The sequence below is a fragment of the Pelomonas sp. Root1217 genome (genome assembly GCF_001425705.1).
Taxonomy (GTDB): Bacteria; Pseudomonadota; Gammaproteobacteria; order Burkholderiales; family Burkholderiaceae_C; genus Pelomonas.
Map to the genome: position 1 here is coordinate 245,056 of NZ_LMDC01000028.1, position 230,686 is coordinate 475,741.

A 230,686-nucleotide genomic window follows, 5' to 3' on the forward strand; every position below is an offset into this window, starting at 1 on the left:
CGTCAATGGACAGGATGAAAGCCGAGGCGCGGCTTTGCTGCTGGGCGAACTGCGACAGGTCGCCGTAGCTCGTCACGCCCAGCACTTCCATGCCCTCCTTCTGGATGGCCTCGGCCAATGCGCGAATGCCCAGGCCCGAGGTGTTCTCGGAGCGGTAATCCTCATCGATGATGACGATGGGAAAGTGAAAACGGATCATCGGCGGCCTCCAGCGGGCGGGCATCAAAAAAACGAAGCGGCGAAGTGTAGGGCCGCAGCATGTCCCACCCGCTTCCACGCAGTCTATAAACTGGTCCGATAACACTTACCCCGGGGAGACAAGATGGAATGGAACTGGGCCGCCGTCTGGTGGATCACTGCAGGACTGCTCGTCGCGGCCGAATTGACCAGCGGCACGTTCTATCTGCTGATGCTGGCTGTCGGGGCTGTCGCCGGTGCGCTGGCGGCTCATCTCGGGGCGAGCCTGACCGCACAGGTGCTGACCGCCGCCGTCACAGGCGGTGCAGCGGTCGTGGGCTGGCACCTGCGGCGCAGTCGCATGCCCGCACCCGCCCCCGCTGCCAGCAACCCCGACGTCAATCTCGACATCGGTCAATCCGTCCAGGTCGAGACTTGGTCAACCGACGGCCGGGCCAAGGTGCAATACCGCGGCGCCGCCTGGCAGGCACGCTTCATCGGCAGTCCGCCGGCCCAAAGCGGCCGGCATGTGATTCGAGCAGTCGAAGGCAGTTGCCTGCTGCTCGATCGCTGAGCCTGAAAACCAACAACACCGGGAGGCCTCATGGGGTTCCAAATCGCACTCGTCATCCTCGTCATCGCGGCCATCTTCGTGGCGCGTTCCATCAAGGTCGTCCCGCAGCAGAACGCCTGGGTGGTGGAGCGCCTGGGCAAATACCACGGGACGCTCACGCCGGGGCTCAACTTCCTCGTGCCGTTTGTTGACCGGCTGGCCTACAAGCACTCGCTGAAGGAGATCGCCCTCGATGTGCCCAGCCAAGTCTGCATCACCAAGGACAACACCCAGCTGACGGTTGACGGCATCCTCTACTTCCAGGTCACCGACCCCATGCGGGCGAGCTATGGCGCGAGCAACTATGTCGTCGCCATCACGCAGCTCGCGCAGACGACGCTGCGCTCAGTCATCGGCCGCATGGAGCTGGACCGCACCTTCGAGGAGCGCGCCGTCATCAACACGTCCGTCGTCGAGGCCTTGGACGAGGCGGCCTTGAACTGGGGCGTCAAAGTGCTGCGCTACGAGATCAAGGACCTGACGCCGCCGCCGGCCATCCTGCATTCCATGCAGGCGCAGATCACGGCGGAACGCGAGAAGCGCGCGCTGATTGCGGCGTCAGAAGGCCGACGCCAGGAGCAGATCAATATCGCGACCGGCGAACGCGAGGCGGCCATTGCGCGCTCGGAGGGCGAGAAGCAGGCCGAGATCAACCAGGCACAGGGCCAGGCCGCAGCGATCACCGCAGTCGCGGACGCGACGTCGGACGCCATCCGCAAGATCGCAGCGGCCATCCAGCAGCCGGGCGGCGATCAGGCTGTGCAACTGAAGGTCGCCGAGAAGGCTGTCGACGCCTATGCCCAGCTTGCACAGAAGAACAACACGATGATTGTGCCGGGCAATATGACCGAGGTCGCCGGCTTGATCGGCACCGCGATGGCGCTACTGAAAGCCGGCAGCAAGGTCTGACGGCCCAAATGCAAAAAAGCCCGCGAGGGCCCTATCAGGGCGGTCGCGGGCGCAAGACGTTCGGGGGGCGCCGAACGAAAGCGATGGAGGTGTCGCTTTTCCTAACGAACCGCCGAGATCAGTTGCTCAGCCACCGGTGTAGGGCAAACCCAGCAGTTCGGCGAGCACGTCCCAGAGCGACACGTTTTTCATTTAAGCCATCCGTAGATCGGTGTTGAGATGGCACGCAGTTTGTCGGTTGGACGGTGCTCAGGGAACTACAAACCCTGGTAGGGCTGGCCGCATCAGATCAGCCCGAGCTCCATGGCCTTGAGCACCGCCTGGTGCTTGGTCGAGACATCCAACGCCTTGAACAGCTGCTTCATGTGGTAGTTCACCGTGTTCTCGCTGATACCTAGCAAGCTACCGACGACCCAGGCACTCTTACCTTCCATGGTGAGCTTCAATATCTCGAGCTGACGCGCTGGAAGATTAGGCTTGGTCGTCGGGACCAAGAGGCGATCAGCAGCATCCTGGGCGTGCACGGCCAGTAGTTGCAGGTCCGCCATCATTCGGTTGAGCTTGATTGGATCGCTGGGCAAGTTTTGGTGCCGGTCCACACCTAGCAGGAAGCGTCGATAGCCTGGCATATGCACGCTTACGGCCAAGCCTGTTCTATACCCGAACGGCGCCTGCATTTCCCAAAGATCACCCGCCTGGGCCTTCACATAGAGGCTCTGATCGTAGATCAGCGGGGCGGCATTGCTCATGACATGGCGATGCACGGGGTCACGCTTGGCGTTGCCGGGGTCGATCTGCGCTGCAAGGAATTCCGCAGGCGTATTGCCTATGGAAAAATATTCCGTCTTTGCTCCGGGACTGCGCCGCTCAATGGCCAAGACGCCCGAGACCAAGCCGAAATCCAAGTCATTGGCGAAGTCGATCAGCCCCTGTCGGAAAGACGTGAGATCTGCCGCTTGACTGACTTGTTCGTACCGCTGGAGGCTCATGCGCTACTAGGGTTGGTAGGCGCAGCGCGGCCTCGACGAACGCAAACTGCACGACATCCAAATGACGGGGAGATCCGAATGCAGATGGCAGCTTGGCAACTGATGGCCTGCGAGACGGTCGTCAAGACTGTAAACGAGTTTGAAAAAGTGACAGACGACCTGCGTCAAATCGGAAGCAGTGTCAGAGTGCACGATGCACGTTCCGGGCTGCGATGTGGCCAGGAAGTGTGGGCCGCACTGGCCGATGGCGAAGCCATCCAGATTGCATGGGAGTGGACAGAGATCCAGCCGGACGTCGTGGCGCTGTTCGATCCGATGAACATCTTGTGCAACGTCGCGCTGATTGACGGCCACGGGCATGAGCTGGCGCGTTCGCGCCGCATGCTGCACCTCAACAACATCGTCCACCAACTCGACTGGCGGGGCGCACTGGACTGGCGAAACACCAACTGACCAAATGCTCCTTGCAGTGCCGCGCGATAGGTTATGATCGTGGGCTTGCAGGAGAGGTGGATGAGCGGTTTAAGTCGCACGCCTGGAAAGCGTGTGTGGGTTTATCCCCACCGCGGGTTCGAATCCCGCCCTCTCCGCCAAAGTATGAACGGGCCCTCAGGGCCCGTTTTGCTTTTCGGACCTGGTGATTGATCGACATGGGGTCGCAGTTCAGCCCCCGGAAAGCGCAGTTCGTCGCGCGGCACTGGCTCGCGGTCCGGCCTTGTTCAACACTTCAGTCCGCACCTTGCTAACCGCAAGGCTGGAGCCGGAGATGCCAAGAGTGAAAAAGGGATGGTGGTGCTTGAGCTTGACGCTCGGATTGCTTATCGGCGGCATGCCGGCGAAGGCCAGTGAAGTTGTCAAGCTCGCCCGCCTCGTTGTCAGTGGCAAGCGCGGGCCTGTCGAAGCCCCACGTTCCGCGCCGACCGAGCAGCGCCCGGCCCCGAGCAACTCACAGATTCATGGCACCGGCGGGAATGACGACGCCGGCACTGCGCCTGCTCCGGCGCGCGGCCTCGTTTCCTGAGCGGAAAACAAAACGCCCCGAAACCTCACGGTTTCGGGGCGTCGCTATTTTTGGCGGAGTGGACGGGGCTCGAACCCGCGACCCCCGGCGTGACAGGCCGGTATTCTAACCAACTGAACTACCACTCCGCGTGGGATGAATTCGATACCGTCTTTCGACAATATCCAAGCTCATCAAACTNCCGGCGTGACAGGCCGGTATTCTAACCAACTGAACTACCACTCCGCGTGGGATGAATTCGATACCGTCTTTCGACAATATCCAAGCTCATCAAACTTGCCCGTCTTGCGACGGGATTGCCAATCGCATTCCCATCATACGACGAGATTGCCAATATTGGCGTCCCCTAGGGGATTCGAACCCCTGTAATCACCGTGAAAGGGTGGTGTCCTAGGCCTCTAGACGAAGGGGACAGAACTTTTTAAACAAACCACGTGCCACACAAAAACCACAAGAGTATTTGGTGGAGGTAAGCGGGATCGAACCGCTGACCTCTTGCATGCCATGCAAGCGCTCTCCCAGCTGAGCTATACCCCCGGTATAAACCGGTCGCAAAAAGCAAACGGCCAATAAATTGGCCGTTCTTTTATCGGGTGGACCCGATGGAATCCTTGGCGGAGTGGACGGGGCTCGAACCCGCGACCCCCGGCGTGACAGGCCGGTATTCTAACCAACTGAACTACCACTCCGCGTGGGATGAATTCGATACCCCCCCGGCGTGACAGGCCGGTATTCTAACCAACTGAACTACCACTCCGCGTGGGATGAATTCGATACCGTCTTTCGACAATATCCAAGCTCATCAAACTTGGCGTCCCCTAGGGGATTCGAACCCCTGTAATCACCGTGAAAGGGTGGTGTCCTAGGCCTCTAGACGAAGGGGACGAAACCTTCGCAACTTGAACCGCGCGCCATCCAATAAGCCAAGGCCTTTTTGGTGGAGGTAAGCGGGATCGAACCGCTGACCTCTTGCATGCCATGCAAGCGCTCTCCCAGCTGAGCTATACCCCCGTGTTTTCGAGTTGACTGTTGCCAGTCTCTTCGTTAACAGCGCTGTTCAAGCGAGACCAAGAGTATATGACGAAATTCAAATGGATTGCAAGCGTTCAAGGACTTTTTTCTTGTCGAAGTGCTCAAGCACGGCGTCCAGACTCGGTGTCTGGGAACGCCCGCACACCAGCACGCGGACCGGCACGGCCAACTGCGGCATCTTCAGTCCGGTGGCTGCAAGGGTTTCCTTCAAGGCCTGCTGGATGCCGGCCTTGTTCCATTCGGCGATGGCCGAAAGTCGCTCCGCCAACACAGCCAGTGCCGGACGCACCGCATCGGTGATGTGAGCCGCAAGATCCTCGGCAGATGGCGCGACGGGCGCGAAATACATGGCCAGCCATTCGGCCAGCGCGGCGGCCGTCGCGCAGCGATCCTTGAACAGACCGATCTTGGGCTGGGCCTGCTCCGCCGTGGCTTGAATACCCTTGGCCTTGAGTTGCATGACGACAAGATCAGCCAGCCGGCCCTCGTCGATCTGCTTCAGATAGTGGCCGTTGACCCAGTCCAGCTTGGCTGGGTCCCACTGCGCTGGGCTCTTGGACAGGTGGGAGCCATCGAACCAGGCCACCATCTGCTCGGCCGTGAACAACTCATCGTCGCCATGGCTCCAGCCCAGGCGGGCGAGGTAGTTCAGCATGGCCTCGGGCAGATAACCACCGTCGGCATAGGCCGTCACGCTGACGGCGCCGCGGCGCTTGGACAGCTTCTGGCCGTCATCGCCCAGGATGATCGGAAGATGGCCGAACTGCGGCAACGCTGCACCCAGCGCGTTGAAGATGTTGATCTGCCAGGGCGTGTTGTTGATGTGCTCGTCACCGCGGAAAACATGGCTGATGCGCATGTCCCAATCGTCGACAACAACGGCGAAGTTGTAGGTCGGCACACCGTCGGTGCGCACGATGATGAGGTCGTCGATCTCGCGGTTGTTGATCGTGATCGGCCCCTTGACCAGGTCGCCCCAGGTCACGTCGCCGTCAATGGGGTTGGCGAAGCGGATGACGGGCTTCACACCCTCCGGCGGGGCGGGCAGCACCTTGCCCGGCTCGGGGCGCCAGCGGCGGTCGTAGAGCTTTTTCTCGCCGCGGGCCTGCTGAGCCTCCTTCATCGCGTCGAGCTCTTCGGGCGTGGTGTAGCAGCGGTAGGCCTTGCCCTCACTGATCAGCTGCTCGACGACGGCTTGATAGCGGTCCAGACGCTGCATCTGGTAGATCGGACCTTCGTCATAGCTCAGGCCGAGCCAGTTCATCGCTGCAATGATCTGGTCGACCGAGTCCTGGGTGGAGCGGGCCACGTCCGTATCCTCGATGCGCAGCACGAAGTCACCGCCATGGTGGCGGGCATAGGCCCAGGAATAAAGGGCGGTGCGGGCCGTGCCCAGGTGCAGGAAGCCGGTCGGCGACGGCGCGATGCGCGTGCGGACCTTGTCGAAAGTGGAGCTCATCGGATTTTCAAAGTGGAAAGGCCGCGCAGCAGATCGTCGGTGATGTCGTCGACATGCTCGAGGCCGATGGCGAGGCGGATCAGGCCCTGACCAATGCCGGCGGCTTGACGCTGGTCCTCGGTCAGGCGGCCGTGCGAGGTCGTCGCCGGGTGAGTGATGATGGATTTCGTATCGCCGAGATTAGTGGCGATGGACAGCACGCGGGTGCTGTCGATGACGTGGAAAGCCGCAGCGCGTGCGGCTTCGGTCGTGTCGGCGCGCAGGTCGAAGGACAGCACTGCACCGCCCTGCCCGCTCTGCTGGCGCATGGCCAGGTCATGCTGCGGATGGGAGGCGAGCGAAGGGTAGTAGACGCGGTCCACCTCCGGCTGCGCCTCCAGCCAGCGCGCAACGACCAGGGCCTGCTCGCTCTGGGCCTTCATGCGCAGCGACAGCGTCTCCAAGCCCTTGAGCACGACCCAGGCGTTGAAAGGCGCCAGCGTCATGCCCACCGTGCGCAGCACGGGGCCGAAGACATCGCGGATGAGTCTGTTGGGGCCGCACAGCGCGCCGGCCATCACGCGGCCCTGACCATCCATGTACTTGGTCGCCGAATGCATGACGATGTCGGCACCCAGCTCGGCCGGGCGCTGCAAGGCCGGCGTCGAATAGGTGTTGTCGACGGCCAGGATGGCGCCGCCAGCGTGTGCGATATGGGCCAAGGCCCGGATGTCGCAGACCTCGGTCAACGGGTTGGTTGGCGTCTCGGCAAAGAGCAGCTTCGTCGTTGGCTTGACGGCCGCCCGCCACTCGGCCAGGTCGGTCTGGGAGACAAAGCTGGTCTCAACGCCGAACTTGGCGAATTCTTTGGCAAACAGGTTGATGGTCGAGCCGAACACCGAGCGCGAGCAGACGACGTGATCGCCGGCCTTCAGCACGCCCATGCCGAGCAGCAGGATGGCGCTCATGCCGGTGGACGTCGCGATCGCCCCCTCGGTGCCCTCCAGCGCGGCCAGGCGCGCTTCGAGGCTGCGCACGGTCGGGTTGCTGGTGCGTGAGTAGGTGAAGTCCTCGGAGTTGGAGAACTTGCGCGCCGATGTCTCGGCGTCGGGCTGGACGTAGGCCGTCGTCAGGAACAGGGCCTCGGAGTTCTCGCCATACTGGCTGGGCGCGAGCGCCGAGCGCACAGCCAGGGTCTCCGGGCGCAGGCCCTCCGGCAGCGTGCGGCGAGCGGGGTCGCTCATGCCGTCAGCCTACTGCTCACTGCCGCCTTGCAGCGCCAGGCGGCCGCGCGCGTCGGCCTCTTCCTCGCTGGGCTGACTGGTTCGCTGCGCACGCAATGTGGCGAAGTCTTCCAGGCTGACGTCGCCGGTCACGTAGTGGCCATCGAAACAGCTCGCCTCGAAACCGGCAAGGCCCGGACGCAGCGCGGCAACAACGCGCTTCATTGCATCCACGTCCTGGTAGATCAGCGCATCGGCGCCGATGTATGCGCGGATCTCTTCGATGGAGCGGTTGTGTGCGATCAGCTCCTCGGTCGTCGGCATGTCGATGCCGTAGACATTGGGATAGCGCACCGGCGGCGCGGCGGAGGCCAGGTAGACCTTGCGCGCACCGGCCTCGCGGGCCATCTGCACGATTTCCTTGGACGTGGTGCCACGCACGATGGAGTCGTCCACCAGCAGCACATTCCGGTCCTTGAACTCGACACCGATGGCATTGAGCTTCTGGCGCACCGACTTCTTGCGCGCGCCCTGCCCCGGCATGATGAAGGTGCGGCCGACATAGCGGTTCTTCACGAAGCCCTCGCGATAGGGCTTGCCGATGCGGTGGGCCAGTTGCATGGCCGAGGGGCGGCTGCTTTCCGGAATCGGGATGACGACGTCGATCTCGTTGGGCGGCATCGTGGAGATGACCCGCTGGGCCAGGGTCTCGCCCATGTTCAGCCGCGCCTGGTAGACGGAGATGCCGTCCATCACCGAGTCCGGGCGAGCCAGGTAGACGAACTCGAACATACAGGGGTTCAACGTCGGGCTGTCATTGCACTGCTCGGTGTGCAGCTTGCCGGTCATGTCGATGAAGAGAGCCTCGCCGGGCGCCACGTCGCGCTCCAGCTGATGGCCGGTACCTTCCAACGCGACGCTTTCGCTGGCGACCATGACCTCGCCGTTAGCCGAGCGGCCGAAGCACAGCGGGCGGATACCGAAGGGGTCGCGGAAAGCCAGCAGGCCCTGGCCGGCGATCAGCGCGATGACGGCATAACTGCCCTTGATACGCTTTTGCACCGCGCGCACGGCGGAGAAGATCTCCTTGGGCGTCAACGGCAAATCGCGCGCGGCCAACTCCAGCTCGTGGGCCAGCACATTGATCAGCACCTCGGTGTCGCTCTCAGTGTTGATGTGGCGGCGGTCGATGTCGAAGAGCTCGTCCTTCAACGCATGGGCGTTCGTCAGGTTGCCGTTGTGCACCAGCACGATGCCGAACGGCGCATTCACGTAGAAGGGCTGGGCCTCTTCCTCGCTATAGGCATTGCCCGCCGTCGGGTAGCGCACCTGGCCGAGGCCGATGCTGCCCGGCAGCGCGCGCATATTGCGGGTGCGGAAGACGTCACGCACCATGCCGCGCGCCTTGTGCATGAAGCACTTGTTGCCCTGCATGGTGACGATGCCGGCGGCGTCCTGGCCGCGGTGCTGCAGCAGCAGCAGCGCGTCATACAGGAGCTGGTTGACGGGAGAGGCAGCGAGAGCGCCGACGATGCCGCACATGGCGAGGGTCCTTAATCAGTAGCGTCCGCTTCAGATGAGGTCATCGAGCGGGAAATAAAACGGGCAACCGGTTCGGGCAGCAACGGCGCGGCCTCCTGCAGCACGCCGGTCAGCACCGGCGCGGCACGCGAAGCCCGCCAGGTGGAGGACTCGGCCAGCGGAGATGCGCCAATGATGAGCACCAGCAGCAGCGCGATGAAAACGCCGCGCAGCGCGCCGAAGCCGGCGCCGCCGAGGCGGTCCACCACCGACAGCGGCGTGGCGTGGATCAGGGTCTTGACCAGGCGCGAGGCCAGGCTCCAGACGAGCAGCACGAAGAAGAAGGCGATTGCCAGCGCGACGACATGCAGTGCGGCGGGGCCGAATTTGCTGGTCATGGAGGCCGGCAGCAGATCCTCGACAACAGGCGCAAGCGGCGATGCGGCGAAATAGGCGACCACCCAGCCGGCGAGTGACATGACCTCGAAGATCAGGCCACGCCACAGGCCGATGCCGATCGAGATCAGCAGCACGGCCGCGAACGCGAGGTCGACCCAGCTGAGCGCGACATCCATGGCGGTCTACAGCGTCAGGATGGCGCCGGGCAGGCCCGCGCCCTTGAGCTTGGACGCGGCGCGCTCGGCCTCGTCGCGGCTGGCAAACGGACCCAGGCGCACGCGCACGCGGCGTCCATCGGCCGTGTCCACGGCTTGGGCATAGGTCTTGAGGCCGAGCTTCTCGACCTTGCTGCGCACGTCCTGTGCGGTCTTGTTCTCGCCGTAGGCGCCTACCTGCACGATGAAGCGCGCGGCGGAAGCAGCAGGCGTGCTGGCCGATGACTCCTTGCCCTCCAGCAGGGCCTGGGCGCGTGCGCCGTCATTGGCGTGGGCCTTGGGTTTCTCTGCAGCCTTCTCGGCGGGTTTTTCAGCAGGCTTTTCGGCAAGTCTGACCTGTGGCTTCTCAGCAGACTTTTCAGCCGGCTTGGCTTCCGCAGGCACGACAGCAGGGGCCACGGCGGGCGACGGCGTGATTTCGGGCACGGCGGCCGTATCGGCCTGGGCCAGCGGTTCGCGCGTCGGCACGGCCAGCGGCGGCGCGGTGTCCTTGCGCGGGATGTCGATGGGCAGGTCGACGGGGATCGGCCGTGGCTGGGTTTCGAAGATCAGTGGGAAGCCGACCACACCGGCCGCCACCAGCACGGCCGCGCCGATGAGACGGCGACGAGCGCGGATGCGCAGCAACTGCACGTCGTCGGCCGCCTTGGCGCCGGACTTGGCCGACTTTTTGGGCGGCGCCGCGGCGGCGGTGTCATCGCGCTTGAGAAAGGAAAACAGGCCCATCGGCGGCGTCTGGCGTCAGTGGAGGGTGGGAGGCTGGGGTGCGGTAGCACCGGCCGTCACGCGCGGCAGGCCCTGTTGAAGCACCCCGCCCACGGTGTAGAAGGAACCGAAGACGAGGATTCTATCGGCCGTGGTCGCCCCAGCCGCCGCCGCATGCAAGGCGTCCAGGGGGTTGGCATGGGTGTGCGTCGCGACATCGGGCGGCGTCTTCAGCCCGGCGGCGAGAAAGGCCGCTTCGAGCTGCTCGGCCTTGGCGGCGCGGGGAATGGCCAGGTCGGTGAAATGCCAGACGTCCACCAGCGGTGCGATCCTGGCCAGGATGCCGGCCAGGTCCTTGTCCGCCATCGCGCCGAAAACGGCGTGTGTGCGCGGGAAAAAGCCCATCTGGTCGAGGTTCTGGGCCAGCGCCGCGACGGCGTGCGGGTTGTGGGCCACGTCCAGCACCACTGCCGGTTGGCCGGCCAGTACCTGGAAGCGACCGGGCAATTCGACCAGGGCCAGGCCGGTGCGCACGGCCTGGGCGCTGATGGGCAGGCGATCCGTCAGCGCCTCGAAGGCGGCGAGCACGCCGGAAGCGTTCAGCAACTGGTTGACGCCGCGCAGCGCCGGGTAAGCCATGCCGGAGAAGCGCTTGTTGCGACCGGCCCATTGCCATTGCGTGCGGTCACCGCTGAAGGTGAAGTCGCGGCCCAGCTGGCGCAGATCCGCGCCGATCTCCAGGGCCCGCTCCGCCAGCGAGGCCGGCGGCACCGGATCACTGACGACGACGGGGCGGCCTGTGCGCATGATGCCGGCCTTCTCTCGGCCCACGCTTTCACGATCAGGGCCCAGAAACTCGGTGTGGTCAAGGTCGATGCTGGTGATGACGGCGCAGTCGGAATCGATGACATTGACAGCGTCCAGCCGACCGCCCAGGCCAACCTCGAGGATGACGAGGTCCAGCGGCTCATGCTGCAGGCGGCGCATGATGGCCAGCGTCGTGAACTCAAAATAGGTCAGCGTGATGTCGCCACGCGCGGCTTCGACGGCCTCGAAGTGCGGCTCCAGCGACTCGGCCGCCACCGGAGCACCACCGACGCGGCAGCGCTCCTGGAAGTGCACGAGATGCGGCTTGATGTAGAGGCCGACGCGGTAGCCGGCGTGCAGCGCGATGGACTCCAGCATCGCGCAGGTCGAACCCTTGCCGTTGGTGCCGGCGACGACGATGGTCGGGCAGTCGAAGGCGATGCCCAACTGCTCGCGAACGGTCGCGACGCGGTCCAGCGTCATGTCGATGGTCTTGGGGTGCAGGCGCTCGCAATGGGCGAGCCAGTCTTCAAGCGTCATGGCAGATCACTAAAAAACAAAAGCCAGGCGCGGAGCCTGGCTTGGAACTCTGCGAACGGCGTTCAGGCGACGGCGTCCGCGCTCTGGCGTTGCAGCATGGCAAGCTGGCGAGCGATGGTTTCGCGCAGCTGGCGGCGGTCCACGATCATGTCGATGGCGCCCTTCTCCATCAGGAACTCGGCGCGCTGGAAGCCGGCGGGCAGCTTCTCGCGCACGGTGTTCTCGATGACGCGGGGGCCGGCGAAGCCGATCAGCGCCTTGGGCTCGGCCAGCACGATGTCGCCAACGAAGGCGAAGCTGGCCGAAACACCGCCCATGGTCGGGTCGGTCAGCACGCTGATATAGGGCAACTTGGCCTTGGCCAGGCGGGTCAACGAGGCGTTGGTCTTCGCCATCTGCATCAAGGAGAGCAGGCCTTCCTGCATGCGCGCGCCGCCGGTGGCGGTGAAGCAGATGAAGGGCGTCTTCTGCTCGATGGCGGTCTCGACGCCGCGCACGAAGCGCTCGCCGACCACCGAACCCATGGAGCCGCCCATGAAGTCGAACTCGAAGCAGGCGGTCACGACCGGCACGCTCATGATGGCGCCGCCCATGACGATCAGCGCGTCGGTCTCGCCGGTGTTTTCCAGCGCTTCCTTCAGGCGGTCGGGGTACTTCTTGCTGTCCTTGAACTTCAGCGCGTCGACCGGCAGCACTTCCTGGCCGATCTCGTAGCGCCCTTCACCATCGAGGAAGGCGTCCAGGCGCGCACGGGCGCCGATGCGGTGGTGGTGAGAGCACTTGGGGCAGACGTTGATGTTCTGCTCGAGGTCGGTCTTGTAGAGCACCGTCTCGCAGCTAGGGCACTTGATCCACAGGCCCTCAGGCACCGTGCGCCGGTCGGCGAGGTCGCCCTGCTGGATCTTGGGCGGGAGCAGTTTGTCGATCCAACTCATGTCAGTTCCTCTTGTCGAGTGCGGCACGGATGTCTTGGATGAACGCCGCGCCGGTCAGGGCGACATTATCGGCTGGCTGGCGCTCCAGCAATTCGACCAGCTTGGAGCCGATGACGACCGCGTCGGAAACGTCGGCAACCGCCCGTGCCGTCGCGCCATCGCGGATGCCAAAACCGACGCCCACCGGCACGCTGACATGCTGGCGGATGCGCGGCACGGCCTCGGCCACGGCCGCTGTGTTCAGGTGGCCGGCGCCGGTTACGCCCTTGAGCGAGACGTAATAGACATAGCCGCTGGCGAGCTTGCCGACCTGGGCCATGCGCGCCTCGGTGGACGTGGGCGCGAGCAGGAAGATCGCATCCATGTCGGCCGCGCGGAGCTTGGCAGCGAACTCCTCGCATTCCTCGGGCGGGTAGTCGACGATCAACACGCCGTCCACGCCGGCGTCCTTGGCATCGGCCACGAAGGCGTCCAGGCCATAGCGTTCGACCGGGTTGGCGTAGCCCATCAGCACCAGCGGTGTCTTGTTGTTGCGGGCACGGAACTCGCGCACGAAGCCAAGCACCTTGCGCAAGCCGATGCCGTTCTTCAAGGCCCGTTCACCGGCGCGCTGGATGACGGGGCCGTCGGCCATCGGGTCGGAGAACGGCACGCCCAGTTCAATGACGTCAGCGCCGGCCTCGGCCATGGCCAGCAGCAGGTCGACGGTCGCGCTCGGGTAGGGATCACCGGCTGTGACGAAGGGGATCAGCGCCTTACGGCCGTCGGCCTTGAGCTGGTCGAAGGTGGTGGCGATGCGGCTCATTGCGCACCTCCCTTGACCTTTTCGCCCGCTTGCGAAGGCCGGTCGAAATAGGCGGCGCCGGACAGGTCGGCCACGGTGCCGATGTCCTTGTCGCCTCGGCCGCTGAGATTGACCAGCAGCACCTTGTCCTGGCCGAGCGTCGGGGCGAGCTTGATGGCGTGCGCAACGGCGTGGCTGGATTCCAGTGCCGGGATGATGCCTTCGGTGCGGCACAGCCGGTGGAAGGCCGACAGTGCCTCGGCATCGGTGACGCCGACGTACTCGGCGCGGCCGATGTCCTTCAGATGGGCGTGCTCGGGGCCGACACCGGGATAGTCCAGGCCGGCCGAGATGGAGTGCGTCTCGATGATCTGGCCGTCCTCGTCCTGCAGCAGGTAGGTGCGGTTGCCGTGCAGCACGCCGGGGCTGCCGGCGGTCAGCGTCGCGGCATGCTTGCCGCTGGCGATGCCCTGCCCTTCGGCCTCGACGCCGATCAGGCGAACGTTCTCGTGCGGGATGTAGGGGTGGAAGATGCCGATGGCGTTGGAGCCACCGCCCACGCAGGCGATGACGGCGTCCGGCTGGCGGCCGGCCAGCTCGGGCATCTGCTCCAGGCACTCCAGGCCGATGACGCGCTGGAAGTCACGCACCATCATCGGATAGGGGTGCGGGCCGGCGACTGTGCCGATGATGTAGAAGGTGTTCTCGACGTTGGTGACCCAGTCGCGCATCGCTTCGTTGAGGGCGTCCTTGAGCGTCTTGCTGCCGCTCTCCACCGGCACGACGGTCGCGCCGAGCAGCTTCATGCGATAGACATTGGGCGACTGGCGCTTGACGTCCTCGCTGCCCATGTAGACGACGCACTCCAGGCCGTAGCGCGCGCAGATGGTCGCCGTGGCCACGCCGTGCTGGCCGGCGCCGGTCTCGGCGATGACGCGCGGCTTGCCCATGCGCTTGGCGAGCAGGGCCTGCCCGATGACGTTGTTGATCTTGTGTGCGCCGGTGTGGTTGAGGTCCTCGCGCTTCAGGTAGACCTGCGCGCCGCCGAGCTCGCGGCTCAGGCGGTCGGCGTGATAGATGGGGCTCGGGCGACCGACGAAGTGCTTGAGCTCCTTCTTGTACTCGGCAATGAACTCGGGATCGTCGCGGTAGTGCGCGTAGGCGTCCTTGAGCTGGTCCAGCGCATGGACGAGGGTTTCGGAGACGAAGCTGCCGCCAAAGGTGGCGGTGCCCGCATGGCGGAAATGCCCGGTCGCGTCGGGCTGGTCGTAGGGGAACATGGCTTTCCTCTGTCAGGTCAGTTCTGCATCGACGCCGTCATCAGCAAGACGAACCGCGCGGCAGAACTCATGGATCAGGTCGGCGCTCTTGATGCCCTTGGACACCTCGACGCCGGAACTCACATCAACGGCCCAGGGCCGCACCTGCCTGATGCCATCGGCGACGTTTGCTGCATTCAACCCACCAGACAAAACGAGGCGAGAGCTGACGCTTGGAGGAATGAGTGACCAATCGAAGACCTTGCCGCCACCGCCGTAGCCATCGACATGAGCGTCGAGCAGCAGGGCCTGGGCGTTGGGAAATTGAGTTGCGAAGTCTAGCAAATCGACCCCGGGCGCCATGCGGGCAGCGCGCAGATAGGGTCGCTTCACGCGGTCGCAGTCGGCGGACGTCTCGTCGCCATGGAACTGGACGAGCATGTTGGGCAGCGCATCGAAGCCCGCTTGAAACTCGGCGTCGGTCGCGTTGACGAACAGGCCGACCGGCGTGACGAAGGGCGGTAGCAGCTTGGCAAGCGCCCTCGCCCGCTCCGCCGTCACGGCGCGCGGGCTCTTGGCGTAGAAGACGAAGCCGATGGCGTCGGCGCCGGCTTCGACGGCCGCCTCCACGTCGGCTTCACGGGTCAGGCCGCAGATCTTGATTCGTGTCATGGGAGCCAGTTCAGTGCCGCGACCTCGCGCGGGATGTCGAGTTCCGCATCGTAGGTCGGGCCGAGGAAGTAGAGGCCGTCAGGAGCAAAGGTCGGAGCCGCCACCTTGCGGTCCCGCGCGGCGAGCACGTCCGACACCCAATCCGCCGAGCGAGTACCGCTGCCGACGGCAAGGATGCAGCCCATCAGGTTGCGCACCATGTGATGCAGGAAGGCGCTGGCCTCGAATTCGAAGCGCCAGTAGGCGCCGCGCCGCTGCACACGGATCTCGCGCAGCGTCTTCACCGGCGATGCGGCCTGGCATTCGGACGAACGGAAGGACGAGAAGTCGTGTTCGCCAATGAGGCGTTCGGCAGCGGCTTCGAGGGCGGCCTGATCGAGCGGGCGGAACACCCAGCCACACTGCCCGGATTCGATGGCCGGCCGCACGGCGGATTCCAGAAGCAGATAGGCGTAGCGCCGCCCTCGCGCGGAATTGCGGGCGTGAAAGGTGTCGCCCGGAAAGCGGCACCACTGGATGGCGATGTCGGGCGGCAGATAGCGGTTGCTGCCGCGCACCCAGGAAAACAGCTCGCGCTCGACCTCGGTGTCGAAATGGATGACCTGGTTGATGCCATGCACGCCCGCATCAGTGCGGCCGGCGCAGACCGTGCGGATGGGCTGTGCAGCGAACGCGGACAGGCCTTTTTCAAGCGCATCCTGCACAGTGCGGCCGTCCGGCTGGCTCTGCCAGCCGTTGTAGCCGCCACCGCGGTAGCTGACTCCTAGTGCGACTCTCATGGGCTCCAAGTAAAAACGCCCGGCAAGCCGGGCGTTGAAGTATCGCGGCTGAGCCTTAGCGCAGCTCGTTCAGCATGGCCTGCGCCTTGTCACGCAACGGGCCGCTGGCACGCTGGATCAGCTCCTGGAGCACTTCGCGGGCGCCTTCGGTGTCACCGATCTGACGGAATTCGTCGGCCAGCTCGAGCTGACGCAGCAGCGGGTCGCCTTCGTCATCACTCAGCCCTTCGAGAGCCGACCCCAGCACCTCGGGATTCGTCTCGCCGGGCTGCGTGGGCTCGCCGAAGTCGAAGTCCAGGTCGGTGGAGGCAGATGCCGGAAGCGCGGGTGAAGGTGCCAGGCCACCCATGCTGCTGAGATCAAAGTTCAAATCCGGCGCGGGCGGCGCCGTGCGGGTGCCGCGGCTGGAGATGTCGAAGTCCATCGTCATCGGCGCCTGCTCGATCGAAGCAGGCAAGGCCTGGGTAGCCGCCATGGCATTCGGCGAAACCGGCTCGGGTGCATCCAGATCCAGATCAAGCGCCAGGTCGAAGCCGCTGACCGGACCGGTGTCGGGACCGCCGCGCAACGCATCGGTCGCCATATGAGCCGCAGCCGCCGCAGCAGCGGCTGATGCACCGCTGGGCAACGCCGTCTGGGGCAGCGTGCTGGCATTCATCGGCTCGGGGCGGAGCTCGGGGCCATCCTCGACATGAGCAGGCGCGCCGCCGGGCTGATAGAGCGGGTTGTCCGGGTCGATGCCGCGCCCCAGCTCCTGAGCCTTGCCCCAGTCCTCGCCCGAACCCTTGGTCTCGGCGTAAAGCTGCACGGCCAGTTGCTCGAAGCCCTTGGTGTCACGGCGCTTGGCGTAGACCTCCAGCAGCTTCAGGCGGATGGCCAGGCGCGTGGGGTTGGCGCGCAGGGCTTCCTTGAGGATTTCCTCGGCCTGCAGGTCGCGGCCATAGGCCAGGTAGACGTCGGCTTCCGCAACCGGATCGACGTCACCAATCGCGTCGAGCTGGCTGAGCGAATAGCTCATCGACGACTGGCCGCTGTTCTGCGCATCGCGCGTGTCGACGCGCTGGCCGCCGGTGCCGCCGAAGAAGGAATCGGGCTGCAGGCGGCTTTCGTGGAAGCCGGTCTCGGCTGCATGAGCCGGGCGGCGCGAGCGCAGTCGGAGCAAGCCCAATACACCCAGCACGGCGACGAGCATGCCGGCCAGCGGCAGCACGATGGGGCTGTCGATCAGTTGCTCAATGAAGCCCGGTGGCTCTGCAGCGGGCGGCGGTGCCAGCGGTGCACTGGCGCGCGGCGCAGGACGGGACGCGGCCGCACTCGCCGCAGCCGCAACCGGCGTCGAGGCAGCAGCGGATGCGGGCTCGGCAGTCGCCACGACCGGCGCGGGCAGCACCGGCGTTGCGGGCGCGGGCGCAGACGCTGTGGTGGGCGCCGGCGCCGCTGGCTTGGCCGCACTGGATAGCTTTTTCAGCTCCTCGACATTGCGGGTCAGCTCGGCTACGCGGGCGGCGGCGTCCTTCTTCTCGGTGTCCTTGGACAGCTTGGCCTCGGCGGCGCTGGCGGCGGTGCTGCCAGCCTTGCTGAGGGTGAGCTTGTCGGGCGTCGGCGCAGCGGCGGGCTTGCGGTCCTCGACGGCGGCCTGCACCTGTCCTTTGGACTGGCGCTCGCTCCCGCTGTTTTGCAGCGTCGGCGCGGCGGAGGCCAGGCGCTGGCGGTAGGCCGAGAAATCGGCGCTCTGGGCCAGGATGACACGACGCGCTTCGGGCGCGGGCACCGCGGCCAGCGAGTCGCTGGTCGGGACCTGCAACACGGCACCCGACTTCAGCAGGTTCATGTTGCCGTCGATGAAGGCGTCGGGATTGTTTCGGAACAGGCCGACCAGCATCTGGTCCAGCGAGATGCCGCTGACCTGGGTGCGCGTGGCAATCTTGGACAGCGAGTCGCCAGGGCGCACGGCGTACTCGGAGGCCGCCGTGGCCGGTGGTCGAACGGGAGCGGGTGCGGCAGCAGGCGGGCGGGCCGCTGCCACCGGCGCTGGCGCCGATGCGGAACCGTTGCGCGGCAAGGCTGAAGTCACAGCCGGCGCCGGTGCGGGAACAGCCTCGCTCGACGCAGCGGTGGCCGGCGCAGGCGCGGCGGCCACGGCCGGCGGTGCCGTGATGATCGGCGCGGGCTTGGGCAGGCTTGGCGGGTCGAACAGCAGCGTGTATTCGCGCACCAGGCGGCCACTGGACCAGCTCAATTCGAGGATGACGTCGACAAACGGCTCCTGGACCGAGCGATCACTGCTGACGCGCAGCAGGGTGCGGCCGTTGCTGCGCACGATCTGAACCTGGGTCGACGTCAGCACCGGGTTGTATTCCACGCCAGTGGCGCGGTAGGACTCGGGGGGTGCGACGCGCACCTTCAGCGTCGACGCCTCCTCGGGTGTCAGGCTGGTGACGTCGATCTCGGCGCGCATGGTCTCGCCCAGGGCCGACTGCACATTCAGCTTGCCCAGGCCAAGCGCTTGCGCACCACCGCCGGCTACGAGCAGCGCAGCAGCAAGCGCCAGATGATGGCGAGCAAATCCCATGGGTCGAACTCCCTCGAATGCGTCGCGGATGTAATCTTTCAAGGCATTCCCCAAAGCAACAAGGCGGGGCACAAAGCCCCGCCTGTCTCGATCTTCAGAACGCGCAGCACGAGCCTGGTCTGCACGCTGGTTTGCACGCTGGGCTGCACGCTGGGCTGCACGTTATAGCCTGTGTCGAGTCTGGAATAAAAAACACAACGGCATCAAGCATATACGCTGAAATGCTCAAGGGGTACCTGATGTGTCGCTTCGTTCCAATATCGACGCCCGGGTGAACCCTAGGTCAAACCGTAAAAGACCGTAAGCAAATCATGCCTTGCGCCACGCGGGGCGCAAGGCATGTTCGGTCTATCAACGCTCGAGCAGGATGCGCAGCATGCGGCGCAGCGGCTCGGCGGCGCCCCACAGCAGCTGGTCACCGATGGTGAAGGCACCCAGGTACTCGGGGCCCATGGCCAGCTTGCGCAGGCGGCCGACGGGGATGGTCATCGTGCCAGTGACGGCCACGGGCGTCAGGTCGCGGATGGTGGCTTCGCGCGTGTTCGGCACGACCTTCACCCAGGCGTTGTCGGCGGCGATCATGGCCTCGATGTCGGCCAGGGGCACGTCCTTCTTCAGCTTGAAGGTCAGGGCCTGGCTGTGGCAGCGCATTGCGCCGACGCGGACGCAGAAGCCGTCGACGGGAATGGCGCCCGAGCCGAGGATCTTGTTCGTCTCGGCCATGCCCTTCCACTCTTCCTTGGATTGGCCGTTGCCGAGGTCCTTGTCGATCCAGGGAATCAGCGAGCCGCCCAGCGGCACGCCAAAGTTGGCCACCTCGTCGGGCGACAGCGTGCGCTGCTTCTCGGCCAACAGGCGGTCGATGTCGAGGATGGCACTCTTCGGGTCGTCCAGCAGCGACCTGACCGACGCGTTCAGCGTGCCGTACTGGGTCAGCAGTTCGCGCATGTGCTGGGCACCGCCGCCGGAAGCGGCCTGGTAGGTCTGGGTGGACATCCACTCAACGAGGCCGGCCTTGTAGAGCGCGCCCACGCCCATCAGCATGCAGCTGACGGTGCAGTTGCCGCCGATCCAGTTCTTGCCGCCGTTGCTCAGCGCCTGGTCGATGACGGGGCGGTTGACCGGGTCCAGGATGATGACGGCGTCGTCCGCCATGCGCAGCGTGGAAGCGGCATCGATCCAGTGGCCCGTCCAGCCCGCGGCGCGCAGCTTGGGGTAGACCTCGGTCGTGTAGTCGCCGCCCTGGGCGGTGATGATGATGTCGCAGCGCTTGAGCTGTTCGATGTCGAAGGCGTTCTGCAGCGACTTCTCGTTCTTGGCCTGGGCCGGGGCAGCGCCGCCGGCGTTGGACGTCGAGAAGAACAGCGGCTCGATCAGGTCGAAATCGCGTTCAGTGGTCATGCGCTCCATGAGCACCGAGCCCACCATGCCGCGCCAGCCTACGAGGCCTACCAAGGTCGTCATCATCATTCCTTTGCTTCACCAAACCCCATCCACTTTGGGCCCCGGCTCGTTCGCCGGGTTTGGTGGGGCGAGACGAGACGGAGCTTTAGCTCTTGATGGTTTTCGTGGTCGTAATGGCTTTGACGACTGCGTCGCCCATCTCGATGGTCGTGACCTTCGAGGTGCCTTCGGACCAGATGTCGGCAGTGCGCAAGCCCTGGGCCAGCACCGATTGCACGGCCTGCTCGATACGAGCGGCAGCGTCGGCTTGGTTGAGGGAGAACTTGAGCATCATGGCAGCGGACAGGATTGTAGCCAGAGGATTGGCGATGCCCTTGCCTGCGATGTCCGGCGCGCTGCCGTGGCTGGGTTCGTAGAGGCCCTTGTTGTTGGCGTCCAACGAGGCCGACGGCAGCATGCCGATGGACCCGGTCAGCATCGCGGCTTCATCGGACAGGATGTCGCCGAACATGTTGCCGGTCACGACGACGTCGAACTTCTTCGGCGCCTTGACGAGCTGCATGGCTGCGTTGTCCACGTACATGTGGTCCAGCTCGACGTCGGGGTACTGGGCGTGGACTTCGATGACGATGTCCTTCCAGAACTGCGAGGTCTCCAGCACATTCGCCTTGTCGACGCTGGTCAGGCGCTTGCCACGCTTGCGGGCGGCCTGGAAGGCAACATGGGCGATGCGCTCGATCTCGGGACGCGAGTAGCGCATCGTGTCGAAGGCTTCGTCGGCGCCGGGGAAGTGGCCGTCCACGGCCGTGCGGCGGCCGCGCGGCTGGCCGAAGTAGATGTCGCCGGTCAGTTCGCGAATCAGCAGGATGTCGAGGCCCGCCACCAGCTCAGGCTTCAGCGACGAGGCGTGCGTGAGCTGCTCGTAGCAGATGGCCGGTCGAAAGTTGGCGAACAGGCCCAGGGCCTTGCGCAGGCCGAGGATGGCCTGCTCGGGGCGCAGCGAGCGCTCCAGCTTGTCGTACATCCAGTCGCCCACGGCGCCGAACAGTACGGCGTCGGCTTCCTGGGCCAGCTTCAGCGTGGCGGGCGGCAGCGGGTGGCCGCTGGTCTCGTAGGCCTTGCCGCCGACGTCGGCCCAGTCGAGCTGCAAAGGCAGGTCCAGCGCCTTCAGCACCTTGACGGCCTCGGCCATGATTTCTGGGCCGATGCCGTCGCCCGGCAGTACTGCAATCTTCTTCATCTCAAATCACTCGGTTGTTCAGCCAGGGCTTGGCGGCAATGCGCTGAGCCTCGTAGGCGCGGATCTTGTCGGTGTGCTGCAGCGTCAGGCCGATTTCATCCAGGCCGCCGATCAGGCACTCCTTACGGAAGGGCTCGATGTCGAACGGGAGCTCGGCACCGTCGGGCTTGACCACCACCTGGCGCGGCAGGTCGACGACCAGCTGGTAGCCGGGGAAGGCATAGACCTCGTCGAACAGGCGCACGATGGCGCTTTCCGGCAGGACGATGGGCAGCAGGCCGTTCTTGAAGCAGTTGTTGAAGAAGATGTCGGCGAAGCTCGGCGCCAGGATGGCGCGGAAGCCGTACTGCTGCAACGCCCAGGGCGCGTGCTCGCGGCTGGAACCACAGCCGAAGTTGCTGCGCGCGACCAGCACGCTGGCGCCGGCATAGCGCGGCAGGTTCAGCACGAAGTCGGGGTTGGGCTTGCGGCTGGCCGGGTCCTGGCCGGGCTCGCCGTGGTCCAGGTAGCGCCACTCGTCGAACAGGTTGGGGCCGAAGCCGCTGCGCTTGATCGACTTCAGGAACTGCTTGGGGATGATCGCGTCGGTATCGACGTTGTCGCGGTCCATGGGCGCGACGAGGCCCTTGTGGATGGTGAACTTGTCCATGGTCAGCTCAGCGTGCGAACGTCAACGAAATGGCCGGTCATCGCCGCTGCGGCAGCCATCGCCGGGCTGACCAGATGGGTACGGCCGCCGGCGCCCTGACGGCCTTCGAAGTTGCGGTTGCTGGTGGACGCGCAGCGCTCGCCCGGCTCCAGCCGGTCGGCGTTCATGGCCAGGCACATGGAGCAGCCCGGCTCGCGCCACTCGAAGCCGGCGGCCTTGAAGACCTGGTCCAGGCCTTCGGCTTCGGCTTGCGCCTTGACGAGGCCGGAACCCGGCACAACCAGGGCCAGCTTGATGTTCTTGGCCAGCCGGCCACCGACACGGCGCACGACGGCCGCAGCCTCGCGCATGTCCTCGATGCGGCTGTTGGTGCAGGAGCCGATGAAGACCTTATCGACATGGATGTCGCTGATGGCCTTGTTGGGTTCCAGGGCCATATAGGTCAGCGCGCGCTCGATGGCGCCGCGCTTGACGGCGTCCTTTTCCTTGTCGGGGTCGGGCACGCGGTCGTCGATGGCCAGCACCATCTCGGGCGAGGTGCCCCAGGTCACTTGCGGGCGGATCTGCGCGGCGTCGATCTCGACGACCTTGTCGAAGTGGGCGCCCGGGTCGGAATGCAGGGTGCGCCAGTAGGCGACGGCCTGCTCCCACTCGACACCTTGCGGCGAGAACGGGCGGCCCTTGACGTAGTTGATGGTCGTGTCGTCGACACCGATCAGCCCGGCGCGGGCACCGGCCTCGATGGCCATGTTGCAGACCGTCATGCGGCCTTCCATCGACAGCGAGCGGATGGCCGAACCCGCGAACTCGATGGTGTAACCGTTTCCGCCGGCGGTGCCGATCTTGCCGATGATGGCCAGCACGATGTCCTTGGCGCCGCAGCCCTTGGGTAAAGTCCCTTCGACATTGACGAGCAGGTTCTTCGCCTTCTTGGCCGACAGCGTCTGCGTGGCCAGCACATGCTCGACCTCGCTGGTGCCAATGCCATGCGCCAGCGCGCCAAAGGCACCGTGGGTGGAGGTGTGGCTGTCGCCGCAGACGACGGTCATGCCGGGCAGCGTCGCACCCTGCTCCGGGCCGATGACGTGCACGATGCCCTGGCGCTTGTCGTTCATCTTGAACTGCGTGATGCCGACGCGGTCGCAGTTGGCGTCCAGCGTGTCGACCTGCAGCTTGGAGATGGGATCTGCGATGCCTTGCGAGCGGTCGGTCGTTGGCACGTTGTGGTCGCTGACGGCGAGGTTCGCGCTCAGGCGCCAGACCTTGCGGCCGGCCAGGTCCAGGCCTTCGAAGGCCTGCGGGCTGGTCACCTCATGGACGAGGTGCCGGTCGATGTAGAGCAGCGCCGTGCCATCGGGCTCGGTGTGCACGACATGCTCGTCCCAGAGCTTGTCGTAAAGGGTTCTTGAAGTCATTGCTTCTCTCGAGGAATCAGGGTGTCCACGAAGCGTTGCACCACAGTGGGCAGACGCTGCTGGCGCAGGACACCCAATACATATTCGCGCTCGGCCCAGGGCTCTTCAAGGCGCAGGCAGCGCACGCCGAAGACGCGGGTGAAGCGTTCGGCTGGTTGCTCGGGCAGCACGGCCACGCCCAGGCCTGCCTCGACGAGCTGGGCGATGGCATCAAAGCCCCGCACCTGCCAGCGCGCGTTCAGCGTCTTGCCGCGTGCGGCCGCCTGCTCGCGCATCAGCTCCTGGGCGCTGGCGCCGGCATGCAGGCCGATGAGGTCATAGGCCAGCAGGTCGTCGAAGGTGACTTCCTCGCGCTGGGCCAGCGGGTGCTTCAAGGGCACGAGCGCCGCGAGGCGACCATGCGCAAACGTCCACGTCTGCAGCCGGTTGTCCAGCAGAGGCGGCGAGAACACACCGATGTCGGCACGCCCTTCCGCCACCGCGGCCTGGGCCTCGGCGCTGGTCAGGTCTTCCAGGCTGATGCGGATCTGGCTGTGCGCCTGCGAGAAACCCACCAGATGCGGCGGCAGCGCCTCGGTGATGGCACTGCTGTTGGCGGCGATGCGCAGATGGCCCTTGATGCCCCGCGAGAACTCCATGACCTCGGTCTCGAGTGCATAGAGGGATGCGTGCAGCGAACGGATATGGCGCACCAAGGCGCGGCCGGCCTCGGTAGGTTCGACCCCCCTCGCGCGCCGCTCAAAGAGCTGCACGCCAAGGCGGCTTTCCAGATCAGACAGGCGCTTGCTGGCGGCTGCCAGCGCCAGGTGTTCCTGGGCGGCGCCGCGCGTGATCGAGCGGGTCTGCTCGATGGCGAGCACGAGATTGAGAGTGGTGAGGTCGTGGCGCATGTTGATCGTCCAACTCCAGCATAGCCTTCGTGAAGATCGAGATTCTGCGCCAGAAAACGACTGGCGTTTCGTGGTTTGCGAAGATCAATGCGGCGCGCTGGCCTGCTTCAACATCCCACGCAGTGCGTTGCGGCTGTGCGCGCCGAAATGGCCCAGCAGCTCAGCGATGGCCCGGTGCAAGGCATCGCGTTGACCCTGCAGGTCGCGCGCCAGCTCGGGGCCGAACTGGGCTTCGTTGGCAGCAAAGTCCAAATTGGGGTCAGTGACGAATTTCGCCGGCGCGCCGATCACGACGGCTGCATCCGTCGCCGGCCCGGCCTTGAACGCCTCGGCCGCGACGACCTCGCGCACATAGTCGAAACCCCAGGCCGGGTAGCGCCCATCGCGGGTGGCGTCGCGCAGCGCGAGCTCCAGCGGGCCATCGCGACGCTGCTGCGCGTTGTCGATGATCCAGCGCGTCTGGAACTGCTCCAGCACGAAATGGCGGTTGCTTTGCAGCACGACCAATCCCTGGCGATCCGCCGGCGCGCCCAGCTGGGCCTTGAGATTGACCCACATCATGTGGCCCAGCGTCGCGCCCGGCGCAGCGCTGGAGTGATAAGGCTGCGTCAGGTCCTCGACGTGGTGCAGGGCCATGCCCGCAAAGCGCCAACCCCAATAGGCATGGCCGCTCTGCCAGGCCAGCGCGGCCAATGCGCTGTACTGCTGCACGCGCAACTCGGTGAAGGTGCGCGCAAAGCTGGGCGCCAACGTGTTGAAGACGGCGCCCTGGTGGAAGAAGCCCATGTGGAAAGGCGCCTGCGAGCCGATCGCGACGGCCGCGTTCCCGAAAGGCTGCTTGCCGAAGCCGTAAGCCGGGTCGGCCGGGCTGCCCGGGTTGTCGTCGAAGAGATTGAGGTCGTGGCCGTAGTCGGGTTCATCGCAAGCCGAAGCAAGCACCGCCAGCGGCGCCACCGCCTCGCCGGGCTGCAGCGCCACGAAGCGCTGGGTCGCGCCCTTGCCCGGGGTGGCGGCGCTGACCACGCCGACATCCAGTGCAGGGCGGCCGGCGTCGGGGTTGCGCGGGTCGATCTGCAGATAGAGGGCCAACCTGGCCTGGGGCGACAAACGCAGCGCGCGCAGGAAGGCGGCGCGTCGCTCGTCATCGCTGCGTTTGGCATCGGCCACAAAGCGCAGCGCGTCGGGGCGGGGGGCATGCCCCTTCAGGCGCTCGCGCAGCAAAGCCTCCTGAGCGTCGAGCCGAGCGGCGATGGCCACTTCCTGGTCGCGAAGGAAGTCGACGAGAGGTTCGGCCTTCACGACCGCAACGTTCGCAACCTCGGGCATGCGCTCGAAGGCGCGGTAGCACATGGGCGTGTGGTTGCCCCAGGCCTGCGCAAAGGTAGGCAGCAGCAGGGCGGACAGGGCAAAGAGGAGGCGCATCGGCGGCAGCGGCATGAGAAGCCGCGCATTCTGGCCCGTGCTGAGCAAAGCCTTGCGACCGAACTCGCGAAACGGCTTGTGGCCCCCTCGCCTCCCGGTGTGCCACGGGCCGGTCAGCCCAGCGCGGCACGCGCAAGTTTTGCTGCATGCAGGTTACGGGTGGGTACGACTTCGCAGAAGCGGCGATTCGGGAATCACCGCTTCGCGACCAGCGAACCGCTTCGCAGCGATGCAAGCATGGCTTGCCACGCTCGGGCCCTGTGCGAGGATGCCGTCCTCAGCGGACCCGCAGGTTTCATGCGACGACTCCAGGCTCGATTCATCACCTGCCTCGCGGTGCTGCTGGCCGCTGGCGGCACTCGCGCCGACCACTTCGTCATTGGCGTGGAGGACGTTGACTACGCCCCCATCATGAGCACGGCCGGCAACGGTGACTACCGCGGCTATGCGCGCGACCTGCTGGACTTGTTCGCCCGCCGTCACGATCACCGCTTCGACTACTTGCCCCTGCCCACCAAGCGGCTGACGGCCGAGCATGCCGCGGGTCGCCTCGATGGCGTCTTTCCGGACAACCCCAATTGGGAGGCCGAAGCCAAGCGCGGCCTGGCGCTGGCCTATTCCGAGCCGGCCGTGCCCTTCCAGGACGTCGTCATGGTGCCGGCGGCCAATCGCGACCTGCCGGTGCACAACCTGGGCATCGTGCGCGGCTTCACGCCCAAACGCTTCCTGCCACAGATCCAGGGCGGCAGCCTGCGCCTGACCGAAGCGGGCGACCCTTCGCGGCTGATCCGCATGGCCCTGGCCGGCCGTGTCGACGGCGTGCATGTCGCATTGCCGGTGGGCCGGTATCAGCTGGAACAACTGGGCCGACCGGGTGCATTGGTGCCGTCCACCGCCCTGGCGCCAGCCCCCTACGAGTACCACTACCGGCTTTCGAGCCTGAAGCACGCCGACCTGGTCGCCCAGTTCGACCGCTTCCTGCACGAGGAGCAGGTCGCACTGGTCGCCCTGCAGCGCCGCTACGGCCTCGACGAGAGGCTCAGCCCAGCGCCGCGATGACCTCGGCCGGCGCCTGAACGAGCTCGATCAGGACGCCCTCGCCACCAATCGGGAACTCCTCGCTCGACTTGGGATGGATGAAGCAGATGTCATGGCCGGCCGCGCCCTTGCGAATGCCCCCCGGCGCAAAGCGCACACCTTGTTCCGTCATCGCCGCAACCGCCGCCGGCAGGTCGTCCACCCAAAGGCCGACATGGTTGAGCGGCGTCGTGTGCACTGCCGGCTTCCTGTCGGGGTCCAGCGGCTGCATCAGGTCGACTTCGACACGGTGCGGACCGTCGCCAAGGGTGCAGATGTCCTCGTCGACGTTCTCGCGCTCGGAAACGTATTGGCCGGTGACCTGCAGGCCGAGCACGTCGACCCACAACTTGCGCAGCGCGGCCTTGTCCGGCCCGCCGATGGCGATCTGCTGCAGACCGAGAATCTTGTAGGGACGCGTCATGTCAACCTCGAGAAGTAGAAAAGCGAAAAAGCGCCAGCACCTGGGTCAGAGCTTGAGCCGGCCCCAAAGCCAGCCCGTCTTGACGCCAGCCAGCGTCGCGATGGATTGCTGGTGGATATAGGGCAGACGACCACCCCAGCCAAAGAAGCGGTCACGCAACCAGGGCGCGACAACCGCATGGGACTGGAACATCGGCGTCAGCCCCTTGCTGGCCTGGCCGTAGAAGCGCAGGTGCGCACGGCGGCGCCGGCTGTAGCGCTCGAAGACCTGCGGCCAGTCGTCACCCACCTCGGCTGCGAGCTCATGCGCATCGATCAGGGCCATGTTGGCGCCCTGGCCCAGTTGCGGACTCATGCCATGGGCACAGTCGCCAATGGCCAGCACGCGGCCGTCATGCCAGCGGCGCATCCACACATCGGCATAGCGCGCCTCGCGCAACTGGGCCGCGTCATGCAAGCTGGTGAGTAGGGGCGCCACGTCGGGAAACAGCGTCGTCATCTGCTGCTTGAGCCGGTCAAGCCCGAGGCGCTGCTGCCAGCCTTCGAGATCGGCCACCGGCAAACTCCAGAACAGATTGATGCCTCGCTCGCCGTCGCCGGGATGCGTCTTGCCGACGGGCATGAGGCCCAGCATCTGCGACGCCGAGCGGAAGCGCTGGCGCAGTTCGATCTCAGGATACCCTGGTGGCGCGGGCAGCACGGTCCAGACGGCGCCCCACGGAAAGGCCCGCACATGCTGGTCGACATTCATGCGCTCGCGCAGCCGCGAGAAGCTCCCGTTGGCGAGGATCAGCGCCGAGTGCCGGACCGCGGCACCGTCGGCCAGCTTCAATGCCACGCCCTGTTCATCCTGCTCAAAGCCTTCGACCGCCACGCCGCAGTGCCAGCGGATGCCCAGCTCGCGCACCCGCCCCCACAGCAAGCCCATCAACGCCCCGCGCTGGATGCCCAGGCCGTAGGCCTCGGGATGGAAGCGGCGGTAGCTCATGTCCAGCACGGCGCGGCCGCTTGCCGTGTCGCCAAAAAGCCGGTCCACGCGCCTGCCCAGTGCCAGTGCGCCATCCAGCAGGCCCATGGCCGTCAGCACGCGTTGGCCGGTCGGCTGCAACAGCAGGCCGGCGCCGATGGGACGGGGCTCGGCCACCGCCTCGTACAGCTCGACCGATACACCGCGCTCGGCCAACCGGATGGCCGCAGCCGCGCCGGCGACACCGGCGCCGACGATGGCGATCGATTCAGGCAAAGCGCAGGATAGGCTGATCCACCGACAAGCTCTCGCCCGGCTTGGCCAGGATCTCGGCGACCGTCACGTCCTGCAGGGCGGTCAGGATGTTCTCCATCTTCATCGCCTCAATCACCGCGACCCGCTCACCCGCCTGCACGGTCTGGCCGACCTGGGCGGCCAGGTGCACGAGCAGCCCCGGCATCGGCGACAGCAGGAACTTGCTTGTGTCCGGCGGCGCCTTGTAGGGCATCAGCGCCTGCAATTCGGCCGCGCGCGGGCTCAGCACGGTCAGCTCGACGGAGCGTCCGCCATGATGAATGCGGTAGGCCAGCGGGTTCCTGGCCGTGCCGCGCTCCGCCTGGGCCGTGAAGGCCAGGCCGTTGACGGTGCCGGTGATGCGCACATCGTTCAGGCGCGAGCTGGAGGCAATCCGGTAGTCCTTGTCACCGACCTGCACGCGCGCCTCGCCCAAGGCGCCGGCGTACTCGCTGATGTGCAGCGCATGGCGCTCCGTCCTGCCCTGCCCCTGGTTCACCACGGCCACATAGTCGTGCTCGATTTGCACCTCGTGGCCGCGCAACTGGCCGCTGATGCCGGCCTCGCGCTCGCGGGCCTTGCGGCGGATGAAGCCGGCCAATGCGACGAGGAAGAGCGGATCGTCATGCGGCACGTCCTCGGCCTTGAAGCCGCCGGCATAGTGCTGGGCGATGAAGCCGGTGTTGAAGTTGCCGGTCGCAAAGTCAGGATGAGCCAGCAGGGCGGCCTGGAAGGGGATGTTGCTGGACACGCCGCGGATGACGAAGCCGTTCAGCGCCTCGCGCATCTTGGCGATCGCCTCGCCGCGGTCGCGGCCGTGCACGATGAGCTTGGCGATCATCGAATCGTAGAACATCGGGATCTCGCCGCCCTCGTAGACGCCGGTGTCCACGCGCACGCCAAAGCGTTGCGGCTCGGCCTGCGCCATGGTGGTTTCAGGTGGCTGGTATCGGACGAGGCGGCCGGTCGACGGCAGGAAATTGCGGAAGGGATCTTCCGCATTGATCCGGCACTCGATGGCCCAGCCCTCGCGCTTGATCTGCTCCTGCGTGAAGGTCAGCGGCTCGCCGGCGGCGACGCGGATCATCTGCTCGACGAGATCCAGCCCCGTGATGCACTCGGTAACCGGGTGCTCCACCTGCAGGCGGGTGTTCATTTCCAGGAAGTAGAAGTCCTGGTCCTTGCCGACGACGAACTCCACCGTGCCGGCGCTCTGGTAGTTGACCGCCCTGGCCAGGGCCACGGCCTGCTCGCCCATCGCCCATCGCGCGGCGGGTGGCCTCGCTGATGAAGGGCGACGGCGCTTCCTCGATGACCTTCTGGTGGCGGCGCTGGATGGAGCATTCGCGCTCCCACAGGTAGACGACGTTGCCTTGCGAGTCGCCCAGCACCTGGATCTCGATGTGGCGCGGCTGCTCGACGAACTTCTCCATGAAGACCCGGTCGTCACCGAAGCTGTTGCGCGCCTCGTTGCGGCAGGACGTGAAGCCCTCGAAGGCCTCCTTGTCGTTGAAGGCCACCCGCAGGCCCTTGCCACCGCCGCCCGCGCTGGCCTTGATCATGACCGGGTAGCCGATCCTGGCGGCGATGCCCACGGCTTCCTCGGCCGACAGGATGGGCTCGTTGTGGCCGGGGATGGTGCTGACCTTGGCCTCGTTGGCCAGCTTCTTGGAAGCGATCTTGTCGCCCATCGCGGCGATGGAGGCGTGCTTGGGTCCGATGAAGACGAGGCCTTCCTCCTCGACGCGGCGAGCGAAGGCCTCGTTCTCGGACAGGAAGCCGTAGCCGGGATGGATGGCCTGCGCGCCGGTGCTCCTGGCCGCGGCAATGATCTTGTCGGCGACGAGATAGCTCTCGCGCGACGGCGCCGGGCCGAGCAGCACGGCCTCGTCAGCCAGCTCGACATGGCGGGCGTCCTTGTCGGCTTCGGAGTAGACGGCGACCGTCTTGATGCCCATCTTCTGGGCCGTGGCAATCACCCGGCAGGCGATTTCACCCCGGTTGGCAATCAGGATCTTGGTGAACATAGTTGCCTCGTTATTTCGTCTTGCCCAGCAGCTTCTTGCGCTGCTCGGTGAAGTGCCACCACGGCTGGGCGGGCCCACCGTTCATGAAGTCGTGGGCAGCCATGAAGGTGTCCAGCACGCAGGGGTCATGGCGCTGGCCCATGGGGTCGCGCAGGCGGTCGTAGGTCTTGTACGGGTCCATGCGCTTCACGTCCGCGGGCGTTGCGATGCCCAGACCGATCAGGTCGGCTTCCATCGCCTTGCCGATGTTCGGGATGTCGGTGAGGCGCCTGGCCTCGGCCGCGCAGCTTGCCTTGCTCACAGCGGAATATTCCCGTGCTTGCGCCACGGATTCTCCAGCTTCTTGTCCTTGAGCATCGACAGGCTGCGGCAGATGCGCTTCCTCGTCTCGTGCGGCTGGATGACGTCGTCGATGAAGCCGCGGCTGCCGGCCACGAAGGGATTGGCGAAGCGGGCCTTGTATTCGGCTTCGCGCTCGGCCAGCTTGGCCGGATCCTTCTTGTCCTCGCGGAAGATGATCTCCACCGCGCCCTTGGCGCCCATCACCGCGATCTCGGCGTTGGGCCAGGCGAAGTTGACGTCGCCGCGCAGGTGCTTGGAGGCCATCACGTCATAGGCGCCGCCATAGGCCTTGCGCGTGATGACGGTGATCTTGGGCACCGTGCACTCTGCATACGCGTAGAGCAGCTTGGCGCCGTGCTTGATGATGCCGCCGTACTCCTGGGAGGTGCCGGGCATGAAGCCGGGCACATCGACGAAGGTGACGACCGGGATGTTGAAGGCGTCGCAGAAGCGCACGAAGCGCGCGGCCTTGATGCTGCTCTTGATGTCCAGGCAGCCGGCCAGCACCAGCGGCTGGTTGGCGACGATGCCGACCGTCTGGCCCTCCATGCGCGCAAAGCCGGTAACGATGTTCTTCGCGTAATCGGGCTGCAGCTCGAAGAAGTCGCCGTCATCGACGACCTTGAGGATCAGCTCCTTGATGTCGTAGGGCTTGTTGGCGTTCTCCGGCACCAGGGTATCCAGCGAATAGTCCAGGCGCGTGGCGGGGTCGCCGCTGGGGCGGCAAGGCGCCTTCTCGCGGTTGGACAGCGGCAGGTAGTTGAAGAAGCGGCGCAGCATCAGCAGCGCTTCCACGTCGTTCTCGAACGACAGGTCGGCCACGCCGCTGCGACTGTTGTGCGTGGTGGCGCCGCCCAGTTCCTCGGCGGTCACCTCCTCGTGCGTCACGGTCTTCACGACCTCGGGGCCGGTGACGAACATATAGCTGCTGTCCTTCACCATGAAGATGAAGTCCGTCATGGCCGGGGAATAGACCGCCCCCCCGGCGCAGGGGCCCATGATCATGCTGATCTGCGGCACGACGCCCGAAGCCATCACATTTCGCTGGAACACGTCGGCATAACCGCCCAGCGAGGCGACACCTTCCTGGATGCGCGCGCCGCCCGAGTCGTTCAGGCCGATGACCGGGGCACCCACCTTCATGGCCTGGTCCATCACCTTGCAGATCTTCTCGGCATGGGCCTCGCTGAGCGCGCCACCGAAGACGGTGAAGTCCTGGCTGAAGGCGAAGGCGAGGCGGCCGTTGATCATGCCGTAGCCGGTCACGACGCCGTCGCCGGGAATCTTGTTGTCCTGCATGCCGAAGTCCACGCAGCGGTGCTCGACGAACATGTCCCATTCCTCGAAGCTGCCTTCGTCGAACAGCAGCTCCAGCCGCTCACGCGCGGTCAGCTTGCCCTTGGCGTGCTGGGCGGCAATGCGCTTCTCGCCACCGCCGAGCCGTGCGCGCGCGCGCTTGGCTTCGAGTGCTTGCAGGATGTCTTGCATGTCGGTTCAACCCTCGAACGGGAAATTGATCTCCACGCCGTTGCCGGCGGGGTCTTGGAAGAAGAACTGGTGCTGGCCGGTGACGGGCGAGCGGGACTCGTGGAAGGCCACGCCCAGCGTACGCAAATGCGCTGCGGTGGCCGTCGGGTCGGTGCCGAAGAAGGCGGTGTGGTCGTAGGTCGTCGGTGCGGCGGGGTTGACCGGGCCGCGCACCGCCTCATTGGCGCGCTGCGTGGATAGGTGCACGACCGGGTGGCCGCCGGCATAAAGCCAGTAACCCGCGCTGTCGAAATCCGGCCGCGGGCCTTGCTCGAGGCCAAGCACGTCGCGGTAGAAATCGCGCAGCACGGCGAGCAGCTCGGCGGGTGCGCGCAGGTTGATGTGATGCAGGCCGGTGATCATGGGTTGCTCCTGAAGGTGGCCAGCAACTGGCGTGCCGCGGTGGAAGCCGGCGTGTGGCCGTCCCGCACGGCTGCCGTTGCGGCATCGAGTTGGTTCTTGACGGCAGGATGCGCGACAAAGGCTTGTTTCAGACCGGACTGGATGCGTTCCCACATCCACGCCAGCGACTGCTCGCGGCGCCTGGTGTTCCAGGCACCGCTGGCTTCTCGCTCGCTGCGCAACGCGGCCAGTGCGTCCCACACGGGTTCGATGCCTTTGGATTTGAGGGCACTGACCTTCATGACGCGCTGCGTGGCGTGCGCATGCGTGGGCAGCAGCCGCAGCGCCGACGTGATCTGAGCCTGCGCACGTGTAGCGGCGGCATCGTCCAGGTCGGCCTTGTTGATGACGACGAGGTCGGCCAGCTCCATGACGCCCTTCTTGATCGCCTGCAGATCGTCGCCCGCGTTGGGCAGCTGCAGCAGCAGGTAGAGGTCGGTCATGCCTGCCACGGCGGTCTCGCTCTGGCCGACGCCGACCGTCTCGACGATGACGACGTCGTAGCCCGCCGCTTCGCACAGCAGCATGGCCTCGCGCGTCTTCTCGGCCACGCCGCCGAGCGTGCCGCTGCTGGGGCTGGGGCGGATGAAGGCGCGCGTGTCCATGGAGAGCTTCTCCATGCGCGTCTTGTCGCCCAGGATGGCGCCGCCCGACAGCGTGCTGGACGGGTCCACCGTCAGCACCGCCACACGGTGGCCGCGCTCCAGCAGGAAGAGGCCGAAGGCCTCGATGAAGGTGCTCTTGCCCACGCCCGGCACGCCGGAGATGCCCAGGCGCAGCGAGTGGCCCGTCGCCGGCATCAGCTCGGTCAACAGCGCATCGGCCTGCTCGCGATGGTCGGCCCGCGTGGACTCGATGAGCGTGATGGCCTTGGCCAGCGCCCGGCGGTCGCCGGCTTGCAGCGGTCCGGCGACGCTCAAGCGGCCTCCCAGCGATATTCGATGTCGAAATCCTGCTCTTCGACCACCTTGAATCCGTGTCGGCGATAGAAGTCGTTGGCGCGGCTCTCGCGCAATGCGGCCAAGGTGATGGGCAGGCCGCGCGACTTGACCTGATCGAGCACCCAGGCGCCGATGCGCTGCCCTTGCGCCGCCGGGCGCAGATACAGGTGATGCAGTCGCAGCTCGCCTTCGCGCGGCTCGACGGTGAAGTAGCCGACGCGCTCACCATCCACAACCAGGTGCTGCATCCACTCGGGCCGGAACTGGCTTCTCAGCCGCGCCCGCGCCACCTCGGGGTTGAAGCGGCCGAGCCGCTCCAGGCTCTCGCGCAGCGCTTCCATGCGGATGCTCAGCATGGCCTCGAAGTCGGCGTCGACGACGGGCGCCAGCGTCGGCGTCATCAGGCGACAACCTGCATGCGGATCTGCTCCAGCACGTCCTTGGCGCTGGCCGGAATCGGCGTGCCGGGGCCATAGATGCCCTTCACGCCCGCGGCGTACAGCATGTCGTAGTCCTGGGCTGGGATGACGCCGCCGACGAAGACGATGATGTCGTCGGCGCCCTGCTTCTTGAGCTCGGCAATGATGGCCGGCACCAGCGTCTTGTGGCCGGCCGCCAGCGTCGAGATGCCCACGGCGTGCACGTCGTTCTCGATGGCCTGGCGGGCGCATTCCTCGGGGGTCTGGAACAGCGGGCCAATGTCGACGTCGAAGCCCAGGTCGGCAAACGCGGTCGCAACGACCTTGGCGCCGCGGTCGTGGCCATCCTGTCCAAGCTTGGCGATCATCACGCGCGGACGGCGGCCTTGCTCGTCGCCGAAAGCGGCGATCTCCGCTTGCAGCTTGGCCCAGCCCTCGGCCGAGTCGTAGGCGGCCGCGTAGACGCCGCTGACCTTGTGCGTGTCGGCGCGGTGGCGGCCGAACACGGCTTCGAGTGCGTCAGACACCTCGCCCACGGTCGCGCGCAGGCGCACGGCCTTGATGGCCAGGTCCAGCAGATTCCCCTCGCCGGTCTCGGCGGCTTGCGTGAGCAAGGTCAGCGCGGCCTGCACCGCGGCGGTGTCACGCGTGGCCCTGATCCGGTTCAGGCGCTCGATCTGGCCATCGCGCACCTTGACGTTGTCCACGTCGAGGATGTCGATGGGGTCTTCCTTGGCCAACTTGTATTTGTTGACGCCGACGATGACGTCCTGGCCGGAGTCGATGCGCGCCTGCTTCTCGGCGGCACTGGCTTCGATCTTCAGCTTGGCCCAGCCCGAGTCCACCGCCTTGATCATGCCGCCCTGGGCATTGACCTCTTCGATGATCTCCCAGGCCTTGTCGGCCATGTCCTGGGTGAGCTTTTCCATCATGTAGCTGCCGGCCCAGGGGTCGACGACGCTGGTGATGTGGGTCTCTTCCTGGATGATGAGCTGGGTATTGCGGGCGATGCGGCTGCTGAACTCGGTGGGCAGCGCGATGGCTTCGTCCAGCGAGTTGGTGTGCAGGCTCTGCGTGCCGCCGAAGACGGCGGCCATGGCTTCGATGGTGGTGCGCACCACGTTGTTGTACGGGTCTTGCGCGGTCAGGCTCCATCCCGAGGTCTGGCAGTGGGTGCGCAGCATCAGGCTCCTGGGGCTTGTCGCACCGAAGCCCTTCATGATGCGGCACCACAGCAGCCGCGCCGCGCGCATCTTGGCGATCTCGAGATAGAAATTCATCCCGATGGCCCAGAAAAAGCTAAGCCGCGGCGCGAAGTCGTCGACGCTCAGGCCCTTGGCCAAGGCCGTCTTCACATACTCCTGGCCATCGGCCAGCGTGAAGGCCAGCTCCAGCGCTTGGGTTGCGCCGGCCTCCTGCATGTGATAGCCGGAGATGCTGATGGAGTTGAACTTAGGCATCTCCCGCGCCGTGTACTCGATGATGTCGCCGACGATGCGCATCGACGGCTCGGGCGGGTAGATGTAGGTGTTGCGGACCATGAACTCCTTGAGGATGTCGTTCTGGATGGTCCCGGCCAGTTGGGCCTGGGACACGCCCTGCTCTTCCGCCGCCACCACATAGCCGGCCAGCACCGGCAGCACGGCGCCGTTCATGGTCATGGAGACGGACACCTTGTCCAGCGGGATGCCGTCGAACAGGATCTTCATGTCCTCCACCGAGTCGATGGCCACGCCGGCTTTGCCGACGTCACCGGTCACGCGGGGGTGGTCGCTGTCGTAGCCGCGGTGGGTGGCCAGGTCGAAGGCCACGGACACGCCCTGGCCGCCGGCGGCGAGCGCCTTTCTATAAAAGGCGTTGCTTTCCTCGGCGGTAGAGAAGCCGGCGTACTGGCGGATGGTCCACGGCCGCGCGGCGTACATCGTTGCCTGCGGGCCGCGCAGGAAGGGCTCGAAGCCCGGCAGTGTGTCGGCATGCGGCAGGCCGGCCACGTCTGCGGCGGTGTAGAGCGGCTTGACAGTCAAGCCCTCGGGCGTGACCCAGTTCAGCGCAGCCACATCGCCGCCCGGGGCCGATTTGGCGGCGGCCTTGGTCCATTGCTCCAGCGTGGCAGGTTTGAACTCGCGGGCATCCCCGGTTCGGCTGGCGTCCGACATCGAAACTCTCCTGTAACTGGGCTGACATCTTAGCCGAACCGTTATTCATAATTATGAATTCAGAATCGCTACACTCGGCCGCCATGCCCGGCTCACTCGACCATGCCCCTCTCGCCGCATCGGCTCTGTACGAGCAGGTGGCCGACCGGCTGCGCCAGCAGATCCTGGCACGGGAACTGGAACCAGGGTCGTGGATCGACGAACTCAAGCTCTGCGCCGAGCTGGGGATCAGCCGCACGCCGATGCGCGAGGCGCTGAAGGTTCTGGCCGCCGAGGGCCTGGTGACGATGAAGCTGCGCCGCGGCGCCTACGTGACCGAGATGAGCGAACGGGATGTGCGGGAAGCCTACCAACTGCTCTCCCTTCTCGAAAGTGACGCCGCCGCCGAAGTCGCCAATCGCGCGAGCGATGCCGAATTGACGGAGCTGAGCGAATTGCACCGGGCGCTGGAAGAAGCGTTACCCGATAGGGACGCCTTCTTCGCCGCCAACGAGCGCTTCCATCTGCGCGTGCTGGAGATCGACGGCAACCGCTGGCGGCTGCAGATCGTGGGGGATCTGCGCCGGTTGATGAAGCTGAATCGCCACCACTCGCTGTTCCGGGAGGGACGGCTGGCCGAATCGCTGGATGAGCACCGGGCGATCGTCGGTGCGCTGCTTGCGCGGGATGCACAAGCCTGCCGGCAACTTGTCACGGCCCATTTTTGTAACGGACTGAACGCCACACAGACAGCTTTGTGAAGGCAGACGGGCGGTGCGTGAACTGCCACCGAAAGCCCGCGCTTATCGGCGCGTGGTTTCGCTAAGTCCTTACTAGCATGGCAATTACTGGGAAAACCACCCCCGGTCCGGGTGTTCGGGCCGTGGGCGGCGGCCTCGGTTCGGGTCGATTCCGGCCGATTTGAGACTTTGTTCCTCAAGTCAAGCGGGGCCGGCCCGATAACCGATCGAAGCACTTGAAATCTAGGGATACGGCCGTGCCACGGCATTGGCCGGCTGCCCCGGGTTGCAAGCCGCCACCTCCATGAGGGCGTGGCCGTCAGCACAGCAGGTACAACCATGGCAAGCATCGTCCCCTTCATCCCGGTCTCCAAGATCCCTGGCCTCACGACCACGTCGATCCGGGATTTCACGACCGAAGACTGGGCTGCCTTCAGCACCGACCAGCTGATTGCGCTGACCACCGTACAGGCCGCTGTGATCACCTCCAGCGGCCTTTCTGTCTTGAGCAGCGACCAACTCCGCGCTTTCCAGACCGAAGACCTGCGTGCCATTTCGACAGCCTCCATCGGCGGCTTCAACTCCGACCAGATCGGTGTCCTGACCACCGAGCAGCTGCAAGCCCTGAGCACCGGCCAGATCCTGCAGCTGAGCACCGCCCAGTTGCAGGGCTTCAATGCCGCCGACATGGTGGCCCTGACCACCGCCCAGGTCGGCGCCCTGACCTCGACACAAGCCAAGGGCTTGTCGACGGACCAGCTGTCGGCCATGGAAGCGACCGACATCCGCTTCATCACCACGGCCGCTCTGCGCGCCCTGACCAGCACCCAGTTGGACGGCCTGACCTCCGACCAGCTGCGCGGCCTTTCGTCCAGCCAGATCCTCGCCCTGACCACCGCCCAGGTCAGCACGCTGAACACCGACGATCTGAACAGCCTCGGGACCGACCAGGTCAACAAGTTCTCCACGGCCCAGGTCCAGTCGCTGACGACCGCCCAGCTCAGCCACCTGAGCACCGACAGCCTCAACGCGATGGGCTCGGCCCAGTTCGCCTCGCTGTCGTCCAGCCAGGTGGGCTCGCTGACCTCCGACCAGCTGCCCAAGATGGAGACGGCCGACCTGCGCGCCATCACCACTGCGGCACTGCGCGGCCTGAGTTCGGACCAGATCCAGACGCTGACCTCCGACGAGGTCGCCAGCCTGAGCACCGCCCAGATCGGCGCGCTGATGACGGCCCAGATCCAGGGCCTGACGGCCGCCGACATGGCGGCACTGGACACCGCCCAGGTGGCGGTGCTGAGCTCGGCCCAGGCCCAGTCGTTGTCCACCGACCAGCTGTCCGCCATTGAAGCAGCCGACATGAGGTCGCTGACGACGGGGGCGCTGCGCGCCCTGTCCAGCACCCAGCTCGACGGCCTGACCTCCGACCAACTGCGGGCCTTAAGCTCCAGCCAGGTCAATGCCCTGACCACCGACCAGGTCCGCACGCTGAACACGGACGACCTGAACAGCTTGTCGTCCGACCAGTTCAACAAGCTCTCCACCGCCCAGGTCGCGGTGCTGACGACGGCCCAGTTGAGCCATCTGACGACGGACAGCCTCAACGCGATGGGCTCGACCCAGTTCGCCGCGCTGAACTCGACGCAGTTCAGCGCGTTGACGTCCGACCAGCTGCCGACGATGGAGACGGCCGACCTGCGCGCCGTCACGACCGCCGCACTGCGCGGCCTCTCCTCCGACCAGATCCAGACGCTGACTTCCGATGAAGTGGGCGCACTGACCACCGGCCAGATCGCGGCCCTGACGACGGTGCAGGTCAAAGGCCTGACGGCCGGCGACATGACGGCCCTGGGCACCGCCCAGATCGCCGCGCTGGGCTCGGCCCAGGTGTCGGCCCTGAACACCGACCAGCTGTCCGCCATCGAAGCGGCCGACATGAGGTCACTGACGACAGCGGCCCTGCGCGCCCTGTCCAGCACTCAGCTCGACGGCCTCACGTCCGACCAGCTGCGCGGCCTGACCTCCGGCCAGGTCAACTCGCTGACCACGGCCCAGGTCAGCACGCTGAACACCGACGACCTGAACGCCCTCTCGTCCGACCAGTTCAACAAGCTGTCGACAGCCCAGGTCCAGTCGCTGACGAGCACTCAGCTCAGCAACCTGACGACGGACAACCTGAACGCCCTGGGCACGGCCCAGTTCGCCACGCTGTCGTCCAGCCAGTTCGGCTCGCTGACGACCGACCAGCTCTCCAAGATGGAGTCGGCCGACCTGCGCTCGGTCACGACGACGGCCCTGCGCGGCCTGTCCTCCGACCAGATCGAATCGCTGGCCTCCGACGTGGTGGCCAGCCTCACGACGGCGCAGATCGGCGCGCTGACGACGGCCCAGGTCAAGGGCCTGGAGGCCGACGACATGGCCGCCCTGGGTACCGCCCAGATCGCGGCCCTGAGCTCGGTCCAGGCGGCCGCGCTGTCCACCGATCAGCTGTCCGCCATCGAGGCGGCCGACATGAGGTCACTGTCGACGGGCGCGCTGCGCGCCCTGACCAGCACCCAGCTCGATGGCCTGACCAGCGACCAGCTGCGCGCCCTCTCCTCCAGCCAGATCAACTCGCTGACCACCGACCAGGTCCGCACGCTGAACACGGACGACCTCAACAGCCTGGCGTCCGACCAGTTCAACAAGCTCTCCACCGCCCAGGTGCAGGCGCTGACGACCGCCCAGCTGAGCAGCCTGACTTCCGACAGCCTCAATGCGATGGGCTCGGCCCAGTTCGCCACGCTGTCGTCGGTCCAGTTCGGTTCGCTGACCACCGACCAGCTGTCCCAGCTCGAGACGGCCGACCTGCGCGCCGTGACGACCGCCGCCCTGCGCGGCCTGAGCTCCGATCAGGTCCAGGCGCTGACCTCCGATGAGGTGGCCAGCTTCAGCACCGCCCAGATCGGCGCGCTGACGACGGCCCAGATCCAGGGGCTGCAAGCCGTCGACATGACGGCCCTGGGTACCGCCCAGATCGCAGTCCTGAGCTCGGCCCAGGCCCAGTCGCTGAGCACGGACCAGCTGTCCGCCATTGAAGCTGCCGACATGCGCTCGCTGACGACGGCGGCCCTGCGCGCCTTGTCCAGCACCCAGCTCGACGGCCTGACCTCCGACCAGTTGCGCGCCCTGTCGTCCAGCCAGATCAACGCGCTGACCACCGCCCAGGTCAGCACGCTGAACACCGATGACCTCAACGTCCTGACGTCCGACCAGTTCAACAAGCTCTCCACGGCCCAGGTCCAGTCGCTGACGACCAGCCAGCTCAGCAACCTGACGACGGACAACCTCAACGCGATGGGTTCGGCCCAGTTCGCGACGCTGTCGTCCACGCAATTCGGCTCCCTGACCTCGGATCAGCTGCCCACGCTCGAGACCGCCGACCTGCGCGCCGTCACGACGGCGGCCCTGCGCGGCCTGTCGTCCGACCAGATCCTGACGCTGACCTCCGACGAGGTGGCCGGCCTGTCCACGGGCCAGATCGCCTCGCTGTCCGCCACCCAAGTCCAGGGCCTGGAGGCTGCCGACATGGCGGCCCTGTCCACCGCCCAGGTGGCGGTGCTGAGCTCGACCCAGGTGCAGGCGCTGTCCACCGACCAGCTGTCCGCCATCGACGCGGCCGACATGAAGTCGCTGACGACGGCCGCCCTGCGCGCCCTGTCCAGCACCCAGATCGACGGCCTGACCAGCGATCAACTGCGGGCACTGACCAGCGCCCAGCTCAATGCGCTGACCACCGCCCCGCAGATCGTCGGCCTCAACACCGATGACCTGAACGTCCTGACGACGGACCAGATCGCCCGCCTGTCGACCTCGCAGATCCAGGCGCTGACGACGACCCAGTTGAGCAACCTGGTCACCGACAGCTTGAATGCGATGGGCTCGGCCCAGTTCGCCACGCTGTCGTCCAACCAGTTCGGCTCGCTGACGACCGACCAGCTCTCCAAGATGGAGACGGCCGACCTGCGCGCCGTCACGACCAATGCGCTGCGCGGCCTGAACTCCGACCAGATCCAGTCGCTGACCTCGGACGAAGTCGGCAGCCTGTCCACCGGCCAGATTGCCGCGCTGACGACGGCCCAGGTCAAGGGCCTCGAAGCCGCCGACATGACGGCCATGGGCACGGCCCAGGTCGCGGCGCTGACCTCGGCCCAGGCCCAGAACCTGTCGACCGACCAGCTCTCGGCCATCGATGCGTCCGACATGCGTGCGCTGACGACGGCCGCGCTGCGGGCTCTCAGCAGCACCCAGCTGGACGGCCTGACCTCCGACCAGCTGCGTGCGCTGTCTTCCAGCCAGATCAATTCGCTGACCACCGACCAGGTCCGCACGCTGAACACGGACGACCTCAACAGCCTCACGTCCGACCAGTTCAACAAGCTCTCCACCGCTCAGGTCGCCGTACTCACGACGACCCAGCTGAGCAGCCTGGCCACCGATAACCTCAACGCGATGGGCTCGGCCCAGTTCGCCACGCTGAACTCGTCGCAATTGGGTTCACTGACGTCGGACCAGTTGCCCAAGATGGAGACGGCCGATCTGCGCGCCGTCACCACGGCGGCGCTGCGTGGCCTGAGTTCGGACCAAGTCCTGACGCTGACCTCCGACGAGGTGTCCAGCCTCAGCACTGCCCAGATCGCTTCGCTGACGACGTCGCAAGTCCAGGGCCTGACCGCTGCCGACATGACGGCCCTGGGCACCGCCCAGGTGGCCATGCTGAGCTCGGCCCAGGCCGCCGCACTGAACACCGACCAGCTGGCCGCCATCGACGCGGCCGACATGAAGTCGCTGACGACGGCCGCCCTGCGCGCACTCAGCAGCACCCAGTTGGACGGCCTGACCTCGGACCAGTTGCGCGCGCTGTCCTCCAGCCAGATCAGCTCGCTGACCACCGACCAGGTCCGCACGCTGAACACCGACGACCTCAACAGTCTCGCATCCGACCAGTTCAACAAGCTCTCGACCGCGCAGATCCAGGTGCTGACAACGACGCAGCTCAGCAACCTGACGACGGACAACCTCAATGCCCTCGGCTCTGCCCAGTTCGCCTCACTGAACTCCACGCAGTTCGGTTCGCTGACGAGCGACCAGTTGCCCAAGCTGGAAACGGCCGACCTGCGTGCGGTCACGACCGCAGCCCTGCGCGGCCTCTCCTCGGATCAGGTCCTGACGTTGACTTCCGACGAGGTGGCCAGCCTCAGCACTGCACAGATCGGCTCGCTCACCACCAGCCAGATCCAGGGCCTGACAGCGGCGGACATGACGGCCTTGGGCACCGCCCAGGTCGCCGTGCTGAGCTCGACCCAGGCGCAGTCGCTGTCCACCGACCAGCTGTCCGCCATCGACGCGGCCGACATGAAGTCGCTGACGACGGCCGCCCTGCGCGCGCTGTCCAGCACCCAGCTGGATGGCCTGACCTCTGACCAGCTGCGTTCGCTGACCAGCACCCAGCTCAACGCTCTGACCACCAACCCGCAGGTCATCAGCCTCAACACGGACGACCTCAACGTCCTGACGACGGACCAGATCGCTCGCCTGTCAACCTCGCAGATCCAGGCGCTGACGACGACGCAGCTGTCCAACCTGGCCACCGACAGCCTCAATGCGATGGGCTCGGCCCAGTTCGCGACGCTGTCGTCCAGCCAGTTCGGCTCGCTGACGACCGACCAGCTGTCCAAGCTCGAGACGGCCGACCTGCGCGCCGTCACGACCAACGCGCTGCGCGGCCTGAGCTCCGACCAAGTCCAGTCGCTGACCTCCGACGAGGTGTCCAGCCTGTCCACGGGCCAGGTGGCGGCCTTCACGACCGCCCAGGTCAAGGGCCTGACGGCCAACGACATGACGGCCTTGTCCACTGCCCAGGTGGCGGCACTGAACTCGGCCCAGGCCGCAGCGCTGGACACGGACCAGCTCTCGGCGATTGATGCGGCCGACATGAAGTCGCTGACGACGGCCGCCCTGCGTGCGCTGTCCAGCGCTCAGCTCGATGGCCTGACCAGCGACCAGCTGCGGGCGCTGACCAGCGCCCAGCTCAATGCGCTAACCACCAGCCCGCAGATCGTCGGCCTGAGCACGGATGACCTCAACGTCCTGACGACGGACCAGATCGCTCGCCTGTCCACCGGCCAGATCCAGGCACTGACGACGACCCAGCTGAGCAACCTGGTCACCGACAGCTTGAACGCCATGGGCTCGGCCCAGTTCGCCACGCTGTCGTCCAACCAGTTCGGCTCGCTGACCACCGACCAGCTCTCCAAGATGGAGACGGCCGACCTGCGTGCCGTCACGACCAATGCGCTGCGCGGCTTGAGCTCCGATCAGGTCCAGTCGCTGACTTCCGACGAGGTCGGTTCGATGACGACGGCCCAGATCGCCACGTTGACGACCGCCCAGGTCAAGGGCCTGACGGCCGGCGACATGACGGCACTCGGTACCGCCCAGGTCGCCGCATTGAGCTCGGCCCAGGCCCAGAACCTGTCGACCGACCAGCTCTCGGCCATCGAAGCTGCCGACATGAAGTCGCTGACGACGGCGACCCTGCGGGCGCTGACCAGCACCCAACTGGATGGCCTGACCTCCGACCAGCTGCGTGCACTCTCCTCAAGCCAGATCAACTCGCTGACCACCGACCAGGTCCGCACGCTGAACACGGACGACCTCAACAGCCTCACGTCCGACCAGTTCAACAAGCTCTCCACCGCCCAGGTGCAGGTACTGACCACCGCTCAGCTGAGCAACCTGACGACGGACAACCTCAACGCGATGGGCTCGGCCCAGTTCGCCACGCTGAACTCCACCCAGCTTGGCTCGCTGACGTCTGACCAATTGCCATCGATGGAGACGGCCGACTTGCGCGCCGTCACGACTGCGGCTCTGCGTGGCCTGAGCTCGGATCAGATCCTGACGCTGACCTCCGACGAAGTCGGTTCGATGACAACGGCGCAGATCGCCTCACTGTCCGCCACACAGGTCAAGGGCCTGACGGCGGGTGACATGACGGCCCTGGGTACGGCCCAGGTCGGCGTGCTGAGCTCAACCCAGGCGGCGGCGCTGAGTACGGATCAACTGTCTGCCATCGATGCGTCCGACATGAGGTCACTGACGACGGCGGCACTGCGCTCGCTGAGCAGCACCCAACTGGATGGACTCACCTCCGACCAGCTGCGCGCCCTGTCTTCCAGCCAGATCAATTCGCTGACGACCGACCAGGTCCGCACGCTGAACACCGACGACCTCAACAGCCTGGCGTCCGACCAGTTCAACAAGCTCTCCACCGCCCAGGTGCAGGTGCTGACCACCACGCAGTTGAGCAATCTGTCGACCGACAGCCTGAATGCGCTGGGCTCAGCCCAGTTCGCGACGCTGAACTCCAACCAGTTCGGTTCACTGACCTCCGACCAGTTGCCCAAGCTGGAAACGGCCGACTTGCGCGCCGTCACCACGGCCGCGCTGCGTGGCCTGTCCTCGGATCAGATCCTGACGCTGAGCTCCGACGAGGTCTCCAGCCTCAGCACCGCCCAGATCGCTTCGCTGACGACGTCGCAGGTCCAAGGCCTGACGGCCGCCGACATGACGGCCCTGTCCACGGCCCAGGTTGCCGTGCTGAGCTCGGCCCAGGTCCAGTCGCTGTCCACCGACCAGCTGGCGGCCATCGACGCTTCCGACATGAAGTCGCTGACGACGGCCGCACTGCGCGCCCTGTCCAGCACCCAGATCGACGGCCTGACCAGCGATCAGTTGCGCGGCCTCACCAGCACGCAGCTCAATGCGCTGACCACCAACCCGCAGATCATCGGCCTGAACACCGATGACCTCAACGTCCTGACGACGGACCAGATCGCCCGCCTGTCGACTTCGCAGATCCAGGCGCTGACGACCTCGCAGCTGAGCAACCTGGGCACCGACAGCCTGAACGCGATGGGCTCGGCCCAGTTCGCGACGCTGTCCTCCAGCCAGTTCGGCTCGTTGACGACCGACCAGCTCGCCAAGCTGGAAACCGCCGACCTGCGCGCCGTCACGACCAACGCGCTGCGCGGCCTGAGTTCCGACCAAGTCCAGTCGCTGACCTCCGACGAGGTGTCCAGCCTGTCCACGGGCCAGGTGGCGGCCTTCACGACCGCCCAGGTCAAGGGCCTCACCGCGGCCGACATGACGGCCCTGTCCACCGCTCAGGTCGCGGCGCTGAGCTCGGCGCAGGCCCAGAACCTGTCGACCGACCAGCTCTCCGCCATCGACGCGGCCGACATGAAGTCGCTGACGACGGCCTCCCTGCGTGCCCTGTCCAGCACCCAGCTGGACGGCCTGACCAGCGACCAGCTGCGCGCCCTGACCAGTGCCCAGATCAACTCGCTGACGACCGACCAGGTCCGCACGCTGAACACCGACGATCTCAACAGCCTGACGTCGGACCAGTTCAACAAGCTCTCGACCGCCCAGGTCGCCGTGCTGACGACGGCCCAGTTGAGCAGCCTGGCCAGCGACAACCTCAACGCCATGGGGACGGCCCAGTTCGCAACGCTGAACTCCAGCCAGTTCGGTTCACTGACCTCCGACCAGTTGCCCAAGCTGGAGACGGCCGACCTACGCGCCGTCACCACGGCGGCGCTGCGTGGCCTGTCCTCGGATCAGATCCTGACGCTGAGCTCCGATGAGGTCTCCAGCCTCAGCACCGCCCAGATCGGCTCGCTGACCACGTCGCAGGTCCAGGGCCTGACGGCCGCTGACATGACGGCGCTGGGTACCGCCCAGGTGGCCGTGCTGAGTTCCGCCCAGGCGTTTGCGCTGAGCACCGATCAGCTGTCCGCCATCGAGACCGGCGACATTCGCTTCCTGACCACGACCGCACTGCGCGCCCTGACCAGCACCCAGCTGGACGGCCTGACCAGCGACCAGCTGCAATCGCTGACCTCGGCCCAGGTGAACTCGCTGACGACGGCGCAGCTGTCGACGATGAACAGCGACGACCTGAACGCGTTCACGACCGACCAGTTCGCTCGCATGAGCACGGGCCAGGTCCAGGCGTTGACGGCCAGCCAGCTGTCGCACCTGACGACGGATGACCTGACGGCCCTGGGCACGCAGCACTACGCGGTGATGAACGCGACCCAGTTCGGCTCGCTGACAACCGACCAGCTGCCGAATCTGCAGACGGCCGACCTGCGCGCCGTGACGACGGCGGCGCTGTCCAGCCTGAGCTCGGATCAGATCGCCTCGCTGCAGACCGAGCACATCGCCGCGCTCAGCACGGCGCAGGTGATGTCCCTGTCCACCGCGCAGATACAGGGTCTGGCCGCGGCCGACCTGACGGCCATGGGCTCGGCGCAGGTCGCTGTGCTGACCACGGCCCAGGTGAATTCGCTGTCCACCGACCAGATCGTGGCCATCGACTCCGACGACCTGGCCAAGCTGACTTCGGCATCGCTGCAGGCCATTACCAACACCCAGCTGGGTGCGCTGACGACCGATCAGTTGACCGGCCTGGGCACCCGCGTGTCGGTGCTGACGACCAGCCAGATCAACAACCTGGCCACCGACGACCTGAACACCTTCACGACGGCGCAGTTCGCCTCCTTGAGCTCCACCCAGGTCAAGGCCTTCACGAACTCGCAGATCGCGGCGCTGGAAACCGACGACCTGCGCGCGCTCACCACGGCCCACGTCGCCGCGATGAGCAATGCGCAGATCCAGGCCATCACCAGTGACCAGTTCAGCACGCTGAAGGCGACGCAGATCACGGCGCTGACCACGGCGCAGGCGGCGGCCCTGACCACGGATCAGATCCACAGCCTCACGACGGATCAGATCAGCGGCCTGGAAACCCGCGACATCACCGCCATGAGCATGGCTCAGCTCGACGCGCTGCAAGGCACGACCTTCGGCGAGATGAGCGCGGCGCAGATGAACGCCTACTTCAACGTCACGCCCATCGTGCTGGACCTGGACGGCCACGGCGTCAACACGCTGGCAGCCGCCCAGGGCGTCAACTTCGATCTGCTGGGCACCGGCCAGGTCAACAAGGTGGGCTGGGTGGCTGGCGGCGATGGCCTGCTGGTGATGGACCGCAACCATGACGGCCTCATCAACAGCGGCGGCGAGCTCTTCGGCATGGGCACCGTGCTGGCCAACGGCAAGCATGCCAAGGATGGCTACGCCGCCATGGCCGAGCAGGACAGCAACCATGACGGCAAGCTCGACAGCCACGACGCCAACTGGAAGCAGCTGCAGGTCTGGGTCGATGCCAACCACGATGGCAAGACCGATGCCGGCGAGCTGAAGACGCTGGACGAGCTGGGCGTCACCTCGCTGGACCTGAATGCCACCAAGGGCTCCGGGTCAGACAGCGGCAACCTCATCGGCCTGGTGTCCAGCTACACGACGACCGACGGTGGCAAGCACGACGTGGCCGACGTCTGGTTCGCCAAGGACGTGCAGCCGCAGAAGGCCGACGACGGCAAGGACGCGACGGTGAGCCTGCACGACGTGCTGGCGCCACCAAGCGCCCCGCTGCTCGGTGCCGAACACGTCGACCTGGCCAAGGCGGCCGTGCCACATCCGTCGGCCGACGCCCACCTTGCGGCCATCGACCGCAAGCTGGCCGAGGACGACGAGTTGCGACGCAACAACGGCGGCAACTGGGTATGAAGTCCGTGAATTCGTTCAGGACCGTTCGGCGAATCCGCCGAACGGTCGGCCTCTGGACGGAAAACCCGGCCTTTTTGCCGGTTGCTCCAGCGGACTCCTCCCTAGCATGACAGCACGAGCCCACTCCGTCGCGGCGCTCCAGGCGGGATCGCACCCCGCCTGCAACCGCATCGGCTTGGGTTCGCGCTCCAGTTTCCTTGTCTCTCAGGCACGTCGGCTTGGCCGCTCGACACGCCGGGGCAAAGGCTCAGATCAGCACAACGCTTCCAGTTTCGGGGGCGGGCCAGAAATGGCCCAACGCCGCCATGCCGCAAGGCAAGGCGGCCATCAGTACAGGTGAGAAAACATGTCAACCGTCATCCCCGGCATTTCGCCATCTGTCATCCCGAACCTCAGCACGACGACGATCCGAAATTGGACGACGGAGGACTACGCGGCCCTCAGCACCGACCAGCTGATCGCGTTCACCACCGCCCAGGCCTCGGTCATCCTGTCCAGCAGCCTGGCGGTCCTGAAGAGCGACCAGATCCGGGCCTTCCAGACCGAAGACCTGCGGGCCATCGCAACCAGCGCCCTGGCCGGCTTCAGCTCTGACCAGATCCAGGCCCTCAAGACCGACCAGGTCCAGGCCCTGAGCACCTCGCAGATCGCCGTCCTGTCGACGGTCCAGATCCAGGGCCTGAGCAGCGCCGACATGGTGGCGCTGACCTCCGCCCAGATCGGCGCGCTGACGTCCGCCCAGCTGGGCAACCTCTCCACGGCCCAAATAGCCGCCGTCGAGACGGCCGACATCAAGTCGATCACCACCGCCGCGTTGCGCAACCTGTCGTCCACCCAGTTGGACGCCTTCACCAGCGACCAGCTCCGCGCCCTCTCCAGTGGCCAGGTCAATTCACTGACGACGAGTCAGGTCAATACGCTCGGTACGGCTGACCTGAACAGCCTGAGCAGCAGCCAGTTCGCCAACCTCTCCACGGCCCAGGCCCAGGCCCTGACCGCCACCCAGCTCGGCAACCTGGCCACCGACAACCTGAACGCGCTGGGCACGGGCCATTTCGCCGTACTGTCGTCGACCCAGTTCGGCGGGCTGACCACCAGCCAGCTGGCCAAGCTCGAGACCGCTGACCTGCGTGCGGTCACGACCGCCGCCCTCAGCGGCCTGTCATCCGACCAGGTCGGCGCCCTGGCCAGCGACGCCGTGGGCTCGCTGACCACCAGCCAGATCGCAGCCCTGGGCAGCAACCAGGTTCAGGGCTTGACCACCGCCGACATGGTTGCGCTGACTTCAGCGCAGGTCTCTTCGCTCACCTCCACCCAGGCGGCCAAGCTCTCCACGGCCCAGATCGCGGCCATCGAGACCGCGGACGTCAAGGCGCTGACCACCGGCGCCCTGCGCAATCTGTCGTCCGACCAGCTCGACGCCTTCACCAGCGACCAGCTGCGTGCGCTCAGCAGTGGCCAGATCAATTCGCTGACGACGGCCCAAGTCAACACGCTCGGCACGGCCGACCTGAACAGCCTGACCAGCGGCCAGTTCGCCAACCTGTCGTCCGCGCAGGTCCAGGCGCTGACCAACACCCAGCTCGCCAATCTCGCGACCGATAACCTCAATGCCTTGGGCACCGCCCAGTTCGCAGCGCTGAACTCCAGCCAGTTCGGCGCTCTGACGACAGGCCAACTCGGCAAGCTCGAAACCGCCGACCTGCGCGCCGTCACGACCGCGGCCTTGAGAGGCCTGTCCTCCGACCAGATTGGCGCCCTGGCCAGCGACGCCGTGGGCTCGCTGAGCACCGCCCAGGTGGCCTCGCTGGGCACCGCCCAGGTCAAGGGCTTGACCACCGGCGACATGGTTGCCCTGACCTCGGGTCAGGTCGCCGCGCTGAACTCAACCCAAGCCGGCACATTGTCGACCGCCCAGTTGGCGGCCATCGAGACGGCCGACATCAAGTCGCTGACCACGGGCGCCCTGCGCAACCTGTCCTCCGACCAGCTCGACGCCTTCACCAGCGACCAGCTGCGCGCCTTGAGCAGCGGCCAGGTCAATTCGCTGACGACGGCCCAGATCAACACGCTGGGTACGGCCGACCTGAACAGCCTGACCAGCAGCCAGTTCGCCAACCTGTCCACGGCCCAAGCCCAGGCGCTGACCAACACCCAGCTCGCCAACCTCGCCACCGACAACTTGAACGCGCTGGGCACGGCTCAATTTGCGGCCCTGTCGTCCAGCCAGTTCGGCGCGCTGACCACCGGCCAGCTCGGCAAGCTCGAAACCGCCGACCTGCGTGCGGTGACTACCGCAGCCCTCAACGGCTTGTCCTCTGATCAAGTCGGTGCGCTGGCCAGCGACGCCGTCGGCTCGCTGACGACCGCTCAAGTTGCTTCGCTGGGCACCGCCCAGATCGACGGCCTGACCACGGGTGACATGGTCGCCCTGACTTCGGCCCAGGTCGCTGCCATCAATTCGGCCCAGGCCGGCAGCCTGTCCACCGCCCAGCTCGCGGCCATCGAGACCGGTGACATCAAGTCGCTGACCACCGGCGCCCTGCGCAATCTGTCGTCCGACCAGCTCGACGCTTTCACCAGCGACCAGCTCCGCGCGCTCAGCAGCGGCCAGATCAACTCGCTGACGACGGCCCAGATCAACACACTGGGTACGGCGGATCTGAACAGCCTGACCAGCGGCCAGTTCGCCAACCTGTCGTCCGCGCAGGTCCAGGCGCTGACCAACACCCAGCTCGCCAACCTGGCGACAGACAACCTCAACGCGCTGGGCACCGCCCAGTTCGCTGCGCTGAGCTCCAGCCAGTTCGGCGCATTGACCACCGGCCAGTTGGGCAAGCTCGAGACGGCCGACCTGCGCGCCGTCACCACCGCTGCGCTCAACAATCTGTCGTCCGACCAGGTCGGCGCATTGGCCAGCGACGCGGTCGGCTCGCTGTCGACCGCTCAAGTGGCCTCGCTGGGCACTGCCCAGATCAAGGGCCTGACGACCGGTGACATGGTCGCCCTGACCTCGGGTCAGGTTGCAGCGCTGAACTCCACGCAGGCGGGCAGCTTGTCCACCGCGCAAATCGCTGCGATCGAGACGGCCGACGTCAAGTCGCTGACGACGGGTGCCCTGCGCAACCTGTCTTCCGACCAGCTCGACGCTTTCACCAGCGACCAGCTCCGCGCGCTCAGCAGCGGCCAGATCAACTCGCTGACGACGGCCCAGATCAACACACTGGGTACGGCGGATCTGAACAGCCTGACCAGCGGCCAGTTCGCCAACCTGTCGTCCGCGCAGGTCCAGGCGCTGACCAATGCCCAGCTCGCCAATCTGGCGACGGACAACCTCAATGCGCTGGGCACCGCTCAGTTTGCGGCACTGAACTCCAGCCAGTTCGGCGCGCTGACGACCAACCAGCTTGGCAATCTCCAGACGGCCGACCTGCGCGCCGTCACCACGGCCGCACTCAACGGCCTGTCCTCAGACCAGGTCGGTGCGCTCGCCAGCGACGCCGTCGGCTCGCTGACCACCGCTCAAGTGGCCTCGCTGGGCACCGCCCAGATCGACGGCCTGACCACGGGTGACATGGTCGCCCTGACCTCCGCCCAGATCGCTTCGCTGAACTCCACGCAGACGGGCTCTTTGTCCACCGCCCAACTGGCTGCGATCGAGACGGCCGACATCAAGTCGCTGACGACCGGCGCCCTGCGCAACCTGTCCTCCGACCAGCTCGACGCCTTCGCCAGCGACCAGCTCCGCGCGCTGAGCAGTGGCCAGATCAACAGCCTCACCACCGGCCAGATCAACACGCTGGGTACGGCGGATCTGAACAGCCTCACCAGCAGCCAGTTCGCCAACCTGTCCTCGGCCCAAGTCCAGGCACTGACGAACACCCAGCTCGCCAACCTCGCCAGCGACAACCTCAATGCCCTGGGCACCGCCCAGTTCGCGGCGCTGTCGTCCAGCCAGTTCGCGGCGCTGACCACCGGCCAGCTTGGCAAGCTCGAGACCGCTGACCTGCGCGCCGTCACGACGGCTGCCCTCAACGGCCTTTCTTCCGACCAGATCGGCTCACTGGCCAGCGACGCCGTCGGCTCGCTGTCGACCGCTCAGGTAGCCTCTCTGGGCACTGCCCAGGTCAAGGGCCTGACCACGGGCGACATGGTCGCCCTGACCTCGGCCCAGGTCGCCTCGCTGAACTCGACCCAGGCGGGTGCGCTCTCCACCGCCCAGATCGCCGCCATCGAGACGGCCGACGTCAAGGCCATCTCCACCGGCGCCCTGCGCAACCTGTCATCGGATCAACTGGACGCCCTGACCAGCGACCAGCTGCGCGCACTGAGTTCGACGCAGCTGAACGCGCTGACCACCAGCCCGCAGCTCGTCAACATCTCCACGGGCGACCTGAACGTGCTGACGACGGCCCAGATGGCCAACCTGTCGACAGCCCAGATCCGTTCGCTGACGACCGACCAGCTCGGCAACCTGTCGACCGACAACCTCAACGCCCTGGGCAGCGCCCAGTTCGCGGCCCTGTCCTCCAGCCAGTTCGGTGCACTGACGACCAGCCAGCTCGGCAAGCTCGAAACCGCTGACCTGCGTGCGGTCACGACCGCCGCCCTCAACGGCCTCTCCTCAGACCAAATCGGCGCCCTGGCCAGCGACGCCGTCGGCTCACTGACCACGGCGCAAGTCGCCTCTTTGGGCACTGCGCAGATCAAGGGCTTGACCACGGGCGACATGGTCGCGCTGACCTCGGGCCAGGTCGCCTCGCTGAACTCCACGCAGGCAGGCAGCCTGTCTACCGCGCAACTGGCCGCGATCGAGACTGCAGACGTCAAGTCGCTGACCACGGGCGCCTTGCGCAATCTGTCTTCCGACCAGCTCGACGCCTTCACCAGCGATCAGCTCCGCGCCTTGAGCAGCGGCCAGGTCAATTCGCTGACGACAGCACAGATCAATACGCTGGGCACGGCCGACCTCAACAGCCTGACCAGCGGCCAGTTTGCCAATCTGTCCTCGGCCCAAGTCCAGGCACTGACCAACACCCAGCTCGCCAACCTCGCCACGGACAACTTGAACGCGTTGGGCACGGCCCAGTTCGCAGCCTTGTCGTCTAGCCAGTTCGGCGCGCTGAGCACCACCCAACTGGCCAAGCTCGAGACTGCCGACCTGCGCGCCGTCACGACCGCTGCCCTCAACGGTCTGTCTTCCGATCAAGTCGGTGCGCTGGCCAGCGATGCCGTCGGCTCGCTGACCACCGCTCAAGTCGCTTCGCTGGGCACCGCCCAGATCGACGGCCTGACCACGGGTGACATGGTCGCCCTGACCTCCGCCCAGATCGCTTCGCTGAATTCCACGCAGGCGGGCTCCTTGTCCACGGCCCAATTGGCCGCCATCGAGACCGCGGACGTCAAGTCATTGACCACCGGCGCCCTGCGCAACCTGTCGTCCGACCAGCTCGACGCCTTCACCAGCGATCAACTGCGCGCCTTGAGCAGCGGCCAGATCAACTCGCTGACGACCAGCCAGATCAATACGCTGGGCACGGCCGATCTGAACAGCCTGACCAGCAGCCAGTTCGCCAACCTGTCCTCCGGTCAAGTTCAGGCGCTGACCAACACCCAGCTCGGCAACCTCGCCACTGACAACCTGAACGCGCTGGGCACCGCCCAGTTCGCAGCCCTGTCGTCCAGCCAGTTTGGTGCGCTGACCACCGGCCAACTCGGCAAGCTCGAAACCGCTGACCTGCGCGCCGTCACCACAGCAGCCCTCAATGGCCTGTCCTCAGACCAGGTCGGTGCTCTGGCCAGCGACGCCGTCGGCTCGCTGACCACCGCTCAAGTCGCCTCGCTGGGCACGGCCCAGATCAAGGGCCTGACCACCGGCGACATGGTCGCCCTGACCTCGGCCCAGGTCGCTGCGCTGAACTCCACGCAGGCGGCCAGCCTGTCCACCGCCCAACTGGCGGCCATCGAGACGGCTGACATCAAGTCGCTGAGCACAGGTGCGCTGCGCAATCTATCTTCCGACCAGCTCGACGCCTTCACCAGCGACCAGCTGCGTGCGCTCAGCAGCGGCCAAGTCAACAGCCTGACCACGTCCCAGATCAACACACTGGGCACGGCCGATTTGAACAGCCTCACCAGCGGCCAGTTCGCCAACCTGTCCTCTGGCCAAGTCCAGGCGCTGACCAACACCCAGCTCGCCAACCTGGCGACAGACAACCTGAACGCGCTGGGCACCGCCCAGTTCGCGGCGCTGAACTCCAGCCAGTTCGGTGCATTGACGACGAGCCAGCTCGGCAAGCTCGAAACCGCTGACCTGCGTGCCGTCACGACGGCCACCCTCAACGGCCTGTCTTCCGACCAGATCGGCGCGTTGGCCAGCGATGCCGTCGGCTCGCTCACGACGGCGCAAGTGGCCTCGCTGGGCACCGCCCAGATCGACGGCCTGACCACGGGTGACATGGTCGCACTGACCTCGGCCCAGGTCGCGGCCATCAGTTCGACCCAGGCCGGCAGCCTGTCCACCGCCCAGATTGCCGCCATCGAAACCGGCGACGTCAAGTCGCTGACGACTGGCGCCCTGCGCAATCTGTCGTCCGACCAGCTGGACGCCTTCACCAGCGACCAGTTGCGTGCGCTCAGCAGCGGCCAGATCAATTCCCTGACCACGGGCCAGATCAATACGCTCGGCACGGCGGACCTGAACAGTCTCACCAGCAGCCAGTTCGCCAACCTGTCCTCGGGCCAGGTCCAGGCGCTGACCAACACCCAGCTCGCCAACCTGGCGACAGACAACCTCAATGCCCTGGGCACCGCTCAGTTCGCGGCGCTGTCGTCCAGCCAGTTCGGTGCGCTGACCACCGGCCAACTGGGCAAGCTGGAGACGGCCGACCTGCGCGCCGTCACCACTGCAGCCCTCAATGGCCTGTCCTCAGACCAGGTCGGTGCGCTCGCCAGTGACGCGGTCGGCTCGCTGACCACCGCTCAAGTCGCTTCGCTGGGCACCGCTCAGATCGACGGCCTGACCACGGGTGACATGGTCGCCCTGACCTCCGCCCAGATCGCTTCGCTGAACTCCACGCAGGCAGGCTCTTTGTCCACGGCCCAACTGGCTGCGATCGAGACGGCCGACATCAAGTCGCTGACGACCGGCGCCCTGCGCAATCTGTCCTCCGACCAGCTCGACGCCTTCACGAGTGACCAGTTGCGCGCCCTGAGCAGCAGCCAGATCAACTCGCTGACCACCAGTCAGATCAACACGCTGGGCACCGCCGACCTGAACAGCCTGACCAGCGGCCAGTTTGCCAACCTGTCCTCCGGTCAGGTTCAAGCGCTGACCAACACCCAGCTCAGCAATCTCGCCACTGACAACCTCAACGCCCTGGGCACCGCCCAGTTCGCGGCGCTGAGTTCCAGCCAGTTCGGCGCCCTGACCACCAGCCAGTTGGGCAAGCTGGAGACGGCCGATCTGCGTGCCGTCACGACCGCGTCGCTCAACGGCCTGTCCTCAGACCAGGTCGGTGCGCTGGCCAGTGACGCCGTGGGCTCGCTGACGACCACTCAAGTGGGCTCGCTGGGTACCGCCCAGATCAAGGGCCTGACTACCGGCGACATGGTCGCCCTGACCTCGGCCCAGATCGCTGCCATCAATTCGACCCAGGCTGGTAGCCTGTCCACTGCGCAAATCGCTGCCATCGAGACGGCCGACGTCAAGTCGCTGACCACCGGCGCCCTGCGCAACCTGTCCTCCGACCAGCTCGACGCCTTCACCAGCGACCAGTTGCGCGCCTTGAGCAGCGGCCAGGTCAATTCGTTGACGACGGCCCAGATCAACACGCTGGGCACGGCCGACCTGAACAGCCTCACCAGCAGCCAGTTCGCCAACCTGTCGTCCGCGCAGGTTCAGGCGCTGACCAACACCCAACTCGCCAACCTGGCCACGGACAACCTCAACGCACTGGGCACGGCCCAGTTCGCGGCGCTGTCATCCAGCCAGTTGGGCGCGTTGACCACTGGCCAGCTCGGCAAGCTCGAAACGGCTGATCTGCGCGCCGTCACGACCGCCGCATTGAACGGCCTGTCTTCCGATCAGGTCGGCGCCCTGGCCAGTGACGCCGTGGGCTCGCTGACGACCGCTCAAGTGGCCTCACTGGGCACCGCCCAAATCAAGGGCCTGACCACCGGCGACATGGTCGCGCTGACCTCAGCCCAGGTCGCTGCCATCAATTCGACCCAGGCCGGTAGCCTGTCCACGGCGCAAATCGCTGCGATCGAGACGGCCGACGTCAAGTCGCTGTCCACCGGTGCCCTGCGCAACCTGTCCTCCGACCAGCTCGACGCCTTCACCAGCGACCAGCTCCGCGCCTTGAGCAGCAGCCAGGTCAACAGCCTCACCACGAGCCAGGTCAACACGCTCGGCACGGCCGACCTGAACAGCCTGACCAGTGGCCAGTTCGGCAACCTGTCCTCGACCCAGGTCCAGGCGCTGACGAGCACCCAGCTCAGCAACCTCGCCACAGACAACCTGAACGCGCTGGGCACCAGCCAGTTCGCTTCCCTGAACTCCGGCCAGTTCGGCTCGCTGACCACCGCCCAACTCGGCAAGCTCGAGACCGCCGACCTGCGCGCCGTCTCGACGACCGCGCTCAACGGCCTGTCTTCCGACCAGGTCGGCGCCCTGGCCAGCGACGCTGTTGGCTCGCTGACCACGGCACAGGTCGGCTCGCTGGGCACCGCCCAGATCAAGGGCCTGACCACCGGCGACATGGTCGCCCTGACCTCGGGCCAGATTGCCGCCATCAACTCCAACCAGGCGGGCGCACTGTCCACCGCCCAGATCGCTGCCATCGAGACGGCTGACGTCAAGTCGATCTCTACCGGCGCGTTGCGCAACTTGTCCACCGATCAGCTCGATGCACTGACGAGCGACCAGCTGCGCGCCCTGTCGTCCACCCAGCTGAACGCGCTGACCACCAGCCCGCAGCTCGTCAACATCTCCACGGGCGACCTGAACGTGCTGACGACGGGCCAGATGGCCAATCTGTCGACGGCGCAGATCCGTTCGCTGACGACAGACCAGCTCGGCAACCTGGCGACCGACAACCTCAACGCGCTGGGCACTGCCCAGTTCGCGGCCCTGTCGTCCAGCCAGTTCGGCGCGCTCAGCACCAGCCAGCTGGCCAAGCTCGAAACGGCTGACCTGCGTGCCGTCACGACCGCAGCCCTCAATGGCCTGTCTTCCGATCAAGTTGGTGCCCTGGCCAGCGACGCCGTCGGCTCGCTGACGACGGCGCAAGTCGCCTCGCTGGGCACCGCCCAGATCAAGGGCCTGACCACGGGTGACATGGTCGCCCTGACCTCGGGCCAGGTCGCCTCGCTGAACTCCACGCAGGCAGGCAGCCTGTCTACCGCGCAACTGGCCGCGATCGAGACTGCTGACGTCAAGTCGCTGACGACTGGCGCCCTGCGCAACCTGTCGTCCGACCACCTTGACGCCTTCACCAGCGACCAACTGCGCGCGCTCAGCAGCAGCCAGGTCAACAGCCTCACCACGAGCCAGGTCAACACGCTCGGCACGGCCGACCTGAACAGTCTGACCAGCGGCCAGTTCGCCAACCTGTCCTCGGGCCAGGTCCAGGCGCTGACCAGCACCCAGCTCGGCAACCTCGCCACCGACAACCTGAACGCGCTGGGCACCAGCCAGTTCGCTTCCCTGAACTCCGGCCAGTTCGGCTCGCTGACCACCGCCCAGCTCGGCAAGCTCGAGACCGCTGACCTGCGCGCCGTCACGACGGCCGCCCTTAACGGCTTGTCTTCCGACCAGGTCGGCGCTCTGGCCAGCGACGCCGTCGGCTCGCTGACCACGGCACAGGTGGGCTCGCTGGGCACGGCCCAGATCAAGGGCCTGACCACGGGCGACATGGTCGCCCTGACCTCGGCCCAAATTGCCTCCATCAACTCCAACCAAGCGGGTGCGCTGTCCACCGCCCAGATCGCCGCCATCGAGACCGGTGACGTCAAGTCCATCTCCACCGGCGCCCTGCGCAACCTGTCGACGGACCAACTCGACGCCCTCACGAGCGACCAGCTGCGCGCGCTGAGCTCGACGCAGCTCAATGCGCTGACGACCGCCCCGCAGGTCAGCAATCTGTCGACGGCCGATCTGAATGTGCTGACCACCGGCCAGATTGCCAATCTGTCGACAGCCCAGGTCCGCGCGCTGACCACCGACCAGCTCGGCCACCTGACCACCGACAACCTCAATGCGCTGGGCACCGCTCAATTCGCGGCGCTGAGTTCCAGCCAGTTCGGTGCGCTGAGCACCAGCCAACTGGGCAAGCTCGAAACCGCTGACCTGCGTGCCGTCACGACCGCCGCCCTCAATGGCCTGAGCTCCGACCAGATCGGTGCGCTGGCCAGCGACGCCGTCGGCTCGTTGACCACTGCCCAGATCGCTGCACTCGGCACCGACCAGATCAAGGGCCTGACCACGGGTGACATGGTGGCCTTGACCTCGGCCCAGGTCGCCGCCCTCAACTCCGCGCAGGCGGCTGTGCTGTCCACGGCCCAGATTGCCGCCATCGAGACCGCTGACGTCAAGTCGCTGTCCACGGCTGCGCTGCGCAACCTGTCTACGGACCAGCTGGATGCCCTCACGAGCGACCAGCTGCGTGCCCTGTCCTCCACCCAGCTCAATGCGCTGACCACCAGCCCGCAGCTCGCCAACCTGTCGACGTCCGACCTGAACTCACTGACGACCGGCCAGATGGCCAATCTGTCGACGGCCCAGGTCCGCGCGCTGACCACTGACCAGCTCGGCCATCTGAGCACGGATAACCTCAATGCCCTGGGCACCGCCCAGTTCGCGGCGCTGAGCTCCAGCCAGTTCGGTGGCCTCGCCACCAGCCAGCTGGCCAAGCTCGAAACGGCTGACCTGCGCGCCGTCACCACGGCGGCTTTGAATGGCTTGTCCTCCGACCAGGTCGGTGCCCTGGCCAGCGATGCCGTCGGCTCGTTGTCCACGGCGCAGGTCGCCTCGCTGGGCACCGCCCAGATCAAGGGCCTGACCACCGGTGACATGGTCGCCCTGACCTCGGGCCAGATCGCCTCGCTGAACTCCACGCAGGCCGGCAGCCTGACCACGGCCCAGATCGCCGCGATCGAGACAGCCGACGTCAAGTCGCTGACCACCGGTGCCCTGCGCAACCTGTCCTCTGACCAGCTCGACGCCTTCACCAGCGACCAGCTGCGTGCGCTGAGCAGCAGCCAGGTCAACAGCCTGACCACGGCCCAGGTCAACGCCCTGGGCACGGCCGACCTGAACAGCCTCACCAGCGGCCAGTTCGGCAACCTGTCTTCGACCCAGGTCCAGGCCCTGACGAGCACCCAGCTCGCCAACCTCGCCAGTGACAACCTGAACGCCCTGGGCACGGCCCAGTTCGCAGCCCTCACTTCGGGCCAGTTCGGCGGCCTGAGCACCAGCCAACTGGCCAAGCTCGAAACCGCTGACCTGCGCGCCGTGACGACGGCCGCCCTCAATGCCCTGAGCTCCGACCAGATCGGTGCCCTGGCCAGCGACGCGGTCGGCGCCCTGTCCACGGCGCAAGTCGCCTCGCTGGGCACCGCCCAGATCAAGGGCCTGACCACGGGTGACATGGTCGCCCTGACCTCGGCCCAGGTCGCCGCCATCAACTCGGCCCAGGTGGCCGGCCTGTCCACCGCCCAGATCGCGGCCATCGAGACGGCCGACATCAAGGCCCTGTCGACGGCTGCCCTGCGCAACTTCTCGACCGACCAACTGGACGCGCTGACCAGCGACCAGCTGCGTGCGCTGTCCTCGGCCCAGCTCAACGCGCTGAGCACCAGCCCGCAGTTCGCCAACCTGGGTACCGCCGACCTGAACGCGCTGACCACCGGCCAGGTCGCCAGCCTGTCGACGGGGCAAGTCCGTGCGCTGACTTCCGATCAGCTTGGCAACCTGAGTACCGACAACCTCAACGCCCTGGGAACCGCTCAATTCGCGGCGCTGAGCTCCAGCCAGTTCGGCGCCCTCGCCACCAGCCAGCTGGCCAAGCTCGAGACGGCCGACCTGCGCGCCGTCACGACGGCAGCCCTCAACGGCCTGTCTTCCGACCAGGTCGGTGCTTTGGCGAGCGACGCCGTCGGCGCCATGACCAGCGCCCAGGTGGCCTCGCTGGGCACCGCCCAGATCCAGGGCTTGACCACGGGTGACATGGTCGCCCTGACCTCGGCCCAGGTCGCGGCCCTGAACTCTGCCCAGGCCGGCTCGCTGTCCACCGCCCAGGTCACCGCCATCGAGACGGCCGACATCAAGTCGCTGACGACCGGTGCCCTGCGCAACCTGTCCTCCGACCAGCTCGACGCCTTCACCAGCGACCAGCTCCGTGCGCTGAGCAGCGGCCAGGTCAACAGCCTGACCACGGCCCAGATCAACACCCTGGGCACGGCCGACCTCAACAGCCTGAGCAGCGGCCAGTTCGCCAACCTGTCCACGGCCCAGGTCCAGGCGCTGACCAACACCCAGATCGGCAACCTGAAGACGGACAGCCTGAACGCCCTGGGCAGCTCGCAGTTCGCGGCCCTGTCGTCCAGCCAGCTCGGCGCCCTGACCACCAGCCAGCTGGCCAAGCTCGAAACCGGTGACCTGCGTTCGGTCTCGACGGCGTCCCTCAACGGCCTGTCGTCCGACCAGATCGGTGCCCTGGCCAGCGACGCCGTCGGCGCCATGACCACGGCCCAGATCGCCGGCCTCGGCACGGCCCAGATCCAGGGCCTGAGCACGGCCGATATGGTGGCCCTGACCTCGGGCCAGATCGCGGCGCTGAACTCCGCCCAGGCGGCCAGCCTGTCCACGGCCCAGATCGCGGCCATCGAGACCGCCGACATCAAGTCGCTGTCCACCGCCGCGCTGCGCAACCTGTCCACCGACCAGCTCGACGCCCTCACCAGCGACCAGCTGCGCGCCCTGTCCTCGGCCCAGCTCAATGCGCTGAGCACCAGCCCGCAGTTCGCCAACCTGGGTACCGCAGACCTGAACGCGCTGACCACCGCCCAGGTCGCCAACCTGTCCACGGCCCAGGTCCAGGCGCTGACCAGCGTCCAGCTCGCCAACCTGGCGACGGACAGCCTCAACGCGATGGGTTCGGCACAGTTCGCGGCCCTGTCGTCCAGCCAGTTCGGTGCGCTGACCACCAGCCAGCTCGGCAAGCTCGAAACCGCCGACCTGCGCGGCGTGACGACCGCGGCCCTCAACGCGCTGAGCTCAGACCAGATCGGTGCGCTGGCCAGTGATGCCGTCGGCACGCTGACCACGGCGCAGGTCGGGTCGCTGGGCACCGCCCAGATCAAGGGCCTCAGCACGGCCGACATGGTCGCGCTGACCTCGACCCAGGTCGCGGCCTTGAACTCTGCCCAGGCCGGCACGCTGTCCACCGCCCAGTTGGCGGCCATCGAGACCGGCGACATCAAGTCGCTGTCCACGGCCGCCCTGCGCAACCTGTCCTCCGACCAGCTCGACGCCTTCACCAGCGACCAGCTGCGCGCACTGAGCAGCGGCCAGGTCAACAGCCTGACCACGGCCCAGATCAACACCCTGGGTACGGCCGACCTGAACAGCCTGACCAGCGGCCAGTTCGCCAACCTGTCCTCCGGCCAGGTGCAGGCCCTGACCAACGCACAGCTCGCCAACCTGGCGACCGACAACCTCAACGCCTTGGGCACCGCGCAGTTCGCTGCGCTGGGTTCCAGCCAGTTCGGCGCGCTGACCACCAGCCAGCTGGGCAAGCTGGAGACAGCCGACCTGCGCGCGGTGTCCACCGCCGCGCTGAACGCGCTGAGCTCAGACCAGGTCGCGGCGCTCGCCAGTGATGCCGTCGGCTCGCTGACCGCGACACAGGTGGGTGCACTGGGCACGACCCAGATCCAGGGCCTGAGCACGGCCGACATGGTGGCCCTGACGTCGACGCAGATCGCCGCGATCAGCTCGACGCAAGCCGACGTGTTGTCCACGGCCCAGGTCGCCGCCATCGAGACGGCCGACATCAAGTCGCTGTCCACGGCAGCCCTGCGCAACCTGTCGTCCGACCAGCTCGACGCCTTCACCAGCGACCAGCTGCGCGCACTGAGCAGCACGCAGATCAACAATCTGACGACGGCGCAGATCAACACTCTGGGCACGGCCGACCTGAACAGCCTGACCACCAGCCAGTTCAGCAACCTGTCGTCCGCCCAGGCCGAGGCACTCACCACCAGCCAGCTCGGCCACCTGGCCACCGACAACCTCAACGCCCTGGGCACGGCGCAGTTCGCCGCGCTGGACTCCGACCAGTTCGGCGCGCTGACCACCAGCCAGCTCGCCAAGCTGGAAACCGCCGACCTGCGCGCCATCACGACGGCCGCCCTGGCCGGCCTGGATTCCGACCAGTTCGCCGCCCTGTCGACCGACCACATCGCCGCGCTGAGCACCGCCCAGGTGCTGTCGCTGACGACTGCTCAGCTCGACGGCTTCTCGGCAGCCGACATGACGGCGATGAGTTCGACGCAGATCTCGGTGCTGACGACGGAACAGGCAGCCTCGTTGTCGACTGACCAGATCGCGGCCATCGACGCCACGGACCTGGCCAAGCTGTCCACGGCCTCGCTGCGTGCCCTGACCGACACCCAGCTGGCAGCCCTGACGACCGACCAGCTGACCGGCCTGGCTGGCCGCGTCAATGTGCTGACGACCAGCCAGATCAACCACCTGTCCACGGACGACCTGAACTCGTTCACGGCCTCGCAGTTCGGCGTCATGACCTCGAGTCAGGTCCAGTCCTTCAGCACCGACCAGATGAGAGCGCTGGAGACCGACGACCTGCGCGCCCTGACCACGGCCAACTTCGCGGCCCTGAGCAATGCGCAGATCGACGCCATCACCACGGCCCAGTTCACGACGCTGAAGGTGACCCAGATCACCGCGCTGACGACGGACCAGGCCGCCGCGCTGACGACCGACCAGGTCCATGCCATCACGACCGACCAGGTCGCAGGCCTGGAGACCCGCGACATCGCCGCCATGAGCATGGCCCAGTTGGACGCGTTGACCAACGCGGCCGTCGGCGAGATGAACGGCGCCCAGCTCGACGCCTACTTCTCCAAGACGCCGATCGTGCTCGACCTGGACGGCCACGGCGTCAACACGCTGGCCGCCGCCCAGGGCGTCAACTTCGACCTGATCGGCTCCGGCCACGTGGACAAGGTCGGCTGGATTGCCGGCGGCGATGGCCTGCTCGTCATGGACCGCAACCTCGACGGCATCATCAACAACGGCAGCGAGCTCTTCGGCATGGGCACCATCCTGGCCAATGGCAAGCACGCCAAGGACGGCTATGCCGCCATGGCCGAGCAGGACAGCAACCATGACGGCAAGCTCGACAGCCACGACGCCAACTGGAAGCAGCTGCAGGTCTGGGTCGACGCCAACCATGACGGCAAGACCGACGCCGGCGAACTGAAGACGCTGGACGAAGTGGGCATCGCTTCGCTCGACCTGAACGCCACCAAGGGTTCGGGCAGCGACCACGGCAACCTCATCGGCCTGGTCTCCAGCTACACGACCACCGACGGTGGCAAGCACGATGTGGCCGACGTCTGGTTCGCCAAGGACGTGCAGCCGCAAAAGGCCGACGACGGCAAGGACGCGACGGTCAGCCTGAGCGACCTGCTGACCGCGCCGGCCGACGCCCTGCTGGGGGCGCCATCCGTGGACCTGGCCAGGGCAGCCCTGCCGAACGCCGACGCCCACCTCGCGGCCATCGACCGCAAGTTGGCCGAGGATGACGAGCACCGTCGCAACAACGGCGGCAACTGGATCTGAGTCTGATCTCCTGACGTCGGCACGGGGTGCCGGCCCACGCAGGCCCTGTGGTGCAAACCGCGGGGCCTGCTTCTTTGCTGGGCTTGAAAAGCGGACGGCTACCAAGGGCCTCATCGTCCCCAGCGGCCGGCCAATGCAGCTTGAACGGCTGGCGCTAGTCGTTGCTCGGCAACTCGATGCCCTTCAGCAATTGCCGCATGGAGTCGTCGACTTCACGGCTGCGTACCCGCTGCCTGCGGCCTGAGGAGGCGAGTTCTCCAATGATCGACAGCAACGCCTCGACGTCATAGGGCTTGGCCACGAAGCCGTCGTAATCGCCGAACGATTTCTGTACGACCTCCTCATTGGTTCCGCTCATGAACACGAACGGGATGTCGGCCCAATTCGAGTTCTGGCGCAGCGCCGTCCCGAGTTCGCCGCCGTTCATGTGGGGCATCATGAAATCGGAGACGATCACTGCCGGTCGCTCACCGCTGAGCGTCTGCAGCGCATCACGACCGTTGGACGCCGATGTAACGCGGTAGCCGTGCGCCTCGAGGATCAGCTGCAGGACTTCCGCTGCGCCGTACTCGTCTTCCACGATCAGAATGAGCTGCATCTGCGGTGGCTCCTCTACCCGTTGTGCTCGCATGGAAGCGATCAATCCCTCAACGAAATGACGGTCGCTTCGCCATGTTGCCCTCTCATCTTGCGTACGGCCAATTGCCTGGACGCCCCGGCGTCGCGCGGCGCCTCGAGCGCCAGTACGTTGTCGAACAAGGCCGCCAGACCTGGGGCAAGCGGCGTGCCGCTGGCCAGGCTGATCTCCGCCGGGTCCAGGGTAAACAAGGCGGTGACGGCACGCCGACGCAGCTCCATCAGCAAACGACCGAGGAAACGGTAGCCTCGATCCTGAAAGGCGCGCGTGTCGGCGAGAGCCGCCACGCCGTCCAACACCAGCCGCCGGGCCTTCGCTTCGTCCACCAGACGCAGGATTTTGTGGCCCATCTCGTCCAGCGACTCGTCTGACTGCCCAAGAGTCTCCACGCGAAGCCCGCCGCTGCGTAGCGCGCGCTCGAGGTCAATGTTGAATCGACCAGCAAGGTGGCAGGCGCCAGCCTTCGTCTCGGGCGCCCCGATCAACAGAAGCCCTGGCTCTTCAGCGGTCGATGCTGCAGCGAAGCGGTATCCCATGAGGGTCTTGCCCGCGCCACTTTCCCCGACGACGAGCGAAATGCTCCCCGTCCACAGCCCTCGCCCCCCCAAGGCGGCGTCGATTTCGGGAATGCCCAGCGTGACACTGCTTGCGTCGGCGAGTCCGCCGTCAGGCAGGGGCATGCTCTCCAACCGAGGAAAGAATTGCAGGCCTTCGTCGGTGATGCAGAAGGAATGCTGCCCGCGCACCACCCCGCTGCCGCGGAATTTCCTGACCTGGACGACGCGTTCCGCCCTGCCCTTGAACAGTTGATCCTCGAACGAGAAGATGCCATCGACCATCGTCTGTTCGGCGCTCAGCGCGTTCCCTCGACCGGTGGTCAAGAGCAGGCAGGTGCAGCCCATCGCGCTGACCAGGCTCTGTAGCTCGTGCACAAACTGGCGAACGCCCTCGTCGATGCCCGGCGCGCTGAGAACCAGCCCGTCGACGACGAGCAAGGTGGCGCCGCTGCGGGCCAGCTCATTGCGCAGAAGACCGAGCACCCCCTTGAGGCCGTCGCTTTCCAATTCCCGATAGCCACTCAGGTAGAACACGTCAGCGTTGACCGCGGCCTTCCGAAAAAAGGTCTGGTTGCTCATGTGCTGCACCATGCGCGAATGCGATTCGGCAAGCATGGTCACGTAAAGCGTCTTGTGGCCAGCACTGGCCTGGTTGTAGGCGATCTGATTGGCGAGCGTCGTCTTGCCAACCCCAGGCGGGCCTTCGAGGATGTAGACCCCGCCCTCGAAAAGACCGCCGCACAGGATGTCGTCCAGGCCTGCAACAGTCGATGGAAACCTATTCATGGGATACGCCTGAAATCAGAAAAGTAGCTGCTCGATCTGGCCGATGGCCAGATGCCGCTGAACGCAGCTCGCGGCCATTTATGTTATTTAAATTCTAGGAAAGATCGCGGTACGGGCGCTGCGGTTGTGACCAGAAGCGTTTGCTTCGGCAGGCGTTTGGCGCGGGTTGGCCCCGGCCCAGGCGCATGACATCCACCACCCACCCGGCGCTGCTTTCAGGCAACCGGGTCACGGGTTGCGCAGCTGGCCGGTCGTGTCTCCTACGTTCGAGCGCAACAGCGCCACCACGCCCTCGACGAGCGCGACCGGCTCCAACGGCTTGGCCAGGTGCATCTCGAAACCGGCGTCGATGGCACGCTGGCGGTCTTCCGCGCGGGCAAAGGCCGTGAGCGCGGCGGCCGGCGTATGGCGACCTGCGGCATGTTCGATCTCGCGGACCATCCGGATGAAGTCGTAGCCATCGACGACCGGCATGCCGATGTCGCTCAGGATGGCGTGCGGCCGCCGTGCCCGAAAGATCTCCAGCGCCTGCTCGGCGCTGCCCGCCTCGATCACTTCGGCCCCCGCGACGCGCAACGCATAGGCCGCGGCACCCCGACCGTCCGGCTCGTCGTCAACCAGCAGCAGGCTGAACCCGCTCAGGCGGTCTTCGTTCTCCAGAGCGTCGACACCTTCAGGCGCCGGCTCGGGTTCGGTAGGCTGCTGGCGCTGGGGCGCGAGCGCGGGCAGGCACAGCGTGAAGGTCGATCCCTTGCCCGGCCCCGCACTGCGGGCCTTCACCTTCCCGCCATGCAGATGGGTGAGTTCACGCACGATCGACAGGCCGAGCCCCAGGCCGCCATGGCGGCGCGTCATGGACGAGTCCTGCTGCTTGAAACGCTCGAAGGCCTGTTCGATGAACGCGGGCTCCATGCCCTGTCCGTCGTCGGCCACGGCAATCTCCACCGTGTCGGCCTCACGTCGCACGGCGACGTCGATGTGGCCGTCACGCGGTGTGAACTTCACCGCGTTGTTCAGCAGATTGAGCACCATCTGCTGCAGCCTGGCGGCGTCAGCCATGAGCACGCCGGCGTCAGGGTCGACCTCCGTCGTCACGGCAATGCCCTTGGCCGTGGCGGCCGGCATGATCGCGTCCACCGCCGCCCGCACGATGACGGTCGGGTCGGTGGGTTGAAGCTCCAGGCGGAGCTGGCCCGATTCGATGCGGCTGACGTCGAGCAGGTCTTCGACCAGCCGGGCCTGCATGCCGGCGTTGCGAGCGATCGCGTCGATGGCGTGCTTGAGCGTTTCGGGGTCCGGAACCCGGCGCTGCAGCACCTGTGACCAGCTCAGGATGGCGCTGAGCGGCGTGCGCAACTCGTGCGAGACGGTCGCCACAAATTCGTCCTTCGCCCGGCTGGCCTGTTCGGCGGCGACCCTTGCCGCTTCCGCGTTGCGCAGCGTCTGGTCGCGCTGCGCCTCCACGTTCTTGCGATGGGTGATGTCCTGTGTCAGCTTGAGATAGCCCAGCAGTTCGCCGCGCGGGCCACGCAGCGCGGTCAGCACCACCTCGGCGACGAACCGCGCACCACTCTTGCGCAGCCGAGTGCCTTCGCCCTTGTATTCGCCGGTGCCGGCGGCCACATCCATCTCGTACTGTGGTCGCCCCTTGTCGCGGTCTTCCGGCGTGAACAGCTGCGCGAACGGCATGCCGATGGCCTCTTCGGCGGTGTAGCCCTTCATCAGCTGCGCCCCGACATGCCACGACGAGATGCGGCCATCCACGTCGACGGTGAAGATGGCGTAGTCGCGCACGCCGCTCACCAGTGCCCGAAACTCTTCCTCGCGCTCGCGCAACTGGTTCGCCATCTGCGAGATCGCGTGGCGCTGCTCCTCCATCTCCATGCGGTAGGTGAGGTCGCTGTTGATGGCGATGGCGCCGACGATCTCGTTGTCGACGCGGATCGGAGCCGCCGTGCCACGGATCAGCACGTCTTCACCGGTGGCCTTGGTCAACCACGTGTCCAGCATGGCAGTCTCGCCCTTCAGCGCACGCGCGAAGGGCAGACGCTCGGGTTCCAGCAGCGGGCCGTCACGTTCGTACCGCACGCGAAAACGCTCGCCGAGTTCGCCGATGGGCTGCTGCAGGTCCGCCAGCGACGCCGCCCCAAGCAGCGCCAGGCCCTTGTCGTTGCATTCGGTGATGCCTTCGGCATTGCCGACGTACAACGCGTCCGGAATCGCATCGATGATGGCGCGCAGCTTGGCGGCCTCGCGTTCGGCCTTGGCATGCTCTTCCTGTTCGGCAGCCAGTGCGCGCTGGTATTCCTCGGCCGCAAGCCGCAGGCCAGTCCCGTCATGCATCACCTTCAGGAAGGCGACGATCGTGCCGTCGGTCTGGCGAATCGGCGTGACGCTGCCATTGCAGTAAAAACGTGAACCCCCTCGCCTGAGCATCCAGCGGGAGTCGTCGGCCCGGCCGTCGATTTCGGCCTGGCGAAGCTCGCGATCCGGCGTCCCGGCGGCCACGTCTTCCGGGGTGAACACCACCGTGACAGCCTGGCCGATCCAGTCCGCCTCTTCCCAGCCGAGAACCTCGCGCACTCCTTCGTTCCAGGTGGCGATGCGGCCCTGTCGGTCGATCAGGAACATGGCGTGGTCCCGCACCTGGCGGACCAACGTCTCAGCCGGGATACGCGTCAGGGCGAGAGGTTCCAAAGGTTCGCGAGACTGCATGGACGTTCCGTGGCAAGAGACGTTCCCGTCATCTGCCCGTGAGCCAGGCAGGCAGGGCGTCAAGGCCGGTCGTTCAGCAGTTCCTCGCACTCAACCTGAGCGGCCGCCGCCGCCTGGGCAGCCAGGCTGGGCGCCGCCACGGCGGCGCGTTCGCCAGCTTCGACAAAGGCGGCCGAGAACTGGCGCATCACATGGTCCACGCCACGCGGCGACACCTCGCGCAGATCGCCTTCGAGGTATTGGCCAAAGCTCTGGGCCGACGAGATGATCTCGAAGGAGGGGAAATACTCGACGTGGTCATGCGCGTCCGCAAACCGCCCGGCCACCGCGCGCAGCACGGCCTTGGAATAGCTGGACGCGACGATGACCGGATGTGCCGTCGCAGTGGCCACCAGCGGCACCGGCGATACCGTGACGATCCAGCGCATGCGCGGGTTCACGCCGGCTACGAACTCACGCACCCATTCGAGGTCGGCCAGGATTTCCGGGTAGTCGAAGTTGACGAAACCATGCCGCTCGGCATCGAACTCACCCGCCGCCGTGCCCGGGCAGACCGGGAAGACGACGCCGCTGCCCTGCTCCACCCAGGCCTCGGTCAGCCCCAGCGTGAAGACGAAGACATCGCACTCGCTGAACAGCCGCCTGACCTGGGCCAGATGCCAGGCGCGGTCGGCACGCAGGTCGGCCAGCGAGTCGTAGCCACCCGCCTGGATGCGCGGACGCAGGCCGTCAAAAAAGCGGCCGTTCCCGGTCAGCACCGGCGGGTCGCCCTCGCGAAGGCCGAAGGCGAATTCGACGAGCTGGCGCAGCTGGCGCACCGTGTAGACATTGGCATAGCGGGCCGAGAACACGCCGTATTGCAGCTCGCGCGCCCGCTCGGGCGTGATACCGGCGGGCGCCTGCTCCACCACCCAGTGGCTGAGGCCGAAGCCCTCCAGCCGCCGGGCCATGTGCTGGGCGAAACAGGAACCGGCCGTCGCGATCTTCAGCGACGGCGTCAGCTTGAACTTCGTGCTTGGCTTGAAGTCGAGCTGGCCCCAGGCCTGGGCGCTGACAGTCTTGCGCCAGAACGCCTGGGGCGGCAGGGCCTCATACGGATGGGACATTCGCCAGCACCTCCCTGATCTGTTGCGCCAGCAGTTCGGCATACAGCTCGTTGCCATGCAGGCAGCCGCGCGCCAAATCGGCCTTGAGGCCGCCGTTTTCGGTCAACGCGCCGGCGGGCGGCGCCAGGCTCAGGACGCCCATCTGCGCCAGGCGCTGGTTCAGGTCGGCATACATCAGCCGGTAGATGCGCTGGCGCATCGAGAAGGGCTTGATGCCGTGCTGGGCGAACAACGCTCCGAAAGCCTCGGGGTTGGCCATGATGTGTTCATGGGACTCCACCGGCGGCGGCGCGGGCACATGCACGATGCGTGCACGCGGGAACTGCTGGCGCAGGGCCAGGTGGGTCGTCCACAGCGGCTCGGCAATCTGGCGCACCCAGGCCAGCGCGTCGGCGCGGGACATCCAGCGCCGGCCCGGATCCATCCGGCCGTCGTCGCCGAGGAAGTCGGCATGCGAGGGGTCATCGACCAGGGCCGCAATGGCGAACTCCTGGCCACGCAGCAGCGAGAAGATGACCTCGGCTTCCTGCGGAATGTGACCGAGCACGCCCGTCAGCACGTCCGGGATGTAGAGCACCCCGTCCTTGAGCATGGGCGGCGGACCGGCCACCGGCGTGTTGTAGAGCACATGTTCGCCGCGCCAGCCGGGCGGGGCATCCAGCTCGATGGGCTCGCGGAACGGCACGCCGGTCGACCAGACCGAGCGGTACTTGGCCGACGACACCGGCCCGATATAGCGGTCGATCAGGCCAAAGAGATGCGAGCTGCCGATGGCAACGAAAAGCCGTGGGGTCATGATGCTTGGGGGCGAGCATAGAGGAGGCGCGGCGCTTGCCCAGGGGGCAAAAGGGCGAGGAATGGACCTCAGTTCCCCCTACGGGACGCCGGGCGTCGGTCGGATACTGCACCGGATAAGCTCAGGAGAGCCCCATGATCCCCAAGACCCTGCACATCATCTGGGTCGGTGATGAATCCAAGCGACCGGACAACTGCATAGCCACCTGGCGGGACCACAACCCCGACTGGCAGCTCAAGGTCTGGGGCAACGCCGACCTGATGTCCTACGGCTGGTACAACGCCGACCACATCCGCGCCATGTCCGGCCGCGAACTCAACGGCGTGGCCGACATCATGCGCTGGGAGATCCTGTTCCGCGAAGGCGGCTTCGTCGTTGACGCCGACAGCATCTGCCGCCGCCCGCTGGAGCCCTGGCTGTTCGACTGCGAGGCCTGCGCCTGCTGGGAGAACGAGATCATCCGCCCCGGCCTGATCGCCGCCGGCTACGTCGCCTCGGAGCCGCAGAACCCCTTCTTCCGCCAGCTCATCCTGGACGTGAAGGAGAAGGCGACCGTCATCGACCGCATGGCCTGGCAAAGCGTCGGCCCGCTGTTCCTGACCGAGGCGCACCGCCGCTACAACTACATCAACTTGACGATCTGGCCCAGCCACTTCTTCATCCCGCAGCACTACTCCGGCATCCGCTACAGCGGCAAGGGCCCGGTCTTCGCCGACCAGGAATGGGGCAGCACGCGCAAGAATTACGACGAGCTGCATACACGGAGCCTGGCATGAGCGAGACGACGATTTCCACCGACACGGACCGCGGCCCCAAGCCGGCGCTGTGCCAACCCGAAGGCCTGCCGCCGGTGTCGGCGCTGGAACGTGCCCACTCGCCGTATTTCGTGCACCGCATTCCGGTCAGCCGCAACCTGATGGGTCATCCGCGCGTGGCGGTGCTGCAGGAGATGTGCCGCGGCAAGCGCGTGCTGCATGTGGGCTGTGTCGACTGGCCCATCACCGACCTGAACCGCTCACTGCACCTGCAGCTGGACAAGGTCTGCCAGCTCGATGGCTTCGACATCCATGACGAGGCCTTCCCGCACATGCTGCCGCACTTGAAGGGTCGCCTGTTCTCGTCCTGGGACGACATCAAGGACGCTTACGACCTCGTGCTGGTGCCCGAGGTGCTCGAGCATGTGCCCGACGTGAAGGGCTTCCTGGAGCAGCTGGACCGCGTCGGCGCCAAGGAATACGTCATCACCGTGCCCGACGCCTACAGCTGCTTCGCCCGGCATTTCGACTACCAGAGCGAGGCCGAGACCTTCGTCGAGGTCGTGCATCCCGACCACAACTGCTGGTACACGCCCTACACACTGGCCAACGTCATCCACAAGTACACGACGCTGGACCTGCAGGGCATCTGGTTCTTCAACAGCATCTCGCTGCTGGCCATCGCCCGGCGCAAGGCCTGAAGCATCGCGATGCAGCCCTTCTTCTCGATCGTCATGGCCACGCACAACCGGCCGGCCACGCTGGCGCGGGCGATTGCCTCGCTACGCGCCCAGGCCTGCGCGGACTTCGAGATCCTGCTGGTCGCCGATGCGCTGGACGGCGAGACAGCCGGCGTCGTTGCCCGCGACCTGGGCCCGGCTGACAGCTTCCTCAAGCGCACCGGCGCCAACGGCCCCGCCGTGAGCCGCAACCAGGGCCTGGCGCTGGCGCGCGGCGAATGGGTCATCTTCCTGGACGACGACGACACGTTCGAGCCCCAGCATCTGGCCACGCTGAAGCCGCACTGCGAGCGCGCGGATGCGCAAGTCCTGTTCACCGACATCACCGTCGTCACCGAGGACCGTCAGCAGCCTGGCATCCCCGAACTCAGCCGCCAGACCACGCCGCTGGCGGGGGCCGATGTCAGCACGCTGTGGGTCAAAAACTTCATTCCCCTGCATTGCCTGGCCTACCGGCGCAGCCTGCTGCAAGGCCTCAGCTTCGACGCTCACCTCGCCTCGCAGGAAGACTGGGACTGGCTGCTCGGCGTGTGCTCCCGCGCAATGCCGGTGCACGTGCCGGGTGGCGGCGCTGTCATGCACAAGGACTACGTGAACCCCGGCGCCCGCCGCGGCCAGCAGGAGGCGTCCAACAACACGACGGTGGTGCTGGATTTCCTTCACGTCTACCGGCGCTGGCCGGCACCGACGCCCGAGCTGAAGGCGGCGCGGGCGGGGCTGCTCAAGGGCGTGGGGCTGGCGTTGCCGGTGGAGTGGTTCTAGGGCTTTTCCGCCAACGGGTTTGAGCGCTTTGCTCGCAAGCAAGCGCGGGTCGCCTAGCGTGCCCGGTCCCACGCAAACGCGAAGATATCGGCGTACTCGGCCGCCCTCGCCTCCTCCGCGGTGCCAATGCCGTGGCCGCCGTCGGTTTCGGCGCGCAGCCAGACCTTGCGCTTGTCGCCGAATTTGGCTTGCGCCCGCGCGGCGAACTTGGCGCTCATCCAGGGAGCGACGCGCTTGTCGTTGAGGCCGATGGTGATCAGGGTGTCGGGCATGTCCGTCGCGGTGGTCAGGGCCTGATAGGCGTCCATCGCGAGCAGAGCCTTGAAGCCTTCAGGCGTAGCGGGATCGCCGAACTCGTCGAATTGATTGGCGCCATTGGGCGCGGCGGCCAGGCGCGAGGTGTTGAGCATGCCCACGCGGGGGACGATGCCTGCAAAGACGCCGGGCTGCTTGAGTGCCGCCGGCGGGACGAGCGCGCCGCCTGCGCTGGTGCCCACGCCGATGACGCCCTTCGGCGTGGCGATGCCCTGGGCCTTGAGCGTCTGCGCGCAGGCGATGAAGTCGGCATGCCCATTGGGCTTGTTGGCGCTGCGCCCGCCCTCGTGCCATGCACGGCCACGCTCGCTGCCGCCGCGCACGCCGCAGAAAGCCATGGCGCCGCCGCGCGAGAGCCATGCCATGAAGTCGCGCCAGTAGACGGGCGTCGTGGAGGACACGCCGTAGGAGCCGTAAGCCTCAAGGATGGTGGGCATGCCGCCCTTGGGGAGCGCTCCCTTCCTGTGCAGCACGACCAGCGGCACCATCGTGCCGTCGACGCTCCTGGCCTGCATGCGATCCACCTGCATGCCGCGGGCGCCGGCCCAGGTCTGGCTGCCGATGCCGGTGTCGGTGATCCTGCCCTTGGCCAGCGCGTAGGTGCGGGCGTTGGACACCCAGCCCATCAGCCCCAGCGTGGCGCCGCTGCCGTCGGGGTTGACGCGCGGGTCGAGGATGTCCCCAGCCTCCAGCGGCAGCTTGATTTCGGTGAACTTGCGCTGCCCGTCAGGGCTGAAGAAGAGCCGCGTGACGCCATCGGTCTGCGCGGCGGCATAGATGCCGTCCTTGGCGACGATGAGGCCCGTCAGGACGAGCCGCGCGCCGCCTTCGAACACCGCAGCGGGCTCGCCCAGGCCCGTGGCGGTGATGCTGCGGCGGACGATGGCGCCCGATGGGTTGGTCTTGGTGGTGAGCACGAAGGCGGCGTTGCCGAACACGTCGGCATCATTGGCCTTGTCGTCCAGCGTGGCCAGCACGGTCCACGTCGGCTTGCCGGCGGTCAGGTCGGCCTTGCGTGCGATCCAGTAGTTGACGTCGACCCGCGCACCGCCGCCCGTGGCCAGCACCCACTCGCTCCACGGGGCGCCGCGGACGGCGGGGAAGTCTTTCTCGGCGAAGGCGGGGCCCTGCGACTCGAAGCCGAAGATGGGCTGCCCAGGGCCCGTGTCGGACACGTGCTTGAGGAAGCTGCGCATGCCGGTGATGGGGTCGGCGCGGCTGCCCGCGGGCGCCATCTGCGTATAGGTGACCCAATCGCCGCCCAGCCATTGCAGCGGAAACTCGCCCCAGATGTTCGGGATGGGCGCGCCGACCACTTGGCCCGTGGCGACTTCGTAGAGGGTGATGTCTCCCACCTCGGCACCGCCCTTGGACTGGTGCACCGCCACCAGCTTGCCGTCGGGCGACAGCGACACGTTGCCAATGGCCACGACCGAGCCCTGCGCGGTGTTGGGATCGATCAGCACGCGTTCCTCGCCGTTCTCTCGAACGATGAGCTTGGCTGTCTTGTCGCCCGCGGCGGTGCGGCGATACACCGTCACGGAGCCGGCAACCTGCACGTCGCGCACCTTGGTGAGGTCGGACGACACCTCCCTGAGCGCGGCCGCGAATGACCCGCGCTCGGGCAGCGCCCGCAGCGCCGCGCGGGCGGAAGACGATTCGGACAACACCCAGGCGCTCAGTTCGGTGGCCTTGGCGGGGTCTTCCATCCAGCGGTACTCGTCCGCCAGCGGGATGCCATGCACGGACTCCACGAACGGCAAGCCGGCAGGCGGCGCCGCGGCGGCCAGCGAGGCCACGCATGCAGCGAACAGGGCGTAATGCTTCATGGAGTCTTTCCTCTGAACCGTCGTTTACCTGACGGCGGCCGGATTCCAGCATGGATGGGCGCAGGCGGCCCATCCCGAACGTCCCCAGGGTTGAGGGTGAGGAGGCCGCAGGATCGCGGTGCGTTCACCTGGGCCGGGCGTGCCGGCCAGGCGCGGGAACCAGGACACACCCACGGTCACTAACGCGACAACGCCCCGTCTTCATTGCGCCTGCAGCGCCGCCCGCCCATTTCCCGGAAGGATGTTTCGCCATGTCCAGCAATCCCACCGCCGTCCGCGAGGTCCTTGAGGCCATCCTGAAGGCGTCCCGCGGCCAGGCCAGCCCCGAGGCCATCGACGAAATTCGCGCCCGGCTGACCAAAGGGGGAAGCGTCGAGATGACCGACGAGGAGTTCGCGGCACTGTCCGAGTCAGAGTCGTGGCGGATCGAGGAGGCCCGCTCGCTGCTGCCGCTGGCGCGCGAGAAGTTCCCCCAAGTGGACCTGGGCGACATCGAGGCCATCCTCGAAAAGCTGGAGGCCATGCGCAAGACAGACCCGCGCAGCGCCGATGTGCTGCTGTCCGAGACGATGAAGCGCTATTGGCAACGCATCGACCCCCCGCGCCTGTCCAAGCGGCTGAAGGAGCTGAACGCGGCCGTGGGCGATGACATTGCGACATGCAATCGCGACTTGCGCAAGGCGCTCTCCGATTGGGAGGCGACGCTCAAGAAGGATGAGCAGGTGGCCGACCCCGTGGCCGTGGAGGCCGTGCAAGACCTGGCCGACGCGGCGCTGGCGGTGATGACGCGCTGGCGCGACGACCTGGCGGTGTTGCGCAAGACGCTGGAGGCCAACCCCAGCCAGGTGACGGACGAGGTGATCGACGAGGCGCACGAAGCCGCTCGCCTGGACCGCGAGGCCCCGAAGGCCGCCCTGGACCAACGGCTGAAGGAGTTGAGAACAGCCACCGCGAAGCTTCAGCTAGAGCAGGATGCGCGGCTGAGCAGCGCGGACGAGGTCTGGCTCAGCAACGCCTTCAACCGCCCCAAGAAGGCCAAGTTCGACGGCTTGGTCAAGGAGTATTGCGGCGAGCCGCCGAAGGACATGTCGGACGCCGCAAAGCGCATCCTGAACGCCAGGAAGGCCAACATGGTCAAGTACCTGGAGGCGCTGCAGGCCGCCGGCGAAGACAAGACCGAACAGAAGAAGGCCTCGAAACAAAAGCCCTCGGTCGTGCTGACCGAGTACCTCAAGAATGAACCCGGTTGGGACACCTACGGCCCCTTGCTGCGCGAGCGGGCCAACGACTTCGACGGGCAAATGGGCAAGGCGAAGGCGGTGCTGGCGGCGCTGGTCGCCATCGGCGAGGCCAACCGCGGCGTCAACCAGTGGCTGGTGCGGCTGGCCGTCAACGGCACGCCCGCAGCCACGCTGGCGCGCTACCGCGCAGCCCAGGCCGACCTGGCCGGCGTGTCCGTACCCGGCACGTACGCGGCCAAGCTGGATGCGTTGATGGCCGACCTCACCTTCGACCTGACGGTATGGACCCGCCTCAAAGGCTGGGCGACGACGAAGAACCTGTTCCTCTCGTCCGTGGTGGCCTACCTGAAGACCGAGGACGAGACCATCGCCCGCCGCGTTGCGCAGGACTACTACGGACTGGTGGCGGGCACCCGCCCCGGCAACACGGAAGAGGGCCGCATCGCCACCGGCCTGGTCGCGGGGGTGATCGAGCAAAGCAAGCAGCGCACCGTCCACACGACGGCCACCGGCTCCGGGCACGCCTACAAGTACCGCTACGTCGGCGGCTTCGTGCACGCCGCCTGGGAGCTGCATGTGCATGAAGGCCACGCCAACCTGTACCCTGCGTGGAAGACCACCTCCAACCCGCGCGAGCGCGTGGATGATCGCGACACCTACGTCATCAATGGCGCGTTGCGGGGACAGTTGACGTAGCGGCCGGCTCGCCGCTTACTTCAACGCCATGCATCGACGCTCGGCCACCTCGTCCACCGTGCGCTTACGGTGCTTCTACCCCGCCTCAACCCGCACGCAGTAGGCCTCCAAGGTCCGCTTCCAGGCGGGCCTGGCCAGGCAGCGGTCCCGATAGGCCGCGAGGCCCGCATACGGTGCCATCAATGCCTGGTCTTTGATGCCCGAAATGAGTACATGCGCCATCAGGATGTCGGCGATGGTGAATGCCTCGGTCGCGACGAACTCGCGGTCGGCCAGCCAGCGTTCGAGGTTGGTCAACACCCGGTGCACCCAGCCCACCAAGAACTCGCGGTGCTTGCCGCAGCTGCCGTCCGCCGTCCAGTCGAGCACCATCAGGGCGAGCATCGGCGGCTCGACCGTGTTCATCGCCGCAAAACACCAGCGCAGCACCTGGGCCTCACCGGCACCGTCGCTGGGCATCAGGCGCCCCGACTTGTTCGCCAGGTGGACGAGGATGGCGGCGGATTCGGACAGCACCAGGCCGTCGTCGTCGATGGACGGGATTTGCTCGAAGGGGCTGAGCCGGCGATAGGCATCGGTGTTCAGGTCGTGCGCCGGATGGTCCATGCCGGCGATCTCGAAGGGCAGTTGCATCTCCTCGAGTGCCCACAGCACACGCAGGTCCCGGGTATGGCCTCGCGCGCCAGCATTGACCTTGGAAAAACCATAGAGCCTGAGCATGTAAATTCCTTCGTTGACATTCGAGCCTAGGCGGCCCGCGGTGCGTGACGGGCTTGCATGTACTGGCTCAGGGCAAGGGACTCGCCCGTGCGGCCCGTCGCTTCGGCCGCGCGGATGGCCAGCTCGTAGGCGCGCCGCGTCGGGCGTTCGCGCAGATTGGCCTGGGCCCAGGTCCAGGCGCGCTGCGGGTCGTGGCCCGCGCCGAGGTAGAACTCGGCCGCATGGTCGGCGAAGGCCGCGGGATGGCGGGCCAGCAGAGCTTCAAAACGGTGGCGTGCCCCGTCGATTTCATCCTGTCCACGCGCCATCTCGCCCTGGCGCACGTGCAGCGCTCCCAGCAACGCCATGGCCTCGGGCTCATCGGTGTGAATGACGACGTGCAGCAGCCGCGCCTCTGCCGCGGCCTCATTGCCGCGCGCCAGCTCGATCTCGGCAAGGTGGATGCCGGCCGCTGCGTAGTCGGGCAGCAGCCGCAGCGCCTCGGCGTAGAAGGCCGCGCCGCGCGCCGGGTCGCCGTCCTGCTCGGACCACATCAGTCCGCGCGCGAAGGCAACGGCGGCGGCCGGAAAGGGCAAGGTCGTGTCCAGCTCGCGCAGCGCCTGGGCATAAAGGCGGTCGGCTTCCTCCAGGCGACCGACGGCGGCCACGCCGCGGGCCAACGCGCAGTGGCTGGCAAAGCCCGGCCGGCGCTCGGCCTCAGCCTGCAGCGCCGGCAAGGCTTCTGCGGCACGGCCAGTAGCGACCAGCAACGCTGCACGCTGGACAGGCGTGGCGCCAGCGGCATTGAGGTCTGCCTGAGCGTCGGCAAAGCGATGGGCGGCCATGCGGGCCCGAGCCCGCCGCTGGCGGTCGGCGGCACTGCCTGCCCTCGCCTCGGTCAGGGCCGCGGCGCGGTCCAGCACACGGTAGTCGGCCAGGAACTGCAGTCGCAGCAGCCACAGATCGAGCGCTGCCGGGTCGTCGGCCTGGCGCTGCAGCTGGTCGTCAAGATTGATCAGCGCGATGCTGCCCTGGGTGGTGGTGGCTGGCGGTGCGGCGCACCCTGAGAGAACGGCAATGGCCAGGGTGACAAGAAGGATGCGGTTCATGGTGCGGACAGGAAGGGAAAGCGGGTGGTGGAGTGCTCGTGGTCGTCGCGTGTGACGCCGTCATCGGCGACGTCGGGCGTGCCGCGGATCAGCAGCGAGCGGAACACGGCGTTGACGTTCTGCAGCGGCGTGCGGCCTCCGCAGTCCGCCAGTGGCGGTGCCCCGAACGCGTTGCGCTCGACGGCGAGGTAATGCAGGCAGCGCGTCTGCCGGCTGTCGACCCAGAGGCGGTCGTCGGCCAGCAGTTCAGCCAGGCGCTTGTAGCGACCGGGCGTCGCGTCCTGCGCATCGGCCAGCCACTGGTTGCCGGCCACGCCATCGAAGCTGTCATACAGCGCCAGGTTGCGGCCGATCTCGGTGGCAAAGCCTGGCCAGCCGGCGGGGTCGGCTCGGTTGTAGGCTTCCTTCAGCAGGTCGGCGATGTCTTCCTCGCCGACGGTGGCCAGCAGGGCGTTGCCGGTCAGCGCCCGGCCCATGCGGTCGATGGGTGCGCCGGGCGGTGGCGGCTCATGGGCCGGCGCGAGCTGGCGGCGCTCGGTGCGGCCCCAGACGGCCAGCAGCGGGCCGCCGGCGTTGACGAGGCCGAGATCGACCGACACGACGATGGCCGAGGTCGTCCACCCCGCCAGGAAGTTGCGTGCCGGGCCGCCCTGGGTCTGGCCCCAGAGCTGGGGAATGCGCTTGAGCGTCTCGGCATCGAAGCGGCGAAAGGCGCTGGCGTCCTGCGGGGCCTGGCCCGCTCGGATGGCATCACCGGCTGCGTTCAGTGCGCTGCGTGTGCCGCGCACATTGTTGAAGTAGGGGTCGTCGCGCAGGCCGGCAAAAACGCGGAAGCGCCCGGCTCCGCCCGTGAGGCCTTCGGGGCTGCTGACGTCGCCCTGCAGCCGATCGGCGCGGCCGGCCCAGCAACTTGCGGCACCCGCGGCGTCGAATTGGCAGGCCACACGGGTACTGGCCGAAGTGCGGCCCAGGGCCTGGCCGCTGTCGACGTGGAAAACATACTGGACCTGGTCGGAAAAGCGTTTGCCGACGATGTCCATGACGAGATTGAGCCGCTTGCCGTCGGCAGAGGTCCAGGCGAAGAGATCGCCGATGTCGGCAGCCGGGTCGGCGATGACGGTGGGCGTATCCAGGTGATCGGCAGCGATGGCGGGTGCCGTGGCAAGCGCGGCCAGCCAGACGAGGAGTGAGAGGAGGTTTTTCATGGCACGCAGCCTAGGGAAGCCCGCCGCAGAAAACTTGGCAAAAACTGCGATGCCTGCTGACAGACTCTGTGCACCCGCTCTCCTAGGATGCGGCCATGTCCCTGCCCCAGCCCTCCTCGACCGAGGCCGAGCGCCGCTACCGCCCCATACAGCGCGGCGGCGGGCTCAGGCTGATGCATTGCCAATGCCGCGCCGGCCGGGGCGAGCGGGCCGTCGATGAGGAACACCCCGCTTTCTCGATCACGCTGGTGGACCGCGGCCAGTTCACCTACCGCACCCGCGCCGGTGGTGCCCTGCTCAACGCCGGCTGGCTGATGCTGGGCAATGTCGGCGAGGGCTATGCCTGCTCGCACGAGGACAGCGATGGCTCGGGTGACGACTGCACGGTGCTATCGCTGTCGCCGGGCCTGCTCGAGCAGACGCTGGGCGCCCTCGGTGTCGCCAAGGCGGCGAACCACTTCTCACGGGCCTGCCTGCCGCCGCTGCCGCGGGTCGCCGCCCTCTTCCAGGGGCTGGATACCGGTGGCGACGAGGGTTTCGCGCTGGAGGAAGCCACGCTGGCCATCGTGGCGCAGGTGCATCGCGCCCTGATCGATGGCGAAGCCCCGGCCGCCCTGCCACGGCAGGATGAGCGCGCACGCGCGGCAGCACATTGCATCGAGACACGCAGCGCCGAGGCGCTGACGCTGGAGGAGGTAGCCCAGGCCGCCGGCCTCAGCCCTTTCCATCTGCTGCGCGTGTTCCGCCAGTCCATCGGCGTGACGCCACACCAGTACCTGATGCGCACGCGGCTGATGCACGCGCTGAACCTGCTGCGCGACACTCGCCAGCCGGTGACGGATGTGGCCTTCGACACAGGCTGGGCCGACCTGTCTAACTTCAACAAGGCCTTCCGCCGCGAGTTCGGCTGTTCGCCGCGCAGCCTGAGGAAGGCGGACCGCCGACAGCTGGCGCTGGAGGCTTAGCAGGCCTACTCACCCCACTTGCCGATGTACTTCTTGTAGTTCTCGATCCAGCCGTTCGAGCCGAAGCCACCCTCGCTCTGGTGCGTGATGGCGATCGGCCAGGTGGCCAGGCGCAGGCCGGCGGTGCGGGCGCTGCGGCAGAAGTCCATGTCGTAGAAGTGGAAGTCGAAACGCTCGTCAAAGCCCACCTGCCTGGCACGCAGCGTGTCGCGCCTGGCGGCCAGCAGCACGCCATCCAGCAGTTCGCATTCCGCGGGCACGGGCCCGAAGGCCGAGATCTGGCCGAAGGGGCCGGTACCGTGGGAGACGATGCCGCTGAGGTTGGCGCGGTCGTCCCATTCGAACTTGGTGGTCGGGAAGGCCCAGGACGGCTGCATCGGTGCGCGGCGCTTGTTGCCGGCGACGCCGATGACGTCGAAGGCGTGCAGGGCCGCCATCACATGCTCGTAGAAGAAGTAGTCGTCCAGCCAAACGTCGTCATGGATGAAGGCCAGCACCGGCGCGGCGTCGGCGGCAGCGATGCGCTCGTTGTAGAGGATGGGCAGGCCGCGGCTGTTCTCGAAATAGACGCGCGGCCTGAGGCGGTCGTCATGAGCCATGCGGCGCAGCGACAGGCCCAGCGCCGACTTGTTCCAGAACTCTGTTTCGGTGGCGCGGGTGGCGCAGACGAGGTCGATCACGGCGGGCTAGCGAAGGTACAGAGCCAGCGTGTCGCAAGGCGGGTTGCGCACTGGTGGGCAGGGCGCCGTGCGGCGGGCGTTGTTGAGCGCATAGGCCAACTCGCGCGGGTGGTGCCATTGCTCGTAGAAGCGGCGCGAGGCCTGGGCCTGCTCGGCCAGGGACTCAGGCGTCTGCGCGGCCAGCACGCGGATGAAGTCGTCCGGCGTTTCCCACCACAGTGCTTCCTCGTAGATGAGGTCGCGCGTGGAGTGGTGCTTGGACAGCGTGCTCTGCTGGATCAGCACCGGCAGGCCGGCGCCCTGGGTTTCGACCAGGCCTTTGGCGCCCTGGAAGGGAAAGGACGAAATGCACAGGTCGACGTCGCCATCGCGCAGATGGTTCCAGAGGCTGCGCACCGGCGGCTGGTATTGGAAGCGCGCCGGGTCAACGCCCGCACCTGTCAGCCGGTCGCGAAAGGCGTCGATGACGGGGCCAGGCAGCATGCCGATGTGCAGGTGCGTGCCGCCCACCTCGGCGAGGCGACGCAGGATGACGTCCAGGTAGTCGTAGCGCGCCGGGGCGATGAACTTGCCGGCCGAGCCGTGCGAGCAGGTGCGCAACTCGCCACCGGCCATGAAGGCATGCCCCGCACGGGCGCCCTGGTCAGGTGCGGTCAGCGGCCAGTAGACCGCGTGGTGCACGCCCAGGAAGTGCTGGCATTTGTGAAAGGACAGGTTGGTGCAGTCCACATGCAGCGCATGCGGCAGGTAGACGCCCAGGGCCATGTCGTGGTCGGCATGGTGGAAATAGGCGATCTCGCGCGCCACGCCCGGCTGCGCGGCCCCGACCGCGGCCACGTCGTAGTGGTGATGGAACAGCGTCAACAGGCCGGGCTTGAGCGTGGCGAGCTGCAGATGCAGCCACTGGAGCTTGTCGCGCAGCTGCATGGGCGGCGCCAGCAACATCTGCACCGTGGGCGGCAGGTCGGCCAGGAAGTTCTGCAGGGGCAACTGGCGCTCATGCAGATTGGTCACCACCACGACATGGGTGAGGTCGGGCCGGGCGCGGATCACATCCTTCAGCGCGAGCGAGTGGCCGCCCTGGCCGTCGTACAGCTCGGTGGCCACGTGCACGGCGAGGTGGTCGTGATAGCTCTCGGGGGTTGCCAGGTTGAGCTGGCGCGCGGCCAGGGCGCCCGCAGCCAGGCAGAAGCGGTCCATCTCGGCGGAGCCGAAGACCAGGCCCTTGGCCCGCGGATCATTCAGCAGCGCGATGACGGTGTTGCTGAGTTCCATCAGCATGGCCGGCCAGTCGCCCGCGGCCTGCAGGCCATCCAGGCGCTGCACCAGGTTCAGGTATTGAGTCATTGAAGGGCCGGGGGGTCAGCGCGCGATGACGGCGATGCCGTCGGGCAGGTATTTCCTGTACTTCTCGAACGAGGCCTCCATGGCCTCGCGGGAGATGGCGTAGAAGTAGTCCTCGCCCTCCTCCCGTGTGCGCACGGCGCCGAAGCGCTCGTGGAATTTCCAGACCGACTCGTTGGCCACCCTCACGCTGAAATGCGAGGCGGTGAAGCCCAGGCTCAGGGCATAGCGGTAGACCATCAACGCCGACTCCACCGCGAAGCCGCTGGGGCGGTTGTCGGCCAGGATCCAGGAGCCCCAGGAAAAGGAGTCGCCCTGCTGGTCGTACAGCCGCACGGTGCCGTGCCGGGTGCCGGCGTGGTCTTCGATGATGAAGTAGACCTGGCTGTCGTCGCCGGCATAGGCTTGCAGCCAGGCGCGCTGAGCGGCCACGTCGGACGAGGTTTGGGAGAGGTACTGGCCTTTGATTGGATCGGTGCGCAGGCCGACGATGAACTCGGCGTCGTCCGCCGTGGCGTCGCGCAGGACGATGTTCTTGCCCAGCACGCGGGCGGGCTTGACCAGAGTGATCGGCATGGCGGCTCCTTTGCTCAGGTCAGCGCCCGCACGCTGCCGATCAGCTGGTCCACCTGGGCGTCGGACATGCCGGGCCACAGTGGCAGGCTCAGCACTTCGCGGTGGATCTGCTCGGTCAGCGGCAGGCTGCCCGCGGCCATGTCCAACTCGGCATAGGCCGGCTGCAGATGCGGTGGCACGGGATAGTGGATCAGCGTGCCGATGCCGCGCTCGGCCAAGGCCTGCTGCAGGCGATCACGCTCGGGATGCCGGATGACGAAGAGATGCCAGGCCGGCTCGGCCGGCTCGGGCACGAAGGGCAGCACGAGGTTGGCGCCGGCGAGGCCGTCCAGCAGCCTCGCGGCGATATGCCGGCGCTGCTGGGTGAGCGCGGCCAGCTCGGGCAGCTTGGCCGCCAGCACGGCGGCCTGCATCTCGTCCAGGCGCGAATTCAGGCCCTTGACCTCGTTGTGGTACTTGACCCGTGAGCCGTAATTGCGCAGCACGCGAACACGGTCGGCCAGCGCGGGGTCGTTCGTCGTGAGCCCGCCGCCGTCGCCCATGGCGCCGAGGTTCTTGCCGGGGTAGAAGCTCCAGGCCGAGGCATCAGCCAGGCTGCCGACGATGCGGCCGCCCCAGCGCGCGCCGTGGGCCTGGGCGCAGTCGTCCAGCACGCGCAGGCCGTGCTTGCTGGCGACGGCGTTGATGGCGTCCATGTCGGCCGGCTGCCCGTAGAGGTGCACGGGCAGGATGGCGCGGGTGCGCGGCGTGATGGCCGCCTCGATGCGTGCCGGGTCGATGTTGTAGGTGCGCAGGTCGGGTTCGACGGGCACGGGCGTGGCGCCGCACTGGCTGACTGCCAGCCAGGTGGCGATGTAGGTGTTGGCCGGCACGATGACCTCGTCGCCCTCCCCCACGCCGAGCGCCAGCAGGCCCAGATGCAGGGCATCCAGCCCGTTGCCCAGCCCCACGGCATGGGCTGCGCCGCAATAGGCCGCCCACTGCGACTCGAAAGCTTCCAGCTCGCGGCCGAGGATGAACCAGCCGCTGCCGGCCACGCGGCTGAGCGCGGCGTCGATGGCAGCGCGCGAGGCGGCATAGGTGGGTTGCAGGTCGAGGAAGGGGAGCTTCATGCGGGCGCGTTGCCGACGGCGGCAAGGAAGTCGTCGTAGTCGCGGATGTAGTCGCCCGCGTCGTAGGTGTCGGAGGCCAGCACCAGCAGCACGGCATCGGGCGAGAAGCGGTACTGGATGCCCCAGACCATAGGGGGAATGTGCAGCCCGACCTTGGGGCTGTCCAGGCGCAGCTCGTCGCGGTGCTCGCCATCGTCCAGCACGATGGTGCAGCTGCCTTTGACGCAGATGAGGAACTGATGGCAGGCCCGGTGTGCGTGCTCGCCGCGCACCTCTTCGTTGGGCACGTCGTAGACGATGAAGAAGCGCCGCGGCGTGAACGGCAGGTGAGCGTCGATCTCGCCGAAGCTCAGCGCACCACGCAGATCGACGATCTTGGGCAGCGCATGCAACCGCGCGCCACGCGCCTGCAAGGCGGGCAACGCGTCTCCGAGGCGGTGCGCGGAGATGGCGGGGCCGCTGACCTGGACCTCGGGCGTGTCGAGGTAGCCGACGATGTGGGCCGGGTTGCCGGCGACGATGGCTCGCGGCGGCACGTCGCGGGTGACGACGGCACCGTCCGTCACCAGCGCCCCGGGGCCGATGGTCAGGCCGGCCTGGATGGTGGCATTGGCGCCGATGCTGGCACCCGCGCGAACGCGGGTCTTGAGGAACTCCGTGGGCTTCTTGCGGCTGCGCGGCGCGGGGTCGTTGCTGAAGGCAGCGTTGGCGCCGACGAAGACGTCGTCCTCCAGCGTGATGCCGTCCCACAGGTAGACCCCGCACTTGACGGTCACCCGGTCGCCCACCGCCACCTCGTTCTCGATGAAGACGTGGTCGCAGACGTTGCAATCGGCGCCGATGCGGGCGCCGGGCAGGATGTGGGCGAAGGCCCAGACGCGCGTACGCGGCCCGATCTGCGTGGACTCGACCAGGGCGTGCGAGTGCACAAAAGCGCCGCTGCCATCCATCATCGATTGATCTCCCATGCTTGGACTGTTCAGTATCCCTCGGTCGCGTCAGCGCAAGGGCGCCGCCACGCCCCGGCCCATGCTCCAGATCAGCGCGACGATCTGCTGCGCGTCGAACATCGCATTCACATGGGCGACGCGCATCGAGTAGTAGTCGCCCTCGGCGGCCATCACGTCGAACAACGAGCGGCGGCCGAGCTGCTGCCACTGCTGCAGCGTGGAGGCGCGCACGCGGTCGCTGTTGCGCAGGATCTCGACGATGCGCCGGGCACGGTCCAGCGTGGAGGTGCCGACCTCGTTCATCTCCAGGAGGCGGTAGCGCTTGGCCTCGATGGCCTCGTCGCGCTGCAGCACGGTGGCACGGTAGCGCTGCACGGCGGCGCTGGCTTGGGCATGGGCGCCCGGCTGCAGGATGGGGATGGTGACGGACACGCCGGCGCCGACGTCGTTGGAACGTGCCTCGCCGGGGCCACTGCGGAACATGGCGCTGGCGCTGCCGGTCAGGTTGACCGTTGGTTTCTGGCCCGCAATGACCGACTCGGCAAAGCTGCGCTGCGAGCGCGCCTGGGCTTCGGCCTGGGCGACGTCGGCGCCGAGCAGAATGTCGCTCTGCATCTGCTCCAGGTCGGGCATCACGGACAGCTGGGCCGTCATGCCGATGCTGGGCGGCAGGGGCTCGCCCACCAGGCGCCTCATGCGCACCTCGGTCTGGCGCAAGGCCGACATGGTCTGCTCCAGCGACAGGTCGGCCTGCTGCAGGCTCTTTTGCGCCTGCACCAGCTCGCTGGCGCGGCCGCGGTCGGCCTTGGTGATGATCTCCAGCGCGTCGACCAGGCAGGCCATCTTGCGCACGTATTGGGTGTAGACCTGGCCCTGCAGCACGTAGCGGCTGCGGTCCAGCGCCAGCGTGACGACGTTCAGCGACAGCTGCTCCTCGGCGCTGCGTTGGCCTTGGGCTGCGACTTCCGCGAGCTCCTTGCGCCAGTCGGTCAGCTTGGCCACGCGGCCGGAGTCCCAGAGCGGCATGCCGGCCGAGAGCGTCGCACCGGCCTGGCCACCCCGGCCGACGGTCACGCCGCCGACGTTCTGGTACACGCCGTTGGTGCTGATAGTGAGGTTGGCCGTCGGCAGGCCCAGTGCACGCGTCTCCTCGACGTCCGAACGGGCGGCATCGGCCAGCAGGCGCACGGCGCCCAGGGCCTTGCTGCGCGACAGCGTTGCGTTGATCAGGGTTTGCAGCGCGGCGCGCGGGTCGCCGGTCTGGGTTTCGAGGGCGCTCATGTCGCGGCCCAGGCGCGACAGACCGGCGTCATCCTCGTTGCAGCGGCCGCCGCCCTGGGCGGGCGCCTCGACGACGGGAGCCGGCGGCGGCGCGGCCTTCTTGGGCGGGCGCGTTTGCGCCAGCGCGAGGGAGCCGAAGACGGCAAAGCCGAGGGCGATGAGGGGACGGAGCGGGTACAGCATGGCCCCGTCACTAGACCATCCGCCCCTCTCCCTTGAAGCCCGGAAAAGCGGGCCCGCACCTGCTCTTGTTCAGCGCTAGCTACGTTGTCTTGCGGGCCGAGCGCCGGGCCGCTCCCAAGCCGGCCCGTTTGGCGATGTGCGAGCGGCTCGATGCCGAGAGCATCGCCGTCCCCGGGGGCTGAGGCCAGACACGGCAAGTCCTGTGGACTTGTTGTGCCTGCCGAAGAGCAGCCGCTCCGTCGGCTGCGCGGTCTGCAAGACCGACCGGGCCTGCCCGCGTCCAGTGTGGCAGGACTGGGCGAGGGGCTATTTCACCGCTCGCGCAGCGCTTCCTGCGACTTCATCATCGGCCGCAGCAGATAGCTCAGCACGGAACGCTCGCCGGTCTTGATCTCCACCTGCGACGTCATGCCCGGGATGACGGGCAGCTTCTCGCCCTTGTACTTGAGGTTGTTGCGCTCGGACGTAACGATGACGCGGTAATGGCCCTCGCCGCTCTTGTCGCCCTCGGTGACGGCGTCGGGGCTCATGTAGGTGACCTTGCCTTCCAGGCCGCCATAGGTGTTGAAGTCATAGCCGGCCAGCTTGACCTCGGCCGTCTGGCCCAGGCGGATGAAGCCGATGTCCTTGGGCTTGATGCGCGCCTCCACCAGCACCTTGGGACCGATGGGCGAGATCTCCAGGATGGGTGCGCCGCTGGCAATGACGCCACCGACGGTGCCGGACTTGATGCTCTTGACGACCCCATGCACGGGCGACTTCAGCACCGTGCGCGTCAGCGCGTCCTGGCGCACCACCATCTGCTCGTCCATCTGGGCCATTTCGCTTTGCACGCGCACCAGTTCCTGGCTGGCTTCCTGGCGGTAGCGCGACAGGCGCTCGGTGCGTTGCTGCTGGATCTCGTTGACCTGGCGGTTCAGCCGCATGACCTCCACGTCGCTCATCAGGCCGCTGCGGGACATGTCCTGGGCAAGCTTGAGCTCCTTGGAGATCAGCCCGAGGCTGCGGTTGATGGCGCCGACCGCCTCGTCCAGCAGGCGCTTGCGGGCCTCGAAGGATTCGGCCTCGCCCTGGGCATAGCGCGCCTTGGGGTCGACGTCGGTCGGCCAGCGGATGGCGGCGCGGCCGTTGGCCTCGGCATCCAGCCGCGCTGCAGCTGCCTTCAGGGCCAGCAACTTGGCCTGGCCCTCGTTCTGCTGGGCTTCGACGCGAGTCGGGTCGAGGAAGGCCAGGTCCTCGCCGGCCTGCACCTCCTGGCCTTCGCGCACCTTGAGTTCGCGCAGGATGCCGGCGTCCAGGCTGGCGATGACCTGTTCGCGCCCATCGGGCACGATGCGGCCGTCGCTGCGGGTGATCTCGTCCACCTTGGCCAGGGCCGACCAGGTGATGGCCACCGTGACGACGGCGCACAGCAGGTACAGGGCCCAGGTCGCGCGCGGCAGCGGCTCGTCGATCTGGGCGGCATGAAGGGCACTGACGAACAGGCCTTCTTCCTTGCTCAGGGCTTTGACGCTCATACGCTCGCCGACCGCTGCACAGGTTGGGCCGACGGATGCATGTGCACGCCCTCGCCACCCTGGGCGGGCGCGGCCGGGCGCACGCCGGACAGCGCCGCCAGCACCTGGTCGCGCGGGCCGTCCATGACGACACGGCCGCCATCGACGACGGCGATGCGCTGCACCAGCTCCAGCACGGCCGGGCGGTGGGTCACGACGACGAGCGTCGCTGTACCGGCCGCGTCACGCAGCTGGCGCAGAAAGGCCATCTCGCTTTGCGCGTCCATCGAGCTGGTGGGCTCGTCCATCAGCAGGATCTGCGGCTTGGTGACCAGCGCCCGGGCCAGCGCAACGAGCTGACGCTGGCCGCCGGACAGCAGCTGGCCCATCTCACCCACCGGCAGGTCCCAACCCATCGGGTGGGCGGCGACCACGCGGTCCAGGCCGGTCAGCTTGGCCACCTCGACGAGGCGGCCGGCGTCCAGGTGAGCGCGGCCCATCAGCACGTTGTCGCGCAAGGTGCCAACGAACAGGCGCGGCTCCTGGCTGACGAAGCCGACCCGGGCACGGTACTCGGCCGGGTCGACCTGGCGCAAATCGATGCCGTCGACCTCGACCATGCCTTCGGTCGGCTGGTAGAGGCCGCCGAGCATGCGCAGGATGGTGGACTTGCCGCTGCCGATGCGGCCCAGGATGGCGACGCGCTCGCCGGCCTCCAGGCGCATGGTGACGTTGCGCAGCACCTTGGGCGCCGCCGACTCGCTGGCCGCCTGCTGGTGGCCGTGCTGCGGTTGGGGCGGATAGCTGAAGCCGACGTCGTGCAGGCCGACCTTGCCGGTGACCTGGGAAAGCGGCACGTAGTTGCGGCTGCTGTCGCGCTCGACGGGCGCATTCATCATCTGGTTGAGCGCCATCATGGCGGCGCGGGCGCCCTGGTAGCGCGTGGCCAGGCTGACGAGGCTGCCCAGCGGCGCGATGGCACGGCTGGCGAACATCACCGAGCCGATCAGCGCGCCGGCCGAGATGACGCCGTCATGGATCAGGTAAACGCCCCAGATGAGGATGATGAGGTTGACAGCCTGCTGCAGCGTGCTGGAGAGGTTCATGCTCCAGCTCGACAGCGCGCGGGACGTCAGGGCCGTGTCGGCGACGATGGCCGTCGTGCGCTCGTAGCGGCGCACGAAGCGGCCCTCGGCGCCCGAGGTCTTCAGGTCTTCCAGGCCCTCAAGGGACTCGACCAGGGTGCCGTGCAGGTCGGCCGTCTCCTGCATATTGGTGCTCATGGCCTTGCGCAGCGCGCCCTGGATGGCCCAGGACAGGCCCATGATGACCGGCACGGCCAGCACCAGTACCCAGCCCAGCGGCCCGCCGATGACAAACGTCATGCCGATGAAGATGACCAGGAAGGGCAGGTCCGACAGGGCCGACAGCGTGGCGCCGGTGAAGAACTCCCGCACCATCTCCACCTGGGCCAGGTGGGCGGCATAGGCGCCGGCGGAAGCCGGCTTGTGCTCCATGCGCACCCCGAGTGTCTGGCGGTAGAGCTTGGCGCCGATGACGAGGTCGGCCTTGCGGCCGGCCAGGTCTATGAGATGGGAGCGCAGTTGGCGCGCGAAAAGGTCGAACACCAGCGCCACGGCGGCACCTACGGCCAGCGTCCACAGCGTGACCATGGCCTGGTGGGGGATGACCTTGTCGTAGATGACCGAGGTGACGAGGCCCGACACCAGCATCAGCACGTTGGACAGCAGCGCCGCGAGCATGGAGGCGCGGTAATACGGCGTGAAGCGCTTCAACGTGCCCCAGAGCCAGTGCGATGCCAGGCCCTTGTCGGCCAGCTTCAGCAGCGGTGACTCCGCGCGCGGCGCCGCGGCCGTCTCCTGCGGCGAAACGGCCAGCATGAAGCCGCTGTACTCGGGTTCCAGTTCGGCCGTCGTGGCCGGCACGGCGGCCGCTTCTGGGCCGGGGAACACCACTTCGTAGCGGCAGGCACCGGCGGCCACTGCGGCCGGGTCGTCCATGCGGCGCACCAGCACGCAGGCGTCGCCGCCGTTGAGCAGCAGCACCGCGGGCAGCAGCAGGGCGTGGATGTCGTCGATGCTCTTGCGCAGCAGGCCGGCGTTGTAGCCCGCCTCGCGCATGACGCGGATGGCGCCGTCGGGCGCGAGAACCCCTTCGACTGGCGCGCCGGCGCGCAGCGACTCGGGCGAGCGCGGCTTGCCGTGGTGGCGGGTCAGCCAGGCCAGGGCCTGCAGCAACGGGTCGCCGGCGGGCTGGTTGCTCAGGTTCTCCAACGGGTCCGGCGGCGGCGCGGGCTCGCCATTGGCGGCCAGGCGCAAGCCTGGCGCCTGCGGCTGGCCGTCAAAGAAGGGGTCGTGCTGGCGCGGCATTTAGGCCTTTTGCCTCGCATCGAGCGCAAGCCGCTCGAACTCATGCTCTATATCGCGCACGATGGCCGGGATGTCAAACAGCGGCGAGCTGTGGCCGTACTCGGCCAGGTAACGCTTGTAAGAAGCCGCGCGGGCCGGCTGGTTGCCGATCTGTATGGCGCGCTGCTCGTATTCCTCGAGGGTCGTCGTGATCAGGTCGGGCAGGCCGACGGCTGTCAGCAGACTGCCGGCCATGCGCGAGATGTAGGTGCGGCCCGAGCGAGTCAGGATGGGCGTGCCCATCCACAGGCAGTCGCTGGCCGTCGTGCCGGCGTTGTAGGGAAAGGTGTCCAGGAACAGGTCGGCCAGCGTGAAACGGGCCAGGTAGTCGGCCGGCTGGGCGCGACCGGCGAAGACGAGGCGCTCGGGGGCGATGCCCTCTTCCACCGCAACGCGCTGCAGGTTGGCCTTGGCGAACGGGTTGTCGGCCAGCAGCCACAGCACGCTGCCCGGCACCTGGCGCAGCACGCGCATCCAGCAGCGCCAGACCTGCTCGCTCATCTTGTGGTTGTTGTTGAAGGCGCAGAAGACGAAACCGTCCTCCGGCAACCCCATCTCGGCACGGCTGGGCGCCGGGTTGGCGGCGCGCGTGCGGTCGCTGACCTGGTAGCAGTGCGGCAGGTAGATGGGCTTTTCGGTGTGATACGGCAGCACTTCAGGCGGCATCACGAAGCGGTCGGCCAGGATCCAGTCCACGCCCGGCAGGGCCGAGGTGGCGGGCAGGCCCAGGTAGCTGACCTGGATGGGGGCACCGCGGTAGGCCAGGATGCCCGCGCGGGCGCCGCTGGTCAGGCCCTGCAGGTCCACGAGGACGTCGATGCCGGCCTCGGCAATCATCTCGGCGGCGCGGCGGTCGGGCACGCCGTGCAGCGGGGTGTAGCTGTCCATCGCTCCCTTGATGCGGGCGCGCAGCGGCGTACCGTCCTCGCGGCTCCAGCTGAAGGCGTGGATCTCGAACTTGCTTTTGTCGTGCAACTCGTACAGCTCGGCCGTCAGCAAGCCGACGGCATGCATGTGCAGATCGCCCGAGAGGTAGCCGATCTTGATCTTGCCCTCGCGCTTCCTGCCCTTGTACAGCGGCGGCTCGGTGACCTTGGCGACCTTTTCCAGCACGAAGCGCTGGGCGGTCAGCAATTGCAGGGCCGGGTCATCGCTCTCGTCCAGCATGCCGAGCAGCGAGGTGCTCATCAAGAGATGGTTGTGTGTGACGTCGCCGAAGGTCTGATAGACCGGCCAGGCGCATTGCTTCTGGCGGATGTGCACGTAATGCTGGGCCACGTCGCTCTGGCGCGGGTCCAGCTCCAGCGAGCGGCGCATCAGCGCCTCGGATTCGTCGTAGCGCTTTTCCTGCTCCAGCAGGCGGGCGGCGTTGTTGAAGGCGTGCAGGCGCAGGCTCAGCGGGTCGGTGCCCAGGGCGTCGGGCGCCTCGTTGTCATAGACGGTGCGCCATTCGGCCAGCGCCTCTTCCATGCGCCCCTGGTGCTCCAGCTGGTGGCCGAGGTTCAGGCGCGCCTGGGCGAAGGCCGGGGCCTGTTCCAGCGCCATGCGATAGACGGTCTCCGCCTCGCCATGGCGGCGCAGTTCGCCCAGGACGGCCCCCCAGTTGAAGCAGGCCACATGGCGCAGCGGCGACGCGGTGGCGCCGACCCAGTTCTGGTAGAGCAGCGCAGCGGCATCCAGGGCGCCGGCCGCTTGCAGGCGCGAGGCCGCCTCCATGACCTGAGGCAAAGGCCATTGGCCGCTGCGGGCCAGGCCAAGCCATTGCTCCAGAAGGGCAATACCTTGGGGCGGGGCAGCGGGAGGCGTCGACATGTCCATGCGGCGGGCGGTGTGATCGGATGTTCCGCCGATTTTCAAGCCGCGCCGCCAGGTTGGGCGCGGGGAATAGGCTGCGGAATGCGCAGCATTTCCCGCCCCGGGCACCTCAAACTGGGGACTCATGCCCCGCCGCGGGCAGGCGGCAGGGCCTTCGCGAGGCGTCAGACAGGCCGTAGTGGCCTGTCTTCGGTCCCCGCTCAGCCACCCAAATAGTCCGACTTGCCCAGCGGCACACCGGCATGGCGCAACAGCGCGTAAGTGGTTGTCGCGTGGAAATAGAAGTTGGGCAGCGCGAAATGCCGCAGATAGGTCGAGCCATCGAACTTCAGCGGGTCACCGCTGCGGCGCGGGATGACGATCTCGCGCTCCTCGCTGCCGGCGAAGGCGTCGGCGGGCACCGACAGCACGAAGTCGCGGGTCTTCTTGATGCGCTCGGCCAGTTCGTCCAGCGAGGCTTCGTTGTCCTCGTACTTGGGGATTTCCTGGCCGCCCAGGCGGGCCACGCAACCCTTGGCGGCATCGCTGGCGATCTGGATCTGCTTGGGGAAGGGCAGCATGTCGGGCGCCAGGCGCAACGTCAGGTAGACGTCGGTCGAGAACTTCTTCGCTTCGGCATGGGCCTTGGCGGCCTCCAGCCAGGTCAGCATGTTGCCCAGCATCTTGGCGAATACTGGCGCGCTCGCAGCGTGCATGGAAATCGGGGTCATCGGGTGTCTCCTTGAGGGAAAGCGATGGTAGCCATGCAACCCTGACCCCTGCTGAGCACCGTGCACAATCCCCTGCAGCTATGAACGTGATCATCCTGGACGACTACCAAGACGCCGTGCGCAAGCTGCGCTGCGCTGCGAAGTTGGAGCCCCTCAACGCCAAGGTCTTCACCAACACGGTCAAGGGCATCGGCCAGCTGTCCGTGCGGCTGCGCGATGCCGAGGTGCTGGTCCTGATCCGCGAGCGCACCACCTTCCCGCGCCAGCTGCTCGAGAAGCTCCCCAAGCTCAAGCTGATCTCCCAGACCGGCCGTGTCGGCAGCCACATCGACGTCGAGGCCTGCACGCGATTGGGGATCGCCGTGGCCGAAGGCGTCGGCAGCCCGGTGGCGCCGGCCGAGCTGACCTGGGCGCTGATCATGGCCTCCATGAGACGGCTGCCGCAGTACATCGGCAACCTCAAGCATGGGGCCTGGCAGCAGGCCGGCCTGAAGGCGGCGTCCATGCCCGCCAATTTCGGGGTCGGCATGGTGCTGCGCGGCAAGACGCTGGGCATCTGGGGCTACGGCAAGATCGGCCAGCTCGTGGCCGGCTATGGCCGCGCCTTCGGCATGAAGGTCACGGTCTGGGGCAGCGAGGCCTCGCGCCTGCGCGCCGAGGCCGATGGCTACCAGGCTTCGCCCAGCCGCGAGGCCTTCTTCGCCGAGGCCGACGTGCTGTCCGTGCACCTGCGCCTTTGCGACGCCACCCGCGGCATCGTCACATCCGAAGACCTGGCCCGAATGAAACCGACGGCGCTGTTCGTCAACACGTCGCGGGCCGAACTGGCCGTCGAGGGCGCGCTGGTGTCGGCACTGAACCGCGGCCGGCCCGGCATGGCCGCCATCGACGTGTTCGAGAGCGAACCCATCCTGCAGGGCCACCCACTGCTGCGGTTGGAGAACGCCGTCTGCACGCCGCACATCGGCTATGTGGAGCAGGACAGCTACGAGCTCTATTTCGACGCGGCTTTCGACAACGTGCTGAACTTCATCAATCAGCAGCCGACGAATATCGTCAACCCGGACGCGCTGAAGGTCCTGCGCTGAAGTCCAGCGCTGAGGAAGCGGCCTTGAACCGTCCCGAATCCCTGACCGAACTCTTCCTGGCGTTCTCGAGGCTGGCCCTGCAGGGCTTTGGCGGCGTGCTGGCGATAGCCCAGCGCGAACTGGTCGAGCACCATCGCTGGATGAGCAAGGAGGAGTTCGTCGAGACCCTGGCCATCGCCCAGGTGCTACCCGGGCCCAATGTGGTCAACCTGTCGATGATGATCGGCGACCGCTTCTTCGGCCTGCGAGGCGCCGTCGTGGCGCTGGCCGGCATGCTGGTGGCGCCCGCGATCATCGTGCTGGCCCTGGCCGCCGCCTTTGACCAGTTGGCCCGCCACCCCATGGCCATCAACGCGCTGCGCGGTATGGGCGCGGTGTCGGCCGGACTGATCCTGGCCACCGGCATCAAGCTGCTGCCGGCACTCAAGAAGAGCCCGCTGGGCCGGCCGCTCGCGCTGGGCCTGGCCTTGACGGCTTTCGTGCTGATCGGTCTGCTGCGTTGGCCGCTGGTCAATGTGCTGGCCCTGCTAGGCGGCAGCGGCATGTTCCTGGCCTGGTGGAGAACACGGCCATGACAGCGCCCGTCGATCTTCTCGGCCTCTTCCTGCATTTCCTGACGCTGTCGCTGCTGTCCATCGGCGGCGCCATCACGACGGTGCCCGAAATGCACCGTTACCTGGTCGACAAGACCGGCTGGCTCAGCGATACCGACTTCACGTCGTCCATTGCCCTGGCCCAGGCGGCCCCGGGGCCCAACATCCTGTTCGTGGCCGTGCTCGGCTACAACGTCGCTGGCCTCACGGGCGCGGCGGCTGCGATGGCCGGCATCATGCTGCCGTCCAGCGTGCTGACCGTGACGGCCACGCGCTGGGCCCGCGCCAACCGCGAGCACATCGTGCTGCGCGCTTTCTCGGCCGGCATGATGCCGCTGACGCTGGGGCTGATCATCGCCACGGGCTGGCTGCTGGCCCTGCCTTTCCTGCGCGCCGATGAGCACCGCTGGAGCACGCTGGCAATGATCGCCGTCACCGTGCTGCTGACGCTCAAGACGAGGCTGGGCCTCGTCTGGATGGTGCTCGGCGGCGGCGTGCTGGGCGCGCTGGGTCTCGTCTGAGTTCTCAGACGCCCAGGCCCGCCTGCGTGGTCACGGAGCGCTTGCTGACGGGCGACATGCCCAGCGTCACCTGCGCATAGACCTCGTCGGAGCGCGGCATGATGATGGGGGTGTGGATGTCGGCCCAACCAACGATCTCGGTACCGGCGTCCTCGTCGAGCTTGGCGGTGTCGATGGCGCGCTTCTCGGAGTAGTTGACGCTGCCGGCGGTCAGCACCGACACGGCCTTGTAGGGACGCAGCAGCAGACCGCCGGCCAGCCAGGTGAAGGTGCTGATCAGGTCGTCGGCACCGCCATCGCCAGAAGGCAGGTGGTCGCCGGCGAGGTCTTCACCGAACAGCTCGATCTGCAGCCGGTAGGTGCGGCCGACGTCGCTGGCGTCGAAGGTCATCGTGCCGGCGACAGTCACGTCGCGCTTGCTGCCATTGACGGCGCCGAGGGTGATGGTGGGGGTGGAAAGGGTAGCCATGCTGATCTCCTTGGATCGGGTCCTTGGCTCGCCAGGGATTGGCTTGCCTGCCTGTACTGACGCAAGGCAGCACCCGCAGGGATCAAACCCGCGCTGGTGAAAGTTCACCCTGCGCCGACGCCCCCCGGCCGAAACGCCGCTGGCGGGCGGCCCAGCAGCCGCAGGAAAGCGCGCCGCATGCGCTCGGTGTTGCCGAAACCCGATTCCAGCGCCACCCGCAGCACCGACGCCGATCCGCTCTCGAGCGCCGCGCGCGCCGCTTCCACGCGCAGCCGCTCGACCGCCTGCGCGGGCGTGGCGCCCGTCTCGGCGTGGAAACAGCGCGCGAAATGGCGCGGGCTCATGCAGGCCCGCGCGGCCAGCTCCTCCACGCGGTGATCGCGCTGCAGGTCGCGCCGCACCTCGTCCAGCAGCGCGCCGAAACGGCCGTCGGGGCGCTGCAGGTCCAGCAGCGGCGAGAACTGGGACTGCCCGCCGGGCCGCCGCCGCTCCACGACGAGCTGGCGCGCGGCTTCCCGCGCGATGTCTTCGCCGTGATCGTGGGCCAGCAGCGCCAGGCAGAGGTCGATGCCGGCCGTCATGCCGGCACTTGTCCAGAGTTCGGGCAGGCCTTGCTGGCGGACCGCGGGCTCGCGGACGTAGATGCGGTCAGGCTGCAGCCGCACGGCAGGAAAGTCGGTGGCGAACTGCCGGCTGCGCGACCAATGCGTCGTGGCCGTGCGCTCATCCAGCAGGCCGGCGGCGGCCAGCACCAGGCTGCCGCTGCAGATGCTGGCCATGCGCGCGCCCGACTTGCTGGCTCTGCGCAACCAGGCAATGAGGCGGCTGTCCTGGCAGGCGGCATCCACGCCGTCGCCGCCGATCACCATGACCAGGTCGAGATCTCCCAGCTGGCGCGGCAGCCCCTGCGCCGGCCATGCCACACCGGCAGAGCTGCGCACCGCAGGCGGCGCGCTGGCCACGAGGCGCCACTCGTAGCTGCCCGACAGGGCCAGCCGGGCCACCTCGAACACGGCCATCGGCCCGGCCAGGTCCAGCTGCTGGAAGCCCGGGAAGAGGACGAAGGCGATGCGGCAGGTCATGTACGCATCTTGGCAGAAAAGGTGGGAACTGCGTCATGGCGGCCAAAGGCGCATCGCCGCAAACTGCCTGCCATCAGCTAAAGCAGGCGGCAGGAGGCCGCATCCGATGAACATTGGCATCCTGGTTTTCGACGAGATGGAACTGCTGGACATGGCCGGTCCCTACGAGGTGTTCACCACCGCGGCCCGGGTGCATGCGCGAAGCCAGCCGGCGGGCGCTGCACCGCTATTCAAGGTGGCCAGCATCGCGCGCAGTGCGGTACCGGTGCGGGCACGCGCCGGCTTGCAGGTGCAGCCCGACACCATGCTGGGCAACCACCCGCTCCTCACCTGCGCCATCGTGCCGGGTGGTGTGGTCGATGCCGAACTGCTGCAGCCCGACGTGCTGGCCTGGATCGTCGCCCAGCGGCGTACGGCACAAGTGCTGGCCTCGGTCTGCACCGGTGCCCTGCTGCTGGCCGAGGCCGGCGTGCTGGACGGCGTGGCCGCTACCACCCACTGGGAAGACCTCGACGCCCTGCGCGCTCTGCGGCCCTCGGTGGAAGTGCGCGAGGGTGTGCGCTGGGTGGACGAGGGCCCGGTGGTCACATCCGCCGGCATCTCGGCGGGCATCGACATGTGCCTGCACCTGGTGCAGCGCCTGCACAGCCGCGAGCTGGCCCTGGGCACCGCCCGGCAGATGGACTACGCATGGAGCGACACGCCGTGATCGAAATCGGACAGGACCTCATCACGATCACGCACCGCCCCGACACGGTCTTCGTCTCGGGCCAGGGCGCCTGGCTGACGGACGAAGGTGGCAAGCGCCATCTCGACCTCGTGCAGGGCTGGGCCGTCAACAGCCTGGGCCACAGCCCGGCCCTCATCACGCAGGCCCTGCTGGCGCAGTCGCAGCGGCTGCTCAACCCCAGCCCCGCCTACTACAACCGCCCCCTGCTGGACCTGGCCAGGCGGCTGGTGGAGGTGAGCTGCTTTGACCGCGTCTTCCTCGCCAGTTCAGGCGCCGAGGCCAACGAAGGCGCGGTGAAGCTGGCGCGGCGCTGGGGTAGCCGCATGCGTGGTGGCGCCCACGAGATCATCGGCTTCGAGCAGGCTTTCCACGGCCGCACGCTGGCGATGATGAGCGCCTCGGGCAAGCCGGGCTGGGGCGACCTCTACCCGCCCATGCCCGGCGGCTTCGTGAAGGCGCGGTTCAACGACCTCGCCTCGGTGGAACACGCAATGACGCCTCGCACGGCAGCCGTGATGATCGAGTTGGTGCAGGGCGAGGCGGGCGTCGTCGTGGCCGACCGGGGCTTTGTGCGCGAATTGCGCGCGCTGACCGCCGAACGCGGCGTACTGCTGATCGCCGACGAGGTGCAGACCGGCATCGGCCGCTGCGGCCATGCCTTCGCCTACGAGCACTTCGGCATCGAGCCCGACGTGATGACGCTGGCCAAGGGAATGGGCGGCGGCGTGCCGCTGGCGGCGCTGCTGTGCAAGGAGGCCTTCAACTGCTTCCTGCCCGGCGACCAGGGCGGCACCTTCTGCGGCAACCCGCTGATGGCGGCGGTGGGACTTGCCGTGGTCAACGAGGTCTGCCGCGAGGAGTTCCTGGCCGGTGTGCGCGAGCGTGCGGCGCAGTTGTCCGCCGGGCTGCAGGCCATTGCACGCGACCATGGCCTGGTGGGCGAGCGCGGCCTGGGGCTGCTGCGGGCTCTGGTGCTGCCGTCAGACAACGCGAACGAGGTGGTGGCGGCCGCCCAGGCGCTGGCGCCGGTAGGCCTGCTGCTCAATGCGCCCCGACCTCACCTCATTCGATTGATGCCGGCGCTGAACATCAGCGCCGCCGAGTTGAACGAGGGGCTGGCGCTGCTGCGCCGGGCGCTGCGCCAAGTGCTCGGCTGAACGGGGTTCGCGGGCCGAGCGCCGGGCCGCTCCCAAGCCGGCCCGCCTTGGGCGATGTGCTCGCGGCTCGACGCCGCGGGCATCGCCGTCCCCTCGGGGACCGACCAGGCTCGCAGCGTCCAGCAGGCGAGACTGGGCGAGGGGCTCACTCACCCCTGCGTGGTCCCGAAGATCTTGTCGCCGGCGTCGCCCAGGCCCGGGATGATGTAGCCGACATCGTTCAGGTGACTGTCGATGGCCGCCGTCCAGCAGCGCACATCGGGATGGGCCGCCTGCAGGGCTTTCACGCCCTCGGGTGCGGCCACCAGCACCAGGGCACGCACGTCCTTGCAGCCGCGCGCCTTGAGCAGGTCGACGGTAGCGATCATGCTGCCAGCCGTGGCCAGCATGGGATCGATGATCAGCGCCGTGCGGGCGTCGAGGTTGCCGACAAACTTGTCGAAGTAGTTCACCGGCTTGAGCGTCTCGTGGTCACGCGCCAGGCCGACAACCGAGACCTTGGCGTTGGGCAGGATGTCCAGCACACCGTCCAGCATCCCCAGACCCGCACGCAGGATGGGCACCACCGTGACCTTGCGGCCCGCGATTTGGTCGATCTCGGCGGGGCCGCTCCAGCAGTTGATCGTCGTCTTCTCAAGCGGGAAGTCGGCCGTCGCCTCGTAGCAGAGCAGCCGGGCCACCTCGCCGGTCAGCTCGCGGAACTTCTTCGTCGAGATGTCGGCCTCGCGCATCAGGCCGATCTTGTGCTTGACGAGGGGGTGCTTGACTTCGATGACGGCCATGACGGCTCCCTAGTTTTTCTGAATAGTCAGAATTATCGACGCTGACGAAGCGCCTCGTAGAGGCAAACCCCCGACGCGACGGACACATTCAGGCTCTCGACAGCGCCGGCCATCGGGATGCGCACCAGTTCGTCGCAGGTCTTGGCCGTCAGCTGGCGCATACCCTCGCCTTCCGCACCCAGCACAAAGGCCACCGGGCGCTTCAGGTCCAGGTCGTAGATGGAGCGCTCGGCCTGGTCGGAGGTGCCGACCACCCAGATGTCGCGTTCCTTCAGCTCTTTCAAGGTCCGTGCCAGGTTGGTGACCATCAGATAGGGCACGGTCTCGGCCGCGCCGCTGGCCACCTTGGCCACCGTGGCATTCAGGCCCACGGCACGGTCCTTGGGCGCGACGACGGCATGGGCCCCGGCGCCATCGGCCACGCGCAGGCAGGCACCGAGGTTGTGCGGGTCGGTCACGCCGTCCAGCACCAGCACCAGCGGCGGGCCTTCCACGGCGTCCAGCACGTCGTCCAGCGAATGGAGCTGGGCCAACGCCTGCACCCGGGCCACGACGCCCTGGTGGCGCGGGCTGCCGGCGATCTGGCTCAGGCGCTCGTCATTGCTTTCCACCAGCTTGGCGCCGGCTTCCTTGGCCCGCTCCACGAAGGCACGCATGCGCTGGTCACGCCGTGACGGGTCGAAATGGACCTCGGCCACCGAGGCAGGATGGGTCTTGAGGCGGACAGTGACGGCGTGGAAGCCGAACAGGACGGACTTGGGCGAGCTCATGGCCGCATTGTCGGTTCACCGGCCGGCCTGCTTCCTCGCGTTCTCCATGATGTTGACCATGCTGTCGGTCCAGAAGCGCGCCTTGTTCCTGGCGAGGTGGTCCAGCAACTGGTCATGCGCCTCTCGGGTCACGCTCAGGTGCTCGGCACCGACGCCATGGAAAAGCAGGCTCACCAGGGCATGCTGGGCCGCCGCCTTCTCGACCAGCGCGATCAGCTGCTCGCCGCTCATGCCCTCGACGAAATAGACCGGCATGGCATAGGGATCGAGCGCGGCGGTATCGGTGACCATGCCCGGGCCGGCCGCGCGATAGGCGACGAAATGCGGCTTCAGTGCTGCGGCGAAGTCCTGGCCGCCGGCCTGCATGTCCAGGCAGGGTGGCGTGAAGGTGCGGCGGGTCTTGCCGTCCAGCCCTTGCAGCCAGGTGTTGGCGGCGATGACCTGCTCCTGCACCTGGGCCGCCATCTGCCGATCCAGGTCACGCTGCGGCTGCACCCATTCGCGGCCCGGCCCCTTGGCCGAACAGCCGTGGAAGAGGCTGTGGTTGCCCAGCTCGTGGCCGGCCGTGGCCGCGGCCTTCCATTCGTTCTGGCGGCCAGGCAGCGTCGGGCCGTTGATGGGAATGTAGAAGCTCGCCCTCAAGCCGCGCTTGTTCAGGGCCGGCACGACATGGTCGAGCTGGCTGTCCAGCGCGTCGTCATAGCCGAGGCTGACAGCCGCCTGCGCGCCGTTCGGCCACACGAAGGGCCCGGCCTGGGCAGTCCAGCTCATCAGCAGGCCAACGGCGGCCAGAAGCAGTGTGCGCATCTTCATCCTCTCAACACTTGGGCGGCCATCAGCAAACCGATCAACACCGGTTGATGGACCATGTAGAAACTCAGTGACCAGCGCCCCAGCACAGCCAGCGGCCGCGGCGCGTTGCCGGCCCAGAGGCCGGGCCAGGCGCGCGTGACGGCAAAGCCGACCAGCATGACGCCCAGCCACGGCAGCACCGGCACATAGTCCTCGGTGATGGGCTTGTGGGTGACGAGGCCGACCCAGTTGGTCCAGCGCGTGTCGAAAAAAGGCAGCTGCACGAGCTGAGGTGCGGCGATGGCCAGCGCGGCCAGCACCAGCAGCACCGCGTTCGGCAGCCGGCTCAGGCCCATGCGCAGCAGCAACAGCATCACCGCAATGCCGTGCAGCACACCAAAGCTGATCCAGCTGTTCGGGAACATGAACCAGGAACCCAGCGACACCAGCATTGCGCAGCCGGCCACCTGGGCCCAGCGTTTCCAGAACCTGGGAGCGCCCTGCCCCGCCAGCACGGCAAACGCCTGGCCGCCGCCGGCGCAGAACAGGAAGAGGCTGACGATGCAGGTGCGTTGCCAGGTCCAGACCGGGTCGCGGTAGAAGTCCTGGCGAATCCAGCCGATGTGGTTCAGGTCGAAGCCGAAGTGGTAGGCGGCCATCCAGACGATGGCCAAGCCGCGCAGGGCGTCGAGGCGATCGGCACGGGAGGGCAGCGCAGGCATTCGGTGGATCAGGGATTCGCTGAGGACGCGGGATTCTGGCTCCGCCGCTGCAACTGCAGTTGGCGACGCTGCATCCTTTCCTCGGCGATGCGGCGGCGGGCGATGCGATCGCCCTCATCGGGGTCGGCCGCGCTGTGCATGGCCTCGGCGCGAAGCCGCGCGTCGTAGCGGGCACGGTCGCTCAGCTGAGTCTGCGCTGCCTGGGCCTCGCGGCTGATGACCCAGTCGGCCTCTCGGTAGCGCCCCTGCCCTGCGCGGCACTGGCGCACGCGGCGCACCTCGTCCTGCAGGAACTGGCGCTCCGCATCGCCCAACGTCGTCGAATTGGCACGGACCTCCATGCCCCGGATCTCGCCGTCACCGGGGCAGGCATTGCCCGACGGCGCCGGCGGCGCTGAGGCGGCCGACGCCCGGCCCAGGGTCGCCTGCACGTCCTCGGGCTTGAGGGCCTCCACCACATTGGGCTGCAGGTTGCGCTCCGACAGGGGCTGCCCGGCCTGCGGGCAGGGCTTGTCGCTGAAGTGAACCTTGCCGCCCACCTCGCACTTCCAGACCTGCTGCGCCGCCGCGCCCGACACCGTCAGTGCCAGCATCCATCCCAATCCCATTTGCCTCATCGACGATCTCCCGACTCCCACCAAAATGCGGTTTCCCGCAACCGTGCATCTCGCGTCATGTCCCAGCGCCTGCTCATCCTGCTACTGGCCGCATTGTTCAGCACCGGCGGTGCCGGCGCCCAGACCAAGGCCCAGCCCCGCGCCACCACCGCCCGCGGCGCGCTGGACGCCGAGGAGTTGAACAACATCGGCGTCTTCAAACGCGTCAGCCCGTCGGTGGTGCACATCACCACGCTGAGCGTGCAGCGCGACTTCTTCTCGCTGCGCACCAGCGAGCAGCCCAGCGGCACAGGCACCGGTTTCATCTGGGACGACGCCGGCCACGTCGTCACCAACTTCCACGTCATCCAGGGCGGCGACCGGGCCACCGTCACGCTGAACGACCAGAGCAGCTTTCCGGCCAAGCTTGTCGGCGCCTACCCGGACCGCGACATTGCCGTGCTGCGCATCGAAGCGCCCCACGAGAAGCTGCCGGCCATCGCCGTGGGTGCCAGCCGCGACCTCCAGGTGGGCCAGAAGGTCTACGCCATCGGCAACCCCTTCGGCCTGGACCAGACGCTGACCACCGGCATCGTCTCGGCGCTGAACCGCGAGATCGAGTCGGTCACGCGACGCACGATCAAGGGCGCCATCCAGACCGATGCGGCCATCAACCCGGGCAACTCGGGCGGGCCGCTGCTGGATTCCGCGGGGCGGCTGATCGGCGTCAACACAGCCATCTACAGCCCGAGCGGGGCGAGTGCCGGGATCGGGTTTGCGATTCCGGTGGACGAGGTGAATCGCATCGTGCCGCGGCTGATCCGCGACGGGCGCTTCATCCGGCCCGCGCTGGGCGTGACAGCCGGGCCGGAGAACCTGGCCAAGGCGCTGGGGGCGCCGAAGGGTGTGCTGCTGGTCAACGTGGCGGACGCCAGCCCGGCTGCGGCGGCGGGCTTGAAACCCTTCGGCAGGGATCGCAGCGGGCGCATCGTGCAGGGGGACGTCATCACCTCGGTCGACGGGCAGGCGGTGGCGGACCTGGATGACATGCTGTCGCTGCTGGAGACAAGGCAGATTGGAGAGAAGGTGACGTTGACGGTGTGGCGGGCGGGGCAGACGAGGAAAGTAGTGGCGACATTGGGAAGCTCTGATTGACACACACACTTGGTCACTCACCCACCGCCGAACAGGAAAGAAAGCAATGACAAACGACCCAATGAAGCACTTGGACGACCTGAACAAGGCAATAAAAACAGACAATCAAACGATCCAAGCACTGTTCAAAGCACAAAAGATTCTTCTGGCAATCAGCGGAGCATCGGTGCTGGCAGCCGTGACATTGAAATTCATGGGCGCCCGTGCAATTGTTGTTATTGCACTTGGACTGATTGGCGGCTTCAGCGGGTTGGGCACGGCACTACTCGGTCGCAAGATTGAATCCCTCCAAAAGAGAGTCAAACCTTACGGGGATGAACTGAATCGCATCATCGGAGCAGTAGAGCGCAAGGAGAAGTCGTCACCTACGCCTCTGACAATCGGCTTTGCCAATCTCTCCGGTAAAGATCTTGATGGGCTCGCATCACAGGATGCTGAACTACTCGGACGATTGTTCATTCGCGCCAGAGTCGTGGAACATCATCAAATACCGAGCGCAGAAATTCTGTTCGTATATGCCCATTTGAACGAAGACGGCACGATCGAGGGCCCAAAGCCTTCGGGAATTCGACAGATCGTTCAGGCCACGAACGCAGCAATCATTGTTCTCGCGTCTCCAAATTCCCCAGAAAGCATTAAGAATGCTGCTGGATTGCCTGGACCAAAGACGGCAAATCTTGTGTTCACTGTCGATCGCAATGGCGATGGCTTCGGGCGCTTCTTTAAAGAACTCTTCGAAAAGATGCAGGCCGGCCAAGACATGCTAAGCGCATGGGTGGCAATCTCGCCGCAACACCCGAGCGCGAATCCGGCGTACGCCCCCCAAACGATTCTTCTCGCCGAAGGTGGGAAAATAGCGTTTCCGCGCGCCTAAGCACAACTTCCCTGCCGACTCATCCTCCACGCAGGCCCGCTGCGCAACAAACCAATCAGACAGGAAAAACCACCCATGGGCGCGCAATGGAAAGCCAAACACAAAGACATCGCCGCCAATGCCAAGGGCAGGCTCTTTGGCAAGCTGGCCAAGGACATCATGATTGCAGCGCGCAGCGGCGCTGACCCGAAGGACAACGCGCGGCTGCGGCTGGTGGTGGAGCAGGCGCGCAAGGTGTCCATGCCCAAGGAGACACTGGACCGCGCCATCAAGAAAGGCGCCGGGCTGACCGGTGAAGTCGTCCACTTCGAGCAGGCCATCTACGAGGGCTTTGCGCCGCACCGCGTGCCGGTGATGGTGGAGGTGCTGACCGACAACGTGAACCGGGCCGCGTCGGACATGCGCGTGCTGTTCCGCAAGGGCCAGCTCGGCACGTCGGGCTCGGTGAGCTGGGACTTCGACCACCTCGGCATGATCGAGGCCGAGCCCGCCGAGCCCGGTGCCGATGCCGATACCGCGGCCATCGAAGCCGGTGCCCAGGACCTGGTGCCGGCCGACGAGGACGGCGTCACGCTCTTCCTCACCGACCCGGCCGACCTCGACCTCGTTAGCCGCGCCTTGCCCGCCCAGGGCTTCACCGTGCTCAGCGCCAAGCTGGGCTATCGGCCCAAGAACCCCATCGCGCCGGCCAGCCTGACGGCCGAGCAGCTGGACGAGGTGGAAAGCTTCCTCGCCGCCCTGGACGACAACGAAGACGTGCAGCAGGTCTACGCCGGCCTGGCCGGCTGACCCTCCCGGCTGCGCCGCAGCAGCCGCAGGCCGGCGAGACCGGCCAGGCCGGCCAGCATCAAGGCCCAGCTGCCGTTTTCCGGCACGACGTTGACGTGCAGCCCGCGAAGTGACGTCAGCGTGTAGCCGGCCGGCAGCGAGTACTCCACGCGGGCGCTGAAGCTCATGGTGGTGTTCAGGCTGGACAGCACAAACTCGAAGCCATGCTCGAAAGGTGCGCCCACCACCCCTGTGAACGACGCCGTGTCGACGCGATGAAGGATGGACTGCGTGATGCCGCCCCCGAGCGTTGCCGTGCGGCCGAATGCAAGTACGTCGCGCGTGGGGTCGTTGCTGATGCGGTCCCCGGTCGAGTTCGCCGAGGCGCTGGGCGTCGCCGAGCGATTCCCGCTGATGAAGGTGTAGCTGGTGAGCACAAACCCGCCAGAGTTTCGCGCCGTCGCGCCGTCGATCGTGACCTTGACGCCAACGTTCACCGTGGCGGTGGGCCCGGTGATGGTGAACTGGTCGAACTGCACGGCATCGAAGATGGATGTGGGTGCCGTGGAGCGCGTCGTCGTGGCTGACAGGCTCATGTCCACCCCGTCGGCAAAAAGCTGGGCGTTGCCGCTCGATGGGCTGCCGTAGGGGTCGGCAAATGAAGCCGTCAGCTGGGCGCCGTTCGTCAGCGTGCACGACATGTTGTCGCCGCCCAGCGGCAGCAGTCCGGTGCACATGGAGCGCGTGGAGACAAAGTTGATTTCGCGCGTGACGGTCGGGGCCAGCGGCAACGCGTGCGCGGCACCCGTGCAAGCGGCGGCCAGGCAGGCCGCGGCCACCAGGGCATCGAGGCGTGGCGCCGGAGAAAGAAGGTTGTGCATTGCAGGCTCCCAGGGTTGCCGCCGGCAAGGGCGCAGGCTGCGCATTGATGATGGAAGGCCTGGCCGCTGCATACCACCCACAGATGACCCACAGCACGGGCTTAGCATGCATCGATGACCCGATCGCAGCCTGAAGCGGCAGCCGCGCAGCGGTCGAGCGAGTTGCTGGACGCATTTCAAGCGCTGTCGGCGCAGGCGCCGGGCGCGCTGGACAGCGCCGCGGCCCTGGCCCTGCGGGCGCAGGCGGACGGCCAGGTGGCCCTCGCCGGGGCGGCAGCCGGCCTGGTGCTGCTGGTGGAACATCTGCAGGCGGCCATCTACCGCCACGCGATGGCCATGCTGGGCGTCCTGAGCGCCGTGGGGCCGGACGCGGTCGGCACCGGCGTCGAGAGCCTGCTGGCCTGGGGTGGGGCTTCGATTGCCCATGACTACGGTGTGCTGCCGGCGTGGCCGCCCGCCAACGTGGCCCTGCTGATGGAGCGGGCTCGCGCGGCGCCCAGCGACATTTCACTGGCGCTGGCCTGTGCGCTCGGCGAGCTCTGCGAGCGCCACGGCGAAGACGCGGAGTTCGAGTTGCTGTTCGCGCAGGTCGCATCGATAGAGAAGCAACCCGATGCCTCACCCTTCTGGCGTGGTCACTGGGCCATCGTCGCGGCCTGGCACCTGACCGCCTTTGCCAAGGTGGAGGAGGCGCGGGAGCGGCTGGTGATGGCGCAGCAGCTGGCCACCGAGCACCATCTGGCCGGTCTGGCCGCCGTGGCGGCGCTGCAGCGGGCCCGGCTGGTGGAGTGCAGCAGCGACCCCGCCGCCGCGCTCGCCCTGGCCGCCCAGGCCGTGGCCGCGGGCGACGCGGCCGGCACGCCGCTGTGGTGGGCCGACCAGGCCGACGTGCGTTGCCGCGTAGCCCTGCGCGCGGGCGACTTTCATGCCGCCCTGGGCCATGCGCGACGAGCCTTGGGCCATCTGCAGATGAGCGGCGCCTGGCCCGGCTACCAGGTCACCTACCTTGTGCAGGAGGGCTATGCGCTGATCGGCTGCGGCAACGCCGATGAGGCCGCCACGCGGTTTAGGGGCCTGGCCGAGATGCAGCTGCCGCGTTACCTCGCGGCCCGCCTGCGCTGCCTGGAAGAGCTGACCACGCTGATCGCCGTGGGACAGCGCGACGGCTGGGGCGCCCTGCCCGACGCCCCGCTGGCACGCGCCATGCGCACCTTGCGCGAACTGGAGTGGCCGGGCGTGCTGCCGCTGCTGCCGCTGCACATCGGCCAGGTCTTTTGCCGGGCCCTGCTGCAGGGCACCGAGACGGACTGGGTGCGCTCGGCCGTCCGTACCCGCCGGCTCGCTGCGCCCGCGGGAGCGCCCGAGAGCTGGCCCTGGGCGGTGAAGGTCCGCACGCTGGGGAGCTTCGAGGTGAGCAGCGGCGCAGACGCCATCCCGGGCCGGCCGGCGGAGGGTCGCAAGGCGGCCAGCAAGCCCCTCGAACTGCTGCGCTACCTGGCCTGCCGCGGCACCGAGGCCGCGTCGGCCGAGGCTGTGGCCCGCGAGCTCTGGCCCGGTGACGGCCGGGAAGGCCGTCAGAAGGCCCTCGAGGTCACCGTCGCAAGGCTGCGCCGCTTGCTGGCCCACGACGCGGCCCTGCTGGTGCAGGACCATGGCATTCGCCTGAACGCGGACTGCGTCTGGGTCGACGTGCAGGCCTTGAACGATGGCCTGGCAGCGCATGCCCAGGCACCGGCTGGCAGCCCGACGGCCGCGCAGGCGCTGGAGGCCGCGCTCAACCTCTACCGCGGCCCTTGCCTGGCGCTCAGCGAGCAGGCCTGGGCGCAGGCCGCGGCGGAGCGTTGGCGGGCCCGCCTCGCCGCGGCGCTGCTGCGCGAGGGGCGCGACTCCGCCTTGGGCCATGAACGGACGCTGCGCGCCCTGTCGGCCGACCCCGGCATCGCCAGCCACCTGAACGGCCGCGACTGACGGGGGACAGTCAGCCGGGCGTGGTTTCGCTGGCGCATTGCGAGAGCAGCCACTGCTCGAAGGCCTTCACCGCCGGGCGTGACCGGGCCGCCGGATCGACGATGAGGCGATAGGCCCGCGCCGACGCGATGCCGGCGTCGAACGGCGTGACGAGCTGGCCGCTGGCCAGCAGCGCATCCACCAGCGGTCGCCGCCCCAGCGCCACGCCCTGCCCCGCCACGGCCGCGGCAATCGCCTCGGAATAGCTGGAGAAACTCAGCCGTGCCGCGGGCCGCAGGTCGGCCAGGCCCCAGGCACTCAGCCAGGGTTCCCATTCCGCCGGCATGCCGGCGCTGTCGCCGTCCATGGCCAGGTGCAGCAGCGTGTGGCGGGCCAGGTCGGGCGGCTCGCGCAGCGCCAGGCCCAGTTCGCCCACCAGCCGTGGGCTGCAGACCGGCACCATCGATTCGGCGAACAGCTGTTGGCCCTGAGCCGCGCCGACCGGGCTGTAGCGGATGGCGAGGTCAAAGCCCTCGCTGGCCAGGTTGCGGTTGCCCAGGCCGGCATCCAGGCGCACGTCGATGCCCGGGTGGGCGCGCGTGAAGCCGGTCAGGCGTGGGATCAGCCACAGCGACGCGAAGCCCGGCGTCGTCGTCAACGCCAGCATCTGGCGCTGGTGCGGCTCGCGCACCGCACGCACGGCCACACGCAAGGTATTCAAGGCCGTCGAGCAGGCGGCGTGCAGGCGCTGGCCATCCTCGGTCAACGCAAGCGCACGGTGGCGGCGCTCGAACAGCGTCACGCCGAGTTCGTCCTCCAGCGCGCGGATCTGCCGGCTCATGGCCGACTGCGTGATGAAGCGCTCTTCGGCAGCCTGGGTGAAGCTCAAATGCCGCGCCGCCGCCTCGAAGGCGGCCAGCAGCTGCAGCGGCGGGAGATGGTCTACGGGCTTTGTTGACATGCGCTGGAGGAATGCGAAGCCTTCCGAATGATCGTTTGTCGCCAAGGTGGCCAAGCGGCACTATCCGCGTCAGACGGCCGCAACGCAAGCATGCCAACCCGGCATGCCAGCCCGCCGCCACCAGGAGCACACCATGCTGATCGACGTCCCCCGCACCCGGCTGTTGCTGCAACGCGGCCAGATCTCCCGCCTGCCCGAGGCCCGCGCCACCCATCTGTGCAGCGCCTCCGGCACGCTGTGGATCACCATCGACCACGACTCGCGCGACATCGTGCTGGAGCCCGGCCAGTGCTTTGTCGTGCAGACCGATGAGGCGGTCACCGTCAGCGCGTTGAGCGGCCCCGCGGTGCTGGACCTGAGGCCGGCGGCGGCCGGAGCACGGCAGTGACCACGCTGCTGGCGCCAGCGCCCGTCGCCACCGAGGCGCCCGAGCATTGGATGCTGGCCGGCGGGCATCAGGTCCGCCTACGCCCCATTGGTGCTGCGGATGCCGCTGCCGAGCAGGCCTTCTTCAGCGCACTGTCGCTGGACTCGCGCCACAAGCGCTTCCATGTCGGCCTGCGCGAACTCAGCCCTGCCCTGCTGAAGCTGCTGACGGACGTCGATCAGCGCCAGCACGTCGCGTGGGTCGTCGAGACCCAGCAGCCCGGCCATCCCGTCATCGCCGACGCCCGCTATGTGCACGAGGACGATCACCCCGAGCGCGCCGAGTTCGCGCTGGCCGTCGCCGACGACTGGCAGGGCCGCGGCCTGGGCCGCCGGCTCATCGCTCATTTGACCGCCCATGCACGGCAACACGGCGTGCAGCGCCTGCATGGCGACATCCTGGCCGACAACCGCCGCATGCTGGCGCTGATGCGTGAGTTCGGCGCGCGGCTGCAGGCGCATGCGGACGGCGCGCAACTCGTCCGCGCAGTGCTGAGCCTGGGCTGAAGGGGCACTGCAGCCGGTTTGCCCGGGCAGCGTCCACGACGGGGCCATCGCCTACGCGGCGGCCGGCCAAGCCCGGCGATCATGGCCGGCATGCGTCGACTCCTCTATTCCGGCCTTGCACTGGCCGCCGGCACCCTGCTGCTGAGCCTGGCCGCGGGTGAACTGCTGACCCGGCCCGTCCGCGCCCGCATCGGGCCGCCGCCACCCGACCTGTCGGCGGAACCCGTCCACATTCCCTACGGCGAACGCCAGCAGGTCAGCGGCTGGTTCCTGCCCGGCCGCGCCGGCGAGGGCGTCGTCCTGCTGCTGCACGGCGTGCGCGGCAGCCGCCTGGAGATGCTGGAGCGTGCCCGCTGGCTGCAACGCGAGGGCATCGGCAGCCTGGCCCTCGATCTGCCCTCGCACGGCGAGAGCAGCGGCGACCGCATCAGCTTTGGTCGTCGCGAGGCCTTGGGCGTGCAGGCGGCGCTGGGCTGGTTGCGCGAGCGGCTGCCTGAGGAGAGGCTGGGCGCCATCGGCGTGTCCCTGGGCGGTGCCTCGCTGCTGTTCGCCGAGCGCCAGCCCGAACTGGACGCCCTGGTGCTGGAGTCGGTCTATCCAACCATCACCGATGCGGTGCAGGACCGCCTCGTCAAGCGCCTGGGGCCTGCCGGCGCCTGGGCGGCACCGTTGCTGCTGCTGCAGATCCCGCTGCGGCTGGGTCTGGGCGTGCATGAACTGCGCCCCATCGAAGCCATCAAGGACGTCCGCGCACCGCTGCTGGTGGCCTCGGGCACCGAGGACCGGTCCACGCGCTGGGTCGAGACGGAACAGCTCTTCGCCGCGGCGCCGGAGCCCAAAACACTGGCGGCTGTGCCGGGTGCAGGCCACGAGGACCTGCGCGACTTCGATACCGAGGCCTACGAAGCTCGACTGCTGCCCTGGCTGCAATCACATTTGCGCAAGTCCCCGGGCCAACGGGGCCAAACAGCGCTGGGCAAGATGGCGGCATGACTGCCCTGCCCCCGCTTTCCATCCTCGACCTGGCGCCCGTCGTCGAAGGCGCCACGACGCGTGAAGCGCTGCTGAACAGCCTGGACCTGGTGCGCCTGGCCGACACGCTGGGCTATACGCGCTACTGGGTGGCCGAGCACCACAACATGGAAGGCGTGGCCAGCTCGGCCACTGCGGTGCTGATTGGCCAACTGGCCGCGGCGAGCCAGCGCATCCGCGTCGGCGCCGGCGGCATCATGCTGCCCAACCATGCACCGCTGACCATCGCCGAACAGTTCGGCACGCTGGCCGAACTCTTCCCCGGCCGCATCGACCTCGGCCTGGGCCGTGCACCGGGCACGGACCGGCCGACCATGCGCGCGCTGCGCCGCAGCCTGGAAAGCACGGGCGAAGACGGCTTCCCCAACGACGTGCTGGAACTGCAGAGCTATCTCGCACCACTCGCCGCGGACGCGGTGGTCCGCGCCGTGCCGGGCCAGGGCACCGAGGTGCCGATCTGGCTGCTGGGCTCCAGCCTCTATTCCGCCCAACTTGCCGCCTACCTCGGCCTGCCCTTCGCGTTTGCGTCGCACTTCGCGCCGGAGATGCTGATGCAGGCGCTGCAGGTCTACCGGTCGACCTACAAGCCCAGCACGCGCAATCCCAAGCCGCATGCGATGGTCGGTCTGAACGTCATCGTCGCGCCGACCGACGAGGAGGCGCAGTTCCTGTTCACGTCCGCGCAGCAGCGCTTCCTCGGCATGGTGCGCGGGCGGCGCGGCAAGCTGCCCGAGCCGGTGCCCAGCATGGATGCGCTGTGGTCACCGGCCGAGCGCATGCAGGTGGAGCGCATGCTGAGCGAATCCATCGTCGGCTCGCCGGAGACGGTGCGCGCCGGGCTGGCGGCAACGAGCGAGCGCACGCAGGCGGATGAATTCATCGTCGCCTGCGCGGTGCATGACCATTCCCTGCGGCGGCGTTCGTACGAGCTGCTGGCGCGGCTTTGAGTGGCTGCGCGTGGCATGACGCTTCGCCGAGTCAGCGCGCGCGCCGGTAGTGCATCGCGACCGCACCGCTGCGCAGGGGCTTCGCCGAGATCAACTCGAGCCGTCGCGTGCTGGGCAGCCCGCTCTCGTACAGGGTCGGGCCGTGGCCGGCGATCCTGGGGTGGACGAGCAGCTGGTACTCGTCGATCAGATCCAGCCGATCCAGCTCGGCCGCGAGCTTGCCGCTACCCAGAAGCACGCCGGCCGGCGTCGCGTCCTTGAGCCTCTGCACGCCCGTGCGCAGGTCGCCAGCAATGTGGTGGCTGTGGGGCCAGGGGAAGTCCCTTCGCGTCGAGGACACCACGTACTTCGGTTTGGCCTGCAGCTTGACCGCCCATTCGCGCATCGCTGGCGGTACCTGCACGTCGCCGCGGGCGACCGCTGGCCAGTAGGTCTCCATCATCTCGTAGGTGACGCGGCCCCACAGCATCGCCCCGCTCTCGTCCATGAGGTGGGTGAAGAAGGCATGCGTCTCGTCGTCTGCAATGCCCTCCTGATGGTCGACGCAGCCGTCCAGGGTGACGTTGATGCTGAAGGTCAGGAGTCCCATGGCGTCCTTCGTTCGAGATGTACGACGAACCGCTCGCCGCCTGGCTCCATTGTGGGATGAGCCATAACTGCCTCGGCGCCCGGCCTGCCTGGAATCTCATGGGGAAGGTTCGCCGGAACGGCCGATGCCCCGTCGACGCCATCAGGCTTGCGGCACACTGCGCGCATGCCAGCCACCCAGTCCGCCGCACCGGCCGAGGTCGCCCCGACGCTGTTCAAGAACGCCAAGGCCTTTGAGGCCTGGCTGAAGAAGCACCATGCGAAGTCCGACGGCCTATGGCTGAAGATCGCCAAGCGCAGCGCCACCGAGCCCAGCGTCACCTACCCCGAGGCGGTGGAGATCGCGCTGTGCTGGGGCTGGATCGACGGCCAGAAGAAGGGCCTGGACGACCAGCACTTCCTGCAGCGATTCACGCCACGGCGTGCGCGCAGCGTCTGGTCCAAGATCAACGTCGAAAAAGTGGCTGCGCTGATCGAGGCGGGCCGCATGCAGCCGCCTGGTCTGGCGCAGGTCGAGGCCGCCAAGGCCGATGGCCGCTGGGCCAAGGCCTACGACGGCGCGAAGACGTCCACCGTGCCCGACGACCTGGCGGCAGCGTTGGACGCGAATCCGCCGGCCAAGGCTTTCTTCGCCACCGTCAATGCGAGCAACCGCTACGCCGTGCTCTGGCGCGTCCAGACCGCCGTCAAGCCCGAGACGCGCGCCAAGCGGATCGCGCAACTGGTGGACATGCTCGCTCGCGGCGAAACGGTGCACATCTTCAAACCCAAGGCCAGCTAGAGGCGCTTGGCGCTACCTTCGCCGTCAGGCGGACGTCAGCTGCAAACCACCCGGTCGACCGCAACGCCCGCTTGAGCCTCAAGACACGCACATGTTGTGAGCGACACTTCGACCCCAGCGTCGTCGCCGGGTTCGACCAGCGTGGAACCGCTGTATCAATGAACAACGGGTCAATCTCGCCGGCCACGGCTAACGACGCAACGTGGCTGCCGAGACGTGAGCGCCATGGATGCTGCGGGTCTGCACTCGCGCCGACTCCATCCCGCCGCGACCGTCTCCGTCGCGCCCGGTGCTCGGGCCAGGCAACGTGGCACCATCGAGGCCGGGCAGGTCAACGTGGGGACGTCCATCAAATGATTTGGATGAGCGCCGCCGCGGGCCGGCGGGTCGGACGTCGCTGGTCAAGCCTGACCTGTGATTATGTTTTGATTCAAATGGATTAAGTGACATTGAAGCAAGCGCTGATTTCATTCGTGCTCGTGCTGACGGCTGCAACCCAAGTTGTTGCCGAAGGCTCCGCGGCGGCTTTCCCGCAGGTGCTGAAGCCGGAGGCACAGCAGGCCAAGTCGGCCCATCTGGCTGCGGACCTGCTGTCTCGCTACCACTACCGACCCCTCTCGCTCGACGACGCGTTGTCGGCCAGGATCTTCGACCAGTATTTGAAGGCGCTCGATCCGGAGAAACTGTACTTCCTGCAGTCCGACATCGATCGCCTGTCAGGCGACCGCATCTTGCTCGACGACGCAATCCTGGCTGAGGACCTGCGGGTGCCGTTCGAGGTCTTCAACCTGTACGAACGCCGGGTGGCTGAGCGGCTGACCTACGGCCGCACCTTGCTCAAGAAGGGGTTCGATTTCGGGCAAGACGAATCTTTGACGGTCGAGCGCAAGGATCAGCCTTGGCCTGCGACCGAAGCAGAGTCCCAAGACCTCTGGCGCAAGCGCGTCAAGAACGAGTGGTTGCGGCTCAAGCTTGCCGGCAGGGACGACCCGGCCATCGTGAAGATCCTCGACAAGCGCTACGAAAGCGCTTCTAAGAACCTGGGCAAGATCACAAGCGCCGACGCCTTCCAGGCCTTCATGAATGCCTACACGATGGCGATCGACCCACACACGAACTACCTGGGACCGCGCGCCGCGGAAAACTTCGACATCTCCATGCGACTGTCCCTGGTGGGCATCGGCGCGCTTCTGACCCAGATCGACGACTACGCCACCGTCCGGGAGCTGGTGCCAGGAGGGCCCGCGAGCCTGTCGGGCCAGTTGAAGGTCGGCGACCGTATCGTGGGCGTCGCGCAAGGCGCGACCGGCGCCATGGAAGATGTCGTCGGCAGGCGCCTTGACGACACGGTGGCGTTGATCCGGGGCATGAAGGGTTCGACGGTTCGGCTGGACGTCCTGCCGGCCGACAGCGGGCCCGATGCGCCGAACAGGACCGTCGTCCTGGTCCGCAACACCATCACAGTGCAGGACAGCGCCGCCAAGGCCAAGATCTATTCCGTCACGACCGGCGCTGGCAAGCGCTTGGTCGGTGTGATCACCCTGCCTTCGTTCTACGAGGATACCGACGCACTCAGAAAGGGCGACAAGGACTACCGCGGCGCAGCGAACGACGTGGGCAAGCTGCTGTTCGACATGAAGGCCCAGAAAGTAGATGGCGTGTTGATCGACTTGCGCAATGACGGCGGCGGGTCGCTGCGCCAGGCGGTGAACCTGACGGGCATGTTCGTTGGCAAGTTGCCGGTCGTTCAGACCCGAGATGCAAGAGGCAACATCACTGTCGAGAAGAACGCCGAGGCTGGTTTGGCATGGAGCGGGCCGCTGGGCGTCCTGATCAACAGGGGCTCGGCTTCGGCGTCAGAAATCTTCGCCGCGGCGATCCAGGATTACGGTCGCGGCGTGATCATCGGAGAGGGCAGCTTCGGCAAGGGCACCGTCCAGACCCTCGCCAACCTCGACCAGATCGCCAAGAACGCAGCGCCGACGTACGGTGAACTGAAATTCACCATCGCACAGTTTTTCCGGGTGAATGGTGGGACGACCCAACTTCGTGGCGTGACGCCGGACATCCTCTTTCCGCAAACCAGCGACGACACCGAGTTCGGAGAGTCGAGCTACGTCAACGCCCTGCCGTGGACCAACATTCGAGCCGTCGACTACTCGCCTGTGGGTGACGTCAAAACGCAATTGCCCCGCCTGTTGGCTTGGCACGCAGCCCGCGTCGAGCACGCCCTTGACTTCCAGAACCTGCTGCAGGATGTGGCCAAGGCACAGGAGCGTCGCAAGAACAACGTGATTTCGCTCAGTGAATCAGTTCGACGCAAAGAACGTGCTGCCTCGGAGAAGCGCCTGGCTGCGCGGCTGGGTGAAGCGGAAAGGGGCGCGAGCGGCACGCTGGTCGATGACGGCTTGCAGTTCAACGAACGCCAGCTGGACAAGGATCTCGCCGCTGAAAAAACCCGGAAGACCATCAACGATGCGCTTCTTGACGAAGCTGTCAGCATCCTTTCCGACAGCGCGGCATTGAAGGAAGGCCAGACCCAAACAGCGGCGAGCGCTCTACCGATCCGTCCCCAGGTGGTCATGACCTTGCCGAAGGTTTCCTCTGAGAAATAGCCATTGGTGGCCGAGACCTGACCGGCAGGCGGCCACGTCGAGCGGCTTAGTCCATCGCTGCATTGCTGCCGACCGAGAACGGGATGTCGGTTCTAGGCTGATCTGAGACATTCGCGCTTCAGTCCTGGACGACAGCAACCGCCAGCACCGGTCACTCGACCGCGGGGCGGGCCACGCACAGGCTCGAACGACAGCTTCCCTCGCCCGTGAAGGCGCGGTCCCATGTGTGTTCGCTACCGCGGTCAGCGATCCAGACTTTGCCGCGTCGTGGCGGCTGACATGCGCGTCGAACGCGCGCCAGTTCTTCTCGCCAATGGGCCGGAGATGGATGCGTATGCCAGGCGACGCGTTTGCCGTCGGCCTCGCTCAGCCCTTCATCTGCGTGCAGCACGCCGGCTCGGGCTAGCCGTCCAGACTCGTCGGGACAATTGCTGCCCCGCGTGTGCAAACACCGGAGGTCGATGGTCGGACTGACTGTGGCGATATCTGGTTCCAGCTAGACGCGATGCTAGAGTGCGCCGCCCCGTCTCTCCCGCCTGCCGGACAGTGTCCGCTTCGATACCCAAGCCTTCCAAGCCGCCGAAGAGCCGTCGTCACAAGTTGCCGACGCTCGCCGACGTCGCGCGAGAAGCAGGGGTTTCTGATGCGGCGGCGTCCGCCGCACTCAGCGGTGCGAAGGGTTCGACGCGCGTGTCGGTTGAAACGCGTGAGCGGATCCTCGCAGCGGCGGCGCGCTTGAGCTACCGGCCGAACGCGACCGCGCGTGCGCTGACGTATCAACGCACCAATGCCATCGGCTTCGTCGCCAACATCGCCAATGAGGAACCCAACCTCTACTTCCTGGAAGTGTTCAACGGCGTCGTGCGGGGCGCGACGCAGGCGCACCAGACCACCTGCATCTTTCCGCTCAGTGGTTGGGAAGAAGCACCGAAGCGCATCCCAGCCTTGTGCGACGGACGCGTCGACGGACTCGTCGTGCTGGCACCCTACCTGGAGGATGACAGCACGACCTGGCTACCGCCGCATACGCCCATGGTCACGATCCATGCCGGCAGGCTGTTGCGGGCGCAGGTGAACGTCGAGGCGGACGATGAAGCGGGCGGCTATGCCATCGCGCGCCACATGCTCGGGCTTGGATATCGCCGCATCCTCTGCGTGGGAGGACCGGTGCGCGCCAAGGGAGCTGACAGCCGCGTTGAGGGCTTCCTGCGCGCCCATGCCGAAGCCGGGATCGAAGTTGCTTCCGATCATGTGATCCGCACGTGGTTCACCGCCGAAGGAGGTAGTCAGGCTATGCAGGAATGGCTGCATAGCCACCGCGGCCAGCCGTTGCCCGAGGCCGTCTGCTGTGGCAGCGACGACATCGCCTTCGGCTGCATCGATGCATTGGAGGGCGTCGGGCTGAGCGTTCCTCGGGACATCTCGATTGCAGGCTTCGATGACACCTTGCTTGCCCGCACGCTGCGCATCGCAACGGTGCGCCAGCCCCTGCTTGAGATGGGGCGCCGCGCGGTCGAGGTCCTGATGCAGTTGATCGAAGCGCAGCGCCGGGGGGAAGCCTACGCCGGCCCAAGCGACATTGTTCTGCCCATCGAAATCGTTCAAGGCCGAAGCTTGCCAGGTTCTCGAAGCACGCCGCTGATCATCCCTTGACGCGGGGGCGCTGCTAGGTTTTTCCCTAGTTAGTTCGACCAGCGCACGAACTAAGATTGCTCGCGCAGCATTGCCGCAACTATTTTGCTCAACTGATTAACCGCCCCATCAAATTGATTAAGCGGTCAATTAAGGCCGAGGACGTCGCAGTGGCCGACAACCCGCTGGGATGTAAGCCCATGTACTGAGCTGCGTCCTTCCATAACGCTCGAGTCCGGAGGAGACAACCGGCCGAGCACTTTCAAACTTGAAAGGTAGAACATGAGAACTTTGATACCCGCACTGCTGCTTGCCTTCGGAGCAAGCGCAGGCACCCTCGCGCAGGCGCAAAGCTGCGGCAGCGGCGGCGGCGCCACCGTCTGCCTCGCAGCCAGCGGCACGGCCACCAACAACCAGCTCAGTTGGACCGTCAGCGGCACCGTCACGTCGTTGGAGGTCTATCGCGACATCGACGCCGATCCTGCGGGCCGGACCCGCATCGCCGTGCCGGGCAGCAGCGCCCGGAGCTACGCCGACGGCTCGGCCAACACCGGCACGCCGTACTGGTACTGGGTCAAGTTCACGACCAGCGCCGGCAGCTATAACTCCGGCTCGGCCAGCGCCACGCGCGGCACCAGCTGCGCGCCGACAGCCGTCACGCCCTACATCAGCGCCAACGGCTCCTGGACGCAGACGTCCTCTGCCACAGTCACCGCAGGCAACTCGGCCATCCTCGGCCCGCAGCCGGTGACTGGCGGCTCGTGGGCCTGGAGCGGCTGCGGCACGTCAGGCTCGACACGCCAGCAGACCATCACGCCCGCTGCCAGCTGCACCGCCACCGCCACCTACACCAACACCTGCGGCGCCAAGACCACCCAGGCGTTCGCGATCACCGTGCCGGGTTCCACGCAGACCCAAGTCATGCCGAATCCCGGCATCAACCTGGGAAACACCTTTGATTCCTTCTGGGGGTATACGCCGCCGACCAAGGCGCTGATCGACTCCATAAGGGATAGGGGTTTCAAGACCCTGCGCATACCCGTCGCGTGGGATTTCAATTCCACCAACGGAACGATCAATCCCGCGTTCATGGCCCAGGTCAAGCAGACGGTCGACTGGGCCCTCGCCGACGGCCTGTACGTCATCATCAACGACCACTATGACCTTGGCTGGTTCGAACGCAACGGCTTCAACTCCTACGACCCTGCGATCAACGCCAAGCTGATCAACATATGGACCCAGGTTGCAAACACCTTCAAATGGTACGACAGCGACAAATTGTCCTTCGCTGTCGCCAACGAACCTGACGCGCCATCCCAGGCGAAGACCGATGTGCTCTACCAATACCAGCAGAATTGGATCAACGCGATGCGCGCCAACGGCGGCGGCAACGCCGTTCGCTGGCTGATCGTCCAAGGGCCGAACACCAATATCGATAACACGATCAACTATGGAAAGAATCTACCTTCGGATCCGGCGAATAAGCGGATGGTCGAAGTGCATTTTTATGATCCCTTCGATTACACCTTGATGACAACGGACGAGTCGTGGGGGACTTGGAAAGCCTTCTGGGGATATAACTACAAAGTGGCCAATCAGTTGACGAATCGCAACGTCGCGGCAGGGAACGACGAAAGCCTCATTGATATTCAGCTCGCGAAGATGAAGTATTTCACTGACCGCGGTATCCCCGTGCTGATCGGCGAATATAAAGCGGAGGTAAAGAACTTTCCTGAGCTGACCGGCTCATACAAGGACCAGAACTACCGGTCGGTCACGCACTGGAACAAGTACGTGCAGAACAAGATCAACAGTCTTGGTTTCAGTGGCACCGGCTGGAACATCCAACACGACCTCTTCCACGAGACGACCGGTGAGGTCCTGGACTGGAACCTCCTTGGCTCCATGCTTGGCACTTCCGAGATTGGTCCGATTTCGGGTCTGTAATTCCCTGTGAGGGTCCGAAGGTCCGCCGCGTGGCGGGCCTTCTTTTAAATTCCTTGGCCGAGTCCAGGCCGGCGTCCAGCTTCTGGCGCCAGGCCTGCCGCCCTCAACACAGTGACGCGGCACGCCTCTCGCGACCCTCGGCGCCATCTCTCTTCCGAAGTCCTCCGACATCCTCCAATGAACACAGCCCCTTCCCTTCCCCGAGGCGTTGTCAGCCTCGCGGCGACGCTCCTTTCACTGGGCCTGTGCGCCGCGGCCCCTGCGGCCCCTGCGGCCACTCCCGCCGCTCGCGTGGTGACGCTGGACCGCGCGGCCGCCACCCAGCCCATGGACCGCTTCTTCGATCTCTCGGTCGGCGCGGACTACCCGGGCACCACCGGCCGCCCCGAAAACCTCGCCCAGCTCAAGACGGCTGCGGACGAGCTGGGCTTTCGCTACGTGCGCTTCCACGACATCTTTCACGACGTCTACGGCACGGTGAAGAAGGAAGGCGACAAGCTGGTGTTCGACTGGACCGGCATCGACAAGCTGTACGACGGCCTGCTGGCCAGTGGCGTCAAGCCCTTCATCGAACTGGGCTTCTCGCCCAAGGTGATGACCACCTCCAATCTGACCGTCTTCTACTGGAAGGGCAACACCTCGCACCCGCAGCCAGGGCCGTGGGCCGAGCTGATCGACGCGTTCGCGCGCCACCTCATCCAGCGCTATGGCATTGATGAGGTGCGCAAGTGGCCGTTCGAAGTGTGGAACGAGCCCAACCTCGACGGCTTCTGGGAGAAGGCCGACCAGAAGGCCTATTTCGAGCTGTACGCCAGCACCGCGCGTACGCTCAAGAAGGTGGACGCGGGGCTGAGGGTCGGCGGCCCCGCGACGGCCGGCGCTTTCTGGGTGCCCGAGCTGCTGGCCTATGCCAAGCAGGAAGGCGTGCCGGTCGACTTCGTCACCACCCACACCTACGGTGTCACGGAAGGCTACCTCGACGAGTTCGGCAAGTCGGACCGCATCCTGGACCCTAACCCCGACGCCATCGTCGGCGACGTGCGCCGCAATCGCAAAGAGATCGAAGCCTCGCCGTTCCCTGGCATTCCGCTGTACCTCACCGAGTGGAGCACCAGCTACAACCCGTACGACAAGGTGCACGACAGCTACATCAGCGCGCCGTGGATCCTGACCAAGCTGCGCGCCACGCGAGGCTATGCGCAGGCGATGAGCTACTGGACCTACAGCGACCTGTTCGAGGAGCCGGGCCCGCCGCCCCGCGCCTTCCATGGCGGCTTCGGCTTGATGACACGCGATGGCCTGCGCAAGACGACCTGGTTCGCCTACAAGTACCTTAACGCGCTACGCGGCAATGAGATCCCGAGCGCGGACGACAAGGTGCTGGCTGCGGTCGATGGCGACAAGACTGCCGTCGTGGCATGGGACTGGCAGCACCCCGACCAGAAGAGCACCAGCAACGGCGTGTTCTTCGCCAAGCCAGTGCCGAACGGCCCGGCGCCAGCGCTCAAGCTCGCGCTGCGAAACCTGAAGCCGGGCGCCTATCGGCTCGAGCTGCGCCGCGCCGGCTACAAGGTCAACGACGCCTACACCGCCTACCTCGAGATGGGCGCGCCCAAGGACCTCAGCACATCTCAGCTCGCCAAGCTGCAGTCGCTGACCCGGGACCAGCCTGAAGTGAATCGCACCGTCAAGGTGGGCAAGGACGGCCAGCTGAACTTCACCGTGCCCATGCGCAGCAACGACATCACCTTGCTGACGCTGAACCCCGTCAAGCCCTGAACCACCCACAGCCGGAAACGCCATGACCTACTCGAGCACCTTCATGTCCGACCTCATCCGCGGCATCGTGGCCACCTGTCCACAAGTGGCAGAGGATGGGTGTTCCGCAATGCTGGCTACGCCCGTCAGCGCCGCCGAAGCCCCCCGTCGCGATGGCTCGTGCGCGCTAAAGATCTCCCGAATGCCCGCTCTTGGCCGAGATATGACTAGCGTTCGTGTAAATGACCCAATGGCCTAGCGCCCTAAGGCATGTTCGCCGCCAGCCAGGCAAACGTCGCGTAGGCGGCGACGTTCTGGTTCAAGGACGCGGGGTCGATCTTGTCCAAGGTGTCATTGGCACTGTGATGATGATCGAAGAGGTCCGTGGCATCTTGCGCGAGCTGGATCCACGGCACGCCACGCTGGGCCAGGAAGCCCAGATCCGGTCCCGGTGCGCCAGCGGCACCGTCGAGCGTGATGCCCAGTGGGGCCAGCACGCGTGACAGCCGCGCGGTGAGCTCAGCGTACTGCGGCGGATGGCGCAACGCGTAGATCGGCCCTGCGCCCCAATCGCTTTCGATTGCCAGATAGTGCCGCGACAGATCGCCCGCGTCGCGCGCCGCATAGGCGCGTGCACCATCGAAGCCGTTCTCCTCGTTCGCGAACAAGACCACGCGGATCGTGCGGCGAGGTGCCTGGGGCAGCTGCTTGATCAACGCCCCGGCTGCCATCGTCAGGGCCACGCCGAACCCGTCGTCGACTGCGCCCGTGCCCAGATCCCAGGAGTCGAGATGCGCAGACATCATCACGATCTCCCCCCTTGGCGTCTTGGCGTCTTGCCCAGTGATCTCGCCGATCACGTTGTACGACGTGCTGTCGGCTTGCGTCTGCGTCGCGATGTCCAGGCGCAGCCGTACCGAGGGAGTCCGCTGCCCGAGCCTTTCAAGAAGATCAGCATCCGGGCCCGAGATGGCGGCGGCCGGGATCGCGTTCCCGGGAGCGTAGTTCACGCTGCCGGTGTGCGGCAGCCGATTGTCGTCGGTTCCCAAGGATCTGATCAGAAGCGCCACGGCGCCCTTGGTGGCGGCCAACGAGGCGGCACTGCTGCGCATCTGCAGGACCCGCGCGTATCCCGACCCATCGCGGTGGCGTTCCATGCGCCGGGTGAGCAGGACGATCCTGCCGCGCACCGATTCGGCCGGCGCCGACTGCAATGCTTCGAAGTCCTGGAATCGCACGATCTCGGCATCGAGCGGGCCGTCGGTCCCCACGCTGTTGCCCAGCGCGGTCACGGCAAGGCGCTGTGTGATCGGCGCAATGACCTCGGCGCTCTCGGACAGCCGGCGCCAAGCCGTGAACTTGACGGGCTCCGTGTAGACCTTGTCGTAGCCCAGCGCGCGGAACTTCGCCACGGCCCACGCCACCGCGCGGGCGTCGGCTTCCGACCCGGCGGGGCGCGCGCCGACCTCCGTGGTCAGCGATTCGACGATCTTGTACGCCCCGCTCTCCGCCAGCGCGCGATCCCTCAGGAGCCCGGCGGTCGCTTCGTCGGCTGCGGGGGCCGGCAACGTTTCAGCGCCCGCGAAAGGGCTTGCCAGACAAGCGGCCAGCAGCAGTGCCGCGCAGTGATTCAACAACCGCGGGGCCATGGGTCACCTCGCCTCGTAGTGGTCGTTCACGTAGGTCATGGGGACCCACCGGTAGCCCGTTCCATCGGGGCGCAGATGGCCGACGCCGGGGAAGGAGATGTGGTCAGCCGCGACCCAGTACCGGCCCTTGACCGCGTCGGCGAATGCCTTCTTGCGCGTTGCTGCGGCAGCCTTGGGATCGACGTCGAAGACGATCGTCACGCCCGGGTTGGGCATCTGCACTTCCGCCACGTGAACCAGGTCGCCCCAGAACACCAGCTTCTCGCCCTTGCTCTCGAGCGCGTAGAACGTGTGGCCCGGTGTGTGGCCCGGCGCGGGGATGGAATGGATGCCGGCGAACAGCTCGGTCGCGCCAGAGAATGTCTTCACCTTGCCGGCATCGACATAGGGCTGCACCTTGGCCGAAGCCTCGTCGAAGTACTTCTTCGCCGCCTCCGGCGCCCGGGCGCGATTGTCGGGATTCAGCCAGTACGCGACTTCCTTCTGCTCGATGTGGACCGTGGCGTTGGGAAACACGATGCGCCTGCCATCCATCAGGCCACCGGTGTGGTCGGTGTGGATGTGCGTGATCAGGATGTCAGTGATCTGCGCTGGCGTGACGCCCACCGCCTTGAGACTGGCCTCGAGCTTGTTCAACGTCGGGCCGTAAAGCTCGCCGGTGCCGGCGTCCATCAGGATCAGGCGTCCGCCCGAGCGGATCAGGTAGGCGTTGATCGAGGCATCGACCTCGGTCGTCTGGTACGTGTCGGCCAGGCGCGACGCCACCTCGCCGGGTTGGGCGTTGGTCAGCAGCTTCAGCGTCGGGATCGGCAGCGTGCCGTCGGAGAGTGCCGCGACCTCGAAGTCGCCGAGCCTGAAGTGGTAGTAGCCGGCTTGATAGCGGCTCACCTTGGTCGCAGGCGCCTCGGCCGCGGATGAGGCTCGGGCGACCAGGCTGGTGGCTACAGCGGCGGCCAGGAAGGCTGCAAGGAATGTGCGTTTCATCGGGAAGCTCCTGTTGGGCGATGAAAAGCACTATATTTATCGCCATCCCGTTTATAAAGACTGAGATAGTTATTTCACTATCAACGATATGGAAACAATGATCGACAACCTGGCCGAGCTGACGATCTTCGACAAGGTCGCCAGTGCAGGCAGTCTCACAGGGGCCGCGAATGCGCTGGGCCTGTCGCTGGCAGTGGTCAGCAAGCGCCTGGCCGCCCTCGAGGCGCGCATGGGCGTTCGCCTGCTCAACCGAACCACACGGCGGCAGTCAATGACGCAGGAAGGCGAACGCTTCCACCTGCATTGCGTGCGCATCCTCGCGGAGGTGCAGCAGGCCGAGGTGGTGATGCAGCACAGCCGCACCGACATCAATGGACATCTGCGGATAACGGCAGCGCGCATGCTGGGCACGCGATATCTCGCCCCCCTGGCGGCGCAGTTCCAAGCCATGCATCCGGCGTTGAGGATCGAGATCGTCCTGAGCGACGACGTCGTGGATCTCGTGGAGCAAGGCATTGACCTGGCGCTGCGCTTCGGGGTGCTCAACGACTCGACGATGACGGCTCGCCACATCGCCGACAGCGAGCTCGTCCTGTGCGCCGCGCCGGACTACTTGCGGCGCTTCGGCGCTCCCGACACGCCTGCTGCGCTCTCAGCGCACAACTGCATCCTCTACGGCACGCGAAGCACGCGGCACTGGCTCTTTCAGCACGAAGGCAAACCGGTCTCGGCCGAGGTGAACGCGACCTTCCTGTGCAATGACGGCAACGCGGCCAAGGCGCTCGCGCTCGCCGGCGGCGGGATCTTTCTCAAGTCGATATGGGATGTGGGCTCGGAGCTGAGAGATGGAACGCTGGTGCGCGTGCTGGGGCGATACAGCATCCCCAGCGCACCGCTGCATGTCGTGTACCCGCATGCATTGCATCTCGCCCCGCGAGTGCGCCACTTTGCCGACTACGCTCTCAAGGGCCTTCGCGGCGAATGGGAGCTGCTTACCGATCAGGCCTCTGCGGGGGATCGTTTGCCAGCACTTTGACTTGCCCCGTCAGCGGATCTTCACTTGATGCGCTGCTTTTCCAGCTTGCGCGCCAGCGTGCGCCGGTGCATCCCCAAGCGCCGCGCTGTCTCGCTGATGTTGAAGCCAGTCTCGGCCAGCACCTCATGGATGCGCTCCCACTCCAGTGTCTTGATGGAGGCCGTCTGCCGCTCGGTCACTTCCACGTCGGCGTCGCCCTGCCGGCGCGCGAACGCGGCCTCAATGTCATCTGTGTTGGCGGGTTTGGCAAGATAGTGGCAGGCGCCCAGCTTGATGGCCTCGACGGCCGTGGCGATGCTGGCGTAGCCGGTCAGCACGACGATGAGGACCTCCGGGTCCCAGCCATGCAGGGCCTGTACGCAGGCCAGACCCGAAGCGCCGCCGGCCAGCTTGAGGTCAACGACGGCATGGCCGAGTTCATCGTCCTCGGGGAGCTCGTCGAGCAGGGTCTTCATGTCGTCCAGACCGGTGGCCCGCAGGCAACGCCAACCGCGGCGCTCGAAAGAGCGCGTCAGCGTGTGGGCAAAGCTGTCGTCGTCCTCGACGATCAGCAGCAAACGGTCTTCTTCAGCGGGCATGGGTGGCGGATTGTCGCGGCAGCAGCGAAGCCAGGGGCAGCGTCAGCACGACTTCTGCGCCGCCGCCCTCACGGTTGTGAGCCTCCAGCCGCCCGCCCAGCGTGCGCGCCACGTTGACCGACAGAAACAGGCCCATGCCGCGTCCCGGCTGGCCCTTGCTGCTCTGGTAGGGCTCGCCGAAATGCTTGAGACGGTCGGCGTCGAAGCCGGGGCCGTTGTCGCGCACGCTCAAGTGCAGCGTCGTTTCGTCCGGGCAGGTGGCGACGAGGGTCAGTGGCATGCCCGGTGCGGCCTCGAGGGCGTTGTCGAGCAGATTGGCGACGACCTGCTGCAGGGCGCTGTCCGAAATGATCTCGACCTCGGGCAGGCCTTTGTTGCGAACGGCCAGGTCGGCGTTGGGATGCGCCGCGCGCCAGCTCAGCGCCAAGCTGTCGATGAAGGCCTGGAGCGTCGTCAGCCGCGGCGCTTCGCCGCGCATTTCGCCGGCCGACATCAGGATGCCGGTGACGATGGCCTTGCAGCGCAGGATCTGGCGCTGCATCTCTTCGATCTCCTCGCGCAGCTCGGGCTCGCCGGCGAACGGCGCCATGTGTGCCCAGTCGCCCAGGATGACGCTGAGTGTCGCCAGCGGCGTGCCCAGCTCATGCGCGGCACCGCTGGCGAGCAGGCCCATGCGCACGATGTGCACCTCCTCGGCCGCGCGCTGCTGCAGCTCGGCCAACTCGGCGTCGCGTTGGCGCAGGTTGCGGTTGATGCGCACGATGAAGACGCTGAGCAGGGCCACGTTCAGCAAAAAGCACAGCAGCAGGCCGCCCAGGTAGTTGGGCGACAGCGTCGTCGGCGAAGAGGCGTCCAGCAGCAGTGGCCGATGCCATTGCGTCAGCAGCACGAAGCCCGACACCGCGCTCAGCATGACGCCCATCAGATAGGCCGGCCGCAGCAACACCGACGCCACCGCGACCTGCAGCAGATACAGGTAGATGAAGGGGTTGTCGCTGCCGCCGGCCAAATAAAGCTGGCCGGTCAGCACGCCGACGTCGACCAGCAGCGCAATGCAGAGCTCGATCTGCGAGACCGGGTGCGCGAGCTTGTTGCGCCAGGTGCTGAACAGGTTGAAGACGACCAGGATGCCGAGCAGGCTCAGCATCTCGGCCCAGGGCAGCGTGATCGCCAGACCGACGTGCACGACCAGCACCGTGGCGAGCTGGCCCACGACGGCCAGCCAGCGCAGCTCGATGAGCTGACGCAAGTTGGCGCGGCCCGCACGGCGCTCGGGGGCGACGGCAACAGGTTCGGCGGTGATTGGCAGCGGCGTGGTATTCAAGACGGGATGCGCCGGCGCTCTTCGCGGACGAGATAGACCGCAGCAGCCGCAGACATGGCCGCAAGCGCCAGCCAGGTGGCGGCGTAGACGGCGTGATTGTTGGCGAAACGGATGACCGTCAGGCCGGGGCGCGGCCAGCGCCTGGGCTGGGCGGGGTCGGCGGCCTCGTCGACGAAGTAAGGTGCAACGCGGTCGGCCACGCCAAGCTGGCCCGCGATGCCGGCAACGTCTCGTGAATACCAACGCCCCTCGGCAGGCACGTTCTTGCGCAAAGGGCCACCGCCGGTTTCAGTCAAGCGCAGCAGGCCTGTCAAGTCGACCTGGCCGGCAGGCGCGGCGTGCTGCTCGGGCGAGCGCCGCTCGGGCGGCACGAAGCCGCGGTTGATGAGGACGGCCGTGCCGTCATCCAGCCGCAGCGGCGCCACGACCCAGTAACCACCACCAAGTTCGGTCGTGGCTTGCACCAGCACCTCATGCGGTTCGAAGTGGCCGCGAAGGCGAAGTCGGCGGTATTCGTCGGCCTTGGAGACAAGGGCGGAAGCCGGCGGTGGAACGACGGGCTCGGCGTGAACCTGCCGTTCGACTCGGGCTATGAGGTCTTCTTTCCAGCTCAGACGCTGCAACTGCCAGATGGCCAGCGCGATGAAGCCGACGCTGGCCAGCGCCGTGGCGACAATCAGGGTGATCCTTGCCGCGCGATTCATGACGCCCTCTCGTCGTGCGTAGTGCCCGTTGCGGGCCGAGCGCCGGGCCGCTCCCTAGCCGGCCCGCTCGGGCGATGTGCTTGCGGCTCGATGCCGCAAGCATCGCCGTCCCCTCGGGGGACCGGCCAAGGTACTCCTTGGACGAGGGGCTTCACACCCGTCAGGGCATGTTGCGCATGGCGGCCGGATCCGGTGTCGGCATCATGTTGGCGTTCATGTGATACATGACCCAAACTGAGCCAGACAGCATGATGACCACGAGGGCCGCCGTGAACAGCAGCGCCAGCATGGACCAGCCCTGCTCGACCTTGGCATTCATGTGCAGGAAATAGATCATGTGCACGACCATCTGCACGGCGGCGAAGCCGAGGATGACGAAGCCGGTCAGCTTCGGCGAGGGCAGCACCTTGGCCATGACGAGCCAGAAGGGAATCGCCGTCAGGACGACGGACAGGATGAAGCCAATGGCGTAGCCCTTGTAGCTGACGTGGAAGTCTTCCTCGCCATCAAGGTGGTCGTCGTGAGCGTGATCATGTGCATGGCCGGCCATCACAGCACCCCCATGAGGTAGACGAAGGTGAAGACGCCGATCCAGACGACGTCCAGAAAGTGCCAGAACATCGACAGGCACATGAGCCGCCGGCGGTTGGCCGGTGTGAGGCCAAGCTTGTTCACCTGGATCATCAGCGTGACCAGCCAGATGCAGCCGAAGGTGACGTGCAGGCCATGGGTGCCCACCAGCGTGAAGAAGCTGGACAGGAAGGCGCTGCGGCCGGGCCCAGCGCCCTCGTGGATGAGGTGGTGGAACTCGAACAGCTCGATGCCCAGGAAGCCCAGGCCGAACAGGCCGGTGATGGCCAGCCACACCAGCAACTGGCCCTTCTTGCGCGCCTGCATCGCGATCATCGCGAAGCCATAGGTGATGGACGAGAACAGCAGCAGGCCCGTATTCACGGCCACCAGTGGCAGGTCGAACAGATCGGCGCCCGACGGGCCGGCGGCGTATGAGCGGCCCAGCACGGCGTAGACGGCGAACAGCACCGCGAAGATGAGGCAGTCGCTCATCAGGTAGAGCCAGAAGCCCAGCATGGTGCTGCCTGGCGGATGGTGGTCACCCGTGTCGTAGAAGACGATGGGCGCGCCATTGACAGGAGAAGTCACGGTTGCAGTCATGTCAGCTGTCTCCCGGTCAGGCGGCGGAGCCGGATGCCGCCGTGAGCACGCGGGTGCGCTCGTCCTCGGTGCGGGTTACCGCATTGGCCGGGATGTGGAAGTCGCGGTTGTAGTTGAAGGTGTGAACGATGGACGCGATGACGGTGGCAGCAAAGCTCGCCGCTGCAATCCAGTACATATGCCAGATCAACGCGAAGCCCATGGCCGTGGCCAGCATGGCGATGATGAAGCCGGCGCCGGTGTTCTTGGGCATGTGAATGTCGACGAAGCCGCTGCGCGGGCGCTCGGCGCCGCGCTGCTTCATGTCGTACCAGGCATCCATCTCGTGGGCGATGGGCGTGAAGGCAAAGTTGTAGTCCGGCGGCGGCGAGGACGTGGACCACTCCAGCGTACGGCCACCCCAGATGTCGCCCGTCGTATCACGCAGCTCCTTGCGGCGCATGATGCTGACGGCGATCTGGATCAGGAAGGCGGCGATGCCCAGGGCGACGATGCCCGCGCCGATCGCCGCGATGACGAACCAGATCTGCAGCGACGGGTCATCAAAGTGGCTGACGCGGCGCGTGATGCCCATCAGGCCGAGCACGTACAGCGGCGCGAACGCGACCCAGAAGCCGATGAACCAGCACCAGAACGAGACCTTGCCCCAGAAGGCGTCCAGGCGGAAGCCGAAGGCCTTGGGGAACCAGTAGTTGATGCCGGCGAACACGCCGAACACGACGCCACCGATGATGACGTTGTGAAAGTGGGCAATCAGGAACAGGCTGTTGTGCAGCACGAAGTCGGCCGCCGGCACGGCCAGCAGCACGCCGGTCATGCCGCCCACCGTGAAGGTGATCATGAAGCCCACGGTCCAAAGCATCGGCACTTCGAACTTGATGCGCCCGCGGTACATCGTGAACAGCCAGTTAAAGATCTTGGCGCCAGTCGGGATCGAGATGATCATCGTCGTGATGCCGAAGAAGCTGTTCACGCTGGCGCCAGAGCCCATCGTGAAGAAGTGGTGCAGCCAGACGAGGTACGACAGGATGGTGATGACCACCGTGGCATAGACCATGGACGCATAGCCGAACAGCTTCTTGCGGCTGAAGGTGGACACGACTTCCGAGAAGATGCCGAACACCGGCAGCACCAGGATGTAGACCTCGGGGTGGCCCCAGATCCAGATCAGGTTCACGTAGAGCATGGCGTTGCCGCCAAGGTCGTTGGTGAAGAAGTTGGTGCCGAGGTAACGGTCCGCCGTCAGCAGCGCCAGCGTGGCGGCCAGCACGGGGAAGGTCGCGACGATCAGCACGTTGGTGCACAGCGACGTCCACGTGAAGACGGGCATCTTCATCATGGTCATGCCGGGTGCACGCATCTTGATGATGGTGGCGATCAGGTTGATGCCCGACAGCGTCGTGCCCACGCCCGCAATCTGCAGCGACCAGAGGTAGTAGTCCACTCCCACATCAGGACTCGCAAGGATGCCCGACAGCGGCGGGTAGGCCAGCCAGCCGGTCTTGGCGAACTCGCCGATGAACAGCGAGATCATGACCAGCACGGCGCCGCCGGCCGTCATCCAGAAGCTGAAGTTGTTCAGGAACGGGAAGGCGACGTCGCGCGCGCCGATCTGCAGCGGCACGACGTAGTTCATGAAGCCGGTCACGAAGGGCATCGCGACGAAGAAGATCATGATGACGCCGTGGGCCGTGAAGACCTGGTCGTAGTGGTGCGGCGGCAGGAAGCCGGCGTTGTCGGCAAAGGCCATGGCCTGGTGCGCCCGCATCATCAGCGCGTCCGCGAAGCCGCGCAGCAGCATCACCACCCCAAGGATGATGTACATGATGCCGATCTTCTTGTGGTCGATACTGGTGATCCAGTCACGCCACAGATGGCCCCAGAGCTTGAACTTGGTGACCAGCGCGAACACCAGGGCGCCACCCAGCGCCACGGCGATGAAGGTGGCGACGAGGATGGGCTCGTGCAGCGGCAGCGCGTCCCAGCCGAGCCGGCCAAGGATGGGGTGCAATTGATCGGCAGCCTGGTGCTGCGCAACGACGGCGTTGGACATGGCTCAGTTCTTCGCAGAGGTGTCGGCCTCGACGGGCAGACCCAGCAGGTTGGTCGGTGTGCACAGCGCGGCGACGACGGTGCGCTCGCGCGAGGTGCCCTCGGCATCGCGCCACGGGCTGCGCATCGTGCTGGCCACGCCGCCCTTGCCGGCGCCGCCGGCGGCGTCGATGGCCATCATCTGGCTGGCGCACATCTTCTTGCCGTCGACGCAGCGGTCGACGATGGCGCTCCACAGGCCGGGCTCGACGCTGGCGAAGCGGCGGATCGGTTCCTTGGTGCTGGGCTGCTCGAGCTTGACGACCTCAGCGCGGGTCAGCGCGCCGCCGCCGGTCTTGTTGCCATCGACCCAGCGCGCGAACTCTTCGTCCGTCAGGCCGTGGAACTTGAAGCGCATGTCCGAGAAGCCCGCGCCGCTGTAATGGGCCGACAGGCCGTCATAGATGCCGGCCTTGTTGATGACGGCGTGCAGCTGCGTCTCCATGCCCGGCATCGTGTAGATCATGCCGGCCAGCGCGGGCACATAGAAGGTGTTCATCACCGTCGTCGAGGTGAAGCGGAAGTGGATGGGGCGGTCCACCGGCGCAGCCAGTTCATTGACGGTCGCAATGCCCTGTTCGGGATAGATGAACAGCCATTTCCAGTCCATCGACACCGCATAGACCTCCAGCGGCTTCACATCGGCAGCGATGGGCTTGCCTTCGGCGATGCGGTCCAGCGGGCGGAAGGGGTCGAGCTTGTGGGTGCTGATCCAGGTGATGGCGCCCAGCGCGATGATGATCAGCAGCGGCGCGCCCCAGATGACGAGTTCCAGGCGTGTGGAATGGTCCCAGTCCGGCGCATAGGTCGCCTCGGTGTTGGACTGCCGGTAACGATAGGCAAAGAACAGCGTCAGCGCGATCACCGGGACGATGATCAGCAGCATCAGCAGCGTCGACGTGACAATGAGCTGGGCCTGCTGTTGCGCGATGTCGCCATGCGGCTTCATCACGATCCAATCGCAGCCAGACAAAGCGAAGCTGGCTGACAAGACCAGGGCGCTGTTGAGGAGAGACTTGTTGGGGTACATCCTGAGGCGCGCGCCAGGGTTAACGATCTTGCACGCAGCGATGGAATGTAAGTTGATTGAGGTAAATCAACGATTGGACATTTTGTCCAAGGCACAGACGGAGACAAGCCCGAAATGGCAGTTGCAGGTAGTACTTTCCATAGCCCCCAATCGGGTCCGCTGACCACCCGGACCGACGAAGACCTGGCCCCCGGCGACATCGCGGTGGGGGTCATCATCGGGCGCGCGTCCGAGTATTTCGACTTCTTCGTCTTCGGCATCGCCTCGGTGCTGGTCTTCCCACAGGTCTTCTTCCCTTTTGCCGACCGCCTGACCGGCACCCTCTACGCCTTCCTGGTCTTTGCGCTGGCATTCGTCGTCCGACCGGTCGGCACGCTGATCGGCATGGCCATCCAGCGCCATTTCGGCCGCTCCGCCAAGCTGACCGCCGCCCTCTTCCTGCTGGGCTGCTCCACGGTCGGCATGGGCCTGCTGCCCGGGTATGCCGAGGCCGGCAGCGCTGCCATCTGGCTGCTGGCGCTCGCCCGCGTCGGCCAGGGCCTCGCGCTGGGTGGTTCCTGGGACGGCCTGCCCTCCCTGCTGGCCCTGAACGCCCCGCCCGACCGCCGCGGCTGGTACGCCATGCTGGGCCAGCTCGGCGCGCCGCTGGGATTCTTTGTGGCCTCGGGCGTGTTCCTGTACGTGTTCAGCAGCCTGGACGCGAAAGACTTCCTGACCTGGGGCTGGCGCTTCCCCTTCTTCACGGCTTTCGCCATCAACGTCGTCGCACTGTTCGCCCGTCTGCGCCTGGTCGTCACGCACGAGTACGAGAAGCGCATGGAAGAGCATGAGCTCGACCCGGCCTATCTGCGCGAGCTGCTGCCGGCTCAAGGGCACCACATCGTCATCGGCGCCTTTGCCGCCCTGGCCAGCTATGCGCTCTTCCATCTGGTGACGGTGTTCCCGCTGTCCTGGGTGGCGTTGTCCGATGCGCAAGGTGTCGACGACTTCATGAAGATGGAACTGCTCGGTGCGGCCTTTGCTGCCGTGGCCATGCCCATGTCCGGGCTGATCGCCGACAAGATCGGCCGACGCAGCTACCTGGGCGCCATGGCCATGGCCATCGGCGTGTTCGCACTGTTCGCACCGTTCATGCTCGGCGGTGGCAAACCCGGGCAGGCGGCCTTCATCCTGATTGGTTTCGTGCTGCTGGGCCTGTCCTACGGCCAGTCGGCAGGCTCGGTCACGTCCAACTTCCTGCCGCACTTCCGCTACACCGGCGCGGCGCTGACGGCCGACATGGCCTGGCTGCTGGGCGCGGCCTTTGCGCCCGTCGTGGCCCTTTTCCTGTCCTCACGGTTCGGGCTGGTGTCCCTCAGCCTCTACCTGCTGTCGGGCGTCGTGTGCACGCTGGTGGCACTGCGGGTGAACAAGCGGCTGCAGGCGGCAGCGGTGGTGCAGGACTGATCCGGTTCGCCATCCAGACAAGGCGGGCCGAGGTCCGCCTTTGTTTTGCCTCGACAGTTTCCTTTGTCTGAAAGTTTCCATACACTTAGCCATCGTGGAAACTTTAGAGCCACCATGTCCCTGACCCTGCACTACCACCCGCTGTCCTCCTATTGCTGGAAGGTCCTGATCGCCCTCTACGAGAACGGCGTGCCTTTCGAAGCCCGCGCTGTCAATCTCGGCGACCCGGCGGCACGCGCGGCCTATGCAGCGCTCTGGCCCACGGCCAAGATCCCGCTGCTGGTCGACGGGGACCGTGTCGTGCCCGAGACCTCGATCCAGATTGAGTACCTGGACCGCCACCATCCGGGAGCCGTACAGATGCTGCCCGATGAATTCGAGGCGCAGTTGGAGGTGCGCCTCTGGGACCGTGTCTTCGATCTGCACGTGATGACGCCCATGCAGCGCTTCATTGCCCAGCAGCTGCGCCCCGAGGCCGAGCGCGACGCGGCCACCCTGACCGGCACCGTCAACGACTTGGGGCTGGCCTATGACCTCATTGAAAGCCGCCTAGGCGACCACGCCTGGGCAGCAGGGGATGCCTTCACGATGGCCGACTGCGCTGCCGCACCTGCGCTGTTCTACGCCGCCATCGTGCGGCCGTTCTCGCCGGCCCACGTCAAGCTCAACGCCTATTTCGAGCGCCTGCTGGCTCGCCCCTCGGTCTGGCGCTGCATTGTCGAGGCTCGCCCCGTCTTCCAGTACTACCCTCTGCGCCATGCCCTCCCCGCCCGCTTCCTCTCCGACTGAACCGGCGCGGCTGGACCGGCTCTTCGCAGCGCTGGCGGACGGCAACCGTCGTGCCATGGTCGACCAGTTGGCGCGCGGGCCAGCCTCGGTGTCGGACCTGGCCAAACCGCTGTCTCTTCGCCTCCCCTCCGCGCTGAAGCACCTTGCGGTGCTGGAGGCTGGCGGTGTCGTGCAGTCAGACAAGGCCGGCCGCGTGCGCACCTACCGCATCGCGCCTGATGCCTTTGGCGGGCTGGAGGCCTGGGTGGCCGAGCGCAAGGCGATGTGGCACCAACAGTTCGATGCCCTCGACGCCCTTCTCGCAGAACAGGAAAAGCAACCTTGATGACGACGACTCCCGCGGTCCACACCAGCTTCGTGCTGGAGCGCCGCTTCAAGGCCTCGGCCGCCCGCGTGTTCGCCGCCTGGGCCGACCCCGCCACCAAGCTGCGCTGGTCTGACTGCCATGCCGAGACGAACGCGACCGAGTTCAGCATGGACTTCCGCCCCGGCGGCCAGGAGACCTACCGCAGCGCGCTGCCGGACGGCACCCAGCTGGCCGTCGACAAGGTCTTCCTCGACATCGTGCCGAACGCGCGCATCGTGTTCGCCTACTCGATGGCGGCAGACGGCCGCGCGCTGTCGGCGTCCCTGGTCACGGTGGAGCTTGCCAACACTCCGGCGGGCTCGACGCTGAAGCTGACCGAGCAGCTCGTCTATCTCGACGGTCACCAGGACCTGGCGCAGCGCCGGCGCGGGACCGAGGAGGGCCTCGACCGGCTGCTGCTCGAAGTCGACGCGATTTAGCCGAGCGCCTTCCGCGCGTTCTGGAACATCCGCAGCCACGGGCTGTGCTGCGCGCGGTCGCCGCTCGTCCAGCTCATCTGCACGTTGCGGAAGACGCGCTCAGGGTGGGGCATCAGCGCCGTGAAGCGGCCGTCCGGCGTGGTTACCGAGGTCAGGCCGCCCGGGCTGCCGTTCGGGTTGAACGGATAGGCCTCGGTCGCCTGGCCGTGGTTGTCGACAAAGCGCATCGCGGGGATGACCTTGCCCGCATCCCCCTGGCGCGCGAAGTTCGCGAAACCCTCGCCGTGAGCGACGGCGATGGGCGCGCGGCTGCCGGCCATGTCCTTGAAGAAGACGCTGGGCGAATCCAGTACCTCCACGAGTGCCAGCCGCGCCTCGTACTGCTCGCTCTGGTTGCGCGTGAACCGCGGCCAAGCCTCGGCGCCCGGGATGATGGGCGCGAGTGCGGCCAGCATCTGGCAGCCGTTGCAGACGCCCAGCGCCAGCGTGTCGGAGCGCGAGAAGAAGGCGCGGAACTGCTCGGTCAGCACCTGGTTGAACATGATGCTGCGCGCCCAGCCTTCACCGGCACCCAGGGTGTCGCCGTAGCTGAAGCCGCCGCAGGCCACAAAGGCCGCAAAGCCCTCCAGCTTGACCGCGCCCGACTGCAGGTCACTCATATGCACGTCGAAGCTGTCGAAGCCGCCCAGCGACATCGCATAGGCCATCTCGACATGCGAGTTGACGCCCTGCTCGCGCAGGATCGCGACCTTCGGCTTCGCGCCGGTGTTGACGAACGGGGCTTCGGGCGTGAACGTCAGGTGGACGTGCAGGCCGGGATCATCGGCCTTGCCAGCCGCGGCATGCTCGGCGTCCGCGCCAGCCGGGTTGTCACGAAGCTTGGCGATCCGCCAGCTCACCTCGTCCCAGGTCTGCTGCAGCGTCGTCAGGTCGGCGCCGAAGACCTTCTTCGCATCGCGCCAGACTTCCATCTGCCGCGCCGCATTCGGCTTGGCCACCACATGCGAGTGCCGGGACAGACCATGCGCGCGCAGCACCTGCATGACGGCATCACGATCCGCCGCGCGCACCTGGATCAGCGCACCCAGCTCCTCGCTGAACAGGGCCTTGAGCGTCAGTTCCTCGCGGCGGGCGCTGACCTGGGCGGCCCAGTTCTTGGAGTCGCCCATGTCGGCGCGGCTGTCGCTGATGCCGTCGCCTTCGGTGACCAGCATGTCGACGTTCAGGCTCAAGCCGGTCTGGCCGGCAAAGGCCATCTCGCAGGCCGCCGCCCACAGGCCGCCGTCCGAACGGTCGTGATAGGCCAGCAGCTTGCCCGCGGCACGCAGTTCGTTGATCGCATTGACCAGTGCGACCAGCTGTTGAGGCTCGTCCAGGTCCGGCACATCGCTGCCGAACTGGTTCAGCGTCTGCGCCAGGATGGAGCCGGCCATGCGGTGCTTGCCTTGGCCCAGGTCGATGAGGATGGCGCAGGAGTCTTCGCGCTGCCATTCCGGCGTCAGCGTGCCGCGCACGTCGGCGATGCTGGCAAAGGCCGTGACGATCAGCGACACCGGCGCGGTGACCTGCTTGTCGTCCCCTCCTTCGCTCCACTTCGTGCGCATCGACAAGGAATCCTTGCCGACCGGGATCGAAATGCCCAGCGCCGGGCACAGCTCCATGCCGACAGCCTTGACCGTGTCGAACAGTGCGGCGTCTTCGCCCGGCTCGCCGCAGGCCGCCATCCAGTTGGCGCTGAGCTTCACGCGCGACAGCTCGAAGGGCGCGGCCAGCAGGTTGGTGACGGCCTCGGCCACAGCCATGCGACCCGACGCCGGTGCGTTGACGGACGCCAGCGGCGTGCGCTCGCCCATGCTCATCGCTTCGCCGGCAAAGCCGTTGAAGTCCGCCAGCGTGACGGCGCAGTCCGCCACCGGCACCTGCCAGGGGCCGACCATCTGGTCGCGGTGATTGAGGCCGCCGACCGTGCGGTCGCCGATGGTGACGAGGAAGCGCTTGCTGGCGACGGTCGGGTGGCGCAGCACGTCGAACGCCGCCTGCTCCAGCTTGACGCCGGACAGGTCCAGCGCGCCGCCATCATGCGCCACGCGCTTCACATCGCGCTGCATCTTGGGCGGCTTGCCCAGCAGCACGTCCATCGGCATGTCGATGGGGTGGTCCGTGACTTCGGTGTCGCCGTCCACCAGCTTCAGATCACGCTCCTCGGTGACGACACCGACGACGGCGAAGGGGCAGCGCTCGCGAGCGCACATCGCCGCAAAGCGCTCCAGGCTGCCCGGTGCGATGGCCAGCACATAGCGCTCCTGGCTCTCGTTGCACCAGATTTCCTTCGGCGCCAGGCCCGACTCCTCCAGCGGCACCTTGCGCAGGTCGAAGCGCGCACCGCGGCCGGCATCGTTGACCAGTTCGGGGAAGGCGTTCGAGATGCCGCCTGCGCCGACGTCGTGGATGGCCAGCACCGGGTTCTCGGGCCCGAGGCCCCAGCAGTGGTTGATGACCTCCTGCGCGCGACGCTCGATCTCGGGATTGCCGCGCTGAACGGAGTCGAAGTCCAGGTCCGCGGTGTTGGTGCCTGCCGCCATCGACGACGCCGCGCTGCCGCCCATGCCAATGCGCATGCCCGGGCCACCCAACTGGATGAGCAGGCTGCCTGCCGGGAACTCGATCTTCCTGGTCAGGTCGGAGCGGATGGTGCCCAGGCCGCCGGCGATCATGATGGGCTTGTGATAGCCGCGGCGGATGCCGTCCACCGTCTGCTCGTAGACGCGGAAATAGCCCGCCAGATTGGGCCGGCCGAATTCGTTGTTGAAGGCCGCGCCACCGAGCGGGCCCTCGATCATGATCTGCAGCGCCGAGGCGATGTGGGCCGGCTTGCCGACCGGGTCCTGTTCCCAGGATTCACTCAGACCTGGCAGATGCAGGTTGGACACCGAGAAGCCGGTCAGGCCCGCCTTGGGCTTGGAGCCGCGACCCGTCGCTCCCTCGTCACGAATTTCGCCGCCCGCGCCCGTGGACGCGCCCGGGAAGGGCGAGATGGCGGTCGGGTGGTTGTGCGTCTCCACCTTCATCAGCACCTCGGCCTGCTCGGCGCGGGCCGTGTAAGCCGAGCCCGGCGCGTCAGCAGCCATCCAGCGCTGGATGGCATGGCCTTCCATGATGGCGGCGTTGTCCGAGTAGGCGACGACCGTGTGTTGCGGGTTCAGCTTCTCGGTGTTGCGGATCATGCCGAACAGCGAGAGCGGCTGGGCCTCGCCGTCGACGATGAAGCTCGCGTTGAAGATCTTGTGCCGGCAGTGTTCGCTGTTGGCCTGGGCGAACATCATCAGCTCGACGTCGCTGGGGTTGCGGCCCAGCTTCCTGAAGTTGGTGTCGAGGTAGTCGATCTCGTCGGCCGACAGGGCCAGGCCGAATTCGACATTGGCCTTTTCCAGCGCCGCCCTGCCCTGCCCCAGCACGTCGACATGCGCCAGCGGTTCCGCGGTGCGCTCGTCGAACAGATGGGCGGTGGCTTCGCGGGTGAAGCACACCGACTCGGTCATGCGGTCGTGCAGCAGTTCGGCGCAAGCCTGCAGGTCGGCCTCGCTCAGCGACTTGGCACCACCGAGCAGGCCGGGCTTGAGCGCGACACGGTATTCAACGACACGCTCGACTCGCTTGAGCGCCAGGCCGCAGTTGCGTGCAATGTCGGTGGCCTTGGACGCCCAGGGGCTGACCGTGCCGAAGCGCGGCGCCACGACGACGAGGTCGCCGCTGGCCGCAGCCTCGGCCGGTTCGCCATAGGTCAGCAGCGCCTCGAAGCGCTCTCGTGCGTCGCCCGCCATCGCCGTGTCGGTCCAGACCCAGTGCACCGCGCGGGCGCTGACGGCGCTGATGCGCTCGTTGACCTGTTGCAGCCTGCCCAGCAGGGCTTGGGCACGGAAGGCGGACAAGGCGTTGCCGCCCTCGAAACATTGCAGATGCAGGGTGCGGGTCATGGCGTCGGGAGGCGGGGCCGCGCGGCCGGCGTAAGGGGAAACCAGCATTCTAGGCGGCAGGACGCCCTGTGCCGGCTATGCGACCAGACTCAGGCCACGGCTTTGCAGCCAGGCCTCGGCTTCGGCGACGCTGGCGCAGCCGTGGAAGTTGGTCAGCATGGCGGCGCGAGCCGCCATCGGCTGGATGATGAGGGCCTGGAAACTGTCCGGGATGACCGTGGCCGCGGCGACGAGATCATGGGCCAGGGCATCCTCGAAGAAGGCCCAGATGCCATCCAGCGCCTCGGGCGTCGCGCCTTCCCAGGCGGCCGTGTCGCTCAGCAGGCCCCAGGGGCGACCTCCACGCTCACGGGCCAGGCGGCCGCCCTCTTCGCGCAGCCGCGTGGCAGCCACCTCGTTCCAGATCCCTTCAAGGCGCAGAACCAGCACATCGCCACGCCAATTGAGGCTGAAGCGGCCGTGCTGGCTCCACGCTCGGGTCATGGCGCTTTCATTCGGCCGACGACGTCGCGTACATCGGCCATCAGTGCGGGAACATCGATCGTGACCGGCTGGCGCTCGCGCAGCACCTGGCGGCCGCCGATCCAGACATTGCTGACATGCTCACGGCCGGCCACATAGACGAGCTGGGCCGCGGCGTTGTACACGGGCTGGCATTCGATGCTGTCCAGCGACACGGCCACGCAGTCGGCCAGCTTGCCGACTTCCAGCGAGCCCAGGTCGTCGCTTCGGCCCATGGCCTTGGCAGCTCGGACCGTGGCCATCTCCAGCGCAGTGCGTGCGGACGCAACCGTCGGGTCACCGGTGATGCCCTTGGCTAACAGTGCTGCTGAGCGGATCTCACCGAACATGTCGAGACGATTATTGGACGCCGCGCCATCGGTGCCAAGCACCGTGTTGACACCGGCGGCCTCCAGCGTCTTCAACGGCATGACGCCCGAGGCCAGCTTGAGGTTGGAATTGGGGTTGTGTACCAAGTGCACCCCATTCTTTGCCATCAGCTCGATCTCATCGTTATTGAGATGCACCATGTGGACCGCGATCATGCGTTCATTCATCAGCCCCAGCTTAGTCAGCCGTTCCAGCGGCCGCACGCCGAACTGTTTCAAACCGTCTTCCACTTCGCCCGCCGTCTCGTGGATGTGGCAGTGCATCTGGATGTCGAGCTTCTCGGCCAGGTCGCGCAGCTTGATGAAGGTCTCGTCGGACACCGTGTAGGGCGCATGCGGCGCACTGGTCCAGTCCAGCAGCTTCTCACCCTTGTACTGTTCGTAGGCGGCAATGCCTTTGGCGATGTAGTCGTCCGGGCCGCTGGCATAGCTGGTCGGGAAGTCGATGACATTCATCGACACGGCGGCACGCACGCCCGAATCCACGGCGGCACGGGCCATCGCGGTCGGGAAGAAGTACATGTCGTTGATGTAGGTCGTGCCACTGCGCAGGCCTTCGGCTGCCGCGAGCTTGGAGCCGAGGTAGGTCCATTCCTCGCTGACCCACTTCTTTTCCAGCGGCCAGATGTGGTTTTGCAGCCAGTCCATCAGCGGCACGTCATCGGCGACGCCCCGCAGCAGCGTCATGGCCGAGTGGGCATGGGCGTTGATGAGGCCTGGAATGAGGATCTGCTCGGGCAGTTCGACGCGAGCGGCTTGCGGATATTGGGTCAACAGCGTCTCGCGCGGGCCGACGGCCGCGATGCGCTCGCCATCGATCAGCAGCGCGTGGTATTCCAGCGTGTCTTCGCCGGCCTTCATGGTCAGCAGCCAGCGGGGCAGCAGCAGGGTCTGGGACATCTTGTTCTCCTTGTGCGATTCAGTTCGATTCGGCGAGCAGTTGCTCGACTTCGGCGCGGCGCGGCATCGCGTCCTGCACGCCGGCGCGAGACACGGCCAGCGCTGCAGCCGCCTGGGCAAACGCGAGCGCGTTCGCGATGGGCTGGCCCTCAGCCAACGCGGTGATGAGGGCACCGACGAGGGTATCGCCAGCGCCGACGGTGTCGACGGCCTTCACAACACGGGCGGGCACGCGGCGGACGCCTTCCGCGTCGATCCAGCACAGGCCTTCGGCGCCCAACGACACGAGGACCGCCGCCGGCCCCTTGGCGCGCAAAGCCCGGGCCAGCGTCTCGGGCTCGGCGGCGCCACCGCCGAGCGTCGTGATCAGGGCCTGGGCCTCCAGCGCATTGACGACGAGCAGGTCGACCAACGGCAACAAAGCCTCACAACCGGCGCGAAACGGTGCTGCGTTCAGCACAGTCTTCACACCGGCCGCGCGGGCGCGTTCGAAGGCTCGGGCGACGCTTTGCAGCGGCAACTCCTGCTGGGCGATCAGCCAGCGCAGACCCGCCATGTCGAGGGCTTCGACCTGCTCCAGCGGCAACATGCCGTTGGAGCCGGCGACGGTGACGATCTGGTTCTCCGCGTCCTCGGCACCGACGACGATGAGCGCCACGCCGGGCACCTCGTCGGCGGGCTGGGCAATCGCGCGCGTGTCGACGCCTTCCGCGATCAGTTGGGTCACCATGGCTGCGCCGTTTTCCAGCAGGCCCACCCGTGCGGCCAGGGCCACGCGCGCGCCCAGGCGCGCCGCGGCCACGGCCTGGTTGGCGCCCTTGCCACCCAGGCAGGAGCCGAATCGCTGGCCGCGCAGCGTCTCGCCCGGCAATGGCAGGCGTGGCGCATGCACGATGAGATCGCGGTTGACGCTGCCGAGGACGAGGATCTCAGGTGCTGTGGACATGGGCTGTTGGGGTCTCCAAAACGACCGAACCCCTCGGGGGTGCCGAGGGGTTCGAGGCGGACGAGGCGCCAATCAGCGCTGGGCGATGGGCTTGACGTCGCGCGGTGCAGCGCCGACGAAGAGCTGGCGCGGCCGGCCGATCTTGTACTCGGGGTCGCCAATCATCTCATTGAGCTGGGCGATCCAGCCGACCGTGCGGGCCAGCGCGAAGATGGCGGTGAACAGCGGCACCGGGATGCCGATGGCGCGCTGCACGATGCCGGAGTAGAAGTCGACGTTCGGATACAGCTTGCGGGCGACGAAGTACTCGTCTTCCAGCGCGATCTTTTCCAGCTTCATGGCCAGCTCGAACAGCGGGTCGTTCTGCAGGCCCAGTTCATTGAGCACCTCGTGGCAGGTCTCGCGCATCAGCTTGGCGCGCGGGTCGTAGTTCTTGTAGACACGGTGGCCAAAACCCATCAGCTTGACGCCCGAGTTCTTGTCCTTGACCTTGCTGACGAACTCGCCGATGCGGGCGACGCCGCCCTGCTTCTGGATGTCGCCGAGCATGTTCAGTGCCGCCTCGTTGGCGCCGCCGTGAGCCGGGCCCCACAGGCAGGCCACGCCGGCGGCGATGGCGGCGAACGGGTTGGTACCCGACGAGCCGCACAGGCGCACGGTGGACGTGGACGCGTTCTGCTCGTGGTCGGCGTGCAGCGTGAAGATGCGGTCCATCGCGCGCACCAGCACGTCGTTGGGCTTGTAGTCCTCGCAGGGCGTGGCAAACATCATGCGCATGAAGTTGCCGGCGTAGCTGAGGTCGTTCTGCGGGTAGATGTAGGGCTGGCCGATGGTGTACTTGTAGGCCATCGACACCAGCGTCGGCATCTTGGCGATCAGGCGGATGGCCGAGATCTCGCGGTGCTCGGGGTTATTGATGTCGGTGCTGTCGTGATAGAACGAAGACATCGCACCCACCAGGCCCGTCATGACGGCCATCGGGTGAGCGTCACGGCGGAAACCGCGCAGGAAGAACTGCATCTGCTCGTTGACCATGGTGTGGTGCATCACACGGTCTTCGAAGTTGGCCTTCTCGGCCGCGTTGGGCAGCTCTCCGTAGAGCAGCAGGTAGCAGGTCTCGAGGTAGTCGCAGTTCACCGCCAACTGGTCGATGGGGTAGCCGCGGTACAGCAGCTCACCCTTGTCGCCGTCGATGTAGGTGATCGTCGAGTTGCACGACGCCGTCGACAGGAAGCCGGGGTCGTAGGTGAACTTGCCGGTCTGGGCGTAGAGCTTGCGGATGTCGATGACATCCGGGCCGATGCTGCCCTTGTACAGCGGCAGGTCCATCGAAGGGCTGCCGTCGGAGAACGACAGGGTGGCTTTCACGTCGGACGGGGTCATGGTGCAGTCCTTTGAGGCTTTGAAAAACTGGAGTCAGGTGCGCAGATCGGCGAGCACGCCTCGCACGGCAATGGTGTCGATTTCACCACTGGGTTCCTTGCGGCGCAGTAACAGATCCAAAAGGTCGTTGTCGGCCAGGTCCATCAGGGCGGTCAGGCCTTCGGCATGGCTGAGGCTGATACCCTCGGGATGACGGTTGAAGAAGCGCTCGATGAAGATGTCGTTCTCCAGCAGGCCCCGACGGCAGCGCCAGCGCAGCTTGGAGAGTTCCCGTTCACCGATCACTTCAGCCATCGTCAGACCGCGCGGCGGACCATCAATTCCTTGATCTTGCCGATGGCCTTCGTGGGGTTCAGGCCCTTGGGGCAGACGTCCACGCAGTTCATGATGGTGTGGCAGCGGAACAGGCGGTACGGGTCTTCGAGGTTGTCCAGGCGCTCGGCGGTCGCTTCGTCGCGGCTGTCGGCGATGAAGCGGTAGGCCTGCAGCAGGCCGGCCGGGCCGACGAACTTGTCGGGGTTCCACCAGAAGCTCGGGCAGCTTGTCGAGCAGCTCGCGCACAGGATGCACTCGTACAGGCCGTCCAGTTCCTCGCGCTCGACGGGCGACTGCAGCCGCTCCTTGTCGGGCGGCGGGTTGTCGTTGACGAGGTAGGGCTTGATCGAGTGGTATTGCTTGAAGAACTGCGTCATGTCGACGATGAGGTCGCGCACGACGGGCAGGCCCGGCAGCGGCTTGAGCACGATGGTGCCCGGCAGCGTCAGCATATTGGTCAGGCAGGCCAGACCGTTCTTGCCGTTGATGTTCATTGCATCCGAGCCGCAAACGCCTTCGCGGCAGGAGCGGCGGAAGGACAGGCTGGGATCAACCGCCTTCAGCTTGACCAGGGCGTCCAGCAGCATGCGCTCATGGCCGTCCAGCTCGACCTCGAGGGTCTGCATGTAGGGCTTGGCGTCCTTGTCGGGGTCGTAGCGGTAGATCTGGAAGGTGCGCTTCATGTCTGGCTCACTTAGAAGGTACGAACCTTCGGGGGCACGGATTCAACGGTCAACGGCGTCAGGTTCACCGGCTTGTAGTCCAGGCGATTGCCTTCGGAGTACCACAGCGTGTGCTTCATCCAGTTCGCGTCGTCGCGGTTCGGGTAGTCGTTGTGCGCATGGGCGCCGCGGCTCTCGGGGCGGGCGGCGGCCGAGATCATCGTGGCCTGCGCCGCTTCGATGAGGTTCTCGACTTCCAGCGCCTCGACGCGGGCCGTGTTGAAGACCTTGGACTTGTCCTTCAGGCCGATCGAGCCGACGCGCTTGGCGATCTCCTTGATCTTGCCCACGCCTTCGTTCATCGACGCCTGCGTGCGGAACACGCCGGCGTGCTGCTGCATGGCCGCGCGGATGTCGTTGGCGACGTCCTGCGAATACTCGCCGTTGGTGGCCGAGTCCAGGCGGGCCAGGCGGGCCAGCGTCTTGTCGGCGGCGTCCTTGGGCAGGTCCTTGTGGGACTTGGTCTTCAGGTTGAAGTCGACGATGTGGTTGCCGGCGGCGCGGCCGAACACGATCAGGTCCAGCAGCGAGTTGGTGCCCAGGCGGTTGGCGCCGTGCACCGACACGCAGGAGCATTCACCCACGGCATACAGGCCGTTGATGATGTCGTTGGGCTTGCCGTTCTTCGGGATGACGACCTGACCGTGCACATTGGTCGGGATGCCACCCATCTGGTAATGGATGGTCGGCACCACGGGGATCGGCTCCTTGGTGATGTCGACGTTGGCGAAGTTGTGGCCAATCTCCAGCACCGATGGCAAGCGCTTGGCGATGGTCTCGGCGCCCAGGTGGGTCATGTCCAGCAGCACGTAGTCCTTGTTGGGACCACAGCCGCGACCTTCCTTGATCTCCTGGTCCATCGAGCGCGACACGAAGTCGCGCGGCGCCAGGTCCTTCAGCGTCGGGGCATAGCGCTCCATGAAGCGCTCGCCGTTGCTGTTGCGCAGGATGGCGCCTTCGCCACGGCAACCTTCAGTCAGCAGCACGCCCGCGCCGGCCACGCCGGTGGGGTGGAACTGCCAGAACTCCATGTCTTCCAGCGGGATGCCGGCGCGCGCCGCCATGCCCAGGCCATCACCGGTGTTGATGAAGGCGTTGGTGGAGGCCGCGAAGATGCGGCCGGCGCCGCCGGTGGCCAGCAGCACGGTCTTGGCGTGCAGGATGTGGACCTCGCCGGTCTCCATCTCCAGCGCCGTCACGCCGACGGCATCGCCCTCGGCGTCGCGGATGATGTCCAGCGCCATCCACTCGACGAAGAACTGCGTGCGCGCCTTGACGTTCTGCTGGTAGAGCGTGTGCAGCAGCGCGTGGCCGGTGCGGTCGGCCGCGGCGCAGGCGCGCTGCACGGGCTTCTCGCCGTAGTTGGCGGTGTGGCCGCCGAAGGGGCGCTGGTAGATGGTGCCGTCGGCATTGCGGTCGAACGGCATGCCGAAGTGCTCAAGCTCGTAGACGACTTTGGGCGCTTCGCGGCACATGAACTCGATGGCGTCCTGGTCGCCCAGCCAGTCCGAGCCCTTGACGGTGTCGAAGAAGTGGTAGTGCCAGTTGTCCTCGCTCATGTTGCCGAGCGAGGCGCCGATGCCGCCCTGCGCGGCGACGGTGTGCGAACGGGTCGGGAAGACCTTGGACAGCACGGCCACGTTGAGGCCGGCCAATGCCAGTTGCAGCGAGGCGCGCATGCCGGAGCCACCGGCCCCGACGATCACCACATCGAACTTGCGGGTAGAAAGCGCCGCCATCAGAGTCTCCACAGAACCTGGATTGCCCAACCGGCGCAACCCAACAACCAAACGATGGTGAACACCTGCAGCGCGAGGCGCACACCGACGGGCTTGATGTAGTCCATCCAGATGTCGCGCATGCCGACCCAGGCGTGATATGCCAGGGACAGGATGGTCACGAAGGTGATGACCTTCATCCACTGCTGGGAAAAGATCGCCGCCCAGCGGTCATAGCCGAGGGCGCCCGGCATCAGCACCTGCACCAGCAACACGACGGTGAACAGGGCCATCAGCACGGCGGTGACGCGTTGCGCCAGCCAGTCGCGCAGGCCGTAATGCGCACCGACGACGATGCGCTTGGAGCCAAAAGTACTCATTGTTGTTGTCCTCGAGGGCTCAGTAGAGACCGAACAGCTTGGCGCCGAGCAGCAGTGTCAACAGGGTGCTGAGGACCAGCGTGACCATTGCCGAGTTGTGGCCCTGGGCCTTGCTGACGCTGTGGGTTGCGTCCATCCACAGGTGACGCACACCGGCGATGAAATGCGCGAGGTAACCCCAAATCAGGCCCAGCGTGACGAGCTTGACAAACCAGCCCGGGATGCCAGCGAAGCCGGCCACGAACACGTTCGTGAAGGTCTCGAAGGAGATTTCCGTGCTCAGGCTGCTGTCCAGCATCCAGATCACGAAGGGCAGCAAGGCGAACAACACGAAGCCGCTGATGCGATGCAGGATGGAGACGATGCCAGCGGGCGGAAGGCGGTAGCTGACGATCTGTGTGACGTGAATATTGGTATAGACCGGTCTTTTCTTGACGCTGTCCGTCATGGTCGTGCCCGTAATCAATGTGAAACCGAAAGATTCTAGGCCAGAGAGTCACGCCGGCCTTCGCACTTGCTGCACTGCGGCATTGTCAGATTCAGTTCAACTCATTGAGGTAGTGGTCTGCTTCGGTGTGGTAGAGACCGCGGCGCAATTCGACCGCCCGGTCGCCATAGGTGTACGCCACGCGCTCGACGCTGAGCAGGGGTGCGCCATCGGCAACACCCAGCAGTTCGGCGGCTTCGGCAGTGGCCGCAACGGCACGCAGCTTCTCCTCGGCCCGCACCATGTGCACCTGGAAACGCTCCTCGAACAGCGCGTACAGCGTGCCCGGATAGGCGTTGATGACTTCGCTGCTGAGCCCGCGGAAGTGCCGTTCCGGCAGCCAGAGGTCGTCGAGCACGACAGCGCGGCCGCGGCGCAGCAGAAGCCGCCTGACCTCGATGACGGGCTCGGACGTGCGCAAATGCAGGGCCCGCGCCGTCTCGGCCGTGGCGCGCGCGCGCCGGCAGTGCAGCAACTCCCGCGTGAAGCCGGTGGTGACACCCTCGTCAGCCACCAAGCGCAGGAAGCGGTAGGGGTTGCGCGGCGCCGTATGGGTCGCGACAAAGGTGCCGGCGCCCTGGCGACGCTCGACGACGTGGGCCGCCGCCAGTTCATCCATCGCCTTCCTGACGGTGCCCGAACTGGCGTGGAAGCGCTCGGCCAGGGCCGCCTCGCTGGGCAGGGCGTCGCCCGGCCGCCACTCGCCGGCGGCCAGGGCGGCAACGATCAACTGGCGGATCTGCTCGTACAGCGGGGCTGGCGACTTGGGCATGCGCGCATTGCAGCACAGGGTATGCCCGTACACTCGACGGGTTTCGGGCGATCTGCCCCGGTCCAAGCTTTATCAACTGTCCCTCGGAGACTTCCATGAGCAAGAAACCCGTTCGCGTCGCCGTCACCGGCGCAGCTGGCCAGATCGGCTACGCCCTGCTGTTCCGCATCGCCTCCGGCGAAATGCTGGGCAAGGACCAGCCCGTCATCCTGCAGCTGTTGGAGATTCCCGACGAGAAGGCTCAGAACGCGCTCAAGGGCGTGATCATGGAACTCGAAGACTGCGCCTTCCCGCTGCTGGCGGGCATCGAGGCCCACAGCGACCCGATGACCGCCTTCAAGGACACCGACTACGCCCTGCTCGTCGGCGCCCGCCCGCGCGGCCCCGGCATGGAGCGCGCCGACCTGCTGGCCGCCAACGCCCAGATCTTCACGGTGCAGGGCAAGGCCCTGAACGCCGTCGCCTCGCGCAATGTGCGCGTGCTGGTGGTCGGCAACCCCGCCAACACCAATGCCTACATCGCGATGAAGTCGGCCCCGGACCTGCCGGCCAAGAACTTCACGGCCATGCTGCGCCTGGATCACAACCGCGCCGCCTCGCAGATCGCCTCCAAGACCGGCAAGCCGGTCGGCTCGATCGAGAAGCTGGCCGTCTGGGGCAATCACTCGCCGACGATGTACGCCGATTACCGCAATGCCACCATCGACGGCCAGCCGGTCAAGGCCCTGATCAATGACGAGGACTGGAACCGCAACACCTTCCTGCCGACGGTCGGCAAGCGCGGCGCGGCCATCATTGCCGCCCGCGGCCTGTCGTCCGCCGCCTCGGCCGCCAATGCCGCCATCGACCACATGCGCGACTGGGCCCTGGGCACCAATGGCAAGTGGGTCACGATGGGCATCCCGTCGGGTGGCGAATACGGCATCCCCAAGGAAGTCATGTTCGGCTACCCGGTCACCTGCGAAGGCGGCGAATACAAGATCGTGCAAGGCATCAGCATCGACGAGTTCTCGCAGGAGTGCATCAACAAGACGCTGAAGGAACTGACGGACGAGCAGGACGGCGTCAAGCACCTGCTCTGAGGCAGCATCAACGGCGGGCTCGCCGTCAGCCAGTTACAGGACACCCTTGCGAGGGTGTCTTTTTTTGGCTCTCGCGGGCTGCGACAGCCCCGCATCGCGAGAAGGCGCGGCTGGCCAAGTGCTGCTGGCGGCCAACCGGCAGTACGGACCGTCCGACGCACGCTCAGTGCGAAAGCAGCACCGGCACGGGCGAGCTGGCCATCAACGTGCGCGTCACGCCGCCGAGCACAGCCTCGCGCAGGCGCGAATGGCCGTACCCGCCGGCGACGATCAGTTGGGCGCCCATGTCCGCCGCGTGCGACAACAGCGCTTCACCCGCCGCCACCTTGATGGGCACATAGCTGACCTTCACTTTCAGCCCATGGCGCGCAAGCCAGAGCCCGATGTCGGCGCCCGGCATTGGGCCATGATTGCGCCCAACATCTTCAGGTGTCTCGAACACGGCCACCTCGACACTCGCCGCCTGCCTCAGCAGGGGAAGCGCATCACGCATGGCCCGTGCGGCTTCGCGGCTGCCGTCCCACCCGACCAGCACCCGTGCCGCTGCCGGCACCTCGCACTCGCCCGCGAACGGCAGCACCAGCAGCGGCCGGCCCGAGCGCAGCAGCATTTCCTGCGCCATTTGCCCCGACGAGCCGTTGCAGGCATCGTCGGGGTTCAGCTGGGAGACCACGGCCAGGTCGCAGTAGCGCGCTGCAAGCGTCATCACTTCACCCGCATAGCCCATCTCGACGCGGCCTTCATAGGAGGTCACGCCCAGGAGCGAGACCCGTTCCTGGAAGAGGCGCGCGCGGCCGAGTGCCTGACTGCGCAGTTCATCCATCGCCGCCTGCTGATAGGCGGCAAGCCCCCCGCCTCCGGCGCCTTCGGGCGGCAGGGCGTACCACCCGGCCGGCGCAAGGCCGATGAGATGAGCCTCGTACCGCAGGGCCAGCGCCGCGGCAGCGTCCACGCGGCCCTGGACGTTCACTCCGCTGTCGAGGTGGACGAGGATGCTCTTGATTCCCATGCTGTTTCTCCATTGACGCCGTGGCGCCGTTGCGTGCGTCAGATGTTTCTCGACCGCGGCGATGGCGTGGTTGACCCTGGTCAATGAAAGCAGGGGTTCCTCGCTGCCGCGGGCCGGGTTTGTGTTGTGCAGTCGGAGACACCCTGCAAGCCCAGCCATTGATCCCGCGCAACGCGGCGCCACGCCCACCTGGGTAGCCTTGGGCGATGAATACCCATGCGCGACGCGTTCTCCTCATCCTCGGCCACCCGGATGCCACCCGAGGACACCTCTGCCACGCGCTGGCGGATGCCTATGCCGAGGGCGCGCTGTCCGCGGGCCATCAGGTGCGCCTCATGGACGTGGCGACGCTGGATTTCCCGCTGCTTCGCAGCAAGGACGAATGGGACCACGGCGCCCTGCCCGCTTCGCTGCTGCCTGCACAGGAGCACATCCGTTGGGCCAGCCACGTGGTGCTGTTCTTCCCGCTGTGGCTGGGCGACATGCCGGCTTTGCTGAAGGCCTTTCTAGAGCAGGTCGCGCGCCCCGGCTTTGCGCTGGGCAAGGCCGGCGACGGGGCGGCCGGCGGCAAGCTGCTCAAGGGCCGCTCCGCGAGGGTGGTCGTGACCATGGGCATGCCGGCACTCGTCTACCGCTGGTACTTCCGTGCCCACAGCCTGAAATCACTGGAACGCAACATCCTGGGCTTCGTCGGCTTCGCGCCGGTTCACGAGACGCTGGTGGGCGGGGTCGAGGCCCTGGGCGAAGCCGGCGTGGCGAAGTGGCTCAAGCGAATGAGCCGAATCGGCGCCCGCGCCGACTGAGCCGGCTTCGCAGGCCCTGCGGCGCCCGTGCCGACTGCCGCTCGTTTCAGCTCGGCAGCTTCGCTGCCGAGGCGCTGCGCAGCCGCCCGCTCCATGTGATCCCGGCACCCACTGCCAGTGCCACCGCCACCAAGGCCAGCACGAGATCCTGGGCCACCGGAACGCCAAAATGCAGCAAGCGCCTCGGGCCCGGCACCAGCACGGCAATGGCCAGCGCAGACGCCGCCACGGTGGCGACTGCCCAGAAGGCCCGGGCGCTGCGATCAGACAAGGCGCGAAGGCCGCTGCCGAGGGCCATGTTGGCCGCCACCAGCATCAGGTTCCCGAACGTCAGGCCGACCACCGCCAGCGTGCGCGCCACGTCGGCGTCACGCCCGGCTCGCAGCGCCAGCATGTATAGGCCAAGGGTCGCCGCGAGCAGGCAGCTGCCTTGCGCCAAGCCTTGCCACAGCATCGACCACCCCACGATGCCGTCGTCCGTGCGCCGCGGCGGCCGCTGCATCAGCCCTGGCGCTTCGGCGGCACCTTCAAACGCAAGCGAGCACACCGGATCAATCACCATTTCGGTCAGCACCACATGGACCGGCAGCATCAATGGTGGCAGCCCGAACAGCAGAGGCAGCAACGCGAGTCCGGCCACCGGGACATGGATGGCGGTGATGTAGGTCATGACCTTGCGGAGGTTGTCGAAGATGCGCCGGCCCATGCGAACACCGCCAACGATGCGCCCGAAATCTTCGTCCAGCAGCACCAGGCCGGCGGCCTCGCGCGCGACATCCGTCCCACGTATCCCCATCGCGATGCCGACATGAGCCGCCTTCAGCGCCGGTGCGTCGTTGACGCCGTCGCCCGTCATGGCCACGGTCTCGCCATTGCTTCGCAGCGCCAGCACCAGCCTGAGCTTGTGCTCCGGCATCACGCGGGCGAACACGCGCACATGCCGTACGGCCCGGGCCAGGTCGGCCTCACCGAGAGCGGCGATGTCGGCCCCGGTCAGGACGCCCGCACGCACATCGAGGCCGGCCTGCGCGGCAATGGCCAGTGCCGTGGCCGCATGATCGCCGGTGACCATCACCACCGCGATGCCGGCCTGCCGCGCCTGCGCGACCGCATCCGGCACGCTGTCGCGCAGCGGATCCTCGAAGGCCGCCAGGCCCAGCAACGTGAAGTCGTGGTCATGCTGACGCACCACGGTTTCGCCGCGCGGCGAACGGCCTTCGGCCACGGCCAGCACGCGAAGTCCCTGCCCGGCCAGATGCTTCACCCGGACCAAGAGATCGGCGCTTCGTTGCGGATCGAGGTGGCATAGATCGAACACCGCCTCCGGGGCGCCCTTGGCGGCGACGCAGAGCTGGCCGGCTGCGTCCGTCCATTCATGCGACATCGCCAGCAATTCGGGGCTGAGCGGAAACTCACGCGTCAACGTCCAGTCGGGGTGCAGGTGTGCGGTGCCTGCCAGCAAGGCATCGCCGCGCGCGATCAGCGCACGGTCCATCGGATCGCTGCCGTCACGCCGCGAAGCCAGCATGCCGAACTCGAGCAGCCGACGCACCGCTTCGGGCAAGTCCTTGCCAGCATCGAGCTCGACCTCCATCTCGTCGGTCACCAGACGGGACAACTGCATCCGGTTTTCGGTGAGGGTACCGGTCTTGTCCACACATAGCACGGTGGCCGCGCCCAGGGCCTCAATGACGGCGGGACGACGCGCCAGCACTTTGATGCGAGCCAGCCGCCAGGCGCCCAGCGAAAGGAAGACGGCGAGCGCCATCGGGAACTCTTCGGGCAGCATCGCCATGCCGATGGCGACGGCCGACAGCAGCCCCTGCATCCAGTCGCCCTGCACCAGGCCGTAAACCACCACGATCACTGCGCAAATGCCGGCGGCCGCCAGGCCGAAGGCACGCACCAGCCGGCGCAGATGCTGCTCCAGGGGCGTTGGCACCGTCTCGATGGCGGCCAGAGATGCACCGATGCGGCCAACCTGCGTGCCTGAGCCAGTGGCCACCGCCTCGATGACGGCATGGCCGGTGACGGCCAGGGTGCTCGCGTACACGAAGGCGCTGGCATTGCTTTCGGGCGACGCCATGGCCAGGCCGTCTTGCACCTGCCACACCCGCTTGTCCACCGGCACCGATTCCCCGGTCAGCAACGACTCGTCGACCTGCAGGCCGACCGCCTCGCGAACGATGCCGTCGGCTGCGACCCGCTCGCCTTCGCCGACCATGAAGATGTCGCCGGGCACCAGTTCGCGCGCCGGGATGCGCACCATGCGCCCGTCACGCACGACGCGCACCTGCGGTGCGGACAGCGTGCGCAGGGCAGCCAGCGCGTGCTCGCTGCGCCGTTCCTGCATGACGACCAGGCCCACCGTGACAACGGCGAAGAAAGCCAGGAGCAGGCCCTCGCCCAGATCACCCAGCAGCAGGTAGATGGCCGCCGCCGCCAGCAGCAGCAAGAACATCGGCTCGGTGAACACCCCGCGCAGCGTGCGTGCCAGGCCGCGCTTTTCCGTATCGCCCACCTCGTTGGGGCCAATGAGGGACAAGCGCTGGCGCGCCTGGGCATCGCTCAGCCCTCGCGGCGGCGTGGGCGTGGCTTGCGTCGCCTGTGGCAGTGACGCGTGAATGCCTGCGCCGATCGGCGCCTCGCTCTCAGCGTGCACAGTGGCCACCGTCGGCGGCGGGACGGCCAGTCCCCGATGTGCCGCCGGTCATCAGGGCGACTTGTACTTGAAGCATGGCGTTCCCTCTGCCGCGAAGCCGCTGAAAGCGAGTTCTCAGTCGGGCGCCCGCGGCCGCGAAGGGCGCCCCGGGGCCTGCGTGCCGTCGGCGCGGGCGGACAGATAGGCGTAGAGGTCGATGATGTGGGCCGTCACGGTGGGGTCGCCCTGCCAGGCAGGCATCACCAGCGCCGCTTCCCTACCCTGCAGAACCTTTTCAACCAGGGCGCTCTGCGAGGCACCCTGCGGGTCGGACTCCGCCGCCGCGAGGATCCAGTCGTAGCGCCTGAGCACCAGGCTCACAAACTGGTGCGAGCCCATCTCGCGGAGTCTGGGCAGCAGGTCGGGGCCGGCCGCCGTACCGGTCGCCGTTGGGCCATGGCAGGTCGCGCACTTCTGCTGGAACACCCGCCAGCCGATGTAGACCTCGCCTTCCGGCAAGGCACGGCGCGCCAGCTCCCGAGCCGGCTTGGCGTTCTGCACCTCCAGGGCGCAACCGGTGGCCAGCGCGGCCACAGCGAGTGACGCGAGGGCCAGACGACGGTACCGCCGCACGCCGTGCGCAGTCATGACAGATGCTCCCGGACGGCCTGGCAGCCCGCGCACAGCCGCACGGACGGCAGGGCCGTGAGGCGCGCCACGGGAATAGCCTCGCCACAGTCGGCGCAGTCGCCATAGTTTCCCGTGGCCAGCCGGCTCAGCGCGGCATCAACCTCCTGCAACTCCTGCAAGTCTCGGGTGGCCTGGAAGTCCTCGGTCTGCTGGCGCTGCATGAGCTCTGCGCCGTCCTTGAGATCCTGTACTTCCTGGGATTGCGTCTGCAATTCCTGGCGTGCCAGCTGCGCCGCATGGACCTCGGCTCGCAGTTCGGCCTGGCGGTACAGCAGCAATTGACGCAGCATCGGCAGGTGGGCTTGGGTTTGAATTTCCATCTTGGGCCATCCTTGATCGGCGAAGGCCCATGCTAGGGAGCCCGCCGGCAATCGGGTTGCGCTGGATCAAGCCGGACGACTCAGGCCCGGACTTGGCCGCTGCGTTGATTGCCGCGCGTTACGGGTTGACCGGGATCAACGCCGGCGCTGCGCTGGCCGCTTAGATTGACTCGTCATCAGGGCTGCTTGCTTGGCAGCCGCTAATCGAGGGACACGCATGCCGATGAACTCAGCCTCGCGAGGCAGGCCGAGCAACGCCAAGGGCGGCAGGCATGACGCCTGATCTCGCCGGTCGCTTCTTCGTCGCTCTCCTCATCGGCATCCTGGTCGGCATCGAACGGGAGAAGAAGCGGCCTGCCACGCCCTCCCACACGATCGGCGGCATCCGCACCCACGCCCTGCTGGCCTTGTCCGGCGCGGCCTCAGCCTGGCTCGGGCAGGCGCTGCAACTGCAGTGGCTCTTCGTTGCGGTGCTCGCTTGCGTGAGCGCCATGGCCATTGCCAGCCACATGGCCTGGCGCCAGGACGGGAGGGATGCGCCGCCAAGCATGACCAGCGAGATCGCGGCGCTGCTCGTCGTTGTTCTGGGCGGCATGGCGGCCACCGGCAGCGAGGCTCTGGCCGTCGCGCTGGCCGTGGCGTTGTCGGCGGTCCTGGCGTTCAAGCAGCCCCTGCACGCCTTGGTGGAACGGGTCGGCCTCGATGACATCCTTGCAGGCATCAAGCTGCTGATTGCCTCGGTCATCGTGCTGCCCCTCGTGCCGAATGAGACGGTGGACCCCTGGCATGCACTGAACCCCTATCAGCTGTGGCTGCTGGTGGTGCTGATCTCGGCACTCTCGCTGGCCGGCTACATCGGCATGCGTTGGCTAGGGCCTGCGCGAGGTGCCGCCATCACCGGCCTGGCCGGAGGTCTGGTCTCTTCGACGGCCACCACGCTGAACTTCGCGCGTGAGAGCTGGAAGGCTGGAAGCTCCGCCAACGCCAGCGCGGCGACCACCGGCATCCTGTGCGCATGGTTCGTCATGTTCCTGCGCGTGACGACGATCGTCGCCCTCCTCAACCGGCAGCTGCTGGGTGCGTTGTGGCCCCCGCTGTTGGCCATGGGCCTGGTCACCGGCGCCCTGGCCCTGCGGCATTACCTCGCCGGAGCGGCCGCCGCGCCCGCCCCCGTCCAGGCCTCCGCCCCCCTGAAGAACCCATTCAGCCTGGGTGCCGCGATCCGGTTCGGCGCCTTGTTCGCCGTCGTCCTCGTGGTGACGAAGCTGGCCCAGCAGCAATTCCCCACCGGCGGCCTGCTTGCGATCTCTGCGCTCGCCGGCGCAGCAGACGTTGACGCGATCGTGCTTTCGCTCAGCGGCCAGAAGGACGGCTCGCTGACGACGGCCGGGACCGCGTGGGCGCTGCTGGCGGCCCTGCTTGCCAACACGGTGGTGAAGATCGCGATGGTGCTGCTTGTCGCGCGCGGCACGGTGCGCCGGGAGATGGCCATCGCGAGTGTGGCGATCTGCCTGGTGGGTGGCACCTCGGCCTGGGTTTGGCTCTGAACCGAAACTGGGCCACGCCCGCCACGGCGTCAGCGCGTGGCCGGCAGCCGGAAGGTCGACACCGTCTCCACCAACTGCTGAGCTTGCACCTTGAGGCCATCTGCCGCAGCGGCCATCTGTTCCACCATCGCGGCGTTCTGTTGCGTGGCCTGGTCCATCTGCGTGACGGCCTGGCCGACCTGGCTCACGCCCGAACTCTGCTCGGCACTGGACGAGCTGATCTCACCCATGATGTCGGTCACGCGCTGGATGCTGCTGACGACTCGGTCCATCGTCGCGCCAGCCTGGTCGACGAGGGTGTTGCCGCGGTCGACGCGCTCCAGGCTCTGCGAGATCAGCGTCTTGATCTCCCGGGCGGCTTCCGCGCTGCGGCCGGCCAGCAGCCGCACCTCGCCGGCGACGACTGCGAAGCCGCGGCCCTGCTCGCCGGCGCGTGCCGCTTCCACGGCGGCGTTCAGCGCCAGGATGTTGGTCTGGAAGGCGATGCCGTCGATGACGGAGATGATGTCGCCGATGCGGCGCGAGCTGTCGTTGATGCCCTTCATCGTGTCGACGACCTGCTTGACGACCTGGCCGCCTTCCGCAGCGACGTGCGAAGCGTTCTGCGCCAGCTGGTTGGCCTGCTGGGCGTTGTCGACGTTGTTGCGCACGGTGGCGCCGAGTTCGTCCATGGAGGCCGCCGTCTGCTGCAGCGCGCTGGCCTGGCTTTCCGTCCGGGCGCTCAGGTCCTGGTTGCCGGAGGCGATCTCAGAGCTTGCATTGGCCACCGACTCCGAGCCGTCCCGCACCTGCTGCACGATGCTGGCCATGCTGTCGCGCATGGCTTTCACGCCCTGCATGACGCTCTCATGGCTGCTGCCCTGCAGGTCGATGTCAACGCTGAGGTCGCCTTCGGCCAGTTGGCGCGTGATCTCGTTGACGCGCGCGGGCTCGCCACCCAACTGGCGCGTGATGCTGCGCGTGATGGCCAGGCCCAGCACCAGCAGCACGCCGGCCAGCACCCCCACCCCCAGGCCCACCTTCCAGACACGCTGCCAGATGGCCGCGTCGACCGTGTCCACATAGACGCCCGAGCCGATGATCCAGCTCCAGGGCGTGAAGCCCTTCACGTACGACACCTTGGGCACGGGCTGCTCGCTGCCCGGCTTGGGCCACATATAGGGCAGGAAGCCTGCGCCGCTGGCCTTGACGATGTCGACCATCGCGACGAAGAGCGGCTTGCCGGTCGGGTCCTTGCTGTTGTTCAGCGTCTTGCCCTCCAGCTCCGGCTTCATGGGATGCATGACCATGATCGGGCTCATGTCGTTGACCCAGAAATACTCGTTGCCGCTGTAGCGCAGTCCCCGCAGGGCGGCGAGGGCCGACTTCTTGGCGTCCTCGTCGGACAGCTTGCCTGTCGCAACCTGGGCGTGGAAATGCGAGACGACGCCATGCGCCGCCTCGACCGCCTGGCGCACCGCCTGCTGACGCTCGTTCAGGATCAGTTCCCGCTCCGAGAACAGCAGGATGGCCGCCACCAGCAGCACACCCAGAACGGCGCCGAAGGTTTGCAAGGCGAGGCGGCGGGAAACCCTGAGCGACTCGAGCTTGAGCATGGCTTTGTCTCCGGAGATCGTTGTGTGCAGATGCTGTCACGCCTGGGTCAGACATGACAGTGCACAAGCACCCCTTGTTCCCGCAAACGTCGCGATTCCGCGACCAGCGTCGCACCTGGCAACGCTGCCGGCCTGGGTACAGTGGCGCGATGAGCGCCCTCCTCCACCCCCGCCAGGCCCTGTTCGGCCATGAAGCCACGCGGCCCGCGCTGCCTGTCGTCGACCATTACTGCGGCGTCGAGGCCCGCATGCGCAAGAGCCTGGCCGTGCAGGCCGAACTCGGCCCCGTCTTCGACATCACGCTGGACGCCGAGGACGGCGCCCCCGTCGGTGGCGAGGCCGAACATGCGCTGCTGATCGCCGAAGTGGCAACGAGCTCGGCCAACCGCTTCGGCCGCGTCGGCGCACGGGTGCATCCCTTCGGCCACGCCGCCTTCGAGGCCGATGTCGAAACGCTGGTCGCCAAGGCCGGTGACCGGCTGGCCTATCTGATGATCCCCAAGCCGGAGAGCGCCGATGACGTCGAGCGGGCGATTGCCGCCATCGACGTGGCCTGCGAGCGGCATGCAAAACCGAAGCTGCCGCTGCAAGTGCTGATCGAAACCCATGGCGCGCTGCGCGAGGTCTTCCGCATCGCCGCCCATCCGCGCATCGAATCGCTGTCTTTCGGCCTGATGGACTTCGTCTCGGCCCATGGTGGAGCCATTCCCAAGTTGGCCATGGAGCTGCCCGGCCAGTTCGAGCATCCGCTGGTCGTGCGCGCCAAGCTGGAGATCGCTGCCGCGGCGCACGCCTTCGGCAAGACGCCTTCGCACTGCGTCGTCACCGAATTCCGCGATGCCGAGCGGCTCGCGGCGGCCGCACGCCGCGCCACGCGCGAATTCGGCTACACGCGCATGTGGAGCATCCACCCGGACCAGATCCGCCCCATCGTCGAAGCCTTCGCGCCGGCCGCCGAAGAGGTGCTGGAGGCAGCTGAGTTGCTGCTCGCCGCGCAAGCCGCGCAGTGGGCGCCCATCTCCTTCGACGACCGCCTGCACGACCGCGCCAGCTATCGCTATTTCTGGACCGTGCTGGAGCGCGCCGAGCGCACCGGACGTGACCTTCCGGACGAAGCACGATCGGCGTTCTTCCCCGTAGCCATCGGGGTAATCGCCGAGTGAGGCACGAACCGGCGTGCAGTCCGTCACGCGGACAATGCCTACATCTTTTCACCGCTGCGCGGCCGCATTGCAGCCATGATTCGCCAGCTTTTTCCACCCTCCTTTCCCACCCCGACTCCAGATGCCGATGACTTCGCTCCGTGCCAGTGCTGCCGCCCTGATCCTCTGCGCCGCCTTGCCCGCCCTGGCCCAGACCGCTCCGGCCAAGCCCGTCGCAAAACACAAGGCCGCGGCCAAGCCCGCGCCCGCCAAAAAGGCACCGCCGCCGCCGCCCGAGCCTGTGCTGGTCGATGCCGATGAGGCCCAGCTTGCCGCTGCGGAGCGCGCCTACCTGGGCGACTACGCCTGCGAGTTCAAGGAGACCGTGCAGATCGAGAAGCATCCCAAGGTGGCCGGCTACATCAACGTGGCCTGGAAGAAGCAGGTCTTCACGATGAAGCCCGTGCTGTCGTCCACCGGCGCGCTGCGCCTGGAAGACGTGATGGGTCGCACGCTGATGATCCAGATCGCCAACAAATCCATGCTGCTGGACACCAAGATCGGCCAGCGCCTCATCGACGACTGTGTCCATCCCGAGCAGATCCGACTGATGGAAGCCGCCAAGGCAGCCAAGATCAATGATCCGGAGGCGGAAGCCGCCGAGGCCGCGCGCAGTGGCCTGGGCATCACGCCCACAGCGGCCGAAACATCCGCAGCGGCCCCGGTGGCGGCAAAACCCGCCAAGACTGCCAAGGCCAGGTGAGGCATCGCTGTTGAAACCGCTGGCTCCGGTATGTAGAATGAATGCATACTTTCTGATGCATACCTGAGCCACCGCCTCCGCGGTGCCCAGCCACTGGAGGCGCCATGGAAGCCACCGTTGCCGAACGCGGGCAGATCACCCTGCCCAAAGCCGTCCGAGACGCCCTCGGCCTGACCAAGGGCACCACGCTCAAGGTCGAGCTGGACGGCGGCCGCATCATCCTGCGCAAGAACGTCGATGACGCCCTCTCGCGCATGCGGGGCCGCTTCAAGCTCGATGGCTTCGCCAACACCGACGAGGCCATGCGGGCCATCCGCGGCCACGCGCCTGGCGATCCCTACCTCCCTCCCGAGCCGGACTCGGGAGACGTCACACCTTGATCGCCACGGACTCCTCCGTGCTGATCGACCTGATCGCCGGTGACGACGAAGCCTGCGCTGCCGCAGCCGAGGCCGTGCGCCAGGCGCTGCACGTCGGCCCTGTCGTGCTGTGCGAGGTGGCGCTGGCGGAGGTGTGCACCGCCTTCAAGGGCGGCACCGACGTGCTCCAGTTCCTCGAAGACCTCGGCTTTCGCTTTGACCCGATGGAAGCCAAGTCGGCCCTGCGCGCTGGCGAGATGCAGCGGCGCTACCGCCAGCGCGGCGGCAACCGCACCCGCACCGTCGCGGACTTCCTGATCGGCTCCCACGCCATGATGCAGTGCGACGCGCTGATCACGCGCGACGCCGGCTTCTACAGAGACTATTTCAAAGGGCTGAGGATCGTTGTCCCCGGCTCTGCCTGACCTGCTGCTTCAACGGAGAAAAACATGCTTCAAGCCTACCGCCAACATGCCGCCGAGCGCGCTGCCCTCGGTATCCCGCCCCTTGCGCTGGACGCCAAGCAGGTCGCCGAGCTCATCGAGCTGATCAAGAACCCCCCGGCTGGCGAGGACGCCTTCCTGCTGGACCTGCTGACCCACCGCGTGCCCCCGGGCGTGGACGACGCTGCCAAGGTCAAGGCGAGCTTCCTGGCTGCCGTTGCGCACGGCGACCTCAGCGTCGGCCTGATCTCCAAGGCCAAGGCCACGGAGCTGCTGGGCACCATGGTGGGCGGCTACAACGTGCATCCGCTGATCGAACTGCTGGACGACGCCGAAGTGGCCGGCGTCGCGGCCGAGGGCCTGAAGAAGACCCTGCTGATGTTCGACTTCTTCAACGACGTGGCCGCCAAGGCCAAGGCCGGCAACGCCAAGGCCAACGAGGTGATGCAGTCCTGGGCCAATGCCGAGTGGTTCACGTCGCGCCCGGAAGTCGAGAGGAAGATCACCGTCACGGTCTTCAAGGTGCCCGGCGAGACCAACACCGACGACCTGTCGCCCGCGCCTGATGCGTGGAGCCGCCCGGACATCCCACTGCACTACCTGGCGATGCTGAAGAACACTCGTTCTGACGCAGCCTTCAAGCCCGAGGAAGACGGCAAGCGCGGCCCGATGCAGTTCATCGAGGACCTGAAGAAGAAGGGCAACTTGGTCGCCTACGTGGGCGACGTGGTCGGCACCGGCTCCTCGCGCAAGTCCGCCACCAACTCCGTCATCTGGGCCACGGGCCAGGACATCCCGTTTGTTCCGAACAAGCGCTTCGGCGGCGTCACGCTGGGCGGCAAGATCGCGCCGATCTTCTTCAACACGCAGGAAGACTCCGGCTCGCTGCCCATCGAGGTGGACGTCTCCAAGCTGGAGATGGGCGACGTCATCGACGTGCTGCCCTATGACGGCAAGCTGGTGAAGAACGGCGAGACCGTCGCCGAGTTCAAGCTCAAGAGCGACGTGCTGTTCGACGAAGTGCGCGCCGGCGGCCGCATCAACCTCATCATCGGCCGTTCGCTGACCGCCAAGGCGCGCGAGTTCCTGGGCCTGCCGGCCTCCACGCTGTTCCGCCTGCCCTCGGCACCCGCCGAAACCAAGGCCGGCTTCACGCTGGCGCAGAAGATGGTGGGCCGTGCCGTGGGCCTGCCCGAGGGCCACGGCGTGCGCCCCGGCACCTACTGCGAGCCCAAGATGACGACCGTGGGTTCCCAGGACACCACCGGCCCGATGACCCGCGACGAGCTGAAGGACCTGGCCTGCCTGGGCTTCTCGGCCGACCTGGTCATGCAGTCGTTCTGCCACACGGCCGCCTACCCCAAGCCCGTGGACGTGAAGACCCACCGCGAGCTGCCGACCTTCATGAGCAACCGTGGCGGCGTGTCGCTGCGCCCGGCCGACGGCATCATCCACAGCTGGCTGAACCGCCTGCTGTTGCCCGACACGGTCGGCACCGGTGGCGACTCGCACACCCGCTTCCCGATCGGCATCTCCTTCCCGGCCGGCTCCGGCCTCGTGGCCTTCGGCGCGGCCACCGGCGTCATGCCCCTGGACATGCCCGAGTCCGTGCTCGTGCGCTTCAAGGGCGAGATGCAGCCCGGCGTCACGCTGCGCGACCTCGTGCACGCCATCCCGCTGTACGCCATCAAGGCCGGCCTGCTGACCGTTGCGAAGGCCGGCAAGAAGAACGTGTTCTCGGGTCGCATCCTGGAGATCGAGGGCCTGCCTGACCTGAAGGTCGAACAAGCCTTCGAGCTGAGCGACGCCTCTGCCGAGCGCTCGGCTGCGGGCTGCACGGTCAAGCTGAACCCGGCACCGATCAAGGAGTACCTCACCAGCAATGTCGTGCTGATGAAGAACATGATCGCCGACGGCTATGCCGACGCGAAGACGCTGCAGCGCCGCATCGAAAAGGTGGAAGCCTGGCTGGCCAACCCGGAGCTGCTGGAAGCCGACAAGGACGCCGAGTACGCCGCCGTCATCGAGATCGACCTGGCCGACATCAAGGAACCCATCCTCTGCTGCCCCAACGATCCGGACGACGCCAAGTTCCTGTCCGAAGTCGCCGGCACCAAGATCGACGAGGCTTTCATCGGCTCGTGCATGACCAACATCGGCCACTTCCGCGCCGCGGCCAAGCTGCTGGGCGGCCAGCGCGACATCCCGGTCAAGCTGTGGGTGGCCCCGCCGACCAAGATGGACCAGAGCGAGCTGATCAAGGAAGGCCACTACGCGGCCTTCGGCACGGCCGGTGCGCGCACCGAAATGCCCGGCTGCAGCCTGTGCATGGGCAACCAGGCCCAGGTGCGCGAAGGCGCGACCGTCGTGTCCACCTCCACCCGCAACTTCCCCAACCGCCTGGGCAAGAACACCAACGTGTTCCTGGCCTCGGCCGAGCTGGCCGCCATCGCGTCCAAGCTGGGCAAGATCCCCACGGTGCAGGAGTACCACGAGGCGATGGGCGTCGTGAACAAGGACGGCGCGTCGATCTACAAGTACATGAACTTCGACCAGATCGAGGAATACGCAGACACCGCCAAGACCGTCGCCGCCTGAGGCTGAACGGCTTCAAAGTCAGCCCGCCGCGCGCAAGCCCGGTGGGCTTGTCGTTTGGCGCGCCGCCTAGCGCAGGATGTCCGTCAGATCGCCATGCCCCTGAGCCACGGCATGGTCGGCGGCCGTCCAACCTTGGGGATCGCGGTCTGCCTTGCGAGCGCCGGCAGCGAGCAGCAGGTCCACCATTTCTCGCGACCCGGTGCGGGCGGCCAGCATGAGGACCGTGCGGCCTTGGCTGTCACGCAGACGGATGGAAGCGCCGGCTTTCAGGGCCGAGCGCGCCATTGCCAGGTCGGCCTGATCGGCAGCCGCCAACAGGAAGGCATTGGCCGGCATGGCGGCTTTCGCCGATTCGGCAACGTCGGAGGCGGCCAGGCTTTGGGCCATCTGCGGTGCTGCTCGAAACCGGCCTGCGACCCCGCTTGAAACTGCTTCCGATCGCGCCAGCGTCTCGGCCTGGCTTGACGCGTCGGCAACAGCTCGGGGCGGCAACGGCGCGGCAGCCATCGCGGGCGCAGCGGGTGCTGGCGCTGCAGCCATCACCGGCTCGGCCGGTGGTGGCGGCATCACAGGCGGCCCCGGTTTGGCCGCGCCCGCACTCACCTCCGCCTGCCTGTGCAACCGCGGCGGCGTCGCATCCGCCATCACCACGGGAGCAGATCGTTCGGCGCGCGGCTTGGCAGGGCCGGCCTTGGCCGTTGTGCGGCGCGTTTCGGCGGCAGGCGCAGGCATGGGCTCGACGGTCGGGCTGGCTTGGGCCACCACCGCGCCAGCCATCGATGCAGGCGCGGCCGCGGCCAGCCGCGGATCGGTTTCAGGTTGCGGCTCGGCGTTTCGTCCTTGCAAGACAAAAACTGTCGCCACCAGCAGCCCCGTCACCAGCAGGCCCAGCGCATAGGGTTGCCAACGCCAGGCCAAGGCGTTACCGGCGACGGGCACGGCAGCAGCCACATCCGGCCGTGGCAGCGCCGCCATCAGACGCGCACGCCGCTGTTCGCGGCCAGCGTCGTCACCGAGCAAGGCCTCGCGATAGGCAGTCTCGGCTGCGTCGTTCGGCTGAACAGGATCGAACTCAGCCATCGCGCCACTCGCTGAGTCGGTGCCGCAGCGCCTCGCGCGCATAGCGCAGCCGGGTCTTGGCGGTTTCGGGGTGGGCCTGGGTCACGTCGGCAATCTCGGCGAGGCTGAGCTCAACGACCGTGAAGAGCAAGAATGCCTCCCGCTGCTCAACGGACAGGCGCAGCAGGCCGCCTTCAACCGCCTCGACCAGGCGCTTGGACACCAGCAGTTGTTCAGGCCCAGCACAGGCCGAGGCCAACTGGTCGAGGTCGGCCTCGTCATCGGCCTGTGGCGGGCACGCCCGCAGATGGTCCAGCACCCGGTTGCGCAGCACGGTGAAGAGCCAGGTCGAGAACCTGCCTTTGGCCGGCGCGAAGCTGGCGGCCTTGGCTGCAACGGCCAGCCAGCCTTCCTGGTGCAGGTCCTCCACCGTGGCGCGATCCGTGGGGTGCAGCATCTGGCGGACGAAGGCGAAGGTCTTGCGGTCATGGCGGCGGTAGAGCCGGTCGAACGCACCCATATCGCCGCGCAGATAGCTGGCGATGAGCTCTTCATCAGCGGGTTCACTCGCAGGCATGCGGCGCGGATGCTACGCCGGCCAGAGGTGGGTCTGCGGCATAGGGCAAGACCTCACCAGCGCGGCGGCGGGTCGGGCACATAGCCGCCGCTGCTGTTGGGGAAAGAGCGCGGCAACTGCGCCATGGGCCGAGGCATGATGCCGGCGGCCATCAGATTGGCATGACTGTCGTAGTGGATCTCCACCAACTGCTCGGGCTGTGACGTGCGCCGCTGGAAGCCGGTGTGCGCAATGGGAGACCATTCCGAGGCGCCGTGGCCCGTGCCCAGCTTTGCACGGGCAGCGCGCTCGGCCTCGACGCGCCCTGCAGCGCTTTCGCGCGCGGGTGCTGCCTGGGCCGACACATCGGCAGCCCCTCCATTCAGGCGGCTCAGCATGCTGGGCGCTGCGGGCTCAGCGGACGACACGGGGGGCGGCTCGTAGACCACCGGCGGCGGTACATACACCTCGCGGAATACTGCCGCGCCGATCACGCCAACATTGGCAGGCCGCCCACTGCGCGCCGCGTACGAGTCGCCCAGCGACGTGAACTCGAAGGCCGCGATGCGCTCGTCGCTCTTGCGCCAGCCGGTGATGTCATAACTCTCGCCCGGGCTCAGCACATAGCCAGACTGGTTGAAACCCGCAGTGTCGCCGGTGATGGCGTTGACGCCGTCCACGGACAACACCACCAACACCCGTTCTCCGCTGCGGTTGCTGAGCCGGATGGCATAGCGTGAGCCCGGCATGCCGGGGCTGTAGCGGCGCCCGCGGCTGGCGTACTGGGCCAGCGAAGCGCCGCTGTCACGGTCAACCAGCTGCATGTCGAGCAGCGGCGGCGACACGACGGCAGCGCAACCGGTGTGCAGGCCAGCCAGGCACGTGAAGGCGGTCAGCTGGAGCAAGGCGGTACGGCGGCGCAGGGGGAGCGGTGAACTCATGGCGGATCCTTCGCAGGGGTGGGGTCCTCTGCTTGTACGGAGCCACGCGGCAAACGGGGTGAAAAAGCCGGCCGGCCAAAGAAAGAGCGGCCCGAGGCCGCTTCTGTCGCAGGAGGAAGGTCGCTCAGGCCTTGATGTCCAGTAGCGCACCAGTGGTGTTGATCTGCGTCTGCAGCACCTTCAGGTTGGCGACGAAAGAGTAGGCCGCGGACTGCTGTTCGACGATCTCGTTGGCCGGGTTGATCTCGCGCTCGGGCACCTTGTCGACATTGGTCGGCTCGACGCTGGGGCGGGCCTGATTGCTGCTCGCCCGGTTGGCGATATTGGCCGCCGACGCGCGCAGCCGCTCGTTCGCAGACGAGATGCCGGACATGGCGGTGGACAAGGGGACGTTCATCGGGACTCAGTTCTCAGGCGCGCTGGCCGCTACATCGACCGCGTTGAAGTGAACTTTAGAACATCTGACGAAAAACCCCGCATTTCCGGGGTTCGCCCTGGCATCAAACGTGAAATCAGCCCGCCAGTTCCTCATAGCCGCCGGCCGAAACGAAGACGCGTACGCTGTCGCCCCCGGCTGCCTTGGCCTCGGTGCAGGCCAACGCCGCGCCGCCAAGCACGGCGTCCACCGTCACCAGCGTCGGCTGGATCTGCACGACGCCCAGCGACGCCTTCACGCGGGTGCGGTGCAGGCCCCAGCGCAGACGGTAGCTGGCGATGGACGAGCGCACCTTCTCCGCGATGATCTGGGCGTAATGCTGGTCGCAGTCGGGCAGCAGGATGGCGAAATGGTCCTCCTCCAGGCGCGCGACGAGGTCGGAAGCGCGCACCTTGCTGATCAGCATCTGCCCCAGGCCATAGAGGAAATGATCGCCCACCTCCGCGCCCATGTCCTTGATGACCTCGCCGAAACGGTCCACGTCGACCCAAAGCACCGAAACCGGCTCGTTGCGCCGGCTGCCGACATGCTCGCCCAGGCGGCGCTCGAATTCACGACGGTTGGCCAACTCGGTGACGGCGTCGTGCTTGGCCGTCCAGGTGGGCTGCAGGCGCAGCGCCCGGGCAGCAGTCACGTCCTCGACGATCCACAACGACTCGCCGGAGGGCGCATCCCAGTGCACCGGCGAGGCCTGCAGACGGCCCCAGAAGCGGTGACCGTCGCGCTTGACGTATTCGATCTCCTCGTCCAGTGGTCGACCCGCGGCAAAGGCCGCGTCCGCGCGCTCTTGCAACGCCGTGTGGGCCATGTCGGTGGTGTGGACGAGGCGCGTAGGTTGTCCGGCCAGTTCACCGTCGTCGTTGAAACCGAACAGGTGGTTGAACTCCTCGCTGACGACCTCGAAACGCTGGCCGCGGACGAAGGCGACGGCCGTTGGCGCACGTACCAGCAAGGTTCGCAGGCGGGCGGCGATGGGGTCCTCGGTGGAAGCGGGCGTGGCGGGAGTAGCGCTGCTCATGGGGGTCTCCGACTCGATCTTCTAGGCCCGACTATCGCAGGACTGAAGGCTTTCGGCCATGACGCCCGTCACACCACCAGCGTTCGAGCTTCGTCTCGACTGAACCTCCTAGCCGGCCGCTTTGGCCGACGGCGGCGACAACGGCGAGTCGGGAGCGCCCAGGCCCATCTTGGAGTTCGGCCGCGCATCGTGGCCCCGCTTCCACTGCCGCATGGTGTCGACCGCCACCGACCGGCGGATGTAGCGGTGCCAGATGAAGCTGAGGTCGAAGATCAGGATGCCCAGCCACCACAGGTAGAGAAAGGCCGCCCCGGCGAGCAGGACCGGCCACGCAGGCGGCGCAGTCGCCGAATCGCCGCCGAGCAGGCGCGAGACGACGATGAAGGCGATCACGGCGGTTCCCGCTCCGACCAGGCAGCGCCTTCCCCAGTTGGGTCGGCGAGGCAAAAGCCAGCCACTGAGGGCAATCAGTGCGGCAGCCCCGACCAGGGCCAGCCGGACGGCGAGCTCGGAGCCTCCAGCGGACACGGAGAAGAGCTGGGTGAGAGGGCCACCGAGGAAGTCCGCGGGGCCGGACGGCAGCCAGTGGAAGAACGGCACGGCACCGATCAGAAAGGCGAGCGTTGCCGCCAGATGCCATCGCCGGCCGGCGGTGTGCACGAGCCGGGGGAGCCGCGCCGCAGCGGTGATGCCCATCAGCAGGCCACTCATCAGCAGGATCTGCAGCGGCAGCCGATCGAAAGCCGCACCCGCCTGGGTCACGCCCTTGTAGAGCAGAAACACGGCCGCCACGTGCAAGAGCAGGCTCGCCACATAGGGGATGGCCAGGCTCACCCGGTCAACGAGCCTGTTGCTGGCCGGAACTTTCGGCTGGACTGTCGGGTCCGGCAGCACCACGTCGTCGATGAAATGACCGAACACCTCTGAGTCGTTCCAGTAGTCGTTGTGTGCCTTGCCGGGCAACCAGTAGCGGCTGAAGCCATGGTCATGCTTGCTGCCGAACTCGAAGGCCGCGCAGCCGCTTTCCTTCAGGAACCCCATGGCGGAATCGAGCTTGAACCCGATGGGGTCCCCGAAGTCGTAGTAGTTGCGCCACTTGATCTGCTGCGCCAGCGTCAGCCGCGGTGCCTTGCTGTCGCCAAAGAGCACCTGCTGGCCGGAGCAGCTGGATTTCAGCTGGAGGCCCTGCCACAGCGCCGGCCACAGCACGATGTGCTTGTCGATCGGCGAGCCGATCGTCATATAGCCGCGCACATAGTGGATCCAGCCGTCGTCAACTGGTGCACCGGACGGGTTGTCCGGGTCGACGATGGGGCGGCCCGACAGCGCCTCGAGCAAGCCGAGGAAGCTGATGACCGTGCCCTCGCTGTGCGCGACGATGTAAATCTCCGGATCGCCTCCTGGGCAGGCCTGCTGGAAGGTTGCCACGACCTGCGCGAGCGCGCTGTGGAAGCGGTGCAGGATCTTGTCGCGGTAGTAGGGGAAGTCCGTGACGAGCTGGACATCACCGACGTAGTCGCGCAGCAGCGGCGCCAGCTCGAACTTGAAGATGCCCATGCGGGCGAGCACGGCCAGCAGGCTCTCGAGCACGCCTACGGTCTCGACGATTTCGTCGACGATGCCGGTACCGAGCTGGAAGTCCTCAGCCTTCAGATTGCCGTTGGGCACTTCCTTGCGGTACTGCGACTCGGCGCGGCTGACCACCGTGTGGCCCCAGGCCTTGGTCTCCTCCAGCGTGTCATTGGCCTTGACGACCTGCCCCGGAATGTCGGCCCAGTAGACCTCGGCGAAGCCGATGCGCGACAAGGCGTCTGCAGGCTTGGCGTCCAGGCGGCTGATGCGAACCGCCGCCGCCGAGCCAAGGTTGAAGTAACCCAGCGGCATGACCGGCAGTGGCGGCGACGCCCTGTCGCCAAAGCGCCGTGCCACCGACCGTATCGTGTCGCTGCGCAGCTGGCTGCCAATGCCGTGGATGGCCACGATGATCTTGTCCATCGGCGGGCGGCCCTGGCTGGCGTCCGAGATGGATGCGGCCGTGGCCGTCTGCTGCTCGGCGGTGGATGCAACCGTCATGGGGAACTCTCCTCACGGGAAGTTCACGCATGGTGCTCCCTGAGCAGTCCTCACCGCTTCACCAAGACTGAGGAGACGCTGCCTCAGGGGGCGATCTGCTCCGCGTAGTCGTACAAGGCCGACAGGATCTGCTCACCTCGCTCATCGGCCGTCTCGCCGAGCTGGTCGATGCGCTCCATGAAGGCCGCCAGCGTCTGTGCGCCGCCCTCGCCTTCATGCAACCGTGCGGCGAGGTGGGCTTGCCAGCGTTGCGCCTCTTCCGCCGACAAGCTCGTCGGGAAATTGCGCGCACGCCAGCGGAAGACGAGCTCATCCAGCCGCCCGTCCTGGAAGGCCACCTTACCTTGCGCCGCGCGCTCGGCGAGCTGCGCGGGCGTCATCGTGCGCACCTTGTTCAGCGCCCGGCGGTCCTCGTTGCCGATGAAGCCGCCATAGAGGTCTTCGTCCACGTCGGCCGACGCAAAGGGCTCCCGCTGGAAGACGTCGGCCCACAGGCCGTCGAGCAACCGGCCCTTTTCAGCTAGCAGTCGCGCGCTGGCAAGCTGAACCTCGACGTCATGGCCCCAGCGCTCGGCCATCGCGGGGCTGAGCGTCTTGAGGTTGCTGATGACGATCGGGCTCTTGTTGACGTGGATGGTCTTGATCGGCAGCCGCGTGACGCCTTCAGGCAGCAGTTCCTGCTTGGTGAACATGCGTTCGCGGATGGCGGCGGCGTTCAGCGTCAGCAGCTCCTCGGGAGAGGCCGAGCAGTCCCAGACGATCAGTTCGTTCTTGTTGGTCGGGTGCGGCGCCAGCGGCCAGACCATGGCAATGCAGCCGCGCTCGGGGCCGTACATGCCGGAGATGTGCAGGAAGGGTTTGCCGATGCCAATTTCGTCCCACACCGCCTGCTTGCCGCGCAACTTGACGCAGAAGTCCCACAGCTTGGGCTGGGCCTGGCGCAGCTTGCGCGCCAGTGCCACGGTGGCACGCACGTCCGACAGCGCATCATGGGCCGCCTCGTGCGCGACGCCATTGGCGATGGTCAAGTGCTCCAGCTTGAAGCTCGGGCGCCCGTCTTCATGCTTGGGCCACTCGATACCCTCGGGCCGCAACGCATAGGCACAGCGCACGACGTCAAGCAGGTCCCAGCGGCCGCAGCCGTTCTGCCATTCGCGGCCATAGGGATCGATGAGGTTGCGCCAGAACAGATGACGCGTGACCTCGTCATCGAAGCGGATGCTGTTGTAGCCCACGCCAATGGTGTTGGGCGTGGCCAGTACCGTCTCGATGGCGGCGGCGAACTCATGCTCGGGCACGCCGTGCTGCAGGCAATGCTGCGGCAGGATGCCGGTCAGCAGGCAGGACTCGGGGTCAGGCAGATAGTCCGGGGCCGGCTGGCAATACAGCATCAGCGGCTCGCCGATCTCGTTGAGCTCGGCATCGGTGCGCAGGCCGGCGAACTGGGCCGGGCGGTCGCGGCGCGGCACGCGGCCGAAGGTCTCGTAGTCGTGCCAGAAAAATGAAAGGGAAGACATGGCCGCCACGATAGCTCAGCCGCTAGAGTGGCTCGCATGAGACTTGTCCTGCTGCTTCTGGCCGCCTGCGCGGCCGCCCATGCCGACGCGATCTCGCCGGACCGGCCGGACTTCACCAACGGCCCCGACGTGGTGGCCGCCGGACGCTTCCAGGTCGAGAGCAGCGGCGCCTGGCAGCGAGATGCATCGACACGCCTGCGCTCGACGCCGACGCTGTTGCGTCTCGGTGTCGGCCATGAGCTGGAGCTGAGGCTGGACAGCGACGGTGCCCTGCGCCAACGCAACCCCGACGCCAGCGGCCGCGGCGACCTGGGCCTGGGCTTCAAGTGGCAGTTGCAGGATGGCGACGAAGGCAAGCCTGGTCTGGGCGTGCTGGTCGACGTGAAGACGCCTTCAGGCAGCGGCGTGTTCAAGGGGCATGGGCTGCGCCCGGGCCTGAGCTTCCTGGCGCAGTGGGAGCTGCCGTCGGGCTACTCGTTCGGCGCCATGGCCGGCGTAGTTACCGACCGCAACGACACCGACCAGCGCTACACGGCAGCCCTGCTGTCTGCAAGCCTCGGCATCCCGGTGAGCGAGAAGCTGCATGGCTTTGCCGAGATCGCCGGCCAGCAGTTGGCGTCAGCGCGCAATGGCGGCAACGTCATCACCGCCGGCACGGGGCTGGCCTGGCAAGTCAGCAATGACGCCCAACTGGATGCCGCCGTGTTCCGCGGTCTCAACCACAACACGCCGGACTGGGCGTGGACGGTGGGGTTGTCACTGCGCTTTTAGCGCTTCTTGACGACGACGCTGCCGATGGAATAACCCGCGCCGAAGGAGCAGATCACACCGGCGTCGCCCGCCTTCAGGTCACCCCGGTGGTGATGGAAGGCAATGATGGAACCCGCTGATGCCGTGTTGGCGTATTCGTCCAGGATCAGCGGCGCGATCTCGCTGCCGGCATCGGCGCCGACCAGCTTCTTGATGACGAGCTGGTTCATGCCCTGGTTGGCCTGGTGCAGCCAGAAGCGGCGCATCTGCGTTGGCTCCAGGCGCAGCTTGGCCAGATGCGCCTCAATGTGGGCGGCGGCCATGGGCACGACTTCCTTGAACACCTTTCGGCCTTCTTGATAGAAGGTCAGGTCGCGGTCGCTCGGGTCGCGATCCTCGGCTCGATTCATGAAGCCGAAGTTGTTGCGGATATTGCTGCTGAACTGCGTGGCAAGCTGGGTGCCGAGGATCTCCCATTGGTCGTTGCCGGTCGCGGTTTCGGCGCGCTCGACGATGAGGGCCGTGCAGACGTCGCCGAAGATGAAGTGGCAGTCGCGGTCGCGCCATTCCAGGTGGGCCGAGGTGATCTCGGGGTTGACGACCAGCACGCATTTGCTGGCGCCCGAACGCACCGCGTTGAAGGCCTGTTCCAGCGCGAAGGTGGCCGAGGAGCAGGCCACGTTCATGTCGAAGCCATAGCCGCCGGCTCCCAGCGCCTGCTGGATCTCGACCGCCATGGCCGGATAGGCGCGCTGCATGTTGGCGCTGGAGCAGAGCACGGCGTCAACATCCGCGCCGGTCTTGCCGGCCTGTGCCAAGGCCTGACGGGCGGCATCGGCGGCGATCTCGGCCATCAGCGAGATCTCGCCGTCGCCACGCGGCGCAAAACGCGGGTACATGCGGGTCGGGTCCAGCACGCCCGCCTTGTCGATGACATAGCGCTGCTTGATGCCCGAGGCTTTCTCGATGAACTCGACGCTGGAGTGTGTCAGGGCGGTACGCTCGCCGGCAGCGATCGCATCGGCATGCTCGGCGTTTTGCAGGTCGGCATAGGCGTTGAAGGCCTCGACGAGCTCGGCGTTGGTGATGACATGGGGCGGGCGGTACAGGCCGGTGCCGCTGATGACCACGGCCGGGAATGAAGCTTGCATGAGGAGGACGCCCTGCTGATGTACGAAGCCTCAAATTTTATAGAGCCATGCTGGTGCGCCGTCTAAGCACTAGCCTGGGGCCTTGGACGAAAAGATGCACGAAGACAGCCTGCTCCCTCCCGACGACGCCCTGCGCCTGGCCCTGCACAATGAGGTGCATGCACGGCCACCGGCGCGCATCCGCCTGCCGGCCGTCATCGTCCACATCGCCGTGCTCAACGACGGCATCAGCCGGGCGCTCGAACACGCCCACCTGCGCCAGCTGCCCGGCCAGCACGAACTGGCCGAGGAGGCGCTGAACGCAAACTTTCTGCGCCTGCGCTGCGGCGAGTTCTCGCTGAAGTGGGAGCGCCATGCCGAGTTCACGCGCTATTCGGTCGTGCAGCCGCTGCCCGCCGACGCCGAGGCCAGCGCGCAGACGCTGGATGCGCTGGCGCTGCGTGTCGCACCGGATTGGCTGGGGCGCATCCCGGGGCGCACCTTTGCGGCCATCAAGCTCGTCATGATCGAGCGGCAGCTGACTTTCGCGCCCAGCGCCCTGACCGAGGCCCAGACCTGGTTCGGTGCGCATGCGACGGTCGCGTCGACGATGGGCGGCGGCCATTCCCTGGTTGTCACCGACTTCTGCCTGCGCGCGACCGGTTTCGAGCACATCGTCGTGCTGGCCGAGCCCGGCACGCCCGAGACCCGCGCCGGCCGCATCTGCCAGCGCCTGCTGGAGCTGGAGACCTACCGCTTGATGGCCCTGCGCGGCCTGCCCGCCGCCAAGTCGCTCGGCTCGACGCTGGCCGAGGTGGAGGCCACGCTGGCCAGCATCACCGCGCGGCTGGAAAAGCGCGGCGCGTCGGAAGCCGAACTGCTGGACGACCTGATCTCGACGGCCGCGCGCATCGAGCACGCCACCGCCTCGCACCAATACCGCTTTGCCGCCACCCAGGCCTACCAGGCCATCGTCGAGCAGCGTCTGGCCGAGTTGCACGAGGGCAAGGTGGCCGGCAGGCAGTCGCTGGGCGAGTTCATGCAGCGCCGGCTCTCACCAGCCATCGCGACGGTCAATGCGACGGCGCAGCGGCTGGCCGGCCTGTCACAACGCATCTCGCGGGCCAGCGCCCTGCTGCGCACGCGGGTCGACATTGCCACCGAGGCGCAGAACCAGCAGCTGCTGGCTCAGCTCGGTGAGGGCCAGCGCACGCAGCTGCGCATGCAGGCGACCGTCGAAGGCCTGTCTCTGGCGGCCATCACGTACTACGTGGTCAGCCTGCTGCTTTACTTCTTCAAGGCGCTGAAGGCCGAGGGCTGGCTGCCATTCAGCCCTGAACTGGCGGCCGGGGCGGCCATCCCGCTGGTGCTGCTGGCCGTCTGGCAGACGACGCGGCGCATCCACCGCAAGATCTTCAACCACTGAACGACGTGCCGGAGCCGGCGCCCCCGCGTAGAATCAATCACCGGGCCCAAATTTTGGCGTCCGGTTTTTTTTGCCTGCTTCAAAAGCAAGCGGAAAGCCGGCAGAGCCAAGTCAAGCGCTCGCAGCCCAGGCTCGCACTGCAATAACGCGCGCCGCAACTTGCGAACACCACTGACATGGAAATCTTCGACTACGACAACATCCTGCTGCTGCCGCGCCGTTGCCGCGTGGAAAGCCGCTCGGACTGCGACACCTCGGTGCAGTTCGGCCCACACCGCTTCAAGCTGCCGGTCGTGCCCGCCAACATGAAGACCGTCGTGGACGAGCCCATCACCGAGCTGCTGGCCCGTGAGGGCTACTTCTACGTGATGCACCGCTTCGACCTCGACAGCCTGGCCTATGCCAAGGACATGCGCGACAAGGGGCTGCTGGTCTCCCTGAGCGTCGGCGTGAAGCCGGCCGACTTCGAACTGGTCGACAAGCTCGCGGCCGAGGGCGTCGGCGCCGACTACCTGACCATCGACATCGCTCACGGTCACGCCGAGAGCGTGCAGCGCATGATCGGCCACATCAAGCACAAGCTGCCTGACACCTTCGTCATTGCCGGCAACGTCGGCACGCCCGAAGGCGTCATCGACCTGGAGAACTGGGGCGCGGACGCAACCAAAGTTGGCGTCGGCCCGGGCAAGGTCTGCATCACCCGGCTCAAGACCGGCTTTGGCACCGGCGGCTGGCAGTTGTCGGCTTTGAAGTGGTGCTCACGCGTGGCTACCAAGCCCATCGTGGCCGACGGCGGCATCCGCCACCATGGTGACATCGCCAAGAGCGTGCGCTTCGGTGCGAGCATGGTCATGATCGGCTCGCTGTTCGCCGGGCATGAAGAGTCGCCCGGCACGACCGTCGAGGTCGACGGCAAGCTCTACAAGGAGTACTACGGCTCGGCTTCCGACTTCAACAAGGGCGAGTACCGGCATGTCGAGGGCAAGCGCATCCTGGAGCCGGTCAAAGGCAAGTTCGCCGACACGCTGCGCGAGATGCAGGAAGACCTGCAGAGTTCGATCTCGTATGCGGGCGGCACGCAGTTGTCGGACCTGCGCAAGGTGAATTACGTCATTCTTGGCGGAGAAAACGCCGGCGAGCATCTCTTCATGTAGCAACCGATGGTCGCCCGGCGTTTCGGCGAGCCCTCGAGGGCGCAGCCAGAATGCGGGCGAACATTTGTTCATGTGATCATCTGCGGAACGCGGGGGAGCATCTCGCGCGCAGCGTGAGGTCCGCATTCCGGCGCAGCCAAAACGCCGGCGAGCATCTGTTCATGTAGCAACTGAGCGGCGCGCTCGTTTCGGCGGCCTTTGAGAATGCCAGCGAGCCACCGTCCCGTCATCATCCCGTGCGCCCCTCGAACAAGGGGGCTGATCGCCGGCCCTTCGCCAATCCCTGCCTTAGAGTGCGCGGCCATCCAAAAAGCAGAGGGAAACATGGCCATCCACCACCACCTCGCCACCGCCATATTGGCCGCGGGCTTGTCGGCCGCTGCCAGCCATGCCACCGCGGCGACCGCCAGCGTGTCGTTGAACAACATCCGGTTCGAACTCGTCGATCTGGATCTCAATGACGGCGTCACGCCGCAGGTGCACTTCCTGGCCGGCTATAGCGCCGTCTACAGCCGAACTTCGAGCGGCACGGGTCCGAATCCGGATGCCCAGGAGGTCTATGGCAGCTTGGGCCAGGCGCTCGGCCCCGTGTCGTCGATCACCGGGCTTTCGGCGTCGTCCGGGCATGTCTTTGTGGGTGACCTCTTCGGCGCCGGCGTCAACATTTCGTCGAACGCCCAAGCTTGGGGTGAAGGCAATTCCGCCAATGTGTGGACCTATGGTTTCGCCATCAGCTTCCTTTTGACGCCGCAGACTCAGTTGCTGCTGCGTGCCGACACCAGCGCCAGCTTCACCAGCAAGCCTGGCGAATCCACGACGATGCAGTCCAGCATCTCCCTGCAGAGCCTCGATCTCGGCCAGGTGTCGTTCGCAAGGCAGCTCACGACGTTCGATGCCTTTGGCGTTTACGTAGACGGGCCGAACCAGTTTTTCGTCAGCTATTCCAACCCAGCGAGCCAGTACCTGCAGGGCAGCGCCTTCGCCGCCGCCTATGCGTCGGCGCAGGGCGTGGCCAGCGCAGTACCTGAACCCGCGTCCGCCGGCCTGCTGCTGGCGGGCTTGGCAAGCCTGAGTGCACTGACGCGCCGCCGGCGCTGACGATCCAAGCCCATGTGCTCCAGGCCAGCGGCAACGCTGGCCCTCCAGGTCACGGCTTGCATGGACTTCATCGCCTACCGTAGCCGTGACGCCACCTCAAAGGCCTGCGCCACGTGCCCTTCACCAAGCTCGCCAACCTGACCGGCGCGCCGGCCCTCTCGCTGCCGCTGCACGGGACGAGCGACGATCTGCCGCTGGGGGTGCAGCTCGTGGCCGCGCCAGGTGAGGACGGCTAGCTGCTGCAACTGGCCGCAGAACTGGAAACCACCCAACCCTGGTTCGACCGGGTGCCTAGCTGAAACGCACCGAGGCCTCGAAGCCTGGTTTGGCATTGCGCAGCTCCAGCCGGCCGCCATGGGCTTCGGCCACCAACCGGCACAGGCATAGGCCCAGGCCGACACCGCCGACATGGCGCGTGCGCGCGGCGTCCGGTCGATAGAAGGGCTGGCCCAGCTGGGGCAGGGCCTCGGGTGGCACGCCGGTGCCGAAGTCGCGCACGGTCAGGCGTACGCCCGTGCCTTCACGAGCCAGGCTGAGCTGCACGGCGCCTCGGGTCGCATCGTTGTGGCGCAGCGCGTTCTGGACGAGGTTGCGCAGGCACAGCTGCACACGCAGGCGGTCCAGTTTCAACGTAGGCAGATCGGACTCGACATGCAACTCCACACCGAGCTGGGCATGCTCCTGCGCCAACGCGCCAAGATCGCAGTCCGACAACTGCAGCGCGCTGTGCCCGCTGCCCAGCCGCTCGCTTTCCAAGAGCGCCGTGATGAGGTCGCGCATCTGCGCCAGCTCGTCCAGCAGCGCGTCGCGGGATTCGCCCTCACCCACCAGCTCGGCATGCAGGCGGGCCCGCGTCAACGGACTGCGCAGCTCGTGGCTGATGGCCAGCAGCAGCGCCCGCTTGCCGTCCAGCATGGCCTGGATGTCGGCGGCCATCTGGTTGAAGCGCATCGCCAGGTCACCGATCTCGTCGCCATGGATGACGGGCACGCGGTGCGAGAACTCACCACGGCGGAAGGCCTCGGCGCCGATGGCCAGCGCGTGCAACGGCCAGACCATGTGGCGGATCATGCCGAAGGCCAGACCCGTGACAAGGAACAGCGCCGGCACGGCCCAGAGCAGGCCGTAGGCACTGCCCATCGACATCCACAGGATGGCGCTGCTGATGCAGGCCAGCAGGATGAAGACGGCGATCAGCCGCGCACCGAGCGAATGCTTGAAGCGCTTGTGCTGGTAATGCCAGCGTTGGTGCCAGCGATGGCGCACGCGCCAGCGGTAGTCCCAGTCGCGGTTCATGCGCCCGGCGCGCTTGGCCCGCTTGCGTTCCCAGCGTTCGCGCCAGCGGTGGTCGTAGGCGTGCGGCTTCATCATTTGCTGGGCAATGCGAAGCAATAACCGGCGTTGCGCAGCGTCTTGAGCGCGGCCAGCGGCTCGAGCTTGCGGCGCAGGCGGCTCACCAGGATGTCGACGGCCCGGGTGAACAGCTCGGCTTCCTGGCCACGCAGCCGGTTCAGGATGTCGTCGCGCGAGAAGACCTTGCCCGGCTCGCGGGCCAGCATCACGAGCAGCTCGTATTCGGTGCCGGTCAGCTCGACCAGGCCGCTCGCGCACGTCACCTCGCGGCGCGCGGTGTCGATCTCGAGGCCCTCGAAGCACAGCTTGCTGGAAGGCTGAACCACGCTCGGGGCAGCCGCCGATACAAAGCGCGTGCGGCGCAGGATGGTCTGCAGCCGTGCCGCCAACTCGCGCGGCTCGAAAGGCTTGGGCAGGTAGTCGTCGGCGCCCAGCTCCAGCCCGACGACCCGGTCGGTCAGATCGCCGCGCGCGGTCAGCATCAGCACCGGCATGTCGCGCCAGGCCTCGCTGCTGGCGCGCAGCTGCTTGCAGAACTCGAAGCCGTCCATCTCGGGCAGCATGCCGTCGAGGATCAGCGCGTCGAAGCGCTCGGCCGCCAGCCGCGCCAGCGCGGCGCTGGGACGGGTGACGGCTTGCAGCTGCAGGTCAAAGCGGGCGAGGTATTGCGTCAGCGGCCCGGCCAGGGCTTCGTCGTCGTCAATCAGCAGCAATCTGTACATGTCGCGATTATTCGGCCCGCACCAGCGTGATGGCCTTCTCCGGGCAGGCACTGACGCAATGACCACAGGCTTCACAGCCGGCGGCATTGGGCGCGAAGGCCTGCTCCCAGCCGTGGGCCATGCCCCTGAGCTTGCCGAACAGGCTCAGGGACTGGCGCTGCTCGGGTGCCAGCTTGCCCAGCGTGAACATGTTGAAGGGACAGACGGCGACGCATTCGCCCTTGCCCTCGCAGCGGTTGCGGTCGATGTGCGGCACAAAGCGGCCGCGGGGCTGCTTGCCGCAGTGGACATCCATCACGCCGCGTCTCGCTGGTCGTGCCGGCTGTCATGACGACCGTGGCGCCGCATCATGAAGCGCAGCGCCTGGCGTTGCTCGTCGTCCAGCGAATCGAAGAAGTCGGCAAAGGCCGTGACAAGCCCGGGGCCGGCGGCGCGCAGCGCATCCAACTTGGCGTCGAGCAGCTGCTGCGCCGGCTCGCGGGCGAATTGCTCGGCGGCGAACAGGCCCGCCACCTCGGGGCCGCGGGCCAGGCCCCTCATCGTGTCGCGCTGGTGCTGGAGCTGCTCAAGCCAGGCGCCGAGCTTGCGGTGCTGCTCGGCGTCCAGGTCCAGCTTGGCGCCGACTCGGTTGAGAAGGAGGTGGGCGAAGCCATCAGCATGGCGGCCGAAATGAGGGCCGTGATGGCCGTGGCCAAAGTGGTGGTGGAACTCGTGGTGGGCGTGCCAGCGACGAAAAAAGTTCATGGTGCTGCTCCGTGGGGCGCTCGAGGCCCGTGGTTGGGATGGCGCTCATGTTTGCGGTTAGCCCGCGCCAGAGCATCTCGACGCGGTATCGCCGGGTATCGTTTTGTTTCGCCCGGGGCCGGGGAGGCTGTGCGCCCTTGTCACAGCTGAAGCTGCAGACGCGCTGATCGCCGCGGAGGCCGCGCGAGTGCGGCCCCCTACAATCGCAGACCCCCGAAAAGCCCTCTTTTCGCCCCAGCTTCACAGCGGGCGACGCCGCGATGACCGAACTTGCCAAGTCCTTCGAACCCGCCGCCCTGGAAGCCCATTGGGGCCCCAAGTGGGAAGCCGCCGGCCTGTATGAGCCGACGCTGGACCCGGCCAAGTCCTCGTTCAGCATCCAGCTGCCGCCGCCCAATGTGACCGGCACGCTGCACATGGGCCATGCCTTCAACCAGACGGTGATGGACTCGCTGACGCGCTACCACCGCATGAAGGGCGACAACACGCTGTGGGTACCGGGCACCGACCACGCCGGCATCGCGACGCAGATCGTCGTCGAGCGGCAGCTGCAGGCCGCCGGCACCAGCCGCAAGGAGCTCGGTCGCAAGAATTTCGTCGCCCGCGTGTGGGAATGGAAGCAGCAATCCGGTGACACCATCACCGGCCAGATGCGCCGGTTGGGCGACTCGGTGAGCTGGGGCCATGAGTACTTCACGATGGATGAAAAGCTCTCGACCGTCGTCGTCGAGACCTTCGTGCGGCTTTACGAGGAAGGCCTGATCTACCGCGGCACTCGCCTGGTGAGCTGGGATCCGGTGCTGCAGTCCGCCGTGTCCGATCTGGAGGTGAACTCCGAGGAAGAAGACGGCTCGCTGTGGCATATCCGCTATCCGCTGGCAGACGGTTCGGGCTCGGTCGTGGTGGCCACCACGCGACCGGAGACCATGCTGGGTGACGTGGCCGTCATGGTCCACCCAGAGGACGAGCGCTACGCCGCGCTGATCGGCAAGCTGGTCAAGCTGCCGCTGACGGACCGCGAGATCCCCGTCATCGCCGACGACTACGTGGACCGCGAGTTCGGCACCGGCGTCGTCAAGGTCACGCCGGCGCATGACACCAACGACTATGCCGTCGGCCAGCGTCACAACCTGCCGATGATCGCGGTGCTGGACCTGCAGGCCAGGATCAACGACAACGCGCCCGAGACCTATCGCGGGCTGGACCGCTTCGTCGCCCGCAAGCGCGTCGTCGCCGACCTGGAGGCGCAAGGCCTGCTCGTCGAGGTCAAGAAGCACAAGCTGCAGGTGCCGCGCTGCGAGCGCACCGGCCAGGTCATCGAGCCGATGCTGACCGACCAGTGGTTCGTCGCCGTCACCAAGCCCAGCGCCGATGGCAAGAGCATTGCCGACAAGGCGATTGCCGCCGTCGAGACCGGCGCGGTCAAGTTCTACCCCGAGCAGTGGGTCAACACCTACAACCACTGGATGGGCAATCTGCAGGACTGGTGCATCTCGCGCCAGCTGTGGTGGGGCCACCAGATCCCGGCCTGGTACGGCACGGGCGGCGAGCTGTTCGTCGCGCGCAGCGAGGACGAAGCGCAGGCCCGCGCAAAGGCCGCCGGCTACCTTGGCGAGCTGACCCGCGACCCCGACGTGCTGGACACCTGGTACTCATCTGCGCTGGTGCCCTTCTCGACGCTGGGCTGGCCACAGAAGACGCTGGAACAGGACCTTTTCCTGCCCTCCTCGGTGCTCGTGACCGGCTACGACATCATCTTCTTCTGGGTCGCCCGGATGATCATGATGACGACCCATTTCACCGGCCAGGTGCCCTTCAAGGACGTCTACATCCACGGCCTGGTGCGCGACTCGCAGGGCCAGAAGATGAGCAAGAGCGAGGGCAATGTGCTGGACCCGGTGGACCTGATCCAGGGTGTCGACCTCGACACGCTGATCCAGAAGTCCACCACCGGCCTGCGCAAGCCCGAGACGGCGCCCAAGGTGGCTGCTCGCGTGAAGAAGGAGTTTCCGGAAGGCATGCCGGCCTATGGCGCCGATGCGCTGCGCTTCACGATGGCCAGCTACGCGAGCCTGGGCCGCAACATCAACTTCGACACCAAGCGCTGCGAGGGCTACCGCAACTTCTGCAACAAGCTCTGGAACGCGACGCGCTTCGTGCTGATGAACACCGAGGGCCAGGACTGCGGCCTCGCGCACGACCAAGGCGCCTGCCCGCCCGGCTACAACAAGTTCAGCCAGGCCGACCGCTGGATCACGAGCGAATTGCAGCGCGTGGAAGCGGCCGTGGCCCAGGGCTTTGTCGAGTACCGCCTCGACAACGTCGCCAACGCCGTCTACAGCTTCGTCTGGGACGAGTACTGCGACTGGTACCTGGAAATCGCCAAGGTGCAGATCCAGACGGGTGACGAGGCCCAGCAACGCGCCACGCGCCGCACGCTGATCCGCGTGCTGGAGACGACGCTGCGCCTGCTCCACCCCGTCGCGCCTTTCATCACCGAGGAGCTGTGGCAGACCGTCGCGCCCGTGGCCGGCCGCAAGGCGACCGACTACATCGGCCAGGCGCCCTACCCCGTCAGCCAGCCCGAGCGCATCGATCCGGCCGCCGACGCCTGGATGGCCCAGCTCAAGGAAGTGGTCGGCACGACGCGCAGCCTGCGCAGCGAGATGAACCTCAGCCCCAGCGACCGCGTGCCGCTGCTGGTGGGCGGCGATCTCAGCTTCCTCAGCGAAGCCGCTGCCGTGCTCAAGGTGCTGGCCAAGCTGGCCGCCGTCGAGCTGATTGCCGACGAGGCCGAGTTCGCCAAGCAGAGCGCGACGTCACCGGTGCTATTGCATGGCGCGGCCAAGCTGGCGTTGAAGGTCGAGATCGACGTCGAGGCCGAACGCGCCCGGCTGACCAAGGAAGCGACGCGCCTGGAAGGCGAGATCGTCAAGGCCGAGGCCAAGCTCGGCAATGAGGGCTTTGTCGCCCGGGCGCCGGCCGCCGTGGTGGAGCAGGAGCGCGCCCGGGTGGCCGGCTTCAAGGAAACCGTGGCACGGCTGCGTGAGCAGCTGGCCCGTCTCCCCGCCTGATCGCGGCTCAGTAATAGTCGACGGCCTTCTTCGAGGCCGCCTTCTTCTTGCCCTTGGGCGGCGCGCCCAGCAGCTCGTCCAGGCCGCGCGCCACCGCCCAGGCGGCGCGCACGCGCGACTCCCGCGTCGTGCCGGCCAGCCGCGGCGTCACCTGCAGCGTGGCAATGCCGTGCAGCGGCCGTCCTGCCTCCAGCCAACCCGGCTCGAGGCTGTCGAACCAGGCGGCTCGCAGCTTGCCGCTGCGCAGCGCCCGGCCCAGAGCCGCCTCGTCGACGACGCCGGACTGGCTCAGGCCGACCAGGACCTGGCCTGGGCGCACGTTCTCCAGCTGACGGTCGCCAATGAGCCCGCGAAAGCGCTGAAAGTAAGGCAGAAGCAGCACCAGGCCATCGCTGTGCTCGACGAGTTCGCTCAACGAAACCGAATCGATGCCCCAGCGTGCCCAGGTCGCGTCGCTCGGATGCAGGGCCGGGTCATAGCCGATGACCCGTGCACCGAAGGCATGCAGCAGTTGGGTCAGTACCTGGGCCGTCGGCGTCAGGCCCAGCACGCCAATCGTCGAACAGCCCAGCTCCCGCCCCACTTTGAGGCCGTCGCTGCCCTCGATGGGCACTCGCCTGAGCAGGCTGAGCAGGGCACCGACAGCGAACTCCGCCTCGGCGCTGGCCGTCGAAGCCTGGGAGCGCACGACCTCCACGCCCGCCTTGCGGCAGGCCTCGATGTCGATGTTCTCCGCGCCGCCGCTGGCACGGCCGATGGCGCGCAGGCTGGGCGCGCCGCGCAGCAGTTCGGCATCGATGCGCACGTCAGGAGGCGCCACCAGGGCACGGGAGTCCTGCAGCGCCTCTACCAGGCCCTCCGGATCACCCACGAGTTCAGGCGCAAAGCGGGCATCGTGGCGTTCGGCCAGCCACTGCACCACCTCGGCTTCCAACGGTTCAAGGATCAGGACTGTCATTGTTTGTATGTGCCCGACTCAGGGGTCAGATCGTCACAACCTGCGTGACACAATCGTTGCGACCCTGTCAACCCAGTGTATGCCCATGGCTTCTTCGTCCAAATCGCCGATCACCAAGGCCATCTTCCCGGTTGCCGGCCTCGGCACCCGCTTCCTGCCAGCCACCAAGGCCCAACCCAAGGAGATGCTGCCGGTTGTCGACAAGCCGCTGATCCAGTACGCCGTGGAAGAGGCCTACGCCGCCGGCGTGCGCGAGATGATCTTCGTGACCGGCCGCCACAAGCGACCCATCGAGGATCATTTCGACATGACCTTCGAGCTCGAAGTGGCGCTCGAAAAATCCGGCAAGCAGGACCTGCTGGACGTGGTGCGCTCGGTGAAGCCCGATGACATGGAGTGCATCTATGTGCGCCAGGCTCAGGCTCTGGGCCTCGGCCACGCCGTGCTGTGCGGCCAGCGCCTGGTGGGCAACGAGCCGTTCGCCGTGCTGTTGGCCGACGACCTGATGGTGGGCGAGACACCCATCCTGAAGCAGATGGTGGAGCAGTTCGCCGACTGGCGCGCCTCCATCCTGGCCGTGCAGGAAGTGCCGCCCGAACACACCCGCCGCTATGGCATCGTCGCCGGCACCCAGGTCAACGACCACCTGATGGACGTGAACCGCATCGTCGAGAAGCCGGCGCCCGAAGACGCGCCGTCACGCCTGGGCGTGGCCGGCCGCTACATCTTGACGCCGGGCGTCTTCCATGAGATCGCCAACCAGCCGCGTGGCGTCGGCGGGGAAATCCAGCTGACCGACGGCATCGCCGGCCTGCTGCGCCGCGAGAAGGTGTTTGCCTACCGCTACGACGGCAAGCGCTACGACTGCGGCAGCAAGGAAGGTTTCCTGCAGGCCAACGTGGAGCTGGCCCTGGCCCACCCGCAGCTCGGCCCTGGCTTCAAGGAATTCCTGCAGGGGCTGAATCTCTAAGGCTTTGCGGGACAGACCGCGCGAGCGTAGCGAGTAGCTCTGTCCCCAACTGACTCAGGATTGGCTTTGCGGGACGGACCGGGCGCAGCGAGCAGCTCTGCCCCCAACTGACCAGGGCCTGCTCAGCGTCTGCGCAGCACGTGGATGAATTCGTCGGCCCGGGTTTCCTGGGCCACGAGTTCATTGCCCGTCTGGCGTGCAAAGGCCTGGAAGTCGCGCGTCGAGCTCGGGTCGGTCGCCACCACCCGCAGCAATTCACCGCTTTGCATCTCGGCCAGCGCCTTCTTGGCCTTCAGGATAGGCAGCGGGCAGTTCAGGCCCCGGGTGTCGATCTCGCGTTGGACGTCCATGGCTTCATTCTCGCTTCAGGTCAAGCCATTGGGGTTCGAGGCCCTTGCTGCGCAGCCAGGTCGCGAGCGCCTGACCGGTGCCCTGTGGCCAGCAACGCACGTCCTCGGGCGCGATCAGCTTGTACTCGGCCAGCTCGGGCGACAGGCGGATGTCGCCCCGCGCAGCCGCATGATAGGCAATGATGATCTGGTTCATACGCTGGAAATCCCAGACGCCGAGCAGGTTCAGGCTGTCCACCTCTAGCGAAGTCTCCTCGGCGATCTCGCGACGGATGCCCTCCTCTGGCGTCTCGCCGGACTCCATGAAGCCCGTGATCAGGCCGAAGAAGCGCCCCGGCCAGGCCGCGTTGCGGGCCAGCAGCACCTGGCCGTCGCGGTCCGTGCATTCGATGACGGCGGCCAGCACCGGCGTCGGGTTGTTCCAGTGCGTGAAGCCGCAGGCCGGGCAGCGCAGGCGTTCCTTGTCGCCACCGTCCTCGGCCTGCGTGATCCAGCCCAGCTGCGTCGCGCAGACGGGACAGAACTTGTACTCCGTCATGCAGGAAACACACCCGTCGACAGATAGCGGTCGCCGCGGTCGCAGACGATGAAGGCGATGGTCGCGTTCTCGACGCGGCGGGCGATCTGCAGTGCCACCCAGCAGGCGCCGGCGGACGAGATGCCGGCGAACAGGCCCTCCTCACGAGCCAGGCGGCGCGCCATGTCCTCGGCGTCGCTCTGGCTGACCAGCACCAGTTCGTCCACGCCGCTCGGGTCATAGATCCTGGGCATGTAGGCCTCGGGCCACTTGCGGATGCCCGGGATGCGCGAGCCTTCGGCCGGCTGGGCGCCGACGATGCGCACCGCAGCGTTCTTCTCCTTCAGGAAGCGCGACACGCCGGTGATGGTGCCCGTCGTACCCATCGCACTGACGAAATGGGTGATGCGTCCGCCGGTGTCCTTCCACAGCTCGGGACCGGTGGTCTCGTAGTGGGCGCGTGGATTGTCGGCATTGGCGAACTGGTCCAGCACGCGGCCCTTGCCTTCGCCGGCCATCTGCTCAGCCAGGTCACGGGCGTACTCCATGCCTCCGGTCTTGGGCGTCAGGATCAGTTCAGCACCGAAGGCCTTCATCGTCTGGGCGCGCTCGATGGACAGGTCCTCCGGCATGATCAGCACCATGCGGTAGCCGCGGATGGCCGCGGCCATGGCCAGCGCGATGCCGGTATTGCCGGAAGTCGCCTCGATCAGCGTGTCGCCCGGCTTGATCTCGCCGCGCTCCTCGGCGCGCTTGATCATGCTGATGGCGGGCCGGTCCTTCACGGAGCCGGCCGGGTTGTTGCCCTCCAGCTTGGCCAGGATCACATTGCCGCGCGCGTCATCGCCGAGCAGTCGCTGCAGGCGCACGAGGGGGGTTGCGCCGATGACGTCTTCGAGGGTCGGGTAGCTCATGGGCGACGATTGTGGCAGCGGGAACAAAGCCGAGCCTTGTCGAGTGCATAATCCGCCCCTCGCGTGCAAAGCGCGATGCTGTTTCCGACGGGCCCGGGTGGCGAAATCGGTAGACGCAGGGGACTCAAAATCCCCCGCCGCAAGGTGTGCCGGTTCGAGTCCGGCCCCGGGCACCAGGCGAAACAGCAGCCGGCTTGTGCTGGCATACTCAAAACGACAAGCACCGGCCCTCCCGGTGCAGGCGCCCTCCTCGGGCGCAAGCCGCGCGATCCATGCCCCCACTGCCTTCAGTCACCAAGGCCTTCATCCTGGCCTGCGTCGGTGCTTTCTGCTTCTTCTACCTCTTCCCGGGGTGGGCCTATTGGTTCCAGCTCTGGCCGCTGAACTCGGGCTTCTTCATGCCCTGGCAGCTGTTGAGCTATGCCTTCCAGCATGGCAGCTTCGAGCATCTGCTGTTCAACATGCTGGGCCTTTGGATGTTCGGCGGCGAGCTGGAGCGCGTCTGGGGCGCGCGGCGCTACACGCAGATGCTGGTAGCCAGCGCACTGAGCGCCGCCATCGTGCAACTGATCTTTACCTGGGTCATCGGTGCCCAGTCGCCCACCGTCGGGGCCTCCGGCGCGATCTTCGGCCTGCTGCTGTCCTTCGGCATGCTGTTTCCCAACCGCATCATCGTGCCGCTGATCCCGCCGATCCCGATGAAGGCGAAATACTTCGTCGCCATCTTCGGCGGCCTGGAACTGATCCTGGGTTTCAGCGGCAGCAGCGGCATTGCCCACTTCGCCCACCTGGGCGGCATGCTGGGTGCCTGGCTGTTGATCCGCCACTGGCGCTCACCGCGGCGGCGTGGCTAGAGGCCTTCTTTCGGGGTTGAGTAGCGCAGGGCCAATCGCAGCTCGCGCCTGAGACGGGCATTGCTCAACCGGCGCGATTCGCTCCAGAAACTCAGCTGCATGGCGCTCATCCGTTCGGCCGCTTCCGCGCGCGTGATGCGCTCAGGCCGCGGCAGACCGCCAAGGTCAGCGGCCAGGTCGAAGTACTCGCCCATCAGCAACTGGCTGTCGTCGCAGACATTGACGGCGCGCTGCGGCAGGCCGCGCAGCAGCGCCAGCAGGCAGGCCTGCGCCAGGTCATCGGCATGGATGTGGTTGGTGTAGACATCGTCCTCCCGTCTCAACACCGGCGTGCCCCGCGCCAGGCGCTCGCGCGGGTGGCCTCCTTCGCGGTCGCGGGCATAGATGCCTGGGATGCGCAACAGGCTGATGCGCGTACCGTGGCGGCGACCGAAGGCGCGCAGTTGGGCCTCGGCGTCGACACGTCGGCGCGCGCGATCGGTCGCTGGCTCGAGGGCCCGCGTCTCGTCGATCAAGGCGCCAGCGCAATCGCCGTAGACGCCGGTCGTGCTCGCATAGACCAGCGCGGCTGGCGGCCGGCGCGCGAGGGCGGTGAGCAGGTTGCGGGTGCGCAGGTCCGCGTCGCCGTCGCGCGCCGGCGGCGCGAGATGCAGTACGAGGTCTGCCAGGCCGGCAAGGCGTGCGAGCGTCACTGCCTCATCGAGATTTCCAACCAGCGGGACAGCCCCTGCGGCCCTGAGTTCCGCGGCGCGGCTGGCCCTGGACGTCAGCGCAAACACACGCCAGCGGCCCGCGAGCAGCTTGAGGACGCGCAGGCCGACGTCGCCGCAGCCAATGATGAGGAGTCTTGGGGTCAAACCGGCCTCGGGCAAAATGGCGCGCAGTCTACGGCCCCGGAATTTCCTGCGGGGCCGCTGTATTTGGAAGCCATGTCCCATCAGATCACCATCCAGCCCGCCGGCCGCGTCTACACGACCGAGGGCGACGACACCCTGCTTGCCGCCGCGATCCGCAATGGCGTCGGCCTGCCCTATGGCTGCAAGGACGGCGCCTGCGGCTCCTGCAAGAGCAAGCTGCTGGAAGGTGCCGTCATCCACGGCAACCACCAGCCCAAGGCGCTGACCGCCGAGGAGGAAGCGGCCGGGTATGTGCTGACCTGCTGCGCCCGGCCGCAGACCGACTGCACCGTCGAGGCCCGCACGGTGCCCGGCGCCGGCGAGTTCCCGGTGCTGAAGCTGCCCAGCCGCGTCTCTGCCATATTGCGCCCGGCGCCCGACGTGGCCGTGCTGACGATGCAACTGGCGGCCAACCAGAACTTCCAGTTCCGCGCCGGCCAGTACGTCGAGTTCATCCTGCGTGACGGCTCGCGCCGCAGCTACTCGATGGCCAATGCGCCGCACAGCCTGCCGGGCCAGATCGAGCTGCACATCCGCCACATGCCTGGCGGCAAGTTCACCGACCATGTCTTCGGCGCGCTCAAGGAGAAGGACATCCTGCGCATGGAAGGGCCCTTCGGCAGCTTCTTCCTGCGCGAGGACAGCGACAAGCCTATCGTGCTGCTGGCCAGCGGCACCGGCTTTGCACCCATCAAGGCCATCATCGAACGCGCCCGCCACATCGAGTCGAGCCGGCCCATGGTGCTGTACTGGGGTGCGCGCAAGCAGGCCGACCTGTATCTGAACGACTGGGTCACGCAGATCGCCGCCGAGTGGCCGCAACTGACTTATGTGCCTGTCCTGTCCGAGCCCGACGAGGGCTGGACAGGCCGCACGGGGTTCGTCCACCGTGCCGTCATGGAAGACTTGGCCGACATGACGGGCCATCAGGTCTACGCCTGCGGCGCGCCCATCGTGGTCGAGTCGGCGCAGCGGGACTTCGTCGCGCAGTGCAACCTGCCGGCGGAAGAGTTCTACGCGGATGCCTTTACCTCCGAGGCGGACAAACATGCAAACGCGTAGCGTGGGCATGTCTGCCATGAGTCGCAACGACAGGCACTGATGTTCGAACCCCCGTGGACCCCTGCTGCTGAGCTGGTCGACGCGCTCAGACGCGATGGCGAAGCTGTCCTGGCTCCGAGTTCCCTCCCGGTCCTGGGCGTCTCGGCTGAAGAGTTGGCCGCCCTCAAGCCTTGCTGGGACGACCTACCGCCCGATGGCTACCTGCGCGATGGCGGCCGCTACCGCTTCCGCCGCCACGGTTGCTTCGTGGCCGAAGGTGACACGCTGACTCTTCAGCCCCACCGCGCCCACTGGCAGCCGCTGGACTACAACGCGCTGCACGGCGGCATCCAGCGCTGGTATGTGCCGCTGGCCCAGGAGATGGCCGCCGCGCCCGCCTGGACGGCCTTGCTGCTGGGCCTGGCCCGCACTGCGTCGGCGCTGAAGGGTGAGCAGCCCTGGTTCATCGAGGCCCACCCCTTTCGCATCGACACCAGCGACGGCATCGGCCGGCCGACACCCGAGGGCGCGCACCGCGACGGCGTCGACCTCGTGGCCGTGCTGCTTGTGGACCGCCATGCGATCAAGGGCGGCGAGTCGCGGGTCTTCGACGCCAACGGCCCGGCCGGGCAACGCTTCACGATGACGCGGCCCTGGACGACGCTGCTGCTGGACGATGCCCGCGTGATCCACGAAACCACGCCTATCCAGCCTTTGGTGGCTGGCGAACGCGGCTGGCGCGACACGCTGGTCCTGACCCTGCGTAGCGGCGGCTTCCAAGGTCCCTAGGCCACAGCCAGCAGCTGCCCCACGGCCTGTACCAGCAGGCGGTCGCTGACCGGCTTGTGCAGCACCGCCAACCCGCTGCGAGACAGCTGGGCCAGGCGATCCGGCGCGGTATCGCCGGTGATGATGATTGCCGGCGCCTCGCAGCCCTCGGCGCGCAGGGCGGCGATCAATTCCGCACCGGTGCGGTCGTCGCCCAGGCGGTGGTCGGCAAGCACAATGTCCGGCACGACGCCGCCACGCCATTGCGCCAGCGCCTCGTCCATCGTCGATGCCGTGTGCGCAATCCAGCCCCTGGCTTCCAAGCGTGCCCTGAGTGCTTGCCGGACTTCCGCATCGTCATCGACGACGAGGAAGTTCAGCTCGGCCGGCAGGTCGTCCTGCTGCACATGGACCGGCGCCGCTGCCAAGGCCGGCCGGTCATCGGCGCCGGAAAGCTCGAATTCAAAGCGGCTGCCCTGTCCCGGCATGCTGCTCAGTCGCAGTGCACTGCCCAGGCGTTCGGCATGGCGCCGGGCGATGGACAGCCCCAGGCCCACGCCCTTCTCGCTGGCGCGCGCCGCATTGCCAATCTGGAAGAAGTCATCGAAGACGTGGCTCTGGTCGGCGGGCGCGATGCCGACACCGGTATCGCTGACGCTGACCCGCCAACGGCCTGGTGTCGCGGCTTCGACCGCCAGCGTCACCGCGCCAGCAGGCGTGAACTTGATCGCATTGGCCACCAGGTTGTCGAGGATGCGTCGCAGGGTGGGCTCGTCGCCCAGGCCCAAGGCCTCGGGCGATTCGACCCGGATGCTCAGCCCCTGCTGACGGGCCTGCGGAGCCCAGGCGTCGGCCGTCTGCCGCAACAACTCGCCCAGATCGACGGTGCTCAGCGGCAACGGCGCCTCGCGCGCTTCCAGCCGCGAGATTTCCAGGTACTGCGCCAGCAGCGGGTCGGCGCGTGCCATCGCCCGGGCGATGCCCTCGCCGATCTGCTTCAGCCCCTCGTGACCCAGCAGCCGAGCATGCTCCTCCACCGCTTCGCCGTACCAGCGCATCGCGGCAACGGGTTGGCGCAGGTCGTGGCTGGCCGCGGCGAAGAAGCGCCCCCGCGCCACGATCGCCTCTTCGGCGCGGTCGCGTTCCACGCGCAGTTGCTCAGCCCAGGTCATCTCACGAGCTAGCACGGCGCCGTAGTCCCGGACATAGGAGCGCAGCACGACGAAAAACATGGCCAGCAGCAGCGCGATCGCGACACCTTCGACATCGGCGCGCGCCAGCCAGACGCCGCCAAAGGCGAGGAACAGCGGTGCCGCCCAGACGTCGTAGAGGTGCATCAGGCCCGCCAGATTGGGCGCGCCGCCCACCGTGAGACCCAGCATGATCATGGTGATCAGGTAGAGGCCTTGCGCGTCATGGCCGAGCAGCGTCAGCAGCACCGGAACCGGGCGCAGCAGGCCGATGACCACCAGCCAGTTGAACGCAATGCGGCTGACCCGCTGCGCTTCCTCTTCGGTGACGGCGGACAGCCTGGGCAACTGCCAGCTGCGTGCGAGGTTGACGCCTGTCATGACCACGAACCAGGCGGCCGCGGCAGTCTCCAGGCCATCGCGCCACAACGCCCACGCCACGAGGGCATGTGCAAGTGTGATGGGCCACTGCGCGCGCAGCACCTGCGAGCGCGCCATGACCAGCCGGCGCGCCAGGGCCGACTGCGCTGTTTCCGGCGTCATGCCTGGCTGCCGCCGACGACGCGGAAAACGGCTTCGCCGCGCCGCTGGGCCCCCACGGCCGCCAGCACACCGCGCACATGGGTGTGCACGGTATTGACGCCGATGTCCAGTTCGCGAGCGATCTCCTTGTTGCTCGCTCCGCGCAACATGATGCGAAACACCTCCGCCTGGCGCTCGGTAAGCGCGGGGAAACGCTGTTGCAAGGCTGCGGCGTCGTCGGGCGAAAGAGCCACCTCCGCCGTCGGCCTCGCCACCACGCGCGCGCGCTGCTGCAAGGCCCTGTCCAGCAGGAAGACGCCGCCGCCCATAGCAATCCGGATCGCCTCGATCAGCGTGGCGCCGCTCGCGCGCTTGGGCACGAAGCCCGCCAAGCCCAGCTCGAACACCCGCTGTGGCCAGGGCGTCGGGTCGCCGCCCGATACGACAAGGATGGGCGCCCGGGATCCAGTCGCGCGCAAGGCATCGATCACCGCCCGGCCGTCGTGCTGGCGGCCATCCGCACCGGTCAGATGCCAGTCCAGCAGGATCAACTCATAGGGCAGGTTCGTGGCCAGTTCGACGGCCACCGCCAGTTCACTGCTCTTGTCCAGGCTGAGATCGGGCATGCTGACCTGGAGAAAAGCCTCTAGTCCTTCCAGCACCAGGTCCTCGTCATCAATTAACAGAGCCCGCACATCCACCCCTCTCTATGGCGCTGTCATCCGCGCTTATGTCATCTCAGGTGCGAAGGTTAACCGTGCCGGGCGGTCCACTAAGATTGACCCCGGCCTCGCCAAAAGCGCGGCCATCCCTCCCCACTGCCGCGCCAAAAGCGCCCACCGCATGAACCCGACCTCCCTCTTCGGCCTGCCCGAACAGTCCCCGCATGAGCGCGTGCTGCTCGCCACCGACCCGGCCACCGGCCTCAAGGCCATCCTGGCCGTGCACAGCACCGCCCGCGGTCCCGCCTTCGGTGGCTGCCGCCTGTGGCACTACGAGTCCGAAGCCGCCGCGCTGAACGACGCGCTGCGCCTGTCCCAGGGCATGAGCCTGAAGAACGCGCTGGCCGATCTGCCCTTCGGCGGCGGCAAGGCCGTCATCCTGAAGCCCGAGGGCGCCTTCGACCGCCCTGCCCTGTTCGCCGCCTTCGGCCGTGCCGTGCAGTCGCTGGCCGGCGCCTACATCACCGCCGAGGACGTCGGCACGACGACCGCCGACATGCGCGGCATGCAGGCCGTGACGCCCTATGTGAGCGGCATCCCGCGCGAAGGCGCCTTCGGTGGCGATCCGAGTCCCAAGACCGCCTGGGGCGTGTTCGTCTCCATCCGGGCCGGCGCCCGTCTCGTGCTGGGCCGCTCCTCGCTGGACGGCGTGCGCGTCGCGCTGCAGGGCTTGGGCGCTGTCGGCTGGCATCTGGCCGAGTTCCTGCACAAGGCCGGCGCCAAGCTGGTCGTGGCTGACGTGGACGTGGCCAAGGTCGAGCGCGCCGTCGCGCAGTTCGGCGCCACCGCCGCCAGCGTGGCGGACATCCTGGCTGCCGATGTCGACGTGCTGGCCCCCTGCGCGCTGGGCGCCTCGCTGAACGAGAAGACGGTGCCGACGCTGCGTGCCAAGCTGATCGCCGGCGCAGCCAACAACCAGCTCGCCACGCCGGATGACGGCGACGCGCTGCAGCGCCGCGGCATCTGCTATCTGCCTGACTACCTGGTCAATGCCGGCGGCATCATCAGCGTGGCCCGTGAGTACCGCAACGAAGGCGAGGAAGCAGCCGTCATGGCCGAGGTCAGCAAGATCGCCGAGCGCGTGGAAGAGCTGCTGCAGCGCGTGCAGACGGCCGACTCGACGCCGGCGCGCGTGGCTGATGACTGGGCACGCTCCAAGCTCGTTCGAACGGCCTGAGTCAGCCCCTAGTTTGGTCGGGTGGTTGCGCCCGGCCAACACTAGAGAGGCCTCTCGAGTCCAGGGTTTGTCTTGTCCTGCGCGCGACACAAGCGCTGCGCAAAATCGCGCGGTTACGCACGATTACGGAGACAGGCCCATGACTAGAACCCCCCGTCCTGCGGGCGCGCTGCGCCCCCTGCTGGCGGCGTTGGCGCTGCTGCCGCTGGCCCTCGGCGCCGAGGCTGCCGGTTACCGCTTCGGCACCCAGAGCGCCGCCGGTGAAGGCACGGCCAATGCCAACGGCGCCGAGGCCGCCGACGCCAGCACCCTCTTTGCCAACCCCGCCGGCATCACGCGCCTGTCGGGCTGGAACTTCTCCGGCGTCGTTGACTACGTCGACCCCAAGACCCGCTTCACCGACCAGGGCTCCTTCATCTCCCTGCCCGGCTCCGGCCTCGCGCCGCGGTCGACGGGCACCGTCGGCGACACGATGAGCTTTGCCAAGGGCGCGGCTGTGCCCCATCTCTATGCGGCCTACAAGGCCAACGACAACCTGGCCTATGGCCTGGGCGTCTTCGTGCCCTGGGGCACCAAGCTCGACTACAGAGCCGACTGGGGCGGCCGCTACAACCTGCAGAAGGTTGAGCTGAAATCCATCTCGGTCAACCCCAACGTCGCCTGGAAGACCTCGCCCGAGCTGTCGCTCGCGGCCGGCCTGAACATCCAGTACATGGAAGGCAAGCTGCGCCGCGCCGTGCCCTATGCCTCCGTCTACGCCGCCGGCCTGCTCAACGCCGCCCATCAGGCGGCCGCGGCTGGCGCGCCGGGTCTGGCGCTGCAGCTGCAGCAGCAGGCCGCCACCGTTTTCGGCAACCCGGCCTATGACGGCTCCATCGCCGTCGAGGGCAAGGACTGGGGCCTGGGCTTCAACCTCGCCCTGCTGTGGGAGCCAGCCGCCGGCACGCGCATGGGCCTGAGCTACCGCAGCAGCGTCAGCCACAAGCTCAAGGGCAGCGCCGACTGGACCCAACCCAACAACCTGCCCGCCGAGGTGCTGGCCGCCATCACGGCCAAGCCCTACAACGGCGTCTCGGCCCTGGACCACAACGACTCCGACGTCAGCCTCTCGGTGCGCACGCCCGAGTCGCTGTCCATCCACGGCTTCCATCAGCTGACGCCCACCATCGCCGTCCTGGGTGACTTCACGATCACGCGCGACTCGCGCCTGAAGCAGCTGCGCATCGACTTCGCCAACAGCACGGCCGATTCGACGACCGCCGAGCACTGGAAGGACAGCACCAGGGTCTCGGTCGGCGCCCAATGGCAGGCCCTGCCGGCGCTACTGCTGCGGGGCGGCTACAGCAAGGACATGTCGCCCGTGCCCTCAGCGACGCGCAGCCCGGCCCTGCCCGATGCCCACCGGACCTGGGTCGCCCTCGGCGCCAACCTGGCCCTGATGGACAACGCCAGCGTCGACTTCTCCTTTGGCAAGGTGAAGCTCAAGGACGCGGCGATGAACGCGACCGATGACGGCGACGGCGAGCAACCCTGCAACTGCGCCTACTCGACCGCACGCGGCAACTACGCCTCCAAGGCCACCATCTTCGGTGTCCAGTTCAACTACAAGTTCTGAGGAGGCGAACATCATGGATCGCCGCAGTTTTCTCCGTCGCAGCGCCGCTCAAGCAGGCGCCCTGATCACCGCTTCCACCGCCCTGTCCAGCCTCGTCGGCTGCGGCGGCGGTGGCGATGCCGGTGCGCCTATCCAGCCACTGCCCGAGACCTTCCCAGGCAGCAGCACGCCGCTGCCGACGACAGCCGCCGCGAGCGGCACGTTCAAGTTCCCGCAATCGATCGCCTCGGGCGACCCCAAGCCCGACGGCGCCGTGCTGTGGGCCCGCGTGGTGCCGAGCACGGCCGATGACGTGACCAGCGCCGCCGGCGCCGGCAGCTATACCGTGACGCTGAAGATCAGCAGCGCCGCGGGCAATGCGGCGCTGCTGGGCACGACGTCCGCGCTGACGGGCACGGTCGACGCCAGCGCCGACGTGCCGGTCTACGAGTTCTACGACCACACGCTGCGCCACCGCATCAGCGGCTTGCAGCCCGCCACCGTCTACTACTACCAGTTCACCGCTGGCAGCAGCGTGTCGCGTGTCGGCCGCTTCAAGACGGCGCCTGCCAACGATGCCGACATCAACGCGCTGAACTTCGCTTTCATCTCCTGCCAGGACTGGAGCGTGAATCACTGGGCCGGCATGGACACGCTGGCCACGGAAAACATCGACTTCGTCGTCCACCTGGGCGACTACATCTACGAGGCTGTCGGCGCCGACTACCAGGCCGGCGGCGTCGAGAGCGCACACACCGCGCTGGCGCTGCCCAACGGCACAGCCCTGCCCACCGGAGGAAAGTACGCGACGACGCTGGGGGACTACCGCTACCTGTACAAGCGCTATCGCACCGACCGCCGCCTGCAGAACCTGCACGAGCACTTCGCCTTCGTCGCTGTCTGGGACGACCACGAGTTCAGCGACGACTGCTGGCAGGACCGAGAGACCTACGACAACGGCACGTTCAACGCGGCCACACAGGTCGGTGACAACACGGCCCAGACCTCGCGCCGCGTGGCGGCCAACCAAGCCTGGTTCGAGAACATGCCGGCCGACATCAGCTTCACGCTGGACCCAGGCCAAGGCATCACCGGCATCCGCATCTACCGCGACCTGAAGTTCGGCAAGCTGATGCACCTGGTCATGACCGACCAGCGCCTGTACCGCGCCGACCACCTGATCCCCGAAGCCGCGCCCAGCCCGCTGACGGGCCAGGCCGTCGGCAGCATCGGTGCGCGCTACATGGTGCCGCAGGCCACGCTGGCGGGCGTCGAGGCCGCCAAGCTGGTCGCCGGCGCGTCGCTGCCCGACCCGCTGGCCCTGGTCAGCGTCCTGGGCGGTGCGCAACGCCAATGGTGGGTGCAGACGATGACGGCATCCACCGCGCTGTGGAAGATCTGGGGCAACGAGGTCTCGCTGCTGCGCATGGGCATGGACGGCAACAAGATCCCCGGCGCGCCCGCGGCCTTCAAGGCGAAGTTCGTGCTGAATGCCGACCAGTGGGACGGTTTCAACGCCGAGCGCAAATACCTGCTGGGCCAGCTGCTGGCCAAGGGCGTCAAGAACGTCGTGGCCGTCACCGGCGACATCCACGCTTTCTACGCCGGCGTGGTGATGGCCGACTACGACGCCGCCACGCCCGTGCCGGCGATGGTCGACCTCGTCACGGCCGGCGTGTCCAGCAACTCCAACTTCAGCTACTTCTACGGTGCGGCCACCCAGCCCTCGTTCGCGGCGCTGAAGCCGCTGGTGGCGACCAGCGAGTTCGAGGCCGAGGCCATCGCCATCCAGATGCTGAGCGCGGCCATCGCGATCGGCGCCGGGGTGACGGACCTGAGCAACACGGCCGCCATCCAGGCCGCCGTGCAGGGCGCCATCCAGGCGGGCCTAGTGCCGGCTGCGGCCTTCGCACCGACGGCCTCGCTGTCCCGGGCGATCGTCAACACCTTCGACGAAACCCAGGCCGGCACGATGGGCACCCTGGTCTCGGGCCTGATCACGAGCATGGCCGTCGCTGGCAAATCGGTGGCAGCGATGACGCTCTACGGCCTGATCCAGCAAAAGCTGGCGGCGGCCCTGGGCATCCCGGCCAACTTCGTACCGGCATCCGAGATCGTCAAGCGCCTGAACCCGTTTGCCGACCCGACGACGGCCGTTGCACCGCCGGTCAACAACCCCTGGATCAAGCATGTCGACAGCGACGCCCAAGGCTATGCCGTCGTGTCGCTCAGCAAGACCGAGCTGATCTGCACCTTCAAGAAGATGGCGCGCCAGGTGGGCGGCACGGCGCCGGCTTCGCCGGTGGCTGCCGTAAGGACGGTTCGCGTCGCCACTGGCGTGACGGATGTGAGCGTGGTCGCCGGACTCTGACGCGGCCGCCTGCACGAACAACGCCCGGCATTGCCGGGCGTTTTCTTTGGCCCCGCCACGCAGATCGGCGCCTGTGACGCGTGCTTAGACTCCCGCATGCCTCTCTACCGCGTTCTGGTCATCGGCGGCTACGGCTTCTTCGGGCGCCGTCTCGTTGAACGGCTGGCCCGCAGCCCGGACCTGCACCTTATCGTGGCGGGTCGGTCCGCCGCACAGGGCCTGGCCCTGGTGGATGCGCTGCGCGGGGCGGCGCGCGCGCAACTCGGCTGCGCCACGCTCGATGCGGACGCACCGGCCTTCGCCGACGATCTCAAGGCGCTGGCGCCCGACGTCACCGTGCACACCTCGGGCCCGTTCCAGGGCCAGCGGTATCACGTCGCCCAAGCCTGCATGGCCGCTGGCGCGCACTACATCGATCTGGCTGACGGCCGGGATTTCGTGGTCGGCATCAGCAGCCTGAACCAGGCCGCGCTGGACCGTGGCCTGAGCGTCATCAGCGGCGCGAGTTCCGTACCTGCCCTGTCCGATGCAGCAGCTCGCCATCTGGCGCAGGGACTCACCCGCGTCGACCACATCGACATCGGCATCAGCCCGGGCAACCGTACCGAACGAGGCCTGGCCACGGTGCGCGCCATCCTGAGCTACTGCGGCAAGGCCCTGCCGGCCGTGGAGCACCGTCCCCGCTTTGGCTGGATTGGCAGCCGGCGTCACCTTTATCCCGCGCCGGTCGGGGAGCGGCTGCTATCGCCCTGTGACGTGCCTGACCTCGCGCTGCTGCCCGGGCGCCATGCTGGCCGCCCAACGATCAGCTTTGGCGCCGGCCTCGAATTGCCGTTCCTGCACCGAGGCATGAACGCGCTGGCGCTGCTGGCCCGGATCGGCATCGTCAAGGACTGGTCGGCTCATGCGGTGGCCCTGAAGTGGCTCGGCGACCGGTTCAGGGGCCTGGGAACGAACGCGGGCGCCATGCACGTCTGCGTCAGTGGGGAAACTGCTGAAGGCATCAGGCGCAGCCGCACCTGGCATCTGGTTGCTACTCACGGCGATGGCCCCTTCGTCCCCACGCTGGCCGCTGCGGCGCTGATCCGCAAACTGCAGCACGGCGACGCATCGCTCGCAGGCGCCCAGCCCTGCGTGGGCCTGCTGTCGCTGCAGGACTTCGCACGAGAATCAGAGGGCCTGCACATCGACATGCACGAATCACCCGCCACCGACGCCCTGAGCCTCTACGAACGCGTGCTGGGCGCCAGCTATTCACAACTGCCAACGGCGGTGCAGCGCTTTCATCGGCTCGCGGGGCACACCGTCCTGACCGGCTGGGTGCAGACGCAGGCGCCGAGTTCGCTGCCGGCCCGGCTGCTGGCCTTCTGTCTTGGCACGCCACGCCGTGCCGGCAGCGGCCCGCTCAGCTTCGAACTCGATGCCAGCGCGGAGGCGGAATGTTGGACGCGCCACTTCCCGACGCGGACCATGACATCGCGCATGCGGCTGGTGGCCGGCAAGATCCAGGAGAAGCTCGGGGCTGCCCGGCTGACCTTTGGCTTGAGCGTTGACGATGGCCGGCTGAGGATGGAGCTTGAGGGCCTGCGCTTCATGGGGCTACCCTGCCCACGATGGCTGATGCCGCAGGTGGTGGCCGAGGAAACCGGCAAGGACGACCAGCTGCACTTCCGCGTTGCCGCCGGCGTGCCGCTGCTGGGCACCGTCGCGGCCTATGACGGCCATCTCGACCTCGGCCCGGTGCAAGCCAGTTCATGATCATCGTGTTCGACGCCCAATGCCTGCTCTGCAGCGGCTGGGTGCAGTTCATCCTGCGACATGACAGCAAGGCCTGCTTGCGCTTTGCGTCCATCCAGGGCGCCGCGGGGCGGCGTTTGCTGGCCGCAGAGGGGTTGGCGCCCGAAGGCTTGCAGACGCTGCTGCTCGTCGATGGCCCTCACGCCTGGCAGCAAACGGCAGCCATATTTCGCGTGCTGCATGCGTTGGGCTGGCCCTGGCGCCTGGCCTGGATCGCATGGCTGATCCCGTCCATCGTCAGAGATCCGTTGTACCGTCTGGTCGCCAGGAACCGCTACCGGCTGTTCGGGCGCTCGGCCGTCTGCATCCGCCCGCAGCCTGAGCATGCGGCCAGATTCCTCGACTGATAAAGCAAACGCCCGGCAGCGCCGGGCGTTCACGTCAGGCGGCGGTGCCGCTCATTCGCCCAGGTAGGCGGCGCGCACCTTGGGGTCGTTCAGCAAGGCCTTGCCCTCGCCTTCCATCGTCACCTCGCCGGACTCCATCACATAGCCGCGGTTGGCCAGTTGCAGCGCACGGCTGGCGTTCTGCTCGACGAGCAGCACCGTCACGCCCTGCTGGTGGATGTCGTTCACGACCTCAAAGATCTTGTCCACCATGATGGGCGACAGGCCCATCGACGGCTCGTCCAGCAACAGCACCTTGGGGCGGGCCATCAGCGCGCGGCCCATGGCCAGCATCTGCTGCTCGCCACCGGACATCGTGCCTGCCAGCTGCTTGGCGCGCTCCTTCAGGCGCGGAAACAGGCCGAAGACCTTGTCCATGTCAGCCTGAATCTCGCCGTCCTTGCGGTTGTAGGCGCCCATCTGCAGGTTCTCGGTGATGGTCATGCGCGTGAAGGTGCCGCGGCCCTCCGGCACCATGACCAGGCCCTGCTTGGCCAGGTCCCAGGCGCCCTGGCCCTTGATGGGCTTGCCGAGGTATTCCACGCTGCCGGCGGCCACGGGCTGCAGGCCGGTGATGGCCTTCAGCGTCGTCGTCTTGCCGGCGCCATTGGCGCCGATCAGCGACACCAGTTCGCCCTCGCGCACCTCGAAGCTGACGCCCTTGACGGCCTGGATGCCGCCGTAGGCGACCTTCAAGCCAGAAACCTTGAGCAGGGTTGCTGCCATACCTATCACTCCAAATCGTGCGTTGACCAAGCGGCACCCGTGGAACTGGCTTTGCCAGGCCACTGGGTGCGCCCCCTTGAGGGGGAGCGCGAAGCGCTACGGGGGTGGGTCATCCTTAGTGGTTCTTGTGGCCGGCGCCGAGGTAGGCCTCGATCACCTTTTCGTTGCGCTGCACGTCGTAGGGCGTGCCTTCGGCGATCTGCTTGCCGTAGTCCAGCACCGTGACGCGGTCGCACAGGCCCATGACCAGCTTCACGTCGTGCTCGATGAGCAGGATGGTGCGGCCGTCGTTGCGGATGCGGTCGATCAGCTCGCGCAGCACGACCTTCTCGGTCGCGTTCATGCCGGCGGCGGGCTCGTCCAGCGCGATCAGCTGCGGGTCGGTGGCCAGGGCCCGGGCGATCTCCAGGCGGCGCTGGTCGCCGTAGCTCAGCGTGCGGGCCTTGTAGTCCGCGTACTTGCCGATGCCGACGTAGTCCAGCAGCTCCTGGGAACGCGCCTTGATCGCGGCTTCCTCGGCCTTGAACTTCGGTGTGCGGAACACCGCACCGATCAGCCCAGACTTGGTACGGATGTGGCGGCCAACCATGACGTTCTCGATGGCCGTCATGTCAGCGAAGAGGCGGATGTTCTGGAAGGTGCGCGCGATGCCCGCCTTGGCGACCTGGTGCACAGCCTGCGGCGTGTAGGGCGTACCGCCCAGCGAGAAGCTGCCGCCGTCCGGCACATACAGGCCCGTGATGACGTTGAAGAAGGTCGTCTTGCCGGCGCCGTTGGGGCCGATCAGGCCGTAGACCTGGCCGCGCTGGATCTGGATGCCGACGTCGGACAGGGCCTGCACGCCGCCGAAGCGCTTGGACGCGCCGCTGACGTTGAGAACGATGTTGTCGTGTTTGCTCATGTTGGTGTCCTGCCTCACTTGGCCACGGGCGGAGCGACCTTGCCGTGCTCGGGCGCCGGCCACAGGCCGCGCGGGCGGGCCAGCATGATGCCGATCATGGCCAGGGCCACCAGCAGCTGGCGCAGGATGGAGGCATCGAGGCGACCGTCAGTCATCTGCTGCAGCGGGCCGGCGACATAGCGCAGCACCTCGGGCAGGGCCGACAGCATCAGCGCGCCAAGGATGACGCCCGGGATGTGGCCGATGCCACCCAGCACGACCATGGCAACGATCATGACCGACTCCTGCAGGCTGAAGGACTCGGGCGACACGAAGCCCTGGAAGCTCGCAAACATCGCGCCCGACACGCCGCCGAAAGTGGCGCCCATGCCGAAGGCCAGCAGCTTCAAGTTGCGGGTGTTGATGCCCATGGCCTTGGCGGCGATCTCATCCTCGCGGATGGCCATCCAGGCGCGGCCGATGCGCGAGTTTTCCAGGCGATAGCAGACCACCACGCCCGCCACCACGAGGGCCAGGAAGAGGTAGTAGTACAGCGTCACCGACGGCAACGTGAAACCGAACACCTCCCAGGACTTGCCCAGGTCCACGCCAAAGACGTGGAAGGAGTCGATCTGGCCGATGCCGCGCGGGCCGTTGGTGATGTTGGCCGGGTACTCGAGGTTGTTCAGGAAGACGCGGATGATTTCGCCGAAGCCGAGCGTGACGATGGCGAGGTAGTCGCCGCGCAATTTGAGCGTCGGCGCCCCCAGCATTACGCCGAAGAAGGCCGCCAGCGCCGCTCCGGCCGGGATGACCAGCCAGATCGGCGAGTGCAACCCCGTCGGGAACGCGGCCTGGATGGCCTCGAAGTTCTCGCTCAGGTGCGGGCTGGCCATCAGCGCGAACATGTAGGCGCCGACCGCATAGAAGGCCACGTAGCCCAGGTCCAGCAGGCCGGCGTAGCCGACGACGATGTTCAGGCCCAGGGCCAGCAGCACGTAGAGCAGCGCCAGGTCGATGATGCGCACAGGACCGTTGCCGAGCTGCTGTGCGAACAGAGGCACAACGAGCAGGCCGATGGCCGCTGCGAGGAAGGTGAAGATTTTCTTGGTGTCCATGTCTTGGCTCCCTTCAAGCGCGATCGGCCACACGCTCGCCGAGCAGGCCCGATGGGCGCAGCGTCAGCACGAGGATGAGGGCGATGAAGGCAAAGATGTCGGCATAGTGGCTGCCCAGCACGCCACCGGTCAGGTCGCCCAGATAGCCCGCGCCGATGGCCTCGATGAGGCCGAGCAGCACGCCGCCCACCACGGCGCCGGCGAGGTTGCCGATGCCGCCCAGCACCGCGGCCGTGAAGGCTTTCAGGCCCGGCATGAAGCCCATGGTGTGCTGCACCGTGCCGTAGTTGGCCGCCCACATCAGGCCGGCCACGGCCGCCAGCGCGGCGCCGATGACGAAGGTGGTGGAGATGATGAAGTCGGGCTTCACGCCCATCAGCCCGGCCACGCGCGGGTTCTCCGCCGTGGCCCGCATCGCGCGGCCGAGCCTGGTGAAGTTCACGAGATACATGAGCCCGGCCAGGATGACGACGGTGAGGCCGAGGATGAGGCACTGCGTGACCGTGATGACCGGGCCGCCCAGGTCAAACGGGATGTTCGGCAGCAGGAGGGGGAAGGGCTTGGGGTTCGGCTTCCAGATGATCATGGCCAGCACCTGCAGCAGCAGAGACATGCCCATGGCCGTGATCAGCGGCGCCAGGCGTGGCGCGTTGCGCAGCGGCCGGTAGGCGATCTTCTCGACCGCGAAGTTCAGGGTCGCGCAGACGACGATGGCGGCAGCCAGGCCGATCAGCATCAGCAGCCAGCCGGGGATGCCGGAATCCGCCAACAGCGTGACCAGCGTCCAGCTGACCATGGCCCCCACCATCAGGATCTCGCCGTGGGCGAAATTGATGAGGTTGATGATGCCGTAGACCATCGTGTAGCCCAGGGCGACGAGGGCATACATGCTCCCCAGCACCAGGCCGTTGATGATCTGTTGAATCAGAGTCTCCATGAGGGCTCCAGGAAAAATTGTTGGGCGCAGCATGCGCCACGCGACCTGCGTTAAATCGCAACCCTCGTGCCAATCACGACGTTTCAAGGGTATTCACCGACGGTATGAAACCACCGACCGATTGATCCATGCCATGCGGCTTGAGCTGGTCAGATTTCACGAGTGTCGGCCAGCAAAAACTGGGCGGAAATCCGCACAAACCGCAGCGGCCGCGAGCGGTTCTCCGCCAGCGTCGAAAAAACTGGCGCAGGCCCTGTCGTGCGCCCCATCGCGTGGGCAAACTACACGGCCCCGCCATGGTTGTGACTGCCTCTCTTCGCCCGCGCGCGCTGCGCCTCCTCCGCCTGCTGAGCCGGCCGGGCTTCCATCTCTTCCTGACAGGCCTGCTGATGGTGCTCGGCTTCGTGCTGGCGCACCGCATCAGTGAACGCAGCGGCCGCGAGCAGTTGTCGGCACTCAGCACGGAGAGGCTGGAGCTCTACGCCTCCAACCTGGCCGCCGAGCTGGGCCGGCACGCTTCGCTGCCCAGCTTGCTGGCCATAGCGCCGACGCTGCAGGCGCTGATGCAAACGCCTGAGGATGCCGGCGCGCGGCGTGCTGCCAGCCAGATGCTGGCCCGAGTCAATGTGCGTGCCGGCACTCACCAGATCTTCATTGCAGATGCCGGGGGCCAGGTCTTGTCGGCCAGCGAGACGCTGCAGCCGCCGCCCCGCCTTGTCGAGGCGCTGGCCCAGGGCCGCGCCCACTTCTTCGCCGCCGATGCCAACACGGGCAGCACCGACTTCTATCTGTTGCATCCGCTGCGCCAAGCCAGCCAGCACAGTGGCGTCATCGTCGTGCGCTTCAATCTCGCGCCGCTGGAAGCGACCTGGATCGACCTCGGCCTGCGCTCGCAGAACGAACGCATCCTCATTGCCGACGACCAGGACGTCGTCATCATGAGTTCGGTGCAGGCATGGAAATACGCCGTGCTGGGTCATGCCGACCCGTCGCGCCGCCAGGCCCTGCAGGCCAGCGCGCGCTACCCACAGGCCATCGGCCCCAACCTGGACCTGCCGGCCTCGCTGGAGGTGCACCAGGGTCAGCAGGTCAGCCTGCCATTGCCCGGTGCCAAGCCCATGTTGGCCCAGCAGCGCCAGATCGTGCCGCTGGGCCTGCGCCTGGTGGCCCTGTCGGACCTGACCGAGGTGCGCCAGCGCGCCCAGCTCGCCGCCTGGGGCGGTGCGGCCTTTGGCGCCAGCATCGGCCTGCTCGTGCTCTACCTGTCGTCGCGCCGGCGCGCGCTGCGCCAGCTCACACGCGCGCAGACCGAGCTGCAGCAGGCCCACGCCCTGCTCGAACAACTGGTGGACAGCCGCACCGCCGAACTGCGTCAGACCAACGACGCGCTGAAGACCCAGATCGCCCAGCGCCTGCAGACCGAGGGCGAGCTGCTGCAGGCCAGCAAGCTCGCCGTGCTGGGCCAGATGTCGGCCGGTCTGTCGCACGAGGTCAACCAACCCTTGACGGCCTTGCGAGCTCTCGCGCGTAACTCGATCCGCCTGCTTGAGGCCGGCCGCCAGGACGCGGTGGCCACCAACCTGCAACTGATGGACGATATGGTCGAGCGCATGAGCCAGATCACGCGTCAGCTCAAGAGCTTTGCGCGCAAGGCCGACGAGCAGGTCACGGGCGCTGTGTCGCTGCTGGACTGCGTGCGCAACGCCCTGCTGCTGCTGGAGCACCGCAGCCGCGCGCTGGACGTCCAAGCCGAGATCGACGTGCCCGTCGGCCTGCGCGTGCGGGCCGAGGCCAACCGGCTGGAGCAGGTGCTCATCAACCTGTTCGGCAACGCCATCGACGCGATGCAGAACGAGGCCGAGCGCCGGCTGGGCGTGCAGGTCATTGCGCAAGATAGCGGGCGCCGCGCCCTCATCCGTGTGCAGGACAGTGGCGCCGGCGTCGGCGAGGCCGACCTGCAGCGCCTGTTCGAGCCCTTCTTCACCACCAAGCCCGCCGGAGAAGGCCTGGGGCTGGGCCTGGTGATTTCGGCCAAGATCGTGCATGAGTTCGGCGGTGCACTGCGAGCCGAACGCCTGGAGCACGGCATGAGTTTCGAGTTCGACCTCGCCGTCGAGACATGGACGGCAGCACCGGAGACCAATGATGTTTGAGGGCTACAAGGTCGTGTTCGTCGAGGACGACCTGCCGGTGCGGGTCAGCCTCACGCAGACACTGGAGCTGGAAGGCTTCACCGTCGTCCCCTGCCGCAGCGCTGAAGAGGCCCTGCCCCATATCCAGCCCGGCGCGCCCATCATCGTCATCACGGACGTGCGTCTGCCCGGCATGGACGGCCGCGCCCTGCTGGCGCATGTGCAGGCCACGGACCCGAGCATCCCCACCATCCTGATCACGGCCCACGGCGATGTGACCATGGCCGTGCAGTCCATGCGTGCCGGCGCCTACGACTTCATCGAGAAACCCTTTGCGCCCGAGCGCCTGCTGGACGTCGCGCGCCGGGCGCTGGACCTGCGCACGCTGCGCCACTCGGCCGACGAACTGCGCACTCAGCTGCAGCGCGCCAGCGGCATCGAAGCGGCGCTGCTGGGCCAATCGCCGGCCATGCAGCAGCTGCGCCGGCAGGTGCTCAACCTGGCTGGCACCTCGGCCGACGTCCTTATCGTCGGCGAGACCGGCACCGGCAAGGAGCTCGTGGCGCGCTGCCTGCACGACCAGAGTGCGCGACGGGATCGCCACTTCGTCGCCATCAACTGCGGCGGCCTGCCCGAGGCGCTGTTCGAAAGCGAGCTGTTCGGCCACGAGCCCGGCTCGTTCACGAGTGCGGCCAAGCGCCGCATCGGCAAGATCGAACATGCCAATGGCGGCAGCCTGCTGCTCGACGAGATCGAGACCATGCCCATCGCGCTGCAGATCAAGCTGCTGCGCGTGCTGCAGGAGCGTCGCATCGAGCGGCTGGGCTCCAACGAGGAGCTGCCGATCAACGTGCGCTTCATCGCCGCGAGCAAGTCCGATCTCAAGGAGCAGTCCGCTTCAGGGCAGTTCCGCAGCGACCTCTACTACCGCCTCAACATCGCGACGCTACAGCTGCCGCCGCTGCGTGAGCGCCGTGAAGACATTCCGCTGCTGTTCGAGCACTTCGTCGCCCAGGCTTGTGCCCGCTACGAGCGTGCGGCGCCCGAGATGACGCCCGAAAAACTGCGTGAGCTGATGGCCCATGACTGGCCCGGCAATGTGCGCGAGATCCGCAACGCCGCCGATCGCTTCGTGCTGGCCCTGGACGATCTCGACCCGCAAGCGGCGCTGCAAGCTGTGCCGGCGCTCAATCTCGCGCGGCAGATGGACCTCGTCGAGAAGACGCTGATCGAACAGGCCCTGCGGCGCTGCCACGGCAAGGTGCCCGCCGCGATGGAGCTGCTGGGCACGCCGCGCAAGACGCTGTATGACAAGCTGAACCGGCACGGCATCGTGCTGGACGATTTCCGCTAGCGGTACTTCTCCGGGTCCGGCGAATCCGTCGGGTTCGCGATGACGCGGCGAAAGGCCGCACTCATCGGCAGCTTCAGGTTCAGCCCCTGCGACGGCAGCGGTGACTCGAACCAGCGGCGGTAGATGGCGTGGATTTCCCCGCTGCGGTAGAGGCTGTGCAGCACCTCGTCCACCAGCGCCTTGAACTGCGGATCGTTTTTGCGCAGCCCGATGGCGTACGGCTCGACGGTCAGCGCCTGATCGGAAATGCGGTAGTCGTCCGCACCCGGGCCCTGCTGGGCCAGCAGCGCGCGCAGCAGCACGTCATCCATCAGGAAGGCCGAGGCGCGGCCGCTGCGCAGCAGCTGAAAGCCCTCGGGATCGTCCAGGCCGCCGAGGATGCGGATACCCAGGCCCTGCTGCTCGTTGACCTTGGCCAGATGCTGGATGCTGGTCGTACCGATGGTGGACGCGACCGGCAACCCGCGCAGGTCTGACAGACCCTGCACCCGCTCCGCGGCACGCGTCATCAGCCGGGTCTCGGCAATGAAAATGGTTAGCGAGAAGGCCTGTTGGCGCGCCCGCTCAGCGGTGTGCGTCGTGATGCCGCATTCCAGGTCCAGCGTGCCGTTGATGACCAGCGGCATGCGCGTGGCAGACGCGACCTCGACGCGACGCACTTCGAGGTCGGCCAATTGCAGCTTGGTCCGAACGGCAGCGACGATGCGATCGCAGAGTTCGACCGTGTACCCAGTGGGGCGCAGTTGGGCGTCGAGGTAGGAAAAAGGCAGCGAGGCCGGCCGGTAGCCAATGACGATGACGCCGGTGTCGCGCACCCGCGTGAGGGTCGGGCCATCGGCCGCGTGTGCCGCAAAGGCGCACAGCGCGAGCAGCGCCGCGCTAAGTCGCTTCATCATCCAGGCGACGCAGTTCAGCCAGCTTATCGGCAATGCGCAGTTCCATGCCGCGCGGCACCGGCTCGTACCAGCGTTGGCCTTCTAGCCCGTCGGGCAGGTATTGCTCACCAGCCGCGTAGCCGCCCGGCTCGTCGTGCGCATAGCGGTAGGCCTTGCCGTAACCCAGCTCTTTCATGAGCTTGGTGGGCGCGTTGCGCAGATGCACAGGGACCGGCCGCGTCTGATCCTGCTTGATGAAAGCCTTCACGGCATTGAAGGCCTTGTAGACCGCATTCGATTTGGGCGCGATGGCGAGGTAGACCACAGCCTCGGCCAGTGCCAGCTCGCCCTCGGGCGTGCCCAGGCGCTCGTAGGTGTCGGCGGCGTCCAGCGTGATGCGCAGTGCGCGCGGGTCGGCCAGGCCGATGTCTTCGCTGGCCATGCGGATGAGCCGGCGAGCGATGTAGCGGGCATCGACGCCGCCATCGACCATGCGCACGAACCAGTACAGCGACGCATCGGGATTACTGCCGCGCACCGACTTGTGCAGGGCGCTGATGACGTCGTAGAACTGGTCGCCACCCTTGTCATAGCGGCGCAGCTGTTCGCCGAGGGTCCGCTCCAGCAGGCCTTCGTCGATGCGGGCGCCATTGGCGAGCGCTGCGGCCGATTCAAGCGCATTCAGCAGCCGGCGCGCATCGCCGTCGGCGTAGCCGATGAGTCGGTCGGCGGCCTCCTTCGTCGGTGCCTCGACACCGAGCTCCTTGGCGCCGCGTTCGATCAGCTCCTGCAGCTCGCTCGCATCGAGGCTCTTCAGCACCTGCACCTGGGCGCGGGACAGCAACGCCGAGTTGACCTCGAAGCTCGGGTTCTCGGTCGTGGCGCCGATGAAGGTGAACAAGCCCGACTCGACATGCGGCAGGAAGGCGTCCTGCTGGGCCTTGTTGAAGCGGTGCACTTCGTCGACGAAAACCACCGTGCGCCGGCCCTGCTGGGCCGCGATCTGGGCGCGGTCGACCGCCTCGCGGATGTCCTTCACGCCGCCCAACACCGCCGAGATGGCGATGAACTGCGCATCGAAGGCGCCGGCCACCAGACGCGCCAGCGTCGTCTTGCCGACGCCGGGCGGGCCCCACAGGATCATGCTCTGCAGCCGCCCCGCCTCGAAGGCCGCGCGCAGCGGCATGCCGGGGCCCAGCAGGTGGCGCTGGCCGATGACCTCGTCCAGCGTCTTCGGGCGCAGGCGTTCGGCCAGCGGAGGTGCGGGCGGGTCGGCGTCGAAAAGCGAACCGGTGCTCACTGTTCGATCAGGTCGGCCCCGGCGGGCAGCTTGAACTGGAAACGATCCGCCGCGACCGGCACATTGGCCTGCACGGCGCTGAAGTCCAGCCGCGAGCGTTGGCCGAAGCCGTCGACGATCTCCATCGCCGCGAGTTCCTTGCCCTTGAAGCCGAGCTTGAGGGACTGGATGGTCGACTCGGCTTGTTTGGGCAAGGCCTGCACCCAGTCCAGTCCGCCATCGCTGGGCTGCGCCTTCAGCGTGAAGTCGCGCTCCAGATTGCTGCCGGCAAGCAGGGCTGCCGGCGTGGCGCCCAGCGCGTCGGCCAGCTTGCGCGAGCTGGCCTGGTTGAGGTCGGCGTCATAGATCCAGACCTTCTGGCCGTCGGCCACGATGACCTGCTCGAAGGGCTTGGCATAGGCGAAACGGAAGCGATTGGGCCGCTGAAACTCGAAGCTGCCCGACGAGACCTTCTTGCGCTTGCCGTCGGGCGACGTGACGGTCTGCGTGAAGTTGGCCTTGCCGCTCTTCACCTCGCGGCCGAAGTCGCGCAGCGCGTCGACCGCGTCGGCATGAGCAGCGCCCGCAACCAGCAACGTCAGGGAGAGCAGAAGTTTTTTCATTCGTCTCGTTTCGGGATGATCAGTTCACGGCTGCCGTTGGCGGCCAGGGCACCGACGAGCCCCGAGTTCTCCATCTGCTCCAGCAGCCGCGCGGCACGGTTGTAGCCTATGCGCAGATGGCGTTGCACCAGCGAAATGGACGCCTTGCGATGCTGTAGGACGATGGCCACGGCTTGGTCGTACATGGGGTCTTGCTCACCGCTGGCCTCGCCCGGCGCGGGCGCCTCGCCGTCGATGCCGTCGAGCACGCCGCCTTCGAGGATGCCTTCGATGTAGTTCGGTTCACCCTGGGACTTGATGTACTCCACAACGCGGTGGACCTCGTCGTCGCTGACAAAGGCGCCGTGCACGCGGATGGGCAGGCCGGTGCCCGAGGGCATGTAGAGCATGTCGCCCATGCCCAGCAGCGCCTCGGCGCCCATCTGGTCGAGGATGGTGCGGCTGTCGATCTTGGAGCTGACCTGGAAGGACAGACGCGTCGGGATGTTGGCCTTGATGAGGCCGGTGATGACGTCCACCGACGGGCGCTGCGTGGCCAGGATCAGGTGGATGCCGGCGGCGCGGGCCTTCTGTGCCAGCCGAGCGATCAGTTCCTCGATCTTCTTGCCGACCACCATCATCAGGTCGGCCAGCTCGTCGATGACGACGACGATGAAGGGCAGGCGTTCCAGCGGCTCCGGCTCCTCGTTGTTCAGCGCGAACGGATTCGGGATGCTGATGCCGTTGGCCTTGGCCTCGTCGATCTTCTTGTTGTAGCCGGCCAGGTTGCGCACGCCCATCTTGGACATGAGCTTGTAGCGCCTCTCCATCTCGCCGACACACCAGTTCAGCGCATTGCCGGCCTGCTTCATGTCGGTCACGACGGGCGCCAGCAGGTGCGGGATGCCCTCGTAGACGCTCATTTCCAGCATCTTGGGGTCGATGAGGATGAGGCGCACGTCGCGGGCCTCGGCCTTGTAGAGCAGGCTGAGGATCATCGCGTTGATGCCCACCGACTTGCCCGAACCGGTGGTGCCGGCCACCAGACAGTGCGGCATCTTGGCAAGGTCGGCAACCACCGGCAGGCCAATGATGTCCTTGCCCAGGCCCATGGTCAGCTGGGAGGCGGCATCAGCGTAGACCTGCGAGCCGAGGATCTCGGACAGGCGGATGGTCTGGCGACGCGCGTTGGGCAGCTCCAGGGCCATGTAGTTCTTGCCCGGGATGGTCTCCACAACGCGGATGGACACGAGGCTGAGCGAGCGCGCCAGGTCCTTGGCCAGGCCGACGATCTGCGAGCCCTTCACGCCCGTGGCCGGCTCGATCTCGTAGCGCGTGATGACCGGGCCGGGCGACGCGGCGACGACGTGCACCTCGACACCGAAGTCGCGCAGCTTCTTCTCGATGAGGCGGCTGGTCATTTCCAGCGATTCGGGCGTCACCGTCTCCTGGCGGCCGGGTGCGGCGTCCAGCAGGTCGACCTGGGGCAGCTTGGCGTCGCCGGCATCGACGAACAGCGTCTGCTGGCGCTCCTTGGCGACGCGGGTGGATTGCGGCACCTCGACGACCGGCGCCTCGATGACCAGCGGCGCGTGGTCAGCCTCGACCTGGCGCTCGATCTGGCGCTCGACCTCGACCTCCTGCTCGCGCTCCTTCACCGCCTGCTCGCCCGCCTTCTGGTCGGCCTTGATCTCGCGCTTCTCGATGTGCTGCTCACGCAGCTGCTCGAGGCGCTCACCGATGCGCTCGGCCAGTTGGCCCCAGGAGAAGCGCAGCGCCCAGGACATGCCGGTCAGCAGCAGCACGATCCAGACGACGCCCGAGCCGGCAAAGCCCAGGCCCTTCATGCCCAGCGGGCCGAGCGCATAGCCAACCAGGCCCCCGGCATGGCCGGGCAGGCGTGGCTCAAGGGCGTAAAGGCGGCTCCACTCCAGCGCGCAACTCGCGCCGATGAGCAGCACGATGCCAGCCCAGAAGCGCGCGCGCTGGCTCCAGCGCAGCGCGGGGTCCGCGTCATGGCGCAACAGCCCGGCCAGGCTGCGCAGCCAGCCGCGCAGGGCCAGCAGCGGCAACCACCAGGCCGAGAAGCCAAACAGGAAGAGCAGGCCGTCCGACACCCAGGCACCAAAGCCGCCGACGCGGTTGCCGACGAGGTCGCGCTGGCCGCTGGTGCTGAAGGCGGCGTCGCGCAGGTCGTGCGTGGCCATGGCCAGCACGAGCAGCGCCAGCAGCAGCGCGGTCAGTGCCAGCCACAAAGGCGTGCGCAGCAGCCGTGAGGCGGCCGACGGCGGGGGCGCTTCGCGCTTGGGCGCCTGGCGGCGGGTGGGTTTGGCGGGAGGGGCGGCTTCGCTGGCAGCTTGGTCGCCACCCAGCAGGGAACCGAGGGGAAAACTCATCCCCGCATTGTCGCCGTCAATCGTGGGTCAGCCGTTCCTTGATGACCACCGAACCGTTCTCAAGCGTTTCGATGACGCCGCGCTCCTCCAGGTCCTTCATGACCCGGCTGACCATCTCGCGCGATGCACCCACGACCTTGGCCATGTCCTGGCGCGAAACCTTGCCGCGGATCAGCTTGATGCCCTTCTCGTCCTCGGACATGTCGAGCAGCGTGCGCGCCACGCGGCCGTAGACGTCCAGCAGCGCCAGCGACTCGATCTGGCGGTCGGCGTTGCGCAGGCGCGCCACCAGGCCGCGCAGGATGCCGTAGGACAGGCTGCTGCTCTCGGGCAGGCAGCGCGCGAACTCGAGGCGACCGAGCACCAGCATGTCTGTCTGAACCTCGGCGCGCACCGTGGCCGAGTGGGGCTCGTTGTCGATGAGACTCATCTCGCCGACATAGTCGCCCGACTGCAGCACGGCGAGGATGACCTCGCGGCCACGGTGGTCGGCCGTCAGCACGCGCGCCCGGCCGTTGAGCAGGATGAAGAGGGCGTTGGACTTGGTGCCCTGCTCGACGATCAGTTCACCGCGCTTGAAGCGGCGCTTCACGACGCTGTCGGCGATGGACTGGGCCTGATCGGTGGTCAGCATCGAGAACAGCGGAACACGGCGGATCAGGTCGAGGTTGGAAATCATCGCCATATGCAGTCTCCAGGTTTGGGCCCCAGGCAAGCGGCAAGAAATGCGCCTGCCTAAAATGGCGTGCATTGTGCACACGCGGCAGGCTTCCCCGCATCGGGTAAGGCCGGGGTTTTCACCCCTAAGACTACCTTGCGAGCCGCTATCCCGCCCTCATATTTCCTGCCATGACCGCTACGACCCAACACCACGGCCTGCTCATCCTCGGTTCCGGCCCCGCCGGCTACACCGCCGCCATCTACGCTGCACGCGCTAATCTCAAGCCTACGCTGATCACCGGCATGGCCCAAGGGGGTCAGCTCATGACCACGACCGAGGTCGACAACTGGCCCGCCGACGTCATGGGTGTGCAGGGCCCCGAGCTGATGCAGCGCTTCCAGGAACACGCCGAGCGCTTCCAGACCCAGATCGTCTTCGACCACATCAACGCGGTCGACTTCTCCAAGCGCCCCTTCACGCTGACCGGCGACAGCGGCACCTACACCTGCGACGCCCTCATCATCGCGACCGGTGCCTCGGCCAAATACCTCGGCCTGGACTCAGAACAGGCCTTCATGGGCCGCGGGGTCAGTGGTTGCGCGACCTGCGACGGCTTCTTCTACCGCGGCCAGGAAGTCTGCGTCGTCGGCGGCGGCAACACGGCCGTCGAGGAGGCCCTCTACCTGTCCAACATCGCCAGCACCGTCCACCTGATCCACCGCCGCGACAAGTTCCGCGCCGAGCCCATCCTCATCGACAAGCTCAAGGAGAAGGCCGACGCCGGCAAGATCGTGCTGCATTTCTTCCAGCAGCTCGACGAGGTGCTGGGCGACGCCTCGGGCGTGACCGGCGTGCGCATCCGCAGCACGCTGGACGACAGCAAATCGGAGATCAAGCTGCACGGATGCTTCATCGCCATTGGCCACCAGCCCAACACCGACATCTTCAAGGGCCAGTTGGAAATGAAGGATGGGTACATCATCACCAAGAGCGGCCTGAACGGCTTTGCGACGATGACCAGCGTTCCCGGCGTCTTCGCGGCGGGCGACGTACAGGACCACATCTACCGCCAGGCCATCACCAGCGCCGGCACCGGCTGCATGGCCGCATTGGACGCCCAGCGCTTCCTGGACCAGGAAAACGGTTGACCCCTCGTCCGGTCTCCCGAGGGGACGGCGATGCTCTCGGCATTGAGCCGCGAGCACATCGCCCAAGCGGGCCAGCTCGGAAGCGGCCCAGCGCTCGGCCCGAAAGAGTCGCACGACCTTTCTGGTTCACGGGTTTTCCGCTACACTCGCGGGCTTGCCTGCTGGATGGACCGCATCCAAAGCGTTGATTCGAAAGAATTTTTGCTGAGGATTAGCAGGCATATGCGGTCAAAGGGCTGCTCGAAGAGTTCGGGCGGCTGGTCAGAGAAGTCAAACCGGAGAAGCGTCATGGCACGCGTCTGTCAAGTCACGGGCAAGAAGCCCATGGTCGGGAACAATGTCTCCCACGCCAACAACAAAACCAAGCGTCGGTTCCTGCCGAACCTGCAATACCGCCGTTTCTGGGTGGAATCGGAAAATCGCTGGATTCGCCTGCGCATCACGAATGCCGCTCTGCGTTTGATCGACAAGGTCGGCATCGACCAAGTCGTCGCCGATCTGCGCGCCAAGGGCGCGCTCTGATCGTCGCTCACTGACCACTGAAGGAATACGACCATGGCATCCAAAGGCGGCCGCGAGAAGATCAAGCTGGAGTCCACTGCGGGCACCGGCCACTTCTACACCACGAACAAGAACAAGAAGACCACGCCCGAAAAGCTCGAATTCATGAAATTCGACCCGAAGGCGCGCAAGCATGTCCTGTACAAGGAAATCAAGCTGAAGTGATGAATGGCGGCGCAGCCGCCATCGCATGCAGGCAAAACAAAACCCGCCAAGCGGCAACGCTGGCGGGTTTTTGCGTTCTAACCGAGGCAGCAGCCTCAGCGTGCCGCGGTCACTGTGGTGCCAAACTCCTGCTTGAACCAGCGATCAAGCATGCGCTTCTCGTAGCGCAGCGTGTCACTGCTTGAATGGCCATTGAAGCCATCCTGGTAGTTCATATCACGCAGCTTGACCTCGCCCTGGCGCACAACCTTGTCGCCCTCTCGGACTTCGTAGTTGAAGGCAATGGACGGCAGGGTGACGGTGCGCATGACGCGCAACCATTGCATGCGGCGGCCGAACGGCTCGACCTCGCCGGCCAGATCCACGTCGGTCACGTTGATCCGCACATCCCGGTCCGGCAGGCGCTTGCCAACCTGCTCAACAAGGTAGGCCTCGATGTCCTTGAGCACCTCGGGTTGGCGAAAGCCGTTGTTGTCCTTGATGTCCGAGAACTTGTCGGAGCCAACGAAATTCACCTGCACATCGGCGCGCGCAGAAGCGGCCAGGGTGAACATGGCAAGGGCAATCCAGCGGTATTTCATGGCAAGCCTCCTAAGCAAATCAGTGACTGCATACGGCAAGTCTAGGCCAGTCCAAGAAAAAGGGCGCCCGAAGGGGCGCCCTTTACTTCAGGAAACCAAAGCTCAGGCGTGAGCAGCGCGCAGGCGCATCGAGAAAGCCTGCAGTTCAGCAATACCGCTTTCCTCGGCGCGGCGGCACCAAGCCTGCAAGTCGGCAACCAGTTGCTCGGCCGACACATTCGTGCGCGTCCACATCTGGCGCAACTCCTCGCGCATGGTCACCAACTTGTCGATGACCGGGCTGGCAGCGCGGGCATTCGCGAGATCGCCGTGCACGGCGACCGGGATGCGCTCCTCGTCGCGATGCAGCCAGCGTTGGGCCTGCTTGAACTCCGCAAACCGCGCGCTGTGCTTGCCACCCTCGGCCTTGATCCTGGCCAACTCAGCGGCGCAGGCCGCCTTCAGGTCACGGGCATAGCTGGCCATGACTTCGTAACGATTGGCGATCAGCGCCTCGAGTGTGCGCGCGTCAGCCGGCTTGATTTCGCCCAGGCTGAGCTTGGGTGCCGTCTTGCGGACCTTGGCCATACCCAGCATTTCCAGGCCACGGATATACATCCAGCCAATGTCGAACTCGTAGGGCTTGACCGAGAACTTGGCCGACGTCGGGTAGGTGTGGTGATTGTTGTGCAGTTCTTCACCGCCCACGATCAGCGTCCAGGGCGTCAGATTGGTCGACGCGTCGGGTGCTTCGAAATTGCGATAACCCCAGTAGTGGCCGATGCCATTGATGACACCGGCAGCCCAAATGGGGATCCAGGCCATCTGGATCGCCCAGATGGTGGCGCCGATGGCACCGAACAAGGCCACATTGATGATCAGCAACAGCGCGACGCCCTGCCAGCTGTACTTGGTATACAGATTGCGCTCGATCCAATCGTCGGGCGTGCCGCGGCTGTACTTGGCAATCGTCTCGGCGTTCTTGGCCTCGGTGCGGTACAGCTCAGCACCTTCGGCCAGCACCTTCTTCAGACCGCGGGTCTGCGGGCTGTGCGGGTCTTCCTCAGTTTCGCACTTGGCGTGGTGCTTGCGGTGGATCGCAACCCATTCGCGGGTGACCATGCCGGTCGTCAGCCAAAGCCAGAAGCGGAAGAAGTGCGACGGGATGGGACCGAGATCCAGCGAACGGTGAGCCTGGGCACGATGCAGGAAGATCGTGACCGAAGCGATCGTGATGTGGGTCACAACCAGCGTAAAGATCACCAATTGCCAGGCACTGAAACCCAACAGGCCATCGGCCAGCCAGTTCATCAGCGCGTTCAGGATGTCGTTCATGCGTCCAAGACCTCGGCCACAGCGGCCATGCAAAGGAATGTCAATTGTAGAGTAGCGCCCCAAAAATCAAGGGGTTTGCTGCACCGTATTCAGGCGGTGCCGTGCGAATCGACGCGTTCTTTGACCCGCATCAAGCCGATCTTTCCCACGTGACCGCAAAAAACCCGTCCGTGGCGTGTTGGTGAGGCCACAGCCGCAGTGCGCCGTTTTCCACAAGTTCGCCAGCGCGCTCGACCTGTGCCTTGACCAGCGCTTCATCCGCCGCTAGCGGCTTGAAGTCGGGATGGGCAGCGGTAAATTCGGTTGCAATGACCTCGTTTTCCGCGTCCAACAGGCTGCAAGTCGCGTAAACCAGGCGGCCGCCGGGCTTCACGAGGCGGGCAGCGCTGGCCAGGATGGCCCGTTGCTTGACCTGCAATTCCGTCACGGCCTGGGGCGACTGGCGCCATTTCAGGTCTGGGTTGCGGCGCAGTGTGCCCAGGCCGGAGCAGGGAGCATCCACCAGCACCCGATCGATCTTGCCGGCCAGGCGCTTGACGCGATCGTCCCGCTCGTGAGCGATCTGGGCCGGGTAGACATTGGACAGGCCGCTCCTGGCCAGGCGGGGTTTCAGTGCATCCAGGCGATGGCCGGAAACGTCGAAGGCGTAGAGCCGGCCGGTATTGCGCATGGCCGCACCCAGGGCCAACGTCTTGCCGCCGGCGCCGGCGCAGAAGTCCACCACCATCTCGCCGCGCTTGGGTGCCAGCAGCAGGGCCAGCAACTGGCTGCCCTCATCCTGGACTTCAATTGAACCGTTGGTGAACAGCTCCAGCTTGTTCAGCGCCGGCTTGCCGTCGATGCGCAAACCGAGCGGCGAATAAGGCGTCTGCGTCGCCTCGATGCCAACCGCCTTGAGTTGCGCCTGCGCCTCTTCGCGCTTGAGCTTGAGCGTGTTGACGCGGAGGTCCAGCGGTGCGGCCTCGTTCAGAGCGTTGGCGAGTTTCCAGAACTCCTCTTCGCCCAGACGCGCAAGCAGCGGCTCGGCCAGCCAGTCGGGCATGTTGTGGCGCAGCTTGGGCGCCAGACTCTGCGGGTCGATCGACTTGATCTGCTCCAGCCACTGCTGTTCGGCCGGGCTCAAGGCGCCGCGCAGGAAGGCTTCGTTGCCACGCCAGGCCAGCATGGCTAGGCGGCGTGGCATGGGCCCGCTGCCCGACTGGGCGAGGTTCTGGAATTTCAGCCGCTCGCGCAACAGCGCATAGACGGTTTCGGCCAGGCTGGCGCGTTCGCGCTGGCCAAGGTTCTTGTGTTGACGGAAAAAGGCCGAAACGATCGAGTCGGCCGGCGCGTCGAGCTTGTTGACGGCGGCGATCAGCTCGGCGCACAGCTCCAGCAGGGCATTAGGATGCATCGTCCCATTATCCCAAGCCCCGCTGCACTGCCCTACCCTGCATGAATCTCTGGACCCAGTTGCGCCTGCGCCCCCGGCTGCTGTCAGCCATCCTTGCCGGCAGCGCACTGGCCGCCTTGTGGCCGGGCGCTGTGCCGATGACGACGCGGCTGCTGCTGGGTTGGGATTTCACGCTGTGGATCTATCTGCCGCTGGCGCTGTGGATGATGCTGGGCCGCGCGGGCTCGGTGAACGTGCAGCAGCGCGCCAGCCAGCTGACCGAAGGCCTGCCCGTCATGTTGCTGTTGGCGGTGGGCGGGGCGCTGGCCAGCTTTGGCGCCATTGCGCTGGAACTGGGCTCGGCCAAGCAAGCCCATACCGCCAACGGTTTGACGCTCGCCTTCGCCATCGCCACCGTCTGCAGCTCCTGGCTGCTGCTGCCGGTGGAGTTCGGCATCGCCTACGCCAGCCTCTATCACGGCGGCGGCAAGGCGTCGCATGGGCTGGAGTTTCCGGGCGACGACGAGGGCCCGCCCGACTACGGCGATTTCCTGTATTTCTCCATCACCGTGGCGGCCACGTCGCAGACCTCGGACGTGTGCGTCAGCTCGCGCGCCATGCGTCGCCTCGTGCTGGTTCAAGGCCTGCTGGCCTTCGTCTTCAACACTGGCGTGCTGGCGTTGACCGTCAATATCCTCGCCGGGCTGATCAGCTGAGCAGCAACTGCTGAGCCGCACCGTCGCGGTGGGTGACGCGCTCGCCGTCCCACACCAACGTACCTTCGACAAACCAGCGCACCGACAGTGGATAGATGCGGTGCTCGGCCGCCAGCACGCGGGCTGACAGGGCCTTGGTGTCGTCACCGGGCAGCACCGGCACCACCGCCTGCATGACGATGGCGCCATGGTCCAGCTCGGCCGTCACGAAGTGCACCGTCGCACCGGCCACCTTGCAGCCCATCTCCAGCGCCCGCTCATGCGTGTGCAGCCCGGTGAAGGCTGGCAGCAGCGAGGGATGGATGTTGAGCATGCGGTGCGCATAGCGGACCGTGAAACCCGGCGTCAGGATGCGCATGAAGCCGGCCAGCACGACCAGGTCGGGCGCGAAACCATCGATGACGCGGGCCAGTTCGGCGTCGAAATCCTCGCGGGTGGCGTAGGCCTTGTGGTCAACAACGGCCGTGGCGATGCCCTGCTCAGCGGCAAATTGCAGGCCGCCCGCATCGGGCCGGTTGCTGATGACGGCAGCCACCTCGGCCGGCCAGCCTTCGGCCTTGCAGGCCTTCACGATGGCCTCCATGTTGGAGCCCCGCCCCGAAATCAGAATCACCAACCTCTTCATGGGGCGGCAGTTTAGGGGCGGCCGGCCGATCGCCCCTTGAACGACAATCCGCGCCCCATGTCGAACCCCACCCCCACCCGCCCGCGCGTCCTGTCAGGCATGCGCCCGACCGGCGCCCTGCACCTTGGCCATTACCACGGTGCCATCAAGAACTGGGTGCGGTTGCAAGATACGCACGAAGGCTTCTTCTTCGTCGCCGACTGGCATGCGCTCACCACCCAGCGCCCAAGTGGCGAGACGCTGACCCGCCACGTCTACGAGATGGTCACCGACTGGCTGGCCGCCGGACTGGACCCCGAGCGCTGCACGCTGTTCCTGCAAAGCCGCATGCCCGAGCACGCCGAGCTGTTCACGCTGCTGGCCATGTGCACGCCGTCCTCGTGGCTGGCGCGCATGCCCAGCTACAAGGACCAGGTCGCCGCCGACCCCGAACTGGCCACCTACGGCTTCCTGGGCTACCCGCTGCTGCAGGCGGCCGACATCCTGCTCTACAAGCCTGCGGGTGTGCCGGTGGGCGAGGACCAGGCCGCCCACGTCGAAGTAACCCGTGAGGTCGCGCGCCGCTTCAACCGGCTCTATGCCGAAGCCGCGCCCATCTTTGTCGAGCCCCAGGCCCTGCTGACCGAGACCGCCCGCGTGCCCGGCCTGGACGGCCAGAAGATGAGCAAGAGCCTGGACAACGCGATCGCGATGCGCGACGAGCCGGACATCGTCGCCGCCAAGATCCGCACCATGCCAACCGACCCGCAGCGCGTACGCCGCAGCGACGCCGGCGACCCGGCGCGCTGCCCGGTATGGCCTTTGCACCAGATCTACAGCGACGACACGACGCGCGCCGCCTGCGATGCCGGCTGCCGCACCGCCAGCATCGGCTGCCTGGACTGCAAGCAACCGTTGATCGAGTCCATTCAACGCGAGCAGGCGCCCTGGCGGGAACGCGCCGCGGCGCTGGACCCGCAGCAGGTGCAATGGACGCTGGAGGTTGGCACCGAGCGTGCCCGTGCCGTCGCGCGCAAGACGCTGCGCGAGGTGCGCGGCGCGATGGGGCTCGTGGCTTGAGTTCTGCAATCCACGTGACAGACCTCGAGACCGCCATCAACTGGTGGCGCGTGCGTTCGCCTTCGCCTGACGGCATCAGCGCCGCACCCGAGGTTCGTGCGCTGGCCGAGGCCTATGCGTTGCTCGCGCTGAGCCGCGCGACCGAGCTTGACCCTGCCACGCTCAAGCCCAGGGCCCTGGATGCCTGGCTGGCCTGGTACGCGACGACGCCTGACTCGCCCTGCATCGCCATCTGTTCGACGGCCCAGGGCGACGCCATTTGCAAAGGCTGTGGCCGCACTTTCGACGAAGTGCAGCACTGGCCGGCCCTCGACCCCTTCGAGAAGCGCGTTGTCTGGCATCGCATCACCCACGAAGGCACGGCCTGGCGCTTCAATCGGTACGCAGAAAGAGTGAGATGAGGCCCCTCGCCCAGTCTCGCCCCGTTGGACACGGGCGTTCCCGGTCGATCCCCCGCGGGGATGGCGATGCTCGCGGCATTGAGCCACGAGCACATCGCCGGACGGGCCGGCTTGGGAGCGGCCCGGCGCTCGGCCCGAAAGCATCAGCCACAAGATGAGCCGCATCCGCTTCATCGACAGCGTCCGCCGCCTTGTGCCACTGGCCTGGCCCGTCCTCGTGGGTCAGATCGCCGTGATGATGTTCAGCACCATCGACACGCTGATGATGGGCCGCGTCAGTCCCGAGGACCTGGCTGCATTCGCTGTCGGCTCGGCCGCCTATGTGACCATCTTCGTCGGCCTGATGGGCATCATTCTCGCGGTCGGGCCCATCGCTGGCCGGCAGTTCGGCGCTCAGGATCTGCCCGGTGCCGGCAGCAGCTTCGTGCAGGCGCAATGGCTGGCGCTGCTGCTATGCATTCCGGGCTGTCTGGCGCTATGGTTCCCGGATCCCTTCACGGCGCTGGCCCAGCTCGATGGGCCCCAAGCCGCCAAGGTGCGGGCCTACACGCGCCCGGAAGCCTTTGCGCTGCCCGCGGCCCTGCTCTTCACGGCTTTCCGCGGCTTTTCGACGGCGGTCAGCCGGCCCAAGGCCGTCATGGCCATGCAGCTGACCGGGCTGGCGGCCAAGGTGCCGCTGAATGCCGTACTCGTGTTCGGCTGGGGGCCGATCCCCGCGATGGGGGTTGCCGGCTGCGGCTTTGCGACGGCCACCGCCTTGATCGGCCAGGCCGCCGTCGCCATGTGGCTGCTCCGGCGAGATGCCTTCTACCTGCCGTTCAAGATCCCGCACCTCTGGCGGACACGGCCCCATTTGAGTGAGCTCGCGGCCCTCGTGAAGCTGGGTCTGCCGATGGGCGGCTCCATCCTCGTCGAGGTGACGGGCTTCACCTTCATGGCCTTTTTCATCGCGCGTCTCGGCGCGACGCCGGTCGCCGGCCACCAGATCGCCGTCAACCTCGTCGCGATGATGTTCATGATCGCGCTCGCAATGGCCACCGCCGCCGGCACGTTGGTCGCCCAGCATCTGGGCGCCGACGAAAAGCACGAAGCGCGCACCGTCGGCCGGCATGCGATGACGCTGGCCGCACTGACCGCCGCGGGCGTCGGCGCCGTTGTCGCCGTCGCGCGCGAGCCCATCGTCGCCCTCTACACCTCGAATGCATCGACGGCGGCGGCCGCCCTGCCGCTGCTGGTCTGGGTCTGGTTCTTCCACCTCGGCGACGCCCTGCAGACGGTGGCCGCCTATGTGCTGCGCGCCTACCAGGTCGCCACGCTACCGATGATCATCTACGTCGTGGCGCTGTGGGGCCTGGGCATTGGCGGCGGCTACTTCCTGGCCTTCGGTGCCAACGGCGCGGGCGCAGTCGGCTTCTGGCAGGCGGCAACGGCCGGGCTCATCGTGGCGGCCTTCCTGCTCAGCTTGCTGCTGAGGCGGGTCTTCAGCGAGAACCGCTGATCAGCTTCCTGCCGTGGGCAGGAAGATCACGAAGCGGCTACCGCCGCCGTCGCGCGCCAGACAGCGCACGCTGCCGCCATGGCGTTCGGCGATCTGCTTGACGAGGCTCAGGCCCAGGCCGACGCCGCCCGCCATCTCGGCGTGGCCGGGCAGCCGATAGAAGGGCTCGAAGATGCGCTCGCGCAAATCCGCCGGCACGCCAGGCCCACGGTCGGCGACGATGAATTCATAGCCGCCGGCGACCGGCCGCAATGCCAGTTCGACGTCAGGCCCACCGTAGCGGCGCGCGTTGTCGAGCAGGTTGCGCAGCGCGCGGCGCAGGAGGCGCTCCTGACCGACGACGCGAGCGGAATCGGTCTCGGGCTCAAAGGTCGCCTCAGCGCGGGCGGCCTCCTCGGCACCCAGCGCGAGCAATTCGACGGCATGGGTCTCGCCAATCGCGCTGCCCGCCTCCAACCGACTGGCCAATAGCACCTCTTCGACAAGCGCATCCAGCTCGGCGATGTTGACGTCGATCTCCTGCGCCAGGCGTTGACGCTGTGCGGGCGCGGCGTCGTCCAACATGGCGAAAGCCATTTTCAACCGCGCTAGCGGGGAGCGCAGCTCATGGCTGGCATTGGCCAGCAGCGTCTGGTGCGAGCGCAGCAGCGTCTCGATGCGGTCGGCCGCCTGGTTGAAGCTGGTGGCCAGGGCGGCCACCTCATCGCGCCCACTGTCGTCGACGCGATGGGCCAGGTGGCCGGAGCCGAATTTCTCGACACCGCGCTTGAGCGCTTCCAGCCGCCGCGTCAGCCGTCGCACGACCGGATAGGCGCCGGCGGCCACACCGATGAAAAGCAGCACCAGCACGACAGCCAATGTCGACACCGCCGGTGCGCCGGGCGACACGGGGCGATGCAGCCAGGGGCCGGTCCAGGGACCTTCATCCAACCGGGGCGGCCGCGCGCCGGGGCCTCCAGGACCCGAGGCGCCTGAAGCGGCGCCCTGGGGGCTTGGCGGTCGCACGGTGCGCACCATCTCCAGGCTTCGGCCATCACCGAGGTTGGCGCTGACGATGATGGCGCCGGGGTCGTCGGCACGGCGCTGGAACATCTGCGTCGTCGCGATGCGCTTGCCGTCAGCATCCTCCAACGCGATCGGCATGCGCAGGCGCGCCCCCCAGTCGGCAAAGACGGCAGCCTGTTCGGCGCGCGGCGCGTCGGCCGGCGGCAGCGCGAGCTTGAGCAGCCCGGCCATCGCGTTCAGGCGCTCGCCGGCCGCAAGCTCGACGTTGCCGCGCTCCTGCTCGATGTGGCGCTGGAACAGCCACGCCGAGCCGAAGGCAAAGGCCAGCAGCAGCGCGACCAGCGTCAGGTAGATGCGGACGTAGAGGCTTTTCAAATCAGGGGCGCGTGGAGTTTTGCGGGCCGAGCGCCGGGCCGCCCCTAGCCGGCCCGCGTAGGGCGATGTGCTTGTGGCTCAATGCCGCAAGCATCGCCGTCCCCTCGGGGGCTGAGGCCGGACACATGGCGCCCAGTGGGCGGCATGTGCCTGCCGAAGGGCTGCGGCGCAAGCCGCAGCGCGGTCTGCAAGACCGGCTGGGCGCGCCCGCGTTCAGCGTGGCGAGACTGGACGAGGGGCTCACACTCAAGCCGCGTCCGCGTCGGCGTCTTGCTTGCGGGCAAAGACATAGCCGGCTCCACGCACGGTCAGCACGCGGCGGGGGTTCTTGGGATCGTCCTCGATGACGGCCCGGATGCGCGAGATGTGAACGTCGATGGAGCGGTCAAAGGCCTCAAGCGGATGGCCCTTGAGCGCGTCCATGATCTGGTCTCGGCTCAGCACGCGGCCGGGGCTTTGAGCCAGCACGACGAGCAGGTCGAACTGGTGGCTGGTCAGGTCGCAGATCTTGCCGTCCAGGCGCGCCACGCGGGCGGCCAGGTCGATCTCCAGGCGGCCAAAACGCAGCACCTCGTCGCCATCGAGCTTGGGCTCCAGCCGGCGCAGCAGGGCCTTGATACGCGCCTGCAGTTCGCGCGGCTCAAAGGGCTTGGCGAGGTAGTCGTCCGCACCCAACTCGAGGCCAAGGATGCGGTCCATGGGCTCGCCGCGCGCCGACAGCATCAGCACCGGCTGATGGCGCCAGCGCGGGTCGCCGCGCAGCCAGCGGCAGAAGTCCAGCCCGTCGCCATCCGGCAGCATCAGGTCCAGCACCAGCAACTCGAAGCGGCCATGGGCCAAGGCTTCGCGGGCTTGTGCCAGGTTACCGGCAGTGCTCACTTCGAAGCCGGCGGCGCGGAGATAGTCGCCCACCATACCGGTCAGGCGGACATCGTCATCGATCAACAACAGTCGGGCGCTACTCATCACCGGGGCCAGGGAAGAAAAAGGAATCCGGCGCGCCTCGGCGCCGGTGGAACGGGGCTCAAGCATCGCAGAACTCCTGGTCAAGGGCCAATCAGCCGGCGTGGCGGGAGGCCATGCGAGCCTGGCGCTTCTTCATGACTTCCGCGATCTTGGCGCGCTGTTCGGGCGTCAGCACGCGGGCGGCGTCGATGCTGGCCTGGCTGAGGCGCTTGGAGGCGGCTTCGTGTTGGGCGCTCATCTGCACGCGCACGGCCTCGATGGCGGCGGCGTCGATGTTGGTGGCCGTGTAGAGCGTGGCCAGTTGCTGGTGCAGCTTCATGCCGGCTTCACGCTGGCCCGACAGATCCTGGCGGGCCGCCTTGAAGATGGCTTCGATCTGGCTGCGCTGGGAATCGGTCGCGTTGACCAGGTCAAGCATGTGCTCGATGCGGCCGCCGAACAGGCCGCCGGGCGCCATCATGGCCGGGCCACCATGGTGGCCCCCATGGGCAGGTTGGGCCTGGGCAGCAACACCGCCGAATGCCAGGGCCGCAGCCACCGTACCGACGCGCAACAGGTTCTGGATGGGGAAGGACTTCATCAGAGGTCTCCTGGAAGAAGAGTGAGTGAGGTCATCTTCCAAGCGGCCTGTGTGGCATCTTTGGGGACGGGGTAAAGAACTGTGTCCCGTTGTCGTCGCCTGGCTTACACGGTGCCCCCACGCACCTGGGTACAGGCGCTGCCCCCCGAGGGGGCGCGAACCGGCTTGGGGCGGCCCGGCGCCGGTTCAGGCCTCACGGCTCCGCGCGAGACCTGGGCTCCTCACTTGATCGGCTTGAAGCGCATCCGCTTCGGACGCGCGCCTTCTTCGCCCAGGCGCTTCTTCTTGTCGGCCTCGTACTCGTGGAAGTTGCCGTCGTAGAAGAACCACTGCGAATTGCCTTCGCAGGCCAGGATGTGGGTGCAGATGCGGTCCAGGAACCAGCGGTCATGGCTGATGACCATGGCCGAGCCGGCGAATTCCAGTAGCGCTTCTTCCAGCGCACGCAGGGTTTCCACGTCCAGGTCGTTGGACGGCTCGTCAAGCATCAGCACATTGCCGCCCTGGGCCAGGGTCTTAGCCAGATGCAGGCGGCCGCGCTCACCGCCGGAGAGGGCCCCGACAAGCTTTTGCTGGTCGTTGCCCTTGAAGTTGAAGCGGCCCAGATAGGCACGGCTGGGCATGACGAACTTGCCGACGATGATGTTGTCCAGGCCGCCGGAAACGTCCTGCCAGACGGTCTTGTCAGCTTCCATGCTGTCGCGGCTTTGGTCCACAAACGCCATCTTGGCCGTCTTGCCGATCTTGACCGTGCCGCTGTCCGGCTGCTCCACGCCCTGCAGCATGCGGAACAGCGTCGACTTGCCAGCGCCGTTGGGGCCAATGATGCCGACGATGGCGCCGGCCGGCACCTTGAACGACAGGTTGTCGATCAGCACGCGGTCGCCAAAGCTCTTGCTGACATTCTCGAACTCGATGACCTCATTGCCCAGGCGCTCGGCCACGGGTATGAAGATTTCGTTGGTGACGTTGCGCTGCTGGTATTCGACATCCGAGAGTTCCTCGAAGCGGGCCAGACGCGCCTTGCTCTTGGCCTGGCGGCCCTTGGCGTTGGAGCGAACCCACTTCAGCTCCTCCTTCATCGCCTTCATGCGAGCGTCTTCGGACTTCTGCTCGGTCTCCAGGCGCTTTTCCTTCTGGTCCAGCCAGTCGGAGTAGTTGCCCTTCCACGGGATGCCGTGGCCACGGTCCAGTTCAAGAATCCACTCGGCCGCGTTGTCCAGGAAGTAGCGGTCGTGGGTGATGGCCACGACGGTACCGGGGAAGCGCTGCAGGAACTGCTCCAGCCACTCGACGGACTCGGCGTCCAAGTGGTTGGTGGGTTCGTCCAGCAACAGCATGTCGGGCTTGCTCAGCAGCAGGCGGCACAACGCCACGCGGCGCTTCTCGCCACCCGACAGCACGCCGATGACGGCGTCCCAGGGCGGCAGGTTCAGCGCATCGGCGGCCAGTTCAAGCTGCAGGTCGGTGTTCTCGGAGCCGGCGGCGGCGATGATGGCCTCCAGCTCGCCCTGCTCGGCGGCCAGCGCGTCGAAGTCGGCGTCTTCCTCGGCGTAGGCCGCGTAGACCTCATCCAGGCGCTTCTTGGCGGCCAGCACGCCGCCAATGCCCTCTTCCACGGCTTCGCGCACGGTCTGGTCGGGGTTCAGGCGCGGTTCCTGCTCCAGGTAGCCGATCTTGATGCCCGGCATCGGGATGGCTTCGCCCTCGTACTCCTTGTCGACACCGGCCATGATCTTCAGGATGGTCGACTTGCCCGAGCCGTTCACGCCCAGCACGCCGATCTTGGCGCCGGGGAAGAAGGACAGGGAGATGTCTTTCAGGATGTGGCGCTTGGGGGGAACCGTCTTGTTGACGCGGTTCATTGAAAAGACGTACTGGGCCATGGCGAATCCTTGAGGCTGAAATGGCGGCAGGCCCCGGGAGGGCCTGCGTTGCCTGATATTGTCGCCCAGCCTGCGTTTCATGGAGTTCGGATGCACCGCCTCGCCACCGCCCTGCTTGTTTTCGCCACCGGCCTGGCCCAGGCCCAGACCCTGCGCTGGTCCAGCCAGGGTGACATGCAGACCACCGACCCGCATTCGCAGAACGAGGTCATGACCAACAGCCTGAACAACCAGGTCTATGAGGGCCTGACCCGGCGCATGAAGGACATGAGCATGGGCCCGGCGCTGGCGACCGAGTGGACCCAGGTCACGCCGCTGATCTGGCGCTTCAAGCTGCGCGCGGGCGTCAAGTTCCATGACGGCACGCCCTTCACGGCCGAGGACGTGGTGTTCTCCATGCAGCGACTGCGCGACGACAACGCACCCCAGCGTGTCTACGCCAACGCCGTCGGCATCCCCAAGGCCATCGATCCGCTGACCGTCGTCTTCACGCTGGACAAGCCCAACCCCATCGTTCCCGAGCTGCTCGCCAACCTCTTCATCATGAGCCGACGCTGGTGCGAGGAGCACCGCGTCACCCGGCCGCTGAATTTCAAGCAGCAGGAAGAGTCCTATGCCAGCCAGCATGCCAATGGCACCGGGCCCTTCGTGCTGATCAGCCGCCAGCCGGGCGTGAAGACGGTGTTCAAGCGCAACCCGGCCTGGTGGAACAAGTTCGAGGGCAATCTGCAGGAGTTCACCTACCTGCCCATCGGCAACGACGCGACGCGCACTGCTGCGTTGATCTCCGGAGAGATCGACTTCGTGCTCGATCCGCCGCCGCGCGACGTCGCCCGGCTGCGCACCGTGCCCGAGCTCAAGGTCGTGGACGGCCAGGAGAACCGCATCGTCTACGTCGGCATGGACCAGACGCGCGACAAGCTGCTTTACGGCCAGGCCCCGGGCGACAAGAACCCACTGAAGGACCTGCGCGTGAGAAAGGCGCTTTATCACGCCATCGACATCGAGGCCATCAAGACCAAGCTGATGAGCGGCTACGCCACGCCCACCGGCGGTCTGACCTCGTCGCCGCGCGGTGCCTATGGCGACCCCAAGCTGGAGACCCGCCTGCCCTATGACGTGGCCGCATCAAAAAAGCTGCTGGCCGAAGCTGGTTATCCGGACGGTTTCGACATCACGATGGACTGCCCCAACAACCGCTATGTCAACGACGAACGCATCTGCATCGCGCTGGCCAGCATGTGGGCGCAGGTCAAGGTCAGGGTCAAGGTCAACGCGATACCGCGCACGCTGTTCTTTCCCAAGGTCGAGAAGTTCGACACCAGCCTGTACCTGACCGGCTGGGGAGGCGGCTCCACCGACGCCGAGGTCATGCTCACGCCGGTGCTGCGCAACCGTGGCGAGCAGGGCGTGGGCGTGGCCAACTACGGCGGCTCCATCAACAACGAGGGCGACGCCCTGGCAGCGGCCTCCACCACCGAAACCGACCCGAAGAAGCGCGAAGCCACCGTCAAGGCCGCGCTGCAGTCCTTCCGCGACCAGGTCAACATCATTCCCCTGCACCGCCAGGTCATCCCATGGGCCATGCGCAAGGAGGTCAGCATCCCGCATTCGCCGAATAACTGGGCCAGCATGGACTGGGTCACGGTCGGGAAATAGCCCAGCAGCTAGAATGCCCCATCCGCCGCGCTTCTCAGTCTTGCGCGGCGTTCTCTTTTCAGCCCCTGCACGCTGCCCGCCCTGCCCGAAGACTGGCGCCGATTCTGAAGCGGCGCGGCATGGCGTCGCGACCAGGCGTGCTCACTCCCCTACCGAATGAGTTTCGATTCTCTCGGCCTGGCAGCGCCGCTGCTCAAGGCCATCGCTGACGCTGGCTACACCACCCCCACGCCCATCCAGGCCCAGGCCATTCCGGCCGTCTTGAACGGCGGCGACCTGCTCGCTGGCGCCCAGACCGGCACCGGCAAGACAGCCGGCTTCACGCTGCCGCTGCTGCAGCGCCTGTCCACCGGCGAGAAGCTGCTCAACAAGCGCGGCAAAATCGCCATCCGCGCCCTCGTGCTGACGCCCACCCGCGAACTGGCCGCCCAGGTCGAGGAAAGCGTGCAGACCTACGGCAAGTACCTGCCGCTCAAGAGTATGGTCATGTTCGGCGGCGTCGGCATGCAGCCGCAGATCAACAAGCTGCGCGACGGCGTCGACATCCTCGTCGCCACGCCCGGCCGCCTGCTCGACCATGCCCAGCAAGGCACGCTGGACCTGTCGCAGGTGCAGATCCTCGTGCTCGACGAAGCCGACCGCATGCTCGACATGGGCTTCGTGCACGACATCAAGAAGGTGCTCGCGCTGCTGCCCGCAAAGAAGCAGTCGCTGCTCTTCAGCGCCACCTTCAGCGACGAGATCAAGAACCTCGCCGACCGCCTGCTCAACGCCCCGGCGCTGATCGAGGTGGCCCGCCGCAACCAGACCGCCGAAGCCATCGTGCAGAAGGTCCACCCGGTCGGCCGCGAGCGCAAGAAGGAGCTGTTGGTTCACCTGATCAAGGGCGGCCACGGTGGCGAGCCCTGGCATCAGGTGCTGATCTTCACGCGCATGAAGCATGGCGCTAACCGCCTGACCGACTACCTGAACGACCAAGGCATCAGCGCCATGGCCATCCACGGCAACAAGAGCCAGGGTGCGCGCACCAAGGCCCTGGCCGACTTCAAAGCCGGTGACCTGACCTGCCTGGTGGCGACCGACATCGCCGCGCGCGGCATCGACATCGACCAGCTGCCCCACGTCGTCAACTTCGAGCTGCCCAACGTGGCCGAAGACTACGTGCACCGCATCGGCCGCACCGGCCGCGCCGGCGCCCAGGGCGAAGCGGTCAGCCTCGTCTGCGTCGACGAGAACGGCTTCCTGAAGGAAATCGAGCGCCTCATCAAGCGCGAGATCCCGCGCGAGATCGTGCCCGGCTTCGCACCCGACCCCAATGAGCGCGCCGAGCCCATCGTGCTGGGCCGCACGGTGCTCAATCCCAACGGCAGCCGGGGCCGCAACCCCAACCCGCCGGCCGGCGCCAACGGCCGCGGTGGCCGACCTGGTGGCGGCGGCGGTGGCCGTGGCGGCGACAGCCGCGGCGGCTCGCGTGACGGCGGCCGGCCCAGCGCAGGCGCCGGTGGTGGTGGTGGTCGTGGCGGCAAGCCCGCCGGCCACACCGGCGTGGGCGGCGCCAAGACCGCGCCCAAGCCCCATGCCGAGCACGCCCCTCGCGCAGCCGGCGCCCAACCGGCCCGCGGCAACGCCGGCGGCGCCCCGCGCCACAACAACGGCCCGCGCCTGACGCAGCCCAAGCGCTGAGTCCAAGGCATCGCCTGCGCGGCCTGTCCCTCACTGGGCAGGCCGTTTTTGCTGGGCGACCGCTGCTGCAACCTCTGCGGCTCACGGCTCGTGCATCGGCAGCCGGCCCCTCAAGGCAGCTGCGTGGCGGCCCGGCGCCTGGCCCAGCCGAGGCCCAGCAGACCCGCCAGGACCAGCGGCGCCGTACCGGGCAGCGGCAGCTCATGCGCGCCGCCGCGGGGTGGCACTTCCGTACTGGTCAACGCGGTGATCTCGTAGATGTACTGCTTCTGGTTGGGCATCTGGAAGCGGATTTCATGACGGGACTGGAAGTCCTCCAGATATAGGTAGGGCATGGCGCCGGTCGTCAGCGCATCCACGCCCGTTGTCCCCTCCAAGAACAGCTGGAAGACGGGCCACGGATCGTTCAGGTCAATGAAGCTGAAGAAGCTGTCCATATCCGCGTCGACGAAGATCCGCTTGCTCTCATTCGTGTACGCCATGCCGTCCTGCACGCCACCTGAAACACCGCCCGACATCTTGGCGCCGCTGTCATAGAGGCCGCGCGTGGGCCCCGCATCCGAGTCGACGGCATCCATATCCACCACCAAGCTGCCCGACAGCGTTCCGCCGGTCGCCGCGTCCAGGCCTTTGGCCACGAAGCTGTAGTTGACGAGGCCCGCCTGAGCCGCGGCGCTGCAGGCCAGCGCGACCGCGCCGATGAGGATGTGACGCAAAGACATGGTGATCTCCCTGTGGGGTTTGAAAAGGTTCACGACGACGTGTCGCGATGCAAATCAGTGTCTGGATCGGCGGTATCAATGCCGCTTCCCGCAGGCGTGCAATGGTTTCAATTGCTATAGGCGGGTGCCGCTTGCCGAAACCGTTGAAACACGGGCGCTGCCGACCCCGGATTCCCATGAGGGGCTGATCTAATTCCACCCATGGCACGCCCCCCGCTCGACAACTCGCTCAAGTTCAACCTGCCCGATGGCACGGTCGTCACCGCCCAGGAGATGCTGCGCAAGATCCAGGAGGCCAAGGCGGCCCAGCGGACACAGGCGACCACGCCCTCTAGCGCCCTGCCCGAAGCTGATCTGCAGACCCTGCTCGACGCCCTGCTGCTGCTCGGTGGCACCGCGAGCATCAACGCCGTTCTGCAATGGCTGTCGCTGACCGGCCGCGAGCGGGCCAGTGGCGAGGCCTTCGACCATTACGCCACCCGCGACGGCCTGCTGGCCCTGGTCGCGCAGGGTCGTGCCGAAGCCCTGATGGGCAAGGGCACTCGCGTCTCACTCAGTGATCACGCCGAGCGGCTGCAGACGCTGCTCGCCGCCCCCGGCGCCGCGCGCTACTGGCGCCAGCGGCTTTGGCTGCTGGGTTCAGGCCGTGGCGACTGGCAAGACCCCGTAGGCTGGGTCAACTTCCGCAGCCCCGAGGACATGCGCACGGTGCTGCGGCTGATGATCTTCTCGGGCATGCCCGCCGCCGAGTTCCATGAACTGCTCGCCACCCGCCTGCCGGAACTGAGCCCGCCGATGCTGGCCATTCAGGCCCTGATCGAGCCCTGGTGCCCCGGGCTGCTGGCGCAGATCGACCCTGATCTTCGCGATACCTTGCTGGGCCAGTTGCTGGACGTCCTGCCCGCCGGCCACTCCTTGCGCGCCGATTTGCGAGGCTGGCTGCAGGCCGGCAGCAGCCCGCTCAGCGCGCCGATGCGATCGCGCCTGGCCGAGGCCGACATGCTGGCCCTGGCGCTGGACAGCGCCGAGCAGCATCTGCAGGGCCTGGCCGGCCCAGCCGTCACGCTGCTGGCCGCCATCCGCGCCCTCACCGCCGGCCGCTGGGCCGAGGCCAGCGCCGGCTTCGAGGCCGCCATCAAGGCTGTCCACACCGCCAGCCGGAGCCGGCGCGACGCGCTGTCTCTTGATACCGCCCGCC

The 230,686-nt window shown here is 66.9% G+C and carries 190 protein-coding genes, 9 tRNA genes and 2 pseudogenes (2 of these 201 running past the window's edge); 74 read left to right on the forward strand and 127 right to left on the reverse strand.

What is annotated here, in order from left to right:
• A protein-coding gene (locus tag ASC95_RS21195; RefSeq protein ID WP_057299694.1) for an arginine/lysine/ornithine decarboxylase crosses the window boundary here: on the reverse strand, positions 1-199 show its start. Its footprint begins 2,069 nt before the window's first position; the window shows 199 of its 2,268 coding nt (coding positions 1-199); the start codon lies at positions 197-199; the stop codon falls past the left edge of the window.
• A 123-nt stretch (positions 200-322) separates the two neighbouring features.
• Between ASC95_RS21195 and ASC95_RS21200 the strand changes: the two genes are divergently transcribed.
• Both ASC95_RS21200 and ASC95_RS21205 read left to right on the forward strand, forming a co-directional pair.
• Positions 323-751 carry an NfeD family protein gene (locus tag ASC95_RS21200; protein WP_057299695.1) on the forward strand — a complete coding sequence of 143 codons (429 nt, stop codon included), beginning with the start codon at positions 323-325 and terminating at the stop codon, positions 749-751.
• 30 nt (positions 752-781) lie between these two features.
• On the forward strand, positions 782-1,699 hold the full coding sequence (locus ASC95_RS21205; RefSeq protein WP_057299696.1) for an SPFH domain-containing protein: 918 nt from the start codon (positions 782-784) through the stop codon (positions 1,697-1,699).
• Positions 1,700-1,983: 284 nt separating this feature from the next.
• Here the strand turns inward: ASC95_RS21205 and ASC95_RS21210 are convergent, their stop codons facing one another.
• Positions 1,984-2,688 carry an autoinducer binding domain-containing protein gene (locus tag ASC95_RS21210; RefSeq protein WP_057299697.1) on the reverse strand — a complete coding sequence of 235 codons (705 nt, stop codon included), beginning with the start codon at positions 2,686-2,688 and terminating at the stop codon, positions 1,984-1,986.
• 78 nt (positions 2,689-2,766) lie between these two features.
• On the opposite strand from ASC95_RS21210, the gene ASC95_RS21215 reads away from it, so the two are divergent.
• From ASC95_RS21215 to ASC95_RS30875, 3 genes are all read left to right on the forward strand, one after another.
• Positions 2,767-3,141 carry a hypothetical protein gene (locus ASC95_RS21215; RefSeq protein WP_057299698.1) on the forward strand — a complete coding sequence of 125 codons (375 nt, stop codon included), beginning with the start codon at positions 2,767-2,769 and terminating at the stop codon, positions 3,139-3,141.
• Positions 3,142-3,191: 50 nt separating this feature from the next.
• A tRNA-Ser gene (locus ASC95_RS21220) sits at positions 3,192-3,281 on the forward strand.
• A 203-nt stretch (positions 3,282-3,484) separates the two neighbouring features.
• Positions 3,485-3,709, forward strand: a complete 225-nt coding sequence (locus ASC95_RS30875; protein ID WP_157256440.1) for a hypothetical protein — start codon at positions 3,485-3,487, stop codon at positions 3,707-3,709.
• Positions 3,710-3,760: 51 nt separating this feature from the next.
• Here ASC95_RS30875 and ASC95_RS21225 read toward each other — a convergent pair.
• The 25 genes from ASC95_RS21225 to ASC95_RS31225 form a co-directional block, all read right to left on the reverse strand.
• Positions 3,761-3,837, reverse strand: a tRNA-Asp gene (locus ASC95_RS21225).
• A tRNA-Asp gene (locus ASC95_RS30880) sits at positions 3,836-3,934 on the reverse strand. Before ASC95_RS30880 ends, ASC95_RS21225 begins: the two co-directional genes overlap by 2 nt.
• Positions 3,935-4,046: 112 nt before the next feature.
• Positions 4,047-4,122: transfer RNA gene (locus ASC95_RS21230), tRNA-Glu, on the reverse strand.
• A gap of 48 nt (positions 4,123-4,170) precedes the next feature.
• Positions 4,171-4,246: transfer RNA gene (locus ASC95_RS21235), tRNA-Ala, on the reverse strand.
• A gap of 75 nt (positions 4,247-4,321) precedes the next feature.
• Positions 4,322-4,398: transfer RNA gene (locus ASC95_RS21240), tRNA-Asp, on the reverse strand.
• A gap of 120 nt (positions 4,399-4,518) precedes the next feature.
• Positions 4,519-4,594 (reverse strand) — tRNA-Glu (locus ASC95_RS21250).
• Positions 4,595-4,644: 50 nt separating this feature from the next.
• Positions 4,645-4,720 (reverse strand) — tRNA-Ala (locus ASC95_RS21255).
• Between the two features lie 76 nt (positions 4,721-4,796).
• The gene (gene gltX, locus ASC95_RS21260; RefSeq protein WP_057299699.1) at positions 4,797-6,200 is read right to left on the reverse strand and encodes a glutamate--tRNA ligase; all 1,404 of its coding nucleotides are present in this window, start codon (positions 6,198-6,200) and stop codon (positions 4,797-4,799) included.
• Positions 6,197-7,423, reverse strand: a complete 1,227-nt coding sequence (locus ASC95_RS21265) for an O-succinylhomoserine sulfhydrylase (RefSeq protein ID WP_057299700.1) — start codon at positions 7,421-7,423, stop codon at positions 6,197-6,199. Before ASC95_RS21265 ends, gltX begins: the two co-directional genes overlap by 4 nt.
• Positions 7,424-7,432: 9 nt before the next feature.
• Positions 7,433-8,944 (reverse strand): amidophosphoribosyltransferase, encoded by a 1,512-nt coding sequence (gene purF / locus ASC95_RS21270; RefSeq protein ID WP_057299701.1) that lies wholly within the window; start codon positions 8,942-8,944, stop codon positions 7,433-7,435.
• A gap of 11 nt (positions 8,945-8,955) precedes the next feature.
• On the reverse strand, positions 8,956-9,498 hold the full coding sequence (locus ASC95_RS21275; protein WP_057299702.1) for a CvpA family protein: 543 nt from the start codon (positions 9,496-9,498) through the stop codon (positions 8,956-8,958).
• Between the two features lie 6 nt (positions 9,499-9,504).
• Positions 9,505-10,263, reverse strand: a complete 759-nt coding sequence (locus tag ASC95_RS21280; protein WP_057299703.1) for an SPOR domain-containing protein — start codon at positions 10,261-10,263, stop codon at positions 9,505-9,507.
• Between the two features lie 15 nt (positions 10,264-10,278).
• A complete protein-coding gene (folC, locus tag ASC95_RS21285) occupies positions 10,279-11,589 on the reverse strand; it encodes a bifunctional tetrahydrofolate synthase/dihydrofolate synthase (RefSeq protein WP_057299704.1) in 1,311 nt (436 codons plus the stop codon).
• A gap of 62 nt (positions 11,590-11,651) precedes the next feature.
• Positions 11,652-12,524, reverse strand: a complete 873-nt coding sequence (gene accD, locus ASC95_RS21290) for an acetyl-CoA carboxylase, carboxyltransferase subunit beta (RefSeq protein WP_056196658.1) — start codon at positions 12,522-12,524, stop codon at positions 11,652-11,654.
• A 1-nt stretch (position 12,525) separates the two neighbouring features.
• Complete coding sequence (gene trpA, locus ASC95_RS21295) at positions 12,526-13,329, reverse strand: tryptophan synthase subunit alpha (RefSeq protein ID WP_057299705.1); 804 nt, start codon at positions 13,327-13,329, stop codon at positions 12,526-12,528.
• Complete coding sequence (gene trpB / locus ASC95_RS21300) at positions 13,326-14,588, reverse strand: tryptophan synthase subunit beta (protein ID WP_057299706.1); 1,263 nt, start codon at positions 14,586-14,588, stop codon at positions 13,326-13,328. The genes trpA and trpB overlap by 4 nt, the downstream gene beginning before the upstream one ends.
• A gap of 12 nt (positions 14,589-14,600) precedes the next feature.
• A complete protein-coding gene (locus ASC95_RS21305) occupies positions 14,601-15,239 on the reverse strand; it encodes a phosphoribosylanthranilate isomerase (protein WP_057299707.1) in 639 nt (212 codons plus the stop codon).
• A complete protein-coding gene (gene truA / locus ASC95_RS21310; protein WP_057299708.1) occupies positions 15,236-16,018 on the reverse strand; it encodes a tRNA pseudouridine(38-40) synthase TruA in 783 nt (260 codons plus the stop codon). Before truA ends, ASC95_RS21305 begins: the two co-directional genes overlap by 4 nt.
• 55 nt (positions 16,019-16,073) lie before the next feature.
• Positions 16,074-18,590 carry a FimV/HubP family polar landmark protein gene (locus tag ASC95_RS21315; RefSeq protein ID WP_082567991.1) on the reverse strand — a complete coding sequence of 839 codons (2,517 nt, stop codon included), beginning with the start codon at positions 18,588-18,590 and terminating at the stop codon, positions 16,074-16,076.
• 351 nt (positions 18,591-18,941) lie between these two features.
• Positions 18,942-20,054, reverse strand: coding sequence for an aspartate-semialdehyde dehydrogenase (asd, locus tag ASC95_RS21320; protein ID WP_057300454.1), 1,113 nt, complete (start codon positions 20,052-20,054; stop codon positions 18,942-18,944).
• Between the two features lie 85 nt (positions 20,055-20,139).
• Positions 20,140-21,234, reverse strand: coding sequence for a 3-isopropylmalate dehydrogenase (gene leuB / locus ASC95_RS21325; RefSeq protein ID WP_057299709.1), 1,095 nt, complete (start codon positions 21,232-21,234; stop codon positions 20,140-20,142).
• 1 nt (position 21,235) lies between these two features.
• On the reverse strand, positions 21,236-21,883 hold the full coding sequence (gene leuD / locus ASC95_RS21330) for a 3-isopropylmalate dehydratase small subunit (RefSeq protein WP_057299710.1): 648 nt from the start codon (positions 21,881-21,883) through the stop codon (positions 21,236-21,238).
• Positions 21,884-21,885: 2 nt separating this feature from the next.
• A complete protein-coding gene (gene leuC, locus ASC95_RS21335) occupies positions 21,886-23,298 on the reverse strand; it encodes a 3-isopropylmalate dehydratase large subunit (RefSeq protein ID WP_057299711.1) in 1,413 nt (470 codons plus the stop codon).
• Positions 23,295-24,188: a LysR family transcriptional regulator gene (locus tag ASC95_RS21340; protein ID WP_056196636.1), complete on the reverse strand. Its 894-nt coding sequence runs from the start codon at positions 24,186-24,188 to the stop codon at positions 23,295-23,297. Before ASC95_RS21340 ends, leuC begins: the two co-directional genes overlap by 4 nt.
• Before the next feature lie 84 nt (positions 24,189-24,272).
• Complete coding sequence (locus tag ASC95_RS31225) at positions 24,273-25,625, reverse strand: hypothetical protein (RefSeq protein WP_057299712.1); 1,353 nt, start codon at positions 25,623-25,625, stop codon at positions 24,273-24,275.
• 282 nt (positions 25,626-25,907) lie between these two features.
• Between ASC95_RS31225 and ASC95_RS31230 the strand changes: the two genes are divergently transcribed.
• A complete protein-coding gene (locus tag ASC95_RS31230; RefSeq protein ID WP_057299713.1) occupies positions 25,908-26,669 on the forward strand; it encodes an ABC transporter substrate-binding protein in 762 nt (253 codons plus the stop codon).
• On the opposite strand, the gene ASC95_RS21355 is transcribed toward ASC95_RS31230, so the two are convergent.
• From ASC95_RS21355 to scpA, 9 genes and pseudogenes are all read right to left on the reverse strand, one after another.
• The gene (locus tag ASC95_RS21355; protein ID WP_057299714.1) at positions 26,650-27,111 is read right to left on the reverse strand and encodes a VOC family protein; all 462 of its coding nucleotides are present in this window, start codon (positions 27,109-27,111) and stop codon (positions 26,650-26,652) included. The genes ASC95_RS31230 and ASC95_RS21355 overlap by 20 nt on opposite strands.
• 45 nt (positions 27,112-27,156) lie before the next feature.
• Positions 27,157-28,353 carry an NAD(P)/FAD-dependent oxidoreductase gene (locus ASC95_RS21360; protein WP_057299715.1) on the reverse strand — a complete coding sequence of 399 codons (1,197 nt, stop codon included), beginning with the start codon at positions 28,351-28,353 and terminating at the stop codon, positions 27,157-27,159.
• Positions 28,346-30,398 (reverse strand): annotated as a pseudogene (locus ASC95_RS21365) (acetyl-CoA carboxylase biotin carboxylase subunit). Before ASC95_RS21365 ends, ASC95_RS21360 begins: the two are co-directional and overlap by 8 nt.
• 10 nt (positions 30,399-30,408) lie before the next feature.
• Positions 30,409-30,699: a helix-hairpin-helix domain-containing protein gene (locus tag ASC95_RS21370; protein WP_057299716.1), complete on the reverse strand. Its 291-nt coding sequence runs from the start codon at positions 30,697-30,699 to the stop codon at positions 30,409-30,411.
• Positions 30,696-32,228 carry an acyl-CoA carboxylase subunit beta gene (locus ASC95_RS21375; RefSeq protein ID WP_057299717.1) on the reverse strand — a complete coding sequence of 511 codons (1,533 nt, stop codon included), beginning with the start codon at positions 32,226-32,228 and terminating at the stop codon, positions 30,696-30,698. The genes ASC95_RS21370 and ASC95_RS21375 overlap by 4 nt, the downstream gene beginning before the upstream one ends.
• A gap of 6 nt (positions 32,229-32,234) precedes the next feature.
• Positions 32,235-32,630 (reverse strand): VOC family protein, encoded by a 396-nt coding sequence (locus ASC95_RS21380; protein ID WP_057299718.1) that lies wholly within the window; start codon positions 32,628-32,630, stop codon positions 32,235-32,237.
• Positions 32,627-33,589, reverse strand: a complete 963-nt coding sequence (meaB, locus tag ASC95_RS21385; RefSeq protein WP_235538002.1) for a methylmalonyl Co-A mutase-associated GTPase MeaB — start codon at positions 33,587-33,589, stop codon at positions 32,627-32,629. The genes ASC95_RS21380 and meaB overlap by 4 nt, the downstream gene beginning before the upstream one ends.
• A complete protein-coding gene (locus ASC95_RS21390; RefSeq protein ID WP_235538003.1) occupies positions 33,586-34,011 on the reverse strand; it encodes a GNAT family N-acetyltransferase in 426 nt (141 codons plus the stop codon). The genes meaB and ASC95_RS21390 overlap by 4 nt, the downstream gene beginning before the upstream one ends.
• Entirely contained in the window at positions 34,011-36,185 is a 2,175-nt protein-coding gene (gene scpA, locus ASC95_RS21395; protein ID WP_057299720.1) for a methylmalonyl-CoA mutase, read from the reverse strand. The genes ASC95_RS21390 and scpA overlap by 1 nt, the downstream gene beginning before the upstream one ends.
• Before the next feature lie 83 nt (positions 36,186-36,268).
• On the opposite strand from scpA, the gene ASC95_RS21400 reads away from it, so the two are divergent.
• From ASC95_RS21400 to ASC95_RS21410, 3 genes are all read left to right on the forward strand, one after another.
• Entirely contained in the window at positions 36,269-36,925 is a 657-nt protein-coding gene (locus tag ASC95_RS21400; protein WP_057299721.1) for a GntR family transcriptional regulator, read from the forward strand.
• Between the two features lie 318 nt (positions 36,926-37,243).
• The gene (locus tag ASC95_RS21405; protein ID WP_057299722.1) at positions 37,244-47,584 is read left to right on the forward strand and encodes a hypothetical protein; all 10,341 of its coding nucleotides are present in this window, start codon (positions 37,244-37,246) and stop codon (positions 47,582-47,584) included.
• A gap of 346 nt (positions 47,585-47,930) precedes the next feature.
• Positions 47,931-63,455, forward strand: a complete 15,525-nt coding sequence (locus tag ASC95_RS21410) for a hypothetical protein (protein ID WP_057299723.1) — start codon at positions 47,931-47,933, stop codon at positions 63,453-63,455.
• Positions 63,456-63,609: 154 nt separating this feature from the next.
• Here the strand turns inward: ASC95_RS21410 and ASC95_RS21415 are convergent, their stop codons facing one another.
• From ASC95_RS21415 to ASC95_RS21435, 5 genes are all read right to left on the reverse strand, one after another.
• Entirely contained in the window at positions 63,610-64,053 is a 444-nt protein-coding gene (locus tag ASC95_RS21415; RefSeq protein ID WP_057299724.1) for a response regulator, read from the reverse strand.
• A 41-nt stretch (positions 64,054-64,094) separates the two neighbouring features.
• A complete protein-coding gene (locus ASC95_RS21420; RefSeq protein ID WP_057299725.1) occupies positions 64,095-65,435 on the reverse strand; it encodes an ATPase domain-containing protein in 1,341 nt (446 codons plus the stop codon).
• Between the two features lie 228 nt (positions 65,436-65,663).
• Positions 65,664-68,150, reverse strand: coding sequence for a PAS domain S-box protein (locus tag ASC95_RS21425; RefSeq protein WP_082567996.1), 2,487 nt, complete (start codon positions 68,148-68,150; stop codon positions 65,664-65,666).
• Positions 68,151-68,209: 59 nt separating this feature from the next.
• Positions 68,210-69,256 (reverse strand): GSCFA domain-containing protein, encoded by a 1,047-nt coding sequence (locus ASC95_RS21430; RefSeq protein ID WP_162250827.1) that lies wholly within the window; start codon positions 69,254-69,256, stop codon positions 68,210-68,212.
• Complete coding sequence (locus tag ASC95_RS21435) at positions 69,240-70,052, reverse strand: hypothetical protein (protein WP_057299727.1); 813 nt, start codon at positions 70,050-70,052, stop codon at positions 69,240-69,242. Before ASC95_RS21435 ends, ASC95_RS21430 begins: the two co-directional genes overlap by 17 nt.
• A gap of 134 nt (positions 70,053-70,186) precedes the next feature.
• Here ASC95_RS21435 and ASC95_RS32045 point away from each other — a divergent pair, with 134 nt between their 5' ends.
• Genes ASC95_RS32045 through ASC95_RS21450 form a run of 3 tightly spaced genes read left to right on the forward strand, consistent with a single transcriptional unit; the run spans position 70,187 to position 72,309 of the window.
• On the forward strand, positions 70,187-70,828 hold the full coding sequence (locus ASC95_RS32045) for a glycosyltransferase family 32 protein (protein WP_057299728.1): 642 nt from the start codon (positions 70,187-70,189) through the stop codon (positions 70,826-70,828).
• Complete coding sequence (locus ASC95_RS32050; RefSeq protein WP_057299729.1) at positions 70,825-71,508, forward strand: hypothetical protein; 684 nt, start codon at positions 70,825-70,827, stop codon at positions 71,506-71,508. The genes ASC95_RS32045 and ASC95_RS32050 overlap by 4 nt, the downstream gene beginning before the upstream one ends.
• A gap of 9 nt (positions 71,509-71,517) precedes the next feature.
• Positions 71,518-72,309 carry a glycosyltransferase family 2 protein gene (locus ASC95_RS21450; RefSeq protein ID WP_057299730.1) on the forward strand — a complete coding sequence of 264 codons (792 nt, stop codon included), beginning with the start codon at positions 71,518-71,520 and terminating at the stop codon, positions 72,307-72,309.
• A gap of 53 nt (positions 72,310-72,362) precedes the next feature.
• Here the strand turns inward: ASC95_RS21450 and ASC95_RS21455 are convergent, their stop codons facing one another.
• Positions 72,363-74,453, reverse strand: coding sequence for a prolyl oligopeptidase family serine peptidase (locus ASC95_RS21455; protein ID WP_057299731.1), 2,091 nt, complete (start codon positions 74,451-74,453; stop codon positions 72,363-72,365).
• A gap of 251 nt (positions 74,454-74,704) precedes the next feature.
• Here ASC95_RS21455 and ASC95_RS21460 point away from each other — a divergent pair, with 251 nt between their 5' ends.
• Positions 74,705-76,390 carry a hypothetical protein gene (locus ASC95_RS21460; protein WP_057299732.1) on the forward strand — a complete coding sequence of 562 codons (1,686 nt, stop codon included), beginning with the start codon at positions 74,705-74,707 and terminating at the stop codon, positions 76,388-76,390.
• A gap of 75 nt (positions 76,391-76,465) precedes the next feature.
• Here ASC95_RS21460 and ASC95_RS21465 read toward each other — a convergent pair whose 3' ends face one another.
• The 3 genes from ASC95_RS21465 to ASC95_RS21475 are packed head-to-tail and all read right to left on the reverse strand — an operon-like array spanning position 76,466 to position 79,403.
• Positions 76,466-77,110 (reverse strand): glutathione S-transferase family protein, encoded by a 645-nt coding sequence (locus ASC95_RS21465; RefSeq protein WP_057299733.1) that lies wholly within the window; start codon positions 77,108-77,110, stop codon positions 76,466-76,468.
• Between the two features lie 26 nt (positions 77,111-77,136).
• On the reverse strand, positions 77,137-78,198 hold the full coding sequence (locus tag ASC95_RS21470; protein ID WP_057299734.1) for a lipoprotein: 1,062 nt from the start codon (positions 78,196-78,198) through the stop codon (positions 77,137-77,139).
• A complete protein-coding gene (locus ASC95_RS21475; RefSeq protein ID WP_057299735.1) occupies positions 78,195-79,403 on the reverse strand; it encodes a hypothetical protein in 1,209 nt (402 codons plus the stop codon). Before ASC95_RS21475 ends, ASC95_RS21470 begins: the two co-directional genes overlap by 4 nt.
• 95 nt (positions 79,404-79,498) lie before the next feature.
• Between ASC95_RS21475 and ASC95_RS21480 the strand changes: the two genes are divergently transcribed.
• Complete coding sequence (locus ASC95_RS21480; RefSeq protein WP_057299736.1) at positions 79,499-80,368, forward strand: helix-turn-helix transcriptional regulator; 870 nt, start codon at positions 79,499-79,501, stop codon at positions 80,366-80,368.
• A gap of 5 nt (positions 80,369-80,373) precedes the next feature.
• Here the strand turns inward: ASC95_RS21480 and ASC95_RS21485 are convergent, their stop codons facing one another.
• The 10 genes from ASC95_RS21485 to ASC95_RS21530 form a co-directional block, all read right to left on the reverse strand.
• On the reverse strand, positions 80,374-81,048 hold the full coding sequence (locus ASC95_RS21485; protein ID WP_057299737.1) for a glycosyltransferase: 675 nt from the start codon (positions 81,046-81,048) through the stop codon (positions 80,374-80,376).
• Positions 81,049-81,054: 6 nt separating this feature from the next.
• Positions 81,055-82,395, reverse strand: a complete 1,341-nt coding sequence (locus tag ASC95_RS21490) for a hypothetical protein (RefSeq protein WP_057299738.1) — start codon at positions 82,393-82,395, stop codon at positions 81,055-81,057.
• 15 nt (positions 82,396-82,410) lie between these two features.
• Positions 82,411-82,968, reverse strand: a complete 558-nt coding sequence (locus tag ASC95_RS21495) for a GNAT family N-acetyltransferase (RefSeq protein ID WP_057299739.1) — start codon at positions 82,966-82,968, stop codon at positions 82,411-82,413.
• A gap of 14 nt (positions 82,969-82,982) precedes the next feature.
• On the reverse strand, positions 82,983-84,080 hold the full coding sequence (locus ASC95_RS21500) for a DegT/DnrJ/EryC1/StrS aminotransferase family protein (RefSeq protein ID WP_057299740.1): 1,098 nt from the start codon (positions 84,078-84,080) through the stop codon (positions 82,983-82,985).
• A complete protein-coding gene (locus tag ASC95_RS21505; RefSeq protein WP_235538004.1) occupies positions 84,077-85,048 on the reverse strand; it encodes a WxcM-like domain-containing protein in 972 nt (323 codons plus the stop codon). Before ASC95_RS21505 ends, ASC95_RS21500 begins: the two co-directional genes overlap by 4 nt.
• 30 nt (positions 85,049-85,078) lie before the next feature.
• A complete protein-coding gene (locus ASC95_RS21510; RefSeq protein ID WP_057299742.1) occupies positions 85,079-86,494 on the reverse strand; it encodes a TolC family protein in 1,416 nt (471 codons plus the stop codon).
• A gap of 311 nt (positions 86,495-86,805) precedes the next feature.
• Entirely contained in the window at positions 86,806-88,011 is a 1,206-nt protein-coding gene (locus ASC95_RS21515) for an HlyD family type I secretion periplasmic adaptor subunit (RefSeq protein WP_057299743.1), read from the reverse strand.
• Positions 88,008-90,380 carry a type I secretion system permease/ATPase gene (locus tag ASC95_RS21520; RefSeq protein WP_057299744.1) on the reverse strand — a complete coding sequence of 791 codons (2,373 nt, stop codon included), beginning with the start codon at positions 90,378-90,380 and terminating at the stop codon, positions 88,008-88,010. The genes ASC95_RS21515 and ASC95_RS21520 overlap by 4 nt, the downstream gene beginning before the upstream one ends.
• Entirely contained in the window at positions 90,381-92,231 is a 1,851-nt protein-coding gene (locus ASC95_RS21525) for an acetylglucosamine transferase (RefSeq protein WP_235538005.1), read from the reverse strand. It abuts the gene before it with no gap.
• A 203-nt stretch (positions 92,232-92,434) separates the two neighbouring features.
• The gene (locus tag ASC95_RS21530; protein ID WP_057299746.1) at positions 92,435-92,944 is read right to left on the reverse strand and encodes a DUF1993 family protein; all 510 of its coding nucleotides are present in this window, start codon (positions 92,942-92,944) and stop codon (positions 92,435-92,437) included.
• Positions 92,945-93,024: 80 nt separating this feature from the next.
• On the opposite strand from ASC95_RS21530, the gene ASC95_RS21535 reads away from it, so the two are divergent.
• The 3 genes from ASC95_RS21535 to ASC95_RS21545 are packed head-to-tail and all read left to right on the forward strand — an operon-like array spanning position 93,025 to position 95,146.
• Complete coding sequence (locus tag ASC95_RS21535) at positions 93,025-94,032, forward strand: D-2-hydroxyacid dehydrogenase family protein (protein WP_057299747.1); 1,008 nt, start codon at positions 93,025-93,027, stop codon at positions 94,030-94,032.
• Positions 94,033-94,055: 23 nt separating this feature from the next.
• Complete coding sequence (locus ASC95_RS21540; RefSeq protein WP_235538006.1) at positions 94,056-94,607, forward strand: chromate transporter; 552 nt, start codon at positions 94,056-94,058, stop codon at positions 94,605-94,607.
• The gene (locus ASC95_RS21545) at positions 94,604-95,146 is read left to right on the forward strand and encodes a chromate transporter (protein ID WP_057300457.1); all 543 of its coding nucleotides are present in this window, start codon (positions 94,604-94,606) and stop codon (positions 95,144-95,146) included. The genes ASC95_RS21540 and ASC95_RS21545 overlap by 4 nt, the downstream gene beginning before the upstream one ends.
• A 4-nt stretch (positions 95,147-95,150) precedes the next feature.
• On the opposite strand, the gene ASC95_RS21550 is transcribed toward ASC95_RS21545, so the two are convergent.
• Both ASC95_RS21550 and ASC95_RS21555 read right to left on the reverse strand, forming a co-directional pair.
• A complete protein-coding gene (locus ASC95_RS21550) occupies positions 95,151-95,615 on the reverse strand; it encodes a hypothetical protein (protein ID WP_057299748.1) in 465 nt (154 codons plus the stop codon).
• A gap of 104 nt (positions 95,616-95,719) precedes the next feature.
• Positions 95,720-96,697: a GlxA family transcriptional regulator gene (locus ASC95_RS21555; protein ID WP_057299749.1), complete on the reverse strand. Its 978-nt coding sequence runs from the start codon at positions 96,695-96,697 to the stop codon at positions 95,720-95,722.
• 106 nt (positions 96,698-96,803) lie between these two features.
• On the opposite strand from ASC95_RS21555, the gene ASC95_RS21560 reads away from it, so the two are divergent.
• Positions 96,804-97,406 carry a DJ-1/PfpI family protein gene (locus tag ASC95_RS21560; protein WP_057299750.1) on the forward strand — a complete coding sequence of 201 codons (603 nt, stop codon included), beginning with the start codon at positions 96,804-96,806 and terminating at the stop codon, positions 97,404-97,406.
• Positions 97,388-98,584: an aminotransferase class III-fold pyridoxal phosphate-dependent enzyme gene (locus ASC95_RS21565; protein ID WP_057299751.1), complete on the forward strand. Its 1,197-nt coding sequence runs from the start codon at positions 97,388-97,390 to the stop codon at positions 98,582-98,584. The genes ASC95_RS21560 and ASC95_RS21565 overlap by 19 nt, the downstream gene beginning before the upstream one ends.
• A 149-nt stretch (positions 98,585-98,733) precedes the next feature.
• Here the strand turns inward: ASC95_RS21565 and upp are convergent, their stop codons facing one another.
• From upp to ASC95_RS21590, 5 genes are read right to left on the reverse strand one after another with little or no spacing between them, the layout of a single operon-like run.
• Positions 98,734-99,366: a uracil phosphoribosyltransferase gene (gene upp / locus ASC95_RS21570; protein ID WP_057299752.1), complete on the reverse strand. Its 633-nt coding sequence runs from the start codon at positions 99,364-99,366 to the stop codon at positions 98,734-98,736.
• 32 nt (positions 99,367-99,398) lie between these two features.
• Positions 99,399-100,136: a 23S rRNA (guanosine(2251)-2'-O)-methyltransferase RlmB gene (gene rlmB / locus ASC95_RS21575; RefSeq protein ID WP_057299753.1), complete on the reverse strand. Its 738-nt coding sequence runs from the start codon at positions 100,134-100,136 to the stop codon at positions 99,399-99,401.
• 15 nt (positions 100,137-100,151) lie between these two features.
• Positions 100,152-100,943 carry a polysaccharide deacetylase family protein gene (locus ASC95_RS21580; protein WP_162250828.1) on the reverse strand — a complete coding sequence of 264 codons (792 nt, stop codon included), beginning with the start codon at positions 100,941-100,943 and terminating at the stop codon, positions 100,152-100,154.
• A gap of 2 nt (positions 100,944-100,945) precedes the next feature.
• Positions 100,946-101,650, reverse strand: a complete 705-nt coding sequence (locus tag ASC95_RS21585; protein WP_057299755.1) for a DUF1624 domain-containing protein — start codon at positions 101,648-101,650, stop codon at positions 100,946-100,948.
• A gap of 8 nt (positions 101,651-101,658) precedes the next feature.
• On the reverse strand, positions 101,659-102,258 hold the full coding sequence (locus ASC95_RS21590; RefSeq protein WP_162250829.1) for a DUF4124 domain-containing protein: 600 nt from the start codon (positions 102,256-102,258) through the stop codon (positions 101,659-101,661).
• Positions 102,259-102,324: 66 nt separating this feature from the next.
• Between ASC95_RS21590 and ASC95_RS21595 the strand changes: the two genes are divergently transcribed.
• The 3 genes from ASC95_RS21595 (at position 102,325) to ASC95_RS21605 (ending at position 105,064) form a co-directional block, all read left to right on the forward strand.
• Positions 102,325-103,401 (forward strand): S1C family serine protease, encoded by a 1,077-nt coding sequence (locus tag ASC95_RS21595; protein ID WP_057299757.1) that lies wholly within the window; start codon positions 102,325-102,327, stop codon positions 103,399-103,401.
• Between the two features lie 61 nt (positions 103,402-103,462).
• Positions 103,463-104,275: a hypothetical protein gene (locus ASC95_RS30885; RefSeq protein WP_235538008.1), complete on the forward strand. Its 813-nt coding sequence runs from the start codon at positions 103,463-103,465 to the stop codon at positions 104,273-104,275.
• Positions 104,276-104,350: 75 nt separating this feature from the next.
• On the forward strand, positions 104,351-105,064 hold the full coding sequence (locus tag ASC95_RS21605) for a YebC/PmpR family DNA-binding transcriptional regulator (protein ID WP_057299759.1): 714 nt from the start codon (positions 104,351-104,353) through the stop codon (positions 105,062-105,064).
• On the opposite strand, the gene ASC95_RS21610 is transcribed toward ASC95_RS21605, so the two are convergent.
• A complete protein-coding gene (locus tag ASC95_RS21610) occupies positions 105,043-105,924 on the reverse strand; it encodes a hypothetical protein (protein ID WP_057299760.1) in 882 nt (293 codons plus the stop codon). The two genes, ASC95_RS21605 and ASC95_RS21610, sit on opposite strands and share 22 nt — an antisense overlap.
• A gap of 114 nt (positions 105,925-106,038) precedes the next feature.
• Here ASC95_RS21610 and ASC95_RS21615 point away from each other — a divergent pair, with 114 nt between their 5' ends.
• Positions 106,039-107,892 (forward strand): hypothetical protein, encoded by a 1,854-nt coding sequence (locus ASC95_RS21615; RefSeq protein WP_057299761.1) that lies wholly within the window; start codon positions 106,039-106,041, stop codon positions 107,890-107,892.
• Between the two features lie 10 nt (positions 107,893-107,902).
• Here ASC95_RS21615 and gcvA read toward each other — a convergent pair whose 3' ends face one another.
• On the reverse strand, positions 107,903-108,832 hold the full coding sequence (gcvA, locus tag ASC95_RS21620) for a transcriptional regulator GcvA (RefSeq protein ID WP_057299762.1): 930 nt from the start codon (positions 108,830-108,832) through the stop codon (positions 107,903-107,905).
• A 133-nt stretch (positions 108,833-108,965) separates the two neighbouring features.
• On the opposite strand from gcvA, the gene ASC95_RS21625 reads away from it, so the two are divergent.
• From ASC95_RS21625 to ASC95_RS21640, 4 genes are all read left to right on the forward strand, one after another.
• Positions 108,966-109,220: a DUF2917 domain-containing protein gene (locus ASC95_RS21625; RefSeq protein ID WP_162250831.1), complete on the forward strand. Its 255-nt coding sequence runs from the start codon at positions 108,966-108,968 to the stop codon at positions 109,218-109,220.
• Positions 109,217-109,765, forward strand: coding sequence for a GNAT family N-acetyltransferase (locus ASC95_RS21630; RefSeq protein WP_057299765.1), 549 nt, complete (start codon positions 109,217-109,219; stop codon positions 109,763-109,765). Before ASC95_RS21625 ends, ASC95_RS21630 begins: the two co-directional genes overlap by 4 nt.
• Positions 109,766-109,855: 90 nt before the next feature.
• Positions 109,856-110,758: an alpha/beta hydrolase gene (locus tag ASC95_RS21635; RefSeq protein WP_162250832.1), complete on the forward strand. Its 903-nt coding sequence runs from the start codon at positions 109,856-109,858 to the stop codon at positions 110,756-110,758.
• A 5-nt stretch (positions 110,759-110,763) separates the two neighbouring features.
• Positions 110,764-111,744: an LLM class flavin-dependent oxidoreductase gene (locus tag ASC95_RS21640; protein ID WP_057300458.1), complete on the forward strand. Its 981-nt coding sequence runs from the start codon at positions 110,764-110,766 to the stop codon at positions 111,742-111,744.
• 31 nt (positions 111,745-111,775) lie between these two features.
• On the opposite strand, the gene ASC95_RS21645 is transcribed toward ASC95_RS21640, so the two are convergent.
• Positions 111,776-112,333, reverse strand: a complete 558-nt coding sequence (locus ASC95_RS21645) for a dihydrofolate reductase family protein (protein ID WP_057299767.1) — start codon at positions 112,331-112,333, stop codon at positions 111,776-111,778.
• A gap of 165 nt (positions 112,334-112,498) precedes the next feature.
• On the opposite strand from ASC95_RS21645, the gene ASC95_RS21650 reads away from it, so the two are divergent.
• The 5 genes from ASC95_RS21650 (at position 112,499) to ASC95_RS21670 (ending at position 121,086) form a co-directional block, all read left to right on the forward strand.
• On the forward strand, positions 112,499-113,113 hold the full coding sequence (locus tag ASC95_RS21650; protein WP_057299768.1) for a YdeI family protein: 615 nt from the start codon (positions 112,499-112,501) through the stop codon (positions 113,111-113,113).
• A gap of 443 nt (positions 113,114-113,556) precedes the next feature.
• Complete coding sequence (locus ASC95_RS21655) at positions 113,557-115,728, forward strand: carboxy terminal-processing peptidase (protein ID WP_082567999.1); 2,172 nt, start codon at positions 113,557-113,559, stop codon at positions 115,726-115,728.
• A 600-nt stretch (positions 115,729-116,328) separates the two neighbouring features.
• A complete protein-coding gene (locus ASC95_RS21660; RefSeq protein WP_157256443.1) occupies positions 116,329-117,381 on the forward strand; it encodes a LacI family DNA-binding transcriptional regulator in 1,053 nt (350 codons plus the stop codon).
• 261 nt (positions 117,382-117,642) lie between these two features.
• Positions 117,643-119,307, forward strand: coding sequence for a cellulase family glycosylhydrolase (locus ASC95_RS21665; RefSeq protein WP_157256444.1), 1,665 nt, complete (start codon positions 117,643-117,645; stop codon positions 119,305-119,307).
• Between the two features lie 177 nt (positions 119,308-119,484).
• Positions 119,485-121,086: a beta-xylosidase gene (locus tag ASC95_RS21670; RefSeq protein WP_082568001.1), complete on the forward strand. Its 1,602-nt coding sequence runs from the start codon at positions 119,485-119,487 to the stop codon at positions 121,084-121,086.
• Positions 121,087-121,328: 242 nt separating this feature from the next.
• Here ASC95_RS21670 and ASC95_RS21675 read toward each other — a convergent pair whose 3' ends face one another.
• Positions 121,329-122,714 (reverse strand): M28 family peptidase, encoded by a 1,386-nt coding sequence (locus tag ASC95_RS21675; protein WP_057299771.1) that lies wholly within the window; start codon positions 122,712-122,714, stop codon positions 121,329-121,331.
• A gap of 3 nt (positions 122,715-122,717) precedes the next feature.
• The gene (locus ASC95_RS21680) at positions 122,718-123,698 is read right to left on the reverse strand and encodes an MBL fold metallo-hydrolase (RefSeq protein ID WP_057299772.1); all 981 of its coding nucleotides are present in this window, start codon (positions 123,696-123,698) and stop codon (positions 122,718-122,720) included.
• 97 nt (positions 123,699-123,795) lie between these two features.
• Here ASC95_RS21680 and ASC95_RS21685 point away from each other — a divergent pair, with 97 nt between their 5' ends.
• Entirely contained in the window at positions 123,796-124,734 is a 939-nt protein-coding gene (locus ASC95_RS21685; RefSeq protein WP_369820629.1) for a LysR family transcriptional regulator, read from the forward strand.
• A gap of 20 nt (positions 124,735-124,754) precedes the next feature.
• On the opposite strand, the gene ASC95_RS21690 is transcribed toward ASC95_RS21685, so the two are convergent.
• From ASC95_RS21690 to cyoA, 7 genes are all read right to left on the reverse strand, one after another.
• Positions 124,755-125,312, reverse strand: coding sequence for a response regulator transcription factor (locus tag ASC95_RS21690; protein WP_057299774.1), 558 nt, complete (start codon positions 125,310-125,312; stop codon positions 124,755-124,757).
• The gene (locus ASC95_RS21695; protein ID WP_057299775.1) at positions 125,302-126,636 is read right to left on the reverse strand and encodes an ATP-binding protein; all 1,335 of its coding nucleotides are present in this window, start codon (positions 126,634-126,636) and stop codon (positions 125,302-125,304) included. Before ASC95_RS21695 ends, ASC95_RS21690 begins: the two co-directional genes overlap by 11 nt.
• On the reverse strand, positions 126,633-127,340 hold the full coding sequence (locus ASC95_RS21700; protein WP_057299776.1) for an SURF1 family protein: 708 nt from the start codon (positions 127,338-127,340) through the stop codon (positions 126,633-126,635). Before ASC95_RS21700 ends, ASC95_RS21695 begins: the two co-directional genes overlap by 4 nt.
• 160 nt (positions 127,341-127,500) lie before the next feature.
• Positions 127,501-127,890: a cytochrome o ubiquinol oxidase subunit IV gene (gene cyoD / locus ASC95_RS21705; protein WP_057299777.1), complete on the reverse strand. Its 390-nt coding sequence runs from the start codon at positions 127,888-127,890 to the stop codon at positions 127,501-127,503.
• Complete coding sequence (cyoC, locus tag ASC95_RS21710) at positions 127,890-128,513, reverse strand: cytochrome o ubiquinol oxidase subunit III (protein WP_057299778.1); 624 nt, start codon at positions 128,511-128,513, stop codon at positions 127,890-127,892. The genes cyoD and cyoC overlap by 1 nt, the downstream gene beginning before the upstream one ends.
• 16 nt (positions 128,514-128,529) lie before the next feature.
• Entirely contained in the window at positions 128,530-130,566 is a 2,037-nt protein-coding gene (gene cyoB, locus ASC95_RS21715) for a cytochrome o ubiquinol oxidase subunit I (protein ID WP_057299779.1), read from the reverse strand.
• A 3-nt stretch (positions 130,567-130,569) separates the two neighbouring features.
• Complete coding sequence (gene cyoA / locus ASC95_RS21720) at positions 130,570-131,634, reverse strand: ubiquinol oxidase subunit II (protein WP_057299780.1); 1,065 nt, start codon at positions 131,632-131,634, stop codon at positions 130,570-130,572.
• A 114-nt stretch (positions 131,635-131,748) separates the two neighbouring features.
• On the opposite strand from cyoA, the gene ASC95_RS21725 reads away from it, so the two are divergent.
• From ASC95_RS21725 to ASC95_RS21740, 4 genes are all read left to right on the forward strand, one after another.
• Positions 131,749-133,080: an MFS transporter gene (locus ASC95_RS21725; protein WP_057299781.1), complete on the forward strand. Its 1,332-nt coding sequence runs from the start codon at positions 131,749-131,751 to the stop codon at positions 133,078-133,080.
• Positions 133,081-133,194: 114 nt separating this feature from the next.
• Positions 133,195-133,869: a glutathione S-transferase family protein gene (locus ASC95_RS21730; protein ID WP_057299782.1), complete on the forward strand. Its 675-nt coding sequence runs from the start codon at positions 133,195-133,197 to the stop codon at positions 133,867-133,869.
• A complete protein-coding gene (locus ASC95_RS21735; RefSeq protein ID WP_057299783.1) occupies positions 133,838-134,194 on the forward strand; it encodes a helix-turn-helix transcriptional regulator in 357 nt (118 codons plus the stop codon). Before ASC95_RS21730 ends, ASC95_RS21735 begins: the two co-directional genes overlap by 32 nt.
• A complete protein-coding gene (locus tag ASC95_RS21740; protein ID WP_057299784.1) occupies positions 134,194-134,655 on the forward strand; it encodes an SRPBCC family protein in 462 nt (153 codons plus the stop codon). The genes ASC95_RS21735 and ASC95_RS21740 overlap by 1 nt, the downstream gene beginning before the upstream one ends.
• Here the strand turns inward: ASC95_RS21740 and purL are convergent.
• The 11 genes from purL to ASC95_RS21795 all read right to left on the reverse strand — a co-directional run bounded on the left by purL (position 134,652) and on the right by ASC95_RS21795 (position 147,142).
• Positions 134,652-138,629, reverse strand: a complete 3,978-nt coding sequence (purL, locus tag ASC95_RS21745) for a phosphoribosylformylglycinamidine synthase (RefSeq protein WP_057300460.1) — start codon at positions 138,627-138,629, stop codon at positions 134,652-134,654. The two genes, ASC95_RS21740 and purL, sit on opposite strands and share 4 nt — an antisense overlap.
• Before the next feature lie 75 nt (positions 138,630-138,704).
• Positions 138,705-139,112 (reverse strand): hypothetical protein, encoded by a 408-nt coding sequence (locus ASC95_RS21750; protein WP_057299785.1) that lies wholly within the window; start codon positions 139,110-139,112, stop codon positions 138,705-138,707.
• Positions 139,109-140,419 (reverse strand): TRZ/ATZ family hydrolase, encoded by a 1,311-nt coding sequence (locus tag ASC95_RS21755; protein ID WP_057299786.1) that lies wholly within the window; start codon positions 140,417-140,419, stop codon positions 139,109-139,111. The genes ASC95_RS21750 and ASC95_RS21755 overlap by 4 nt, the downstream gene beginning before the upstream one ends.
• Before the next feature lie 19 nt (positions 140,420-140,438).
• The gene (locus tag ASC95_RS21760) at positions 140,439-141,365 is read right to left on the reverse strand and encodes a ribokinase (RefSeq protein ID WP_057299787.1); all 927 of its coding nucleotides are present in this window, start codon (positions 141,363-141,365) and stop codon (positions 140,439-140,441) included.
• A gap of 72 nt (positions 141,366-141,437) precedes the next feature.
• The gene (gene gltA, locus ASC95_RS21765; RefSeq protein WP_057299788.1) at positions 141,438-142,748 is read right to left on the reverse strand and encodes a citrate synthase; all 1,311 of its coding nucleotides are present in this window, start codon (positions 142,746-142,748) and stop codon (positions 141,438-141,440) included.
• Between the two features lie 33 nt (positions 142,749-142,781).
• Positions 142,782-143,042 (reverse strand): succinate dehydrogenase assembly factor 2, encoded by a 261-nt coding sequence (locus tag ASC95_RS21770; protein WP_056196396.1) that lies wholly within the window; start codon positions 143,040-143,042, stop codon positions 142,782-142,784.
• Positions 143,043-143,044: 2 nt separating this feature from the next.
• The gene (locus ASC95_RS21775; RefSeq protein ID WP_056196394.1) at positions 143,045-143,746 is read right to left on the reverse strand and encodes a succinate dehydrogenase iron-sulfur subunit; all 702 of its coding nucleotides are present in this window, start codon (positions 143,744-143,746) and stop codon (positions 143,045-143,047) included.
• An 11-nt stretch (positions 143,747-143,757) separates the two neighbouring features.
• A complete protein-coding gene (gene sdhA / locus ASC95_RS21780; RefSeq protein ID WP_057299789.1) occupies positions 143,758-145,524 on the reverse strand; it encodes a succinate dehydrogenase flavoprotein subunit in 1,767 nt (588 codons plus the stop codon).
• The gene (gene sdhD, locus ASC95_RS21785; RefSeq protein ID WP_057299790.1) at positions 145,524-145,883 is read right to left on the reverse strand and encodes a succinate dehydrogenase, hydrophobic membrane anchor protein; all 360 of its coding nucleotides are present in this window, start codon (positions 145,881-145,883) and stop codon (positions 145,524-145,526) included. Before sdhD ends, sdhA begins: the two co-directional genes overlap by 1 nt.
• Positions 145,884-145,902: 19 nt before the next feature.
• Positions 145,903-146,331: a succinate dehydrogenase, cytochrome b556 subunit gene (sdhC, locus tag ASC95_RS21790; RefSeq protein ID WP_057299791.1), complete on the reverse strand. Its 429-nt coding sequence runs from the start codon at positions 146,329-146,331 to the stop codon at positions 145,903-145,905.
• Positions 146,332-146,422: 91 nt separating this feature from the next.
• Positions 146,423-147,142 carry a GntR family transcriptional regulator gene (locus ASC95_RS21795; RefSeq protein WP_057299792.1) on the reverse strand — a complete coding sequence of 240 codons (720 nt, stop codon included), beginning with the start codon at positions 147,140-147,142 and terminating at the stop codon, positions 146,423-146,425.
• Between the two features lie 95 nt (positions 147,143-147,237).
• On the opposite strand from ASC95_RS21795, the gene ASC95_RS21800 reads away from it, so the two are divergent.
• Positions 147,238-148,224, forward strand: coding sequence for a malate dehydrogenase (locus ASC95_RS21800; RefSeq protein ID WP_057299793.1), 987 nt, complete (start codon positions 147,238-147,240; stop codon positions 148,222-148,224).
• A 163-nt stretch (positions 148,225-148,387) separates the two neighbouring features.
• On the opposite strand, the gene ASC95_RS21805 is transcribed toward ASC95_RS21800, so the two are convergent.
• Complete coding sequence (locus ASC95_RS21805) at positions 148,388-149,233, reverse strand: universal stress protein (protein ID WP_057299794.1); 846 nt, start codon at positions 149,231-149,233, stop codon at positions 148,388-148,390.
• 206 nt (positions 149,234-149,439) lie between these two features.
• Here ASC95_RS21805 and ASC95_RS21810 point away from each other — a divergent pair, with 206 nt between their 5' ends.
• Complete coding sequence (locus tag ASC95_RS21810) at positions 149,440-150,036, forward strand: NAD(P)H-dependent oxidoreductase (protein WP_057299795.1); 597 nt, start codon at positions 149,440-149,442, stop codon at positions 150,034-150,036.
• 46 nt (positions 150,037-150,082) lie between these two features.
• On the opposite strand, the gene ASC95_RS21815 is transcribed toward ASC95_RS21810, so the two are convergent.
• The 3 genes from ASC95_RS21815 to ASC95_RS21825 all read right to left on the reverse strand — a co-directional run bounded on the left by ASC95_RS21815 (position 150,083) and on the right by ASC95_RS21825 (position 153,687).
• Positions 150,083-152,707 (reverse strand): cation-translocating P-type ATPase, encoded by a 2,625-nt coding sequence (locus tag ASC95_RS21815; RefSeq protein ID WP_157256445.1) that lies wholly within the window; start codon positions 152,705-152,707, stop codon positions 150,083-150,085.
• A 105-nt stretch (positions 152,708-152,812) separates the two neighbouring features.
• The gene (locus tag ASC95_RS21820) at positions 152,813-153,325 is read right to left on the reverse strand and encodes a cytochrome c (protein ID WP_057299796.1); all 513 of its coding nucleotides are present in this window, start codon (positions 153,323-153,325) and stop codon (positions 152,813-152,815) included.
• A complete protein-coding gene (locus tag ASC95_RS21825) occupies positions 153,322-153,687 on the reverse strand; it encodes a TraR/DksA family transcriptional regulator (RefSeq protein WP_057299797.1) in 366 nt (121 codons plus the stop codon). Before ASC95_RS21825 ends, ASC95_RS21820 begins: the two co-directional genes overlap by 4 nt.
• 272 nt (positions 153,688-153,959) lie before the next feature.
• Between ASC95_RS21825 and ASC95_RS21830 the strand changes: the two genes are divergently transcribed.
• Complete coding sequence (locus tag ASC95_RS21830) at positions 153,960-155,234, forward strand: MgtC/SapB family protein (protein ID WP_057299798.1); 1,275 nt, start codon at positions 153,960-153,962, stop codon at positions 155,232-155,234.
• 29 nt (positions 155,235-155,263) lie between these two features.
• On the opposite strand, the gene ASC95_RS21835 is transcribed toward ASC95_RS21830, so the two are convergent.
• On the reverse strand, positions 155,264-156,829 hold the full coding sequence (locus tag ASC95_RS21835; RefSeq protein WP_057299799.1) for a methyl-accepting chemotaxis protein: 1,566 nt from the start codon (positions 156,827-156,829) through the stop codon (positions 155,264-155,266).
• A gap of 149 nt (positions 156,830-156,978) precedes the next feature.
• Between ASC95_RS21835 and ASC95_RS21840 the strand changes: the two genes are divergently transcribed.
• From ASC95_RS21840 to acnB, 5 genes are all read left to right on the forward strand, one after another.
• Positions 156,979-157,992: a CoA ester lyase gene (locus ASC95_RS21840; protein WP_057299800.1), complete on the forward strand. Its 1,014-nt coding sequence runs from the start codon at positions 156,979-156,981 to the stop codon at positions 157,990-157,992.
• Between the two features lie 127 nt (positions 157,993-158,119).
• Complete coding sequence (locus ASC95_RS21845; RefSeq protein ID WP_157256446.1) at positions 158,120-158,734, forward strand: hypothetical protein; 615 nt, start codon at positions 158,120-158,122, stop codon at positions 158,732-158,734.
• A 104-nt stretch (positions 158,735-158,838) separates the two neighbouring features.
• On the forward strand, positions 158,839-159,114 hold the full coding sequence (locus ASC95_RS21850) for an AbrB/MazE/SpoVT family DNA-binding domain-containing protein (RefSeq protein WP_057299802.1): 276 nt from the start codon (positions 158,839-158,841) through the stop codon (positions 159,112-159,114).
• Positions 159,111-159,518 (forward strand): type II toxin-antitoxin system VapC family toxin, encoded by a 408-nt coding sequence (locus ASC95_RS21855; protein WP_057299803.1) that lies wholly within the window; start codon positions 159,111-159,113, stop codon positions 159,516-159,518. Before ASC95_RS21850 ends, ASC95_RS21855 begins: the two co-directional genes overlap by 4 nt.
• Before the next feature lie 24 nt (positions 159,519-159,542).
• Positions 159,543-162,134 carry a bifunctional aconitate hydratase 2/2-methylisocitrate dehydratase gene (acnB, locus tag ASC95_RS21860; protein WP_057299804.1) on the forward strand — a complete coding sequence of 864 codons (2,592 nt, stop codon included), beginning with the start codon at positions 159,543-159,545 and terminating at the stop codon, positions 162,132-162,134.
• 66 nt (positions 162,135-162,200) lie between these two features.
• Here acnB and ASC95_RS32060 read toward each other — a convergent pair whose 3' ends face one another.
• From ASC95_RS32060 to sbcB, 7 genes are all read right to left on the reverse strand, one after another.
• Positions 162,201-163,214 (reverse strand): ankyrin repeat domain-containing protein, encoded by a 1,014-nt coding sequence (locus ASC95_RS32060; RefSeq protein WP_057299805.1) that lies wholly within the window; start codon positions 163,212-163,214, stop codon positions 162,201-162,203.
• Positions 163,207-163,770, reverse strand: coding sequence for a sigma-70 family RNA polymerase sigma factor (locus ASC95_RS21870; RefSeq protein WP_057299806.1), 564 nt, complete (start codon positions 163,768-163,770; stop codon positions 163,207-163,209). Before ASC95_RS21870 ends, ASC95_RS32060 begins: the two co-directional genes overlap by 8 nt.
• Positions 163,771-163,823: 53 nt before the next feature.
• Positions 163,824-164,690 carry a hypothetical protein gene (locus ASC95_RS21875; RefSeq protein WP_057299807.1) on the reverse strand — a complete coding sequence of 289 codons (867 nt, stop codon included), beginning with the start codon at positions 164,688-164,690 and terminating at the stop codon, positions 163,824-163,826.
• Between the two features lie 124 nt (positions 164,691-164,814).
• Positions 164,815-165,087: a hypothetical protein gene (locus ASC95_RS21880; RefSeq protein ID WP_057299808.1), complete on the reverse strand. Its 273-nt coding sequence runs from the start codon at positions 165,085-165,087 to the stop codon at positions 164,815-164,817.
• A 115-nt stretch (positions 165,088-165,202) separates the two neighbouring features.
• Complete coding sequence (locus ASC95_RS21885; RefSeq protein WP_057299809.1) at positions 165,203-166,144, reverse strand: GGDEF domain-containing protein; 942 nt, start codon at positions 166,142-166,144, stop codon at positions 165,203-165,205.
• A gap of 108 nt (positions 166,145-166,252) precedes the next feature.
• The gene (locus ASC95_RS21890) at positions 166,253-168,217 is read right to left on the reverse strand and encodes an MFS transporter (RefSeq protein ID WP_200960185.1); all 1,965 of its coding nucleotides are present in this window, start codon (positions 168,215-168,217) and stop codon (positions 166,253-166,255) included.
• An 83-nt stretch (positions 168,218-168,300) separates the two neighbouring features.
• Positions 168,301-169,734, reverse strand: coding sequence for an exodeoxyribonuclease I (sbcB, locus tag ASC95_RS21895; protein WP_057299810.1), 1,434 nt, complete (start codon positions 169,732-169,734; stop codon positions 168,301-168,303).
• A 36-nt stretch (positions 169,735-169,770) separates the two neighbouring features.
• Between sbcB and ASC95_RS21900 the strand changes: the two genes are divergently transcribed.
• Positions 169,771-170,505 carry a transporter gene (locus tag ASC95_RS21900; protein ID WP_057299811.1) on the forward strand — a complete coding sequence of 245 codons (735 nt, stop codon included), beginning with the start codon at positions 169,771-169,773 and terminating at the stop codon, positions 170,503-170,505.
• Here the strand turns inward: ASC95_RS21900 and ASC95_RS21905 are convergent.
• A complete protein-coding gene (locus ASC95_RS21905) occupies positions 170,502-171,635 on the reverse strand; it encodes a beta-ketoacyl-ACP synthase III (protein WP_057299812.1) in 1,134 nt (377 codons plus the stop codon). The genes ASC95_RS21900 and ASC95_RS21905 overlap by 4 nt on opposite strands.
• 94 nt (positions 171,636-171,729) lie before the next feature.
• Between ASC95_RS21905 and ASC95_RS21910 the strand changes: the two genes are divergently transcribed.
• From ASC95_RS21910 to ASC95_RS30890, 4 genes are all read left to right on the forward strand, one after another.
• Positions 171,730-173,040, forward strand: a complete 1,311-nt coding sequence (locus ASC95_RS21910; protein ID WP_057300462.1) for a DUF3422 family protein — start codon at positions 171,730-171,732, stop codon at positions 173,038-173,040.
• Positions 173,041-173,216: 176 nt separating this feature from the next.
• Positions 173,217-174,194, forward strand: a complete 978-nt coding sequence (locus ASC95_RS21915) for a GMP reductase (RefSeq protein WP_057299813.1) — start codon at positions 173,217-173,219, stop codon at positions 174,192-174,194.
• Positions 174,195-174,398: 204 nt separating this feature from the next.
• Entirely contained in the window at positions 174,399-175,292 is an 894-nt protein-coding gene (locus ASC95_RS21925) for a PEP-CTERM sorting domain-containing protein (protein ID WP_082568003.1), read from the forward strand.
• Positions 175,293-175,405: 113 nt separating this feature from the next.
• Entirely contained in the window at positions 175,406-175,528 is a 123-nt protein-coding gene (locus ASC95_RS30890; RefSeq protein ID WP_235538011.1) for an amidase family protein, read from the forward strand.
• 55 nt (positions 175,529-175,583) lie between these two features.
• Here ASC95_RS30890 and ASC95_RS21930 read toward each other — a convergent pair whose 3' ends face one another.
• The 4 genes from ASC95_RS21930 to ASC95_RS21945 are packed head-to-tail and all read right to left on the reverse strand — an operon-like array spanning position 175,584 to position 178,111.
• Positions 175,584-176,663 (reverse strand): ATP-binding protein, encoded by a 1,080-nt coding sequence (locus ASC95_RS21930; RefSeq protein ID WP_082568004.1) that lies wholly within the window; start codon positions 176,661-176,663, stop codon positions 175,584-175,586.
• Positions 176,660-177,367, reverse strand: a complete 708-nt coding sequence (locus ASC95_RS21935) for a response regulator transcription factor (RefSeq protein WP_057299817.1) — start codon at positions 177,365-177,367, stop codon at positions 176,660-176,662. Before ASC95_RS21935 ends, ASC95_RS21930 begins: the two co-directional genes overlap by 4 nt.
• A gap of 7 nt (positions 177,368-177,374) precedes the next feature.
• On the reverse strand, positions 177,375-177,662 hold the full coding sequence (locus ASC95_RS21940; RefSeq protein ID WP_057299818.1) for a 4Fe-4S dicluster domain-containing protein: 288 nt from the start codon (positions 177,660-177,662) through the stop codon (positions 177,375-177,377).
• On the reverse strand, positions 177,662-178,111 hold the full coding sequence (locus tag ASC95_RS21945; protein WP_057299819.1) for a Spy/CpxP family protein refolding chaperone: 450 nt from the start codon (positions 178,109-178,111) through the stop codon (positions 177,662-177,664). Before ASC95_RS21945 ends, ASC95_RS21940 begins: the two co-directional genes overlap by 1 nt.
• A gap of 260 nt (positions 178,112-178,371) precedes the next feature.
• Here ASC95_RS21945 and ASC95_RS21950 point away from each other — a divergent pair, with 260 nt between their 5' ends.
• On the forward strand, positions 178,372-181,185 hold the full coding sequence (locus ASC95_RS21950) for a valine--tRNA ligase (protein WP_057299820.1): 2,814 nt from the start codon (positions 178,372-178,374) through the stop codon (positions 181,183-181,185).
• A 7-nt stretch (positions 181,186-181,192) separates the two neighbouring features.
• Here ASC95_RS21950 and ASC95_RS21955 read toward each other — a convergent pair whose 3' ends face one another.
• On the reverse strand, positions 181,193-182,143 hold the full coding sequence (locus ASC95_RS21955) for a D-isomer specific 2-hydroxyacid dehydrogenase family protein (RefSeq protein ID WP_082568005.1): 951 nt from the start codon (positions 182,141-182,143) through the stop codon (positions 181,193-181,195).
• Positions 182,144-182,222: 79 nt separating this feature from the next.
• Between ASC95_RS21955 and galU the strand changes: the two genes are divergently transcribed.
• Positions 182,223-183,113 (forward strand): UTP--glucose-1-phosphate uridylyltransferase GalU, encoded by an 891-nt coding sequence (gene galU / locus ASC95_RS21960; RefSeq protein WP_057299822.1) that lies wholly within the window; start codon positions 182,223-182,225, stop codon positions 183,111-183,113.
• Positions 183,114-183,235: 122 nt separating this feature from the next.
• Here galU and ASC95_RS21965 read toward each other — a convergent pair whose 3' ends face one another.
• From ASC95_RS21965 to cysM, 3 genes are read right to left on the reverse strand one after another with little or no spacing between them, the layout of a single operon-like run.
• Positions 183,236-183,463 carry a sulfurtransferase TusA family protein gene (locus ASC95_RS21965; RefSeq protein WP_057299823.1) on the reverse strand — a complete coding sequence of 76 codons (228 nt, stop codon included), beginning with the start codon at positions 183,461-183,463 and terminating at the stop codon, positions 183,236-183,238.
• 4 nt (positions 183,464-183,467) lie between these two features.
• Positions 183,468-184,001: an NUDIX domain-containing protein gene (locus ASC95_RS21970; RefSeq protein ID WP_057299824.1), complete on the reverse strand. Its 534-nt coding sequence runs from the start codon at positions 183,999-184,001 to the stop codon at positions 183,468-183,470.
• Entirely contained in the window at positions 183,998-184,894 is an 897-nt protein-coding gene (gene cysM / locus ASC95_RS21975) for a cysteine synthase CysM (protein WP_057299825.1), read from the reverse strand. Before cysM ends, ASC95_RS21970 begins: the two co-directional genes overlap by 4 nt.
• 91 nt (positions 184,895-184,985) lie before the next feature.
• On the opposite strand from cysM, the gene ASC95_RS21980 reads away from it, so the two are divergent.
• A tRNA-Leu gene (locus ASC95_RS21980) sits at positions 184,986-185,070 on the forward strand.
• A gap of 96 nt (positions 185,071-185,166) precedes the next feature.
• Positions 185,167-185,748: a rhomboid family intramembrane serine protease gene (locus ASC95_RS21985; protein WP_057299826.1), complete on the forward strand. Its 582-nt coding sequence runs from the start codon at positions 185,167-185,169 to the stop codon at positions 185,746-185,748.
• Here ASC95_RS21985 and ASC95_RS21990 read toward each other — a convergent pair.
• Entirely contained in the window at positions 185,745-186,605 is an 861-nt protein-coding gene (locus ASC95_RS21990; RefSeq protein WP_235538012.1) for an NAD-dependent epimerase/dehydratase family protein, read from the reverse strand. The two genes, ASC95_RS21985 and ASC95_RS21990, sit on opposite strands and share 4 nt — an antisense overlap.
• Positions 186,606-186,677: 72 nt before the next feature.
• On the opposite strand from ASC95_RS21990, the gene ASC95_RS21995 reads away from it, so the two are divergent.
• Positions 186,678-187,706 (forward strand): CDP-6-deoxy-delta-3,4-glucoseen reductase, encoded by a 1,029-nt coding sequence (locus tag ASC95_RS21995; RefSeq protein ID WP_057299828.1) that lies wholly within the window; start codon positions 186,678-186,680, stop codon positions 187,704-187,706.
• A 39-nt stretch (positions 187,707-187,745) separates the two neighbouring features.
• Complete coding sequence (locus ASC95_RS22000) at positions 187,746-188,474, forward strand: 2OG-Fe dioxygenase family protein (RefSeq protein ID WP_057299829.1); 729 nt, start codon at positions 187,746-187,748, stop codon at positions 188,472-188,474.
• Here ASC95_RS22000 and ASC95_RS22005 read toward each other — a convergent pair.
• Both ASC95_RS22005 and ASC95_RS22010 read right to left on the reverse strand, forming a co-directional pair.
• Positions 188,471-190,186 (reverse strand): hybrid sensor histidine kinase/response regulator, encoded by a 1,716-nt coding sequence (locus tag ASC95_RS22005; protein WP_057299830.1) that lies wholly within the window; start codon positions 190,184-190,186, stop codon positions 188,471-188,473. The two genes, ASC95_RS22000 and ASC95_RS22005, sit on opposite strands and share 4 nt — an antisense overlap.
• The gene (locus tag ASC95_RS22010; RefSeq protein ID WP_082568006.1) at positions 190,183-190,866 is read right to left on the reverse strand and encodes a response regulator transcription factor; all 684 of its coding nucleotides are present in this window, start codon (positions 190,864-190,866) and stop codon (positions 190,183-190,185) included. Before ASC95_RS22010 ends, ASC95_RS22005 begins: the two co-directional genes overlap by 4 nt.
• Positions 190,867-191,008: 142 nt before the next feature.
• Here ASC95_RS22010 and ASC95_RS22015 point away from each other — a divergent pair, with 142 nt between their 5' ends.
• From ASC95_RS22015 to ASC95_RS22035, 6 genes and pseudogenes are all read left to right on the forward strand, one after another.
• Positions 191,009-192,064 (forward strand): Glu/Leu/Phe/Val dehydrogenase dimerization domain-containing protein, encoded by a 1,056-nt coding sequence (locus tag ASC95_RS22015; protein ID WP_057299832.1) that lies wholly within the window; start codon positions 191,009-191,011, stop codon positions 192,062-192,064.
• 139 nt (positions 192,065-192,203) lie between these two features.
• Positions 192,204-193,679: an OmpP1/FadL family transporter gene (locus tag ASC95_RS22020; RefSeq protein ID WP_057299833.1), complete on the forward strand. Its 1,476-nt coding sequence runs from the start codon at positions 192,204-192,206 to the stop codon at positions 193,677-193,679.
• 13 nt (positions 193,680-193,692) lie between these two features.
• On the forward strand, positions 193,693-196,029 hold the full coding sequence (locus ASC95_RS22025) for an alkaline phosphatase (protein ID WP_057299834.1): 2,337 nt from the start codon (positions 193,693-193,695) through the stop codon (positions 196,027-196,029).
• Positions 196,030-196,125: 96 nt separating this feature from the next.
• Positions 196,126-197,238 (forward strand): annotated as a pseudogene (locus ASC95_RS22030) (saccharopine dehydrogenase NADP-binding domain-containing protein); the annotation flags it as partial.
• The gene (locus tag ASC95_RS32065) at positions 197,221-197,787 is read left to right on the forward strand and encodes a DUF4166 domain-containing protein (protein ID WP_235538051.1); all 567 of its coding nucleotides are present in this window, start codon (positions 197,221-197,223) and stop codon (positions 197,785-197,787) included. The pseudogene ASC95_RS22030 and the gene ASC95_RS32065, both read left to right, overlap by 18 nt.
• Positions 197,784-198,173: a thiol-disulfide oxidoreductase DCC family protein gene (locus ASC95_RS22035; protein WP_057299835.1), complete on the forward strand. Its 390-nt coding sequence runs from the start codon at positions 197,784-197,786 to the stop codon at positions 198,171-198,173. Before ASC95_RS32065 ends, ASC95_RS22035 begins: the two co-directional genes overlap by 4 nt.
• Positions 198,174-198,224: 51 nt before the next feature.
• On the opposite strand, the gene ASC95_RS22040 is transcribed toward ASC95_RS22035, so the two are convergent.
• The 4 genes from ASC95_RS22040 to ASC95_RS22055 form a co-directional block, all read right to left on the reverse strand.
• Positions 198,225-198,938 carry an ABC transporter ATP-binding protein gene (locus tag ASC95_RS22040; RefSeq protein ID WP_057299836.1) on the reverse strand — a complete coding sequence of 238 codons (714 nt, stop codon included), beginning with the start codon at positions 198,936-198,938 and terminating at the stop codon, positions 198,225-198,227.
• 115 nt (positions 198,939-199,053) lie between these two features.
• The gene (locus ASC95_RS22045; RefSeq protein ID WP_057299837.1) at positions 199,054-199,839 is read right to left on the reverse strand and encodes an ABC transporter ATP-binding protein; all 786 of its coding nucleotides are present in this window, start codon (positions 199,837-199,839) and stop codon (positions 199,054-199,056) included.
• 14 nt (positions 199,840-199,853) lie between these two features.
• Entirely contained in the window at positions 199,854-200,936 is a 1,083-nt protein-coding gene (locus tag ASC95_RS22050; RefSeq protein ID WP_057299838.1) for a branched-chain amino acid ABC transporter permease, read from the reverse strand.
• A gap of 13 nt (positions 200,937-200,949) precedes the next feature.
• A complete protein-coding gene (locus ASC95_RS22055) occupies positions 200,950-201,873 on the reverse strand; it encodes a branched-chain amino acid ABC transporter permease (protein WP_057299839.1) in 924 nt (307 codons plus the stop codon).
• Between the two features lie 302 nt (positions 201,874-202,175).
• On the opposite strand from ASC95_RS22055, the gene ASC95_RS22060 reads away from it, so the two are divergent.
• Both ASC95_RS22060 and ASC95_RS22065 read left to right on the forward strand, forming a co-directional pair.
• Complete coding sequence (locus tag ASC95_RS22060) at positions 202,176-204,026, forward strand: ATP-binding protein (protein WP_235538013.1); 1,851 nt, start codon at positions 202,176-202,178, stop codon at positions 204,024-204,026.
• The gene (locus ASC95_RS22065; RefSeq protein ID WP_057299841.1) at positions 204,019-205,359 is read left to right on the forward strand and encodes a sigma-54 dependent transcriptional regulator; all 1,341 of its coding nucleotides are present in this window, start codon (positions 204,019-204,021) and stop codon (positions 205,357-205,359) included. Before ASC95_RS22060 ends, ASC95_RS22065 begins: the two co-directional genes overlap by 8 nt.
• Here the strand turns inward: ASC95_RS22065 and ASC95_RS22070 are convergent.
• From ASC95_RS22070 to ASC95_RS22090, 5 genes are read right to left on the reverse strand one after another with little or no spacing between them, the layout of a single operon-like run.
• Positions 205,356-206,255 carry an amino acid ABC transporter substrate-binding protein gene (locus ASC95_RS22070; protein WP_157256452.1) on the reverse strand — a complete coding sequence of 300 codons (900 nt, stop codon included), beginning with the start codon at positions 206,253-206,255 and terminating at the stop codon, positions 205,356-205,358. The two genes, ASC95_RS22065 and ASC95_RS22070, sit on opposite strands and share 4 nt — an antisense overlap.
• Positions 206,239-207,534 carry a replication-associated recombination protein A gene (locus ASC95_RS22075; protein ID WP_057299843.1) on the reverse strand — a complete coding sequence of 432 codons (1,296 nt, stop codon included), beginning with the start codon at positions 207,532-207,534 and terminating at the stop codon, positions 206,239-206,241. Before ASC95_RS22075 ends, ASC95_RS22070 begins: the two co-directional genes overlap by 17 nt.
• On the reverse strand, positions 207,531-208,136 hold the full coding sequence (gene lolA, locus ASC95_RS22080) for an outer membrane lipoprotein chaperone LolA (RefSeq protein ID WP_057299844.1): 606 nt from the start codon (positions 208,134-208,136) through the stop codon (positions 207,531-207,533). Before lolA ends, ASC95_RS22075 begins: the two co-directional genes overlap by 4 nt.
• Positions 208,133-210,511 (reverse strand): DNA translocase FtsK, encoded by a 2,379-nt coding sequence (locus ASC95_RS22085; RefSeq protein ID WP_057299845.1) that lies wholly within the window; start codon positions 210,509-210,511, stop codon positions 208,133-208,135. Before ASC95_RS22085 ends, lolA begins: the two co-directional genes overlap by 4 nt.
• Before the next feature lie 16 nt (positions 210,512-210,527).
• Positions 210,528-211,196 (reverse strand): Crp/Fnr family transcriptional regulator, encoded by a 669-nt coding sequence (locus tag ASC95_RS22090; protein WP_056196243.1) that lies wholly within the window; start codon positions 211,194-211,196, stop codon positions 210,528-210,530.
• Positions 211,197-211,360: 164 nt separating this feature from the next.
• On the opposite strand from ASC95_RS22090, the gene trxB reads away from it, so the two are divergent.
• The 3 genes from trxB (at position 211,361) to rpmG (ending at position 213,046) form a co-directional block, all read left to right on the forward strand.
• Positions 211,361-212,320, forward strand: a complete 960-nt coding sequence (gene trxB / locus ASC95_RS22095) for a thioredoxin-disulfide reductase (RefSeq protein WP_057299846.1) — start codon at positions 211,361-211,363, stop codon at positions 212,318-212,320.
• 288 nt (positions 212,321-212,608) lie between these two features.
• Positions 212,609-212,842, forward strand: a complete 234-nt coding sequence (rpmB, locus tag ASC95_RS22100; protein ID WP_056196235.1) for a 50S ribosomal protein L28 — start codon at positions 212,609-212,611, stop codon at positions 212,840-212,842.
• Positions 212,843-212,875: 33 nt separating this feature from the next.
• Positions 212,876-213,046: a 50S ribosomal protein L33 gene (gene rpmG / locus ASC95_RS22105; RefSeq protein WP_025564431.1), complete on the forward strand. Its 171-nt coding sequence runs from the start codon at positions 212,876-212,878 to the stop codon at positions 213,044-213,046.
• 95 nt (positions 213,047-213,141) lie between these two features.
• On the opposite strand, the gene ASC95_RS22110 is transcribed toward rpmG, so the two are convergent.
• The 3 genes from ASC95_RS22110 to ASC95_RS22120 all read right to left on the reverse strand — a co-directional run bounded on the left by ASC95_RS22110 (position 213,142) and on the right by ASC95_RS22120 (position 216,334).
• Positions 213,142-213,627 carry a DUF3016 domain-containing protein gene (locus ASC95_RS22110; RefSeq protein WP_057299847.1) on the reverse strand — a complete coding sequence of 162 codons (486 nt, stop codon included), beginning with the start codon at positions 213,625-213,627 and terminating at the stop codon, positions 213,142-213,144.
• Between the two features lie 102 nt (positions 213,628-213,729).
• Complete coding sequence (locus tag ASC95_RS22115) at positions 213,730-214,941, reverse strand: acyl-CoA desaturase (RefSeq protein WP_057299848.1); 1,212 nt, start codon at positions 214,939-214,941, stop codon at positions 213,730-213,732.
• 130 nt (positions 214,942-215,071) lie between these two features.
• Complete coding sequence (locus ASC95_RS22120; RefSeq protein ID WP_057299849.1) at positions 215,072-216,334, reverse strand: RsmB/NOP family class I SAM-dependent RNA methyltransferase; 1,263 nt, start codon at positions 216,332-216,334, stop codon at positions 215,072-215,074.
• Between the two features lie 41 nt (positions 216,335-216,375).
• Here ASC95_RS22120 and ASC95_RS22125 point away from each other — a divergent pair, with 41 nt between their 5' ends.
• A complete protein-coding gene (locus ASC95_RS22125) occupies positions 216,376-217,029 on the forward strand; it encodes a DUF1345 domain-containing protein (RefSeq protein WP_082568009.1) in 654 nt (217 codons plus the stop codon).
• Here ASC95_RS22125 and purN read toward each other — a convergent pair.
• The gene (purN, locus tag ASC95_RS22130) at positions 217,022-217,654 is read right to left on the reverse strand and encodes a phosphoribosylglycinamide formyltransferase (protein WP_057299851.1); all 633 of its coding nucleotides are present in this window, start codon (positions 217,652-217,654) and stop codon (positions 217,022-217,024) included. The two genes, ASC95_RS22125 and purN, sit on opposite strands and share 8 nt — an antisense overlap.
• Positions 217,655-217,711: 57 nt before the next feature.
• On the opposite strand from purN, the gene trpS reads away from it, so the two are divergent.
• The 3 genes from trpS to ASC95_RS22145 all read left to right on the forward strand — a co-directional run bounded on the left by trpS (position 217,712) and on the right by ASC95_RS22145 (position 220,612).
• Positions 217,712-218,713 carry a tryptophan--tRNA ligase gene (trpS, locus tag ASC95_RS22135; RefSeq protein WP_057299852.1) on the forward strand — a complete coding sequence of 334 codons (1,002 nt, stop codon included), beginning with the start codon at positions 217,712-217,714 and terminating at the stop codon, positions 218,711-218,713.
• Between the two features lie 8 nt (positions 218,714-218,721).
• The gene (locus ASC95_RS22140) at positions 218,722-219,114 is read left to right on the forward strand and encodes a DUF3717 domain-containing protein (RefSeq protein WP_369820641.1); all 393 of its coding nucleotides are present in this window, start codon (positions 218,722-218,724) and stop codon (positions 219,112-219,114) included.
• Between the two features lie 154 nt (positions 219,115-219,268).
• A complete protein-coding gene (locus ASC95_RS22145) occupies positions 219,269-220,612 on the forward strand; it encodes an MATE family efflux transporter (RefSeq protein WP_057299854.1) in 1,344 nt (447 codons plus the stop codon).
• Here the strand turns inward: ASC95_RS22145 and ASC95_RS22150 are convergent, their stop codons facing one another.
• From ASC95_RS22150 to ettA, 4 genes are all read right to left on the reverse strand, one after another.
• The gene (locus tag ASC95_RS22150) at positions 220,613-221,992 is read right to left on the reverse strand and encodes an ATP-binding protein (RefSeq protein WP_057299855.1); all 1,380 of its coding nucleotides are present in this window, start codon (positions 221,990-221,992) and stop codon (positions 220,613-220,615) included. It lies immediately after the preceding gene.
• A gap of 246 nt (positions 221,993-222,238) precedes the next feature.
• Positions 222,239-222,958 carry a response regulator gene (locus tag ASC95_RS22155; protein ID WP_082568011.1) on the reverse strand — a complete coding sequence of 240 codons (720 nt, stop codon included), beginning with the start codon at positions 222,956-222,958 and terminating at the stop codon, positions 222,239-222,241.
• A 91-nt stretch (positions 222,959-223,049) separates the two neighbouring features.
• Complete coding sequence (locus tag ASC95_RS22160; protein ID WP_057299857.1) at positions 223,050-223,538, reverse strand: Spy/CpxP family protein refolding chaperone; 489 nt, start codon at positions 223,536-223,538, stop codon at positions 223,050-223,052.
• Positions 223,539-223,759: 221 nt separating this feature from the next.
• Positions 223,760-225,424, reverse strand: a complete 1,665-nt coding sequence (ettA, locus tag ASC95_RS22165) for an energy-dependent translational throttle protein EttA (protein WP_057299858.1) — start codon at positions 225,422-225,424, stop codon at positions 223,760-223,762.
• A 90-nt stretch (positions 225,425-225,514) separates the two neighbouring features.
• Between ettA and ASC95_RS22170 the strand changes: the two genes are divergently transcribed.
• The gene (locus tag ASC95_RS22170; RefSeq protein WP_057299859.1) at positions 225,515-227,083 is read left to right on the forward strand and encodes an ABC transporter substrate-binding protein; all 1,569 of its coding nucleotides are present in this window, start codon (positions 225,515-225,517) and stop codon (positions 227,081-227,083) included.
• Between the two features lie 156 nt (positions 227,084-227,239).
• Positions 227,240-228,766, forward strand: coding sequence for a DEAD/DEAH box helicase (locus ASC95_RS22175; RefSeq protein ID WP_057299860.1), 1,527 nt, complete (start codon positions 227,240-227,242; stop codon positions 228,764-228,766).
• Between the two features lie 110 nt (positions 228,767-228,876).
• Here the strand turns inward: ASC95_RS22175 and ASC95_RS22180 are convergent, their stop codons facing one another.
• Positions 228,877-229,488, reverse strand: a complete 612-nt coding sequence (locus tag ASC95_RS22180) for a hypothetical protein (RefSeq protein WP_157256453.1) — start codon at positions 229,486-229,488, stop codon at positions 228,877-228,879.
• Positions 229,489-229,689: 201 nt separating this feature from the next.
• Here ASC95_RS22180 and ASC95_RS22185 point away from each other — a divergent pair, with 201 nt between their 5' ends.
• A protein-coding gene (locus ASC95_RS22185; protein ID WP_057299862.1) for a DEAD/DEAH box helicase crosses the window boundary here: on the forward strand, positions 229,690-230,686 show its start. It continues 3,233 nt past the right edge of the window; the window shows 997 of its 4,230 coding nt (coding positions 1-997); the start codon lies at positions 229,690-229,692; the stop codon falls past the right edge of the window.

Coding starts and splice junctions, on each gene's coding strand:
- ASC95_RS21200 (WP_057299695.1), top strand. CDS start 323: ATGGAATGGAACTGGGCCGCCGTCTGGTGGATCACTGCAGGACTGCTC.
- ASC95_RS21205 (WP_057299696.1), top strand. CDS start 782: ATGGGGTTCCAAATCGCACTCGTCATCCTCGTCATCGCGGCCATCTTC.
- ASC95_RS21210 (WP_057299697.1), bottom strand. CDS start 2,688: ATGAGCCTCCAGCGGTACGAACAAGTCAGTCAAGCGGCAGATCTCACG.
- ASC95_RS21215 (WP_057299698.1), top strand. CDS start 2,767: ATGCAGATGGCAGCTTGGCAACTGATGGCCTGCGAGACGGTCGTCAAG.
- gltX (WP_057299699.1), bottom strand. CDS start 6,200: ATGAGCTCCACTTTCGACAAGGTCCGCACGCGCATCGCGCCGTCGCCG.
- ASC95_RS21265 (WP_057299700.1), bottom strand. CDS start 7,423: ATGAGCGACCCCGCTCGCCGCACGCTGCCGGAGGGCCTGCGCCCGGAG.
- purF (WP_057299701.1), bottom strand. CDS start 8,944: ATGTGCGGCATCGTCGGCGCTCTCGCTGCCTCTCCCGTCAACCAGCTC.
- ASC95_RS21275 (WP_057299702.1), bottom strand. CDS start 9,498: ATGGATGTCGCGCTCAGCTGGGTCGACCTCGCGTTCGCGGCCGTGCTG.
- ASC95_RS21280 (WP_057299703.1), bottom strand. CDS start 10,263: ATGGGCCTGTTTTCCTTTCTCAAGCGCGATGACACCGCCGCCGCGGCG.
- folC (WP_057299704.1), bottom strand. CDS start 11,589: ATGACGCTTGAAGACTGGCTCGCCCATTGCGAGCGCCTGCACCCCAAG.
- accD (WP_056196658.1), bottom strand. CDS start 12,524: ATGAGTTGGATCGACAAACTGCTCCCGCCCAAGATCCAGCAGGGCGAC.
- trpA (WP_057299705.1), bottom strand. CDS start 13,329: ATGAGCCGCATCGCCACCACCTTCGACCAGCTCAAGGCCGACGGCCGT.
- trpB (WP_057299706.1), bottom strand. CDS start 14,588: ATGTTCCCCTACGACCAGCCCGACGCGACCGGGCATTTCCGCCATGCG.
- ASC95_RS21305 (WP_057299707.1), bottom strand. CDS start 15,239: ATGACACGAATCAAGATCTGCGGCCTGACCCGTGAAGCCGACGTGGAG.
- truA (WP_057299708.1), bottom strand. CDS start 16,018: ATGAGAGTCGCACTAGGAGTCAGCTACCGCGGTGGCGGCTACAACGGC.
- ASC95_RS21315 (WP_082567991.1), bottom strand. CDS start 18,590: ATGGGATTTGCTCGCCATCATCTGGCGCTTGCTGCTGCGCTGCTCGTA.
- asd (WP_057300454.1), bottom strand. CDS start 20,054: ATGACGACCTTGGTAGGCCTCGTAGGCTGGCGCGGCATGGTGGGCTCG.
- leuB (WP_057299709.1), bottom strand. CDS start 21,234: ATGAAGAAGATTGCAGTACTGCCGGGCGACGGCATCGGCCCAGAAATC.
- leuD (WP_057299710.1), bottom strand. CDS start 21,883: ATGGACAAGTTCACCATCCACAAGGGCCTCGTCGCGCCCATGGACCGC.
- leuC (WP_057299711.1), bottom strand. CDS start 23,298: ATGACTTCAAGAACCCTTTACGACAAGCTCTGGGACGAGCATGTCGTG.
- ASC95_RS21340 (WP_056196636.1), bottom strand. CDS start 24,188: ATGCGCCACGACCTCACCACTCTCAATCTCGTGCTCGCCATCGAGCAG.
- ASC95_RS31225 (WP_057299712.1), bottom strand. CDS start 25,625: ATGCCGCTGCCGCCGATGCGCCTCCTCTTTGCCCTGTCCGCCCTGCTG.
- ASC95_RS31230 (WP_057299713.1), top strand. CDS start 25,908: ATGCGACGACTCCAGGCTCGATTCATCACCTGCCTCGCGGTGCTGCTG.
- ASC95_RS21355 (WP_057299714.1), bottom strand. CDS start 27,111: ATGACGCGTCCCTACAAGATTCTCGGTCTGCAGCAGATCGCCATCGGC.
- ASC95_RS21375 (WP_057299717.1), bottom strand. CDS start 32,228: ATGCAAGACATCCTGCAAGCACTCGAAGCCAAGCGCGCGCGCGCACGG.
- ASC95_RS21380 (WP_057299718.1), bottom strand. CDS start 32,630: ATGATCACCGGCCTGCATCACATCAACCTGCGCGCACCCGCCGAGCTG.
- ASC95_RS21390 (WP_235538003.1), bottom strand. CDS start 34,011: ATGACGCCGACGCTGGCGCCCGTCGTCGACGCCGACTTCGAGGCCATG.
- scpA (WP_057299720.1), bottom strand. CDS start 36,185: ATGTCGGACGCCAGCCGAACCGGGGATGCCCGCGAGTTCAAACCTGCC.
- ASC95_RS21400 (WP_057299721.1), top strand. CDS start 36,269: ATGCCCGGCTCACTCGACCATGCCCCTCTCGCCGCATCGGCTCTGTAC.
- ASC95_RS21405 (WP_057299722.1), top strand. CDS start 37,244: ATGGCAAGCATCGTCCCCTTCATCCCGGTCTCCAAGATCCCTGGCCTC.
- ASC95_RS21410 (WP_057299723.1), top strand. CDS start 47,931: ATGTCAACCGTCATCCCCGGCATTTCGCCATCTGTCATCCCGAACCTC.
- ASC95_RS21415 (WP_057299724.1), bottom strand. CDS start 64,053: ATGCAGCTCATTCTGATCGTGGAAGACGAGTACGGCGCAGCGGAAGTC.
- ASC95_RS21420 (WP_057299725.1), bottom strand. CDS start 65,435: ATGAATAGGTTTCCATCGACTGTTGCAGGCCTGGACGACATCCTGTGC.
- ASC95_RS21425 (WP_082567996.1), bottom strand. CDS start 68,150: ATGCAGTCTCGCGAACCTTTGGAACCTCTCGCCCTGACGCGTATCCCG.
- ASC95_RS21430 (WP_162250827.1), bottom strand. CDS start 69,256: ATGTCCCATCCGTATGAGGCCCTGCCGCCCCAGGCGTTCTGGCGCAAG.
- ASC95_RS21435 (WP_057299727.1), bottom strand. CDS start 70,052: ATGACCCCACGGCTTTTCGTTGCCATCGGCAGCTCGCATCTCTTTGGC.
- ASC95_RS32045 (WP_057299728.1), top strand. CDS start 70,187: ATGATCCCCAAGACCCTGCACATCATCTGGGTCGGTGATGAATCCAAG.
- ASC95_RS32050 (WP_057299729.1), top strand. CDS start 70,825: ATGAGCGAGACGACGATTTCCACCGACACGGACCGCGGCCCCAAGCCG.
- ASC95_RS21450 (WP_057299730.1), top strand. CDS start 71,518: ATGCAGCCCTTCTTCTCGATCGTCATGGCCACGCACAACCGGCCGGCC.
- ASC95_RS21455 (WP_057299731.1), bottom strand. CDS start 74,453: ATGAAGCATTACGCCCTGTTCGCTGCATGCGTGGCCTCGCTGGCCGCC.
- ASC95_RS21460 (WP_057299732.1), top strand. CDS start 74,705: ATGTCCAGCAATCCCACCGCCGTCCGCGAGGTCCTTGAGGCCATCCTG.
- ASC95_RS21465 (WP_057299733.1), bottom strand. CDS start 77,110: ATGCTCAGGCTCTATGGTTTTTCCAAGGTCAATGCTGGCGCGCGAGGC.
- ASC95_RS21470 (WP_057299734.1), bottom strand. CDS start 78,198: ATGAACCGCATCCTTCTTGTCACCCTGGCCATTGCCGTTCTCTCAGGG.
- ASC95_RS21475 (WP_057299735.1), bottom strand. CDS start 79,403: ATGAAAAACCTCCTCTCACTCCTCGTCTGGCTGGCCGCGCTTGCCACG.
- ASC95_RS21480 (WP_057299736.1), top strand. CDS start 79,499: ATGTCCCTGCCCCAGCCCTCCTCGACCGAGGCCGAGCGCCGCTACCGC.
- ASC95_RS21490 (WP_057299738.1), bottom strand. CDS start 82,395: ATGACTCAATACCTGAACCTGGTGCAGCGCCTGGATGGCCTGCAGGCC.
- ASC95_RS21495 (WP_057299739.1), bottom strand. CDS start 82,968: ATGCCGATCACTCTGGTCAAGCCCGCCCGCGTGCTGGGCAAGAACATC.
- ASC95_RS21500 (WP_057299740.1), bottom strand. CDS start 84,080: ATGAAGCTCCCCTTCCTCGACCTGCAACCCACCTATGCCGCCTCGCGC.
- ASC95_RS21505 (WP_235538004.1), bottom strand. CDS start 85,048: ATGGGAGATCAATCGATGATGGATGGCAGCGGCGCTTTTGTGCACTCG.
- ASC95_RS21510 (WP_057299742.1), bottom strand. CDS start 86,494: ATGCTGTACCCGCTCCGTCCCCTCATCGCCCTCGGCTTTGCCGTCTTC.
- ASC95_RS21515 (WP_057299743.1), bottom strand. CDS start 88,011: ATGAGCGTCAAAGCCCTGAGCAAGGAAGAAGGCCTGTTCGTCAGTGCC.
- ASC95_RS21520 (WP_057299744.1), bottom strand. CDS start 90,380: ATGCCGCGCCAGCACGACCCCTTCTTTGACGGCCAGCCGCAGGCGCCA.
- ASC95_RS21525 (WP_235538005.1), bottom strand. CDS start 92,231: ATGTCGACGCCTCCCGCTGCCCCGCCCCAAGGTATTGCCCTTCTGGAG.
- ASC95_RS21530 (WP_057299746.1), bottom strand. CDS start 92,944: ATGACCCCGATTTCCATGCACGCTGCGAGCGCGCCAGTATTCGCCAAG.
- ASC95_RS21535 (WP_057299747.1), top strand. CDS start 93,025: ATGAACGTGATCATCCTGGACGACTACCAAGACGCCGTGCGCAAGCTG.
- ASC95_RS21545 (WP_057300457.1), top strand. CDS start 94,604: ATGACAGCGCCCGTCGATCTTCTCGGCCTCTTCCTGCATTTCCTGACG.
- ASC95_RS21550 (WP_057299748.1), bottom strand. CDS start 95,615: ATGGCTACCCTTTCCACCCCCACCATCACCCTCGGCGCCGTCAATGGC.
- ASC95_RS21555 (WP_057299749.1), bottom strand. CDS start 96,697: ATGACCTGCCGCATCGCCTTCGTCCTCTTCCCGGGCTTCCAGCAGCTG.
- ASC95_RS21560 (WP_057299750.1), top strand. CDS start 96,804: ATGAACATTGGCATCCTGGTTTTCGACGAGATGGAACTGCTGGACATG.
- ASC95_RS21565 (WP_057299751.1), top strand. CDS start 97,388: ATGGAGCGACACGCCGTGATCGAAATCGGACAGGACCTCATCACGATC.
- upp (WP_057299752.1), bottom strand. CDS start 99,366: ATGGCCGTCATCGAAGTCAAGCACCCCCTCGTCAAGCACAAGATCGGC.
- rlmB (WP_057299753.1), bottom strand. CDS start 100,136: ATGAGCTCGCCCAAGTCCGTCCTGTTCGGCTTCCACGCCGTCACTGTC.
- ASC95_RS21580 (WP_162250828.1), bottom strand. CDS start 100,943: ATGCGCACACTGCTTCTGGCCGCCGTTGGCCTGCTGATGAGCTGGACT.
- ASC95_RS21585 (WP_057299755.1), bottom strand. CDS start 101,650: ATGCCTGCGCTGCCCTCCCGTGCCGATCGCCTCGACGCCCTGCGCGGC.
- ASC95_RS21590 (WP_162250829.1), bottom strand. CDS start 102,258: ATGGGATTGGGATGGATGCTGGCACTGACGGTGTCGGGCGCGGCGGCG.
- ASC95_RS21595 (WP_057299757.1), top strand. CDS start 102,325: ATGTCCCAGCGCCTGCTCATCCTGCTACTGGCCGCATTGTTCAGCACC.
- ASC95_RS30885 (WP_235538008.1), top strand. CDS start 103,463: ATGAAGCACTTGGACGACCTGAACAAGGCAATAAAAACAGACAATCAA.
- ASC95_RS21605 (WP_057299759.1), top strand. CDS start 104,351: ATGGGCGCGCAATGGAAAGCCAAACACAAAGACATCGCCGCCAATGCC.
- ASC95_RS21610 (WP_057299760.1), bottom strand. CDS start 105,924: ATGCACAACCTTCTTTCTCCGGCGCCACGCCTCGATGCCCTGGTGGCC.
- ASC95_RS21615 (WP_057299761.1), top strand. CDS start 106,039: ATGACCCGATCGCAGCCTGAAGCGGCAGCCGCGCAGCGGTCGAGCGAG.
- gcvA (WP_057299762.1), bottom strand. CDS start 108,832: ATGTCAACAAAGCCCGTAGACCATCTCCCGCCGCTGCAGCTGCTGGCC.
- ASC95_RS21625 (WP_162250831.1), top strand. CDS start 108,966: ATGCTGATCGACGTCCCCCGCACCCGGCTGTTGCTGCAACGCGGCCAG.
- ASC95_RS21635 (WP_162250832.1), top strand. CDS start 109,856: ATGCGTCGACTCCTCTATTCCGGCCTTGCACTGGCCGCCGGCACCCTG.
- ASC95_RS21645 (WP_057299767.1), bottom strand. CDS start 112,333: ATGGGACTCCTGACCTTCAGCATCAACGTCACCCTGGACGGCTGCGTC.
- ASC95_RS21650 (WP_057299768.1), top strand. CDS start 112,499: ATGCCAGCCACCCAGTCCGCCGCACCGGCCGAGGTCGCCCCGACGCTG.
- ASC95_RS21665 (WP_157256444.1), top strand. CDS start 117,643: ATGAGAACTTTGATACCCGCACTGCTGCTTGCCTTCGGAGCAAGCGCA.
- ASC95_RS21670 (WP_082568001.1), top strand. CDS start 119,485: ATGAACACAGCCCCTTCCCTTCCCCGAGGCGTTGTCAGCCTCGCGGCG.
- ASC95_RS21675 (WP_057299771.1), bottom strand. CDS start 122,714: ATGGCCCCGCGGTTGTTGAATCACTGCGCGGCACTGCTGCTGGCCGCT.
- ASC95_RS21680 (WP_057299772.1), bottom strand. CDS start 123,698: ATGAAACGCACATTCCTTGCAGCCTTCCTGGCCGCCGCTGTAGCCACC.
- ASC95_RS21685 (WP_369820629.1), top strand. CDS start 123,796: ATGATCGACAACCTGGCCGAGCTGACGATCTTCGACAAGGTCGCCAGT.
- ASC95_RS21690 (WP_057299774.1), bottom strand. CDS start 125,312: ATGCCCGCTGAAGAAGACCGTTTGCTGCTGATCGTCGAGGACGACGAC.
- ASC95_RS21700 (WP_057299776.1), bottom strand. CDS start 127,340: ATGAATCGCGCGGCAAGGATCACCCTGATTGTCGCCACGGCGCTGGCC.
- cyoD (WP_057299777.1), bottom strand. CDS start 127,890: ATGGCCGGCCATGCACATGATCACGCTCACGACGACCACCTTGATGGC.
- cyoC (WP_057299778.1), bottom strand. CDS start 128,513: ATGACTGCAACCGTGACTTCTCCTGTCAATGGCGCGCCCATCGTCTTC.
- cyoB (WP_057299779.1), bottom strand. CDS start 130,566: ATGTCCAACGCCGTCGTTGCGCAGCACCAGGCTGCCGATCAATTGCAC.
- cyoA (WP_057299780.1), bottom strand. CDS start 131,634: ATGTACCCCAACAAGTCTCTCCTCAACAGCGCCCTGGTCTTGTCAGCC.
- ASC95_RS21725 (WP_057299781.1), top strand. CDS start 131,749: ATGGCAGTTGCAGGTAGTACTTTCCATAGCCCCCAATCGGGTCCGCTG.
- ASC95_RS21730 (WP_057299782.1), top strand. CDS start 133,195: ATGTCCCTGACCCTGCACTACCACCCGCTGTCCTCCTATTGCTGGAAG.
- ASC95_RS21735 (WP_057299783.1), top strand. CDS start 133,838: ATGCCCTCCCCGCCCGCTTCCTCTCCGACTGAACCGGCGCGGCTGGAC.
- ASC95_RS21740 (WP_057299784.1), top strand. CDS start 134,194: ATGACGACGACTCCCGCGGTCCACACCAGCTTCGTGCTGGAGCGCCGC.
- purL (WP_057300460.1), bottom strand. CDS start 138,629: ATGACCCGCACCCTGCATCTGCAATGTTTCGAGGGCGGCAACGCCTTG.
- ASC95_RS21750 (WP_057299785.1), bottom strand. CDS start 139,112: ATGACCCGAGCGTGGAGCCAGCACGGCCGCTTCAGCCTCAATTGGCGT.
- ASC95_RS21755 (WP_057299786.1), bottom strand. CDS start 140,419: ATGTCCCAGACCCTGCTGCTGCCCCGCTGGCTGCTGACCATGAAGGCC.
- ASC95_RS21760 (WP_057299787.1), bottom strand. CDS start 141,365: ATGTCCACAGCACCTGAGATCCTCGTCCTCGGCAGCGTCAACCGCGAT.
- gltA (WP_057299788.1), bottom strand. CDS start 142,748: ATGACCCCGTCCGACGTGAAAGCCACCCTGTCGTTCTCCGACGGCAGC.
- ASC95_RS21770 (WP_056196396.1), bottom strand. CDS start 143,042: ATGGCTGAAGTGATCGGTGAACGGGAACTCTCCAAGCTGCGCTGGCGC.
- ASC95_RS21775 (WP_056196394.1), bottom strand. CDS start 143,746: ATGAAGCGCACCTTCCAGATCTACCGCTACGACCCCGACAAGGACGCC.
- sdhA (WP_057299789.1), bottom strand. CDS start 145,524: ATGGCGGCGCTTTCTACCCGCAAGTTCGATGTGGTGATCGTCGGGGCC.
- sdhD (WP_057299790.1), bottom strand. CDS start 145,883: ATGAGTACTTTTGGCTCCAAGCGCATCGTCGTCGGTGCGCATTACGGC.
- sdhC (WP_057299791.1), bottom strand. CDS start 146,331: ATGACGGACAGCGTCAAGAAAAGACCGGTCTATACCAATATTCACGTC.
- ASC95_RS21795 (WP_057299792.1), bottom strand. CDS start 147,142: ATGCCCAAGTCGCCAGCCCCGCTGTACGAGCAGATCCGCCAGTTGATC.
- ASC95_RS21800 (WP_057299793.1), top strand. CDS start 147,238: ATGAGCAAGAAACCCGTTCGCGTCGCCGTCACCGGCGCAGCTGGCCAG.
- ASC95_RS21805 (WP_057299794.1), bottom strand. CDS start 149,233: ATGGGAATCAAGAGCATCCTCGTCCACCTCGACAGCGGAGTGAACGTC.
- ASC95_RS21810 (WP_057299795.1), top strand. CDS start 149,440: ATGAATACCCATGCGCGACGCGTTCTCCTCATCCTCGGCCACCCGGAT.
- ASC95_RS21820 (WP_057299796.1), bottom strand. CDS start 153,325: ATGACTGCGCACGGCGTGCGGCGGTACCGTCGTCTGGCCCTCGCGTCA.
- ASC95_RS21825 (WP_057299797.1), bottom strand. CDS start 153,687: ATGGAAATTCAAACCCAAGCCCACCTGCCGATGCTGCGTCAATTGCTG.
- ASC95_RS21830 (WP_057299798.1), top strand. CDS start 153,960: ATGACGCCTGATCTCGCCGGTCGCTTCTTCGTCGCTCTCCTCATCGGC.
- ASC95_RS21835 (WP_057299799.1), bottom strand. CDS start 156,829: ATGCTCAAGCTCGAGTCGCTCAGGGTTTCCCGCCGCCTCGCCTTGCAA.
- ASC95_RS21840 (WP_057299800.1), top strand. CDS start 156,979: ATGAGCGCCCTCCTCCACCCCCGCCAGGCCCTGTTCGGCCATGAAGCC.
- ASC95_RS21845 (WP_157256446.1), top strand. CDS start 158,120: ATGACTTCGCTCCGTGCCAGTGCTGCCGCCCTGATCCTCTGCGCCGCC.
- ASC95_RS21850 (WP_057299802.1), top strand. CDS start 158,839: ATGGAAGCCACCGTTGCCGAACGCGGGCAGATCACCCTGCCCAAAGCC.
- acnB (WP_057299804.1), top strand. CDS start 159,543: ATGCTTCAAGCCTACCGCCAACATGCCGCCGAGCGCGCTGCCCTCGGT.
- ASC95_RS32060 (WP_057299805.1), bottom strand. CDS start 163,214: ATGGCTGAGTTCGATCCTGTTCAGCCGAACGACGCAGCCGAGACTGCC.
- ASC95_RS21870 (WP_057299806.1), bottom strand. CDS start 163,770: ATGCCTGCGAGTGAACCCGCTGATGAAGAGCTCATCGCCAGCTATCTG.
- ASC95_RS21875 (WP_057299807.1), bottom strand. CDS start 164,690: ATGAGTTCACCGCTCCCCCTGCGCCGCCGTACCGCCTTGCTCCAGCTG.
- ASC95_RS21880 (WP_057299808.1), bottom strand. CDS start 165,087: ATGAACGTCCCCTTGTCCACCGCCATGTCCGGCATCTCGTCTGCGAAC.
- ASC95_RS21885 (WP_057299809.1), bottom strand. CDS start 166,144: ATGAGCAGCGCTACTCCCGCCACGCCCGCTTCCACCGAGGACCCCATC.
- ASC95_RS21890 (WP_200960185.1), bottom strand. CDS start 168,217: ATGACGGTTGCATCCACCGCCGAGCAGCAGACGGCCACGGCCGCATCC.
- sbcB (WP_057299810.1), bottom strand. CDS start 169,734: ATGTCTTCCCTTTCATTTTTCTGGCACGACTACGAGACCTTCGGCCGC.
- ASC95_RS21900 (WP_057299811.1), top strand. CDS start 169,771: ATGAGACTTGTCCTGCTGCTTCTGGCCGCCTGCGCGGCCGCCCATGCC.
- ASC95_RS21905 (WP_057299812.1), bottom strand. CDS start 171,635: ATGCAAGCTTCATTCCCGGCCGTGGTCATCAGCGGCACCGGCCTGTAC.
- ASC95_RS21910 (WP_057300462.1), top strand. CDS start 171,730: ATGCACGAAGACAGCCTGCTCCCTCCCGACGACGCCCTGCGCCTGGCC.
- ASC95_RS21915 (WP_057299813.1), top strand. CDS start 173,217: ATGGAAATCTTCGACTACGACAACATCCTGCTGCTGCCGCGCCGTTGC.
- ASC95_RS21925 (WP_082568003.1), top strand. CDS start 174,399: ATGCCAGCGAGCCACCGTCCCGTCATCATCCCGTGCGCCCCTCGAACA.
- ASC95_RS21930 (WP_082568004.1), bottom strand. CDS start 176,663: ATGATGAAGCCGCACGCCTACGACCACCGCTGGCGCGAACGCTGGGAA.
- ASC95_RS21935 (WP_057299817.1), bottom strand. CDS start 177,367: ATGTACAGATTGCTGCTGATTGACGACGACGAAGCCCTGGCCGGGCCG.
- ASC95_RS21940 (WP_057299818.1), bottom strand. CDS start 177,662: ATGGATGTCCACTGCGGCAAGCAGCCCCGCGGCCGCTTTGTGCCGCAC.
- ASC95_RS21945 (WP_057299819.1), bottom strand. CDS start 178,111: ATGAACTTTTTTCGTCGCTGGCACGCCCACCACGAGTTCCACCACCAC.
- ASC95_RS21950 (WP_057299820.1), top strand. CDS start 178,372: ATGACCGAACTTGCCAAGTCCTTCGAACCCGCCGCCCTGGAAGCCCAT.
- ASC95_RS21955 (WP_082568005.1), bottom strand. CDS start 182,143: ATGACAGTCCTGATCCTTGAACCGTTGGAAGCCGAGGTGGTGCAGTGG.
- galU (WP_057299822.1), top strand. CDS start 182,223: ATGCCCATGGCTTCTTCGTCCAAATCGCCGATCACCAAGGCCATCTTC.
- ASC95_RS21965 (WP_057299823.1), bottom strand. CDS start 183,463: ATGGACGTCCAACGCGAGATCGACACCCGGGGCCTGAACTGCCCGCTG.
- ASC95_RS21970 (WP_057299824.1), bottom strand. CDS start 184,001: ATGACGGAGTACAAGTTCTGTCCCGTCTGCGCGACGCAGCTGGGCTGG.
- cysM (WP_057299825.1), bottom strand. CDS start 184,894: ATGAGCTACCCGACCCTCGAAGACGTCATCGGCGCAACCCCCCTCGTG.
- ASC95_RS21985 (WP_057299826.1), top strand. CDS start 185,167: ATGCCCCCACTGCCTTCAGTCACCAAGGCCTTCATCCTGGCCTGCGTC.
- ASC95_RS21995 (WP_057299828.1), top strand. CDS start 186,678: ATGTCCCATCAGATCACCATCCAGCCCGCCGGCCGCGTCTACACGACC.
- ASC95_RS22000 (WP_057299829.1), top strand. CDS start 187,746: ATGTTCGAACCCCCGTGGACCCCTGCTGCTGAGCTGGTCGACGCGCTC.
- ASC95_RS22005 (WP_057299830.1), bottom strand. CDS start 190,186: ATGACGCCGGAAACAGCGCAGTCGGCCCTGGCGCGCCGGCTGGTCATG.
- ASC95_RS22015 (WP_057299832.1), top strand. CDS start 191,009: ATGAACCCGACCTCCCTCTTCGGCCTGCCCGAACAGTCCCCGCATGAG.
- ASC95_RS22020 (WP_057299833.1), top strand. CDS start 192,204: ATGACTAGAACCCCCCGTCCTGCGGGCGCGCTGCGCCCCCTGCTGGCG.
- ASC95_RS22025 (WP_057299834.1), top strand. CDS start 193,693: ATGGATCGCCGCAGTTTTCTCCGTCGCAGCGCCGCTCAAGCAGGCGCC.
- ASC95_RS32065 (WP_235538051.1), top strand. CDS start 197,221: ATGCACGAATCACCCGCCACCGACGCCCTGAGCCTCTACGAACGCGTG.
- ASC95_RS22035 (WP_057299835.1), top strand. CDS start 197,784: ATGATCATCGTGTTCGACGCCCAATGCCTGCTCTGCAGCGGCTGGGTG.
- ASC95_RS22040 (WP_057299836.1), bottom strand. CDS start 198,938: ATGGCAGCAACCCTGCTCAAGGTTTCTGGCTTGAAGGTCGCCTACGGC.
- ASC95_RS22045 (WP_057299837.1), bottom strand. CDS start 199,839: ATGAGCAAACACGACAACATCGTTCTCAACGTCAGCGGCGCGTCCAAG.
- ASC95_RS22050 (WP_057299838.1), bottom strand. CDS start 200,936: ATGGACACCAAGAAAATCTTCACCTTCCTCGCAGCGGCCATCGGCCTG.
- ASC95_RS22055 (WP_057299839.1), bottom strand. CDS start 201,873: ATGGAGACTCTGATTCAACAGATCATCAACGGCCTGGTGCTGGGGAGC.
- ASC95_RS22065 (WP_057299841.1), top strand. CDS start 204,019: ATGTTTGAGGGCTACAAGGTCGTGTTCGTCGAGGACGACCTGCCGGTG.
- ASC95_RS22070 (WP_157256452.1), bottom strand. CDS start 206,255: ATGATGAAGCGACTTAGCGCGGCGCTGCTCGCGCTGTGCGCCTTTGCG.
- lolA (WP_057299844.1), bottom strand. CDS start 208,136: ATGAAAAAACTTCTGCTCTCCCTGACGTTGCTGGTTGCGGGCGCTGCT.
- ASC95_RS22085 (WP_057299845.1), bottom strand. CDS start 210,511: ATGAGTTTTCCCCTCGGTTCCCTGCTGGGTGGCGACCAAGCTGCCAGC.
- ASC95_RS22090 (WP_056196243.1), bottom strand. CDS start 211,196: ATGGCGATGATTTCCAACCTCGACCTGATCCGCCGTGTTCCGCTGTTC.
- trxB (WP_057299846.1), top strand. CDS start 211,361: ATGACCGCTACGACCCAACACCACGGCCTGCTCATCCTCGGTTCCGGC.
- rpmB (WP_056196235.1), top strand. CDS start 212,609: ATGGCACGCGTCTGTCAAGTCACGGGCAAGAAGCCCATGGTCGGGAAC.
- rpmG (WP_025564431.1), top strand. CDS start 212,876: ATGGCATCCAAAGGCGGCCGCGAGAAGATCAAGCTGGAGTCCACTGCG.
- ASC95_RS22110 (WP_057299847.1), bottom strand. CDS start 213,627: ATGAAATACCGCTGGATTGCCCTTGCCATGTTCACCCTGGCCGCTTCT.
- ASC95_RS22115 (WP_057299848.1), bottom strand. CDS start 214,941: ATGAACGACATCCTGAACGCGCTGATGAACTGGCTGGCCGATGGCCTG.
- ASC95_RS22120 (WP_057299849.1), bottom strand. CDS start 216,334: ATGCATCCTAATGCCCTGCTGGAGCTGTGCGCCGAGCTGATCGCCGCC.
- ASC95_RS22125 (WP_082568009.1), top strand. CDS start 216,376: ATGAATCTCTGGACCCAGTTGCGCCTGCGCCCCCGGCTGCTGTCAGCC.
- purN (WP_057299851.1), bottom strand. CDS start 217,654: ATGAAGAGGTTGGTGATTCTGATTTCGGGGCGGGGCTCCAACATGGAG.
- trpS (WP_057299852.1), top strand. CDS start 217,712: ATGTCGAACCCCACCCCCACCCGCCCGCGCGTCCTGTCAGGCATGCGC.
- ASC95_RS22145 (WP_057299854.1), top strand. CDS start 219,269: ATGAGCCGCATCCGCTTCATCGACAGCGTCCGCCGCCTTGTGCCACTG.
- ASC95_RS22155 (WP_082568011.1), bottom strand. CDS start 222,958: ATGAGTAGCGCCCGACTGTTGTTGATCGATGACGATGTCCGCCTGACC.
- ASC95_RS22160 (WP_057299857.1), bottom strand. CDS start 223,538: ATGAAGTCCTTCCCCATCCAGAACCTGTTGCGCGTCGGTACGGTGGCT.
- ettA (WP_057299858.1), bottom strand. CDS start 225,424: ATGGCCCAGTACGTCTTTTCAATGAACCGCGTCAACAAGACGGTTCCC.
- ASC95_RS22170 (WP_057299859.1), top strand. CDS start 225,515: ATGCACCGCCTCGCCACCGCCCTGCTTGTTTTCGCCACCGGCCTGGCC.
- ASC95_RS22175 (WP_057299860.1), top strand. CDS start 227,240: ATGAGTTTCGATTCTCTCGGCCTGGCAGCGCCGCTGCTCAAGGCCATC.
- ASC95_RS22180 (WP_157256453.1), bottom strand. CDS start 229,488: ATGTCTTTGCGTCACATCCTCATCGGCGCGGTCGCGCTGGCCTGCAGC.